Here is a 230,686-nt window from a genome sequence, read left to right on the forward strand (position 1 = left end):
AAAAACAACGAGACGATTGAATCGTCTCGTTGTTCTGTCATGTATTTTTATAATGACTGTAATGCTTTTGCTACATCGACTGTACGTTTCGCTTGATATTTCACTGCTTCCTGAACATCTTCAACCAATTCACCGTCTTGTGTAACCGTAACACTCGTACCATAAGGATTACCTCCAGCTGCGAATGTCACCGGATCTGTATAACCTGGCGCTGCAATAATCGCACCCCAATGATACATTGTTGTATAAATAGCTTGAATCGTTTTCTCTTGACCACCATGTGGATTCATAGCTGACGACATGGCACTTACTGCTTTATTAGCTAGTTTTCCTTCAGCCCATAATCCACCTGTCGTATCAAGGAACTGCTTTAATTGACCAGGGACGTTACCAAAACGCGTTGGAGCACTAAATACAATTGCATCTGCCCATTCCAGATCATCGAGTGTAACTTCAGGTACATTTGCTGTTTCTTTTAAGTGTGCTTTCCATGCTGGATTAGAATCAATCGCAGCTTGAGGTGCAAGTTCTGGTACTTTTAAAACTTTCACTTCAGCACCTGCTGCTTGCCCACCTTCTTTAGCCCAATTGGCAAGTTTATAATTAGTACCTGATGAGCTGTAATAAATAACTGCTAACTTTACTGACATTTGAAAATTCCTCCCAAACATTTTTATTTTAATTTGAAGTCATATAATACAATACTGAATTATATGAGCATAAAAAGAACGTATCAATTCTTTTTACTATTTTGATTGTAACGCGACGATAATTCAATGTCAAATAGTTTGATATTGAATCACTTTAACATATTGTAAAGTTTATTGCTCATACATCATCTTCCGTGTCATCCCCCCATCAATTATAATCGTTTCTCCATTGATAAACTCATTCCCCTCATCTGTAAGAAATAAACATACATTTGCGATATCTTCCGGCTTGCCAACTCTTTTTGAAAAATGTTGATCATGATCTTTCTGCCGTAAGCTCTTCTCATCTCCAGTATGAATCCAACCAGGGCTAATTGCATTCACTCGAATCAAGTCGTCTTGGAATGAGGCAGCTAGTGCATGCGTAAGAGAAACGATCGCCCCCTTTGAAGCTGCATACACTTCTGAGTGCGGTTCAGACATGAATGCTCTCGTAGAAGCAATATTAACAATTGAGCCTCCACCATGTTGCTTCATAACCTTAGCTACTTCTCGTGAACAAAAAAATGCTCCCCGTACATTCGTATTTAAGACTCGATCCCATTCTTGAACCGTAAGCTCATAAGGAGAATTAAATTGTGACACACCAGCATTATTAATAAGCACATCAATTCTTCCATACGATCTGTTCACTTTCTTTACTAATGCTTGAATATCCCCTACATGACTAATATCACAATAAATGGCCTCTGCTTCTCCATTATGATCTTCAATGAATTGTACAGTTTCAATAGCATCCGACTCGTTTACATCAACGACAATCGCTTGGAAACCTCTGTTTGCATAAGCAATCGCAATCGCCTTACCTATTCCTTTTCCAGCTCCTGTCACAATTGCGATACGTTTATTCAACGAAAACCACTCCTCTTTTAATTAACTGTTTATTATTATCATATATTACCATTAATGATGATCTCAGAAGAAGGTCTTAAGAAATTTTCATTCTTCAAAATTATTGGCATTTTCTTAGTCCTGCTCACGGTTACAGAACATACCGTTCTTACTACAAGAACGGAAGGCCATTTTACGAATTCCATCACTTTTTATTATACGTTTTTACATGATCATAAACCTAATCTTTTCATTAAAATTGGTTCAAATATGCAACATACACTTCAATATTAAAATAATTTTTTCAAATACTGACTGTCTCATTAATTATATCAATTTTAACAAATAAAAAGGTTCCCTAAGCGATTCATGCTTAAGAAACCTTTTTATTAATTATTCTTTTATTTGTACGTTATAGTGATTTAGCCATTCATTCATTTGAATAAAATGAGCAAGAAGCTGAGGTCCTGCCATCAACTGACCAAAGTAAGGAACATTTTGATCGAAGCCCCCATTTTCAGCTACTGTTTTCAATGAGTCTTTATCAATAAACTCAAATAAAGCAACATCCTTTTGCATGAGTACTTTCTTCATCTCCTCTTGCACAGCTTTCGTATAGTGAGGATGGTATGTTTTCGGATAAGGGCTCTTCTTACGATACAATACATCATCTGGAAGAAGACCTTCCAATGCTTTTCTTAAAATCCCTTTCTCTCGACCATGTAATCTCTTCATTTCCCACGGTATATTCCATACATACTCTACTAAGCGATGATCTGAAAAGGGTACTCGAACTTCCAAGCTCGCTCCCATACTCATACGATCTTTTCGGTCTAATAAATTGGTCATAAACCAAATAATATTCAAATATGAAACTTCTCTTCTCCGTGCTTCTTCCTTCGTATCTGCTTCAAATCGAGGTGTTTCATTGACCGTTTCCTTATAGCGATCATAGACGTATTGCTTTAAGTTAAGCTTTTTCTTCCATTTATCATTTAGTAGCCCTTCCCTTTCCGAAATAGATCGCATCCAAGGAAAGCCGTCGATATACATCACTTCTGGCTTATGAAACCACGGATACCCACCAAAGATTTCATCCGCACATTCTCCAGATAAACCGACCGTCACGTCTTTTTTAATCTCATGACAAAACCATAATAGTGATGAATCGACATCCGCCATGCCTGGAAGGTCCCGAACATGAACAGCCTCTTTCAAGCGAGCAGCTAGCTCTTCAATCGAAATCACTTTATTTTGATGATGTGTACCTACTGCATTTGAAACCTCTTTCACCCAAGGAGCATCTTCATTCGGTTGGAAATCATTTGCACGAAAATATTTATCATTTTCATCATAGTCGACTGAGTAACTGCGAATCGGTCCTTTTCCTTGCTTTTCATAGACCTTGGCGGCTAATGCGGTTAATGCACTTGAATCAACGCCCCCTGAAAGAAACATCCCAACAGGTACATCAGCTACTAGCTGCCTCTCCACTGTATCCTCTAATAAATATCGAATATATTCTGCTGTCTCCTCAACTGTATGTGAATGCTTTTTACTTTTAAGCGACCAATAACGACTAATTTTTGCTCCATTCCGGTCATAAATCAGCAAATGAGCTGGTCTAAGCTCTTCGATTTCATCATAAATTCCATGGCCAGGAGTGCGTGAAGGAGCTAAGCCTACAATATCTGCGAGACCATCCGCCTTAATAATTGGTTGAATTTTCCGGTGGGCAAGCAAAGCCTTTAGCTCAGATCCGAATAGCAAACATCCATGTCGTACCGTATAGAAGAGTGGCTTTACACCTAATCGATCACGTGCTAGCAATAAACTTTGGTCTTGTTCATTCCAAACGGCAAACGCAAAGATGCCATTTAATTTCTCTAAACATTGATAACCCCATTCGATATAGGATTTTAATAAGACCTCTGTATCAGAGTGACCTGTAAATGTGTGACCAGCTACTAGCAATTCCTTCCGCAACTCCTCCGTATTATACAATTCTCCATTATAAACTAATGTATATGTTTTTCCTTTGTATGTTCTTGTCATCGGCTGTATACCGTTTTCCGGGTCAACTACAATTAATCTTGCATGGCCAAATGCTACATGCTCTGACGTCCATACACGTAAATCATCAGGTCCACGACGGTTCAACGTTTTGGCCATCTTCGTTACTTCATTCGTTTCATTACGTAAATCATATCTCCAATCTATCCAACCAGTAATACCACACACGTATCATCCACCCCTTCTAGGAAAAATACTCATTCTTCCTTAACAAATACGTTATTTATTGTATTCCAATACCGCTAGGACATAGAACTATACGCTATCGTATTCAACGAATTCATAACATGTTAATCTTAGGATTATCCTTGATCTATTAAATTTTAAAAAGCTTGTTTCAAAAAGTCTATAACTCCTTGAAACAAGCTTGAATAAATTAAATATTCTTTATAACGGTGCGCCGTTTTCTTAATCCGACCAACTGAGACAGCAATCCATTCCCCAGCGCAATTCCTACTAAAATAATACCAACGCCAATCCATTGAACGATGGAAACTGTTTCCTTTAATATGATCGTTGACATCAAAATTGCCACTGGAAGTTCCGATGAAGATAAAATTGTTCCGAGTCCTCCACCAACCTTTGGCATTCCAATTGAAAAGAGCAGTGGTGGTAATAGTACCCCAAATAGCCCTAAAAATAATCCGTATGGTGCAACTGCAACCATCGTTTCAAGTGGAAATCCTTCACGTATATAAGTTGGTAAAAAGATAATGAAGACAATCACAAAGCCTCCTGCTGTTAGCCAAGCGCTCTTTTGAATAGCTGGTACCGTATGAGCAACTTTTCCGCTTAAATAAATAAATGTGGAAAAACTCACAGCAGCAAGTACTCCCCAAATGATTCCATACCATGTTAATTCAAGTGAACTCATAAAGAAGCCGCCAGCCAAAATTGAACCCATCATACACGTACCAATGGCCATGAGTCGTAATTGATTAGGCTTCTTCCGATCAATGAACCATTCTAATAAACTTCCAATCCATACAAACTGAAATAACAGAATAATGGCAATCGAAGCATCTATTGTTTGCAATGACTGGTAATAAAAAACACCTGTTAAGCCCATTGGAAGTCCGGATAAGATGATCTTCGTTTTTAACGAGTTTGTTAGTCGTTTTCTTTTTACAAATGGAACAAACACCCAAATGAGCAATAGACCAATTAGAAATTGTAACCCTGTTACTTGAGCTATTGTAAATCCATTCGTATAAGCTAATTTCACAAAGGTTGATAATACTCCAAAGCAGCAGCCTCCTAAAAATACAATCAATGAATAAAACCAAATAGGCTTCATTTAAACACCTCTCCTCCCGCGCAAAAAGCCACACACTTGTTTAGAGCAAGTGTGTGGTGAAAATAGGTTATACCTAGAAAAGTCCACATCCATTCATTCAATGAATGGTTTATCAAACATTATCACTCATTAGTTTAAAAGCAATAAATAAAACTGTCAATCTTTATCATTGACTTGCGGAAGGCATTCGTTAAAATATAGAAGGAATAAACATATAAGTATGCTGACCAACGAAAGAAAAGCTTCATGTTTTTTAACAACTTTAATGCAATGAGTCTACTCTCCATCTAAAATTCATGTCATAAAGGAGTCCGTTTTCCTATGGAACCACTATATATAAAAAAGAAAATACGAACTATTTCACAATCTTACTCCGCTCCCGAAATGGGTATCGTCATGACCCCAATTGAAGAAGACCAATTATTTCAAGCCATTCTCATACAATTTCATCAAAATGACTCTGTTCCGTTAATGGATATTATCCACGACGTTGTTTATTCCTATATTACAAATCAAAATTAGAAATAACATTTATTTTTGACTTAATTTTTTACCTGCTAATTTTTCAATTAATGTCGGGAACAGCTGGTATATAGTTGAGCCAACTCCCATCCATCGCGGCAAATTAACTTCTCTCTTTGGCTTTTTAATCAAGCGAATCACCTTTTCAGCTACATCTTTAGATTGAAGCATCCACTTTTCAACACTTTTCACGTAGGAGCCTGCTTCATCAGCTCTTGTGAAAAAGTCCGTTTGAATCGGTCCAGGATTAACAGCACTAACATGAATATGATTCGGTGATAATTCCATTCTTAAACTATTCGTAAATCCTAACACAGCATGCTTGGTTGCTGCATATATACTCGCTTTCGGTGTAGCTAATTTTCCAGCTTGAGAGGCAATATTAATAATATGTCCTCCCTTTTGTTCGATCATATATGGAACGACATATCGCGTAAAAGCGATTAAGCCTAAAACATTCACATGAAACATTTCCTTCATTACATCAAGCTCGACATCCGTTAAATGTTCAAAAACGCCAAAGCCAGCGTTGTTAATTAGCACGTCAATACGTCCTACTTTACTCATAATCGAATTAATCGCTATTTCTAGATTATCCAAATCTCCTACATCTAGCTGAAAGCTATGTGCATTTCCACCCGCATTTTGTATTTCTTTCTCAATCTTAAGTAGCTTATCTATTCTGCGCGCTAGCAAAACAACCGTATCACCTTGCTTCGCTGCCTGCAAAGCAATTTCTTTGCCTAAACCGCTTGAAGCCCCAGTAATCCAAACAACTCTCCCATCCATCATTAAAACCTCCAAAAAGCTAAATAAATTGTCCAAAATTTCTTATTTCTAACGAAAGTCAGTTGACGTTCGTATTCGCTCTCTCTTATAATAAACAAAATAGGAGAAAATAGCGATGAAAGGGATTAGTAAATGACGATTATGTGTAAAGAGAGTGACTCCAACGGCTGAAAGGGTCATCACCGCTAATCAATTGAACCTGCCCTCGAGCTAGTCTATTGACCGTTCACCCACGTTACGGGTTTTAAAGTGGACATTCAACTTGAATGTCAATAAAGGTGGTACCGCGGATACAGTTCGTTCGTCCTTTTCAACAAGGATGGAGGAGCTTTTTTTTACGTTACTCCCTTTAGAAAATTCATGCAACCATGTAGGAATGAGGAGATGAACTATGGGCCGTCAACGATTAGTTGTCAAAATCGGTAGCAGCTCTTTAACAACAAAGCAAGGTGCACTAAGTATGGAAAAAGTATCCCTTTTTGTTGAAGCAATTGCGAGGCTAAAGCAGGAAGGCCATGAAGTAATTATGATTTCTTCAGGAGCAGTCGCTGCAGGCTTCGGTGCTATCGGTTATCCTACTCGACCTATTACGATCCAAGGGAAACAAGCTGCTGCTGCAGTCGGCCAAGGCTTACTGATGCAAGCGTATATAGATCAATTTACTAAATACGGTCTTACGCCTGCTCAGCTTTTACTAACTCGGCAAGACTTTTCCGATCAAACACGGTATGGAAATGCCTACTCAACGTTAACGGAATTATTAAAGCGTGGAGCGATTCCAATCATTAATGAAAACGACTCTATTTCAATTGAAGAATTAACATTTGGAGACAATGATATGCTATCAGCACTCGTTAGTGGGCTCATTCATGCACGAACATTATGCCTTATGACCGATGTAAATGGATTGTATGATGCAAATCCACAAACGAATCCTCATGCTAAAAAAATTCACTTCATTCCACAACTGACAGCTGATCTTATGGATATTGCAGGTGAATCAGGCTCGAAAGTTGGCACAGGGGGAATGAAATCGAAAGTAAGCGCCGCTAAAACCGCTTTATCTCTCGGAGTAAATGTCTTCATAGGGAAAGGGAATTACCCTGCTATGTTCACTGATATTCTTTCAGGTAAAGGCGATGGAACGTATATCGGTTCATTCACTCATGAAGCTGTTATGCCGATGTCAAAGCAATGGATCGCCTTACATTCTACGACAACCGCTTATCTGACTGTAGATCAAGGAGCAGAAACAGCTCTCTTATCTCGAGGTAAAAGTTTACTTCCTGTAGGTATTAAACAAGTTGAAGGAACGTTTACCAAAGGTGAAGTCATTGGAGTTTTGAATGAGAAGCATGAATTAATTGGCAAAGGAAAGGCTGCTATGACCTTCGATGAACTAATAAACTATCAGAAAACACAACAAGAATCACGTGAAAATGAAAAACAAAAGCAACCCGTGGTCATCCATCGCAATGAATGGGTACCAGAGGAAAAGGAGAAGATGAAACAATGAGTGAATTAATCACAAAAGCAAAAAAAGCGAAGGATTGTGCTCGACTACTTGCTACAAAAACAACAGAAGAAAAAAATGCTGCACTACAAAAGATGGCTGATGCATTACTTAATGAGAAGGAATTCCTCATTAAAGAAAACGAAAAAGATATCGAAGTCGCTCGCCAAAATGGCACAAGTACAAGTTTAATTGATCGTTTAACACTAACCTCTGAACGTTTGGATGATATGGCAGAAGGTTTACGGCAAGTTTCTGAGCTATCAGACCCTGTTGGACAATTGCTTACTAATTTCAAGCGTCCGAACGGTTTATCGATTGATAAAATCCGTGTACCACTAGGAGTCATTGGAATGATTTATGAAGCACGCCCTAATGTAACAATTGATGCATCTAGCCTTTGCTTAAAATCAGGAAATGCTGTTCTTTTACGTGGCAGCTCATCAGCGATTCATTCGAACATCGCGCTCGTCAAAGTCGTCCAAAACGCTTTAAAAGAAACGACAATACCAATAGATGCTATTCAACTATTAGAAGATACAAGGCGTGAAACAGCAGGAGAAATGTTTACACTTAATGAATATTTGGACGTACTGATCCCACGGGGTGGAGCTTCCCTCATTCAATCTGTCGTTAAAAATGCCTCCATTCCTGTATTAGAAACAGGTGTTGGAAATTGCCATATCTATATTGATGAGTCTGCAAATGACGAAATGGCCATTGACATTGCGGTTAATGCCAAAACACAACGGCCATCCGTTTGTAATGCTGCGGAAACGATTCTCGTTCATCAAGAATGGGCCAAAAAATATTTCTCGAGTCTAGTCAAACAATTAGCTGATAAAGGCGTTTCATTCGTTGGGGATGAAAAAACGCAAGCAATGGATAACAGAATTGAACAGGCGACTCCATTAGATTGGTCGGATGAGTTCCTTGACTTGAAAGTGGCCATCAAAATCGTTTCCTCGATTGATGAAGCGATTGAACATATTTATAAATATGGAACGAAGCACTCTGAAGCGATTATAAGTGAAGATGAGAAACATGTAGCAAAATTCTTTAATGAAGTGGATGCAGCTGCTGTCTATCATAATGCTTCAACACGATTTACAGATGGCTTTGAATTCGGCTTTGGTGCTGAAATCGGTATTAGCACGCAGAAGCTTCATGCAAGAGGACCAATGGGGTTAGAAGCATTAACATCAACGAAATATATTATACATGGAAATGGTCAGGTGAAATAATGAGTGATTTATTAGCAGGAAAAACGATTACATTTTTAGGTGCTGGAGCAATGGCTGAGGCGATCTTTGCCGGTCTAGTATCAGAAGGAAAGGTACAACCGAATCAGATTATCGCAACAAATTTCAGTAATCATATTCGACTCGATGAGCTGCACCGAACATATGGAATTCGCACAACATCAAATCGTGCAGAGGCTGTGCGCCAAGCAGACATTGTTATTTTATCTATGAAGCCAAAGCAAATAAAAGAAGCGATTGCTGATATTCAAGATGCTTTCACCGAATCACAATTGCTCGTATCTGTATTAGCAGGAGTTTCTACTTCAACGATTGAGGGACAATTTACCTTTGATGCAAAAGTCGTTCGAACGATGCCAAATACGTCGGCAAAAGTGGGTGAATCAGCTACTGCCATTTCAAAGGGGATGTTTGCAACAGATCAAGATTTATCATTAGTATCAGATCTATTCTCAGTCGTTGGAATGGTATCAACCGTTCTCGAAGAAAAAATTGACTCCATTACCGGTATTGCTGGTAGTGGTCCTGCCTACTTTTATTACTTTGCCGAAGCTATGGAAGCAGCGGCTATCGAGGCTGGGTTAACACTTGAAGAAGTGAAGCCTTTTATTGCTCAAACGATCATTGGAGTAGGAAAAAGACTACAAACAACAAATCAATCTCCAAAGGAGCTATACGAGGAAGTCATGAGTCCTAATGGTGCTACCGAAGCAGGAATTAACGTATTACGCTCCCATGATGGTCAAGAAACGATGAAAGAAGCGATCGCAAAAGCGATTAAACGCTCCAAGGAGCTTGGCAAATAAATATAGCTAATACATTCATAAAGGCGGCCTTTGCCGTCTTTCATTGTATGAAATTATTTAGCATGTTTGATAGGAGCTATAGAAAGAAGACGGTCCATACGAAACATTCGTGTTTGTTTTCGCTCTAAGCAAAAAGCGATAAAGTGCTGATCGTTATATGACTTAATTCGTATTCTTCTTTGAGATAATAAACCTCCCTTTGCTTCATAAATGATTTCCAAAATGACACCATTATTTTGACTAGCATCGAATAAAAATCGCATATAATCGCTCAACCCCTTTCTAATTTGCATTATATACGAACGTACATTCTCTAGTCAATCATTTCAAACGATAAATTTAGGCATATCTCTTTTTTACATAATCCATTTTTAGTAGAATAAAGACAGCTTGTTTTTGGAGGAGAACCATAAAATGACCGAACCAACTACCTATTCAAACTCACCGTTTGTGAGGCGTATACAAAAGATCGTTTTTCACAAAGCTTTTACAACGACGATTATTATTTTCATCCTTATTAACGCTATTATCGTCGGTTTAGAAACATACCCAGAATTATATGATTCATACAAAAGCTGGTTTTTCACCGTCGATTATATTTTACTATGGATTTTCACAATCGAGATTGCGATGCGCTTTATTGCAACGAAGCCGTCTCGCGCTTTTTTCCGAAGTAGCTGGAACTGGTTCGATTTTTTAATTGTAGCAGCTGGCCATCTATTTGCAGGAGCTCACTTTATTACCGTATTACGGATATTACGAGTTCTCCGTGTGTTACGTGCGATTTCCGTGATCCCATCGCTCAGAAGACTTGTAGATGCACTTCTCATGACCGTTCCTGCGCTAGGGAACATTATGATTTTAATGAGTATCATCTTTTATATTTTTGCCGTTATCGGAACAATGCTTTTTGCCAATGCAGCACCTGAATATTTCGGTAATCTTCAATTAACATTACTAACCCTCTTTCAAGTCGTCACACTAGAATCATGGGCTAGTGGTGTCATGCGCCCTATTTTTGCCGAAATTCCATGGTCATGGCTTTATTTCATCATTTTTATCTTAATTGGTACATTTATTATCTTTAATTTATTTATTGGTGTCATTGTAGGAAATGTTGAAAAAGCCAACTTAGAGGAAGAAGAAGATCAGGTCAAGAAGGAGTTGTCCGAAGTGAAACAGGAGCTTTCTGAAATGAAGATGCTGTTAAAAAAAATGTCTGAACCAAAATAAAACATATAAAGGATGAGGATGTGTCATGAGAACCTCTCGCTCTGACACATCCTCTATTTACATTTTGTTTCTTGGAAAATTAGGAATACGTGTCATAACCTTTTCCTCTTCTAACTGAAAGTCAAATGCTTGATAAAAATCATGTGCATCTTTCGTTCCTAAATAGCCAAATAAATGAGCTAATTTATCAGAATGCACGATCTCATCAATTAGTTGCATGCCTATTCCTTTCCCCCTATAATGTTCATCAATAAACACATCACATAACCAATACATAGTAGCTTCGTCTGTCACAATTCTCGCAAAACCAATTTGTCTCCCCCCATCATAAACACCATAGCAAATGGATTGCTCAATTGATTGATTAATCGTTTCTCTTCTTCTTTTATTCGCCCAATAGCTGCTAGCCAGAAATCGATAGATCACTTCCCTATCTAATAATGATTTATCATCGCTTATGACGATCTCCTCCATAATGAATGATCCCCCTCATTAAACTTCTTTTTACATATTCTCTTTCCAGAACAAAAAAACCTGCATGAACAAATACTCATACAGGTCCTTTTTTTCCGTAATTATTCGATCGATTCATCTGCGCCACCAAAGAACTCCTGATACAATTCGCGAACGGCGCGATCCGTATCCTCGGCATGAACTCCTAGTACTAAGCTGACTTCCGATGAACCTTGGTTGATCATCTCGATATTTACACTTGCTCGTGCTAATGCTGCCGTTGCTCGTGCTGATACACCAACCGTATTATGCATTCCTTCTCCTACTATCATAACCATTGAAAAATCATGTTCAAAGTAAACATCATCGACACACAATTCTTTTTGAATACGATCAATAATACGTTCCTCAATTTCTGTTGTCAATTGATGCTGACGTACGATAACGGACGTATCGTCAATACCTGAAGGCATATGTTCATATGATAACCCTTCATCCTCAAGAATTTGAAGTAGCTTTCGTCCGAAACCTATTTCACGGTTCATTAAATACTTACGTACATATATCGTTGCAAACCCTTCATCAGCAGCAATACCAATAACAGGGCTTAAGAAATACTCACGCTCAGACATAATCATTGTTCCCGTTGAAGCAGGATTATTCGTATTTTTCACACAAACTGGAATCCGATTTCTAAATGCTGGAATTAACGCTTCATCATGAAATACAGAAAAACCTGCATACGATAATTCACGCATTTCACGATACGTCATTTTTTTAATTTTAACTGGGTTATCGACAACGTTTGGATTCGCAGCAAAAACCGAATCGACATCTGTGAAATTTTCATATAAATCGGCCTTCGTCCCCGCTGCAACAATCGATCCTGTAATATCTGATCCTCCTCTTGGAAAAGTGACAAGAGTTCCTTCCTTTGAGTACCCGAAAAATCCAGGAAACACAATAATTTCATCAGAATCTCTTAATTTCCCAAGGTGCTCGAAGGTTTCTGGTAAGACTTGCGCATTACCTGGCTCATCACTTACAAGAAGTCCTGCATCTTGAGGGTTTAAATAAGTTGCATTTAAACCAATTCGCTGAAAATAATTAGCTATTAATTTAGCGTTATTGTCTTCACCACTCGCTTTAATTAAATCCATTAATGATTCTGGCCGATTACGGTCGAAAGTTAAACGATCACGTAAATCCGCTTCAATCGTTGCGACAATCTCTTTCCCCAAATCAAGTCCATCTGCAATGTCTTCATATCTAGAAACAACAGCCTGTAGTTCGGCTTCTACTTCGCCTTTTTCTAAACATGCTTCTCCTAATGCAATTAATAAGTCCGTTACTTTCGTATCATCACTATAACGCTTTCCTGGTGCAGATACGACGATCACTTTCCGCTCAGAGTCATCAGCCACAATAGCTGCTACTTTCTTAATTTGTTCGGCACTCGCAACTGATGTTCCTCCAAATTTTGCAACTTTCATTGTTTGTCTCCAGCTCCCTCAAATGTCTTCTCTCTACTCGTTTGATAAGTTATTAGAACATTCTCAATATATCACAATCAACGATGATACGCAAAAGGCTATCAGGTGCTTTTTATCGCTTCTAACTTTCTCACAACGTATGACAAATGATCAACTAATCTTATCCAGCACATCGTCTAAAATCATAGCAGAACCTCAAGGTTTCAATTAAAAATGGCTATTAAAAGAGGTTTCTTTTCGCTACCGAACACATCATCGGTACAGCTTGATTCACTTTCATACTCTAATTCATTTGCATTCTGATAGGTCGTTTCCTCTAAATTATTCGTTAAATCTGCTTGATCAAAACATTCAGGAGCACTGTATACATGTAACGTATGGTCTACAATCGTTCTTGTGTCAGCTGAAGGATGTACAGTAATAGGTAATGTGAACCCAATTATTAAAAGAATACCCGCCAAACTAATGAATATCCATGTTCCCTTTTTCAAATTTCTCACTTCCTTTTTTTACACTTAATTGTTTCTAAGTACTTTTGTAGTGTAATATGAAGGTTAAATTCTGTAAATAGAGAGACATTGTTAAGCAAATCTGTTTCACATTTCAGCTGAATATGGTAGCATAAATTTGTTCTAGTAATCTTTATCCAAACTCAGTATAAAGTTGAGTTTTAAGTTAGAATAATGAGGAAATACCTTTTTAATGTAAAATATATGCTACTTATTAATCAGGAGTTGATATGTTATGAAACAATTACCACCAAAGGCAGAGCGTCACCGTCATTTTGGTTCAGTAGACCCTATAGTAGGAACAAAACCAACAGAAAAGGAAAAGATGCCTGACCTTCAAAATAAACCTGATGATTTTTATTTTCCTATTCAACAGGTAGGGATTTCGGATGTAAAGTACCCTGTTATGATTGAATCCGACTTAGCTCCGACTACACAAACGACTACTGCAACTTTTGCTATGACAACAAGTCTTGAACAAAATTTTAAAGGCATTAATATGAGTCGTTTAACCGAACAGCTACATCTTTATTTTCAATCCCATTTGCTATCTCTTGAGTCACTAAGAGAGTTTTCAGCGATTTTGGCACGAGAGATGAAGCAACAAGCAGCAGATGTCGAAGTTCAATTTCCGTGGTTCTTTACGAAAACAAGCCCTTCTATGCAAAAGGAAGGCATGGCTCATGCAGATATCACCTATAATGTTCATTTTGACGAAAAAGCAGGCTATACGTCAGAAATAAGGATGAAAGCTGCTGTTACAACACTTTGTCCTTGTTCGAAGGAAATTAGTGAGTATAGTGCTCATAATCAAAGAGGCTTTGTCACAATGAGTGTACGAGTAGATGACAGTGCAAATGTTGATTGGAAAGCTATTTTATTAGAAGCTGCTGAAAGTAATGCTAGCTCGATATTATACCCTGTCTTAAAACGACCTGATGAAAAAGCAGTCACGGAACGTGCATATGAGAACCCTCGTTTTGTTGAAGACCTTATTCGCCTTGTTGCATCAGATTTGTACGAACATGAACATATCCAATCATTTGATATTGAATGTCGTAACGAAGAATCGATTCATCAGCATGATGCAATTGCTCGACTGTCATTTAAAAAGTAAACTAAGAAAAACCGCGGTAGCGGTCTTTTCTTAGCAAACAAGGCCACTGATTACTTAACAGTGGCCTTGTTGATTGTTACAGTACTTACTTCAAAAATAGTCAATGAATAAAGTTCTCTCACCCATCAAATACTAACATATATCAAACATCTAAAAGGAGATGAAGATGGTGACACAATCGAAAAGTCAAAAAGACCGACAATTTCGCAAGCGAAAAAATGCACAAAATCCACATGGTAAAGTTCCCTCTTTAGAAGAAATTTCCAAATACGACGAAAAGCGATCATAGAAGCAAAATAGTATAGTAGAAAAGCCTCTCCTTTATCAGGCCAAGCCTATACAATTAATAAGTTAAAATACTTAAGGAGCATTGAAAAAGGTTAAAGTCAAACTTTTTCAGTGCCCTCCTATCCGAAGGTCCAAAAGCTATCTTTGAATTTTTATCTTTGATTATCATATTCATCATTTGTTCCATCAAAAACCTTATTTCTTATAAGCTCTTCGACATATAACTGACGATCCGACCTCCTTAAAACAGAATCTGAAATGACCATTTTTAATAGTGTTTGACGCTTTTCCTTCGAAATGTTCATCTGTTTCAAACGCAAACGAACCTCATACAAAAATGCTAAATCCTCTTCAATATGATCATCTAAATTTTGTTCAATCATCTGTTTTATCCGCTTCGTATAAAGTGGACTACTCCCATTTGTTGTAAGAGCTATCGTTAAAGCCCCTCTTCTGATCGTTAAAGGAAAATGTATATCACTTAACTCATGGTCAGTCGCAACGTAGACAAGCTGATAGGGCTTTTTGTATTGATAAAGTTTCCTATGTAGGTCTTCATTTGGTGTTGTGAGCAAAAGAAAATCTGCAGAGAAGCTTCTAGGTTCGAGAATGGTCTCTTTGATCCATGTCACTGCTCCATTGTTAATATGAACAATGAGTTCATCATGAACGGTTGGAGAATAGACGATGATATCTTTCATCTGAGCGTTAATTAGCTTTGTTACATGCCTTGCTGCTACACGTCCTCCTCCAACGACTACTGCCTTCTTACCTTCAAACCCTAATACTATCGGTAGACGTTTCATTAAGATTTAGCCTCCATTATTGGCATAAGTTAAACGAAATTGACATGTATCACAACTCACTTGTACATCATCGTTTAACACTTCTTCAGCGCGTCTTGCAAGAACTTTAATTAATTGGTCATCAAATCCTAAATAATTACATAAGATAAACGTTCGATCTGTCATTTCAGACCAATCATCAAGCATTTCCTGCAAGCTTTTCATGAGTACACCTGTAAATAATAAATAAGGGACGACATATGTTGTTTGAAACTCAAATCGTTGAAGGCGTTGTAGACCTTCCTCAACTGTCGGATGAGCTGCAGCTAAAAAGCAAACTTCTACTTCTGACACAGGGGTATATTCCCAAACTAAACGTGCTATCTTCATTAAATCACTCGTATTATCTGGATCACTACTTCCACGCCCAACTAGTAGAATAGACACAGGCTGACGATCCTCATAACGTGGACGGTCATCTCCGAGCTTTAAACCTGCTGCAGCAAGTCGATCTTGAATGATATGAACAACAGTTTGTTCCACTCCAATTGGCTTACCGTAAGTAAATGTAATATGTGGATACCTACGTTTGATCTCATCAATAGCTTCTGGAATGTCAACCTTAGCGTGGCCTGCAGTAAGCAGAAGAACAGGAAGTACAGCAATATCTGTAGCTCCCTGCTTAATACAGGATTCCACGCCTTGATCAATCGTAGGTTCTGCAAGTTCCAAGAAACAGCATTCTTGAATTGCTACATTTGGTTGAGCGCTTTTAGCTTTCTCAACAAAAGCGAGTAACTCATCATTCCCTGCTTGTACACGACTCCCATGACCAACATACAATATCGCTTGCATTTCATCACCTTCTCTTTTTATTGTAATGCATGTAATAACGCATCAAACGCCGGTTTAACTAAACTATGATCAACACGATAGCCTAATTGTTCAGCCACTTTCTTTGATTCAGGCCCAAAACAAATAATCTCCGCTCTTTGCGATAACGTAGAAGGAGTTTGATCATGATCAGCCATTTGCTCTGTAACGACCCGCACTGACTCTGCACTCGGAAAAATAATCGTATCGATTCGATCTTCTTCAAGTAAACGTCGACAAGTCCCATTCGTTTGATGAACCACTGTCAAAGCATGTGAGATAAGACAATCATGCTCTCCATAACGTTCTTGTCTTGTTAACACGTTCTTTATAATTGAATCTGGCCCTATAACAAGTCTTTTTCCACCTTTTTGTAATTGATTTAACGAATAGGAAAGACATGCATACGATTGAATACGTAGTAGTGACTTTTTTGATGCTCCGTAGAAGGAAGCATGGATTGAGCGAATATCTATGCGCTTACGCTGTAACTCTCGAAAAAACCAATCTACACTCTCTTCTGCATGAAAAATAATATGCTCATATTGTTCATATGGGAACGGGGGTTCATTTGTGTAATCATTCATTTGTATTCGCGGAAATTCGAATACATCTGCCCCATAATCGCGTAATTGATTCGCTATTGTGCTTTTTCCATTAGAAGTACGAGCAAATAAGATATGTTTGCTAAAAAGTGGTTGTAATTCAAACCAGCTTTCTTTCGTACGTAATTTTGTCACATCTCCAACAAGTGTAATAGCCGGATTCGTAAATTTTTCTTCCATCACTTTATTCACAATCGTCTGTAATGTCCCTGTCAAAACACGTTGCTTACCAAGTGTTCCCCATTGAATGAGCATAACGGGTGTACTTGGGTTCCGGCCGTTTATTGTTAATTGTTCACAAATATAAGGTAAATTTTTGACACCCATATAAAAGGCAATTGTATCAATTCCAGTTGCTAATGCTTTCCAATCTATTTGAGGTTGTCCATTCTTCGACTGATCATGACCAGTGACAATCGCAAATGAAGCGCCATATTCACGGTGCGTAACAGGTACACCTGCATAAGTTGAAGCTCCTATCCCAGCTGTAATGCCAGGAATAATTTCATATTGTACCCCCGCTGCTTCTAACGCTGCAGCTTCCTCACCGACACGACCGTACACACTTGGGTCTCCCCCTTTTAACCGAACAACGATTTTGCCCTTTTTAGCATAATCTACTAACAATTCTTGTATCGTTTCCTGTCTAAGAGTATGACGATCTGGTAATTTCCCACAATAAACTAGCTCAATATCTGGTTTTGTTTGTTCAAGTAATAACGGGTTGACAAGACGATCATACAAAACCACATCCGCCTTCTCTAAACATTGCTGTCCTTTTATCGTCATTAAACGAATATCTCCAGGTCCTGCACCTACTAAATATACATAGCCATTATTCATCCAATCCGCCCCACATTCTAAACCTACTATTTTTATCTATTTAATCAATTATAGTATAGACTTCCATTCTCATCAACGACCTTCGCTAACGCTGGCGCTATTGTACTACTTTATCGACTTATATTTAAACTGACAATAAAAAATGTTAGATAATCTGACATAAGATATCATGATGATTAAAAAGATGTGCTACTATATAAGAAAAGATTAGACATTCAAGCAGAAAAGTTGTGGGGTGGAAAGGATGTCATCATCGTATAAAGATAAAAAGGTCATCACAATAGGAGTAGTGAGTGAACTAACAGGACTGTCGGAGAGAAAAATTCGTTATTATGAGGAAAGAAAGCTTGTATACCCCGAACGTACAAAGGGAGGTACGAGAAAGTACTCCTTTTTGGACGTCGAACGGTTAGTAGATATTGCAAATAAGATGGAAGATGGAATGCAAACATTTGAAATTAGACGAATGGAGCAGAAGCAATTAAAGAAAAAGGAAGTTCGCGAACGCATGCTTCGTGGTCAGTTAAATGCCGCTTTCAAGATGCGCAAATAATGTTGACGAAAAACATCATACACGTAGAGAATTTTCATAATCTTTTGATTATACATTTCTCTATACAAAAAACAAGCATTTCACGTAATGCTTGTTTTTTGTATAGTTCATTCTCATATTTAGGAACAACTGTGACAAACTACACGTAACCCGTTGTTTACTCGAATACAGGAGGAAAGAAAATGAAACGAGTATTTCTCACGTCTCTAATCATATTTACTTTTTACAACTTTATGTATACGACGTCCCATTCATTGGCTCAGGACGTTCATAACGTTGCTATTATCATTGACGATTTCGGAGGACCTGTTAAAGGTGTTGATTCCTTCCTCAGTGGGGATATCCCCATTACCGTTGCAATAATGCCTTTTTTAGAGCAATCAACTGAGCAAGCCGAACTCGCTCATTCAGTAGGTCTCGAGGTGATGATCCACTTACCTATGGAACCTAAAAAAGGTAAAACTTCTTGGTTAGGTGAAAAAGCGATTACGAGTAATTTGTCTAAAAAAGAAATACGAAAAAGAGTGAACGATGCAATTGACAATGTTCCATATGCTAAGGGGATAAACAATCATATGGGCTCAAAAATTGTTGAAGATGAACAGATTATGCGAACGATACTCGAAGTTGTTAAAGAACACGGTTTATATATTATTGATAGCGGAACAAGTCCTAAATCACTTATTCCCACACTAGCAGAGGAAATGAATATTCCATATGCTAGCCGAGACCTTTTCTTGGACGATACACATTCTTCCCACAAACACGTTTCAAAACAAATGGTCAAACTACTCGCAATCGCTCAAAAGAAAAAAACAGCCATTGCTATAGGTCACGTTGGAATTGAAGGAGACGAGACATATAAAGGTATTTCAGAAAGCCTGCCTTTACTTAAAGAAAAAGAAATTAACATTGTACCAATGTCACACCTCATTCATACAAACATCGATGACGATCACGAGAGGTTTTGGCATCCAGTAGAGGAGGAGCATTCATGATCAAACAAATGGAAGATCGATTCGTAACAACATTTACCGCAAAAGATGGTCGTTTCGTTCGGCTTCGACCTGCAACTATTCAAGATGCCGAAAATATTGTATCATCCGTTGAAAGTATTATAAATGAAGGAACCTATTTACAAAAGGAACAAGTCCGAACTGTAGATGAAGAAAAACAGTTCATTCAACATATGCAACAATCAAACAATATGTACACGGTTGTAGAGTTAGACGGTGTCGCCAGAGGAATCGCTCGTGTCATTCGTGGAGAATTAAAAATGAAGCACCATACAGGCATGTTTCGGACATGGCTCTACGAGGATGCTCAAGGTATAGGAATCGGCAAACAGTTGATGAATTATACACTAGAATGGTGTCGTCTGAACAAGCTACGCAAATTGTGTTTAACCGTTTTTTCATCTAATGATGTAGCTGTCAAGCTTTATGAGAAGGTAGGATTTGTGATTGAAGGTATTCAACGAGAGCAAGCATTTATTCACTCTCAATATGTAGATGAGATATGGATGGCTTACTTTTTTCATAAGGATGGTGTTAGCAAGTGAAACGATTCATAACAGGTGCCATCATCCTGACCATTTTCGGACTTGGTCTATTTATTATTAAACAAACCTTTATGACAGAACCTCCCTTCTCTGTGCAAGAAATTGATATCAAAAAACAAATTGAATCCACAGCCATTGACCATTTATTAGCGGAAGATTTGGCATTGTCAACGTCAATTTTTATCAATCAATTATCCGAACAGCTTCAACGTTGGTCCGAGCAAGACTTTTCAGATCGTAAGTACTATGAGAACTTCAAAGAAGAATTATCCGAACATCCACATTTCCAAAGCTTCGCTATCGTTGAAAACGATGAAATAATTGTACAAGCAGGTACATTAAAAGAAATCAACCCAGGCGAACTTACACACCGACATCACAAGAGCTTATTTTCTGATCCATACAACGCAGATGGTACACATTACATGATGATCGGTGAAACTCTTTCTGATAATAGAATCGTTATCGGAGAAGTCGATCTCACGTTTATTCAAGATTATATGGAAGATCTTGCTTCTGTAGCTGATACAAATGGGTCCTTTTTCATTTCAGGAAACAACCCAGATGTTGAATGGAGAACGACTGATGATTTACCGAACGATCTACAATCCGAAACAGTCCCTGAGCTCGGTTGGAATATTTATGTTCATTCTGATCATAAAACGATTGATTTAGAAAGAGAATACATCGAACATCAAGCAGTTATTAAGTTCCGTGATAAAGAAACTGCATCAATTTGGTTTGCTGACCAGCCGGAACTGACAATTCTTGAAAATAAGAACCCTTTATTTCTTATTGAATCCAAACAAGATGATACGATCGAATTCATCAACCGCTTAAAAAATGATCGTCACCTTGCTATTGTTGAACCGAATTACACGTTATCAAAGCAAATCAGTACTATTGCAAATCCTGTCTCTACTACTCGTCAATTAAGTAATGTGGAACCAAATGATGAATTTTTCAAGCCATACCAATGGAACTTAAACCAAATCGAAGTTGAACAAGGATGGAATTTTTCTAATGGTGAGCAAATGACGATCGCTATATTAGATACAGGTGTCGATCCTAATCATTCCGATTTAAAAGACAAGCTTATTAATGGATACAATGCGTTAGATGACAGTGATGACTTTAACGACACACATGGACATGGAACTCATGTAGCAGGTATATCTGCTGCATTAACGAATAATATAACGGGAATCGCTGGTGTTTCTTGGGATAGCTATATAATACCTATTAAAGTATTAAATGAAGAAGGAGAGGGCTCATCATACGAAGTCGCTAAAGGAATTTATTGGGCTGTCGATCACGGTGCAAATGTCATTAACATGAGTCTCGGCGACTATCATTCATCCGAATTACTATACGACGCCATACGTTATGCCTATGAAAAAGATGTTGTCCTAATTGCCGCTTCAGGAAACGATAACGTCGAAGACCCTATGTATCCAGCACGTTACCCTGAGGTATTAACTGTTGCTGCTGTGAACGATAAGCGAAATCGAGCATTCTTCTCAAATTTCGGTTATCATATTGACGTAACAGCACCTGGTGAACATATTCCGAGTCTCTTCCCAAATAATCATTATGTCGTCATGTCTGGTACTTCAATGGCAGCGCCACATGTTTCTGGATTGGCCGCTTTGCTACGTTCTAACAACCCACAGCTCTCAAATGATGACATCTATCAAATTATAACGAATACATCAACTGATTTAGGAACAAAAGGCTATGACCCTTATTACGGCTACGGAGAAATTGATGTAAATGAAGCTCTTCGTGCTGTCCATCAATAAACGTAAGCACGTAGCCTAAAAGCATAGTAGAGGCTTGTTTAAAAAGAAAAAATGGAATGACTCCGTTTGTACGCGTCTTATGGCGAGAAAAGCACTCACCACAAGACTTAAAAGATGTCACACATTGCTTCGAGGTTATTCAAAAAGGGAAAAACTCCCTTTTTGAATAACCTCTTATAGAATTTCATTTTCTTTTAAATAAGTTATAATCGTTTCAATTGATTCCTCCACTGAAAGCTGATCAGAGTCAATAATTAGCTCTGGGGATTCTGGTTCTTCGTACGGTGAGCTAATACCTGTAAAGGAAGGAATCTCACCAGCACGAGCTTTCTTATATAAACCTTTAGGATCACGTTGCTCGCATGCCTCTAAGGAGCAACGAACGTAAACTTCGATAAACTCCCCCTCCTCAACCAACTCACGTACACGGTCGCGATCCTCTTTAAAAGGGGAGATAAACGCCGTACAAACAACCGTTCCAGCATCTACAAATAGTTTAGCCACTTCTCCAATGCGACGAATGTTTTCTTTACGATCCTCATCACTGAAACCTAAGCCTTTATTTAAGCCGTGACGAACATTATCTCCGTCGAGAATATAGCTCGCTTTACCTTGACGAAACAATTGCTGCTCTAACGCATTTGCCAATGTTGATTTTCCTGCACCTGATAATCCCGTAAACCATAAAATACAACTTTTATGACCGTTTCTTTTTTGCCGTTCTTCTTTTTTTATCGTTGTATCATGCCAAACAATATTCTGATTTTGTCCCAACTTCTTCACACCTTTTCTCCAACAATTCATTCCTATATTCCTGCACCATCATCATAAGTCGTTCGACGATTTTGTCTTACCGTTCTGTATAAGCTATATGCGCCCGCAGTGGCTATTAAAGCACTTAACAATACAGCTAGTGAATAATAATCTCCTTCTTTAAAAAGAAGAATGAATCCATATGAAAGCACGAGTGAAAACAACGGTGAAACAATCCACACTTTCACAATTTGCTTTAAAATACTTTTTTGCCATAGTCTAAATCCGCCATCGACTGTACCGATTCCAATAATGGCTGATGTCGTCACTTGAGTTAACGGCACAGGTAACCCAAATACTGAGGCTGTAATAACGAGTGAGCCACCCGTGATCGAAACCGTACTTCCTTGTAATAGACTCAATTTCGTAATACGTTTCCCATTCGTTTCAAGTACTCTGCCACCAAGTAAAATCGCTCCTAATGCTACAAAGAAGCCTCCCATTATGATCCCGATATGAATATCAATAAGCCCTGCTCCAACAAGAGGTCCTACAGCATTAGCGACATTGTTCATTCCAGCAGCAAATGCTTCCATGCAAGCACTCACAATTAAAAGAATAGTCAAAGGCTTACGCCATTTCCCTTTTCCATTTAACATCGGATGTTTTTTTTCAAGTCTTTTCACTAAATGTCCAAATACAAAGGCTAACAAGAAAGCAACAATCGGTACAATTACCCAAAACGAAACGATAACGAATAACGAATTAAAGAATAACTCTTGATAGGCTATCCCAGCGCCAACAATGGCTCCAACTACAACTTCACTTGTCGAAAGCGGAATTCCAAGTAAATTGGCAATAAAAAGTGAAAGGCATGCAGCAGAAAGAATGATAATGACGACCTCAACATCAACAATGGAAGTCGGAATAATCCCGCTGCCAATCGTGCGAACAACCTCCCCTCCAGACAAAGCTCCTAAAAAAGCAAACGCGCCAACGAGTAACATTGCTACTCTCTTTTTCGGTATGGCACCACTTCCATAAGCTGGTCCCATTGCCGCTGCTGTCCCACTTGCACCGATATTCATTGCGAAAAAACACGCAATTACAATTGCGACAATGGATAAAGTCATACAGGTTCTTCCCTTCTATTAAGCATGAACTTGCTTCTTCATACCTCTAATTAATACCTCTACTACTTCTTTACGACTAAATTCAGGGGGTGGAGTTATACCATCTGAAAGCATTTGACGAACCTTCGTTCCTGATAAGATGACACGATCTTCTTTTCCATGAGGACATGTTTTCGTAGAAGCCATATTCCCACAAGCTTTACAATAAAAACTATGCTCGAAGAAAAGCGGCTCAATTGCTAATTCTCCTTTTTCAAACTCAGAAAAGATCAGTTGAGCATCATATGTTCCATAATAATCACCAACACCCGCATGATCACGCCCGACGATAAAATGAGTACAACCAAAATTTTGTCGAACAATAGCATGGAATACGGCTTCACGAGGGCCTGCATATCTCATCGCCGCTGGAAAAACAGCTAAAAAGACGCGATCTTTCGGATAATATTTATCTAGTAACACTTCATAGCTTTCCATCCGCACATCTGCTGGTATATCATCAGATTTCGTTTCACCTACTAAAGGATTTAAAAATAGGCCATCAACAATTTCTAAAGCTGATTTTTGAATATATTCGTGTGCTCGATGGACAGGATTTCGAGTTTGGAACCCAACTACACGATTCCACCCTAGCTCAGCAAACTTCTTCCTTGTCTCTTTCGGATCTAAATAATACTCTTCAAAGCGATCACGCTTTAACCGTTTCGTTAACACGATCGGCCCAGCTACATATATATCATGACGATCAAATAACTTCTTCACACCAGGATGAGCTAAATCAGAAGTACGATAGACATTTTCTGCCTCTTCTTTCTTATTAGGCTCATACACTTCTTCAACTGTAATGACTCCATACACATCTCCATTATGAACGAGCTTAACTTGTTCACCTCGTTTTAAAGAATCAGCCACACCTTTATCAACTGGTAATGTAATTGGAATACTCCAGATCGTCCCATTTGAAAGCCTCATATTACGCACGACACTTTCATAATCTTCCTTATTCAAAAAGCCCGTTAAAGGACTAAATGCCCCAACCCCAATTAATTCTAAATCTGATAACGCAAATGAATCTAATTGAATTTCTTTTGTAAGTGATGAAACATCATAGTCAGGTTCAAAAAGTTGAACTAATGTTCCACCATGTGCTTGAATTGTTGTCATATTTCATTTCCTCCTTATTATATGCCACTACCATTAACATGGAGTCCGCACTCTGTCTTTTCTGAATTCGCCCATCTGCCACTTCTAGGATCTTCTCCTTCGGCAACGGGTTTCGTACAGTATTCACATCCAATGCTAGGATACCTCTTATCATGTAATTCATTGTAAGGAAGTTTGTGAAGGCGGATGTACATCCAAATTTCTTCTTCTGTCCAATGAATTAACGGACACACCTTTATCGACTTAAAACGGTTATCCTGATTAACAAATTGAGTGTTTGCCCTAGTGGGCGATTGTTCTCGACGCAATCCTGAGAACCATGCATCGTATTTATTCAATTCCCGTTGTAATGGCACAAGCTTTCGAATTTGACAACATGCATCAGGCTGTCTTTCCCATAGTTTATCTCCATACTTCTCAACCTGTTCTTCAGGTGTCAATTCAGGCTTAGCCAGTTCGATTTTCAATGAAGGGTATTTTGATTTTACTTGATCAATCAAATCGTACGTTTCTTTGAAATGAAAATCTGTATCTAAAAAAACAATTTGTGCATCTTTTTTCACCTTACTTATTAGATCAATTAAGACCATTCCTTCTGCACCGAAGCTACAAGAATACACGAGGTTATCACCGAATGATTCATACGCCCATTTAATGACTTCAAGTGTATCTTTATGTTCAAGCTCTTCATTAATTTGTTTATACTCATTCTCTTGCAATTGCTCATAGGTTAAATTCATCAGCCTCTCCCCTCCTCACTAAGTCGAAATTCATTTAATCCCTATAAAAACGATATGATTTATTTGTTTAATAGTATTCTATCTATTTCCAATGGTTTTGTCAATTGAGATTTCATATATCTAACATGAAAATTCATAATTAATAAAACGACCTAAAACGTTTCTTCGATTCCCACTTATCTGTACAAAAAAAGCCTAGAAAACAACTCAATTACGAGCTCTCTTCTAGACTTTCAATTATTTGACGAAATTAACAATCTCCCCAGTAACATTTTCAATTTCTACATTCCCTTGAGCACTTTCAATAATCGTCACATCGCCATCAACATGATTAATCGAAATATGACCAGCCCCACTTCGAACAGACACTGTGCCGTTAAACCCCTCTAGTTCAACATCGCCCGTTCCATTCGTTATGACAATATCTCCTGCAGAATCAGCAACAACTGTATGACCTGTTGCATTATTTATTCTCGTTTCCCCTATAACATTCATTAACTGAACGGAACCAGCACCATCAGTAATCGTTACATTTGCTTCAACATCTTCAATGACAAGACTATCCGTCCCGTGCTGAACTGCAAGTTCTTCCTGTAATCCTTGAATATGTAACTTTCCCGCATTCTGTTTTAGTTCAACCTTCAAATGCGCAGGCACCGTAATCTCTAAATGAATGTCACCCTCTTCAGATTCGTTTGCTATACGTTTGATTGATGTTTTCAACATAGCCACACCATCAACATTTTCTAATGATAATGTAAGATTGCGCTCTAAGAAAGCCGCAGCTAGCTCTTCTTCACTACTTATAGCAGAAAACGTCGCTTCAACTTCAATCATATTCGCACTGTCGCTTGAACGAATCTGAACATCACCTTCATCATGATCAATCAAAAAGGAATCTATATGACTTGCATCAAGCTCTAATACTTGCTGCTGTTCGACCGTTTCTAAATTGCAACCTACTAATAAAATAGCAAGCGCCAAACTACTAATTTTTAAAAAATGTTTCATTATGTACCCCTCTCCACATGTTCTTCATTCCTTAGTTTACAGGAAGTCAGATTAGAAACAAACAAATAAAATCGTCATGATTGTGACAATTACTCACCTTATAGGTACAATCACAGCAGGCTGCTTCGTTTGATAAACAAATTCAACTTTATACCCTTGCTTCCTCCTTTTTAAAAACGTACGTTCAGTAATTGGTCTAGGAGTTGACCACTGTAACGAATCGAGACAATCCCATGAAAGGTGTGTAATGATTTCACTTTTATAATAATAGCAATTCCCTGATGGATAGTGATGACAAATATATTTAACTGTTTGCTTTGTATGCATCTAAAAAGTACCTCCTTTTTATCGTAATTGTTCCCGAAAAAACAGAAGCTTATAATTCGATATCGATAAACAAACATGCTACTATATAATTTGCAAGATACTAATAGCGATATTGGAGGGACTTCCATGACAAATAAATTATTTTCACCCATTACGTTTAAAGGAATTACGTTAAAAAACCGAATTGTGATGTCACCTATGTGCATGTACTCTTCTGACACGAAAGATGGTCATGTGCGTCCTTTTCATATAAGTCATTATGAATCTCGGGCTGTTGGGCAAGTTGGTCTTATTATGGTTGAAGCAACAGCCATTACCCCAGAAGGACGCATCTCAGATCAAGATTTAGGTATTTGGGATGACAAGCATACAGCAGGACATCAACATATCGTTGAGCGTGTTCACGAGCACGGCGCGAAAGCTGCGATTCAACTAGCTCATGCCGGGCGTAAATCAACCGTTAATGAAACGATATATGCTCCTTCATCTATAGCATTCGATCAAATAAAGAAACCAAATGAATTAACATCTGACCAAATCAATGAAATGATTACCGCTTTTACAAACGGAGCGAAACGTGCAAAAGAAGCAGGCTATGACATTATTGAAGTCCACGCTGCTCATGGGTATTTGATCAATCAATTCTTATCACCTTTAACAAATAAACGAACCGATCAATATGGTGGAACGTTAGAGAATCGTTTCCGATTTTTACGTCGTATTATCGAAAGTATACAAAATGTGTGGAGCGGCCCGCTTTTCGTTCGAATTTCAGCAGATGAATATTCCGATCAAGGAAATTCGTTAGAGGATTTCATTGCATTATCAACTTGGTTGAAAGAATTAGATATTGACTTAATAGATGTTAGTACTGGTGGAGTCATTCCGGCTGGTCCAAGCGAAGTGTATCCTGGATATCAAGTGCCTCATGCCGAAGCCATCCGGCAAGGAGCCAATATCGATACAGGTGCAGTTGGTCTTATCACAACTGGTATTCAAGCGGAAGAAATCCTTCAAAACGGCCGTGCAGACTTAATCTTCATCGCGAGAGAGCTTTTGCGAAATCCTTATTGGCCACTTAGCGCAGCAAAGGAATTGCAAACAACCATCCAAGCACCCAACCAATACGAACGAGCTTGGTAAGAGGAAACGCTTTGCAGTTTGTTTAACCTTTTGTATTCATTTAAAACATATCCACAACGCTATCCGCGTATCATTCCCTAAATAAGCACAAATAAAAGGATCTCTAACGCTTCATTCAACGTAAGAGATCCTTTCTCATTTTTAATACTTGTATAATTGACGACGCAACAACTCATCTTTGTCTTATCATCTTCACGCATAAATATTCACGAGCAAGCCTTTAATTTCACCAACCATATTCAATATATCTAATCCTTTTTTTTGTTTATCAAGAACGGCATCCGTTAAATCAAGGAGCTTTCGATCAACTTCCTTGACGATTTTATAAATTTTCGTTCTACCTCGACGATTAAAGCCCCGTCGTTCCTCTAGACTTAATCCAAACTCAACAGCATCTTCCATAAATTCTTTCACAAGCTTTTTATATTTTCGCAATTCGTCAACTGTACGAGTTTCCGACAAAACTTTCCCTTGGTCATCAATCTTTTGCATTAATGCCGATAGTCGATCATAGGCCTTCTCATTACGCTGCTTGCCGATGACTTCCTTAAATGACACACTCGCTTCCGGTCCTTTAGGCTTCATGTCTGTTTTATTGATACCTGCTTTTCCGACTCGCTGAACATCCACGCTGTCACACCACCTTGTTCCCATTTCATTAGTACGATTATACCAAATGATTCGTGTTTCGTCTCTATGTAAGAAAAGCGCGGTAGCGTCTTTTCTTACTAGCGTTGTGCGGAGCCGTTACAACGAAGCCAACGCTCTTCTTTGAATGATCCCACTTGCTTCTTCGGTTCTTCTCACATGTCTCCCTCTAATTTTATACTTTCTTAGAAAAAGAAAGAGACATCTCTAGAAGTGACTCTAGGAGATGCCTCCTCTACTCGTTATATTATTGTAAAAGCTGGAGTACACCTTGTGGTAATTGGTTCGCTTGCGCTAACATCGCTGTCGCAGACTGGTTCAAAATGTTATTTCGCGTGAATTCAGTCATTTCAAGCGCCATATCTGCATCGCGAATACGAGACTCAGATGCAGTTAAATTCTCATGAGTCACTTGTAAATTGTTAATCGTATGCTCAAGACGGTTCTGAACAGCACCGAGCTTAGCACGCGCATCAGACAATCGGTTTACGGCTTGATCAAGAGCAAAGATCGCTTGGTTCGCTGCTTCGTTCGTTAATACATTCACATTTTCGATATTTAACGTCACAACATCCATTTTCGGAATATCAATCATGACGTTTTGATTCGTATTCGGTCCAATTTGGAAAGATAAGGCGTTGTTTGTGATGGTGAATTCTAGTGTTTCATTTTCTTCAATGGACGTGTTAAATTGATATTCAACTCCACCGTGCTTAAATAAGCCATTCGTTGATGTTAATTCTCGAGGCGACTTGATCGGATTACCATCCCCATCATTTAAAGTAATCGTCGCCGTAGCTTCCATTTTCACTTTTACCGTTCCAGCAGAGTCGATTTTTGAAGTATCAATCGTGATACCAAAAATGTCCATTTCTGCCTCACCTTCATCTCCTATACCAACAACTTTCGTTCCGATTGGCAAGCCGTCTGGATCAAGGATTTCAACCTCCGCATCTTCATTTGGGCGCACGTCTCGAATGCGAATCGTATACTCACCAAACTTCATTTCTTCGTCAGCATCAGCAGCAGGGAAGTTTGTAAACTTAATGTCAGGTTGAGGAGCCGTCGTTCCTAAACCCGCTGCTGGTTGAGTAATTTCATAATACTCTACAACATCTCCTACCTCCACTTCATATTGACCTGACTTAAAGTTCGCATCAGTCACAACAGGATAACCTTGTAAATTAATATCATTTCCTGTTTGGTCATACGTCGTCATTACCGCACTATAACCATTCAACAGCTTTCTCGTATTGAACTCTGTTTTCTCCGAAATGTCATCAATCTCTAGTTTTAATTGATCAATTTCCTTTTGGATTTGCTCACGATCATATTCTGTATTTGTATCATTTGCCGCTTGAACTGCTAATTCACGCATTCGTTGTAGCATCGTATGTACTTCTTGCATCGCACCTTCTGATGTTTGCATTAAAGAAATCCCGTCCATCGCATTACGCTCAGCCATTTTCAAGCCACGAATTTGTGAACGCATTTTCTCTGAAATCGCTAGCCCCGCCGCATCATCCGCAGCACGGTTAATTCGTAATCCCGAAGATAACTTTTCTAAATTCTTCGATGTACTAAATTGATTTGCATGAAGGTTACGATACGCATTTAACGCTTGAATATTGTTGTTAATTTTCATTGTTCAATCTCCTTTTTTATGACTCATACATGGAAGTCGATTCATATGCTTGAGCTTTTTGCTTAACAAGTGATGATTGCGGATCTTTCTTCACCTTCATCGCCTCATTCCAAGCTGACATAATCGATTCTACTATTTGGATCACTTCACGTATGATTTCATTGTCTTTTTTATAATTAGCTTCAATAATCTTGTCAGCGATATAATTGTAAACTTGATCTAGTTGATCGGCTACGATCCCAGCTTCATAGTTTAAACCTGCACCTAACCGATAAACAATATCGCCTGCTTTTTTTAATTTTTCATTTGCGTCAATATATTCCTTTTGTTCATTATGTGCAAGCGCCTCTTCTAAGTTCGTTAAAGCTGCTTCATATAACAAAGCCGTAATTTGCTCAGATGACTTTTGATGAAGTGCTTCGTTTGTGAGGAATGCAGTCAATGTTTCCACCTCCGCTCTCTCATTATTACTATCGGTTTGTTTCTTCTAATTTTTAATAGTTTTTCTCCATTTCTTCTATTAATAATAAAACCTCTGCCATAATTGAATAGAGCTGTGGAGGAATATTATCTCCTAGATCCATATCTAGTAAATTTTCAACAAGTAATGGATCTTCTTGCATATGAATATCGTTTTGCTTTGCAATATCAATAATTTGACTTGCGACTTGACCTTTCCCATGCGCGACAACCTTTGGTGTATCCTCATTATGATCATAGCGAATCACTGCTGCAGAAGGTCCATTACTTAGCTTTCGTTGCTTATGATTAATATGCTTGGAAATAATCATACTTTAAAATCAAACCCTTTCTCCGTAAATGTCGCTCGTTGCCGAGGTTCATCCATCTCTTTACCTTTTTCTTGGTCATTATCCTCTTGTAAATGTGCAAAGTGTATTCCCTTAATGTTAAAACCAAGCTCTCCAAGCTTATCAATCGATTGTTGAACAAAAGGCTCCATTTTTGCCTGAAAGTCCAGTTGATCATTTTTCAACGTAACAGATAATTGACGATCCTTTACCGATACGAGAATACCAATATCCCCCATCTTAGGTGTTTGCATTAAGAAATAGATACTACAATTTTCCCAATCAACTTGCTCGTCTTCATTACGAGAATTAACGAATACTTTTAAGTTCTCTACTTTCTCTTCTAATAAAAACGGTAGCTGAAAGAATAAGCTTTGCATATTTTGCTGATCAGACCGACTTAATAGCTGTTGGCCAGTCAAGTTATTTAATGCTTGATTTGCAAGCTGATTGGCACGTGTTCCCTCTTCTTCTCCACGCGCAAGCTGCATTAACAATGATTTCAGATTCTGTTGTTGTTCATGAGTGTGCTCACGGTTACCTGAAGCAAATTGTTGTGCTAATTCACTATCACGATTTAAACCAAGACTACGAATTAATTCAAGCATAGCTCGAGGCGATGGTTCAGCCGGTATCGGTCTTATCGTTTCTGACATCTGTCTCGGCCCGTTTTGCTCAGGCAATTGCATATTTCGAACCGCCTCTTCCCTAGCAGCCGTATAGTGCTTAACCTTCGTTTCAGAAGGTTGAAAATGGACTTTTTCAACGAGCTGACTTACTTCTCTTACGATTTGATTTGCTTCTCGATGAGAGCCTCTCGCTAACAATTGCTTGGCTTCGGCTAAACGATTACTCGCTTGCATTAATTCTCTTTCTGTTTTCATATCTGTAAAGAGCATCATTTCACTTTTTAAAATCGCATTGTCTAACCGTTTAATCGTCTTTTCAAGCATTGGTTTCGCTTGTTGCTGTGCTTGGCTACGAAATTGTTCAATCAATCTAGCTGTTTGATCTAACGATCGATGTAGCTCTCTTTGAAATTGTTTAAAATCAGCCGTTAATTGTGCCATTCTCTCTGTCACAGTCGTAACAGCTATCATTTTGTTTGCTGATTGCTGACTCGTTTGGAATTGCTCATTCTGAATATAAATTGATTCTCTACTCGAAGGTGTTGGTTGAGTTTGTTGTTCGAGTTGCTGCAAAGAATGAGCGACTTCTTGCCTTGCTTTCATCTCTCTTCCTGACTGTTCTGTTTGTTGTGCTGCTGCTATTTGTTGCTGGATATCATTCTTTATCGTCTCTGAAAACGGACGATTTACTAGCTGAGTCTGGATTTGTTCAATCGCTCGTTGAAAGTTCGGTTCTGTTTGCAATGAACGTAACGATTGCTCAACAAATTGATGAATGACGTTGGATAATGATCCTGGCGAACTCGTTTGAGTATTTAGCGTCATCGCTTCAGCAGAATTTGTTTGTGAAAGCGTCATTGTGACTTGTTGAATTGCTTGTTCAGCTCTTCCTTGACTTAAATGCTGACGTACACCTTCAACTAATTGCTGTATTTGTTGTATCGTTAGGGATGTACGATTCTCGTTCGTGAGTAATACGTGTAATCGTTCAGCAGTTCGACCTGTATCCGTTGTCGACTCGATTATTCGCACTACTTGCTGGGTAATATCTTGTTTTGCAACTGTATGAGATTGGTTATGAGACAAAGCTTGCATAACACGTTCATTTGCTGCCTGTTGTAGCTGAACGGATTGTCGAATAGCTCGATCAAGTTGATCACGATTTGGCAGATTCATTTGAGCTAGTCTCTGACGTATTTCCTCCGTTACGCCACGTTCTTGTATTTGTTGTCGTAATGAGCTAAATTCTTTCGATTGTGGCAAAGCTTGAAGGATCCGATCAATTGCCGCTTGCTGCAGCTGTCTGGCCTCTTTCGCTAAACGTTCCGTTGCTTGTGACCCTTCAGAAGAATGACTCAAATGTTGTTGCATTCGTACAAGTCTCTCAATTGCTTGTCTAGGATCAGATTGAAGGAGTTGACGTATTTCTTCAACATGAACTCTTTGCCCTTGTCCTGATTGAGAGGCATGTTCTCTAGAAGGAGGTTTGATTTCTTGCTTTATTTCTCGCGCAAGATCGGTTAAGACTTGGTTTAACGGTCTTCCGTGTAGAGCTTCATCAACAGCCCGTAAATGACTTGGCGTTATGTCAAGCCTTTTATTTGCTATCGCTTGAATCGTTTGCAAGCGGTCATTCGCATTCCCTGTTTGTATAAATTGTTGTAAGTCACGTACAGCATTTCTATTTAACGAAACACCTTGTTCATGTAAAATCATAGCAGCCCTTGTCAATTCGCGACTTGGTTGTTGTACACCTAAATGCTGCAATCGTTGCTGCATTTCACCTTGGCTACTTGTTAATGGTCGACCTTGTCCCGTTTGCCTAGTTTGCTCTTCTGCAACCTTAACCCGAATTGAATCTCCACGATTCTCTGTTACCTGCACATGAACACGCTCTTTTGACGGTAAGGAGCCTTCAAATATTACAGGGACATCGCGCCCTCTAATGGAAACAATGGCGTCCCGTTCTCCTGTTCGCTCCTTTATTGTTGCTCTATAAACATCTCCCTCTCTTAGTTGATTTTGACTGTCAAATTGTTTCGAAGAAGACGTCAATTGCTGCTGAATTTGCATGTGCTTTCACCTCCGCACTCTTTCATCCTACTTACTATATCGGCAGATGTGAAGAAACTATTAATGTTAATTGTCATCATTTATTTTCTTCCTATATCCCTTTTGAACACTTCCATCCCCGAATTTTTTCCGAAGATGCTTTATCGTTTGCTGTAACCTTTCCATTTTTTCGTCTTCCTTATAGGAAAATAAGTCGAGTTGTCTGTATGCATATTGTTGATCGATTAAATCATACGTGCTAATGCCTAATAATCGAACTCGTTCACCATTCCAAGCATGGTCAAACATCCGTTTTGCTTCCATTAAGAGATCTTGCTCACTTTGAATAGGGTCAACAAGCTTTTTACTTCTTGTAATCATTTTCCAATTAAAATAACGAATTGTTATTTGAACTCCGTATGCACACACTTTTTTCGCATGTAATCTATGTTGTACTTGAACAGCTAATTTTGAAAATGTTTCATTGATTAATTCACGATTTGCTGTATCGGCATGTAACGTTTTTGAATGGCCAATTGATTTAAATTGACTATATGCATTAGGATCTACTTTTCGGTGATCAATCCCATTGGCCCTTTCCTGAAGCTTCAACCCACGATCACCAAATTTCTTTGCTAACAATTCTTTGTCAGCCACTGCTAAATCACCGATTGTATGAATCGATGTTTTTTTCCACTTTTCTACTGTTTTTCGTCCAATACCGTGCATCTCTTCGATCGGCATTGGCCAAAGCACCTGAGAAACATCACGTTTTCGTACGATCGTTATACCATTTGGCTTCTTCATATCACTGGCCATCTTCGCTAGAAATTTATTCGGAGCGATTCCAATACTACAAGGTAGTCTTAGCTCGTCAAATATTCGTTTTTGAATTTGTTTAGCTAACGAAACAGGGTGAATATCAGTCATATCCGTAACATCCATATATCCTTCGTCTATAGAAACTTGCTGTACGTTTGGCGTATACGAAAACAAAATATCGAAAATTGCCTGTGATGCTTTACGGTAGGAATCACCATTAGGCGGGAGAACAATGAGCTCTGGACAAAGCTTCTTCGCCTGCCAAATCGGCATCGTTGTTTTTACTCCTTTAGCACGCGCTTCATATGTACTCGTCACAATAATTCCTTTACGTTCTTTGGGATTTCCGGCAATTGCTAACGGTTTTCCTGACAACGTTGGATCTTTAGCAACTTCAACTGAAGCAAAGAAGCTGTTCATGTCTAAATGGAAAATGATTCTAGCGAGCACATTGTTCTCCTCCTTTCTTTTTTATTAACGAATTTATGTTAATAGCATGTTAAAAAAGCACCAAAAAATATAGCAATGACTGCTTTCGTCCTCTTGACTCCCCCACAGTACTTCTAAGAATTTTACACCTTCTTATCTTTTCAAAAAGGAACAAATCGTCCTCTTTGAACAACCTCTAAAAGTTGATGTTCTACTTAAATTACTTTAAGCTGAGATTAGAAAGTATGTTTATACAAATTGAGAGGTGAGTGTTCGCATGACGAAACAAACTTCATACAATCATCTTTTTCAACAAGTATATCAAATTCAAGCTCATTCAGGCTCAAAGCAAAAAAAATCACCAACAATAGCTGAACTAGCTACGATCGTCGGTGACACTGAAGAACATATATTAGAATGCCTTGAGTTTGGAAAAGACGTTTTTCATCATTAACCCTTTATTGTATTTGTTGCAACTTTTTTAATAATAGCCACTACAGCTTCTGATAATTTCACTAATTCAACGATTGGCATTCGTTCATTCTTCGTATGTATTTCTTCATAACCGACAGCTAAATTAACCGTTGGGACACCATGACCAGCAAAAATATTCGCGTCACTACCACCGCCACTTTGTAACAATTGAACTTCTCTACCTATTTCAGCCATCGCTTTTTTGGCAACCTTTACGACTACGTCATCTTCACTAAGTTTAAACCCTGGATACATAACGTCTACCTCTACTTCAGCCTTAGCACCATATTTTGCAGCCGTTTCTTCAAATGCTTTCTTCATTTTTTTAACTTGCTTTTCCATTTTTTCTTGAATAAGTGAACGTGCTTCTGCGACAATTGTTACGTGATCACATACGATGTTTGTTTGCGTACCGCCTTCAAACCGACCAATATTCGCCGTCGTCTCTTCATCTATTCTGCCTAGTGGCATTTTAGAAATAGCTTTTGCAGCAACTGTTATAGCTGACACCCCTTTTTCTGGCGCTACCCCAGCATGAGCGGTTTTCCCTAAAATCGTTGCACTTATTTTTGCTTGCGTAGGAGCTGCAACAATAATGTTTCCTACTTGACCATCACTATCAAGAGCAAACCCAAACTTTGCCTTCATATCATCAGGATTCATTTCCTTCGCTCCAACTAGACCTGATTCTTCTCCAGCAGTAATGATAAATTGAATGAGACCATGTTCAATTTTATTTTCCTTTAGTACTCTTAACGCCTCAAACATAGCCGCAATACCCGCTTTATCATCTGCCCCTAGGATTGTAGTCCCATCGGTTACAACATAACCATTTTCTATTTTAGGTTTAATCCCTTTACCGGGCACAACGGTATCCATGTGAGAGGTAAAATAGATCGGTGTAGCATCCTTTTGTGAGCCTTCTAGCGTACAAATTAAGTTACCTGCTCCATGTCCCGTTCTACTTGCTGAATCATCCTCCACTACGGAGACACCTAATTGTTGAAATTTCTTTTTTAATACTGGTGCTATTAATTGTTCTTCTTTTGTTTCTGAATCAATTTGAACAAGCTCTAAGAACTCTTCGACTAATCGTTGTTCATTTACCATAACATACTAAACCTCCTTTATTTCCCTTCTTATCGTAACGCTGTCGCTATAAAACAGCAAGTTATATCATCGTTTATCTCAATTTATAACAGCTACTACTGTAAACCCTCTTGTCCTTTCAACGAGTAACAAGTAAAATAGACGTATAGACTTGATAGCGATTACGCCATAAGCATGTTTTAAGAGGAGGGGTCAGTATGCCACGTAAATTCCAGAAGCTCATTATATATATTATGATCATTACGATGGTTCTAGGAACGCTTTTAATGGGAGTCTCAATCTTCTAATCATTATTATCATATTGCAAAAGGGGATTCCATATCAGGTCATCCCCTTTTTGCGTTATGGAGTATTAAATTGCCCCATACTCTTTCGCTAATTCCACTACCTCTAAATCTGTTGTATCAGTTATTAACATCTTTGTTCCTAATGGGATTTGTTGAAATAGTTCCTCTACATGCTCATTAGCCATTCTTATACAACCTGCAGTAACAGCCTTCCCAATTAGATCAGGTCGATTTGTGCCGTGAATACCATATATACGCCCGTCCGTATTGTTCGCATCAAAGCCCATCCAGCGTGACCCTAATGGATTTTCTGGTGATCCACCTTCTATATTTAACTTGCGATAATATGGATTTTTGGCCTTTACAATAATTTGAAATAGACCAATCGGTGTCTCATCGCCATCTTTTCCAATTGCAATTGGGTATGTTGACTGAACTTCACTTTCATGTATAAAAGAAATCTGCTTGTCTGACACACTCACTATTAGAAATGGGTCTCCCACTGTCGGATTCTCTCCTAAAGGCCATATAGGCGAAACCGCAAGGACAGTTAATAAAAAGAAGCAAAGTGATCTCACTACAAACAACCCCTTCTTTTTATTCTATAGTGTGGTCATTACAGTTTCTTCTTATCCAACTCATTCCATAAACGATCTTTAATATGCAAATATTCACTTAGTTCATTCATAATATAAAATAACGATGCGCGAATTTCGAATTCTTCCCGTGTTTTCGGAAGGTTGGTTTTTTGAAATCCTTTCTTAATGTCCTCAAGCTTTTCTAAGAAATAAGGAACTTGATTAGCTGGACTAATGGCCGCACCTAATTCCTCTAGAAAACCTGCTAGTACGACATTTTGTTCATACGTCTGGTCAATAGAGGATATATAAGGCATAAGTCTCTCAAGTAACTCAAATTGCTTTTCTCGCATTTTAAAGTAATAGTAATAACGATCCTCATATCGAAGGAAGTGGTTATGTATATTAACTAACGCTTCATTTTGTCCTGCTTTTAATAATTCATCTGTTTCATATATTTCTTTCCCGTCCCAGTCACTTTCGCCATACCTTAAATAAACAGCCAATTCAAAAAAGATTTTCTTAAAATGCGCTTCGATCTCTTTATGATAATGTCGAAGCTTCCTTTCACTACTTGGCATATAAGCATTCATAATTAACGCGACCCCAACACCGATCATAATCAGTAGCAATTCATTTATAATTAAAGAAAGAGTTACTTCTTGAGCTGTATACATATGCAAAATGATGACAGCGCTTGTGACAATCCCTTCTTCTACTTTCCACATGACTGCTATTGGAATAAAGAGTAATAAAACAACAGCTAAAGCCCAGGGAGCGTAACCAATTAAACTAAAAACAATTGAGCTGACAACAAGGCCAATTAAACATGCTGCAATTCGATACCATGACGCCTTTACAGAATCACGTTTCGTTGTCGAAATACAAAGTAACGCCAAAATCGCCGCAGACCCATAAAAGTCTAAATTCAGCATTTGTGCTATGGCAACAGCTACTCCGGCTCCAATAGCTGTTTTTAATGTACGATATCCAATTCTAAATGGCATTCATTAGACTCCTTTTCTGTTCAAACTAGCACTATTATTATTCGTATTTTATCATATGAAGCCACGATACATTCCAACATGTATATATTCTTTACGAAAAATCTCTTCGCGGCCTTTTCTATTTCAATGAAAAAACTCGAATAATAAGTCTCTGAAAGACCTTTATTCGAGTCACTATATTGATTTATAATACTTTATCAAGGAATTCTTTTGCTCGATCGGAAGTTGGCGCTTCGAAAAACTGTTTCGGTGGTGTATCTTCAACTAACTTTCCCTGGTCAAGGAAAAGAACACGATCGGCAACTTCTCGGGCAAAGCCCATTTCATGTGTTACAATAACCATCGTCATACCTGATTGAGCTAGTTGCTTCATGACATTCAGTACTTCCTTAACCATCTCAGGATCTAAAGCAGAAGTTGGCTCATCGAATAACATCACTTCAGGCTCCATCGCTAATGCCCGTGCAATCGCTACTCTCTGCTTCTGACCACCAGACAAACGACTAGGGTATTCTCCACTTTTTCCCAATAATCCAACATCCTGAAGTAATTGCTTTGCTCTAGTTACAGCACTTTCTTTTTTCTCTCCTTTTACGTTTTGAGGAGCATACGTAATGTTTTCAAGAACGGTCATATGAGGAAAAAGATGAAAATGCTGAAACACCATTCCAATTTGCTGTCTAGCTATTCGAACGTCCGCTTTAGGGTTTGTCAATTCCTTCTCTCCGACCCATACTTGACCTGAGGTAGGTTTTTCTAATAAATTCAAGCAACGCAAAAAGGTAGACTTCCCTGAGCCCGAAGGACCAATCACCGCAACGACATCACCTCGTTCTATTTCTGTTGAGATCCCTTTTAACACTTCAATTTGCTGAAATGACTTATATAAATCATCAACTTTAATCACTGCGTTGCAACCTCCTCTCAATAAATCGGCCAATTAAAGTCAATCCCATCACAAGAATGTAATAGACTAGTCCAATTAATAGGAACGTTTCGAAATACGTGTACAGTTGAGCATTTACAATTTGAGCTCTTCTCATAAGGTCCATAACCCCAATAACAGACACAATAGCGGATTCCTTCGTTAAATTAATAAACTCATTAAAGAGAGCAGGTAATATGTTACGAAAGGCTTGAGGTAATATAATATGAAGCATCGTATGTCTGTAAGGAACCCCTAATGCATCAGCAGCTTCTTGCTGTCCTTTATCAACTGCTTGAATTCCTGCACGAATAATTTCTGAAACGTAAGCAGCCGAATTTAAACCAAAAGCAAGAACGCCTGCTACATATGCACTAATATCAATTCCAAATTGAGGGACACCAAAATAAATGATTGATAACTGTAGTATAAGAGGAGTACCACGAAAAATAGATGTATAAGCATTTGCTAAAAAGCGTAAAATTCCAACGCGTCCAATCTTAAAAAATGCCAATATGATTCCTAACAATAAACCAATAATCAATGAAACACTAACGAATTGTAGCGTAACCCATATCCCTTCTAGGATAAAAGGAATATGGGGCACGATTCGATCAAAACTCAAATCCATGCCCTCACTCCTTCCCTTAACCAAAAATTGGTTTATTCATCTTCGGCATCAAACCATTCTAAAATAAGTTCATTCATCTTGCCATTTTCCATCATTTCATTTAGTTTTTCATTAAAAGGTTCCACTAATTTACTTTCTTTCGGAAAAGCAATAGCAGCTCCTAATTCCTCTTCATCTTCTACTGGCACTTCAAAACTCATTAGTCCTTCTTGAGCTCCTAGAAACCCTTCTGCTACTTTATCTTCCATTAAAATGGCATCAATACGACCAGCTAATAACTCTTGGACAATTTCTGGAATACGGTTTAATTTAACAACTTCAAAGCCAAAATCATCAGCTATTGCTTCTGCTTCTTGCTCTTGAATTGATCCGAGCTGTACAGCGACAGTCTTTCCTTCTAAATCTTCCATCGTATGAATATCAGAATCTTCTGTTGTGACAATTAAATTCTTCGCTAAATAGTAAATATCAGAGAAGTCAACACTTTGACTACGTTCATCATCTGGGGTCATTCCCGCCAATACAAAATCAATTCTTCCTGATTCTAAAGCTGGAATTAACGAATTAAAATCCATATCTTCAATTTCAAGTTCATATCCTAGCTCATCTGTAATATAACGAGCAATGTCAATATCAAACCCAACTATTTCTCCTGTTGCTGTATCAAATGATTCATATGGTGGATAATCAGCAGATGTTCCCATTACTAGTGTTTCTGAATCATCCGAGCCACATGCAACTAACGCAAAGCTAACGATAATAGTCATTACTAAGTACACGAATATTTTTTTCACTTTAAATCCCCCAACTATTTTCAATATAATAATTATACTTGTATATGCATATTAACACACAGCCTTTAATTTGCAAATACTTTTATAATCTCTTAATAAATACACGAAATTTTTTGTACTATTTTTATTTTCGGAATAATCGAGTTATTAGAATAATCAATTAAATTATTCCAATATATTAAATCACTTAAAAAAGATGACTATACTAATCATTTATATAGTCACCTCTTTTCTTATCTATTTAATTTGTCAACCATTTCAATTAATCCATTCAATGGATCTTCAGTTATATAAAATTAGCTACTAAAAAACTGTCCCAAGTTAACTGACTTGAGACAGTTTATTTTATATAGTCAAAATGTAGTACCATTAGCTTCTATTCTAATCCGCCATCATCCATCGGCTCTTCCATTCCTGGGTCATTCATTCCTGGCTCATCTACTCCTGGCTCTCCTTCTACATCTCCACATGCTGCTAATACACTTACAGCTAACGCTCCTGCTGCTAATCCTGATAATAACTTTTTCATTATTCTTCTCCTCCTATATTAATCATTATTTTTTATAAAGCTCCTACTCTTACTCTAATCCTCCATCATCCATTGGCTCTTCCATTCCTGGGTCATTCATTCCTGGCTCATCTACTCCTGGCTCTCCTTCTACATCTCCACATCCTGCTAATACACTTACGGCTAACGCTCCTGCTGCTAATCCTGATAATAACTTTTTCATATTCATCATGATTTCCTCCTTAAATTTTATATAATTGGTTTGTGCTCATCTATCTATACCCATTATTTAATATTTAAAACAAAAGCTACCTAAAAAGTTAAAATAAACTTATTAGGTAGCTTTTCTAGTTACTAGATTGGTAACTTTACATTATTATTCTAATTCTAAATCTTCGTCACCAATCGGCTCTTCATCAAGTTCTGGTTCATCATCTAAAGGCTCATCTCCAATCGGATCTTCACCTACTGGATCTTCAATAGGTTCTTCATCTCCTACTGGATCGCCACCATCTACATCTTCTGGAGCTGGCTCGTCTCCACAAGCTGCTAATACGCTAACTGAAAGCGCCCCCGCTAAAAGTGTATAAAGAAATTTCTTGCTCATCTAAAATTCCTCCTTAGAATTGTTCGTGTTGGAATTTAATTTGATGTGCTTCCAACTAGTGCTCATTGTACAGAACAAATTTCTTGCTTGAAAGGGAATTGGGTCTATTTACAACCTTTCCCTTTTTCATTTGATATTTTTTCAACTTCTATCATGATTTTATAGGCAGATATGTATTTGTGCCATTTTATAGGCATGCTCTTTTATTTAGCGCTCAAACACAAAAAAGATACCACGATGATGTGATATCTCCTTTACTCCTTCATCACGACAAGCTTTTAACGTCTTAGAACATAGGTGGAAGATGAGGCGGATTCGGTAAAGCCGTATTATGCATATACGGTGGAGCTGGTTGTAGCCTTGGTTTCTTGCCAAGTGGCTTAGGATTAGGAACATACGTAAACTCACCCAATCCATCCATACTTGGTCCTTGCGCCCAACGACCATGCTTGCTTTCCGTTCCTCCTGATAAATCATAATAATCATATGCAACTTCATGCTTTTCTAACGAGCGTGGGAACGTACTCGGTACAACAATGTTTTCTTTTTCTTCTAATTCGCATATTGCAGCATACCATTGGTTTTGATGCATCGTATCTCGTGCAATAAGCCATGATAGCATATCTTTGACACCCTCATCGGTTGTCATCTCATATAAACGAACTGCTTGAAGACGCCCCTGAGATTCATATGTTAAATTTAGACGAAAATCAGCTAGTAAATTTCCACTTGCATTAATGTAACTAGCTGTCCAAGGATTCCCGACACTATCTGCAGGCATCGCTCCTAGTCCAGCAACAATGGCATGCTGTGGGTTCATTCCGCCTAATATTGCTCCAACAACAGGGTCTTTAGCTGCTACTTCTTGATCTCCGACAGGAGCATTGTCTAACAAACGTGCGATCATCGTTGCTAGCATTTCAACATGCGCTAGCTCTTCTGTACCTGTCGCAAGTAACAAATCTCTATACTTCTCTTCCCCTCTTGTATTCCATCCTTGAAATAAGTATTGTAAAGCAACGGAAATTTCACCAAATTGCCCCCCAAGTATTTCTTGCAACTTTTTGGCAAATACAGGATCTGACCTTACAGGCTTAGCATGATATTGAAGGTTCTTTACATGATAAAACATTGTATCGGCTCCTCTTCTTATTAGTCCTCTATACTTTATTCATACAAACGCCTATATGTTCCATTCATATTAATACGTCAATTTAAATGAGCATATTTTATTAGCAAAGTTCACTATAAAAGCTTAAAAAATCCGAATGCTAAATTAGCATTCGGATTTACTTTGATTCATACACATGACACCCTTAAATGGATTATAGAATGTCTAAATTCACTAACAAAGCAAGTAGGATTTGAAGCAACAGTTGGATATTTATACCAATTTGAGTATCGGTAGTCGTAACATTAACATTTCTTGAATTTTCAATAACTGTTTTTTGTAAAGAGATTTGTTTAATTTTTGCGGACTGTAACAATTCCTGAGTAATCTGTTCAGCTTCTTGACTGTCAGCAATTGAGATACTAACGACGAGAGCGATGGCCGCTTGTAATGCTGCTTGTAGCTGTACAGCTGCTTTCGTATCTGTTGTGGTGACAGTAACATCACACGAATCCTTAATGAAAATATACTCTTCAGACTGTTGAAGCGTTTTATTCACTTGCTGAGCACTTTGATCAATATCACCTTCATCAGCTGGTGAACAAGGATGCTTTGCTTTTCTATCTAATGCTGACCACGTACTTGTATCTCCTCGATCGTTAGAATTAGAGTAATATACATCTTGATTCATATTATCTTCCTCCTTTCCAGTTCTACTTTCACTGTATGCTTGTCGCCAAATAAGGAGTGTTCGATTACCCTAGTACTTTAACCTAACTTTTAATAGTCGAAGGATTTATCTTTTTTTCTTGAAGATTTTTACTTGTTTAAGGTCATTTTTACTTTCAACCATTTTTTTATTATCCTGAATTTGATTTACGATATTGATTTTATTTGATGGGTTTTCGACTGTATTTTTAGTCTCATTAGCTTCCGATTCCGTAAACGTCTTCTCCTGATTCTCAATAAACTCCTCGACTTGATTTTGCAGCTTAGTCACTAAATCCTTTAATGCTTTTTTATCAGCTTTATTATTTATTTTCTGAAACGAGTGTTTTTTCATCACTTTTTTTACAAATACATCTACTAACTCCTGTTCAATCATTTCTTCCTTCATATAATCACCCTCCTATAAAGTTATTGTAGTAGGCTTAAATAGTATATGTGTGCGTAGGTATAATTGTATGGACATATGTCATCCTCTTTGTAAATAATCATCTCCACTCTATGCAAGAAAATCCCATATTCCAAAAAAACTGGTTCAGTCATATGACCAAACCAGCTTTCTCATCTTATTTCTTTGAATCTGAATCATCATTAAATTCCTCATAAAGTTCTTCCTTCACTTGTTCGTAAATGTCCTCTCGAACTTCTTCTTTCACCTGCTCATAAACATCTTCTCTTACTTCTTCCTTTACTTGTTCATAAACATCTTCTTTTAAATCATCATACAAATCATCTCTAATTTCTTCGCTCATTTTCTTTTGTCGCCGTCTTTTTCTCTTTACATTTTCCTTATTATAATCCCTTCCTATCATGATTAAGACGGAAATAATCATGAATGTCATAATAATAGCAAATGGTAATGCGGCAATAATCGATGCAGTTTGCAGAGCTCCGAGTCCCCCATCTCCACTTATCAAAAGTACACTCGCTGTACCAGCAATTAAAACACCCCACAACAACTTCACTGTTAAACCTGGGTTAAGGCTACCTCTAGACGTCATCGTTCCTAACACATAAGAAGCTGAGTCTGCAGAAGTAATAAAGAATATTAATATTAAAATTACGGCTAAAAAGCTTGTGAGCATACTTAATGGTAGTTCACCTAACGTAGCGAATAAGGCAATTTCAACATTGTCCATGACCAAGTCCCCGATTGGAACCGTACCAGCAATTTCAATACTTAATGCTGTTCCTCCAAATGAAGTGAACCAAATAACGGCTAAGAAGGAGGGGACTAGTAGAACACCTGCCATAAATTCACGAATCGTACGTCCGCGAGAAATTCGTGCAATAAATATTCCCATAAATGGCGCCCATGCAATATGCCATGCCCAAAAGAAAATCGTATTCCTCCCTAACCAACCACTCTCTGCAAATGGCGTCATCGTTAAGCTCATTTCTGCCACGTTCGTAATATAACCACCCAATGTGGTAACAATGCTTTCGGCAATAAACAGCGTAGGTCCCACAACTATGACAAATAGTAATAACAATCCAGCAACTGCCAAATTAATATTACTAAGTCTTTTAATTCCTTTATCTAAGCCTTTCGCTGCAGAGAACATAAATAGCACCGTTACGATTGCAATGATCGTAGTTTGAGTCCATACATTGTTTGGAATAGTGGAGATGTATGACAAACCACCTGTAATTTGCAGGGCGCTTAACCCAAATGTTGTCGCAACCCCCGTACATGTAGCAATAACTGCCAGTATATCAATAGAACGACCAAACCAACCATTTACCTTATTTCCAATTAACGGATAAAATGCAGAGCTAATAAGTGCAGGCCGCTTCTTTCGAAATTGAACATATGCAAGTGTTAATCCTACTATTGAAAAAATGGCCCATGGGTGTAAAGCCCAATGGTAAACAGCATATCGTAAGCCAGCCACAGCAGCAGCAGATGTTTCTGCTGTATACCCCATAGGTGGATCTAAATAGTATAAAACAGGTTCAGCCACTCCCCAGAAGACAAACCCTACTCCGATTCCAGCCGCAAATAACATGCCAATCCACGAATACCAGGAATACTCTGGTTTCTCATTCGGTTCTCCTAAACGCATCTTTCCGTATGGACTAATTGCTAATATAATGACAAATACAACAAAGAAAGCAGTAACAAGCATATAAAACCAACCAAAATTAACGAGCATCCAATCTAAACCATCATTAGCAGTCCTACTTAGTGTATTTGGTGATAATGCTCCCCATAGTACAAATAAACCAACGATAATAGCGGAAATTATTAAGACACTGCTGACCTTTTCTTTTTCGACTATTCTTTGATCATTCATTGTCAAACCTCATTTCTATTCAAATTATAAGACCATTTCCAATGATGAAGTAAAAACCTTAATTGAAAAATAAGACAAAGAAATATACCCGTAACAAGTTACATTCAAACGTGTGTTATTACTTTCTCAATGATCACTAAAAAGTATGCAACAAATCGATATAGAGTATGAAGGAGGTGATCATATGAATGAACAACAAAACAGCCGCTTATCGATTCTATTTATCGTCGGTGTTGACGATGAAGGAGCAAACGTGACGAAGGCGAAAACATTCACGAATATTAAAGGCACAACAACAGATGAAAGCTTACTTCAGTTCACTAACGCGATCGTATCTTTGCAGCAGTATCCTGTAGCCGATTCCATTCGAAACAATCAGTATTCCATTATGTAAACATTAGGAGGAGAAAAAAATGAGTAAACGGTTAGAATTACAATTTGAAAATGAAGAAGGACGTCTTGTCACCATTTCTGTTGATGATCCAATTGAACCACTTGATGGTGAATTAGTTGCACAATCGATGAATCAAGTTTTAGCAGAAGATGCAATTGAATCTAGCGGTGGTAACCTTGTAGCAATTCGTGGAGCACGGATTGTCGAACGCAACGTTACTGAAATTGAATTACCTTAATGGATGCGGCCATTGATCTTTTTGTTCCTCTTATTGGTGAATATGGATTTCCACTTGCTATTACACTCTATCTTCTGCATCGATTAGAGCAAAAAATCGATCGAGTTACAATGGCGGTGGAACGTTTGCCAGAACAGTTGGAACAAAACAGATTACCTGCTCGACTCGCTAAATAAGACATCTAACTTTACGTGGGCACTGAAAAAGTTTGGTTTTTAACTTTTTTGGTGCCCTTTGGTCAGCTCCATGTCCCATTTGGAATATTCTTCAATTCACATCCTCCTATATTCTTGGATAAAAATTGGAAATCAGTAAACACTATCAGAACACCATATAGAATATAGGTTACAGAATAATTATTACGTTAGCGCAGGTGGAGAACATGGGAATTGAAAAACGTGCAGAAGTATTATTTTGGAGCATTGCCTTCCCCGGATTTGGACAGTTCCTTAATAAAAAGTATGTAAAAGGAATCTTTTTTATTATTTTGGAATTCACCATTAATGTTCAAGCTAGATTAAATTTTGCTATTATGCCTAGCTTTTACGGGAAAGGAGAACTTGCTAATGCAAGTGTTGATTATCAATGGATTATGTTCTATCCTTGTGTCTACTTATTTTCCATGTATGATGCTTATCGTGATGCAGGTGGAGAAGCCATTCGCTATGCTTTCATTCCATTTGTCACATCTGCATATTTCGGTACCGTCGGAATCATTTATTCTAATAGTATAACAATCTTTAATCATATACTTGGGGTAATTTGGTCCCCTATTCTCTTACACTTAAGTGGATATGTAGTCGGACTATTAATTAGAAAATTAGTTATGTTGATTATTTCTCGTAAGCAAGTACACAGTCAATAAGTCAAAATCATGGTATACTTCTTTAAAGAAGGAGGGAGCAATCATGGTAGCTAATTCCGTTGAAACAGCAACATTTGCTGGTGGATGTTTTTGGTGTATGGTTAAACCTTTTGACCAATTTGAAGGAATCGAACATGTCATATCTGGCTATACAGGCGGGCATACAGAAAACCCAACTTACGAAGAAGTTTGTTCAGAAACAACAGGACATTTTGAAGCTGTTCAAATCACATATGACCCAATGATTATTTCCTATGACCAGCTACTTGCTATTTTTTGGTCTCAAATTGACCCAACTGATCCTGGAGGTCAATTTTACGATCGCGGTAATTCGTATCGCACCGCTATTTTTTATCACAATGAAACACAAAAACAAAAAGCTGAATTATCTAAGCAGGAATTGGAAAGCAGTAATCGTTTTTCCGAAACGATTGCCACACATATCTTACCTGCTAAAACCTTTTACCCTGCTGAAGATTACCACCAAGATTATTACAAAAAAAACCCAGCTCATTATACAAGGTATCAAATCGGCTCAGGACGCAAAGCATTTATTGAACGCCACTGGTATGGAGGAGAGAAATAATGTCTAACGATCATAAAAAATCATTAAAAGAACGATTAACACCGATTCAATTTCATGTTACGCAGGAAAACGGAACCGAGCCTCCCTTTCAAAATGACTATTACAATCTTGAGGAAGAAGGAATTTATGTCGATCTTATTTCAGGAGAACCTCTATTTAGCTCAAAGGATAAATTTGACGCAGGTTGTGGATGGCCAAGCTTCACAAAAACAATCAATGAGAATGAAATTAAAGAAAAAAAGGATATGAGCCACGGCATGATCCGAACTGAAGTTAGAAGTACAAAGGCGGAATCCCATCTCGGTCATGTTTTCCCAGACGGGCCCGCTCCAACAGGGCTTCGATACTGTATTAATTCAGCTGCACTACGTTTTATTCCGAAAAAGGACTTAGAAAAAGAAGGATACAGTAAATATATAGAGCTTTTTTCTTAACAAACACCAAGTGATCCAAGAGAATCTCCTTTGAAAATGGGAGGAGATTCGAGGGCACTGAAAAAGTATTAACCAACTTTTTCAGTGCCCTTGATTTGACTAGCAGTGGCTTCCCTTGTTGCTCGCCTGATACGAGAAACCCACTCGTATTGAGGTCACTGAAAAAGTCCTTTCTAGTAACTCAAGGAAGAGTAATGGCTCCGCTCGTTGCGCGCCTTGCTATGAGAAACCCACTCATTGCAAGGCTTTCAAAATCGGGCAACGGCTACGCACATTACTTCAAAGCCACTGAAAAAGTTAAAACCAAACTTTTTCAGTGGCCTCCTCGTATTAGCCTTTTTAAAACAGGTAATCGTTTCGCACATTGCTCCAAGGACACCGAAAAAGCTAAAAATCAATCTTTTTCAGTTCCCCATGGAGGTCTCGTATTTATTTAACTCTCATCATATGTATATCTGACAACATATCGCTTTGATTTTAATCGCTTAATTTCGACAAGTGGACCAATCTCGTGACCATTAATCCAATTATCTTCTATTTTTGCTTTGACGCAGCCAGCTTGAAATTTCGAATAAAAAACTTTACTATAATAAACCCACTTTGGTGGTTGCTTCAATTTGAACACCTTCTTTTCATGTTTTATTTATTTTACATAATCACTTTGAATTACACAAAGACTTCTTCTTGGCAATCATTATATTATTTTTGTACACTAGTATAAGTATACATAGAAAGGAATTTAATTTATGGCAAAGAAACCGTTACAAGGAACGATTCGTGATGATCGTATTACAAGTAGAGAATTAGACGAGGATATTCCACTAATCGTTTATACCCCTCCTCATTACACCCCCCTCCAATCCTACCAAGTACTTATATGTCAGGATGGGAACGACTATTTCCAAATCGGACGAATTCCACGGGTCGTTGAGGAACTTTTAGATGAGGGAGAAATCAGTGAAACGATTATTGTAGGAATTCCTTATCCTTCTGTCGACATTAGAAGAGAACGATATTTTCCAAAGGACATCCAAAATGAAGCATATATTCGCTTTTTAGCAAACGAACTGCTCCCATACTTAGACGAACATTATCCGATTGAACCACTTGCACATGCAAGAACGTTAGCAGGCGACTCACTAGGAGGAACGGTTTCGTTAGTGGCAGCAGTTCGATACCCTAGCCTATTCGGGAAAGTGATGATGCACTCTCCATTTGTAAACGAGGATGTGATCAATGAAGTAACAAATTGTAAACATTCAGAAGATCTCTCCGTCTACCATGTCATCGGACTACAGGAGACTGCTGTCAATACAACTGATGGCAACATTGTTAATTTTCTTCCTCCTAACCGTGAATTGCGAGAGGTTATGGAGCAAATGTCATTCACTTATGAATACTATGAATTTGATGGCGATCATAAGTGGGTTCATTGGCAAAAAGACTTGCCTAGAGGAGTAAAACATTTATTATCATAAATGAAATGAACATCGAGAGAAAGAGGAATGATTGATTATGGAGATAATTCAAGTAACGAATATACATCAACGACAAGATGCCTACGATGTACGTACTAAGGTATTTGTCGAGGAACAACATGTTCCACTTAATGAGGAAATCGATCAATACGAAGAGGAATCGATTCATTTTGTCATGTACAACCACGATTTACCGGTAGGTGCAGGTCGCCTTCGTTTCATTGAAGACGTCGGTAAAGTAGAACGTATTTGTCTTCTCAAGGAAGCTCGTGGAACGGGAGCCGGACATGCATTAATGGAAAAGATTGAAGAAACAGCCTACTCAAATGGTTACAATAAACTAAAGCTACATGCTCAATGTCAAGCTGAAGGCTTTTATAAAAAGCTCGGATATGTGACTGTATCCAATGAGCCTTTTCTAGATGCAGGAATTCCTCACGTTGTGATGGAGAAGAACCTTTAAAAGTTTTTAACTAGTACGCTTGACTTATAAAGGGATTCTTTCCACCGACGCTACTGGGATTGGTGCACGCTCAAGCAGACGGGCACTGAACTTGTTAGCTATACCATTGAATTTGAGTTCGCCCTATCCTCCTGCGTGCGAGGCTTGTCATTAAATAACCAACGGAGAGGCTGGGACATAACTAAAGTGTCTATCTGGAAACCCGAACAAAAGATGAACGTAGCGGATGAAATATACGTAGACTCCTGCGGGATGAAAAGCCAAGGGTGAGACCCCGCAGTGCGAAGCACGAGGAGGCTCACCGGCTTCCCGCGGAAAGCGAAGTATATTTCAGGAGCGGTTTACGTCCTCCATCTATCATTGTTCGGCTTTTCTTTTAGTTAAACCACTTTTGTCCCAGCCTCCTTCGCATGCTATTCTTTTTCTTTTAGCTTAGTTTGTACAGATGCTAGCTTACTAGACATTGATGTTGCTTTATCTCTTCGATCATCAATGCGAATATTGGTTGCAACTCGATGGATTCCTTTATTAAATGGCGCTTCGTGAATTGCTTGAATAACCTCAAACAAGATTGGTAGCTCCCCTTCAATGATCGTATTCATTGGCGTCAATTCAAATTCGATTTTTCCCTCATTCTTATAAGTCTGAAGGATCGTTTGTATATCTGCGACATACCGACTGACGCTTGCTGTCTCTGTCCCGACTGGTATAACCGTAACGTCTACAATCGCCATACGTCTCACCTCACTTTGAACAGGTTTTCTTTTCATTTTTAATTTATTTGGAAACTCTTCTGCTGCAAGCTTTCGGTATGATTGAATGGAGGCAACTAAATGTATACGCTCAGGTTCAGTTGTGGTCACAAATTTTTGTAGCCAATATGAAATCGCCAAGATCGGCTTTCGGATAAATGAGAAAGCTTTTACTTTCATTAAACGAATCACTATAGGAACTAGAATAACACTCATATATGATGCAAACATTAAAGACTGGCTCCATTCATTGAAAACAAGCCAAAGATATAAAGTCAAAATAATCACACTTAAAAAATACACAACAACGCTATTTGTTGAACAGTTCCGATTAGTAATAGCAGCTTTTTCTATCATCTTTAACCTTCCACGACTAATAATCCCCTTATCACTAAATACTTTATGCTCAGCCCCGTGATACTTTTTTAATTGTGTCGGAAAGATAAAGTGAGTTCCGAATAGACAATAAAATAACGTATAATATGGTAACCCATTCCACTCGAAATCTGATACCACTTTTGGAACTATGATCAGGACAACAACAAGCATGATGAGCCCTTTATACCATAGAGGCATCGATAATGTCACTTGTGCAATCATTTTCATTAGTGTTTGCCCGTTTATTGGTTTAACCCAACTTCGTAATCTGCCGTTTTCATGATAAGCACATGAAACATGGTTCTTTCCTATATAAAATATGCCATTTTGAAAAGACATTCCTCGAATGCGCATCGAGCATCACCTAATCTATTGATTTATCAATTGATCTCTGTTCACTTCACGTGAAATAATCCAGTGGGGTACTTCCAATGCTTCTCCGAAAGTGGGAGATTCAAAAGCCGCATCTTCAAGATCCATAGGTACATGATTGGTCCACGTATGTAAATAATGTACATGCAGTTCTTTATCCGCTATTTCATTGTTTCCAAATTCAATTTGAAAACGTCCGCTATTTCCATAGCTTACTTGTTCAACAAGCTCATTTGGAAACACAAAGATAATGCCGTTTTCAACATCAACACCTTCGATTTGCTCAATCACTTGGTCTCCATATGTCAGTTCAAGCGTCGCATTTGTATAATTTAAATCATGATTAGCTGAGTAGATTCCGATATAATCATCACCATATAAGCCTTCCGAAGGCATGACGTTCCAATTCCATTCACCATTTATAACAATAGAAGATTCCCGCTCTTCATATTTCACATTGAGATCAACATGATCCTGCAACTGTTCATTTGTAATTGATTCTACCCCATTTAGAAAATAATAACCACCTACAAACATAATGACCATTAGTAAAATAGGTAAAATCAATACAGTTTTATTACTGTTTAACATTTAAGATAACCCTTTACTTTCTCGGTTTTGACGATAAGCTGCATGATTCGTTGGTCCGATACCACTTCCTATTTCTAATGAGTACGTAATAGCTGCTGTTATATAAGCCTTAGCCTCTTCCACGGCCTTAATAATCTCGGTTCCTTTTGCAAGCTCTGCTGCGATCGCTGCTGCAAACGTACAGCCTGTACCGTGCGTATGTTTCGTATCCACACGTTCTGTAGTAAGCTCATGCATCTTGTGACCATCATAAAGAAGATCAATTGCTATACGATCCTCAAGATGACCACCCTTCAATACAACATACTTCGGACCAAATTGGTGTAGAGCCTCAGCTGCTTCTTTCATCTCTTTTACTGTCTTAATACCATCTAACCGTAACAATTTTGCCGCTTCTGGGAGGTTAGGCGTAATCACGGTTGAAATGGGTAACAAATCATCTACTACTGCTTGTACTGCTTCATTTTGCAGAAGAGTTGCACCACCTTTAGCAACCATAACAGGGTCAACAACGATGTTCTCCACTTGATACTCTTTCAGCTTACGAGCGACAAGCTTAATAATGTCAGCAGAAAATAGCATCCCTGTTTTGACAGCATCGGCTCCAATATCAGACAATACAGCATCCATTTGTGTTTCAATCGCTTCAAGTGTTTGCGGGTATACTCCATGAACACCTAATGTATTCTGAGCTGTTAAAGCCGTAATCACACTCATGCCATACGTCTCTCTCTCTTGAAACGTTTTTAAATCGGCCTGAATTCCTGCGCCACCACCACTATCTGACCCAGCAATTGTTAAAGCTTTTGCAATTGACATATTCCTCTCCTCCTATGAAAATCGTTCAGGTATACACGATTGTAACGGTGAATAAATTGACTTACGACCATCTAACAAATCAGCGACTGCAACGGCAGTAATTGGGCTTAACAATATTCCGTTGCGATAATGTCCTGTTGCAAAGGTAATATGTTCGGCTTCTTGGAGCTTCCCAATCAAAGGGAAGCCATCCTGCGTTGCCGGCCTTAAACCTGCCCACGTATGAAAGGGGTTCTTTTGGGTTAAATGCGGAAATACTCGCTTATTCCAATTCGTTAGTCGTTCAATTCCTTTTTCGGTAACAGATGTTTGAAATCCAGCTATATCTTCTGATGCCCCATTCACTAATGTTCCATTTGCCTTTGGAACAAAGTATCCTTGACTTGTATAAATAATATGATTCACATCATTCTCTTGCATGTCATACGCACAAATTTGCCCTCTAATTGGATACACAGGTATGCGAATATGAAAAACATGCTCAAGCTCACTAGCCCACGCCCCAGAACAAATAATAAGTTGTTCTGCCCGGAAATCCTTGCCTGACTTAGAACGTAGATGAACCGCTTCCTTCCATTCTAAAATCTCAACAGACTCTAATCGGTCACTAATGGTTACACCATTTTCACGACAGGCTTGTTCTAATGCGAGAACATAATCAGGAGCAAAGACATGACTTTCTTCTGGATAATACATTGCAGCTTTTAAATCCTTTGACAACAACGGTTCCATCTTTCTTAGCTGCTCACCAGTAAGAAGCTCAGCTTCTGTCCCCCATTGTTCTTGCCATGACTTACGTGTTTCAAGCGCTAGCACATCTGCCTCATGATACACAGCATGTAAACTACCACTTTCGCTATATTCAAAATCTAGCTTTGATACTCGCTTCACTTCTTGCTGCCATTTCTTATACATTCGTAAACTATCTAGACATAATTGAAAAAAATCATCCGGATCCTCTCCAATTTCTGAAAAGGGAGCAAGCATTCCTGCTGCTGCACCCGAAGCTTGTCCTCCACATACTGTCTTCTCAAGAATCGTTACGGCATAGCCTCTTTGACTTAACTCAAAGGCAGTAGCTAAACCAATAACGCCTCCTCCTAAGACTAGAACACGTTCCCCCAAAGTTGCTCCTCCTTAAATCAATTCGAAATAAAAGATGGTAGTCCACTGCTAGCAGTAGCAAACTTTTTCTTTTGAATTCGACCTGCTTCATATGAAAGTCTACCTGCATCTATTGCATACTTCATCGCCTGTGCCATTTTGACTGGATCCTTCGCCTTAGCCACTGGTGTATTCATTAGAACTCCATCCGCACCTAATTCCATTGCTTGTGCTACGTCCATCGCTGAGCCTAAACCTGCATCGACAATGATCGGTACTTCCGCTTGCTCAACGATAAGCTGAAGGTTATAAGCATTCAAAATTCCAAGGCCAGTTCCTATCGGAGCACCACCAGGCATGACTGCTGCAGCCCCTGCTTGCTCTAACTTCTTACACAAAACGGGATCATCTGACGTATATGGTAATACGACAAACCCTTCGTCAACAAGGACTTCTGTAGCCTTTAACGTTTCGATCGGATCAGGTAATAAAGTCTTCTCATCTACACTAATTTCAACTTTAATCCAATCACTTAAACCAGATGCTTTAGCAAGACGAGCAATTCGTACAGCCTCCTCTGCTGTTTTCGCACCAGATGTATTAGGCAAATACGTAAAAGACATTCCTTCTAAATGCTGTAAAATTGCATCCTCAGTAGGTGCTTCTAAATTGACACGGCGTATCGCAAACGTTAAGACTTCAGCCTCCGATGCTTTTATCGCTTCATTTTGGACAAAGGGGTTTGGATACCTACCTGTCCCTAAGAAAAACCGTGATGATAATTCCTTCCCTGCAATCGTTAGACGTTTATTATTCATCGAGATCATCCTCCTCCAACAAATTGAACGAGTTCAATTTTCATTCCTTCTTTTATCGCTGTCGTTGTCCAATTTGAACGGTCTATAATCTCACCATCAACTTCTGTTACAACTAATTGTGATTCCAATTCAAAATGTGCGACAACTTCATCAAGTGTACCAACGTTTAACTGATGTTCCTCACCATTAATTAGCAGTTGCATCACACACACTCCCCTTTACTTCGATAGTTTCCTTACAAATTGTTGACAAACTGACTGAATATCCTCAGCACCAACAATTTCACTAATCATACAAATTCTAGAAGCTCCGGCCTCTAACACTTGATCAACATTATGCAATTTAATCCCGCCGATTGCGACAAAAGGAATCGTAATTTCGGCTACAACCTGTTTAATGTATTCAGTTGTTACAGGATCAACGACATCAACCTTGCTTTTAGTTGAAAATATCGGACCGACACCAATATAATCAGCGCCAGCCTTAACAGCTGCACGAGCCTCTTCGATATGGTGGGTCGATAATCCAATAAGTTTGTTCCCGACGATTTTCCTTGCTTCTTCAATTGGTAGATCATCTTGACCAATGTGAATACCATCAGCATCAACAGCTAATGCAACATCGATATGATCATTCACAATAAAAGGGACATCATACTGCAATGTTAACTGACGTAATTTTTTTGCTTTTTCAAAAACCTCTTTTTTACTGCTTCTTTTATCACGAAGTTGAATCATATCGACTCCGCCTTTGATAGCTTCTTCCATAACGTCAATTAAATCCCGACCTTGATGGAACTCCTCACCCGTAATAGCATATAATTGAAACTCTTTCATTTCTTCTCCCACCCTTTAATAGAAAACAATTTGATAAGAAAACGCGATAGCGACTTTTCTTAAACGCTAATAACCGTACCCGATCAACGGAATACGGCTACATATGAAAAAATCATGTGTATCGACTTTCCTACGCTGGTATCAGCCAGATCAGGTACAAGGGTATAAGATAAACACCTTATTCTCAGTCTCTTATGAGACACCCCTAGTCTTTTTATTAGAGGTTGTTCCAATAGGGCAAGTATTTCCCTATTGAATGACCTCAAAGCAATGAGCGCAGTCGCTCCATCTTTTAAAAGTCTTGTCGTGAATGTTTTTCTGACCACATAACACGTAGCGAACGGAGCCATTGCCGTTTTTTGGTACTTTTTGAATATGCTCAATTACTATTCCATTGACTCCATTATGACAGAGTTTCATTCAAAAATGCAAGCTACTCATCCTCTAATAAATAAATCATGTTTCCTCGATCAACATCATATATTCGCTCATAGCGATCACCAATTAACACTGCATCTCCTGATGGTGACACACTTAATGGCTCATGTCGATCAAATGTTGTAATCTTTCTCTCTGAATCTTCTTTCACACTATAAGCGACTAATTCATAGCCATCTTCATAGCTAAAATAATCACTGCTATATTTAGGACGCAAATAATAGAAAACATCATTTACTGAGTCATACGTGTAAAAGGGAATCCACCATTGCTCTGAATACGTATTTAATATCGGCATTTCTATTTTTCGATACGGCTCTTGATTTTGATAGAACGTATACGTTGAATAGAGTGAATCTGGAGATTGAACCGTAACAGCTAGCGACAGTTCATTTGTAAAACTCGCAAAAGCAATAATATCCTCTTGCCATGACGTCGTTTCCTTTGTGTCAGTATGATAAATGACTAAAGGAGCATGGTAACTTGGCTCAAACTCATCCCAATTCAAATAAGCAAACGTTGATTCGGATAACCATTGAACATAAGGGTGCGTTAAATCAACTTCAGTTAACTGATCTACTGTTATATCTAAATGATAAGCTACAAACTTCCAATCAGGTAGAAAAGAGATAAGAACCATCGACGTCGGATCATAAGAATTCCAAAAAACAGAATATTCCTCACCAAGATCTTCAATGATTCTTTTTATTTGCCCTTCTTCATTAATCACCACTAATGTCGATTTGTTATCAGTACTATATGTTTGTATAGCAAACAATGATTGATCAGCATTACCTTTCAAATCGACAACCCATCCATCGGTCTCAAACAATAACTCAGATGTTCCCGTAAAAAGATGGTACGTATAGACGTAGGACCGTTCATCAGACTCCTCTAAATAAAGAATATGGTCTTCATTATACCAATCAACGATTTCAATAAAAGAGGACGATACATTCTGAAACGGTAGGATGTTTGTTCGCTCTAAAAATGATGATGGCAATTCTTTCGGTACACTTGAATTCATTGTTCGAGTGGGGTTAGGACTAGCCTCAAGCTCAGCCATTGAACAACCATTTAATACAAAAACAATAACGAAAAAAAAGATATATTTCTTCAAAATTCTCCCCCCACTCCATAAGATGTCTATCACTATCATATCCGACTTTTATCCTCTTTACTATATAGACGTTTCAAATTCAAAAATGTTTCATTATTTTGAAAACAAATTAAGTAAAAAAAATCAGCTTCTTTTTTAAAGAACGACGTGCTCTTTCATAATAAAGCAGCTAATCATGTTATCCATATGAAAAAAGGCACTTCACCTCAGAAGACGAAATGCCTTTAAATGCACCATAATTATTGCCCTTCGAAAAACCTCGCTCCAGAAATCCCAGGCTTTGTCATCTCATCTGGATCTAATATCTCTTTTAATTCCTCTTCAGACAAAATGCCACGCTCAAGACAAATATCTCTCACTGATGCCCCGGTCTTAATTGCCTCCTGTGCTATACGTGATGCCATTTCATAGCCAACGTGTGGGTTAATAGCTGTTATCACACCAACGCTCTTTTCGACTAACTCACGACAACGTTCAATATTTGCTGTCATATCTTGAATAGCATACTCCCTAAATACTCGTATTCCATTTTCTAAGATAGAAAAAGATTGTAACAAGTTAAACACAAGAACAGGTCCCATCACATTTAATTCTAATTGCCCAGCTTCTGAGGCTAATGATATCGTATGATCATTACCCATTACTTGAAATGACACTTGATTAACAACCTCACACATGACTGGATTCACTTTACCTGGCATAATGGATGACCCCGGTTGCCTAGGTGGCAAATTAATCTCATGAAATCCTGTACGCGGGCCCGAGCTCATTAAACGTAAATCACTGGACATTTTCGACAAGTTCATAGCCAAGATTTTTAATGCACTCGAAATTTCCGTGTACGCATCTGTATTCTGTGTGGCATCAATTAAATCTTCTGCTGTTTTGAATGGATAGCCAGTGCATTTGGCTAAATGGTACGAAACCTTTTTAATGTACTCCATTCTTGCATTTAAGCCCGTACCAATTGCCGTTGCCCCCATATTGATTGCATATAAATGTTGCAAGGATCGTTTGATTCTAGTTAAATCTCGTGTTAGAACTCGTTGATAAGCACCAAATTCCTGCCCTAACTTAATAGGAACTGCATCCTGCAGGTGAGTACGTCCCATTTTTAAAACAGAGTCAAATTCATGTTCCTTATCTTTCAACGCTTCAATAAGCATATTTAATTCCTCTAAAAGCGAGTCTGCTAAACGCAAGCAAGCAATTCGAATTGCTGTAGGAAACGTATCATTTGTTGACTGCGCCATATTAACATGAGTATTAGGACTTACACGCATGTAAGCCCCTTTTTTCCCACCTAACAATTCAATGGCACGGTTGGCAATAACTTCATTTGCATTCATGTTAAAAGATGTACCCGCTCCACCTTGAATCGCGTCCACGATAAAAGAGTCATTTAATCTACCAGCTATGACCTCTTCTGAAGCTGTGACAATCGATTCTCCTATTTCTTTAGTCAAGGCACCTGCTTCCAAGTTAGCTAATGCGGCAGCCTTCTTAATAAATCCAAATGCTTTAATGAGCTCAGGATGAGGGGGATAGCCTGTAATCGGAAAATTTTCAACAGCTCTCATTGTTTGAATTCCATAATAAGCCGCTTGCGGCACTTTTTTTTCTCCGAGAAGGTCTCGTTCTATTCGATATTGTGCCATTTATCAATCCCCTTTGTAAAAGACATGATGATTGCATTCGTATAATAGTATATGATTTCAAAGGGGAAGCTAACACTCCATTTACCCTTGCTTCGCTAACCAAGCACCACCAATAATTCCGGCATCATTACCTAATGAAGCAATTTTGAATTCCGCTCCTGACGCCACTCGTTCGAGTGCAAAACGGTTAAACTCTCGTGCTAAAGGATTTAACAAATGATCTCCAGCTTTTGATACACCGCCACCGATAACTATTTTCGCTGGATTTACGGTATTGGCTATATTGGCAAGCGCTAACCCAAGATGAAAACAGACTTCATCGACAACCGAAAGTGCAACAACGTCACCTTCTGCAGCAGCCTCAAACACTTCCTTTGATGTGACAGCATCTTTATTAGCTAACCTTGATTGAGGATTTGTGTCGATTGCTTCTTTTGCTAAGCGTGCAATTCCAGTAGCTGAAGCGATTGTTTCTAAGCATCCTGTTTTTCCACAGTTACAAGGTGCGCCACCTTCTGGGATCGATGTCAGATGACCAATCTCTCCTGCCATTCCATTTACTCCATGGAGAATTTGTCCATTCGTTACGAGTCCTCCACCTACACCTGTACCTAATGTGACACAGAGTAAATCAGCAGCTCCATCTCCTGCCCCTTTCCACATTTCGCCTAAAGCTGCCATGTTTGCATCATTATCAACCGTTACCGATAATCCCGTTTCCATTTCAAGCTCTTCCCTTAACGCAAAGTCCTTCCAGCCTATGTTTACTGCTTGATAAATAAAACCCGTTTTCATTTCAATAAAACCCGGTGCTCCAACTCCGATTGCTTGAAGACGATCATATGATTCATTTAACTCGGAGCACTTACTCTTAATCGCCTGTCCGATATGAACCGTAATATTACGTCCGCCATTATTTGTATCTGTCGGAATTTCCCATTTCGTAACGACCTCACCTGCTCCCGTTACAAAGCCTAACTTAATTGTTGTACCACCAATGTCGACACCTACATACCATTTGTCCATGATTATTCACCCTCTACTCCTTCTACAGTTCGCTGTTCTTGCCGAATGATGTGAAGAGCTTGCATATATAACGTCGTCTCTATCATTTTCCATTCATGCAATTCACGTAATTCATCTACCATTAATGACAGATCAAGAGAACGTTCACCTGTATAAATAATCGTTCCGTATTTTTTTAACAGTTGACGAACATCATACATTGACTTCATCACATTCACCTCATAATCTATTATAACAGTTTCAACATACCTACGAAAAGAAGCCAAATGAGAGGAGTGTACACATGATAAGAATATCGCCATAGAAATTGTCTTATTTGTATTTGAATGACAATTCCAAATGCCATAGCAAAAAAGAATAAAAGCCCCGCAAATAACGTAAAAAACGTTCTCATTTCCAGAATGCCCCATTCAAAGCCCATTAAGAAAAAGAGTAGTGCGAGCAAAGCTGGTAGTACCCGATCCTCTGGATGAAAAAATCCTAAAGTTGGATGATAACGAGTAACTGCTGCAATAATAATCAATAATGAAACAATCGAAATGACGATTTCAACAAACCGAAACGCAAACCAGCTAGGCATAAACATGCCAAAAATCATACCAACATAACAAATAAAGCTAAAGGCAAGCGCAAATAAAATAACTTGTAATGGGCGGGGGGGATATTTAGGTGCTGCTAATAAACCGCCCATTGTTAAGCCGATTGTTGCGACAAACATCACAACGATGATCAGAATCCACATACCCTCTCCTCCTTCACCAAATAGACTCTTTATATCCTATGAAGAAAAAGGTAAGATAAGAAGGACAAACATTAGAAAGAGGGATTAAGCATGGATCAAAAAATGAAGGATATTCTTGACCGTGGCGTATTCGGTGCACCAGAGATAAAAGCTGAAGAACGAAATGTTTTTCTTACTACTATAATTGAACGTATTTACATAGCTCTTACTAAGCGGCAAGTATACAAAAAAGGAGCCTACCCTGAAGTCATTGCATTTATGAAGAAGTATCCAAATGCACATCTCTATGTGAATAGTGATCTAAGCTATCAGCACTACTCAAATTACCTTCAAGAAGCAACCAAGCACCATATTTCGTATACCATTGTTAATTCAGCCAAACCAACTTCTATCGGACTCGTATTAGCACATCCAACACAAGTCGTTCCAGAGAAGGAAATCTTCCTCAAGGACGACCTGTACAAAAAAGACATGAAAGAAGAATAGACGGACTTTTCTTGTTCTTCTTTTCATCGGTCTGGATCACCAGGATGTAGAATACTCGGCCTTTGATGCTTATAAGGCATCGCTTTACGAACTAATACATCACTAAAGGCTTTTGCATCAAAAGGTAGAAATGGCCATAAATAGGGAACACCTAGCCCTTTGTAATGAACTAATAGTAGTAACCAAAGTGTAGTCCCTACTGTGAAACCTGTTACTCCAAAGGCAGCAGTCAAAATAAGTAGTGCAACTCTTACTAAACGATTAGCTAAGCTCAATTCATAGCTTGGTGTAGCATAAGACCCTATTGCAACAGCCGCTAGATATAGAACGACCTCAGGTGAAAATAAACCGACTTCTATTGCTACTTCACCAATTAAAATCGCGGCAACAAGGCCTAATGCAGTAGCTAAAGCATTAGGAGTGTGGATAGCGGCCATCCGTAGCATTTCAATTCCAATTTCAGCAATGAGAAATTGGACAAATAATGAAATGACTCCTGTTTCCTGTTCACCAATAAATCCAAATGCTGCAGGTACGAATTGTTCATGTGTCGCTAATAAATACCACATCGGCAAAAGAAATAAAGATGCCCAAACAGCAATATAACGAATAAACCTATGTACAGCTCCTACAAGTGGTTTTTGTCGGTATTCCTCTGCATGCTGTAAATGGTGCCAAAAGGAAGCAGGTGTGATCATAACACTTGGTGAACCATCTACCATAATTAAGATGTGGCCTTCCAACACATGAGTTGCAGCAACGTCTGGCCTTTCTGTATACCTTACAAGTGGATAAGGATTAAGAGAGTGCCCATAAATATACTCTTCAACCGTTTTGTCAGCCATCGGAAAGCCATCTGTATCAATTTTCTTTAACTCTCGCTTTAGTTTTTTAACAAAACGTTGATCAGCAATGTCTGCTACATATGTAATGGCCATATCCGATTTTGAACGCCTACCTACTTTAACATATTCTACTCTCATTGTTCGATCTCGAACTCGTCTACGAACAAGAGCAGCATTCAAAACTAACGTCTCGACAAAACCATCTCTAGCCCCTCTAATCACTTTTTCCGAATCAGGTTCTTCAGGTCCTCGCACAGGATACTCCCGTGTATCAATTAAAATCACTTGATTAATTCCATCAACAATGAGAGCCGCTGGCCCTGATAAGACTTGATCAATGACTTCATCAAGATCATCACTTTTTTCAATCTCGACATATGGAATTTGATGCTTCATTAATTTTTCCAATGGTTCAATTTGTAAATCTTCATCTGACAATTTAGTCAATTGCTTTTGGATCTCCGTTAGTGCCTGATCTTTTCCAAAGCCATCGACTAGAAATAAGCTCATTTGCCGGCCACCATATTCGAGCTCCAAATGAATTAAGTCAAAGTTATCATCAATAGCTAACTCTTTTTTCAAATAAGAAATCGTCTTATGATAATTTTTGATTGCTGGATTTGTTTGTTCTTCATTCACTTGATTCCACCTCACTTATGTAGATTATTTGCATAAGCAAGTAATTCCATACAACTAGATATTCGTTGCATATCACCATAGGATGTAACATATACATGACAAAAACGGTTGTCCTATAGGTGGAGGAACAAATTATGAACAAATGGAAATATGCAATCGCTCTATTAAGTTTATCCTTTTTCGTCGGCTTATTTCTTGTCTTTTCGCTAAGGCCCGAACCATTACGAGAAACCTTAATCTTTTTTCCGATTGATGAAAGTGCTCAATTTCTTGAATCTCGATCTGCTATTACCATTTCATCTTCTAAGGATGAAGATGAATACATATTAAATTGGGAAACCTCTTCATTACTAGACCAAGAAGCCTTTTTACGACAAGATGTATCGTTATTATTTGAAGATGGATTGCTAAAAGACATCCAATCCACATGGAAGAAACAGACAGACTCGATAACAATGAACAAACATGTTCCTTCAGATGATAGTGGACATTATCGTGTCGTAACCTTCCACCATGCCGAAATTCATTACCCTAATGACCATATACGTAGCGCCCAAGCGCTAAGCTTTGATCGTCTATATGTGGTCGATTCCCCACTCTCGCCATTGGAGGCCTTTAGAATTCCAGAAACTGAACAGCAATGGGAGAGCAAGCGAGTATTAGATTACATTTTGCAACAACAACAACAATATGATTGGGAAGATCTATTTGAATATTATCATTTACCTGAGGACGAATATGTCAAAATACCATTAACTGATTTCATTCAATATGAACAGCTACCTGGATTAACAAGAGAAGAATCACAACGATTTCTAGGTGGGTTATGGGAAGGATTGTACAAACACTATATACTGGGCATAGCACAAGAGGACGGAACGGTTTCTAGTCCAATTGGAAGTACCGTCCCGCTCATATTATTACCGAAAACGACTGATCACTTTTTTATTCTATTCCGCACACCAGATGGAAATCCCGTTCAATTTATTCAAACGATAAGCTCCTAATCTAATGTTAGACTTCTTTCTAATTCCACATATTCCTCTTTCGCTTCAATTTCAATTGCACGGGCAACAGCTGTCCGTGCTTGTTCATATTCACCAAGCTCTGTATAAATAACAGCCATATTGTAATGGGCTTCGTGGAAATCCGCTCGTATTTCTACAGTCTTTTCCAATAAAGGTAAAGCCTCTGCATAGTTACCGTTCATTGCTTGAGCAACAGACAATAAAAATGTCGCTTCAGGCATAGTAGGCTCCATCTCATATGCTCGCTTTACATGTGGATACGCTGCTTCGACCTCATCATCCTGTAAATACATTTGACCGATAATGAGCTCTGTTGTCACATTAGTCATCTTCGCTTCATTCACCCAGCCAAATGCGATTAAACTAGCGATTACAATTAGAGTGATGATCGCAAATACGAATCGCTTCCATGTTCGATGTTGCTTTGGTAATTGAACGATAGCGGCAGCAAGAAATCCACCGACCAACCCTCCGATATGTGCACCGTTATCGACTACTGGCACGACAAAACCGAATACGAGGTTAATAGCCAAAATAACGATTACGTTCTTTCCCATTGTGCGAAAGAATAAAGATGGATGAACAAATCCGAAATAGAGCAACGCACCAAAGCAGCCAAATATGGCTCCAGATGCACCTGCAGACACACTAGCGTTAAAGGCAAAGCTTGCAATCGACCCTAACAGTCCAGCAATGAGATAAATGATGACGAAGCGAGTGGTCCCGTACATTCGCTCAACGACTCCACCTAAAAAGAACAATGCCAAAGAATTCATAAAAAGATGAATAACTCCAATATGTAAAAACATTGCACTAATGAAGCGCCACCATTCCCCATCCATTATGCGTGGATTGTACTTCGCACCAAAATCAATTAGCGTCATGATATCTGTACTACTCCCAGCCCATTCCGTAATGATAAACATCATCGCAATACTCACTAATAAAAAATAAGTCGCATAAGGTTTTCCATGTTGGAACATCGATTTTTCCTTTTCTTTTTCTAGCTCATGGACATGTTTAATTTGTTGCTTTAATAAATAGGTGTGTAGCTCAAGCTGCTCCACTTGTTCCGAATAATATAGATCTCTTAAATCGCGTTTCTCTATTTCATCTTTTGTGAGCACAGTTGAAAAGACGCGACTCTTTCTTCTTTTATTTGCGGCAAGAGGCTTTTGAATATCCTCCCAATCATCAACCGGGGGATACAACGATACATAAATATTCTTTCCTTCGACCTCTCGATAATGAAGTCTTGTTCGAATAGATTCAAAGAGAATAACCGCCTTTTCGACATCACGCCTTAACTCTCCAGCCCAATCCAAATCACGGCGAACAAATCGCACAATTTGGCGCGGCTTCGACTTTTCATTAACGAGCCACACCTCTTGATCACGCATAGAAATTAACCGCCACTTTTTCTTTGTTACATAATCATGTACAAGCATCCAAAACAAATAATTTAGCCTTACCTGATCCATACTGACCCCTCACTTTAATCCCGCATCAATTATGCTCACATTACTGTCATTATACTAAAAGATAGACACGTAACGTCACATTATGCTTAAAATGAAAAAAAGCGGTCGTTTTCACACCGCCTTTTTTAAAATATACTGTTGTTAAAAAGTTTGGGGACGATTAAATTGTAACACTGAGCCGACAATTTTATCACGTACAAAGGGAATTTGCATAGCAAAACTAACAGCAAGCTTACGTAACAAACGCTTACTTAACAGCAGGTTCATAACACGATAACGGTACTTATACACAAAATAAATCGTTATAACAATCGAAAACATTGAAATGAGACGTTGCAACATAAAATGCCTCCTTATGCTTTTAATGAATGCCAATGAAAAAAGACAAGCCGTCGCCATTGAAAAAGCACAAATCACCTTTTTCACTGTTCTCCTTTTAATGTGCAACGAATCACGCATTTTATCCTTATCAATTGTTTACATTATCCTCCAATATATTGGTTAAAAATGGATTTCGCTCTTGAGACATCTTCTGTGCCTTGAACAAGCACACGTCCATCAGGAAAAAGAACAAGCCTTTCTTCACCTGATAGATGAGCTCGGAGTAGAAATGGCGTCTTTTTCACTTCTGCTACTTTTGATAGCCTTTCTGACCAAGCTGCTAAGTTCAGCTCTTGTCCTGTATGAATTTGAACCGTTTCTCGACCGCATAACGTCGTAATATGATCCTCTTCGTCAGATAATGCGGGAAATTCTCTCTTCTGGCAAGTTGGACAATGTTCCTTCGGCTGATCCATTTTCAAATCAAATTGATGATTGCCCCAAATATCAAAGCTTTTCAATGTATGGCGTAACGCTTTACGATCATCGACTAAATATTTCAGTACTTCTACGACTTGGTATGATGCAACGATATCAACGACAGGACTAATCACGCCAATCGTATCGCATGTTTGTCCGTCGCCTGCACCTTGGTTAATGAAGCACCGTAAGCAAGGAGTTTTTCCCGGTATAAAGAGGGCAGACATTCCTCTTGAACTAACTGCTCCGCCGTAAGCAAAGGGAACACCTGCTTGAAACGCCATATCATTTAATAAAAAACGAGTTCGAAAATTATCTGTACCATCCAGCACGATATCAATTCCATCCATTAAAGCAGGAAGAGTATCCTTCGTAACATCTGTCACATATGCCTCTATTTCAATTGAGGAATTAATACGCTCAAGTTTTTGTTTTGCTGCAATTGCCTTTGGGGTAGCAGCGAGCACATCATCCTCATCAAAAAGCATTTGGCGTTGAAGGTTACTCTTCTCGACATAATCGCGATCCACTAAACGAACAATTCCAATTCCTGCACGAACAAGATGGTTCGCTAACACCGTACCAAGTGCACCGACTCCGACAATTAGAACAGACTTTTTCGAAAGAGCCTCTTGCCCTTCTTTCCCAATTGGAGCAAAAAGCATTTGACGTGAATAACGCTCTAATTGTTCTTCGTGATCCATTTCAATTACCTCCTATACAATAAACCAAGCGATAATCATCGCTATAATGGCGGCACTAATCGTACAGCACACATTTACGATATCATTATTGACCCACTTTAGGCCTCTTATTTGCTCAGTCCTACTTCCACAATGTAGTTTCCTCTCCGTATTCATTCTACAATGGTTGCAGCGATAAAGAACTTGACTGTATGCTCCAATTAATGTATCCATAACATTTCCAACAAAACCGGAAATCGCTATAATAATTATCATAAGTAAACTATTCGTGACGCCAAATAGTAACCCTATACATGCGATAACGAAGCTACCAACTAAAGCCGCAAAAGTGCCCAATGTAGAAATGGCACCAGATGTGCCTTTATCAACTCGTTTACACGTTGCGATATGTACAGGTCTCTTTTTACTAAGTGGACCTATTTCTGATGCCCAAGTATCCGCATTGGCCGCTGCTAAGCTAGCAAAGAAACCAATCGCATAAAGCGGAGAAAGGAATACCCCATAAAGAACAGACATGACTGCAGCCACTCCACCGTTAGCCAACACTTGCATGCCATCTCTTGTACTCCCTTTTTCATTAATGTCATCCTCTTTAAGATGCTGCTTAAATGAACTTAAAAAACTAGAACTAAAAAAGAACAGCCCTAATGTGAGCAGTCCTATCCAGCCAAAACCCCAAGTAATCGCAAACCCTACGAAAATAGCGGCTATCGTTCCCGATGCCGTCAATTTCTTCGCAAGCTTAGCGTATATAGCTAACAGTAAAACACCTACATAGGGAAGCACTGCTAACATGTCAAACACCTACTCTCAGTGATGACGTAATCAACTGGTCGATCATGAGGCTCAACAGGCAGCTCTGGTTGGATTTGTACATCTGTTGCTAGCGCGATTGTTTGACCTTCGTAATTCGTTAAATATCGATCATAAAAGCCGCCACCATAACCAATTCGAAATCCATTTCGATCAAATGCAACCCCTGGAACTACGATCAAATCAATGTCTTCACTTGAGTACTCTGTCGCCTTTTGAGCAAATGGTTCAAAAAGATGCTTCGGTGTTTGTACGACGTCATCCCAATTATTAATTCGGTGAAAGCTCATTGCTTTTGATTGAAAATTGGTTCGTGGTACGACGATATGTTTGTTTTCCTTCCAGCCTTGTTCAATAATTGGATATGTATGAACTTCACGCTTTGTTGAAATCGTGATCGCTATGACCTGTGACTTATTCCAAAATGTCGATTGAAGGAAGCGTGAAGCAATGAATTGACATGTTTTATTGAAATTTTGATCTGAAATACTCTCAAGCTTATTCAATACGTTTCTGCGAATCACCTGCTTACTGTCCACTAACGTCACCCTCTCCCTCTTATGTCAAGGTAGCCCTATATCTATCTATAAGAAAAAAGAAGCAGTGGAAAATCCAGCTGCTTACTTTGTTTCGCGGTGAAGCGTATGACGCTTTAATCTTGGGCTATATTTCTTAAATTCGATACGCTCAGGATTTGTACGTTTATTTTTAGTCGTAATATAATTGCGATCGCCTGTCTCAGTGCAAGCAAGAGTTACTTGTACACGCATGTGATATCCCTCCAAACTGTGCTTAGTTCATACTTGAATATAATAGCAAAACTTTCAGCAAGGATCAAGTTCTTTTTCATTAAGGAGTTAGGATAATTGCTGTTTCGATGTTGTGTCGTGCTGCGCCATCCATTTTTCCATGTGACGATTGTATAACTCCTCCTCACAATGTCCAGTTATATACCAAATTCGACCAATCCTCTCCCCATAGCCTTCAAGATCGATATTAATCACTGCCATTCGTGAATGCTCTCCACGCCAAATCGGTGATAACGTTAATACACCAAGCGCTTCATTCCATATAGATTTCTCATTTCCAACTGCTAATTGATAACGATGATCTTGAAAAAAAGACGTTGACAGAAGCGTTACACGGTCTCGTTCATACGTAACAATGGATTGCTTCGTTCGAGAGACCATCGAAACAGGGATTCCTTCTGTTACATATTGCTCTTTTTTCACAATAACGCGAACTTGCTGTGATTTTTTTGTGCCGTTTTTCACAATGAACGTTAATTCAGACAGCTCCCATGAGCTTGCAAGATCTTTTACAATCGTTACTTGTATGTGCCAAAAACGATGATAGGCATTTAATACTGGACTTTCCGTTCCTTTTCCTTGTTGCAACGAAACATTCCACTCTTTCGATTTCAACCATGATACTTGTCCATCTAACCATATACCTAATGATCGAATAATTGTAAACCATTCCATATTCATTGTAGCTACCTCCCGCTTTTATTTGTCGCCATTTAACACACTCGATCTGAAAAACCTTTGTACAACAGATCTTTTTGTGCTTGTCTGTAATGATGAACCGCTTTAATCGGCCGCCAATAGCCTGTAACGTAACAACCATAAATGGGGCTTTCCACCTTGTTAAAGCCATTCAAAATCAATGTCTTTAAGGAATTTATCCAACCGGGTTCTATGATGTATATGTCCGTATTAATCGTATGAATAGGTATACGTTGATTTGCCATACCATCATGTTTCACCTGAACAAATTGACCCGTATTTGTCGTTGTCATAAGAGGCTTTTCTTTCACTTTCACGGACTCTTTCGTTAATATGGTGCATGGACTTTTGCGAATCATATGAACGTGAATGGCTTCTCGCAGGTTCATCTCGGTCAAACACACATCATTTAAGAACACAATGGTCTCGCTAGCTACCTCCCTCAACCATTCGAAGGAATTGACACTCTTGGGCTCTTGATCAACGTTCAAATAAGTAATATGACAACCAAACTTTCTTCCATCTCCAAAATACTCATTCAGATGGGCTAAGCGATCAAAACCGATGATGACAATTTCATAGATACGATGTTGCTTTAACCAAGCTATCATATATTCTAAAATGGGCTTTTGTAATAATGGGAGCATTGATTTAGGAACTGAGCTTGTAAATGGATGTAACTCGTTCATCCGACCATCTGTCATAATCACTGCTTTCATAAGAAGCCTCCTCTAGTTATTTGAGACTACTGAAAAAGTACAAATCGACTTTTTCAAAACCTTTCATTTGATTAGCAATGGCTTCACTCGTTGCTCGCTTAATAAGAGAAGTTCACTCGTATCAAGCTTTTAAATAGGCAACAGGTTCGCTCATTGAAACTTAACTTTTTCAGTACCCTCTTTTTTTTTGTCATTCAATTACGATGTATATTCATCATACCGTCCACTAGATAGAGGAACAAGGAGGTCAATCTGTCTTTTTTTGTCATATGCTTAATAGAACGATGCACGCAAACGGAAAAAAAATTATTCGTCATCATTCGCATGCAACCTCTTGTCAAAAAACAAAGTCGTTTTAGGATGAGAATCGACGAAACCGAGAATTTTGTTAATGAAAATCGGGGTTTCTCGTCATAGGCTAATAGATGTATAATGATAGAAGTGTGAACAGAAAGAGAGGACAACAAAAAGTTATGGTAGAAATCATGATAATCGCATTATTTAGCTGCTCATTCCTTCTCTTTATCCTATCATTCATGAAGAAGGATCGAACAGTCGAATTAGAGCAGCAAATAGAAGAGCTTTCCATTCGTCATATGCAAGAATTGTACAAGCTTAAGAAAAGAGTCGATGAGCTAGAAAGTCAAACTCGTTTAAATGAGCAGCAGTCAGCTTTTGTCCAAAAGGCAAAGTCAAGCTCACAGCAGCAACTTCTCCGTGAGGTCATAGGTTTATTTAATCAAGAATTAGAATTGGAAAGTATCGCAGAGGAAACAGGCTTAACCGTTATCGAAGTCGAACGCTTATTACGTCCTTATATTACCGAACTGCAGGAGAAGGAGGAATTGTAATGGCAGCAAAAGGGTTACAGCAGTTTGCTGGTGGACTATTTCTAGCAACGGCACTTATCGGTGGAGCTCTGTACGTTTCTCATAGTCAAGAGGAAGTGACAGATGCTGAAGAAGACCGTGAAGCACCACTAACTTCTCATGAAGAACTTTCAACGACACAATTAATTGAACAGCTCGAACAAGAGCAGTATGTTGTCATATCTGAAGATGAGTTCGCTGAGCTACATGCACAGTTAGACGAACAAGAAGATAGAACTGAAGAGAATGAGCATGAAAGACAGACGACCTACGTCATGATTCTGGAGATTTCTCAAGGTATGACTAGCTATGATGTCGCTGAACAATTAGTACGTGGGCGTATTATTAATAACGAGCAAGACTTACTTTCCTATGTACAAAACGAACAGCTCTCTCACCGTCTACGAACCGGACAGTATGAGGTAACGAGTGATATGACGATCGAGGAAATTGTCGAGTTAATGACATAGAATGAGTATAAGTACTAATTACGTCGTAAAAAAGAAGAGTGTCTTAATTAGCACTCTTCTTTTTTTACAACTATTCAATTACATCAGGATCTTCCTCATCACTATCGACATTCTCTAAGAGTGGTGCATCTGGCTTGACCGGTCCATGACGCATCGAGTCCTCACGTTCAAAGTACCAATCTAAAACGTCCTTAGCAATCTCTTGTGCCATTCCGCCTCGTCCACCTTGATTATTTAACTTCACTTGCGGAACAACAATCGCAAAGGCTATTTCCGGATCATCATATGGGGCGTAACCGACTAACGTTTGATTATTCCCATCTACAGCTCGGCGATTTCCAGGCTCTCCTACGGCTACTCGTACTTGGGCCGTTCCTGTCTTAGCAGCTAAATTATAAGAGGTGCTGCTGAGATTTCGATAGCCAGTACCTCCTGAATTAGTTACAACATCGCGGAACCCACGTTGTACTTGTGCAATTTCATCGTCTGTATTATTAATCCGATTTAATAATTTCGGTTCAAACTGTTGAATAATCGCTCCTAATTCATTTCGGTCCGCGACAGGCTCTCTTATTTCACTGACGAGTCTTGGCTGCATCCGGTAGCCGTCATTAGCAATCGTTGAGACATACTGCGCTAATTGTAAGGTCGTATACGTATCAAATTGACCAATCATAAAATCGGCTAAATTACCTGGGTTTAATTCCGACCCGTGGAGACCATTTGATGTAGATGGTAAATCTACCCCCGTCTCTGTCCCTAGACCAAATTGACTGAAGTTATATCGAGCACGGTCAAACGCTTGATGAGTAGTTGCTGTCGGAAACGAGCAGCTTGCCGTATTAGAGTTATAGCAGCCAGCCATTCGAAGACCGATTTCAAACATGTAAACGTTTGACGACACCTCGAGCGCACGACGGTCACTAACCCAACCATGCGTATTTCGGTTAATTGAGCTTTTCTCAATAAAACCTCCTTGCCCATCATTAAGACGAATAATTCGGTCGTTCAATTGATCACCAGGTGAAATAATCCCCTCTTGATACCCTGTTAGTACACTCGCTCCTTTAATAGATGAACCCATTTCAAATACTTTGTTCACAGCACCGAGATGATCAGCATACGTCGAGCGTTCACTATCATGCGGATCGAAATAACCAGCCATTGATAAGATATCACCTGTTTTCGGGTCCATAAAGATCGCATAGGCCGCACGATCTGATAAGAATGGATTACCTGTTGTCACTTGTTTCTCAATCGCTTGCTCGACGACTTGCTGTAGCTCCATATCTAGCGTAAGAACAAGATCATTCCCTCTTTGTCCTTCTCGTTCCTCAATAGCACGATTAACGGTTTGGTTTCCTGATTGTGTCATCACACTTTCGACAACAGCCTTCTGCCCACGGAGCACATTTTCATATTGTGCTTCAAGAAAGCTCGTTCCAACAATATCCGAACGGTCATACCCACGTGCAAGGAAAGCATCTAATCGCTCTCGCGGAATTTGACCTGTTGAGCCAAAGAAGCTCCGGAATGATTCTCCATATACATAAGAACGTCGTGAATCTCGTAATATATCAACGCCATCCAAGCGATAGAGATTTTCACTAATGACATGTGCCTCATCTTCTGATATATCTCGTTTAATTCGTTGCGGTGTATTCGCATAACCACGTACCATTTCACGAAACACAGCGATTGTTTGCAGCTCTTGCTCAGTAACGGCTTCAACCATTTCATCGGTGATCGCTTCAACTTCCAATACATATTCTTCAGAATGATCTAAATCTCTACGCTCTTCAGCTGGAACTAATTCCAATCGATCTTCCTGACTCATATTAATAAGAATATAATCACGTATATCACGATCGGTTACACGACTTGCATCCATTTCTAACAATGGAGAAAGCTCAGACGCAATTCTCATTAATTCAACATTACTCGTTCCCTCAGATGGGTTTGTATATGTGACAGATAGCTCTAATTCATTGTCTACAACAACATGACCATAACGATCAAACATAACCCCTCTAGGCGCATCAATGCGGGCTGTCGCATTGCTCGTTCTTTGCAATTCCTTCACATACTCTTCCCCTTCAACGATTTGCACCATTCCTAATCGCAGTATTAATGCTGCAAACAGAATGAATACAGCGAAAAAGAGTACATTTAAGCGTGCAGGAACATGATGCTTTTTCTTGCCCTTCTTCATTCTCCCCACATCCCGTTCCTCCTTGCATAACAGAATAGACACCCACTTAAGGTGTCTATTCTGTTCATAAAGTGTAACCCGCGTATGCCGTTGCTTCAATTGTTTCATGAACCTACACTCGTAGGTGGGTGTTCGCAGAATGTCTTCCAGTGTCCAAGTCACGTTGGCTTACTGTCTAACATTCAATATAGAACTCCCTATTTTCAATCAAGGTTCGAAACAAGGAGAAGCTGACTAACACGGCAGGCGACGTTATTTGTCTTATTTGATTCTATTATACCATTCGATTGACGGTTGTCAAATGAAAACGCTATCATTGTATCGTTATTTTTATACTGTTGTACTACCTGAATCACCCTCACCTTTATCCTGTCGTGAGAAAGCATAATTGTCTCCGCCCTTGTTCGGCTTGAAATCAACCTTTCGGATAAAGAAGTATATCACAGCATGTCCTGCCCCTAAAATAAGGAGCAATATCGGAATACCTCTTTCTTCCGAAAAAAAGGTAACCGTTGCAATAAACGTTAACACTGATACAATTCGACCTGTATTTAAAAATAATTCTCTCACGACAATGTATTCAACTCTCATCTCTGCGGCCTTCCAGCCCTTTCCAATTACATCATACGTAAGCGAAACATACGGAACTAATAGTAATGGATAAGCCATTGAAATAATAACCCCATATGTGATTAGTTTTGTAAATGTTAAGTCTCCAAAGACAATAATAAATATAGCTAAATACAAAATAGTCCCACCAATGAAAATAAACCTTTTTCTACGTGTTGACTTAATCACTCTTGTTACAACGTAATAAGCAAGAAATTGCACCCCTGATGCAACGAGTCCGTATGTACCAATCGCTAGCTCACTTCCCGTTGCAATGTACACCCATACTACTATGACGAACATAAACGTCCCTTCACGTAACCCTTGAAAAAAATGAGCATGTAATATTTGCTTCCAATTGTGATTTTTTTTTCGTTCTGCCAAAATCCGTTTGAAAAAAAAACGACCTTCTGCAGAGCGTCGCTTAAGCATAAAACTCATTAATACTGCAATGACAAATAAAATTAATGATATCGTAAAAATGACCGTATATCCGGTGAATTTATTCATTTTAGTAATAATAATACCTGACATAATCGGTCCAATCATTCCAGCAAATGATGTTAAAAGACCTAAAAAGCCATTAAAAAAGTCCCTTGTTTCAGGCTCCGTAATTTCAAAGGTTAGCACATTAAATGCTAGCCAATAAAACCCAAACCCCATCCCTAATAATACACCTAACAAAATTAAATACGAGTTGGCTCGATCCCCTAGCAATAGTACAGTCGTAAAAAAGACGGCCAATGTTATAACTCCTGCTCGCAACACGATAACTCGGTCGATTTTCTTTGCGACTTTCCCAGCAAAAATGAAAGCAATAGGTTGCATCACGACCGAGCCTAAATTATACAAAGCCAAATCAATAAATTCACCTGATTGCTTCCATAAATACACGTTCACAAATGTATTTGATAAGGCTACACTTAAAGCGTATAACCCGCCAATTATTAATAACAAAACTAAATCACGTGTTACCTCTATATCTCCAATGACCTTCTTTATAAACGATACCTTCACGAATCTCCACCACCCTCACAGATAGTGTGTCACGTAAGAAAGTCGTTATACACACGAAAATACAAAGAAGAGTTACGAGAAGAATGAATGCCCACAACGAAAAAGGAGCTTAAGCCAAAGGCTCAAGCTCTCGAAATACATTGTTATTTTGCTGCGCTATAAAGCTTCGCAACCTCGTCCCAGTTCACTACATTCCAAAATGCACTTATGTAGTCTGGACGACGATTTTGATAATTTAAATAGTATGCATGCTCCCAAACATCTAATCCGAGAACAGGTGTCTTTCCTTCCATTAATGGTGTATCTTGATTTGGAGTACTTGTAATCGATAGCTTTCCGCCGTCAACAATTAACCAAGCCCATCCTGAACCAAAGCGAGTTACACCAGCATTTGCAAATTCTTCTTTGAATTTGTCAAAGCTTCCGAACGCTTCATCAATGGCTGCTGCAAGCTCACCTGTTGGCGCGCCTCCACCATTCGGGCTTAGGAGCTTCCAAAATAATGTATGGTTAGCGTGACCACCACCATTATTACGAACTGCTGTACGGATGCTTTCTGGAACAGCATCAAGGTTAGATACTAGCTCCTCTACACTTTTACTTGCAAGCTCATCATGTCCTTTAAGTGCATCATTTAACTTAGTTACATAAGTGTTATGATGCTTTCCGTGGTGAATGTTCATTGTCGCTTCATCAATGTGTGGTTCTAACGCGTTTGCTGCATAAGGTAATTGTGGTAATTCGTATGACATTTAAATCTCCTCCTACAAACTAGTTTTTTAAGGTTAACTTAATAAACAAAAATGTTTAAAAAGTCTTTCCAACACTTACATTACCAAAATTTAAATATCGTTGCAACAAATAATGCTTACGAATCTAAAAAGAGGCAATGAATACTTGAAAACCTTTTTTACTATACCCATGAACGTCTATCCTTAAACAAAATAAAAAAAGCCCCTCTAAGGCGCTTTACTGATTTCTTAAGTATGGCGGAGGAAGAGGGATTCGAACCCCCGCGCGGTTTAACCCGCCTGTCGGTTTTCAAGACCGATCCCTTCAGCCGGACTTGGGTATTCCTCCATAAATAAGTTGGTGGACCCTGTAGGACTCGAACCTACGACCGATCGGTTATGAGCCGACTGCTCTGACCAACTGAGCTAAGGGTCCTTATTTCTTTTTATGTATAATGGTAGCGGCGGAGGGGATCGAACCCCCGACCTCACGGGTATGAACCGTACGCTCTAGCCAGCTGAGCTACACCGCCACATGGCTCCACAGGTAGGATTCGAACCTACGACCGATCGGTTAACAGCCGATAGCTCTACCACTGAGCTACTGTGGAACATTTCAGAAAGACAAGAATTATAATAACATGACCTATTTAACGTGTCAATCATTTTTTCAAAACTCGTTTAACACTGCTTTCATAAAGTACCATAAATGCTTAGAAGTGACAACCATTTTTAAAAAATACCGTCTCAACTTTTTCAAAACTCTCAACAAAATCGTTAAATTTCCATAACAGAGACGTCCTAAAAAGATACAAAATAACCCTTTATTAGACGCCTCCAACTCATTAAGTCATTAGTGATGATCGTCTGCGATAACCGCTTCTGCAATATTAACTGAATGATCACCAATCCGCTCTAAATTACTAACAATATCAACAAAAACAATACCGGCAGATCCTGTACATTTTCCTTCATTGACACGTTGGATATGCTTCTTTCTTAGCTTTCTTTCCATCTTGTCAATCTTCTCTTCCTTTTCAATGACAGAATTCGCCATATCATGATCAAGAAGCTCTAGTGACTGTATTGCTTCTTTTAGTGTTGACAAAGTTAAATCGCACATTTCCTTTAAATCATCCACTGCGCTTTCTGTTAAATTGACCTTGTTTGCTTTTTGATAATCCTTAAGCTCTACAATGTTTTCAATGTGATCACCAATCCGTTCAATATCGCGAACCGTATCCATTAAAACCGAATGGAGCTTCGAATCTTGATCGGATAACGACCTAGAGGAAATTTGAATTAAGTAATCGGTAATTTTCCGGTCTAAATTATTAATCGCTTCTTCAAATTGAACAGCGATCTCAGCATGACGCTTTTGGCCATTCACCAAATATTGGCTAACTTCAAGTAGACCTTTTTCTGAAAATTCAGCCATACGTAACACTTCCTGCTTCGCTTGTCCTAAGGCAATAGCTGGTGAACTTCCGATGAAACGAGGGTCAAGATGCTTTGCTTTATACTCAATGTTGATCTCATCACCTGGTATAAGCTTCGTCACAATCACCGCCAATACGGCTACGAATGGGAGCTGAATTAATGTATTTGACACATTAAAAATACCGTGCGCAAAAGCAATTTGCATTCGTTCATTTAAGCCAAGCTCTACTGATAAGTACGATACTAATTCGTAGAATGGAATAAACAACAATAACACAATAATCGTTCCAATTAAGTTAAAAATGACATGAGTTAACGCAGCACGTTTCGCTGCAATCGACGCTCCAATTGAGGCTAATATCGCTGTAATCGTCGTTCCGATATTATCACCAAATAAGACTGGCAATGCCGCATCTAATCCCATAGCCCCTTGTTCATATAACTGCTGTAATAACCCAATCGAGGCACTTGAGCTTTGAACCGCAACGGTGAAAATAGTACCGATTAAGACCCCAAGGAGCGGCATATTGCTCATACTTACTGTCAAATCAGCAAACACTTGTAAGTCACGGATTGGTCGCAAGCCATCACCCATTAATTCAAGACCGTAGAATAAAGCTCCGAAACCAAATATAACTTGTCCAAAGTTGTTTACTTTTTTATTTTTAAAGAAAAAAATCAGCGCTGCACCGCATGCGATAATCGGCAATGCATAAGCGGAAATTTTAATTCCAATAATGAAGGCTGTAACGGTTGTCCCTACATTTGCCCCCATAATAACGCCAATCGCTTGCTTTAATGTCATAAAGCCGGCGTTCACTAATCCAATTGTTAATACAGTCGTTCCTGTACTTGTTTGTAACAATACGGTTACAAATATTCCTGCAAATACCCCCATTACAGGATTTGTTGTAAATTTGTCTAGAATATCACGTAATCTCTCCCCAGCTACCTTCTGTAGACCATCCCCCATAAATTTAATACCGAATAAGAAAATTCCTAGACCACCAAAAAACATGAACAAGAGCGTCTGTAAATCCAAAATCCTCATCCCTTCATTTGAAAGTCATGTCGCTTCTTTTTTTCTATTTTTTCGACAAAGCTCAACATGGACACCTAGTCTATTATTAAGTATTACATAACGTTTTGTAAACACAAAAGTGAGAAATAATTTAAATAAGTTTTACCATTTTAAAAGAAGCTATGTAAATGGTTCATTTCGAACTCAACTTTCATCAAAAGATCACATTTTAATAACTAAAAACTGACTATATGTTAAAGTTTTGATAATATATATTCGTATCGTTAAATCGGAAAGGAATGTCGTATGAATTTTTCCAGTTGGTTTTATAAAAGCCTTACTCAATTTAAAGTGATCGCTTATAGCCGCTTTCGTCCAATTACATCAACCATTGGTCATGTGTTTTTATTCGTTCTCATAGCAAGTCTTCCATATTTCTTTATCATGAATACATCGATCTATCATTCCGTGCAGCAACTTAAAGATACAATCCATTTAGGATTACCATCGTTTTCCATTGAGAATGGAGAACTACTACTAGAAGAAGACACACCCTATTTTCAATTAAAGAACGATCAGCTAGGGACGCTTCTTTTTGACCCAAATCAATCCTTTTCAGAGGATCACTTAGCCGACAGTCGAGGAATTGTATTCTCACAACATGATCTACATATAATTGATTATGACGAGTCATTTACTGTATCTTACTCGCTATTAGGTTTAAATGGTGTAAATGAAGGAGACATCAATGATCGTGTAGAACAGCTGCATAGCTTCATACCGTTGTTATTAATCATTATCACTCTATTCCTATATGCCATTCTATCTGGTTCTGCTTATTTAGGGATTACTTTATTAGCGTTTCTTGCTCTACCTATTCGACAAAAACGCAACCTTGAATACCGCCACCTTTGGAGCATAGCTGCACATGCGATCACATTGCCTACCCTTCTCTTTTTTTGGGTAGATACTTTAATAATCGACCTTCATATCATTTGGTATATCATTGTTAGTATGAGTATGATTACTCTTAGTATTCGTCAAATCCCCCTACCTCGAAAAACGACTTGAGAAAAAACACGATAATTAATTTCATTCTGAACCTGCTAAAAAGAGTCACATAAGCCAAAAAACAGCTTATGTGACTCTTATCTAGAATCCTCTATTCTATTATTGCTCGTCATTTTCTTCAATCTGTTTAACGACAATGCGAGTTCCATCAACAGAAACGACAATGATATCTGCATTAGCCTCCAGCCACTGTCCACCACTCGTTGCACTGTACTGACGATCTTCAATGACAATTGAACCAGTAGGGCGAAATGGACTTAGTGTTCGACCTTTCTTTCCTACAAGCTCTTTGTATTCATCGTTAATGGAGTTATATCCTAAGTCACCAGTTAGCCGATCCTTTAAGGTCATCCTTGCCCATAAATCCCTTGAAGGAAATACTTTCAAGAAGAGCAACGAGCTGAACCCACCAAGGATAAACCCCATCGAAACAAATACACCATAGAGAAAGGTCGGTGAAGGAATTGCTAGACCTACAATCATTAAGACAACACCTATAAGTGCAACCGAACCATCAGTAATTACCTTCCCGTCTATAATAATGAGTAATAGACCGATAACATATAAAATAACGACCCACATACCTGCATCTGTTGAAACATGGTAAGAGAAAAAAGTTGCCATAATCGCAACACCAAGAATAGCAAAAATCCCTTTCGCTCTCACAAACAATTCACCAATCAAAAATAACGTACCTAAAAATACAAATAAAAAGCCAATTGTTTCAGAATCTAACCATTGCATCATTCCACCTCCTATTCTCACTACACTTTTATTTACGATCATCACATCAATTGGTTTCACTTACTTTCAAAACTAATTATAACAAGTGATATTCTATAAAAAAAGAGTACCGCACATTTTAAAAGGTTGTCCAAAGGAGCTATTTTCTCCTTTAAGAACAACCTCTAGCAAAGTCTATCGCATTGATCGTAAAGATTAACTAAACCAGCCTTTAATGACATCAATGAGACGACTGAAGAAATCCAATACGCTCCGAATAAAGCTTTGTGTTTCTTCACGGTTCAAATAATCACCTAGGTTATCACGTACATTATTAATTTGGTCCTGTACTTGATTCCAGTCAATGTTTAGATCTTTCATTCGCATGAACAACGAAATAAGCCCATTAAGCTCTTCATCTGTTAATGTAATTCCCATTTCATTAGCAATACGTTGGATGAGCGCACGAAGATCCTCTTCCGATTCAATCGGCTGATCTCCTATTTCTTCTTTAATACGATTCATTAATTCAGTCGCATTTTCAGCACCAATCGTATGGCTTAGCTCCCCAGTCTTCACCATCTCTTCATTGGCAATTTGCTTCTGCTCCTCAGGTATTTCGATCTCCATTGCCACTTCGTACGCTTTTAACAGTCCCGTTAAGGCAGCAGTACCCGAAACATCTATTGGTGCTGTTACATAAATGTCTGCATCCTCTACTCCTGCTGTAATTAAAGCATTCATATACATTTCATCAGAAATCCAATCAATTCGATTCGTCTCAACCGAAAGACCTTCTCCACTTTCAAGCAACGTAATTTTTGATGAAGAAAGAGCGTTCGTTCCAATTCTGGCAGCACTAATATAGCTTCCTAAATATTGATGCTCCTCCTCGTTAGAGACATAAACAATGAGGTTGTCCTCTGTCACACCCATTTCATTCATTAGCTGCTGACGCTGTGACTCACTTAAATCCTCTCCTAACGTTACAATGACATCGCCAGGCATTGCATCTGCCAACGCAACAGCAGGTAGAACCGTTGGTAGAAGAAGAAGTCCTATTAAAAAGAACAAAAAGCTTTTTGTTATCAGTCGTTTCATCGTTTTCACTACTCCTCTGCATTCATACTTCCATCATAGATCAATAAAGTACGATCTATTCTTTAAAGAAACACCTTTTCCGACAATAAGAAAAGGGACTTAAGACTTATTTTTAGCTTATATATGTGACATTTTCTCGTGATCACAATCATGTCCAATCGGAAAACAGTGCCAGCTCATCGCCATAAATAAAGCTAGTCCACTTATAAAAAAGAAAGCATTAAAAATAAGTTGTTCCATATTTGTCATCCAAATGCCAAACAGAACAGGTCCAAAGGCGACACCTAAAAATCGTATCATTGAATAACTTGCAAAGACTGCACCTCTCGTTTCCTTTGACACAATAGCTGCTAATGCCGCATTAGCAGCAGGCAAGAAAATACCAAGACCAGCTGCAAAGAAAAACATAGCTAGTACAATAAATGAAAAGCTTTCACGAGCAAACAGTCCTAATGTTCCAGCGACCATCAGCATCACACCATAAAGCATCATCCGTTTGTACATATCTGTAGTATTTTTCAAAAAACGTCCAGTTACATAGGAACATACAGTTAGTCCTATAAGAGGAAAAGCGATTATGACTCCATTCCATTCACTTGGAAAAGGAGAAGCTTGTTCTGATACATACGATAAATAAAATAAATAACCGAACAACAAAAACATTCCAACTCCTCCACCATACGTAATTGGAAGAAGCCAACGCCAGTGCTCTTGCCACATTTGATTTTGCGAACGAATCAACTGTTTCAGCGATAGCGACGAGTTCGTTATTGATTCTTTTCGTATTGAAATAAAAATCCCTGCTAAAGCAAGTAGTGCAATAGCTAAATATAAGATAAAACTTATATTCCACGATAAGAGTAACATAAAACCTCCTAAGATTGGACTGATCAATTTCCCCACTCCATTATACACTTCAATTGTACCGAACGCTTTTAACCGTTCTTTCCCATCATATAATTCAGCAATAAAAGCCATTGCTAATGGGCTTACGATTCCAGCGCCTACTCCTTGAATGACGCGTCCTGCAATAAGAAAGTTCCAGGAAGCACTTACATAAAATAAAGAAATTGTGGAGAGGATACACCCTCCTATAATGAGAATCAAGCCAATAGCGCAAATCCGCTTCCGGCCAAAATGATCTGAAACGACACCACCAATTAGGACAAAAAAAGCAGCGGGAACCGAGAAGCTTGTTAAAAACCAACCACTTTCAACAGTTGTTAATTGAAATGTTTTCTGAATAGATGGCACTAGTGGGATGAATAAAGAATTCCCCATTACCATAATAAAAGGCAATAATCCAATAAAAAATATCGAAAACGATATATTGGACCCCTTAATATTCACTTTATTCACCACCTTTTGCATTATACGAAGAATTTTTTTCCATATTAAGCATAAATCATCCTTTGCAATCATATACTTCTTAAATAAGAGACTACGGAGGAGGACAAGCATATGAAAAGACTGTTGGCATTTATTCTTATTTTCATTTTTTTATACAGCACTTATTATGATCTAACGATTGGCACTTTACCCAACGGACTCTCTCAAAAAGATCAACAAAGAGACTTCTCGTCAGAGTCAGAAACAGAAGCCAATGAAGTACATACAACAGAAGTCATTACATCAAACAATGAACCATACGAGGTTATTCAAGTAGAGCATGGACAAACCGTTCTTTCTGTCGTCGAGCATTTACATACAGGGCCGATTCCAGCAACGATCCAAGAAATTATATTTGATTTTAAACAATTAAATGGAATTGAACCTGAAGAAATGCAAGTTGGACACGAATATTTATTTCCAATCTATCCCTAATTACCCTTCACTGTTCCGTTTGTTATGAGAAAGATGCACCCTTTTTGTACAACCTCTTAAAGACCATTTATTATGTGAATTTTTAAGTCAGTGAGTTTTATCCTTGCCAAATGAAACAAGTCATTGATAAAATGAATGAGACTGTCTTAGGAATTTGTGAAGGTTTCCCTTCAAAACAAAGGAGCGATTGGTCAATGACCGAACTAGTTCATCGTACAAAAACTCGTCCCGTAAAGGTCGGAAATTTGACGATTGGAGGAAATAATGAAGTTGTCATTCAAAGTATGACAACAACGAAAACACATGATGTAGACGCGACCGTTGCAGAAATTAATCGACTTGAGGAAGCAGGCTGTCAAGTCGTCCGAGTTGCATGTCCAGATATGCGTGCAGCCGAAGCGATCGCAGATATTAAAGCGAGAATTAACATTCCACTTGTAGTGGATATTCATTTTGACTATAAGCTAGCCCTAAAAGCCATTGAAGGTGGAGCTGACAAAATTCGAATTAATCCAGGAAATATTGGTAGACGTCATAAAGTGGAAGCCGTCGTCAAAGCAGCAAAAGAAAAAGGAATCCCTATTCGAATTGGTGTCAATGCAGGATCTTTAGAAAAGCGTATTTTAGACAAGTATGGTTATCCAACAGCAGATGGGATGGTTGAAAGTGCTCTCCATCATATTAAAATTCTAGAGGATCTTGATTTTCATGACATTATCGTTTCGATGAAAGCATCAGATGTGAATTTAGCGATAGAAGCATATGAAAAAGCGGCCAAAGCATTTAGTTATCCCCTGCACCTCGGAATTACTGAATCTGGAACACTCTTTGCCGGAACTGTAAAAAGCGCTGCTGGACTGGGAGCTATTCTAAATTTAGGCATTGGTAATACGGTTCGTATTTCTTTAAGTGCCGATCCTGTAGAGGAAGTGAAAGTCGCTCGAGAGTTATTAAAATCATTTGGATTAGCAGCCAATGCGGCAACTCTTATATCATGCCCTACTTGTGGTCGAATAGAAATTGACCTAATAAGTATTGCCAATGATGTTGAAGAGTATATCTCTACAATTAAAGCGCCAATTAAAGTAGCCGTTCTCGGATGTGCCGTAAATGGACCAGGAGAAGCACGTGAAGCTGACATTGGAATTGCTGGCGCTCGTGGTGAAGGCTTGCTTTTCCGCAAAGGAGAAATTGTTCGTAAAGTACCAGAAGAAACAATGGTTGAAGAGCTAAAAAAAGAAGTCGATAAGATAGCGGAAGAATTCTTTGCCAAAAAGGCAGAAGAAGAGACGACTGTTTAATTGTAAAGCAAAGAAAGGGAGTGCTGTTGCACTCCCTTTCTTCATGATCTCCCGCTAGAAAAATGGTGAAAAGAATACGGTCATAATAATGGAAACCGCACCAATACCAATTGCCCAATTCCCCATTGCATTTGATCCAACTCTCCGTGAAATAAATCCTACAACAATACCTGCTGCACCAAGCAAAATCGGTAAGAAAAACAGTGACAATATAGAAAGTACGATCGCAAATGTGCCGACGCCACGACCCGCAGCTACGTCATTCGGATTAGCTTCAGCTGTTTCTGCATCCTCAGAGCGTCTATCTATTCCAATCCCATTTGCATATTCCATCGCTGTTTCCTCATCGTAATCCTCATCATACGTATATTCAGGAGCATACTCTTCGTCGTAGTTTGCTTCTGAATTAAATTCATCATTCGGTTCTGAACTCAAGCCTTGTCCATTGTCACGACCATCAACATGGTTATTAACCAATGTTAATGAGCGATCATTATCATCGACTAAACGAACAGGCTCATTTTGATTTGGCCCTTTGTTTTCTGCCATAAGAAGTCCCTCCTTTTTGAGATATGTTCGGGGAACAGTTTTAGTATGACTCAACCTTTTCAAAATTATCGGTGTTAAACTTTACAAATTTATAACTAGACCTTGCTTCAAAATTACTGTAAGGTAAAGTTGTTGAGGTGATAATATGAAGAAGAAACGTATGGGTTTTGACATTGACGGGACAGTTACCGATCCAAATACATTTATTCCCTACCTAAATAAGCATTTCAAAAAAAATTTAACGCTAGATCATTTGATTGAATACGACTTAACGTCAATATTAGGTATTACTGAAGAACAATTTTGGGAGTGGATGGGACAGTTTGAAGGAACGATCTATTCAGAAGCTCCGATTGCAATGAATGCAGAACAAACGCTACATGAGTGGAGCAAACATCATGATCTTGTTTACATTACAGCGAGAAGGAAGCATTTAACTGATATTACCCATCAATGGTTTACCGAAAAACAATTACCATTTGATCACATTGAATTAGTTGGCAAGCACGATAAGCTAGACGCCATTAAAGAACACGAAGTAGACATATTTTTTGAAGACAAGCATGATAATGCAGTCGCGATAGCTGAAGAGTTTCAAATTCCTGTCATCTTATTAGATACTCCCTACAATCGCCTACCAGCACCTGAACTCGTCATTCGTGCTACAAATTGGTTAGAGGCAAAGGCATGGGTGGAAAGATGGTTAGCAGAGCAAGCGTTACAACGCCAATAAACATCTTTCACTATAAAAAGAGTGTGGCTAAGCAGAACGCCACACTCTTTTTTATTTTATTTACATTTCGGTTTAAACGTATGACAGCACGTTTGTGCAGGCTCTCGTGCGTGATTCGTTTGCTCACTTAATTCTTCACTAAATTCTGCAGAATAGTCACGTTCAGCATGCGCATCCATTTCCACTAAAATAGCTTCCGCTTGACAACGGTTTCCATTTCCCCAATAAGAACAGTTTGATACATGACACTTCACAACCGGCTTGGCCATTTGTATCCCCCTCCTGATTTTTAGCTTGTACAAGCGAAGGGATATCACCCGTGTGAAGTGTTGGCATTATGACTTACAATCTTCACACTTACCATAAATTTCGAATTTATGTCCTGTCACCTCAAAGTCAGGATATGAACTTGAAATCGAATCCATTGGACAGTTATCAATATGCTTTGTTTTCCCGCATTCTAAGCAAATTAAATGGTGATGGTGAGAGTTCGTAGAACATGTAAAACGAAATCGTTTTTCTCCGTCTAATTCTGTTGTTTCCAATATTCCTAATTCCGAAAACAAAGCTAAATTACGATAAATCGTGTCAAAGCTCATACCTGGGTAATCAGGCTGTAAGAACTCTAACACATCTTTAGCCGACAAATACCTTTTTTCGTTCGCAAATAGATGTAGCATATCCTCACGTTTACCTGTGTGCTTATATCCACGTTCCTTTAGGCAATCCATTGCTTCTGTTACATTCATTCCTAACCACTCCTCTTACCGATGTAGCCTGTATATAATTGACGATTTATTTAAATAGTACCTGCTTTCCTTTCTTATATACTAACACCAAAGTAAGAATAAACAAAGCAACAATCACGATCATCCCACCTGTAGCAATCATAAACTGATAAGAAAGGTACATGCCCATTAATACAGCAAGTTCAGCAAAGATAATCCCATATAAAAGGAGTTGCTTAAAGCTTTTCGCTAATTGAATACTCGTTGCCACGGGAATGACAATCAAAGCGCCTATTAACAAAATACCGACGACTTTAATCGACATCGAAATCATAAATGCTGTTAAAATGGCAAAAATTAAATTGATTGCTCGTACAGGAATTCCTGATGTTTTTGCGAACTCGTGATCAAATGATACGGAAATAAACTCTTTGTATAAAAGTAAAACAACCGATAAGATCACAATTGTCGTTGCTAAAATAAAATAGATGTCACCCATTGTTACACTGACAATGCTTCCAAACAAGTACGAATACCATTCCTGATAGCCCGTCCTTGCTAAGCTAATGAAAATTGCACTCAATCCAATCCCTGTAGACAAAATGATTGGAACAGCTAATTCCTGAAAATCCTTATAAATCAATCGTAGCCGTTCTGTCAACAGAGCCCCTACTATCGCAAACAATAAACCGAAGAAAATAGGACTAACAGATGAAAACCAATGACTCATCGTTCCTAATAAAACACCTGCTGATATTCCTGTTAACGTAATATGTGAAATCGATTCTGAAATAACAGACACTCTTCGAACGAGTAAAAACGAACCAATAATTGGTGCTATCAACCCAATGATCACTCCTGCAACGATCCCACGTTCAATAAATGATAATTCAATCATATAAGTCGACCTTCTTTCTCTTGATTGTCGTTTTTACCGTTAGTGAAAGAAGTAAGATACAAACAGCCACCATCACAATCATTCCACCAGGTACAACATCGAGATAAAAGGCTGAAATAAGACCAACAATAACTGAAAGCTCACCAAATACGATCGAATAAACAAATAATTGCTTAAAGCCTTTTGCAAATCGCATCGCTGCTGCAACAGGTAACGTCATAAGTGCTGATACGAGTAAAATTCCGACGATTCTCATTGAAACAACAATGACTAAAGCCACCATCACAATAAAAATAAAATGAACGAGCTTTCGATTAATTCCTGACACAATGGCTTGATCTTCATCAAAGGATAAAAAGAATAATTCCTTAAAAAATAGTACAATCACAATAAAGACAAAGCCTGTAATGACAGTTATTGTCCATACATCTTGTCTACTGACTGCCATAACAGTTCCAAATAAATATTGAAACAAATCATTATTAAAACCATTTGCTAATGAAAGAAAAACAACACTTAACCCAATACCACCTGATAAAATAATTGGTATCGCAATTTCTTTATAATACGTATACGCTGTTCTCAGCTTTTCAATTAGCAATGAGCCAATAACCGAAAAGAACATCCCCATCGAATAAGGACCAGCAACAGGAAGCTGAGGCCATGTCTTACCGATAAATAAACTTGCAGCAATTCCAGCTAGCGCAATATGAGATAAGGCATCTGCAATAAGAGAGAGTCTCCTCACAACAAGAAAGACACCTAATAGCGGAGCCAAAAAACCAATTAATATTCCTGCATATAGTGCATTTTGTAGAAACTCGTACCGTAAAAACAACTCAACCATTTCGTTAATGACCCCCATGATTATGAGTGAGCAAATGTACGTCATGACCATAAAAGGCCGATAAGTCTTGATTGGCTTCAAAATCAGCTGTGTTGCCATGAAAATGAAGAGACTTATTAAGACAGGCAACATCTGTTACATGATTAGTCATTGCCCCAATGTCATGAGTCACCATAATCAATGTAATGCCTTTTTCACAATTTAATTGATCAAGTAAGGAATAAAATTGCTGTACACTTTTCACATCAACACCAACTGTCGGTTCGTCAAGAATAAGAAGCTCAGGATCACTAACTAAGGCACGAGCGATAAAGACACGCTGCTGCTGACCCCCAGAAAGTTCGCCAATATTTTGGTGAAGATATTCACTCATTCCTACTATTTCAACCGTCTCTCTAACTTTTTGCCTATGCGCTTTTGTTAAGAAACGAAACATCCCCACTTTTCCATACAATCCCATTGATACGACCTCAAATACAGTAGCAGGAAAACCACTATTAAAACTGTTAGCCTTTTGTGAAACAAACCCAATTTTATCCCACATACGAAATTTAGACACTTTCGTACCGAACAATTCTATTTGACCTTGTTGCATCGGTAACAAGCCAAGCATTAACTTAATAAGTGTAGATTTACCAGAGCCATTTGGTCCAACTAATCCTAAAAAGGCTCCCCTCCGTACAGTAAAAGATATATCCTCAAGGACGTTTCGATGATCGTAACGAAAAGAAACTTGATTCATTTTTATGGCTTCATTTAATTGCTGTTTCGTCATCTTTGTCCACCTTCTTTATTCATATTATTGAGTAAGAATAATTACGATTTAAATTGTATCCTTTCCTATTATAGACCTTTTTTGTCATCTGTCCACCCATAAGCTATACTAATGAAAAGTTCCTTCATTTTATTGAAAACTGATTTGGTTAGGAGTGCTAGTATGTCTACTTTATTTGCGATCGTTGATATGGGGTCGAATTCGATACGTCTTGTCATAAATGAAATTGAAAAAAATGGACGTTATAAGGAGCTATATAATTTTAAAACCGTTGCACGATTAAGCTCTCACCTTGATGACCAAGGTATTTTATCGAATAATGGGATTCAATTGATTCTTGATACGTTATCTCGTTTCCAAACCATTTTGAACGCTCACCGAATTAAAAATGTGCAGATTATTGCTACTGCTGCGATGCGCAAAGCTGAAAATAAACAAGAAATTATCAAATTAATAAAAAAGAAACTTAACCTCGACATCCAAATTTTATCTGAATATGAAGAGGCTTTTTATGGTTACTTAGCAGTCGTTAATTCGATGTCAATTGAAACCGGACTTACGATTGATATCGGTGGTGGAAGTACAGAGATTACTTATTTTCATAACAGAAAGCTCGTTTACTATCATAGCTTTCCATTTGGAGCCGTTACGTTGCAAAAGCAGTTCTTTTCTTCTGATCGGTCGCAATCGAAACAAATTCAGCTATTACGAAGGTTCATCTTAAATCAACTCAAGTCCTTATCGTGGCTAAAGTCACTAACAGTCCAATCTGTTATCGGCATTGGCGGGAGTGCTCGTAATTTATCTTTGATACACCAGAGGCAATCACAATATCCACTTACGGGTATCCATCAATATGAATACCCTACAAGCGAACTCATGCAGTTGAACCAACAGCTTCAACGAACGAATTACGAACAGCGTTTAACGATTGATGGTTTATCAAAAGATCGAGCGGACATTATTATACCTGCAGCTGAAGTAATTGCATCCATTGTTCATTATGTTAAAGCCGAAACATTCATTATGAGTCGTAAAGGATTAAGAGACGGCGTCTTTTATGAAGAATTACTACGTAAGATGGAAACAACCTTTTTTCCTAATGTCGCTGAGGAAAGTTTATTTCAATTAGCAAAATCCTACGAAATACAATTGAATCAAGCTAATCAAATTCATTTCATCGCAAAGAAATTATATGAACAACTCTCACCTCTTATGGTGAAGCATAATGAAGATGAAACCTTGCGCATCCTTCGTTATGGAGCGAATGTTTTTTATATGGGGCAATACATTAATCAGGAAATGAGTAGTCAAAATACGTTTTACTTGCTAACAAACATGACCATTGATGGTTTAAGTCATCAGGAACGGCTCGCGATCGCTTTACTTGCATCCTTCAAATCAAAATCTCAGTTACAAACATACGCGAAGCCTTTCAAAAAACTTTTATCTAAGACCCATTTGAAATTATATGAAACATTAGGTGCTATTTTAAAAATCGCTTATGTCCTTGATTGTACACATCAAAAAGCCATTATCGATATCGGACAAATAAAAAAAGGTAAAACAGGCTACGTCATTCCTATTATTTATAAGAATGACCCTTACTTTGAGCAATTTTACGCAGACAAATATATAAAACATTTAGAAAAAGCGCTAAAACACTCCTTTGCCTTACATTTTCAAGAGGCTACCGTTCTATCTCACTAATCTTTACATAAAATTTACAATCGAATGTTAAAATGAAGTAATGAACTGTAGAGGAAGGTTGAGTTACATGGTGCAAAGTCAAAATGATACTAAAAAAATAATGATAGACCTTGAAAACCCAGCTTATTATAACAATCGAGAATTAAGTTGGCTTGCATTTAATGAACGTGTATTAGAAGAAGCTATTGATGAGCGAAACCCTTTGTTAGAACGACTTAAATTTTTAGCCATATTTAGCTCAAATCTTGATGAATTTTTTATGGTCAGAGTGGCTGGACTCCAAGACCAAGTAAAGGCAGGGTTTAATAAACCAGAAAACAAGGCTGGATTAACACCTAAGCAGCAGCTTAGTCGCATCTCGAAAAAAAATCACGCATTAGTGCAATTACAAGATAACGTGTTTACTGAAACATTGCTACCGATGCTTTACCATGAAGGATTTCAATTCTTATCTATTGATGAATGTGATGTTGAACAACTTTCCTTCCTAGAGGATAAGTTTCAGCACTACATTTTCCCAGTTTTAACACCAATGGCAATAGACGCCTATCGACCTTTTCCAATGCTTCTTAATAAGAGCTTAAACCTCGCTGTCTTATTAACGAAGCATGGTCAATCAGACCGTGATCAGCTCGCTATCGTTCAAGTTCCTGCAGTACTAACAAGATATATACAGCTACCTGAAACAAAAGGTAAGGAACAATATATATTACTTGAACATGTCATTAGCCATTTTATTTATCAATTATTCAAGGGATATACTGTGAAGTCCGTTTCACCTTTTCGAATAACAAGAAATGCCGATTTAACGATTCATGAAGAGGGCGCTCGAGACTTGTTAAGTGAAATTGAAAAGGAACTAAAGAAACGAAAATGGGGCGAGGCAGTCCGCCTTGAAATGCAAGAAGGAATGATGGATCAAAATGTTCTGCATTTGCTTCAAGATGTACTTGAATTGCACGAGAATGATATTTATTCGTTACAAGGGCCTTTAGATCTTACCTTTTTATTTAAGCTTTATAAACAACTATCTATAGAACATGAGCATTTAGCCAATGAAACATGGATTCCACAACCTCCAGAGGATTTAATTGGTGAAGAAGATATTTTTGATGCTATCTCAAAAAAAGATATTTTCTTACATCATCCATATGAGTCCTTTCAGCCTGTCGTTGATTTCATGACTAAAGCGGCTGATGATCCAAATGTATTAGCCATTAAACAAACGCTCTATCGTGTGAGTGGCGATTCACCGATCATTCACGCATTAGCACTCGCTGCAGAAAATGGAAAACAAGTGACCGTCCTAGTCGAGTTAAAAGCACGCTTTGATGAAGAGAATAATATTCAATGGGCAAAAAAACTAGAAAAAGCTGGCGTTCACGTCATTTATGGCATTACTGGCTTAAAGACACATAGTAAAATTACGCTCGTTGTACGTCATGATCACGGACAAATTCAAAGATTTGTTCATTTAGGTACTGGTAATTATAATGATTCGACGGCAAAGCTATATACCGACATGGGGCTATTAACTTCAAATGAGAAGATTGGTATTGATGCAACGAATTTTTTTAATCATTTAAGCGGCTATAGCGAAAAGCCTAATTGGCACTTTCTATCTACCGCTCCACTTGATATTCGCGATACGTTCGTCATGCTTATAGAACAAGAGATTCAAGCTCATCTCGAATCAGGAAACGGACGAATTATCGCCAAAATGAATTCACTTACTGACAAACCGTTGATTTTAAAGCTATATGAAGCTTCTCAAGCCGGAGTAGAAATAGATTTAATAGTAAGAGGAACTTGCTGTCTTCGCCCAGGTATCGAAGATGTGAGTGAAAATATTCGTGTGATCAGTATCGTTGACCGTTTTCTTGAGCATAGCCGTATTTTTTATTTTCATCATGGCGGAGACGAAAGGTTCTATCTGTCTTCGGCAGATTGGATGACACGCAATATGGAAAAAAGAATCGAAATTCTCTTTCCGATTATCTCACCTTCCATACAAGCGCGAATTAAAGATATTTTAGAACTCACCTTAATGGATAATATGAAAGCACGTGAACAAAAACCCGATGGAGATTATCAATACATCGAACGCCCCGCTCAAAAGCAACCGATACAAAGTCAACTGTACTTCTATGAAATGGCTTCCCGTTTTTTTATAAGCGACGCTGAATAGGCAAAGACGGTTCCTCCGTCTTTGCTTTTCTTATTTATTGGCTTTCCCTTTCCATATGTGTTGGTATAGTAATAGTCACCGTTGTACCTACATTATACGTACTTTTAATTTGAAAGCTACCACCATGATCCTCAACAATTTTTTTACAAAGGGCAACTCCAATACCCGTTCCACTTTTTTTAGTTGTGAAAAAAGGGCGACCGATTTGAGCAAGAACGTCCTCAGGAATACCTTTTCCATTATCCTCAACTGAAATCGTATAGTATTCGTTATTCAAAGTAGTCTGAATATGCAACCTGCGTTCTACGTGCTCCTGTTCAAAAGCTTCAATTGCATTTCGTAAAAGATTTAACATGACTTGCTTAATCATTGATTCATTTACAAGAACTTTAACCTCTGACTCAATAAATTGATACGATAAATGAACGTTATGCAATAAACATTCTGATTTCATAATCTCGACTAATGACTGCATAATATCCAATGGTGAATGAATATTTCGACCACTTTTCTTCTTTGATACCGAAAGAAAATCTTCTATAATCGCATTCATACGATCAAGTTCAGATAAAATCGTGGAATAATATTTTCCATAATCGTTTGTTAAATTAGATAGCTGCATAAATCCTTTGATGACCGATAATGGATTACGTAATTCGTGAGCAACACCTGCAGCAATATGTGACACCGCTTCCATTTGATGATGAAAGGTTAATAAATTTTGAAACTGCTTTTGTAAACTTTTGTCTTCTATACAAATGATCACACGATCCATCGAGTAAGGTAATGCTTTCACAGAGTAAAGATTTTCTTCTAGTTCACATTCTACTGTCACACGTTCCCCACTCATCAATACTTTTTTTGTAGCAGTTTTCATAGCTGAAAAAATCGGATGACTTAATTCCATTTCAGTTAATGATTTGTGTACAACATTATTTTCTTCAAGACGTAACGATTCTAAAACCGAATCATGACATTTAACAATATACAGCTGGTTATTTACTTCAAGATAAGGAATGCCAAGATACTCCATCAACTTGTAGTCTGGTTCATTCGAATGACCTTTTTTTATGGATATGATCGAATTCATATGAGATGCATCCATTAAATATCGCACTCCTTTTTTTACCTTTGTAAAGCAATTTCTATCACATTCCACAAATTAACAAGGCTATACATGCACATGTATTCATTAATAAACTTTCGACTAACTTTCTAGAAAATCCTTTTTTTTACTTAAATTATTTCTAGTTTTTCGAATTATACTCTTTGATTAAATCACCATTTATGATCGTTTTCATATGCTAAACACATAAGCGTAGCCCATTTTATCATTAAGTATGTTGAAAGAGGTGTCCTGATGAATAGTATTATGCAACAGCTTGTTAATCAGAAAGTTAATTCGATCACATCACCTGAACTTATTCAATTAGCAAAGCAATATAACGTTGCTTTAAGTAAATCACAAGCAGATAAAGTGATCACTATTTTACGTTCAGAACATATTAATGTCGCTGACCAAGCACAACTCGAACGCATGCTACATCGTCTCCAAACGGAAGTCGATCCATATGTCACATCCGTCATTCAGCAGCTTTTAAAGCAATTTCTATAGGCGTTGTGCGAAGCCGTTACAACGATTTTAAGGGTTGTTATGAATTTGGGTTCTTTCAAATATCGTGTAACGAGTGAAGCGATTACCACCCGCGAATTCACTTGGATCTTCTTTGATTTCTCCGTAACCACTTCTGTAAAATATAACGTTTTCATTTTTATAAAAAAACGTTTAGTCCGCTTCCTCGCATAGACTAAACGTTTTTTATTTTTAAATGGGATATCACTATCCATTTGCACCGATAATTTTTTCAAGCAAACTATTTTCAAATTCACCTTTTGTTAACATTTCAATTTCATGCTTATATGGTGGTTTTTTGTTTTTCTTATCTTCTCCAACATATGGCGTTTCCAAAATTTTTGGAACGTCTTTTAATTGTGGGTGGTGCACAATATAATGAAGTGCTTTATAACCAATATGACCAAAGCCGATATTTTCGTGACGATCTTTCGCTGCTCCTCTTTCATTTTTACTATCATTTACATGTAATACTTTTAATCGATCTAATCCAATAATGCGGTCAAACTGATCTAATACACCATCAAAATCTTCTACAATGTTGTAACCCGCATCGTGTGTATGACATGTATCAAAACAAACAGATAACCTCTCATTATGAGTAACACCATCCATAATAGCAGCTAATTCTTCAAATGAGCGCCCACATTCAGAACCTTTCCCTGCCATTGTTTCTAAAGCAATTTGGACATCACGCTTTTCTTCAAATACTTCATTTAATCCTGAGATAATCTTTTCAATTCCTGCTTCTGAACCTGCTCCAACATGAGCGCCTGGATGCAGAACAATTTGCTTTGAGCCTAGCGCCTCTGTCCGTTCAATTTCAGAACGCAAAAACCGAACTCCCAATTCAAATGTTTCTGGTTTAGTTGTATTTCCAATATTAATAATATACGGTGCATGAACGACAATGTCGGACATGCCATTTTGTTTCATATGCTCTTGTCCTGCTTCTATATTTAATTCATCAATGGCTTTTCTTCTTGTATTTTGCGGAGCACCTGTATAGATCATAAACGTCGTAGCGCCATATGATACAGCTTCTTCACTTGCACCTAATAGCATTTTCTTTCCATTCATGGATACGTGTGAACCAATTTTCAATGTCATCATTTCTCTCTCCCTTTAGGCATTGCTATTTTTTCTGTCTTCTTTGTCGCCTTGCTTGTTCATCCTGTAATCGCTTTGCTTTTTTCTTATATCCTGGTTTTACTCTTTTTGGCTTAGCAACAGCTTTTCCACCTGTATTAACCTTCTCCACTTTTTTATGTGGACGGCTATCTTCTGTTTGACGATTTATACTTTTTCTCTTTCCAGGAACCCCTAATGGTGGTCGATCTAGCATGATCCAGTTTCCTTGCTTATAATCAGCGTACGTAAATGAAATACCTCTCTTTAATAGCTTCTCAATCGCCTGTTGATCCTCTGATTCAAAAATAGTAAAAGCAATACCATCTGCACCAGCACGCGCCGTTCGGCCAACACGATGAATATAAAAATCTAAATCTTGAGGCAAATTATAATTAATAATATGACTTACTCCTTTAATATCAATACCTCTTGCTGCTAGATCCGTTGCAACTAAATATTGAACCTTCACCTCATTAACAAGTCTCATCACTTGTTTTCGTGCTCTCGGTTGTAACCCGCCATGCAATTTCTCTACATTTAGGCCCTCATGCAGCAGCCTATTTGCAACCTCATCAGCTTGTTCCTTCGTATTTGTGAATATAATCGCTAAATATGGATTAATTGATTTCGCTAACTCAGCAACAAAGTCTAATTTAGCTCGATGACGTAACGGTACAATTCGATGTTCTATTTTTTTCGCTGCCACTTGATTAGGTTGAACTTGTACATGACGTGGATCATTCATATATTTTTTCAAGAAAGGCTGTAGCTTTTCAGGAATGGTCGCAGAAAACACCATCATTTGCAACTGTTCGTCCATCCTAGATGCAACTCGATCCACATCATCAATAAAGCCCATATCGAGCATTTGATCAGCTTCATCGACAACAAGCATTTTTGCTGTATGAACATGAAGAACTTGATCTTGCACTAAATCAGCTAATCGACCTGTCGTGCCTACGACTATTTGAGGCTGTACTTTCATCCCTTCAACAATTCGCTGTCGATCCGTACCACCGACTAATAACTTTACATGAACACGCTGTTCCTCGTTTGCGACATCAACGAGATTCTTTAACTCATTAAAAAGCTGAGATGCTAACTCTCTTGTAGGCGCTGTAATGACAGCTTGTACTTCATGTCTTGCTAAATCAATCTTATCAATGATCGGTAATAGAAAAGCCAACGTCTTTCCTGTTCCGGTTTGAGATTGTCCAATCACGTCTTTTCCACTCTTAATTGCCGGGATAAGCCGCTCTTGAATATCTGTTGGAAGCTGAAACCCTTGTTCACTTAACGCTTCAATTAAATATGATTTTAGGTTAAATCGTTTAAAATTATCTGCTTTCATATCAATTCCCACTTTCTCCTGCATCATCGCAATAGTTCATTTTACCATACTCTTTTATAGCTTGGCTATAATCACAGCAAGTATCACATATGCATATAACTATTTATAAGGAATCTGATAAGAAAATTGGAGTAGCAGCTTTTCTTAATTGCGTTGTACGTAATCACTATAATGATTCTGAGTTGCTAAAAACGTGACCTAACTTCAGATCCACGTGTAACGTACGAAGCAGACACTCTTCACAGAATGACTTACTGCTCTTTTATTTAATAAATGTCTATTGAAAGGAGTTTCGATTATGCATCAATTTGGACCACCATTTGGCTCAATTCCTATGCAATCAGCTATGACAAGTGGTATGATTCCACCAACCCCTCCTCCATCTTTCCCTGGGTCAGCAGCAGGTTCACTTTTATCGGGTGGAGGTGGTGGTGGGCTTTTATCACGTCTTTTCGGTTTAGGTGGCGGAGCTTCTCAAACAATGGGAGGCTTAATGGGAAGTGGCCTTTCATCTGCCACAGGTAGTGGAATGAATTTAACAACAATGCTTACAAATGCTCAACGTATAGTCGGTCTAACACAACAAGTCATGCCAATGGTTCAACAATATGGCCCTTTAATCCGCAATATGCCGATGATATGGAAGATTATGAGAAGTTCTGATAGTTCTGATGACGGCGAAACAGTATCCGGCAACGAAGGTGTGGAAGATCATAACACCTCTACCGCCGATTCAGAGGGAACCACGCCCGTTACAGTAAAAGAAGAAGTAGAGGTTACGTCCAAACTGTCTAAACAATCAAACAAAAAAACAACAATCAATGGAATTCCTGCTCCAAAATTGTATATTTAAATGAATTTTGCATATGAATAGAATAGACTTTTTAAAATTTAGTAATTGACAAACAAACCCTATCAGTAGTAAAATTTACTTTTTGTATTTTTTTTGGTATAATAAAGGTAATACTCGATTGGAGGAATGCCCATGTTTAATGTCGGCGACCATGTTGTCTACCCTTTCCACGGAGCTGGAACAATAAAGGATATTGAAGAGAAAGACGTATTAGGTGAAATCCTTTCCTACTACATTCTTCATTTTCCACTAGTTGATGTGACGTTAATGCTCCCTGAAAACCGTATTAATGATTCTGGTTTACGAAAGGTGATTGATCAATCCGAACTAGATTCACTTATAGAAGCCTTACAAAATGGACCTGACTTACCGCCAACTACAAGTCATTTCTCTCGCGAAACCGAAAATTTATTAAAAAGTGGTAGTATCATCGATGCTGCACACTTAATATCGTCTCTTTCACGTAAACAGACAGAAAGAGCAAACGGTCTCCATATTCAAGATCGGAATCACCTGCAAAAAGCCCGACAGATGATTGCAAGTGAGCTTGTTCTTGTCAATGATATGTCTGAAGAGCAAGCATATGAATTTATTGATGATGCTTTACTTGAAATGAAACAAGCGTAAGGATTGTCACATTCGATAAACTCCTTTATACTAAAAGAATAAATAAGCATAGAGATGTTTCAACTAATCATTGGAGCATCTCTATTGTCTTTGTATACCGTTGGAAAACAACGAGGAGGCCAAAAGCTATGAATGTTAAGAAAATATCTCCAAGAGGCTACTGTTACGGCGTTGTCGATGCAATGGTTCTTGCTCGCCAAGCAGCAGCAAACCTAGATTTACCTCGCCCTATTTATATTCTCGGAATGATTGTCCACAATAAGCATGTAACAGATGCATTTTCTGAGGAAGGAATCATCTCATTAGATGGACCAAACCGATTAGACATTTTACAAAAAGTTAATAAAGGTACAGTCATCTTCACGGCTCATGGGGTTTCTCCAGAAGTCCGTAAGCTAGCAAAAGAAAAAGGCTTAACAGTCGTAGATGCAACGTGCCCTGATGTAACCCGTACTCATGATCTCATTAAAGAAAAGCAAGCTGAAGGGTATGAGTTCATTTATGTTGGAAAAAAAGGGCATCCTGAACCCGAAGGCGCCATAGGGGTTGCTCCACAAGCAGTCCATTTAGTAGAATCTGTGGAGGATGTAGAAACATTGCACCTAAGCTCTTCTAAAATCATCATTACAAATCAAACGACAATGAGTCAATGGGATGTAAGTGACATTATGAAAAAAGCGATGGAGCTATACCCCCATGCTGAAGTTCATAATGAAATCTGTTTAGCCACTCAAGTTCGTCAAGAAGCTGTTGCCGAACAAGCTAAGGAGTGCGACCTTGTAATAGTAGTAGGTGATCCTAAGAGTAACAATTCAAATCGTTTAGCTCAAGTATCTGAACAAATTGCTGGTACGAAGGCTTATCGAATTGGAGATTTATCTGAATTGAAATTGGAGTGGCTTTCAAACGTCGAGACTGTTGGAGTTACTTCAGGAGCCTCTACACCTACTCCTATAACGAAAGCAGTTATTACCTTTTTAGAACATTATGATGTAAGTAAAGAAGTGACATGGGAAACACAACGCGAGATTAATCTCAAGAAAATTCTGCCTAAGGTAAAATTGAAATAAGCATTGACTCTTAATGGGTTTCCTTGGACAAACTGAGGAACACCTCCCCAAGTGTTATCAACAAAAAATAAGCGAAAACGTAAAAACGCTATTGAGAGTCATTTCTCAATGCGTTTTTACTACAGATGAGTTAACTTGGCATCCTATCCATTTTACACAAATTGAAATGGATCTGTATGTATTTTTGATGCGATTACTTCCGTTGAAGCTTTTTTCTCGTGAATAACATTTTCAAAGAAGTGTTTAACGGACTCCTTCATAATTTTCTCTACATTGTGACCAGGATCAACAACGGATAAACCAGCCATCATAGCATCATGAGCAACATGATAGTATACATCACCCGTTACGATAACATCTGCTCCTTTAAAAACCGCATGATTTATGTATTTATTTCCATCTCCACCTAAAACAGCTACCTTTTTGATCGGAGTTTGAAGGTCACCAACGACACGCGCACCTTTCACACTAAATACTTGCTTAACATGTTCCGCAAAGACTTCCAAAGAAATTTCCTTCTCCAATACTCCAATTCGCCCTAACCCTAACACATTACCTGTGTTATCAAGTGGATAAATGTCATAAGCAGGCTCTTCATACGGATGAGCTTTTATTATTGCATTGAGCACCCTCTTCTTCATAGTCACTGGAAGAATTGTTTCAATTTTCACCTCTTTCACTTCCTCTAGCTTTCCTCCGCGTTCACCAATATGCGGGTTCGTACTATCACCAGGTAGGAAACGACCGATACCTTTAGAGGAGTAACTGCAATGACTATAATCGCCAATGTTCCCTGCTCCTGCTTCCCCTAAAGCACATCGTATATCCTCTTCATGACTTTCCGGTACAAAAACAGCTAACTTTATTAAATCAACGGACTGTGTAGGGGCCAATACATCTATATTTTTTAACCCTAATGCCTCAGCCATCCTATCATTCACACCACCTGGAGCCACATCCAAGTTTGTATGAGCTGCATAAATCGTAATATCATGCTTTATCGCTTTTTCAACAATTCGGCCATGAGGTGTATCTGTATCAATTTTCTTTAACGGTCTAAACAAAAGTGGATGATGCGCAACAATTAAATCCACCTTTTCATTAATCGCTTCATCGATTACTTCTTCAAGTACGTCCAGTGCCACCATAACCTTGCAAATCGGCTTGTTTAATGTACCAATCATTAATCCATTTCTATCCCCTTCAACTGCATAGGATTTCGGTGACCACGCCTCAAACTCTTGAATAAGCACTTGTCCATTTAACGGTTTCATTGAATGACCTCCTCTACCATCTCAATTGTTTTCTTTAGTTCCATTTTCTTTCTTTGTATTTCCTTATCTTCCTGCTTTGCTTTTTCAAGTGATCGTATAATACGTTTCCAGCCTTCAATTTCAAGCTCCCACTTTTTCCTGAAGACAGATGATTTTTCTTTCATTAAATACGGACCTACTAGCATTTTCACTTCTTCATTGTCTAAATATATCTCTTGATCATCTCCACGTTCAGCTACAAGGATTTCATAAATCTTACCATCTTCTTCTATAATTGATTCATGAATAAGCTTCCAATTTCGTCTTCTTAGCCAGTTACGAACTAGATGTGCTGTTACATTTGGTTGTAAAATGAGCCTTGAAACCCCGTCAAGCTTATCCTTTCCTTCTTCTAATATCGTTGAAATGAGTCCTCCCCCCATTCCGCAAATTGTAATGACATCAACTTCACCTGACATCATGACATTTAAGCCGTCGCCCTTTCGCACAGAAACATCTTTCTCTAAACGTAAACGTTTCACTTGAGCTTTAGCTGATTGATAAGGCCCTTCATTCACTTCTCCTGCCACTGCAAATTTCACTTTATTGTGCAGGCTTAAATAACACGGTAAGTAAGCATGATCTGAACCAATGTCTGCTAACATAGCACCTTCTGGAACTTCCTTTGCAACTGCCAACAACCGTTCTGACAATTGAATTGCATTCACGGCATATCCCTCCTTTCCTTTTTCAGTGCCCGCGAATATATTTTTTGTGCCTTTTAAACACTCTTTTATAGGAAAAGAAAAGGTATTTCAAAAAGGATCCCTCCCTTTTAAAATACCCCCTTCTCATTATTCAGACTCTGATAATAAATATTGTGCAATCGCATCTGCCTCTAGATCACTCAAATTATCAAAAGCAGGCATCGTACCAGGTCCTGTATGAATAATATCAACGATCTCTTCGGCTGTTAGTTCTCCTTCAAGAGCATTCAATGCAGGACCAGATGTCCCCGCTAAATCTCCGCCATGACAGGAAATACATGAACGCGAATATAATTCTTCTCCTGCTACGATTGGGTCATCAATGACAATCTCTTCTTCTGCTTCTTCGTCTGAATCCATTTGTGCTCGTTGATCCATCGCCCAAAATGATAGGGCTACCATTAATAAAATTCCAACAATTGCTGTTATAGCAAAAGGTAATAGTGGTTTTCCTTTCAATGTCATATCCTCCTTCAATTGTAATGAAAGCTCGTCAAGTTATGTAGACGTTAATAATTCCCTATCTCATTCTACTGTAAAATGAAATGAAAGAAAAGGGATTGTCTCTAGTTTTGCTTTTTTTGTCACTCTTTTATCGAATATAGATGACAATCGCTAAAATGAAAGCCATTACTCCAGAAAGGAAAAATAATTTTGATTTCCATTTCCAACCTATTAATGCCCAGATTAACCCATTTATAAGTGTTGCCAATCCTAAAACAAGCATATGATTTTCCATTATGGCAAAGCCTATTTGCATCATCAATAAATAAACAATCATCACAGCCATTAATTGATATAGACGAGCGAGTACTAATGAATGCTGTTCGACTTGCTTAGCAATCATAAAAATAGCTACAGTAAAAATAATCGCAATTCCGATTTGCAATAATAATGGAAATTGAGTAAAATAAAAGATAAGAGCTGTTAACAAAAACATAGCGTACACCATTATTAACGGAATTAGAGTGAATTTTTTAAAGAAGCCTTTTTCACTAGCTCCTTCTCCTTCCATATATAAGGTTAATAAAAAATCACAATAATGCTCTGGTAACAGCTTAGAATTTCGCCAATGCTTAATTTCTTGAATAACGATTTCTTTTCGCTCTTTCCTCATGTTCTCCTCCTGGATTTAAAAGAAAAGGACTGTTCTTTTGTTTAAAAGAGAACAGCCACTTGTGATCTACCTATTACTCCTTTTAACCTAGAGCTTATTCTAAGAAATCCTTTAATCGTTTACTTCGACTAGGGTGACGAAGCTTTCGAAGTGCTTTCGCTTCAATTTGTCTAATTCTTTCACGAGTAACCCCGAACACTTTCCCAACTTCCTCAAGTGTACGTGTTCGACCATCGTCTAAACCAAAACGCAGACGGAGCACATTTTCTTCACGATCAGTTAATGTATCTAGTACATCCTCTAATTGTTCTTTCAAAAGTTCATATGCTGCAGCATCTGACGGAGCTAAAGCCTCCTGATCTTCAATGAAATCTCCTAAGTGTGAATCATCCTCTTCACCAATTGGTGTTTCCAATGATACAGGCTCTTGGGCTATTTTAAGAATCTCACGAACCTTTTCAGGAGTTAATTCCATCTCCTCTGCCACTTCTTCAGGGGTAGGCTCACGACCAAAATCTTGTAGCAATTGCCGTTGCACACGAATAAGCTTATTAATCGTTTCAACCATATGAACGGGAATTCGAATCGTTCTTGCTTGATCTGCAATCGCACGAGTAATCGCTTGACGAATCCACCATGTTGCGTACGTACTAAATTTAAACCCTTTATCATAGTCAAATTTCTCAACAGCCTTAATTAAACCCATATTGCCTTCTTGTATTAAGTCAAGGAAAAGCATACCACGACCAACATAACGCTTCGCAATAGAAACAACAAGACGTAAATTAGCTTCAGCTAATCGGCGTTTCGCTTCTTCATCTCCTTGCTCAATTCTCTTTGCAAGTTCAATTTCTTCTTCAGCTGACAAAAGCGGTACTCGACCAATTTCCTTTAAATACATACGAACAGGATCATTTATTTTTATACCAGGAGGAACACTTAAATCATTAAGATCAAATTCTTCCTCTTTCTCAGTCTGTTGCAGACTTGGCACAACATCATCAGAATCATTGGAAATTTCAACACCTTGCTCTCCAAGGTATTCAAAAAATTCATCCATTTGTTCCGAATCCTGGTCAAAAGCGGCTAATTTCTCTGTAATTTCGGTATATGTTAACACACCGCGCTTTTTCCCTAGCTCTACTAATTGTTCTTTCACTTGATCGATTGATAATTCACCTTCCGCTAACGGACGTAATGGCTTATCAGTCATTCGATCCCCTCCTTCCATTGTTCCAACCAACGCTTAATTTAACTTTCTTACAGCATCTGCTTCAGTCGTTGAATTTCTGTAAGCATCATTGCTGCTTTTATTGGATCCTTTTCTTTCTTCACTTCAAGTTCCTTCTGCTGTAACTCTACCCGTTTTGGATAAGTTTCAATCCATCTCATGTAATCATCAAGCTCTCGTTCGTCATATTCATCATTGACACTAAGCAAAGTAAGCTCAGTTGCTAATCTTGTCAGTTGTTCATCCGTCAACTGCTGGATAAACAAACTAGGGTCAGCCTCATAGCCTTTAGCATAATAAGCAAATAAATAAGCAGCTAAAGCTTGATGCTCATCAACATTAAAAGCACCACCGAGTCGACTTTGGACAACTTCAGCAACATGTTCGTCTCTTAACATGTGTGCTAGTAATATCCGCTCTGCATTTTGATATGCTGGCAAGAGCTTCTTTGTTTCAAACACTTGCTTTCTAACGTTGATAACATCTGACTTCTCTCTTTTTGATTGACCCTTCTTTTCTCGAAAAAGGCGATATTGCTCTTGCTTCAATGCCTCTAATGAAAGAGAAAATTCATCAGCTAGCTGGCGAATATAATGATCTCGTTCAACAGCTTTTTTCAAGCTTGCAATTTCACTTAGAACCACTTCAATATATCTCATTCGCTCAGATTCATCTTGAAGATTTCGACCTTGCCGTAAGTACAACATTTTAAATGCCATTAACGTAAGACTTGACCCTATTACATCCGTTTTAAAACGTTCTGCACCGAACGCTTGAATGTAGTCATCGGGATCATAACCGTCAGGCATTTTGGCAACCTTAACGATACAACCTTCATTCTGTAAGATTGAAGCATTCTTATAAGCCGCTTCTAATCCCGCCGCATCAGAATCATAACAGAGAGTCACCATTTCTGCATTACGGCGCATCATTCGAGCTTGTTCTTCTGTTAGTGCTGTCCCAAGTGTTGCTACACCGTTCGTTACACCAGCAGACCAAGCAGCTATGACATCCACATACCCTTCAAACAAAACAATAGAGCTTTGCTTTCGTATTGAAGACCTGGCTAAATGCAGTCCATATAATGTTTGACTCTTATGAAAGATAGCTGAATCTGAGCTGTTTAAATATTTTGGTTTTTCGTCTGATATCGTTCGCCCACCAAACGCGATAACTTGACCTTTAGCATCCCAAATCGGGAACATGAGCCTATTACGAAATCGATCATATGTCCCACCGTCTGACTCACGTTCGCCTAATAAACTAGCTTCAACCATCTCTGCCTGATTAAAATTTCTCTTTGTTAATAACGTCGATAACGCATCCCACCGATCTGGTGAAAAGCCAATTTGAAAATATTCAACCTGCTCTCTAGTGAATCCTCTTTCTTCCACGTATTCTCGACCTGGTTTTCCTTCTTCAGTCAGCATCAGTACATGATGATACATTTTTGCAGCTACGCTATGTGCCTTTTTCATATTCTGCTGAGGTTTAGAAACATTCGTTGAATGAGTTCCTTCAATAGAAACATCGATATTTGCTCTTTTCCCAAGTTGAACTGCTGCTTCAACAAATGACAAATTTTCTAGCTCCATTAAAAAGGTAAAGGCATTTCCTCCAGCACCACACCCAAAGCAATGATACAATTGCTTATCAGGTGATACAGAAAAAGAAGGAGTTTTCTCTCCATGGAATGGGCATAATCCACTATATTGTCGACCTTGCTTTTTCAATTGAACATGATCACTGATTACATCGACAATATCAGTAGAACGTCTGATTTGTTCAATGACTGAATCTGGAATACGAGTCGTCATTTGATTCATCTCCAACATGCATTTATTCGAGCTTTTTTGCTATAATCCTGCTTTTTCCTCTAAAATTTCTTTCAGGCTCGCCTTAAATTGATCTCGATCCTCCTGTTTATAAGGTTTTGGTCCTTTCGTACGCCTTCCCATTCTCCTTTGTTTTTGAGAAAGAAAGCGCACATCTAACAATTGATCCATATCTTTCTCCGTGAATTCTTTACCTCGTGGTGACAAAACATACATACCTTTAGCTAGCAATAATGACGCTAGAGCATGGTCTTGTGTCACACATATGTCGCCTTTTTTTGCATGGTTAGCTACATATAAATCGACTGCTTCTTTTTCTTCATCGACCGTAACTATTTTTGCTGGTTTTGGTAAAGACAAAAAATGCGCATAGGAGGATACAAATACCATTTCTACTACATACGCTTTGCACAAATCAACGATTTCATTTTTCACAGGACATGCATCAGCATCAACATATACTACGATTGGTGAAATGTTCATATTACTATCATTCAACATCCCTTTCAAATTTCCTGCTTCAATCGTAAAGAAATTGGTTGATTTTTGTCGATTGTAAAATATAATCTCTTCCCCGCTCGTTTTCCTTTACTATCTTTACCAAAAAACGAAGAATAAGTCTTGACTTTTTAAATTTATTTGATCTTTTTGCAAATATGCCATATTAAAGACGAAAAATTTAGTTTCATTTTTCTTCACTTGTTATTGTCTAAACATATTAGAAATTAAATTAGCTGTTTCTTCGACTGCTTTATTAGATACGTCAATAACCGGACACCCAATACGCTTCATAATCGTATCAGAATAGGCTAGTTCTTCTTTAATTCGAACCATATTAGCATAATGTGCGTCTTCCTTTAATCCAAGCGCTTTTAACCGTTCGGCACGTATACCATTCAGCTTTTCTGGGCTTATCTTTAACCCTATACACTTTTTAGGAGAAACTTCAAATAATTCCCTTGGAGGCTCAACTTCTGGTACTAGAGGCACATTCGCTACTTTTAATTGTTTATGTGCCAAATATTGAGATAATGGTGTCTTTGAGGTTCTCGAGACACCAATGAGAACGACATCCGCTCGCATAATCCCCCTTGGATCACGACCATCATCATATTTTACCGCAAATTCAATTGCTTCTACTTTACGAAAGTAATCTGCATCTAGTTTATAAATAAGACCAGGTTCAGAACGAGGATGTACATTAGTTAATAATTTTAATTCTTGTAACATTGGCCCGATAATATCAACAGCATGTACACGTTCCTCTCGTGCCTTCAAAATAAGGTAATCTCGAACCTCAGGAACAACAAGTGTGAAAGCGATCAGAGCATGTGTCTTTTTAGCCAATTGAATAATTTCAACAATTGTTTCCTCATCATCGACAAACGGAATTCTTCTTACTTCAATTCCAGCCCCATTAAATTGACTTGCCGCCGCCTTTACAACGAGCTCAGCAGTTTCTCCTACTGAATCCGAGACAACATAAACAATTGGCTTTGTTTCATGTCCTTCCACTACTTATTCCCCTTCCCTTTTCTCGAATATTTACGTAGTAAACACAAGCTCTTGAAAATTGGCAACAGATTGTATGACAGAGGCAAGTGCCACCATCTGATTCAATCGGTTTTCTCGAATGTCATGAACTTCAGACATGACCATAATATTGTCAAAGTAAGTATTAATCGTTGGGGTGATACTGCTTAATGCATCTATAGCCTGATTCACCTCACCAACTGATAATGCTTCATTTATCGCTTGCTCTAATGTTACACATGCCTCATATAAATGCTGTTCTTCTTCCTTTTCAAATAAATCTGTTAAAACTGAACCAGATTTTGTTGCCTTTTTTGAAATATTCGTCACCCGACTTAATGCATCAACCATATTTTTAAAATCAGTTTTTTGACGTCTTTCTGAAATGACTTGAGCCTTCTTTACAACTGTTGGAATGTGCCCTATTACTTGTGCTAACACAGCATCAATCACATCATACGCCATACCACCTTCTTGTAAGGCTGCTCTTACACGTAGCTGGAAGAAGTGCTGTAATTCACGCTTGACCTCTTCACGATCCCTTTTTAAAACCTTCTTTTCTTCGGCAATGTCAAGAATTTGGACCAATAATTGTTCTAGCGTTACATTTAACTCATAATCTCGCAGCATTTGAACGACACCTGCAGCTTGGCGTCGAAGCGCATAAGGGTCCTGTGATCCAGTCGGAACGAGGCCAATCGCAAAGCACGTGACAATTGTATCAAGCTTATCAGCCATACTAACAATGGCGCTAGCGAGCGTATCCGGACTATTATCACCCGCATAGCGAGGTTTATAATGTTCGAAGATCCCGTGAGCAACAGCCTTTTCTTCACCAGCAAACTCTGCGTACACTTCACCCATTCGCCCTTGTAACTCGGTAAACTCACCAACCATTTGAGTAACAAGGTCAAATTTAGCAATGGATGAAATACGTTCAGCTACTTGCTTAGTTTTATCGTCAACCGCTACTAGCCGACTAATGATCGTAGTCCCTTTTTGAACACGTCGAACCTTATCCGCAATCGAGCCTAATTCTTCATGATAAACTATTTGCTCAAGTTGTGCGAGCGCATCGTCGATCGCTAGCTTTTGATCCTCTGCATAAAAGAATGCCGCATCTGATAGTCGTGCCCGAAGTACTTTTTCATTTCCTTTAGCTACATTCTCTAAATGATCTCGGTTACCATTACGAACAGTGACAAAGTAGGGCAACAGTTGACCTGCTTTGTCTTCTACAGGAAAATACCTTTGATGTTCACGCATCGAAGTAATCAACACTTCTTTAGGCAATGAAAGAAACTCTTTATCAAAGCTCCCAAACAAAGCTGTTGGGTACTCAACTAAATGATGGACCTCGTCTAACAAATCGTCATCCACTGGTATAACCCATTTTTTTTCATTTTCTATTGTCTCAAGCTGTTGACGAATAATAGCTTTTCTTTCATTCGCATCCACGTAAACAAACTGTTCTAATAACAAACTTTTATAGTCTTCCGGCCTCGCAATTTTCACTTGGCGTCCAAGAAAACGATGTCCGTAAGTTATGTTATTTGTTTCAATATCCGTAATAGAGAACTTCACGACCTCATTCCCAAACAGGGCAACAAGCCATTGGATTGGCCGAGCATACTTTAATGAATGTGAGCCCCAGCGCATATTTTTAGGGAAGTGAAGAGACGTAATAATCTCCTTTAATTCGGGTAATAGCTCCATTGTTTGTTTACCAGCAATAAATTTATGAGCATAAATATACTCGACACCCTTTAACTCTTTAAAGAATAAATCATCAGTACTAACTCCTTGCCCTCTAGCAAATCCCTGTGCCGCTTTACTCCAATTACCTTCTTCATCATAGGCAATTTTCTTCGCCGGTCCTTTTGCCTCTTCTTCAATATTAGGCTGTGTTTCATCTAAATTTGAAATAAGGATCGCTAATCGACGAGGAGTTGCATATGCTTGAAGATCACTATACTGTAAACGTTTTTCATCTAACCAGGCCGCTACCTTTTCTTCTAATTGATTAATGGAGGGAGTGACAAATCGTGCTGGCAATTCCTCCAAACCAATTTCCAATAGAAAACTCTTACTCATATTTACTCTCCTCCTTCCTTCAACATTGGGAACCCAAGACGTTCACGCTCGTCATAATATAGCTTCGCCGCTGTCCTTGCGAGATTTCGTACACGACCAATATAACCTGTACGCTCTGTTACTGAAATCGCACCACGAGCATCTAACAAATTAAACGTATGTGAGCACTTTAGAATATAATCGTAAGCAGGAAACACAAGCTTCTCATCAAGCGCCCTTTTCGCCTCTTGCTCATACGTTGAAAATAAAGAAAATAGCATGTTCGTATCAGAAACTTCAAACGTGTATGTGGAATGTTCAAATTCAGGTTGCTTAAAAATATCACCATATGTAAAACCTTCTACCCATTCAAGGTCAAATACATTTTCTTTATCTTGAATGTAAGATGCTAGGCGCTCTATTCCATACGTAATCTCTGCAGATACAGGGCTTGCTTCAAGTCCACCCACTTGTTGAAAATAGGTAAACTGTGTGATTTCCATACCATCTAGCCATACTTCCCAACCAAGACCGGCACACCCTAATGTAGGATTTTCCCAATTGTCTTCTACAAAGCGAATATCATGCTCAAGCGGATTAATTCCAAGTGCTTTTAAACTATCAAGATACAGTTCCTGAATATTTATCGGTGATGGCTTCATGATAACTTGAAATTGATGATGCTGATAAAGCCGATTTGGATTTTCACCGTAACGTCCATCGGCAGGTCGTCTTGATGGTTCAACATACGCTACATTCCATGGTTCAGGACCGATTGTGCGCAGTAATGTGAACGGACTCATCGTCCCTGCACCCTTTTCTGTATCATACGCTTGCATGATCATACAATTTTGCTTTGACCAAAATTCTTGCAGCGTTAAAATCATTGTTTGAACGTTCATTTGCTCGCTCCTCCTGCATTCTTCATTTAAAGTGTAAATATATCTCTAAAGGCTTTCGAACAACAAAAAAACCCTCGTCCTATGCCTTCATTTGACATAGGGACGAGAGCTATATCCCGCGGTTCCACCCTATTTATTAACGTAATAATTTACATTAATCTCTTTCAACGTTATGCTCCAGAACGCCTTCCTTACCGTCTTAAGCCCTAGCTCGCACCACCCTAGGTTCGCTTTCTTAAGATACAGTAAATACTACTTTCCTTCAACGCATCATATTCATATAATATGCATCATACTCAAATTCTAGCCTGCTGTCAATAATATTTCAAAACTAATGGACGTCATTTTATTCATTTAAATCAAATCGCTCTAATTGTTCCAAAAACCGCTTTGATTTTAACCTTAGACCTGAATACTCTTGATAATAAGAATCAATAATCATTTGAATATACTTTTTTGTCTCATTTTTCAGTGAGATGTGACCAAGTCGCTCTAAATCTACATAATAGAATAAACGCAAAAGCTTCACATGCTGTGGATTTAGTTGGAACGCATGAGGATCTTTATTTCTACATTTTGGACAAAGAAATCCAGCATTCTTTATCGAAAAAGCAATAGGCTGATTTATAGATCCGCAGCTTGAACATTGATCCAGCTCGGGCTTTATACCGGCAACAGCAAGCATCTTTGTCTCAAAAATCATTTTTAGGACATCTACATCTAATCCCTCATCGATATAAATCAATATTTGATAAAGCAATTTAAATATCTCTGAATACCTTGTCTTTTCATCCGTTAGTTTATCCGTTAACTCCAGCATGTAGGAAGCATGAGCGGCTCGCCTAAGATCACTCCTAATATCACGAAATGAGCTTGTAATATCAGCTTGTTGTAAAACACCTAGGCCACTACTCGTTTGAATCACAAAAATACCATACATAAACAATTGAGAAGCAGCTGACAATCGACTTTTAGGCTTTTTCGCTCCACGAGCCATCACGCCGATTTTTCCTAATTCTTTCGTAAATAACGTCACCACTTTATTTGTTTCTCCGTAATCAATCGTACGAATGATAATCCCTTCAACTTTTTGCATCATCATAACACAAGCACACCTTCATGTTAGGTGTCAATCATACTCAATGGGTAGGTGAATCAAATGTTTCACTTTGTTCCACGTCATCTTGTCCAAATTGTTCATCTGAATCTCGCTCTAATTCCTTCAGTAACAAATACGTGTCTACGTTGCCTGTCATTGAAAAGACTTTCCATGAAAAATCGAGCATATCAGACTCCACCTTTCTAAAAGATTAACGTCCTATACTAGTATGATGACCGCTATTTTCTATATCATGTTAAGGAAAAATTGTTAATTAAAAAAGCTTGACAAAGCCAATTCTCCTTATTTTTCTACTGTCATTCCTTACTACAATGATAATCGACTAAACCAAAAAAAACAATGGCTAGCAGCCTAGCCATTGTTAAACTCTCATTACAAAGAGTAGACAACTTTCAGTATTCGTCCTCTTTAAAACCATACTCCTGCAAGTGCCTTGCTTTGTTACGCCAGTCCTTTTGAACCTTTACCCATAATTCTAAGAACACCTTTGAACCAAGTAATGATTCAATATCTGCACGAGCTCGCTTTCCTACTTCCTTTAGCATCGAACCTTGTTTTCCGATAATAATCCCTTTTTGCGAAGAACGTTCTACGATGACCGTCGCTCCAATGTAAACAGTCTCATTGCTCTCTCTCTTCTTCATTTGCTCAATGTTAACAGCAACAGAATGAGGAATCTCTTCACGAGTTAAATGTAGAACCTTCTCTCGAATTAGTTCTGCTACGACAAATCTTTCTGGGTGATCTGTCACTTGGTCACTAGGATAATATTGCGGCCCCTCATCTAAATATTCAGTAATTTGTTCGAGTAAAGTTGGAACATTATTCCCTTCTAACGCTGAAATAGGAATGACCTCTTCGAATGGATATTTCGTATGATATTCATCAATCACACGCATGACCTTTTCAGGCTCAATTTGATCAATTTTATTTATAACAAGAAAGACCTTCGCTGAAGCTTCCTTTAATCGTTCAATAATATAATCTTCACCTGGACCGTAACGTTCAGTGGCATCAATGACATATAGGACGAGATCGACATCTCGCAACGTATTTTGCGCTACTTTCATCATGAAATCACCAAGCTTATGTTTCGGTTTGTGAATGCCTGGAGTGTCAATAAATATAATTTGTGATTCATTACTCGTATAAACACCTTGAATTTTATTACGTGTGGTCTGTGCCTTATCAGACATGATTGCGATCTTTTGCCCAATCACATGATTAATAAGTGTGGACTTCCCAACATTAGGGCGTCCTATAATCGAGACAAACCCTGATTTAAATTTATTTGCTTGATTATTCATTCATATCCTCCGCTTTAAATGCTCCTGGTAATAAATCTGAAACAGTTGTTTCCTCAATATCGCCCTTCATATTTGACAAAATGACGGTTGTAAGCGGATGGCATAACTCAGCCATCACTTGACGGCAAGCTCCACATGGTGATACAGGTGCATCTGTATCAGCTACAATCGCAATCCGCTTCACATTGCGTTTTCCATCAGAAACAGCCTTGAACAACGCAGTCCGTTCAGCACAATTCGTTAATCCAAATGAAGCATTTTCAATATTTGCACCTCTTACAATTGAACCATCCTCTAACTCCAAAGCAGCTCCTACGGGAAATTGGGAATAGGGCGTATATGAATAGGCCCTAGCTTCCATCGCTTCTTTAATTAATTGCTGCTTGTTCATATCCTTTCATCCTTTCGTTTCCTTACTCTAACGACCATTTGACCTTCTTCATATTCTCCTTCAAATGATTCACCTTGACCTTCATCATCAGGTGGCACAACCACTCCTCCTGAAATAATAAATTTAAGCCCTTGCTCTACTGTCATATTCAAGAAAACAACATCTTCACGAGGAATTAAGACAAGCCAACCAGATGTAGGGTTCGGAGTAGTCGGTAAAAAGACATTAATACAGCTTTTTGATGTCAACCTTTGCACCTCACCACGCGTTTCACCGGTCTGAAATCCAACCGTATACAACCCTTTCCGAGGATATTCAACGAGTACAACATTTTTAAAAGACGACCTTTCCTGAGCAAAAGCGTGAATAATTTGCTCAACAGAGGTGTAAATGGAATTAGCTATAGGTATCTTTCGAAATGTATGATCAATCGAATAAAAAACTTTCGAACCCTTCCCTTGGAGACGCATCGCGCCAACCCATGTCACTAGAAGAATCGTTAGCACAAACCCAATGCCTAGCAACCGCTCTGAAAAAGGGGTGTACACGCCGAGAAAATAAATACGATCATCCACGCTTGTAATAACATTTAATCCTTTTAAAACGTCCGTTATAAATGAACCTAAAAAAGCATCCACTAAACTAAACAATAGTTGCAATACATAAATCGTTGCAATTGCAGGCAATAGAAAAATGAGCCCTGCTATAATATTTTTTTGGAACCTTTTCCACATGACTGAAAGTACCCCTCTCCCAACCATATAAGAAACATGAAGCAAACTTTTTCTTAATGGCACCTATACTTAGTCTAACAGATATTACTCTTAATCCGAACGACCCATACCATTAAGATAGACGCTTTTCACTAAACATAAACCATTCCATTACGACAATAGCTCCAATAACGGAGGTAGAAATATAAGTATACCTATTACAACAGCAAAGAAGCAATAAATAAACACGCCCGCTGCAGCAATATCCTTTGCACGTTTAGCTAATGGATGATACTCATTTGTCACTAAATCAACCGTACGTTCAATAGCTGTGTTCATAATTTCTAAAGCAAGCATGCCGGCTATGACTAGTAATAGAATGAGCCAGTGGATCAACGGAACACTTAAAAAGTAAGCGCTCAATAGAGTAATAATGGCAACAATAAAATGAATATTCATATTTTGTTCATGCTTAAGTACATAAACAAGCCCTTGCGATGCATAATAAAATGATTTCAGCAGTCGTTTAAAGCCACGTCTATTTCTATCTTGTAAGTCCATAATCCATCAATATGTTCTCTTGCCTCGAGAACATTTCCTTCTCTTCGGCTTCTGTTATATGATCATAACCTAGTAAATGTAGCATACCATGAACCGTTAAAAAACCGAGCTCTCGTTCAAACGAATGATTGTATTCATCTGCCTGCCTTTGAATATGGGAAACTGAAATAATAATATCACCTAACATATTTGGCAAACCGTCACCTATAACACGAACTTCTTCTTCTGATTCTTCATTTAACGCAAAAGAGATCACATCTGTAGGATGGTCCTTATTACGATATTGTGCGTTAATTTGTTGAATTTGTCCTTCGTCAACAAAAGTAACAGACACTTCAACCTCTCCCTTTACCTGTTCATATTCAACGGTCTTAATTATAATTTGTTCAACAAGGAGTTTATGTGTTTCCTGTAAAGTATCTGTTTCATCAATAAGGTCAATAATGACACTCATTTTTTATCTCCCTTTCCTTTTATATCTTCGGGGTACTCAATTCGTTGATGAAACGTTCCCTTTAACGTTTCACACATTGATCGTGCAACTTGATCCAATTCTTTTAGTGTCAAATCTGACTCATCAAACTGACCATCCTCAAGCTTGTCCCTAATAATCTTACGTACTAAAGATTCAATTTTATCTAGTGTTGGCTTTTGCATCGAACGAACAGCTGCTTCCACACTGTCTGCAATAGCCACAATAGCTGATACCTTCGTTTGCGGCTTCGGACCTGGATAGCGGAACTGGGATTCAGAAATCTCCTGTTCACTTTCTTGGTTAGCCTTATGATAAAAATACTTCAATAGTGTTGTTCCATGATGTTGCTCCGCAATATCAATGATTTCCTTAGGCATTTTAAATTCTCTAAGCATTTCCGCTCCATCATAAGGGTGTGCCGTTATAATGGTTCGACTTAACTGTGGTGATATTTTATCATGCGGATTTTCCATTTTCATTTGATTTTCGATAAAGAAATGAGGACGCTTCGTCTTACCTAAATCATGATAATAAGAAGCGACACGTGCTAGTAAACCATTTTCACCAATTACCTCACAAGCACCCTCTGATAAGTTTCCAACGACCACACTATGGTGGTACGTACCTGGAGCTTCGACTAAAATTTTTCTCAGCAGTGGATGATTCGGGCTCGACAATTCTATTAGTCGTGTAGACGATAGTATTCCAAACCCTGCTTCTAAAAACGGTAACAATCCAATCGTTAAAACAGATGCAACAAAACCTGATAAAAAGGCAAAGCCAAGATGCATGCCCAACTCAATCCAAGAAGGTTGAACAGATTTTAAGAAGAGCAATGTCACGACAACGACGATGTTAATACCTGAGACGAACAAGCCTGCACGGAGTATTCGAGATACTCGATTCGACTTTTCGAGGAAATAAGCGCCTGCAAATCCACTAAACAGCATATAAAATCCATATGTGAAATTAAATGTACCTACCGTATCATTATTAAAAAAGACACTGCCCATTATCGCGAATATGACACTTGTAAATAAAGCAATTCGAGTATGAATCAATAGCGTAATCAGCATCGCTCCAAGTGAAACAGGTACAGCATATGCTAATCCGATAATTCCTATGACTTCTAATAAACTAACGACTTTCATTAAAATAACCGTAATTAAGAAAATGATAATAAACATGAGTAAATGGCTATTATTCGTTTGAACAGACGTCTTAGCTTGGCTTAAATAGTAAGATAACATCGCCATCATTAACATTATTAACATGGCGAGTCCTATATAAGGTAGAAAATGCACTTGATCATCCAATAAACCAACTATCCGCAATTGCTCATACACTTCATGGCTGATCATTTCTCCTTCACGAACAAGAAGCTCTCCTTCACGAATAAGAACTGGCTCGACATTTTCAGCAGCCTCCTCACGAAGTTGCTGAGTCGCATCAGCGTCATAAATATAATTCGGTATGATCGCAAATTGTGCCACTTCAACCATTGCGTCCAGTAATCGATTACTTACAGTAAAAATTGCAATTTGGTTCTCAACCTCTCGCTTGGCATCAGATACATCACGCGTCGAGATCGATTCACTCATAATTTCATAAACCGCATTTGTAGTCGATTCTCGCGCTATTTGCAATTGTGAATCAGTCGCTTGTAAAAAAGTTAATAGTGTATCATCAGAAAGATCATTGCTTGTCCCAGGTGAGAGTACCTCCTTTATATACACAAGTCGCTCTTCGAGTAATTCCTCTTCAGTACTTAAGGCAAGTTCATCCTCCTCAAGCTCCTCTTCTTCAAGCTCTTCTTCCTCTTCGTTACGAACTTGAGTAATGAGGTCAAATATATCATGCACTTTGCCCACCTGGTTTTCAGCATATTCGCGCTTTAATTCATAAACAGGAGCGATAGAATCTCGTGCTTCTGCTCGTCTCTCATCTGTTTCAGACCTATGCTCAACTGTAAAGGGCGAACGGATATCACGGTCGGCCATTTCAGAAAGTCGGACATCTAACGTATCATGTATAATATTCCCAATCATCAAAAAGTATAAAAGTACGCTAACAATCATGAATAATATAATACGTATGTAACGATGATCCCTTAGGCGTTGCCACCATTTTAATTGATCAATCGGTGATTGTTTTTTCATCAATTTCACCCCAACTTTTTAAGAAAAGCGATCAAAATTGTTTATTCACTAAGCACTGACAGTATTGAAAGATCGCAAATGAGTATGATCTATGTACGTTAGTTATATAAAAGTCCTGCCATAATAGCAGCTTATAGCAGGACTTTTGAAATAAAAAATCAGCGTCACTTATTTAAATAGATTCCATTACTTTATAGACGTTTCATCAACTAGTATGGTTTCATTCATTGTGCTGCTCATAAGCATTTACTATTTGCTGAACAAGCGTATGTCTAACAACGTCTGCTTGTTGCAAGAAAATAAACCCAATCGAAGAAACATTCTGCAGGATGTCCATAGCAACCTTCAAACCTGATTTTTTCCCACGGGGGAGATCAACCTGTGTTAAGTCGCCATTAATGACCATTTTCGATCCAAATCCAAGTCGTGTAAGAAACATTTTCATTTGTTCTGGTGTCGTATTTTGGGCTTCATCTAAAATAACAAATGCATCATCAAGAGTACGACCTCTCATGTAAGCTAGTGGCGCTACTTCGATCGTTCCTCTTTCCATAAGACGTGTCGTATGCTCTGCGCCTAATACATCGTGCAATGCATCGTATAACGGTCTCAAATAAGGGTCAACTTTTTCTTTTAAATCCCCTGGTAAGAACCCTAGACTTTCTCCAGCCTCTACTGCCGGTCTTGTCAGTACAATTCGTTTCACTTGACCAGCCTTTAACGACGCGACAGCCATTACTACAGCTAAATAAGTCTTTCCTGTTCCAGCAGGACCTATTCCAAAAACCATGTCCCGTTGCCTTAATGCTGTTACATAATGGCGCTGCCCTAACGTTTTCGCCATTATTGGTTTACCTTTAATCGTTGTAGCTACAGGCTCATCATATAAATCAACCAATTCATCGAGACGATTTGTTTCAGCTAGTTTGATTGCATATACAACATCACGCTCAGAAATCGTAATACCTTTTCGAATTAGTTGTGTAAGAGTCATTAATATATGTTGAACGAGCTCACCTTGAGCCTCGTTCCCTGTAACGAGTACTTCTTCACCTCTCGTTACAAGTGTAACACCTAATTGCTCCTCAATTCTTTGTAGGTGACGATCATTTGGTCCAATGAGCGCTTGTGTCTCGTTGGCATTTTTGACTTCTAACGTAATTGTTTTCACTTCTGACAATAGACTCAATCTCCTTGAATAATCGGCTGCTCCGATGTAATATCTTCTATTACTTGGTAATGTATTTGTAACTTTACTTTACCATTCTCAAGTGCTTCGTGCAAAACTTTTTCTCCAATCACTTCGGCATCATTCGGCAAATGTTGTATAAGTTCTGCTTTCGCTCTTTTTTTTGCAGCAGCAATTGCTTCGTCTTTTGTATATGTCCGTTCATAATCGACTGATTCATAATAAGTTACACGTTCATATGAAATCGGCAATGTCCATTGAAAAAAGCGAATTGGTTTCACATGGTTATCCTGTTCTACTTGCTCAAATGAATGCTTCCCAAACCCCCAAATAGGTAATGATATTCCACCAATCTCCAAATGATGTTTAACCTTTCGCTCCCCACTTAATGTTGTAAACAACGCTTCTAATGGTACTTCCACCTCGGACTTGTACCAAATCTCACCCAATATTACCGCTTGTGCAGCGACAATCTTCTGTTCTTCTTCACCCTCTTTACCGATGTATCCTGATACTAAAAGGTCTCCTTCACGAACAAAATCATTTATTTTCACTACTGATTGTCCATGTTCAACAAAAACTTTATTAATAATGGCTTCCTTAGTGGCTACTAAATGGCGCGGACTGTAACGCTCAGCCTCTTCAGGCAATTGCTGTTCAACGACTTCAAATTCATAAGTTGTCCCTTTTTGCCGTACACCAATCCATGTTGCATCTTCAACTCGTTCACTCACTTCACGTTGTATATACTCTACATTCGGTAATGTAAATTGAAACACACCTCGTTTCACACCTAGTTCCTGAATCACTTGACGTAATTCATTTTCAACTTTCGGTGAAGCACCCTTCACCTCAATATTCCAAACGACATTAGATAACAGAAGGATAAGAACAAAGAAAATAGCTATACCAGCAACAAATCCAAATCTACTTCCCATGCTCTTTAATAGAAATGGCCATCCTCTTCGATGGGTAAACACTATTTTACACTGAGACTGTCTTAACAACGGCCTTAACCGCTTAACATCCTCTAGATGGAGAGATGCAATAATTGCATCATTATTTACCCTTTTAACATTCCATATCGTAATACCTTCATTTATACAACGATTTAATACTTGTTCAACATATCTCCCCGTTACTCGAATGCGAACAACTCCTGAGATATTAGACAGCCATTGATTCCTCAATAATAACCCCTCCTTAACAGTAAACAATGCCTTATGTACTTTTATTCTCATCAACATAAATCACTTGGTCTATTCTTCCTTCTAAAAGCAATTCTTCTGGCAAGATCGTTTTAATAACAAATTGATCTCCTTTTATCAAAAGCTGACCTTGTTTCAATAACAAACGTAATTCTTGGTTGGAAAATCGTAACACACCTCGATGATTCTCTATATAAATATGAAGTTGGCCAATCATTGTAATCCGCGGCAGGTCCATCATTACATCAGCGGGTAGGCCCATCTTCTTAGTCATCCAGCTTCGCACTTGTTGACGCCACTTCTTCATTTTCAGACCCCCTCTCTCATATCTCTATGATGCAAAACAAAAGAGAAGAACTATTCTTGGGATGGTTTTTCCAAGAGTCATTCTTCTCTTAACTCACTTATTTTTCGTTACCGTTTCTTATTTCTATTAGCTGAGTGCAAGGAGACCAATTCGTCTAAACATAGTCAATTACGGTTCTATTCTATGTTAAAAAACAACAAAAGAGCACAGAATGAATCCCATGCTCTTTTGTTTCATTATCCATTTCTTCGATTTCGCACAAATGTTTGATGAGGCTGTCTTGCGCGTGGTCGCCCAAGAACCTCAGCCCAAACAACACCCTTCATCGCTTCTTTATTTGAAATTTGATCGAATTGTAAGTTTAATCCATTCGATTCAGAGGCGACAGGTTCTCCAGACTGAGCACTAGAACGCTTTCTAATTTTCTTTAATCGCTCATCAAGTTTGCGTTTTTTCTCACGCTGTCTTTCTTGCTCTTGCTTTAGATCTGAATTCTGTTGTTCATCTTCACTTGCTTTTACAGGCTCAGAACCTGGCCATGATGTCTTTTGTTCAAATTCATCTGTATTAAAGAGGTCACGCCAATCGATTTGTTTTTCATTGGCCGTTTCAGCTTTTGGCTCTTGCTGCGGTTGTCCAGGAGACGTTTGCTGCCGTTGCTGTTGCTGTTGCTTCTCATTGTTTTCCTTCGTCATCCGACCAAAAAAGCTAATCAACCCACCTACAATAATAATAAATGGTAGCAAGCTCGAGAATAAATCAAAAACATTCATGATGTTCCTCCTTTCCTTTTTTGGGAGGATTACAATTTTTTTTAATCTTTGTTTTTATCGTTTGTTTCATCAGAGGCTTTGCTAATTGAATCACGCATGTCTGTATCTGCCATTACATTTTGATAGTTCATGTAATCCATGACACCCATATTCCCTTGACGTAATGCCTCTGAAAGCGCCATAGGTACTTCCGCTTCCGCTTCAACAACCTTCGCACGCATTTCTTCAACACGAGCCTTCATCTCTTGCTCATGAGCAACGGCCATAGCACGACGCTCTTCCGCTTTCGCTTGAGCAATTTTCTTATCAGCTTCTGCTTGGTCTGTTTGTAATTCTGCCCCAATATTTTTACCGATATCGATATCAGCAATATCAATCGACAGGATTTCAAACGCTGTACCAGCGTCAAGCCCTTTACCTAATACTGTTTGTGAGATCATATCTGGATTTTCAAGAACTTTCTTATGGTTATCCGCAGAACCAATTGTCGAAACAATCCCTTCACCTACACGGGCAATAACCGTATCTTCTCCAGCACCACCGACTAATCGATCAATGTTTGCACGTACCGTAATACGAGCCTTCGCTTTCACTTCAATCCCATCCATCGCTACACCGGCAATAAATGGTGTCTCGATTACTTTCGGGTTAACACTCATTTGAACCGCTTCTAATACATCACGCCCAGCTAAATCAATCGCCGCTGCACGCTCAAAGCTAAGATCAATGTTGGCACGTTGCGCCGCGATAAGTGCATTAACAACACGGTCAACATTACCACCAGCTAAGTAGTGTCCCTCTAACTTTGATGTACTTAAGTCAAGACCTGCCTTAACCGCTTTAATTAATGGATTAACAACGCGTGCTGGAATAACTCGACGTAACCGCATTCCAACTAATTCAAAAATTCCGATTTTCACCCCAGCTGCTAACGCCGAAATCCAAAGCATGACTGGAACAAACGTAAATAATACAGCTAACAAAATTAAAATAATCGCAAGACCAACGAGCACCGTAATATTTCCTGCATCTAATGGCATTTTCCATTCCTCCTATAAAGTTATTTACTTTCTCTCACAACAATTCTTGAGCCTGCCGTATAGACAATCTCAATTTTGCTTCCTTGTTCAATATATCCTCCCTCAGTGACAACGTCAAGTCGTTCATTTTCAAAAACGGCTGAACCCGCAGGACGAAGGGGGGTTAATGTTTCACCAATTTGTCCAACTAAGTCTTTTCTCGTTTCATTTGTAATATACCCTTTTTCATTGCTTGTCGAATCAGTTAAGACCATTTTCTTCATCGGCCCTCTGAACCCAAAATATTTAAAGATCAACACAGCTGCAACAGCTGTCACAATGATCGCAATCGCAATGTAGATCAACATACTCGTCATCGAAAATGAAGCTAACAACATTCCACCGATAACTGAGCCAATACCAAGCAAACCAAATATTCCGAATCCAGGTATAAATATTTCAATTAAAATTAACGTAAAGCCGACTCCTAATAAGATAAATGATTCCCAGCCAGCAAATCCTGCGATCATATGACCAAAAAAGAAAAGCAATAAAGCTGAGGCACCCATAATGCCAGGTACGCCAAAGCCAGGTGAGTACAGCTCTAACACAAGTCCTAAACTACCAATAGACAGTAAGATTGGGATGACAATTGGATTTGTCACAAAACGAGCTAATTGCTCCGCAAAACTAACCTCCATATCTTCTACAATCGCATTGTCTAACCCAATAAACTCCAGTAATTCAGAACGATCACTTGCAATAGCTTCTGCATAACCTACTTCTAGCGCTTGATTTGCACCTAATGTTAATAGCTCTCCCTCAGGTGCTCTCACTTCAGGTAAGTCAATATTCCGATCAGCCATAGCTAACGCATATATAGGATCACGATCATTTAATTCTGCTGCAGCCTCCATTCGACTCAACCAATAAGACTGTGTCTTTTCATCTGCTGCATTTCCTGCTCCATCAATTACAGCAGCCGAGCCCATACTGGCATTAGGGTGCATAACTATTCGGTCTGTATTAAGCGCTATGTAAGCACCTGCTGAAATCGCGTCAGGGTTCACAAACGTAGTAATCGGAATATCTGTATCTTGAATCAGCTTCGCAATATTTCCCGCAGCATCCACTGCACCGCCCGGTGTATTCATCTCTAATACGATATGATCTGCTCCAGCCTCAAAGGCTGCTTCAAATGAACGACTCATAAATGCTTCAAGGCCTCGTTCAACCGCTTGCTCAACAGGAATAAAGAAGACAACTGGACGTCCTGCTTCCTCATCGTTGCTATGAACAAGAGCTTGCACTAGCATTAAGAAAATAGCCATCATGATACAAACGAACGAAAAACGCAACATGTGCCTTCGCATAAATTAAACCCTCCCTTCTTTGATGTCATAATAACGTATACGAATACACACTTCCATAGGTTTCACAAAAATAATTAATACGATTAAATATTCTCAATTTTAATTTGTTTCACTGATTATACTTAAAATAACTCAAACGAAATATACACTTATATTAAGAAAAAGGTGTCACCAAGCACCTCGGTGACACCTTCTTCTTAAGCTCATCATTAATTAGGAGCCTAAAATGTTTTATAAGATAGCCTCTATTGCGTCATGTTAAGACAAATGTTGTTGAACTAGACGATTCACAAGGCCACCATCAGCTTTCCCTTTAACCTTAGGCATAATGGCTCCCATAACTTTTCCCATATCTGCCTTTGAAGAAGCCCCTACTTCAGCTATCGTATCTTTCACAATAGTCGAAAGCTCATCTTCTGATAATTGTTCAGGCATATACGCTTCAAGTATGGAAATCTCTGCACGAAGCTTAACAGCTAAATCTTCACGATCTGCTTTTTCAAACTCATGGAGGGAATCCTTGCGTTGTTTCAGTTCGCGATTCAGCACCGTTAGGCTATCATCATCTGTCAATTCGCGTCCGAGCTTAATTTGCTCATTCTGTAATGACGATTTCACCATACGGATTACAGAGAGTTTATCTTTTTCTTTGTTCTTCATCGCTGTCTTCATATCTTGATTTAATTGTTCAAGAAGATTCAATGAATACACCTCTCTTAGAACTTACGCTTTCTTGCTGCTTCAGATTTCTTCTTGCGTTTTACACTAGGCTTTTCATAGTGCTTACGCTTTTTAACCTCAGCCAACGTTCCTTCTTTAGAGAGTGATCTCTTGAAGCGACGAAGTGCAGCATCAATCGATTCGTTTTTGCGAACACGAGTCTCTGCCATTGTATATCCCTCCCTCCGAAACAAACCAACATCAACACGTACCTCTTAAGTAGAATGCACGTCTTATAGAATTATAATATATAGCCAACTTTTGGTCAACTCAAACTTTCCGTCACAACGTATGAAGATTTTACTGTCATGCTTGTTCATTTTTGTCCATAAGTTGTTAATAGAGGTGATGACATGATAAAAGAACTCGTTTCACTTTTAGCTGTATACATAACCCTATTTCTTTTTGGAATGATCGTGCTGCGAACCGGCCTCTTCCAACTAAGTGGACAATCGTTCCACCGTTGGCTCCATCAAATGACCGATTCACCTTGGAAAGGCTTAATCGTTGGAATGGTTGCTACTGCTGTTTTGCAAAGCAGCTCAGCCATCATTGTTATGACTGTTGGACTAGTAGCAACAGGCTTTATTCAATTTCGTCATTCAATTGGTATCATATTAGGAGCTAATATCGGTACGACAGTAACAACTGAATTACTTACATTAGATGTGTCTGCAATGATCATCCCGTTACTCGTCATTGGATTTCTATCACTCCTTATTCCAAAAAAAACTACTTTTTCTCTCGGTTGTTCCACCTTTGGATTAGCATGCATTTTTATAGCGATGAATGGTCTGGAATCACTTGCCTATCCTTTATCTTCTATCCCAAATATTCATTCCTTCTTCCACATAACGAATGAACATCTCTCTTTCGGTATCGGTTTAGGAACGATTATGACGGCATTTATACAATCGAGTACGGCAACGACAGCTATCGCAATGGGCTTCATGAATGATCATATACTAGACTTACCTGCTGGTATTGCGATTATGCTTGGTGCCAATATTGGTACTTGCATTACCGCATACCTTGCTAGCTTAGGATCAGGAAAAAGCGCACGGTTAGTAGCCTTTGCGAATATTTGGTTGAACGTCATTGGTGTTATCCTCTTCTTACCGTTCATCCATGCTTTGAGCTATATTTCACAAATGCTGACATCTGATCCTATGACACAACTTGCCCATGCTAGTTTGTTATTCAATTCAGTTTGTTCCTTTCTGTTATTACCTTTAGCAAATTACTTTGCGTCATTGATTGATCGTATTCACTCGTAACAAAAAAACTGGGACATAATGAACGTGTTGAGCTAAAAATCAGAACATTATTCTACTGTAGCGGATGAAATTATACGGAGACTCCTGAGGACTGAAGGAGAGGCCACTGAAAAAGTGCTCGTTTACGTTGGACTTGAGTCCTCGCTCCGGGGATGGGGGGCACGCTTTCCGCAGGCGGGCATTGAACGAACCGGCTGCGCCGGTGGATTTCAACCTGCCCTTCCCTCCTGCAGGAGTCGGCCCTCCCATCCCGTCCGCTTTGTTGAGAGGTAAGATAGACATTCCCTACTCTTCAACGATAAATAGAAAAGGCAATTCTCATCCGAAAATGGACGGAGTTTGCCTTTTCTTTTTAATTAAAATTTTATTAGCACGAGGGGACCCACCTTTTCCCGCGGAAAGCAAAATAAAGTTCAGGAGCGGTTTATGTGCATCGCCACATATTTGTTCGTATTCCCATGGTCAAAACTTTTTTGTCCGAGACTCTTTAGCATTAGTTTGATGACTCACTAGAAGGTTGCTGTAATTGTTGCTCTGTTTGCTCTAGCTGCTCCGTTAATGTCGTTAAAACATCCATTGATTGTACAGATTCATCAATCGAATTCAATAGCTGAGTCACTTGTTGAACGTTTTTTTGTAGTTGGCTATACAATTGCTGTTGCTGTTGCTTAGCCTGCTGATTCATTTGTTTTACTTGTTGTAACAACATCTGTTGATCCTGCTGATTTGATGGAGAAACGGTGGTTGGTTGTTGATATGATTTCATTTTTACTTGCTGTAAAGTCGTTTGCATCGATTGAAGTTGGTCGTTCACATCTGGTGTTAACTCTTCACCTGCTTCCAGCTCATTTTGCATCTGATTATATTGCTGTTTAGCTTCTAAATCATTTACCTTCACCGCATAAGCCCCTTCCAACTGTCGATCTGTCTGATTTGTCTGAACTGGAATAGTTGCTACTGTAGGATTCTTCTTCGAAAAGTAAGCAAGCATCCCAATTGTTGCCACTAAAATGGCGACGATGCCTACAAGCCATAATTCCATGTCATCACTCCCTCGTATCGATTCTATAAGTAGTATGAACGACTCCATTCAGAACTATTAATAGAATATGAATGACAATAGAAATCACAAATCAATTACCTAATTTTAGAAAAGTCTTGATCTTATTTCTTAACTAGAATATTATCTCTGTATAAGGGATCCAGAAAGGTGTGAAGTTCAATTAATATTGAGTTAGGAAACAATCACGAGCAATCTTTAAAGCTCTTTATCGTGCTTTCTAGAGCTTCTATATGGTTAAGCAAGCATTCCGATAGACAAATTAGTAAACACGGCTTAACTACAACTGAATTTGCCGTACTAGAGCTCCTTTATCATAAAGGAACCAAGCCACTTCAGCAAATCGGTGAAAAAATACTTACATCGAATGCGAATACAACTTATGTCATTGATAAATTAGAAAAAAAACAGTTCCTAAAAAGAAAGCGTTGCTCAACCGACAGAAGAACGATTTATGCAGAATTAACCGATGCAGGCCGTTCATTCATTGAAGACATTTTTCCCGAACATGAACAAGTCATTAAAGATGCAACTGCAGGACTATCTGAAGAAGAAATGCTCCAAGCCATTGAATTATTAAAGAAAATTGGCTTATATGCGAAAGAGCATTATTAATTAGAGCGCACCCATACGTTTTACACTTAAAAGGCGACTAGAAGACCGCTACCTCTTCTAATCGCCTTTTTCTCAATATGCTGATTCTCCTTTTTCACCGTTCACGATTGCTACTCCAGCACTAGCCCCTATTCTAGTTGCCCCTGCTGAAATCATCATTTTCGCACCTTCTAAATCTCGTACACCACCAGATGCTTTTACTCCTTTTTCCGGTCCAACCGTTTGACGCATTAATTGTATATCTTCAACTGTCGCACCACCTGTTGAAAACCCTGTAGATGTTTTCACAAAATCCGCACCAGCTTTCACCGCTAATTCACACGCACGACGCTTCTCTTCTTCTGTTAATAAACTTGTTTCAATAATAACTTTTGTCAAAGCTTGTCCACTAGAAGCATGAACGACAGCTCTAATGTCACGTTCAACTAAATCGTTATCTTTGCTTTTTAAAGCTGCGACATTTATAACCATGTCGATTTCTGTTGCTCCATTTTCAATTGCATTTTTTGTTTCGAAGGCTTTTGCATCTGTCGTATTTGCTCCTAGTGGGAATCCAATTACCGTGCAAACCTTTACGTCCTCCTCATCTTGCAACAACTGAGCAGCTAGCTTCACCCAAGTTGGATTCACACAAACTGAAGCAAAAGAATATTCCTTTGCTTCTGTACAAAGCTGAACAATGTCCTTCTCACTTACATCCGCCTTTAAAGCTGTATGGTCAATATATCGCGAAATTGATTGATCCAATTACCTTCGTCCTCTCTATGTATAGTCTTTTCACTCATCATAACACAAAGTTATTGTAGTATTTGTAAAAAATGCTGTAACATACATTTCACTGCTCGACTTAAAGGATACGAAACCTTATAGCGGCTTTTCTTATTTTATAAAAGATACAGATTATTAATATAAGGAAAAGAATGTCCCAAAAGGTTAAAGCACCCCTTCAGAAACATTCCATTTTCTCTCCGTACACAATTAGCTTCTCTCCACCATATTAATAAGCTTGAACGCTCTCTTTACTCTTAGCTTCTTTTTGAATATTTCGCTCACTGACAATTCGAAAGACAATATTCGCTATTTTCATCAACGTAAATCCGATTAAACTGCACGTGAAAAACGGAATTAAACCAGGTATATACATGACTAAATATTGCACAGCGACTACCGTGACTGCCATCAAGATCATATATTGCGGATATGATAATGTAAGCATGAGTGCCACTTTTAATTTATCTATTGGCTTCACATCAAAATGGACGTATACCGGAAAAAACATTAATAATGACAGCAAATAGATAACCGTTATAACAAGTAAGACATACCTAATCACTTGCATCCACATGATTTGATCGGAAAGAATCACAAAGTTCGCATAAATGATATACCCGATAAATACGAAAAACACTCCAAACAAATTGGCTTGCACAAACTCTTTTTTATAATAGCGCCAATAGGTCCGAGAGACTGAAAAATCACTCGTTCCTTTTATCCACTTTCTCATTACAGCAAACATAGCTACTGTTGCTGGCATGACACCTAATACAACAAGACCAAGAAGTGTGAAAGCTATCCATAAAATATTTATATATGCGAGGCGTGAGATGAAGACACTAATTCGAAAAAAACCGCCCATTAAACCGCTCATTTCCATATCACACCACCCCTTTTATAAATCTTTTAATTGCAAACTCGCTAAAATAAAGGTTCCTACACCATGTAAATCATTTACACTCGTTTCTCGATTTACATAATAGTCATACACGCCAATGGAAGTCCCGATACAAATACCAGTTAATGAAATGTTTCCACCTGGTTCTTCTTGTATATAAGTAGATACAATACCTTCATAACCTTTTTGCGCATACTCGGCATAAGCGCTATCAATATACCCACATTTGACCGCTTTAGCAATCGTATAAACAAACAAGCTAGAGCAAGAACTTTCAAGCCAGTTATCCTCAAGATGACCTTTATTAATAATTTGATACCACAGTCCAGTCTCATCGTCTTGATAGCGAACAAGAATGACGATTAAATTTTGCAAGACGCTGAGTAAATCTCCCCTTTTTTCATGGTTTTCTGGTAATAAGCTGATGAGATCGACTACTGCTAATCCATACCACCCTAATGAACGTCCCCATATTTCAGGAGCTGTATGTGTTTCTGGAACACTCCAAGCTGTTTTTCCGCTTTCATCCCATCCATGAAAATAAAGGCCCGTCTTTGGATCGTACGTATTCTTTCTCATTAATGCTTCCTGCTTCAATACTAGATCCACGAGCTCAGGCTCATTAAACTGTTGTCCATACTGCATCGTGAAAGGTCCTGCCATATACAAGCCATCTAGCCACATTTGATACGGGTATTTATCCTTATGCCAAAATCCACCCTCTGACGTTTTGTTAATCGTTTTTAATAAATTACGTAATTTAGACGCAGCTACCTTATAGCGTACTTCGCCTGTTTGTTCATATAACGGTAGTAGCAGTAGACCAGGTTGTATGGCGTCTAATTGGTCACGCTCAAAATAAAAATTACCATGTTCATCAACGAGCTTATCAACGTATTCCTTCACATAATGAAAATAAGCATCGTCACCTGTTTCTAAATAAAGCTGGTAAACCCCACAGAGAAAGACACCTTGATGATAATGCCAACGATTAGCAGGCGGTAGCATATTCGGCTCATATTCACTCATTACACTCTCGCTCGCCTTTACGGCCCATTCAAGCGCACTTTTACCTTTTACTATGATTTGACTCATTATTCTACCTCCTTAATTTAGTAAATCTTCACGTAATGGTGTAAATGTATCAAGCAATAAGCCATTTTCTAGTGCAACAACACTATGAACAGCGTTACTAGGTATCGTTAATGTTTCACCTTTTTTCAGTAGGATTGTTTGATCATCCACCTTGAATTCAAACAATCCTTCTAAACAATACGTTAACTGTTCATGTGGATGGGCATGCTCATCACCAATTCCACCTTTTTGAAAATGCACTTCCATAACCATCAAATTTTCCCCTGGTTGATGAATCTTTCTTTTCACTAGTTGATTCACTTCTTCCCATTGACCAATTGCCATATGAATCATCCCCTTTTCACTTTTTAATTAAATAAGGAACCCCCAATTGTAGTACTAATACAAATGAAAGGACGAGCGGAACCGTTGTCGGATTGATGTCACTCGCAAATAGCATAAAAATAACGACTCCTAGACCTCTACCCCCATTAATAATCGCTTCCCGTAAAACAACCGTCTCCACTCGAAAATGTGTTTTCAAAGGTATTCGATCAAGCCAAGTAAAATAATAGACTCCATACGTATTCGCTTGTAACGGTCTAAAGAGTGAATAGATTGACATAAATAATAAAACCGTCCATATACTAATCTCCCAAAATAAGAAGCTAGCTGACAAGAGCATTCCAGCTGCTGAGACGAATAAATACGTTCGAGTTTGATCTAACCTTCCAAAGCGAGCTATTACATAGCTAGCTAGAATGGATAATGATAGAAACAACGCGTTTGTCGTACCGATAAAGCTTTCATTAGGAAATATCACAAATAATAAAATCGGTGGGACATACATCATGATCCCTTGAGGAAATCCTAATAAAAACCAACCAACAAGTGCATAGCCAAACCTTTTTTCTCTTTTCAAAATAAGAGGCAACAATTTCATATAATATTGAGTATGATGTGACTCTTCTTTATTTAGTTGAAAGCTTCCGATTGTTGCAAGAATAAACATGACAAATGCGAATGTAAAAACAATCGTATAACCTAGCAAGCCATCTTGAAAGCTAATCACATATCCTGCAACTGCTGGACCAATTAAATTCGCAACACCCATAAGCGCTTGATTCCAACCTAAATAGCGATGACGATTCTCATTATTTGACACTTCATGTGCCAATGTAAAATAACTTAACCAATAGGTCGATTGCGCCATTCCGCGTATTAGTGCAAACCAAACGAAATACTCGACCATGCTCTCCCTTGTTGCGATCACACATAAATAGAAAGCAGCTGTTAAAAAGATGCCATATCGATACATAACAAGATGGCCTTTTCTTTTTGCTAACCTTCCTATTAAAAGTGTCGTCACAGCTTGTGCCATAATGGCCGTGACATTAAATAAACCATTAACCATTAAACTTTCAGTTAAGCGCCATAAATATAAATTAATAAAAATTAATGAAAGTGAATTCCCAAATTGAAAAATCGTATGATTGACTAATGTTAATACCGCTTGTTTTGAGAGTCTTTTTTCTTTGCGTATTTGAAAAAATGACATACCTCTATAACACTTCTCTCTACTCTATGAAATGGATTCTACGTATTCAAAAAATTCCACTGCCTCCTGTAAAGGCAACACCTTTTTCTTAGCTAATCGATAGCATTGCATTCGAATAAGCGTTGCTTGTGTACTTGCATTCATATCACCTTCCACTAATCCTTCCCCTAAGAATACCGGTTCAGGCATATGAGGATAACACTCTCCTTCTTTCACTTGCGCAACATTAGGCGCCTTTGGTGAATGGTCGATTTCCCTTGAAAATCCTCCATCTATTCGCTTTAATCGACTTATGTTTTTAGTTGTTATTTGAATGATTTCTAACAATTCCTCATTAGAAAGATCTAAATCAAGATAAACAAGAAGATCAAGTGGGTTGCGAATGTAGCACATATCATTGGCCTTCTCCGTCCTTAAGCACGTCAAAATGCTTTTATAAATCTTGTCACGATTCGGTAACGGAATATGAAATTTACTATAAAACGTATGAAGTTTAAATGTCCCAGAAATTTGAACATATAAACTTCCCTCCCCCCATAGCCCGGTTTGTTGATCTTGTATCGATGCTAAATACTCAGTCGCAGCATTCAAAAATGGTAATCTCTCTTTCTCATCCATCTCCTGTAGGTAAATACATGATGTTGCTAATAAGTCACAACCGCGCCAACTATTGCTTAAATCAATGCTTTTCCACTTCTCAATATAGGCTTCTACTGATTTTGTAAACGCTGGTGCAGCCTTTGCTTTCAAAGGAAGTGGATACAGCGGCTCACTTCCTAGCCTCTTTAATGCATTGACAGAATAACCGAGTGCACGTTGTACCATCACTTCATCTTTCTCCATCATTGGATCATCATCAAGGAAATATCCTGTTTCCTTAACTTGTTTACGTTGAAAAAAGTGAATCAGTTTGTTTTTGATCTCCTCCGGTAAAAAGGAGAGCGCATCGTTTCGAATGAGCATATTAATGGCTTGAGCCGTTGATTCAATATCTGGTTTAAAGTGAGTACTCTCCTTAGAGCTTCTAGCGTAATAAAACCCTCCTAATAACGGATCATATTGATACGCTAGCCATTTAAATAAACCGGTATATTGCTCATCTAATTGCTCTAAGGCTTTTATTAATTGCTGTTTTATCACTGACATACACTCACAACCTTTTCATTTAATTAACCTTTCATCGAACCAAGCAATGCTCCCTTGGCAAAATACTTTTGTAAAAATGGATAAACAGCTAGAACAGGTATCGTAGCTACAACAATGACAGCCATCTTCACCGTAATTTCCGGCGGTGGTACACTCGTAAATTCAGCACCGTCATAATTCAAGCCACTAGCTAAAACGACGACCTGTCTTAAAAGAACTTGCACCGGCCATTTTGATGAATCGCTTAAATAAAGGATGGCATGCATATACGTGTTCCAATACGTTACTGCATAAAAAAGCGATATCGTCGCAATGGCTGGCATCGAACAAGGAATCACTATCCGAAACAAGATTCCAAAGTCACTACAGCCATCAATTTTCGCTGACTCTTCAAGTCCTGCTGGAAGATTTTGAAAGAAGCTTTTCAATATAATCATATTAAAAGCATTAATCGCTACAGGTACAATAAGAGCTGCCAATGAATTTAGCAAACCGGTATATTGAACAACGAGAAACGTAGGAATCATCCCACCGTTAAATAACAATGTGAACACAATGAAAAACATTAAAAACCTTCTACCGACTAAATCTTTTCGAGACAGTCCATACGCTGTTAACGTCGATAAAAACATACTAAATATCGTACCACCAACCGTAACACCTATTGATACCATCATCGCCCTCATAATTGTATCAGTCGAAAAAATATAGCGATACGCATCCAAGCTCCACACTGTAGGAATTAATACGAATCGTTTATCCGCTAATTCCGCACTCGTTGTAAATGACGCTGCTACAACATGCAAAAATGGTAAAATACATAATAAAGCGATAATCGTTAATAACGTTATATTAGTCACATCGAAAATTCTACTCCCTATGGATCGATCCTTAACCATTTTTCAGCCCTCCTTTTAATAAACGCCTTCTTCTCCAGCTTTCTTCGATAACCAATTAGCAAACATCACTAGAATTAAACCAATAATCCCTTTGAAAAATCCTACCGCCGTACTATAACTAAACTGACCTTGTTTTAAACCGGCTGTGTACACATACGTATCGAATATTTCCCCTACTTCACGGTTCGAAGCATTTAATAACAGATATACATGCTCAAACCCAAGCTCGAGAACATCTCCAATCTTTAATATTAATAGGACAATAATGACACTTCGAATAGCAGGTAATGTGATGTGCCAGATTTGTCTAATTCGATTAGCCCCATCAATTTTCGCTGCTTCATATTGTTCAGGATCAACCGCTGCCACTGCTGCTAAAAAGATAATCGTTCCCCATCCAGCCTCGCGCCAAATGACTTGTAAGATATACATCGGTCTAAATGTATCTGGATTCATTAAAAAGTTAATCTTCTGAAAACCCATTGCCTCAATAATCGAATTAATAATTCCTCCATCTAACGTCAGCATGACAAAACTTATTGAAACAATAACTACCCAAGACATGAAGTGTGGAATGTAAATTAACGTTTGTACACTTCTCTTAAAAAACTGATTACGCACCTCATTGAGCATTAAAGCCAATATAATTGGAATCGGGAAAAACACTAAAAGCTGAAGAGCAAATAAAATAAGTGTATTTCGAAAAATCATCCAAAAATCAGGACTAGAAAATAAACGCTCAAAGTGTTGAAGGCCTACCCACTCACTTCCCATAATACCTAAATAAGGCTTGTAATCTTGAAAGGCAATAATGAGACCATACATTGGAATATACTTGTAAATAAAAAAGTAAAGAATACCTGGGGCAATCATTAAATAAATCCATTTATTCTTTCTTATATTCTTCATCATTTCAGCACGTCTGTTGTATGGTGGCAACGGTGCTTTCGTTTTCTCAACAACCACTTGATTTTCCATAGCTATCTTCCTTTCGTAACAAAATGGTGTAAACGCTTTCTTGAGTGTAATCTTAATCGCAAAATAAGATTACAGCTATAATCATTTCACCATAATCATGAGAAAATCGTCGTTTTATCAGGGTTTTCGACTAAATCGAAGATAAAGATTATCCGAATCTTTTGTTAATTGATTCAAGTGTATAACCTTTTAGGGCGTACTATGCTTTTCTTACAGGAGACGTGTACATTGTTACAATGAATTTAAGATTATCAAACGAAGTGTAACGTATGGACTCGACACCACCGACGAACCACTTCTTTCTCTCATGATTAAATACTTTAAATTTATTATTCTGTAAAAAAAGAGAATTGACTCTTATCGAATCAATTCTCTAAAATGTCAGTTAAATGTTAGTTAATAGCTTGATAGGAATCATTAATTTCTTCAATAATCGCATCTCCACCTTGTGATCGCCAATCTTCAACTACTGCATCAAAACCTTCTCGATCAGTTTGACCTAGAATATAACGAACTGTAGCATCTTCAATCATTTGATTTAAACGTTCACCGTCACGAATAAATGTCTCTGAATCGAGTGTAACAGCTGGGTTATGAATTAAATAATTGTTATTGTCTAACACTAACTCATCTGCTTTTTGTCTTACTTCATAATCTGTGTATCCCTCGTAACGACCAGTTGTTTCAGGTTCACCAATCTCTAATGTTAAATAAGGTCTTACCTCAGTATCAATAACACGCTGTTCAGCAATCGTATTATCAGCTCGACCATCTTTTAATTCATAGTGCTCACCTTCAACACCCCAGTAGAGAGTATTAATGACCTCTGGACTGGCTAACTTGTCATAGAAACCTAGAATATTTAATAAGTCTTCTTCCGTTTCGATCGATGATTTAGAGAAAATAATAATTTCTCCAAAGCCTGGAATTGCCCAAACACCAAATTCACCTTGTGGACCTTCCACATAATTTTGAACATCAAATTCAATGTCAGGATTAAGTGCCGTAGCATCATTATTCATTGACGTTACATCAGGAAGTGATCCGACGTAAACACCAGCGGTTCCATTAGTGACGAGTGCAATTTGATCATCTTTACTCGTAACAGGAAAGTCTTGATTAATATATCCATTAGAGTGCATCTCTTTATAGAAGTCTAACGTTTCCATATATTCATCAAACATAAACTCTGGAAGCAATTGTCCGTCTTTTTCACCCCACTCATTCGGTGTTCCAAACCATGAAGCAATTGTCTTGAAACCACCATATATTAAGTCACTACGATCAGCAATTCCGATCGTATCATTATTACCCGTCCCATTCGGGTCATCCTCAGTAAAGGCACGAACCATTTCAAAAAATTCATCTGTCGTTGTCGGCGCATCTAATCCAAGATTATCCGCCCAATCTTTACGATAAATAATCCCCTGTCTTGAAAGTGGTCGCCCTTGATAAATCCCAAATATTTTTCCGTCGATCATCGTATTAGCTACAATATCTTCATTTAAATTACTTAAATTTTCAAATTGATCTAAATAAGGTCCAATTTCCCAAAACTGATCATTACGTATGGCATCTTTAAATTGGTTTACTTGATTAAAACCTATTCTAACAACGTCTGGTAGTGACCCAGTCGCAAAGGCTGTATTTAAGCGCTCATCATAGTTGCTATCAGGAACCCATTGAATATCAAGCTTATAGCCAGTCATTTCCTCAATTAATTCCTGGATTTTAGGGTCTGGCGTCTCAGCTGTGTGTAAGTTCGTCATAATTGAAAACTCATAGGGCTCTCCAGAATCTTCGCCTTCATTACTCGTAGCTTCATCTTCCGTATTATCAGAAGGCGTATCACTCTCGTTTGAAGCGCTTTCATTATTACATGCACCAAGTATCATTAGTAAAAGAGCAAAAGTACAAATCATTACGATATACTTCTTAGATATCTTCATTCGTATACCCCCAATTAATATTCTTTTTTGATCATACCACACATCTAACCCTGTTTTCCCTAAACATATTACCTGAGCGTGACTTCATCCATAAGCACTTAATTCTTTTTTTACACCTCCAGACAATCATTTTAACAACGTTGTAATGATGATCCGTTCCATTTAAATAATAAAATCATCATACGGTTCATGTTGTTACTGATGATCATAGTCGAAAAAGAATATGATTCATATAATCACCATCTCATTATGTAAGCACTTACATCACTGCAACACTAGTCCTTTTCATCTATCTGATCTAATGATTATTGAGGATATATACATCATACAAAAACCAATACCTTCATTTAAAATGCTACTACAATATACGCTGTACTATGTCTTCTACAATGAAAAAGCCCAATGAAAGGTAACACTCAACCTTTTCATTGGACTGCTATTCCTACACTAAGAAATATTTTGGTACTTCTTACGATATTGACCAGGTGTCATATCTTCTTGTTTTTTAAAGGACCGTATAAAATTTTGCGAATTTTTATATTGTAATTGATCAGCAATTTCCTTAACTGTCATAGATGTTTCAACTAACCATTGCTTCGCCTTTTTAAAACGGTAATTCGATAAATATTCACTAAATGTATGATTCGTTTCTTGCTTAAACACACTACTTAAATAGTTGGCATTGTAGTGAAGCTGCGATGCACATTCTTCTAACGTTATCTCCTCACCATAACGTTGGTGAATCATATCAATCATTTTCTCAGAAAGATTATGAAACTGCGATTCCTTTCGCTTTTGGAAAATTTGAATTAAAGGTTGAATCAACCTATCTTGAAACCAGCTTTCAATCTCGACTCTCATATTTAATTGTAGTAGCTCTTCATATAAGGATACATCGAATATTTCCAATTGCTCAAAGCTGACTTGACTTTCTTGCTTTAGCAATAATAAATTATTTAAAAGCTCCATCATATATATTTGGTATTCTCGTGGAGATTGAGCATTTTTAAACACTTTTTCCATCCATATTCGTAACTGTTCGTTCGCTTTCTTCTCTTCACCTAATTTAATCGCTATGAGCAACTCATCTTCAACTCTTTTCGGATAATCGAAAAGGGTTGCCTGCTTTCCAGAATACATCGACGAGAAGTGTACAATAACACCTGTTCCAAGCGTCATTCTATGCTTTAACGCTTCAATCCCTTCTTTATATCCTCTCTTCGCTGCCTTAATATCGGAAAATGAACGACTCACACCAATACTAATACATATTTTTAACGTTTGATGGATATTCATTTGGATCGTTTCCGTTAAATTATATATTTGATCTTTATGAACTTGCTCGTCTGAGAACCCTAATAATAAAATAAGCACTTGATCCATCCAAACCGTTGGTAAGCGGTTATCTGCTGGTACTGTTTCTTCAACAATATTTTTCACTGCAAATGAGATCTTCTCCAAATCATGTGACTGATAATCGTTTTTTTCAAGATTATCAATATGAATCGTACAAACGACCATTTGATCCCATGATTGAACTAAATCTTCTAGTTCAAAGCTTATTAATTTTTTATTAATTTCACTCGTTTTATAATGCCCCGTAAACAATTGATTAATAAAAACCGATTTCATTTGTTGTGAATGTTCCTTAAGTTCAGCTTCCAAATTGGTTTTAGATGAGAATAATTCACTAATATGATCTTCAATCAATTCTAACTCATTTCGCTTATTATTAGTATGTTCTGGCAAGTTTCCTTCAATATAAGACACGAGTTTATTAACTGGAGAGTATAATTTCTTGCTAATAATATATATATATAAACTACAAGTTAAAATAATAAACGTAATCATGAAAAACGTAATCCAGCCAATCGTTTTACTTTCTTCCGTTAAATCATCGATCGAGTTGAAGGAAATATAATTCCAATCATTAAAATCAGACTTATTATATGTAACCGTATATGACTCATCTTGATTAGAAACATTAAATTGACCTGACCGTTCATTAAATCCTTCTAGCGAATCAATGTAATGAGTATCGGCTAATGATTGACCAACCAAATTGGGATCACGATGCACGATAATCGTATATTCTTCATTTGTAATCATGACTTCATCTGACAGTTCATCTACGTTGATCATCTCTGCTAAACTACAAGAAGGGATATTTGTAAAAGCCAAGCCGTATTTTTCACTTAATTTAGGAGGGAGCTTCTTCACTAAACTTATTGTATATGGACATTCCCCAACTAAGATCGGTTCAGTAAACTCTTCATTCTCCAACAAAATCCAAGTCGTATTATGTTCTAAGTCCAAATAGGAAAGAAATTGTTCATGATCAGGGTGCTCATTCAACCTAGAGATTCCTGTGTAATCGACAATCCAATCTTCTTGTAAATTTAATAGAATCACTTCATCTACTTTCGTATCATATGATCTTAAATTGCTCAATTCCTGGCGTAACTCACGATAGATCGAAAAGTCTTCAGCCAATAATGGACGCCTAATAACTGATTCCATTAAGGGGGAATCAATTGATCGACTTACACTATGATGGACCGTTACTAATACCTGCTCTATATTAGATTGGATTTGCCTTATAACTTGTACCTTTTCATGATTCACTTTTTCTTGAATATGTTTTGATGATTGCACATATGAAAAAACACCTACGATAATAACGGGAATGACACTAACGATACTTGCAAATACGATAAGTTTTGTTAATAAGCTTTGGTTTTTCAAATGATTCCCTCCCTTCACCTTTTTATTTGTAAGGGTTTACATTTACGCGAGTAACAAGTTTTTTACATAATATGTAGATTATTATAACACATTCAAACCAATTGAATGATAGATGTTTTTGAGTTTAATTGGAAGAAGAAGAAGGAAAGCCTACTCCTAGGATTAACTAGAAATAGACCTAACAAGATTATTTGGCAAACTGTACTCGTTTTTGTTCGATAAATTGAATCACTCTATACATATCCTCTGGCTCTGTATGCTCAATGATAATGTGACATTCTGGTTTGTACTGATGCAATCGCTGCATAAATAAATCATAATTTAACAACCCTAATCCTGGTGATGTTTCTCGCAAAATACCTTGCGCGTCCAGGAGGCGATCCTTCGCATGACAAGCAACTATATGCTTTCCTAATAATTCAAACGCTTCTTCAATCACTTCATCTTGTTTTTGATAGTTTTCTTGTGTTAATAAGTTCCCCGGATCAAGAACAACACCAACTTGAGAGCTATTTAATTCATCTAGCATTTGTTTTAACGTTCGTGCTGAACCTATTAAATGACCATGTGCAGCCTCAAGCCCTACAATGATTCCCCATTGCTCAGCTTCCCTAACTAATTCAACTAAAGAATGATAGAGCTTATCCCAATCCTTTTCATAGTCCCCATTCGGTTGAGGTCTTCCTACTTCAGTAGCAATCATAGGTGCACCAAACATTGATGCATAGCGAATCAATTCTTTATATCGTTGTATGAAAGTTTGATGAGCGACTTCATTTTCATCAAATAAATGTAAATAGGATGCAATAATAGAGATATCCACTTCGTTTTTGTCAAATTCTTTTTTTATATTTCGAACGAGTCCAGGGTTTAATACTCCAGGCTTTGTAAAATCATAGTCATTAAATGCTTTCCAAATAGCTAATTGCACATGATTAATCCTATATTCACCTAATGTTTGAGCCATTTCTTTATACGTGTATGTTCCAAATAAATGGGCTAATGCTCCTACCGTCATTTCAATTCCTCCTCATTCTTCATAATCTCTATTAATTTTAAAGTATGTAATTGTTTGCACACAATCATTGCGATTTCCCTTGCTCCAAATTCACAGAAATGTGTATCATCTTGGATGCCTTCCTTGTAATTAGGATGTTCTCCTCGCTCTAACCAAAGAAATAAACGCTTAGATTCTGCTGGACCTAGTCTTTTAAGCAGCTTACGTGTTTGCTCTGTTAAGTCTATTAATGGTGTATTTAGCTTAGTAGATAGCTTTTTAATAGCAACAGGATACTCACCATGAGTGTCCAATAACAAACCATCTTCATTGAAGTGTCTTCGCTCAACAGGAGTCATTAATATCGGGATCGCTTCATTCTTTCTCGCTTCTTCAATATATTTTGCTAAATAAGCTTGAAATGTCGTGTATGGCTCTGTCCGCCTTTGTTGATCCTCTTTTTCGTCATTGTGACCAAACTGAATTAGAAGTAGGTCTCCTTTATTCAGGCTATGAGCAAATGCTTCTAACCTTCCTTCATCCTTAAAGCTTTTTGAGCTTCGACCAGAAGCAGCATGATTATAAACTTTTATAGAGAGAGGAAGAAGCTCTTGTAACATCTCTCCCCAGCCAGCTTGAGGTCTATTCTTTTCCTCATAGCTAGAAACGGTTGAATCTCCAACAATATGTATATTCTGCACTTACATCGATCCCTCCTTTCTTTTAATGCATTTTATAGTCGTTTTACTACATAAATAGGTTATCCCAACCTCCACACTAACAACGTTGTTACTCTTTATAGTAAGCGCTATCTTATTTATTTGTCAATCAATCATACTATAAAACATGTAATTGAAAGGATAATGATTTTTCTTTATAATAAATATTATTTTATAGTGAGGTGAGAAATTGAAAAAGAGTCGATTGTTTATTTTTTTTCTAATCATTAGCGTACTTTGTTTATTCATTATTTTCTTCCATTCTCAAAACAACTCCCTTGTCGTTACAGAAATCCAGGTTCAGTCTGAACAAATCCCGATCGGCTTTAACGAATTTACCATTGTCCAATTATCAGACCTTCACAATAAAAACTTTTCAAATGACCAACAAGTTTTACTCAAAAAAGTCAATCATACAAATCCAGATTTAATTGTATTTACAGGAGATTTAGTTGATTCAAAAAAGGATAATAACACACCTAGTCTCCTATTAATGGAGGAATTAGTGCAAATAGCTCCTACTTATTTTGTAACAGGAAACCACGAATGGTGGGCTGGCAATTTTGAAGAATTAGAGAATTCCTTAGTCAATATGGGTGTTCATGTAATGAGGAATTCAGTTGTTGAACTGATAAATAATCAGGATGTTATTCAAATGATTGGTATTGATGATCCAGCACACGCTAAGGGGCATGATTCAGAGCGTATTATCACAGAAATGTTTATTTTAGAAGCTATTACTGAACTCGAGGCAAAGCATTTTCAAATTTTATTAGCTCATCGTCCAGAAATGCTACCGCTTTATTCGGCATATGACTTTGATTTAGTTTTATCCGGGCATGCACATGGTGGACAAATGAGAATTCCTTTTATTGGGGGGCTGGTTGCTCCTAATCAAGGCTTCTTACCGAAATATACTTCTGGAGAACACGTACTAAACGATACGACAATGATTGTCAATAGAGGTCTTGGAAATAGCGTGATTCCATTACGTCTATTTAATCGTCCTGAAATCGTAGTCGTTACACTTAAATCTATTAAGAACTAGAATATATCTGTAGAGCTTGGAATAAAATCCAAGCTCTACTTTTACTCATTAAACGCATAACCTTAGTCTTTATTGCTCTTGTTTTCTTCTTTTATATAAGTAGGCAATACCACCAACGAACAATAATAAGGTTCCAATTAATAGGAACTGATATAAATTAGTTGCCGTATCTGGAAGAGGACCTTTACGATCTCCTCCTGGTGGTGGCTCTTCTCCTCCTGGTGGCGGCTCTTCTCCTCCTGGTGGCGGCTCTTCTCCTCCTGGCGGCGGCTCTTCTCCTCCTGGCGGCGGCTCTTCTCCTCCTGGCGGCGGCTCTTCTCCTCCTGGCGGCGGCTCTTCTCCTCCTGGCGGCGGCTCTTCTCCTCCTGGCGGCGGCTCTTCTCCTCCTGGTGGCGGCTCTTCTCCTCCTGGTGGCGGCTCTTCTCCTCCTGGTGGCGGCTCTTCTCCTCCTGGCGGCGGCTCTTCTCCTCCTGGCGGCGGCTCTTCTCCTGATTGCTCAATGACATGAACAAAGGCCATCGCCATTAATGCACCATCCACTGTTGTTACTGTTATAGTAGCTGTTCCAACTTCAAGACCAATCATTTCACCTTCGTTATTAATCTCAACAATAGCTGGATCATTCGAAGTCCAAACAACCTGTTGATTGGTTGCATTTGTTGGATAGATATTTGCATGTAATGAAACTTCTTCCCCCACATTTAATGTTACATCACTTTCGTCAAGCTCAATGCTCGTAACTGCTACATCATTTGATTCTTGAATACGTGGTAATGTCGCTTGTAAATTCTCATATTCTGAACTAGTAATTGGTAATACTGATCCATGACGTGCATTTGCTGGGAATGTATAGCTACTTGGTACAGACCATTCACCCGAGTCTAAATCTGTTGATTCTAAAGGTACATATCCTCTACCGCCAAACTCATCAACAAATAAATACCACTTCTCTTCTTCATTCGATTTGAAAATGATTGGCCCTTCCGTATGCCCAACATCAGGACGTCCCACCCCTTCTCTAATCATGTCAAAATCCGAATCAAAGATCGAATCGCCAACTTCCTGGAAAATATATTTTCCATTAGGAGCTTGGTTGGAATTGTTTCGTTCATCTTTAGAAAAACGATATATTTGCCCATCATGCTCAATCATAGTCGTATCAATAATCGAGTATCCTCGATCAATGTAAATGTTAGGATCACTAAACGTATAAAAATCTCTCGTTGTCGTATACATCATTCGATTGTGAGTTGCACCCGTTTGTCGATGTGCTTCATCTTCATATAACTTCGAGGCCCAGAAGATCACATATTCTCCTTTTTCATCATCATAAAATATTTCAGGTGCCCATGTATTTCCAGCTTCAGGAGGGGCAACTTCAACCTTCCGTTGTTCTGACCAATTAATTAAGTCGTTTGATTCCCAAACCATAATAGAACGACTACCATTCGTTTGTGCTCCATGCCAATCCCAATTTCCATAGATTCTTAAATCAGTTGCGATCATATAGAAGCGATCACCTTCTGGTGCACGAATGATAAACGGATCACGTACTCCTTGATCTCCTAACTGTGAAGTAATAACAGGTTGATCATCGTTCAAATCATTATAATGTAGGGGATCGTTTCCTTCGCTTAAAGCAAAGTATATTTGCTCGCCATCAGATCGTCCTTCTCCCTTCATATAACTGAACAAATAGCCTTCTAATTCCTTCTGTTCAGGCAGCTCCTTAACTGTAGCTAGGAACCCTTTCTTAATCACTTCTTCACCTTTCGTAATCGTTGCTATGAGTTTTACTTGCTGATCACCTTCTCCGTGTGCTGGACGAGTGACTTCCCCTGATTCAGAAATGATCTCAGGATTTTCTGAATGCCAAGTCATTTCCGATCCATTTTCACCACTTGTCGGTAATGTGAGATGACCTCGTACGTCTCTAATATGATGAATGTATAGAGCTCTAGCATCTTCAATTAGCTCTTCATATTCACTAGGCAAATGTAAGACCCTTACTGTAAACTTCTTTTCAACAGATTGAACTCCATCAGAGACCGTTAATGTAAGTGTCACCTCTTTATCTCCCTCTTCATAAGAAGGTCTACTCACAAATCCTTCATTAGTTATAATTGAAGAATCATTAGACTCCCATTTAAAAGTCATACCATATGCACCTTCACTAGGAAGAGATAAAGAATACATGACTTCTTCTTCATTTAAATTATTTGCTAAAATGTCACTAAAGCCGATTTGATTAGCGACATGTTCCACTAAAAACCCTTTTAAATCTTCTGCTTTAGCTGCTGATTCTACACTTAATTTCTCCACATCATCAGGCGATAGCGCACCATCATAGATTTGGAATTCGGCTATCATTCCTCCAAAATAAGGATCACTACTATAGAATGATCGACCAATAAACCCACTTGGCCCGGAAGTATTTGCAATCTCCTCTATCGTATAGCCATTTGTTGAACCAGAAGCTACCTCTTCACCATCGATATACAATGTAAGCGATTCTTCCTCACCGTCCATTACTGCAGTCACTAGCTTCCATTCATTAGCTGTTAATGGTCCAGTTGTCGCATTAGCATGCGCTTCATTTTGCCAGCTAGTGACCCCTAATCCGACCCGTGCTTCTCGATCACCTGAATTTCGGCTCGGTGTCGTAAACAAATATTTCTGATCATCCTGACCTAAGGCAAAGATCCACTCTGCTTCTCGATCACCTTTCCAATTCACTAATGATGAAACAGTCACACTATCTAAACCATCTAATACCCCTACAGGAAGCTCAATGTAAGACTGTACATCTCCTCCTTCAAAGTTTATTGCGCCGGCTTGATTTCCTTGAATCCAATCTCCACGCTCTCGGTTGACCCATTGTCCATTAAACGAGCCAGTTTGATCAGGAACCGTCGTTTCATTAATATCAGCCATATCATAATGTAAAATTAAATTAGACTCCGGCTCTTCAATTGGAATTGACCCATCTTCGTCTGCCAACTGAATAACCTCTTCGCTTGATAATGCTCGGTTGTAAATATGAAACTCATCGAATAAACCGTTAAAATACGGATGTGTATCTAGCCTTGACTTACCTAAATAATTCATTTTCGTTTCCATTAGCATTCTTGGCTCAACATTAAATGTAGAGCTTCTAGATACCTCTTCTCCGTTCACATAAAGAACAGCATCAAAGCCGTCAATTGTAATCGCTACATGCTGCCATTGACTTGTTGATAAACGCTGTGCGTTGAGCGCATATTTATAACTATTTGCTAATGGTGTCTGCTCATTACTGAACTTCTCTGTAAAAGGCGTGACAACGGCAAACTCTAACTGATTTGAATCTCCCTGTGTACTTAAATACATAGTATTTCGGTTTACAATTCGTCCAGTATCTGAAGCAAAGTCAAAAATGCGTTGATTCGCTTTGTTTTCCTTTACCTTTACCCAAGTTGACATCGTCATACTTTCTAAATTCAAATCTTGTATCAGATTTTCAGGTAACTCAACATACCCAGTATCTCCATCTAACTCAACAGCTCCAGACGAAGACCCAATTGTCTCATTTGTTGTAATAGTTGCTCCACCTTGTAAACTTGCATCAAAACCATTCCCTGAGACATCCCTAACTATTGTCCCTTCTACATCATTCGGATCAAACGAATATCGAACGACAGGCTCTTCGACTGGAGTAGGACCTGGTATTGCATAATGTTCCTGTACACGGTTATACTCATCACGAGTAATCGGGATAACCGTTCCATGTCTCGGGCCTGGTGGTAAAGCATAATCTGATGAAGGTAATAAATTGTCGACAAACTGCTGACCATCTTCTAAATTATCTGACCAACGTACATGGTAAGGCCATGAATCTAAAAACAAATACCACTTATCTTCATGAATATCTTTAAAAACTGTTTGTCCTTCATTATTCCCTTGATGGCCAATTAAGCCTCGGTTCCCATCACGAGTACCTTCAATTAATTCAAACTGAAAGCCATTATCTTCAATACCATCTGCATCATAGAAAATATGTGGTGCCTTCTCATAATACACCCTATAATTCACTTCACTTTTTGTAAATCGGTACAGTGTATCATCATGCTCAATAAAGGTCGTATCAATCGTTGGAAAGCCGTCATCTATAAAAACTTTCGGCTCTGAAAAGGTGTGAAAGTCACGGGTCGTAGCATAATACATCACATTATATTGACCTGCAGGTCTTCCATTAGGGTAATCGCCATACGTATCTTCATTTTTCATTGACGAAGCCCAAAATACAACATAATCACCTGTATTCGGATCATAAAAAGCCTCTGGAGCCCAAGTGTTACCACCTTTTTCTGGAGCGACTTTCACCATGCGTTGCTCACTCCAATTCACTAAGTCATCTGACTCCCAGATCATTAAATAGTGACTACCTGTTATTTGTGCTTGATCAAAGTTCGTACTTTCTCCCATTTTCAAATCTGTTGCAAGCATATAAAACTTATCGCCTTCTGGGGATCGAATGATAAACGGATCACGTAATCCTTCTTCACCCATTGTCGACTGTATAACCGATTGTCCATTGTTCAATGCTCTCCACATTAAAGGGTCTTCTGCAGTTGCAAAGGAGATTTCTTCCCCACCTTCATATTCGCCGGTAAAATAAGAAAAGAAATAAGCATCATACTCGACTTCACCAGGATCTTTTAATACATTCACTTCAAACTCTCGTTGTTCAAATACGTCATCTAATGCGATTGTAGCCGTTAACGTAACTGCTACATCTTCACTTTGTCTAGTTACCCACCCTAATTGTTCTAATTGCCCTTCAGCTTCTTCTGTTCCTTTAATAATAGATGGGTGTGAAGACTCCCACGTAATCTTTGAACCGTGCTCACCCTCAATTGGTAAATGAAGATTCCCTTTCACTTTCTCTTGATTATAAATAGAAATAGCATTTGCATCAGATTGAACCTTATATACATCTGTCCACTCTTGAAGGACAATAACTGTAAATGTCTTTGTAACCGATAACCCTTCATAATGAAGAGTTGCAGATAAATCAATCATCGTATCCCCATCCTCAGCACTTGGACGAGTTACAGCCCCATTGTGAGAAAGAACATCAGGATGACTAGACTCCCAATCAATCTCAACACCATGCTTACCTAGAGTAGGTAATGATACATGACGAGTGACATGGTCTAAATCCTCATCTTGATCTGAAAGATACGGTATTAAATCTAGAGATTCGTAAGCATCTTGCAAAACAAGTTCATGAATAGAGGTTATTTGAGCCAATGTATTTGTATAAAGCTCCTCTATTTGTACGTTTGATAGAGCTTCGTCATACACACGAAAATCTCCAATCACTCCTTTAAAATAAGGATCATTTTCAAAAATAGATTTTCCGATAAAGCCTGAAAATGAAGCACTGTCATCAATAATATTCGCTAATTGCTTGCCTTGTGCTGATCCGGACGCGACTTCCTCACCATTAACAAATAAACTTAATGTATCCTCAGAGCCTGAGAACACAACGGTAACGACTTCCCAGCTATTAGATCTCAAGCCTTCGTTGCTTCTCATTAACGTTTCATTCCTCCAACCAGCCTCTGAAATACCAGTTGCTGCTACATTGCTATTTTCAATTCCATGTCTCGGTGTCGCAAAAAAGTAAGCGTTACCATTTTCGATATCATCCGATACTTTCCCCAGCCCAAAGATCCAACGGTTTTGACCATCATTTTCCCAATTCACTAGCGCAGAAATTGTTACATCCTCTACTCCTTCAAGAAAATCCTCACCTTCAGGACTTTTAGGAATTTCAATATATCCACTATTCGAATTCGTTCCTCCTCCATTAAACGAAACAAATCCCCCTTCTTCATTATGAAGAATTTGACCATTTTCAGGGTTTTTAAATAGACCGTCAAATTGTTGTCCACTTTCTGATACATCCCTTACTTTTATAACCCCATCTTCTTCCGCATATGAAGACATATTGTAATGTAGGATTAACGAATCTTCTTCTGTATTTGCTAGAATTGGTGCTGGGTTTATCATAGAAGGGAATAGCAATAGAACGATTAAACTAATAGACAACCACTTTTGCTTCATTATTCGATTCATATTTTTCCTCCTTCAAAATTCTTTACTATACATAGACATAAAAGGTCACCTTAAAGATTAAAACCAAACTTTTTCAATGCCCTTTAAACATAACCTTCTTCCGTACGATTACTCACACCCCCTTCAAAAACTAATGAGCTGAAACTGTTTCTTTCTTATGATCAGTCCTCATAACGATGATACGTTGAAGGACAATGAATAAAAGCAGTAATAATCCAATCGCAATTCGCGTCCACCAGGCACTAAGTGACCCTTCAAAAACAATAAGTGATTGAATCGTCCCCAAAATAAGAACACCTACAACACTTCCGGCAACATATCCAACTCCACCGGTTAATAAAGTCCCACCAATAACGACAGCAGCTATTGCATTTAATTCAAACCCATTAGCATGTAAGCCATAGCCTGATAACATATAAAAGGTGAAAACAATTCCTGCTAATGAAGCTGTAAAGCCACTTAATGTATAAACCATGATTTTTGTTCTCCCAACCGGAAGCCCCATTAACATTGCAGACTGCTCACTTCCTCCAATCGCATAAACATTACGACCAAACTTTGTATAGTGAGCAATAAAAATAGCTGCTACAACAACAATCAAAGCGATAAGGACACTGTAAGAAAGAAAATAATCACCTACATAGATTCTTGTACTCGCCATGTATTTAAAGAAATCATGATCGATCGTAATCGTTTGCACACTTATTACAAAGCTTAACCCTCTTGCTAAAAACATCCCTGCCAGTGTTACGATGAAAGGCTGTAATTGAAAATAATGAATACAACAGCCCATTAAGAATCCCAGCACAGGACCGACTAATAGGGCTATAGGAATGACTAACCAAACAGGCACTCCTTGAACAAGCAAACTAGCAACGACCATGCTCGTCAAAGCAATGACCGATCCAACTGATAAATCAATTCCACCAGATAAGATAACAAATGTCATTCCAACCGCCACAATAATCAAAAAAGCATTATCGACAAATAAATTAAGAAACACTTGCGGTGACGAAAAGTTATCATATCTCACTAATCCAAATACATACATAAGTAAAAAAAGACCAATTGTAATAAACACCGGAATAAGCCGTTTATTTATGTGTAATAGATTCAAGTCATTGTCACTCCTTTCCCCTTTTCCTTCATAGGCTTATTACGAGAGAACACACTCGATATTTTCTTTCTAAATTGTGGGGATTGAAGAAGGCAAACGAGTAAGACGACTAAAGCTTTTACAACTAAAATAATATCTGCTGGAACCCCAATTGAATAAATCGTTGTTGTTAAGCTTTGAATAATAAGGGCACCGATCACTGTCCCCATTAAATAGAACCTTCCTCCCATTAATGAAGTACCGCCGATAACGACTGCTAAAATCGCATCAAGTTCATACCATAAGCCTGCATTGTTTCCATCTGCACTCATGACATTCGAGCTCAATATCAATCCTGCAATTCCAGCACATAATCCACAAAACATGTAAACCATTAAGATGACATTTTTTGATTGGATACCTGCTAAGCGGCTCGCAGTCGGATTTCCACCTACTGATTCAATAAATAATCCGATAGCGGTTTTTCGAGTCAGATACATTGCAATGAATAGAACAAATAGAACGATAAAAATCGAGAAAGGTAACATCAATAAATACCCTCCTCCTATAAATGAATACGGAGAATAATACACAGTTGTAATCTGTCCATTAGTGATAAGTTGGGCAATTCCTCTACCGGCTACCATTAGAATTAATGTCGCTACAATCGGTTGAATGCCTAGCCTAGAAATTAATAATCCATTCCAAAGTCCCGTCACAACCGCCAATAGCAGTGCAAACAAGATCGCTAGAAAAAGAGGTGTTAAACTGTCCGTTGATGCCCCAAAGCTCCCTCCGACAACAGTTGCAGCAATTGCCCCTGACATGGCAATAACTGATCCTACCCCTAAGTCAATCCCTTTTGTGGCGATGACAAGCGTCATGCCAATTGAAATAAGGATTAATGGTGCACCACGGTTTAAAATGTTAATTAAACTACCAGTCAAATGCCCATTTCTCACTTCAATAATAAAAAAGCTTGGATTAATCACTAAATTAAAAAGTAAAATGAGGCCAAGCATAACAAGTGGCCAAAACAGCTTTGATCTCATCATCCATTTCCACCTGCCATTTCCTCCATAATATGTGACTGATCCAATTGCCCTTCATTGACCCATTCAGACACCTTTTCACGATCTCTCAACACAATGACTCGTCTACTACATCTAATCACTTCTTCAAGTTCAGCAGAAATGAAAACAATGGATTTCCCTTCCTCACTCAGACGAATCATTAACTTTTCTATTTCAGCTTTCGCACCTACATCAATCCCTCTAGTTGGTTCGTCTAAAATCAGTAAATCTGGGTTTGTCATAAGCCAGCGTGCTAATAAGACCTTCTGTTGATTGCCACCGCTTAAATTTTTGATCAACTGTTCTGGATTTCGAGGGTTTATGTTTAACAATTCGATATATTGATCAGCTAACTCTATTTGCTTCTTTTTTTGGATAAATGAAAACCACCCATAGACACCTTGAATAGCTAAGATCATGTTTTCTCTAACGGTTAATTCCGGGATAATCCCATCTGCTTTTCGATTTTCTGAACAAAAGGCAATGCGCTGTTTAATTGCTTGCTTAGGTGAGGAAAAATCGACCTTTTGACCACGTATATACATTTCTCCATCGTCTAATTTATCTGCTCCGAATAATAATCGGGCTATTTCGGTTCGCCCTGAACCTAACAATCCTGCAAAACCGACGATTTCATTAGAATGCAATGTCAAATGAAATGGTTGAATACTCCCTTTTTTAGAGCCATTCACTACCTTTAAAAAGACAGGATGCTCTTGTTCAATATGAGTCTGTGATTCTTTCTCGAGCTTAGCATCAAGCTGCTCTTTTTCAGTGCCAATCATCTTCTCCACTAATTTAAACCGTGGTAACTCATAAGTTAAATACTCACCAATCAATTGACCATTTCTCAATACTGTCATTCGATCTGCTATTTCATAGATCTGATCTAAGAAATGGCTAATAAAAATAATCGCCATGCCCTCTTGTCTGAGCTTTCTCATTACATTAAACAATTGCTGTACCTCATTTAAATCCAAGCTCGATGTAGGCTCATCCAAAATAAGAACTTTACATGAAATATTAAGAGCTCGCGCAATCGCAATCATTTGTTGAATTGCAACGGAATATGATGATAGCTCCTTTGTCACATCAATCGTTAAATCGAGACGTTTCAATATTTGTTCAGATTTGACTTTCATTGTCTTCCAGTCAATTCTCCCACGCTTTAACAACTCACGACCTATGAAAATATTTTCAACAACAGAGAGATTAGGGCATAAATTAACCTCTTGATACACTGTACTAATCCCTACTTCTTGAGAGTGAATCGGACTCGTTACATGCAATTCATTATCTTCAAGTAAAATGATGCCTTGATCGTACGTATATACACCTGTTAATACTTTAATTAACGTCGATTTCCCTGCACCATTTTCACCCATTAATGCATGTACTTCACCTGGAAATAATCGAAACGCGACATTCGATAGCGCTTTTACACCTGGAAATTCTTTTGTTATTCCTTCCATAGTTAAAATCGGTTTCTCATCACTCATACTACTCCACCTCCAGTCAGCTTAATAACGATCAGCATGTTATAAGCCACTTTCTTTCCTCACTGGGATCAAGTGGCTTATTTTTTTCTATTAATACGTTCTTGAATCAATTAGATCAGCAGCCTGATCCATTGTATACATATCTTCTTCTACTGCTATTCTCTTCGGTAATTCTTCACCAGCAAAATGCGCTTCAATTAACTCAACAAGTTGCGGCCCAAACTGTGGATTACATTCAATGGTTACGTTCATCTTCCCAGCGACCATCGCTTCAAATGCACCCTTTACTGCATCAACGCCAATAACGATAATATCCTCAGCAGGCTTAAGGCCATATTCTTCAATAGCTTGAATCGCACCTATCGCCATATCATCATTATGAGCATATAAAACATCAATGTTATCACCATCTGAACGTAAGAAAGCTTCCATTACTTCTTTGCCTTCTGTTCTAGTAAAATTACCTGTTTGTGATTGTGTGATTGTCAATTGTGGATGATCAGCAATAATTTCTTCAAACCCTTCTTTTCGATCAATTGCCGGTGCTGAGCCTACAGTTCCTTGTAGCTCAACTATATTAATGTCACCTTCAACATCTGCTAACTCGTCTACGAGCCATCTACCAGCTTTTCTACCTTCTTCTACAAAGTCTGAGCCTAAGAACGTTACCCACATCGAGTCATCATCAATATCTACCGCACGGTCCACTAGGAATACAGGAATCTCAGCGTCCTTTGCTTCTTGTAATACAGTCTCAAACCCTGTCTCAACAACCGGTGAGAAAACAATCGCATCTACACCTTGTGAAATAAAGGAGCGTATCGCCATGATTTGATTTTGTTGCTGCTGCTGCGCATCGGAAAACTGTAAATCATGTCCTGCATCTGCAATTGCATCTTGAATCGATTGTGTATTTGCTGTCCGCCACTCACTTTCAGCGCCCACTTGAGAAAACCCAATGACGAGAGAATCCGATTTCTCTGACTGATTTGCTTCCTCTTCAACCTCATCACCATTATCAACCTCATCCTCCACTTCCTGATCTACTTCAGAAGCATCACCACAAGCAACTAAAAAGCTTAACACTAGCACAACCAATAATAGTAGCCATTTTGTACGAATGACTTTTGACATTGACCTTCCCCCTTTATATTTCGCTAATAACGAATTGACTTAATTAGCGTACGGTCATTATAAAACGCTTTCATTTAGAAGTTAATAAATGAATTTTTGAATAAATGTTGTTTTATTTTGAATCTCACAGATCTTATTTCTTTTTTGTGTAATTTATTTAAAGCTTGTTGTACTTTTTTTTGATAGCTTGCGAAATAGACATATACATGTGCTACCCCATGATAAAACAATCGCTAAATTACGCAGATTTTGTCTATAAAATGATGGAATAAAAACAAGAATAAAAGCAAATCCTCACCCAATCCGTCGAGATTGAGCTAGTTACAAAAAAAAGATTTCAATTTAATTACTAATGATATAAAATACTCTTTAAAGCGCTTACAAAATTAAATGTGGTGAGAACTATTATGAGCATGAAGCATTTATTCGTTTCTAGTTTGCGGACTAAATTTCTTATTATGTTTATTGTCTTAACCGTTATCCCGTTAGTATTTGTAGGTATGATCTCTTACCAGAAAGCGATGAATATTATTTCTGAAAATGCCATTTCGAAGTCTCAGCTAAAAGGTACACAGCTCAGTCAAGAAATTGATGGAATTTTTCAAAATATAATGAGGTTCACCGAAATTGGTAAACAGGAGAATACGATACGTTTTTTGATGGATGACTGGCATGAATATGATTACGAGGATGCCAAATCCATTTTGAATATGTTTACGACCTATCGCGAGATTATTCCAATGAGTCGCCATATTCTTGAAATTACGATAATAAACCAAAGTGGAAAAGCATTAAGTGAAAGTAAAGGATTACATACCAATCACATTTCTTCTACTATAAATGAAGAAATAGATGTGATCCGACATACTACCCAACCAATTATGGAGCTGACAGAATTTAATTCGGAAACAGTCATCTCTATTACTCAACCTATTATCTGGGATATTACTCATGAAACGGTTGGATATATGAATATTATTGTCGATCATACCGTTATCCTTTCCCTCTTAGAAGAAGCTTCATTAGAACAAAATGGTCTATTTTTTATTCAGTCAAATCATGAGAACTTTCCTTTTACGATTTATCACAATGATTTATATACTCAAAATCTTCGTAGTGAAACCGATTTCAATAATATTTTTCACGAAGCTGAATCGGATCAATCTGTACTCATCACGTCGCATGAATCTGATACGACAGGTTGGCTCATTTTTGGTGTAGTTCCAGAAAAGGAAATATTAAAGGAAGCAAATAGTATTCGAAACTTAATTATGTTAACAGTTGTCAGTAGTATTATTTTTACGATTTCGCTCTACATATTCATTACTTCGAGACTCATTAGACCGATCAGCCATTTAAAAGATAAGATTAAATTAGCTTCTAATGGTGATTTGACGGTGAAAGTAGAAAATCATAGCTTTGATGAAATTTCAGAGCTTGGTCAATCATTTAATAGAATGATTGAAAAAATTAAAGCACTTCTAGAAACAAGTATAAATAAAGAAAAACAATTAAAAATGGCCGAGCTACGAGCACTACAAGCTCAAATTAACCCTCATTTTCTCTACAATACTCTAGATACAATTATTTGGATGGCTGAAGCTAAAAAAGAGAAAGACGTTATGACCATTACGAAAGCATTGTCTCATTTTTTTCGAATATCTTTAAATAAAGGGAAAGATTTAATCACGATTGAACAGGAGATTAGTCACGTGAAAAACTACTTAGTCATTCAAAAAATAAGGTATCGCGATATTTTAGATATACAATTTACGATAAATAAAGAGATTGAGCCATTTATTATTCACAAGCTTACACTGCAACCATTAATTGAAAATGCTATCTACCATGGAATAAAAAACAAAAGAGGAAAAGGTTTTATCCACATCATTGGTGATTTCGATTCAAACAAGCACATCTGTTTTCGCATAACGGACAATGGTCTCGGCATCGAAGAGAAGAAATTAGCCGAAATCAGACGCTGTTTATTAGCAAATGAGCCCGTACAAACTGCAAAAGGTGGATATGGAATGTACAACGTTCAAGAGCGAATTCGACTCTATTATGGTGAGCCATATGGTATTGAGATTGATAGTGTATATGGCATGGGCACTACTATTCATTTAACTATTCCAATGGAGAGGTGAGATTTATGAAAAAAGTATTTTTAGTCGATGATGAAATCGAAGTGCGGGAAGGGATTAGACATTGTATGGATTGGGAGAATAATGGGTTCCTATTTTGTGGAGATGCGCCCGATGGTGAAATGGCTCTTCCCTTAATTGAACAAGAGCAACCTGATATTGTCATAACTGATATTAAAATGCCCTTTATGGATGGTCTGGAGTTAAGTCGGATATTACGTAATAAGTTACCTTATACAAAAATTATTATTCTCAGTGGCCATGATGAATTTGAATATGCACGAGAAGCTTTACGAATCCAAATTACCGAGTATTGTTTAAAACCACTAAATGCTACTGATTTATTAGACGTGCTATTAAAATTATCAAAGCAAATCGATTTAGAAAAGAAAGAAAGAGACAAATTAAATGAATTACAAAATAAAGCAACTGAAAACGAAAATCTGACTAAAAATCAATTTTTATTAGATTTATGTGAAGGAATGTATTCCACTACAAATGCTATTAAAGAAGCAGATAAATTGAACATTCAACTAATTGCCAGTTATTACGTTGTTGTTATGATTGAATTACAACAAAAATTGCACCCACTCATACATTCTATACCTTCGTTTTCAATCATTCAATTTCAACGTAATGGCAAAGAGACTGTTTACATTATAAAAGCCAATTCTAAACAAATCATAACGAAACAAATACAACATATTAAAGAAGCCTTGAAATCATCTTCAGGAAATATATTCGGAATGGGAACAGTTAAGGACCGTATTCAAGACATTCCCACCTCTTATCAAGAAGCCTATGCGCAAGTGCATAACAATCGAAGCTTTTATGCACCTCTCCCGATAACGGGCATACAATCATTTTTTAACAGAACTGAAATGAAGCAATTCTTATCATATGGTCAGACTGAGGAAATCACACCATTATGTAGAGGGCTCATAAAGGAACTAAATCGAAAAAGCGAGAGTCATTCATTTATATATTATTACTTTCTAATGGAATTCACGGCAACTGTTACGGATTACTTGAAGAGTCTAAGCAACAACTCTAATGATCATTTCGTTTCTTCAATCCAACAAATTGAGCTTAATCAATCCATTCATGATTCTTCACAGCTAGCAAGTTATATGACATCTATTCTAACAGAAGTGATTCAACTACGGAATCAACTCAAAAGTAAAAATTACCCTCTTATTCAAAAAGCGAAAGAGTTTATGAAAGAGCATTACGCAGATTCTCAACTGTCTCTGCAAAAAATTGCAGACGTAGTCAATGTTAGTCCAGCTTATTTTAGTCACATTTTTAGTCAAGAAGAAGGACAAACAATAAAGGAATATTTAACTTTTATCCGAATTGAAAAAGCGAAAGAGTTGCTTATTACTACAAATGAGAAAACCTATGAAATCGCATTAAAAGTCGGTTATAGTGATTCCCATTATTTTTGTAATATGTTTAAGCGCATCACAACTATGACTACACGAGAATTTAAACGACAAAGTTTAATGAAGCTGAATTAAAGCGACCTGCTGAAAAGCATCGTTTGAAGTCGTTACGAGCATTTGAGCAAAACACAGCGCTTTTTTTATCAACTTCGCTTCTATGACAAAGGAGGCTATCGTCATTGAAACTATCCGTAATGATCATTTGTTCATTATTTCTTTTTAGTGCTAGTGCCTGTCATATCATCACAACAGATGAGCCTGAACTATTTCCTGACGAAACGAATGTGCAGCTTGAAGAAAGAGATACCATTACCTTTGCTATCATCTATCCTGTCGCTCACTCTTTCTTTGAAGCAGTAACAGTTAGTGCTAAGGAAACTGCAGAAGCAATGGGAGTCGAAGTCCTTATACGCGCTCCTTCAACTGCTAATGTCGAATCACAAATTCAAATCATTGAGCACTTCATCCAGCAAGGAGTCGATGGAATTGCAATCGGCCCTACCGATTCTGCCGCTCTCACTCCATTCATTAATAAAGCTGTACTAGAAGGAATTCCTGTTATTTGTTTTGATACGGATGCACCTGAAAGTAAGCGCCTTTCCTATATTGGCACAGATAATTTAGCTGCTGGCGAACATTTAGGTGAGGTTGTTGCTCGTCTCCTAGATTATCATGGTGACCTTATTATAAGTACAGGATTATCAACAATGCTGAATCTTAACTCAAGAATAGAGGGTGTCAAAAATACACTTAAGCAGTACCCTGAGATTAACATAATAGAAATAAAGTCAAATGAAGGTATCCCATCGAAAACCATTACTAACATTGAACAAATGATTGAAGAATATCCAGACTTTGATGCATTAGTTGGAATTGATTCACTTTCTGGCCCTGCTGCCGTAACAGTATGGAAAGCGAAAGGACTCCAAGATAAAATAGCTGTCACCTTCGATGATTTACCAATGATTATTGACGGTGTACAAAATAATCAAATTAACAGTACTATTTCACAAAGCCAATTTGTATGGGGACAATTAATCGTGGAACGACTGTATGAAAACTATTATGGCCATGAAATACCTGAATATGAAATGACTGAAACGCTTGAAGTTAATCTAGAAAACGTTAATGACTATTTGAATCAATTAAACGGAAATTCTAATATAGAGCACAAACAATAATGCACTTAGTTCAGCGTTTCGCTAAAACTAAGTGCGTTAGATTTACTTACATTAAGTTATTTCAATCGGCTCATTATCTATAACTCGAACAAACTCACCTTCATTGTATGGGTATCCGGGCTTGGTCACTTTTATCTTCACAAGCTTGCCGATCAAAGCATCGGATGCAGGAACTTTCACCTTAAGGTAATTATCAGTATAGCCAATATACAAGCCACTTTCCTCATTTTCCTTATCGCGTTCTTCAAGTATCATTTCAAGAACTTCCCCATCGAACTGGGTAGCATATTCCTTTGCTAGTTGATGAGATAGCTCAATTAATCGATGGACTCGTTTATTTTTAATTTCCTCATTCACCTGATCATCCATTCGTGCCGCAGGTGTTCCCGTTCTCTTCGAATAAGGAAATACATGTAGTTCACTAAATTTGTGCTTAGCAATAAATTGATACGTCTCTTCAAATTCTTCTTCTGTTTCACCAGGAAAGCCAACAATAACGTCTGAAGTGATCGCCACACCTGGCATGATTTCCTTTAAACGTTTTATTCTTTCAGCAAAGAAAGCCATCGTATATTTCCGACGCATCCGTTTCAATACCGTATCTGAACCTGATTGCAGTGGAATATGCAGGTGGCGAACAACCTTTTCTGACTGATCAATGACTCGAATCACTTCATCTGTTAATTGACTTGCCTCAATAGAAGAAATTCGAATTCGCTTTAATCCTTGTATTTGTTCCAGATCCTTTAATAGTCGTGCCAAGCTATAATCCTTTAAATCCTCACCGTAACCACCAGTATGAATTCCCGTTAGTACAATCTCCTTATAGCCTGCTTCCACGAGCTGAGTAGCTTGTTTCATTACATCTTCTGGATCACGCGAACGCATTAGACCACGTGCCCACGGGATAATACAAAATGTACAAAAGTTATTACAGCCCTCTTGAATTTTTAATGAAGCACGAGTGCGATCTGTAAAAGCCGGTACATCTAATTCCTCATACACTCTAGACTTCATTATATTCCCTACACCATTGATTGGCTCGCGTTTTTGCTTGAATTCTTCAATATAATCAAGCATTTTTATACGATCTTGTGTTCCAACGACAATATCAACACCTGGTATCGCCATAATCTCAGCAGGAGATGTTTGTGCATAACAGCCCGTAACACAAATAACCGCATCAGGATTTTTACGAATCGCGCGTCTGATGACTTGACGACTTTTCTTATCACCTGTATTCGTAACCGTACAGGTGTTTATTACATATACATCCGAAATTGCTTCAAATTCAACTTTTTCATAACCTGCTTGCTGAAATAATTGCCATATCGCTTCGGTTTCATAATAATTCACTTTACAACCTAATGTATGAAAGGCAACCGTGCCCATGTTCTTCACCTCATTAATTCAAAATGATACGAAATAGCAGAAAGTGCATACATTGCTGCCGTTTCTGTTCTTAATATACGTGGTCCAAAGCTACAAGGAACAGCCTCTTGTTCCTGCAGTTTCTCCACCTCTTCCTCAGATAATCCACCTTCTGGACCAATGATGATAAGCAACCGTTGGCCTTTTGTTAATTCTTGAAGTGTATTAGCAAAATAGGTATGATCCTGCTCCTTCGCTACTTCTTCATAGGCAATGACCGTTCTATCATAATGTTGAACCATTTTCAAAAGTTCTGTAAACGGTATAAAATCAGCAACATACGGAATTTTTTCACGATACGCTTGCTCTGCTGCTTCCTTTGCAATTTTTTCAAGCCGCTCTCGTTTTTTCATTGCTTTCTTTCGATCCCATTTCACAATCGACCTTGAAGCAGCAAACGGTTGGAATGTATGCACTCCGAGCTCTGTTCCCTTCTGAATGATCCAATCTAGCTTATCCGCTTTCGGTAATGCTTGAGCAATTGTCACCTCAATGGGAAGTTCCGTGTTCGGTTGAATTGCTTCGTCTATAACGGCTATAACTTGTTGATCTGACATGTCTTTAATTGTGCAACGAACCGTGCGAGATGCATTATTACTACATACAATTACGTCACCAATAGACATCCGCATCACCTTAGAGATATGTTTAACATCTTCTCCAGTTATGCTTACCTCATTATCCTTCATTTGTTCAGGTAATACAAAATAGCGCTGCATTTCATTTCCTCGCTTTATTAAGCTTTTGTCGCAACAAGTGCAACCCAATCTTCCATTTCGACGACTTCTTTGATGATAAATCCACCTTGTTCTAATGATTTTTTTACATCATCTTTTTTTCTTTTTATAATCCCTGAAGTAATAAATGTCCCATTTTGCTTAAGAACCGCTGCCGCATCTTGAACAAATGTCATAATAACCTCTGCTAATATGTTAGCAATAACTAAATCATATTCGCCAGAGATTCCCTCTAATAAATCATTTTGCTCAACACGAACGATAGAAGAGACTTCATTTCCACCGATATTCTCTTTCGCGCTCTTCACAGCAACATAGTCTAGATCTAATGCTAAGACTTCTTTAGCCCCAAGCTTTGCCGCAGCGATACTTAACACTCCTGACCCCGTTCCTACATCTATGACGGCTGCTTGACTCGTTAAATACTTTTCTAATGCCTGTATACAAAGAACCGTTGTTGGATGCGTTCCGGTACCGAAAGCCATTCCTGGATCTAATTCTATAATCATTTCATTATCTGTAGCCTCATACTCTTCCCAAGTAGGCTTAATTGTTAGTGAATGAGAGATGCGAATAGGTTTGTAATATTTCTTCCAAGCAGTTGCCCATTCTGTCTCATCCACTTCAACCAAATGAACCTTATTCTGTCCTAATTCGATATCATACTGAAGGAGTCCATTAACGGACTCCTTAATACCATCGATTGTGTCAGTTAGAAAACTGTTTACAGGAAAATACGCTTTAATCATTACCCCATCTTCAGGATAATCATCAGGAGAGAGTTGGTATATTTCTCCGAAACGATCGCCCCAATCTTTTACTAAATCACTAGGGTCTTCAATTACTACACCGCTTGCCCCAGCTTCATGTAAAATATGACAAACTGGCTCCACCGCTTCTTCACTAGTATGAATACTAAATTCTGACCATTTTAACATCCAACTCACTCCTTAACATAAGCTATATAAGCTTATTCCCCTTTAAATGCTCGCTTTACCTTCGCAAAGAAGCTGTCATTTTGTTCATCTGGCTGACCACCTGTCATTTGCGAAAACTCACGTAATAAGTCTTTTTCCTTCTCAGTTAAGTTCTTTGGTGTCACTACACGGATTTTCACATGCTGATCACCTTGACCCCGCCCGTGTACGTTAGGTACCCCTTTACTTCTCAGGCGAAAATTCGTCCCCGTCTGTGTTCCAGCCGGAATTTTCAATTTCACTTTACCAGTTAAAGTTGGTACCTCAATTTCATCACCGAGCGCTACTTGGGCAAATGTTAACGGCATTTCACAGTAAATGTCATCACCTTCACGTTCAAAAAATTCATGCGTTTTCACATTAAATACAACAAATAAATCTCCTGGAGGTCCACCATTAGAACCAGCTTCCCCTTGTCCGGATACTCGTAGTTGTTGGCCGTGATCAATTCCTGCAGGGACTTTAACGCTAATTTTTTTACGTTTCTTCACTTTACCTTGCCCACCACAAGTTGAGCACTTATGTTTAATTTGCTTACCTGTACCGTCGCAATAATGACAAACTCGACGGTTTACAACACGTCCAAACGGTGTATTCTGTTCAACATTTAGCTGTCCTGATCCACCACAATGCGAACATGTTTCAGGTTTAGTTCCTGGCTTTGCTCCAGAACCTGAACATGTTTGACACGTTTCTTCTCGCGGAATTTCTATTTCTGTTTCTTTTCCAAATACTGCTTCCTTAAACTCTAACGTCATCGTATATTGTAAATCCGCTCCTTGACGAGGTGCATTCGGATTGCGACGTCCGCCGCCACCAAAGAACATATCAAATATATCGCCAAAGCCACCTCCAAAGTCTCCTCCTCCACCAAATCCTTGATTTGGATCTGTATGACCAAATTGATCATAGTGAGACTTCTTCTGAGGATCACTTAATGTGTCATACGCCTCTTTTACTTCTTTAAACTTTGCCTCAGCATCCGCTTCTTTATTGACGTCTGGATGATATTTACGCGCAAGCTTGCGATACGCCTTCTTCACCTCATCAACTGAAGCATTTTGATCAACACCAAGGACTTCATAGTAATCTCGTTTACTCATGTCATCCACTCCCGATTCTATTCCATAACGTTCATCTTACCACCTTACAAACCCTTTTCGCAATAAGAAAAGTAACAGTTTGTTACTTACTCGATTTCTACATTTATCAAAAGCATTAGAACTACGACAAAAATATCCTTTTCACATATCCTCTTAGAAAAAGTCAAAGTCAACTACGTTGACTTTGACTTATGTGAAAGGTGATTATTTCTTTTCTTCGTCATTCACTTCTTCATAGTCAGCATCGACAACATTATCATCCGCTTGTTCAGCTTGACCTTCAGCACCTTGTGCTTGTTGAGCTTGTGCAGCAGCCTGCTCATACATCTTTGTTGTAAGAGCTGTTACTACCTCTTGTAGCTCATCTTTTGCAGTACGGATTTCTTCAATGTTATCAGCTTCAATCGCTGATTTCAGCTTATCTTTTGCTGCCTCAGCCTTCTCTTTTTCACCTTGATCAATGTTTTCTCCTAAATCGTTGATCGTTTTTTCTGTTTGGAAAACAAGCTGATCTGCTTCATTTCGAAGCTCAACCTCTTCACGACGCTTCTTATCTTCCTCTGCGTTCGCTTCAGCATCCTTAACCATTTGATCAATTTCTTCATCAGATAATCCCGAAGAAGAAGTAATCGTAATTGATTGTTCTTTGTTTGTCCCTAGATCTTTCGCCTTAACATTTACAATCCCGTTAGCATCAATGTCAAACGAAACTTCAATTTGTGGTACACCACGTGGTGCTGGTGGAATATCTGATAATTGGAATCGTCCCAGTGTTTTATTATTTGCTGCCATTTCACGTTCACCTTGCAGAACATGAATATCAACAGAAGGCTGATTATCGGCTGCCGTTGAAAATACTTGTGATTTTGATGTTGGAATCGTCGTGTTACGCTCAATCAACTTCGTAAATACGCCACCCATTGTTTCAATTCCTAATGAAAGTGGTGTAACATCTAGTAATACAACGTCCTTAACATCTCCAGTTAACACGCCAGCTTGAATAGCAGCACCGAGCGCGACTACTTCATCAGGATTTACCCCTTTGTGAGGATCTTTCCCAGTAAGACTTTTAATCGCTTCTTGTACAGCAGGAATACGTGTTGAACCCCCAACTAATACAATTTTATCAATTTCACTTGCAGATAGACCTGCATCCGATAATGCACGACGAGTTGGCTCAAGTGTACGTTCAACTAAATCAGCAGAAAGCTCTTCAAACTTAGCACGACTCAAAGATAACTCTAAATGTTTCGGTCCTGTTGCATCAGCTGTAATAAAAGGTAGTGAAATTTGTGTTTGTGTTACACCAGATAAATCTTTCTTAGCTTTTTCTGCTGCATCCTTCAAACGTTGCATCGCCATTTTATCTTGAGAAAGATCGATACCATTATCTTTCTTAAATTGCTCCACAAGATAGTCGATAATAACCTGGTCAAAGTCATCTCCACCAAGCTTGTTATCTCCAGATGTTGCTTTAACTTCGAAGAATCCATCTCCTAATTCAAGAATGGACACATCAAACGTACCACCACCAAGGTCATAAACAAGTATCGTTTGATCATCTTCCTTATCAAGACCGTAAGCAAGCGCAGCCGCTGTTGGTTCGTTAACAATACGATCCACTTCTAAACCGGCAATTTTCCCAGCATCTTTTGTTGCTTGACGCTGTGAATCATTGAAATAAGCAGGTACTGTAATAACAGCCTTCGTTACTTTTTCACCTAAGTATTCTTCTGCATCAGATTTAAGCTTCTGTAAAATAATTGCAGAAATTTCTTGAGGAGAATACTCTTTTTCTTCAATACTCTCCTTATGGTCTGTACCCATATGACGCTTAATCGAAATAATCGTATTTGGGTTTGTGATTGCTTGACGCTTTGCCACTTCCCCCACTTGGCGCTCTCCATCCTTAAATGCAACAACAGATGGTGTCGTACGGTTACCCTCTGGATTTGGGATAACAGTTGCTTCTCCACCTTCCATCACTGCCACGCAAGAGTTCGTTGTACCTAAATCGATACCAATAATTTTACTCATTATTATTGTTCCTCCATTCGTTTACTAGATTTATTTCATTTCTAAGCATTAACCTTAACCATCGCTGGTCGTAGGACTCTGTCTTTTAGCTTGTAACCTTTTTGCAATTCTTCCACAATTTTACCAGATTCAAACCCGTCTTCTTCCACTTGCATCACCGCTTGGTGAAGATGAGGATCAAACGTTTGGCCCTCTGTTTCAATTACCGCCACACCTTCATTATTTAATGTGTCTTGTAATTGACGATAGACCATTTCCATCCCTTGTAATAGAGACTTCGTTTCGTCTGATTCAGGATTTACTAATAAAGCACGTTCGAAGTTATCTAATACAGGTAATAATGATTCAATAACGACTTGTGATCTATATTTAGCCGCTGCTTCTTTCTCTTCACGAGAACGGCGTCTGAAATTATCATAATCTGCTTGAGTACGTAATAGTCGATTATTTAATTCATTGATTTGTGCTTCTAATTGTTCATCTTTCGACCCTACGACTTCAGCTTCAGCCTCCACTGCTTCATCGCTATCATGCTCTGCATCAGCAATTGGTTCTTGCTCAGCTTTTGTCTCCTCAACCGTTTGTGTTTCTTTTTCTGCCATCTCGTTCACCTCCTAAATAAAATACATGAATCTTATGTATGTTGAAAGACGACATAGTGAAATGTCAAAAGACGTCTTTATTGCCTTTTGACATCCTTACTATGTTATCATTTCTCCAATTAACGATACAAGTTTGTTAATAGTTTTGTTAAATCTTTCGATAGTGTATCTACAACACCAATCACTCGTCGATATTCCATTCTTGTTGGACCTAATATTCCAATTGTGCCCATTTGCTTACCACCAATTGAATACGTTGCTGTAATCAAACTACAATGATCAAACGCTTCAAGTTGATTTTCTTCACCTATTTTAACTTGTACACCGGTATGAGGTGTTTTTAAAATTTGCAACATAGTGGCATCTTCTTCCAGCATATTAAGAAGCATGCGGATTTTTTCAACATCCTTGAATTCTGGTTGTGTGAGTAAATTCGTCTTACCACTATAGAATAGCTTCTCATGTTTCTCCATTTCAAATGAAGCCATAAGTAATTTCATGACATGTTCATAATTTTGGACATGTGTTCGTAACACATCTGCGACTTCATATTGAAGCTTCTTTCTGAGTTTGTACAACGGAACTCCCTTTAATCGTTCATTTAAGATATTCACCGTTCTTTCTAACTCAGCAGCTTCAATTCCATCAGGAATAGCGATTGTTTGACTTTCAACATGGCCTGTGTCAGTCACAACAATAACAGTTGCCGACACTTTACTTAACGGAATGATCTGAATATTAGTCAATGAAGTCTCAAACAATTCAGGCCCTAGTACAACAGAAATATAACTTGTCATACTCGATAATACGCGAGCAGAATGTTGGATGACTTCCTCTAACTCCCGTATTCGTTCATCAAAACCAGAACGAATATCAAATCGCTCTGCGGTTGTTAAGTGATGAGGTAACAACAAATGATCCACATAAAACCGATAACCTTTCTGAGAAGGTATACGACCCGCGGAGCTGTGTGGTTTCTCTAAGAAACCTAATTCTTCTAAGTCTGCCATATCATTACGAATCGTAGCTGGGCTAAACGTAATATCCTCACGCTTAGAAATGCTTCTTGATCCAACAGGTTCAGCAGAACGGATATAATCGTCAACGATTGCATGTAGAATGAGCAATTGTCTCTCTGTTAACATCCCCTCACCACCTCTGTTAGCACTCAATCTATTCGAGTGCTAAATCTAATGATAAATTACCAAATGGACTGTCATTTGTCAATAAAAACACTCAATTAATTGATTGTTCCTCTAGAATCGCAATAAATTGTTCGAATACTTCATTGCCTAAAAGTAATCCATCAGCTGTTAGTTGAATGCGATCTACAGATTCGAATAAAAGCCCTCGCGCTTGTAGTGTATGAAGTTGTTTCGAAAAACAATCGTGTATAGACATACCAAATTTAACCTGGAATTCATCTTTACTTACACCTTCTAATTTTCGCAACCCTAAAAACATTTGTTCTTCAATTTGCTCCACTTTACTCACGTGATGAATAGATACGGTCGGTACGTCTCCTTGCCCAATCGCACGTAAATACTTCGGTAATGGACCATGGTTTTGGTAACGCACGCCATTTAAATAACCATGAGCACCTGCACCAAAACCAAAATATTCTTCATTGTTCCAATAAACGAGATTGTGCTGACTTTCAAAGCCTTCCTTAGCAAAATTACTGATTTCATATTGTGCCAGCTTCGCTTTCGCCGTCACCGCTCGTAAATTTTTGTACATTTCCACCTCATCCTCTTCTGGAGGAAGTGTTAATTTCCCTTGACGCTTTCTATTAAAAAAAATCGTCTTCTCCTCTACCTTCAACGAATAAGCTGATACGTGTTCAATCTCCAACGCTAAAGCTTCCTTTAACGTTTGACGGAAATGCTCCGGTGTTTGTTTCGGTAAACCGAACATTAGATCTAGAGAAATATTCTGAAACCCTGATGCTCTTGCACGCTCTACTGCATCGTACACACTGCTCCGATTATGAGTTCGTCCAATTTCCTTCAATAGTTTTTCGTCAAAGGTTTGAACACCCATGCTTAATCGGTTCACGCCGAAATCCTTTAAGATCGTTAGCTTTTCATCATCAATGCTGTCAGGATTCACTTCAATTGTAAATTCACGAAGATGATCCAAGTCCATCATTTGCTGCATCCCTTTTAAAAGTCGTTTTAATTGCTTCGCTGACAAAGCTGTTGGTGTTCCCCCACCAATGAAAATCGTTTCCAACGAGCAAGAGGATACGTCAGAGCGCTTCATTTCAGTTAATAGGGCTTCAATATATTCGTCCACTGGCTGATTTTTTAAATAGACTTTGTTAAAATCACAATAATAACAAATATGCTCACAAAAAGGGATATGAATATATGCTGCTTTTACCACCAGATCCCTCCTTTCATTCATGTTGAAGAACATTGGAATTTTAGACAAATCTTTTCAAGCTGACAGGGGTGTCCCGAGTGGAACACCCCCCCATATGATTGAATCATCCATAGATTGAATAGCCATAAGCTCATTTCACTTACAAAATTGTATCTCCATTTGTATTCTAAAGTATCCAACCAAATCTAGCAACTAAATGATTTTATTAAGGTTGAAATGCTTCCCTTATATGAATTATAAAATACCCCAATTAGGATCAACACCTTTACAGGCCAATACATAAATATGTAAATTATAGACAAAAATATATTTATTCGTAAAAATAGGAGGTAATAAAGTGAGTGAGCATATTAGGTTAACTGCGGCAGAAATCGGTTCTCTATGGTCAAGTTATATGACCGAAAGCGCAAGTATTCCCATGTTAAAGTACTTTCTTGCTAATGTAGAAGACTCAGAAATTAAATCAATCATTAATTTAACATTGACTACCTCACAGAATCACTTAATGGAATTAAAAACTATATTTAAGCGTGAAGCGTTTCCAATTCCAATAGGCTTCTCATTAGAAGATGTAAATTTGAATGCTCCCCGATTATTTTCTGACACATACTTTCTATACTTCATTAGAAGCTTAAGCAAAGCTGGAATTGCATCAAATGGAGCAGCCCTTTCCACTGCTGCACGAGAAGATATTAGAAAGTTATATAACAAATACTTAGTCGACGCTGTAGCAATTGAAGGTGCCACAAAACAATTATTACTAACTAAAGGTATATTTGTTCGTCCCCCACATCTGCCTACCCCGAAGGAGCCTGAATTTGTTAAAAACGAAAAGTTCCTAAAAGGTTGGTTTGGAGAAAAAAGACCGTTAACAGCAGAAGAAATTACCCACATATATTTGAATTATAATAATAATATACATGGCAAGTCTCTATTACTTGGATTTGCGCAAACCTCTCAATTTGAAAAAGTGAAAAGACACTTTTTAAGAGGGGTAGAATTATCGAAAAAAATTATAAGTGAGTTACAAACTCTTTTAGAAGAAAGTCATTTACCTGCGCCTATGACTTGGGATGCTGAAGTTACAGATAATACAGTTCCTGTTTTTTCGGATAAACTTATGATGTTTCAAACAAATACATTAACAGCTATGTCGTTAGCTAATATAGGCGGTTCTATGGCATTAAGTTTCCGCAGGGATATTGCTGCGAAATATTCAAAGCAACTGGTCAATGTCGGTCTTTATGCTGAAGATGGTGCAGAGCTAATGATTAATAACGGTTGGTTAGAGCTTCCACCTATCTCTGCTAATCGAAAGGATTTAATAAACTAAAATGTTGAGCATAGTCGCATTCGGAAAGGAATTTGTTATGATTGCCTATTCTACACCTCGGAGTATCGCACAACCAATTATCTTTTTTTGAAAAAATCCCAAATAAAAACAGTACTCCAATGTTAGGTTAGTCCGACATATTGGAGTGCTGTTAAGTTTGAAATCTATGTTTCGTACAGGTTGAACACACTGTTTATTCTAAAGAAATACGAATCATCCTATTAGTTTCTTCTTAATACTTTAATCATCCATACGCAAAACAGCCATAAAGGCTTCCTGCGGCACTTCGACATTCCCTACTGATTTCATCCGTTTCTTACCTTCTTTTTGCTTTTCAAGTAGCTTACGTTTACGAGAAATATCGCCACCGTAACATTTTGCCAATACGTTCTTACGAATCGCTTTAATCGTTGATCTGGCAATAATTTTCGTTCCTATACTCGCTTGAACCGGAACTTCAAATTGTTGACGAGGAATTAATTCCTTTAACTTTTCAACGATTACCTTTCCACGCTCAAATGCAAAATCACGGTGAACGATAACAGAAAGAGCATCAACCTTCTCAGCATTAAGTAGAATATCCATTTTAACGAGCTTTGATGGTTTATATCCAATTAATTCATAGTCAAATGATGCATACCCTTTCGTACTTGATTTCAATTGATCAAAGAAATCATAGACGATCTCCGATAAAGGAATTTCGTACACTATTTGTACGCGTATATCATCTAAATATTGCATATCAATGAATATACCGCGCTTCCCTTGGCAAAGCTCCATTATCGCCCCAACAAATTCATTTGGTACCATAATTTTTGCTTTCACATACGGCTCTTCCACTTGATCAATCTTTTGTGTATCAGGCATATTAGAAGGGTTATCAATCGTTACCTCTTCCCCACTTGTCGTCAATACTTTATAAACCACACTTGGTGCTGTTGTAATTAACGTAATGCCAAATTCACGTTCAATCCGCTCTTGTATAATTTCCATATGAAGAAGCCCTAAGAAGCCACAACGGAAACCAAAGCCTAATGCTTGAGATGTTTCGGGCTCATATTGTAACGAAGCATCATTTAATTCTAAACGCTCCAGTGCTTCTCTTAAATCATTGTAATCATTTGTATCAACTGGATATAGACCACAATAAACCATCGGGTTCATACGTCGATATCCAGGTAATGGCTTATCTGCTGGTCTAGTTGCCTCAGTTATCGTATCCCCGACACGTGTATCACCTACATTTTTAATAGACGCCGTTAAAAATCCAACATCTCCAACCGTTAATTCGTCACGTTTCTCAGCCTTTGGAGTAAAGACTCCAATTTCTTGGACTTCAAACTCCTTACCCGTTGCCATCATTTTAATCTTCTGGCCCGGCTTAACCGTTCCCTCAACAATTCGTATATAAGCAATAACACCCCGATACGAATCATACAATGAATCGAAAATTAACGCTTGCAATGGCGCTTGTGGGTTACCTTGAGGTGCTGGAACAAGCTCTACGACTTGCTCTAATATTTCCTCAATCCCTATCCCGTTTTTCGCTGATGCTAACACAGCACCTGATGCATCCAATCCAATCACATCTTCAACCTCTTGTTTCACTCGATCAGGCTCAGCACTTGGTAAGTCAATTTTATTTATGACCGGTAGAATTTCCAAATCATTATCAAGCGCCAAATAGACATTCGCTAATGTTTGCGCTTCAATTCCTTGAGCCGCATCAACGATAAGCAACGCTCCCTCACAGGCCGCTAAACTACGTGACACTTCATATGTAAAATCGACATGTCCAGGCGTATCAATTAAATGAAATATATATTCTTCCCCATCTTGAGCCTTATACGTTAACTGAACGGCATTTAACTTAATTGTAATTCCTCGTTCACGTTCTAAATCCATTGCATCTAGCGTTTGATCTTTCATTTCACGGTCAGTCAGTGCACCCGTCTGCTCCAAAATTCGGTCAGCAAGTGTTGATTTTCCGTGGTCAATGTGCGCGATAATAGAAAAGTTCCGTATCTTTGATTGCCGCGCTAACCGCTGTTCATTATTCATCACATAATCACTCCTACAAAATCGTACAGAACATCACTCTGTATTATACCTTTCACCCACCTATCTATCAACTAAGAATAAAAGCTACTGAAAAACAAAACTTCTTCAGTAGCTTCAATCATAATGCAAGAGTCAACTGTTTAAAATTCGTAAATACACGATCCTTTTTAATATGAAGACTCTTTTCCGTTCAAATAATGAATCGTAGCAACCATTCTTGAAAGACAAGCTCGACTCATTTTATTCAAACCATTTGCAACCCCTTCTCCTAGATCAGAGAAAAAGTTAAACCGTCCTATCTCTTCCACCTTTTCTCCTTTATTCACTAACTCTTCGAAGGTTTCATTTTGAAGCTTCGTTTCGATTTGATTAATCTCAAGTGGGATAGGTTTATCTATTCCAAGTTCTTCACTTACAAGCTGAACACCAAGCAATATTCCAAATAAGAGGAACAAACCGACAACAGCGATCGATAATAGAGCTCGTTTCATTTTTATCCTCCTATCCATCTACTGCATGATGCTCCCAATAAAATTCAGCAAATACTTCTGCTACAGCCTCAGCAGCACGATATGTTTCTTCTAATGTGTTTTCTACTCCACCGAATTCAATTAGTACCGAATTACTTGATAAATCCTGGTTAAATCGTCCATTCGTATACGGACCATCTTTTAAAATAACACCACGGCTTAATCCTGGGTAGTGCTCTTCCAAATCATTATGGAGTGATTTTGCAAGCTCGTAGTTTTCTTCATAATTTTCATGATTCCCACCAATAACGAATACCGTTCTTGCAAATTCTTCGTTATTAATCGTAACGGTCGTGCGATCTCTTGGAAGTGAGTCACGGTGAATATCAAAGAAATAATGTAAATCACTATTTTCCTCCATCGCTTCTACAACAAAATTTCTTGAAGCGTCATACGATTGTGGATAATTCCAACCTTTCTCTCGCAAATTCTCCTGGATATCCCGTTCCTCTACCTCTGTTCCTATTCCACGCTTTTCTAATTCCTGTGATAACTTCTCTCCTACTAGCGTAATATTCACTTTATTATGAAATGCTTCATTTGGTTCATTTGTTTCTAATTCAGGTAGAAACGATTCCGTATTATGAGAATGGATAATATGAACAACCTTGCGTCCATCCGTTGATTCTTCTATCTCTTCACGCTCTCTCTCTAACTGTTCAAGACGTTCTAAACTTTCCTGTGTTGCCTCACGCTCTGCTAAAATGACATCCATCGGCGGAGCAGATTCAACAGGTATATTTGTATAATCCGTTCCTTCCCCAGCTATTAAGATACTACCATCAAATAATGCAAATCCAGGGAGTTCTCTCCCAAGTAAACTTCTAGGATCATTTGGATTAATACTTGTAGCAATTTCAAACAAAACTGAGCTAATACTAGGGGGTTCACTATCATTTGGCAAGACGGATTTAAAATGCTGATTTTCCATACCTAATAAGTAAAGAAAATGCTCTCCTTTAATATTTGATGACCATTCATGTATTTGATTCGAGGCTAGTCCATGTCCTGGTTCAAATGAAGTAAGGATACCGGTGAAAATAAATAATCCCATGATTCCAATAATAAATAATGAAAATATTTTCTTTATGCTTGTCCGGTTTACACCGACACCAAACCTTAACTGTCTTCTCTTTCGCATCGTCTCATCTCCTATCAGTTAGCTACATTGAAAACAACATCAATACGTTAAGTAAAAGAAACGACCTCATTCCACCATATGAATGAGAGTGAAAAAAAGAACTAAGAAAATAGCAAAGTTTCATCAAAGTTAATTTGAGCACAAAAAAAGTGCGATTTCCACTTTTTCAAGTCACTCAAGGAAGAGTAATGGCTCCGCTCGTTGTGCGCCTTGCTATGAGAAACCCACTCATTGCAAGGCTTTCAAAATCGGGCAACGGCTACGCACATTACTTAAAGCCACTGAAAAAGTGAAAATTTCACTTTTTCAGTGGCCTCGAAAGCGAGTAGCTCAAGCGCAAGAGAACGAACCTGTGACAGCCCCTTACTTTAAAGAGTAAGAAATAATAAAAGTCGGTGAAATTTTACGAAAAGTAAAATTTCACCGACTTTTTCATTTCAGAGGAGGGTTTTGTCCAGCCTCTTATTGTTCATCATATTTAGCTAATTAGTATTAATGAGTAAAGCTGCCGACATTTTGCTGATTGATATGTTCATGTAGGGCGGCATTTAATCCTTGAGCAATCACATTAGCCATATCATCAATAAACACATCAACTTCCTTTGGTGTCACCATCAAATTATGTCCAAGTGGGGATAAGACCTCTTGAATAAGCTGCCGTTTCTCCTGCTCTGGTAAAGTTCCGATCATTCCCAAGATCGTTTCACGCTTCTTTTCATCTGGCAAGTCTTCCTCTGTCAATGTACGGCGCTCTCCAAATGTCATGCCAGCTGGAGCAAGTGACCTTGACGGTTGATTGCCTTCTCGAATTTCTCGACCGAAATGTTTAAGAACATAGTCAATCGTATCACTCGTAATTGAAACCGCATCGACAACCGTTGGAATACCAATTGCAATGACAGGAATTCCAAGTATATCTTTACTAATTTCTTTACGTTTATTTCCTACCCCACTGCCTGGATGAATACCGGTATCACTTATTTGAATCGTTGAGTTGACTCTCGTAATAGAACGAGATGCTAAGGCGTCAATGGCTATGACAAAATCTGGCTTTGTTTTTTCAATCACACCAAAGATAACATCGCTCGTTTCTATACCAGTTACCCCCATGACACCAGGAGATATTGCACTAACAGGACGGAAACCATCCTCTACTTGCTCAGGAGCTAGTTCATACAAATGTCTTGTAACAAGCAAGTTCTCCACAGCGATAGGACCTAGTGCATCTGGTGTTACATTCCAATTACCCAGTCCGACAATGAGACAAGTATCGTTTGGTCCGACTCCGATCTCTTTCATGAATGAACTAAACTGATTTGCAAACACTCTCTCCATCTTCTCCTGAATATCCGTATCTTTTTTGCGTATTCCTTGAGATTCAAACGTTAAATAATGTCCAGGTTTCTTCCCAAGTCGATCTGCACCTTTCTCATCAATCGTCACTCGAGTAATAATGACGTCATCAATCGTTTCCTCTTCAATCTGTACACCTGTGACTTCACTTTGTTCATTGCTTTCTTGTTCCTCAACGGCAATTTGATGAGCCTCGACAGCTAAATCAGTACGAATTTGAAAACGGCTTAAATCTAACTCTTCCGTCACAATAATCACTCCTTCATAACAAACAAAGATTTTTCTATGATCATAGCGTGTGCTAAGCAAACAGTTTTCATTCTTCTATTGCATTTAAGCGCCGTTTTTGGTAAAATCCTTCTTGTTGTATAATCGCCTGAATACAAGGTTTCGAACCGTTCATGATAGGTGATGACTCAGGAGGTGAAATAAATGCCAAATATTAAATCAGCCATTAAGCGTGTAAAAACAAACGACAAGCGTCGTGCTCAAAACATTGCTGTTAAATCAGCTCTTCGTACTTCAATCAAAACTTTTGAAGCAAAAGTAGAAGCGGGCGAAAAGGAAGAAGCAACAGTAGCTTTCAAAGATGCTGTAAAGCGCCTTGATAAAGCAGCTAGTAAAGGACTTATCCATAAAAATGCCGCTTCTCGCCAAAAGTCTCGCTTATCAAAGCGTCTAAACGGACTTTCTGCCTAACTAGAAGCAATAAAAAAGCCGGCTTTTTGCCGGTTTTTTTATTGCTTCTTCTCCATCATTCTTCAGCAAATTTCATTAATAATAATTCAACAGCAAGAACCTTATCCATTTTTCCTGTTTTAATCGCATAATCAACATCCGCTGTCGCCTCAAGCATTCGTAGCAGAAACCCCTCTGAAAAACGTCTAATTTGTTTACTCGCTAACTTAACAACGTACGGATGAAGCTTTAATTGCGATGCAATTTCACCTTGTGAAAAAGATTTTCTTAACATTTCTTTCACTTGATAATAAATGCGAATTTGCCGTGCGATCAAGGCAAGAATCTTGAGTGGTTCCTCTTTCAACTTTAATAAATCATGATAGATGATTAATGCACGATCAACTCGCCTCGTAACTGCATACTCAATTAAAGCAAAGACATCCTGCTCAAGTGAGCGTGCAACTAATAAGTCTACAACATCTTCGGTTATCTCACCTTTTTCACCAACATATAAGGTGAGCTTTTCTATTTCTGAGGAAAGCTGAAGTAGCTGAATGCCTACTCGCTCAATTAACCTTTCTTTCGCTTGTCCAATAAACGAGACACCTTTTGCTTTCGCTTGTTCCTCTAGCCATTTTTCTGTCGTTTTCAAATCAAATGGAGAGCAATCAACAACGGTTTGCTTTTTCAAACGCTTTGTTAGTTTCTTACGTTCATCTAGTTTTTCATAAGGTGCACAAATAATAAGAACTGTTTCAGGTACAGGATTTTCCACGTATTGCTCAAGCGACTTTAAATTATGATCGAGCTTTGTATCTTGTTTAGCACTTGTTACAAAAAGACAATCTTTCACGATGACCACCTTATTCCCACCGAAAAAAGGCACTGTTTCTGCTTCCTCAATCGCAAGGTCAATTAACGTCTCCTGAACATTATATGTAATCACATTTGGATCGTCCGATGAGCCAACCTGTTGTCGAATGATAGCTTGTATAATATCTTCCATTAGAAATGATTGCAGGCCATACATAAAATATATTGGAGCAACCTTTCCCTTTTCCACTTCTTTTTTTATTGTTAAATAAGACACCGTTCATTCCCCATTTTGTATGCATAGTTTTTCATCTATTGGAAAAGCTACGCATGGAATCATCTACTTGTGTCTTTAGCTTAGACAATTCATGAAAAAATGACAAGTATAAGTTTTGCAAAGGAGGCTTAAGCTCGAATTAGCCAAGCCCCCATTTATAATAAACGCTATGAACTGTGACCCCGGGCAATCACACTCACAACGATAAATCGCCCCTGCACTAGTTATAGTATCCTATGCGATTTAAAACTATAGGTGACAACTCTTTACAGTTCTTTCGAATCGAACGCGATAAGAAAAAAAACAAAATACTTTTTTTAAATCTCACCTTAAAAAGTGAACAATTTCTTGAACAATTCATTGAATCAACTCCTTTTAATTGAATCGGTCTAGCTTTTTTTTATCGCATCACTTATACTTATGAGGGAAAAGGAGGGGTGCCAGATGAATCAATTTGAAAAAGAAGTTCAAAGTAAACGTAATGATGCAATTGACTCTGGTGTTGCCTTTGTTGTATCTTTTGGTTTTTTTGCCACACTTTTTATCATCGCATCAATTGTTGATATTTTCTCTGGTTTTTAAAATCAAAAGTAGGCAATGTAAAGAGAAGCTCGTCTATCGCTATCATGCGTAGATGGGCTTTTCCTATTGCATCATTGCCCTAGTAATAGATACCTTCCCATTATGAATGGTCAATCGAACAGCTCCATCTTGATCACTCCGCAAAATGAACGCACCTTGGTCCGTCAATCGTTCAATGACCTCTTCATGTGGATGACCATATCGATTTGAGCGCCCTACTGGAATAAATACCGCATATGGATCCAATTGCTCTAAAAATGGAGCAGTCGTCGAAGTACGACTACCATGATGGCCTACTTTAAGTACATCAACCTTTAAATCCGGATAGCGTTGCAATAACATACGCTCTCCACTTTCTTCGAGATCACCTGTAAATAGAAACGTTATTCCTTCCAATTCAACATACAATACGATCGAACGATCATTTAACCCCTGCTCCTTGCCAACTGGCGCTAATATATAAAATGTCACGCCTTGCTTCTCAAAGCTCATACCCTCCTTTACAAAATGAATAGCGGTACCGTGTTTAGCTAATTCCGTTAAGACTGCCTTCTCAAGCTCACCTTCTACTTCACCAAAGCTGTATAACACTTTATCGATTTGAATCATATTAACTACTGCTTCTACTCCACCAATATGGTCAGCATGACCGTGCGTCAGAATTAAACCGTCTAATCGACTAATCCCTCTTTGCTTCAATTCAGGTACAACAATATCTTTCCCTACATCAAATGGGGCTCGACGTTCACGCCATTGTTCATTAACAAAGGTAAGCTGACCTCCCGTATCAATTAAATACACGCCTTGACGAAAGGGTAGCTCAATTAGAAAACTGTCTCCTTGCCCAACATCAATCATCGTTATATGTGCACGATAATCCACATATGGCTTTCCTATTTGAATCACTAGCACAACCAGTAGTAACATAATTGGCCATTTCCACCAATGCTTTCTTCTTCTTTCAAAGCAAAGCAACGAAAAGAAAATGACCCCATACATAAAAACAACCATCCACTCTGAAGGCTCACCAACAACGATTGTTGCAAATGTCTTATTAGATAGCACCGTTAAAATATGGTGACTAAGCGGAACCATCCATTCTAATAAATAAAAAGCAACATTAAATGTCATTGGTAGAAAGAGCGAAATAATAAATCCAATAAACGATAAGGGCAAAAAGACGAATGTAATGAGTGGAATAAAAATCAAATTAATAGGTAAGCTTAACCACGCAATTTCATAAACATGACATAACAAAATAGGAAGTGAAAGTAGTTGTGAAATCATTGTTACAGCTATGAGTTGGCTCCAATAAGAGGAATAGCTACGAATCGTTTTAGCTGATAAAAGCAAACCATATGAAACAAGAAAAGAAAGCTGAAAACCAAGTTGGAATAAGGAATAAGGTGAGATGAATAAATAAAGAAGATAGACAACCGTTATACCGACTAATGGGGGGATTTTTTGTTTTAGACGTAGACAAAGAAGCACGACAACTGTCATAAGACTTGCACGTATAACCGAAGGAGCTGCACCAGCAATCACGGTATAAACAGGTAAAAAAACAATTAAACATTCAAGCGCTCGTTCACGTGTTATTCCAAATCGGATCAGAAGGTAAAAGCTAGCAGTAACGACTAACCCGACATGCATACCCGAAACAGCCAATAAATGAATGACACCTAATCGTTGATATGCTTCTAACACAGAGCCATCCATTAACGTTCGATCTCCAAATACAAGTGCATGTACGACACTTGCTACGTCTGGACTTAGATTCTGCTCCAGCTTCCTCATGTTATGCTGTCGCCAACGTTGTAGCTTCTCGGATATAGAATAAGCTGGAGGCTGTACACAATGAAGATGAACAGCTTGTAATACCCAATACATATTATGTTCTTTCAAATATCTCGGATAATTAAATTGAGCAAAATTGGTAGGTGGATTAGGCGCTGATAACGCCCCACCAACTCGACAAAGCTCACCAGGGCCATACGTTAATGCAATCTCCTGCTCTCTTTCAGTTGAAAAAAAGAGTCGAACCTCAACATCTTCCTCTTCAAGCGTCCGAAAGCGAAAAGCCATTCGATCACCATCTATTTCGGGGATTTGAATGATCTTTCCTTCTAACGCTTGTTCTTCCCCATTGAATACAGTCGTATCATCTTTAATATAAAAACCAATACATACAAATAATAGAAAAGGTAGAAGTAGTATAAGTAATAGTGATCGAAACGAGTGTTGTGAAAAAAGTAATACGAGAATAGGCAGGAAAAGAAGATAAAGCAGTATGCTTGGACCTCTTAACGAAATGATAAGTCCAAGCGTTGCCATATAAGGAATTAGAGGTAAGTATCGAAGCATTTGATTAACCCTTAATAGGAGCTTGTGTATATAACGTGTTCGCCTCATCACGTAATCGAAGTAATTCTTCTTGTTCAAAACCCGCACCTTCAAGCTTTTCCAAGAGCTCAGCAGTAAACTTAAGCTTGTCCAAATGATGTTGATCAACACTGAGCATTTCTAGTTCAACTTGCTTCACTACTACACCAGCCTCTTTAAACATCTCTTCTGCATAAGGGTGGTTTTTATAATCGGATGCATAGTATATTTTTTTTATACCTGCTTGAATGATAGCCTTCGAACAATGAACACAAGGGAAATGAGTCACATAGATTTCAGCACCCTCTGTTCCAACACCAAACTTTGCACATTGTAGCAGTGCGTTGATCTCTGCATGTATCGTCCGTATACAGTGGTTATCTACAACGTAACAGCCATCATCTATGCAATGAGCTCCACCTGATACCGAGCCATTATAGCCACCTGCGATAATTCGTTTATCTCGAACAATAGTCGCCCCAACCATCAGGCGAGTACATGTACTTCTCAAAGCTAATAAATGGCTTTGAGCCATAAAATATTGATCCCATGAAATTCTCTCCATATAGGTACACCTCTTCTCTTTACTTACGTTAGTGTAGAAAAATTATTAAAAAACGTCAACTAAGAAAAACGCGATAGCACGGGAACTGGTAAAGTTTATATTCTAACTTTTTCGGTGTCCTTTAAGCGATGTGCGAAACCATTGCCTATTTTTAAAAACGGTTACAACGGTTTTAAGTTTTCATAAAAAATAGGGGGTCTTTCATAAAAACGTGTAACGAGCGGAGCCATCGCTGACATTACCGAAAATCAACCTCTCCTTCTAAACGTTCAACTGACTTCTCACCAATACCAGACACGTTTTGTAATTCTTCTACTGAACGAAATGGACCATTCTCTTCTCGATAGGCAATAATAGCAGCTGCTTTTTGAGGACCGATTCCTGGTAACGCTTCTAACTCCTTTTCATCTGCAGTATTAATGGAAACTTTCCCTGTTTCTACGCCATTTACCTGTTGAATGTTAACCGGATTCCACATTTCATCAAAAGCTGGGACATAAATGACCATTTCATCTTCTACTAATTGAGCGAAATTCACCTGTCGTTCATCAGCTTCTTTTGTTAGCCCACCCGCTAGTTCAATCACTTCGTATACCCTACTTCCAAGTGGCAATGAATATACAGTTGGATACTGAACTTCACCTTTAATATCAACCATAATCACCTCGTTTAACGACTCTGTTAAGTCCTCATCTTCCATTTCACCCGTATGGTCTAATGAAGCTTGTCCCCAATCAATGTCGACTGCTTCATTTTCCAACGGATTCGCATATAAGTAAACCAACACCACTGATAATAAAACAGCCAATCCTACACCAACATATCTCCTATAACGTTGAATCTTCTTGATCATTTAGCACACTTCCTTTATTCTGTTATACAGACATTTCTTTTTTGAAACGAGGAGATTAAACTATGACCGTACATTTACAAATCGCAGAACAAGTGAAAAAACATCGCCAAGCACAGAAAGAGTTTTTGAAACTAGACGCAGAAAGAGAACACGCAATTGCAGGAGCACTTTCGCTTGCAAGAGCAGGACAACATTTTGAAACAAATGAGATTAACCGAATTACGAAAGAAATGAATACCATTGCTTCAGCCTTTCAATTTCCAATGCGAAAACAAGTAACAAAGCAGATGGTGAATGAATACATTTCACGTTAATATTGATATTCTTTCCGCATAGTTTCAAATGTGCATTCATATAGTTCATTATAATAAGTATGTGAATTTTGAATGACGGGAGGAATGTACGATGAAAATCGGGGTTATCGGAACAGGGAGTATGGGTACAATCTTATTAGAATCCTTTATCGATGCTCGTGTATATAGGGATCATGACTTTATGATGACAAACCGTTCAATCGAAAAAGCCTATGACTTGTCAGAAAAGCTCCCAATGATTGAGGTCGTAGAATCGAGCACAAACTTAGTGCAGCATTGCGACCTTATCTTTATTTGTGTAAAGCCGCTTCAATTCCCTAACCTCTTACGTGACTTAAAGGATCATTTAAACTCAGATCAAATAGTTATTTCGATTACAAGTCCTATTACAGTTTCACAATTGGAAGAAATGATTCCTAGCAAAGTTGCTCGAACGATTCCAAGTATCTTAAACCGCGCAATGACAGGTCCGTCTCTATTAAGCTTTGGTGAACGGTGCAAGGAGGCTGACAGAGCCTTTATTCATGAACTTATGTCCACCATTTCAAAACCACTCGTTATTGACGAAGCAATCACTCGCGTTTCATCAGATATCGTTAGCTGTGGACCTGCATTTATGAGCTATTTGCTTCAACAATTTATTGATGGCGCAACAAGGCAGACCCAGATTTCAAAGGAAGATGCAACAACTCTGACAACCAATATGATAATTGGATTAGGAAAGTTACTTGAAAAGGGATTTTACACTTTACCAACTCTACAAGAGCGTGTCTGTGTACCTGGAGGTATTACGGGTGAGGGAATTAAAGTTTTAGAGCAAGAGGTTGACTATATGTTTGACCATCTCTTTCAACAAACACATGCAAAGTATTATGAAGATCAAGAACTCATTTCCAACTCGATGAATGAACATACAAGAAAAAGGTAAATCAATAAGGGGTTCATACGCTTGTGGATATATCAATTGAACCCCTATGCTACCTTTAGTAATTACGACACATTTACTAAAACTCCTGCAAGATTATAATTTTTTTATCTTGTAAAACCATTCCTTTCACGACTTCACTCAGTTTCTCCTCTTTATCACCTTCACATCGATAGTTATATTAGCATGAATCTAATCATGTTTCTTTAACCACTCAATTGTTTCGATTAACCCTACTTGATACGGTGTTTTAGGTAAAGCTCCTATCTCATTTTCATATTTCTCACCACTTAATATGATCGGTGTCTCAGAAATGTACATCATCTCAACTAATTCTCGCATAAGCGGTGAGAAAAGCCCCATAAATCGAATCATCGCTTTCGAGATCGGAATGATTTTTTTATTATAAGATACTTCCGTTCGTAACAACTTCATAATTTCATATCCTGTAATGGAATGTGTGGAAGGTATATTCCATATTTGATTATAGCAATCATCTCTTAGAGAAAGCTCTACCATTGCCTTTGCACCATCAATCGTATAAAGAAATTCTCGCTTAGTTCGAAGGTTCCCTACAAAGATACCTGTTTGTCCCTTCACCACACTTTTTAATGTTTCATGAAGGATTGTGCCATTGGCATTAGGTCCATAAACATCTGGCATATGCACAAGTAAAGTTGGAACGCTACTCGTCATTAACCGCTGCTCAAGAGCTAATCGTATTTTCCCCTTTTTCGTATGTGGCCTCTTTTCTACACTTTCTGTAATCGGACTGCGTGAAGGAATTCCATAAGCGTATACATTATCAACATAAGCTACTTTACTATCACTTTCTTCTGCTACACTTAAAATATTTTGCAAACATATAAATAAATTCTCTTCCCATTGGTGATAGGGGAAATTTAATGAATGAAAAAGAACCTCTACCCCTTTCGCCGCTTTTGCTATATCTTGTTTATTCCTTGCATCACCAGATTGAATTGTTACATGATCATGATGACCAAATAATGAGCGGAGCTTCTCTTCATTTCTAGCAAAAGCAATGACCTCCCATCCTCGATTAACTAATTCATTTACAAGTGCATAACCAATACTCCCAGACGCTCCAATGACTAATACTCTTTTCATTAACATCATCCTTCATCATTATTAACCAGTGGTCAATTAAGCTTATAAAAAAGTTCAAGCTGTACGGAACAATTGTATCAATCATCTAGTAATCCTCTTAATACAAACAGCGCATAAGACCGTGCAGCTTCTTCTACTTCAATAAATTCGTTTACGTAGCCAAGTTGGTGTGAAATATACCCGTGTAATGCTACGAAAGCAGAGTATACATTTTGTAAAGTGACACGACGTTTCGCTAATCTGTGTACCGCTTTAGCGAAAGTTTGGTAGCACAAATGAGCAGACTGATGTGTTAGGCTATCTACTTCTTCATTACGTGTCATAAACATGACTTCATATTCACTTTGATGATTTAAGCCAAATTGAATAAATGTCAAAAACAATGAGAGTAATTGATCTTGATTGTCAGATTCTTCGTATACGATACCTTCAATTAGTCGATTCAAACGGTTAAAGTCTGCTTCAACTATTGAATAAAAAAGTTCTGCTTTGTTTTTCATATGATAATATAAAGCTCCATGACTACAACCAAGCTCACTTGCAATACTTCTCATCGAAACATGCTGATAGCCTTTATTCACAATTTGCTTCCTAGCTGTATGCAGGATCATTTCTTTCGTTAATTCTTCTGATGCTCGTTTACGTGGTGACATCTTATACCCCTTTATTGACCATTGGTTAATTATTAGTATAATACGATCTATCTAATTATTCAAGAGTTTAATATACCCCTTAATCGATACATTAAGGGGCCTTACTTCGAACAAGAAAAAAACAAACGCTCACTTTCATCAGTAGCTTGATTTTCTGTAAAGCTTTCCTCTACTGCTTCAACAGTAAACCCAACTCTTTCTAACCAATTTATATACGATTGAATCGGATATGTACGTTGTTTATGTAATTCTTCATAACGATCATACCGTCCATCTTCACCTCGTTGAAAAAAGGTCAATTCATGTTCAACACTGTCATTGAACTCTCCGGAAAAGGAGTTCCAAATATATGAAACATCCTCATCATCATCTGTATATGTTTCTCCAATAAATTGAGCTATTTTCGAAACTGAGTGACAGTCAAATAGGAGTAAACCATCCCCTTTTAGGTGCTCATAACAGCGTCGAAACGTTCCCTTAATTTCTTCTTCTGTTTCTAAATAATTGATTGAATCACAATAAATCGTAATTAAATCATACTCATTTTCAGTTTGAAATTCAGACATCGATTGCTGAATTAGAAACGGTGAACAAGATACTTGCTCGCATTTCTTATGGGCTACAGCAAGCATATCAATAGAAAGGTCTACCCCTGTTAATTGCTTTGCACCATTGTTATGAAAGCGAATAAGCATTTCTCCTGTTCCACAACCAATATCTAGAATGGCCGAGTTCGAAAAAGTCTTCTTTTTCGCCTCAAGCTTTCTCCTTGTGAACGCTAACCATTGATCATATGGAGCATCTGACATTAAGTAATCATAAACGGACGCAAACGATTGATAGCTCATATTTTAGCTCCCTCTAGCTCTTTCGTAAATAAGTCCAGCCATCACGTTGTTCAATTTTCTTTTCCTTCATTAACTTACCAAGAGCTCGCTTGAACTTTGCCTTACTTATTCGAAAACGTGCTTCAATATCTTCTGGTGGTGTTTTATCCCAATACGGCATTGCACCATTTCGTTGCTTTAAATACTCCATAATTTTATCTGCATCCTCAGATTGTTGTTCTGAGCGAATCGGCATTGTCGTCACATTCACTCGTCCATCGTTACGAACAAACACCACTCGCACAGTAAGGCGTTGACCATAGCGAATAGGCTCTGTCACTTCATCATCATGCAAAAAAGCCAAATAACCTTCCTCAGAGAAGAGCAACGTACCATCATCTAAAAAGTGATAGGCGTATCCAGTAATTTCTTTATTTTTTAATGATTGCTCGGCAGCAATAGCGTCTTTTTCTACTGCCTGACCTCTCATCATTTTAGCCATTAACCGTCCTTTCTTATCCCATGTATAAGAAAGGGGAAGCTTGTCCCCAGGCTGTGGCCAAAGATTTCGATCGTATGGCAATTCATCCATCGACAAAAACAAATCACGTGAAATCCCATTATAAAAGAACACTCCATGACCTGTTTTAACCGTAACCGCTTCAAGCCACGCTATCTCGCCATCCTTTAATAACGGCTCCTCCATCGTTGCTGCCAAGCGCTGCTGATGGTCATGATATAAAAAGACATCTATCTTATCACCTATTTCAATCTCGCCTTTTGTCTCACGTTGATGAAGGAGTAGATCCGTCTTACCATCACTAACGAAAAATCCAAAATCCGCCTTACGTACGACCTCTAATGTCATAGAGAACCCCGGCTTCAGTGTCATCAGTCTATAACTCCTTCAAGAGCCACTTCAGGTGCATCGCCCCATAGCTTCTCTAAATTATAATATGGACGCTCATCTTTGTGGAAAACATGAGTAACGACATCTCCTAAATCAATTAAAACCCATCTAGCTTGATCAAAGCCTTCCAAGCGCTTAATTTCAATACCTTCTTTTTGAGCAGACTTCTTCACTTCTTCTGCAATCGCTTGTACTTGCTTATCTGAATTAGCATGACAAATGACAAAATAGTCAGCGATCACCGACACACCTTTCATATTTAATGCGACGATGTTCTCGCCACGTTTATCATCCATTGCTTGAGCGACTAGCTGTAAAATTGAGGATGTCATGTATGCATCACTTCTCCCTTTTTTGTTTTGTTATTAAATCATTATAGGTTGCCATTGTTTCAGGGTAAATTAATTGACGGCGCGTCATTAAAAACACAATTGTGTTTTCTAATGCTTGAATAATCGCTCCCTCTAGATCAACCTTTGCGATCTCACGAACAACATCCACGCCAGGAAATTGACGATTGGGCTCAATATAATCCGCTAGGAAAACAACTTTTTCTAATAAGTTCATGCCTACTCGACCAGTTGTATGATAGCGTATAGCATTCAAAACATCTTCATCCGTTATTCCTTGTTCTTCCTTGACATAGTACGCCCCACATGGTGCATGTAAAAGTTCACTACCATAATCCAATAAGGTGTGATTTTGAAGATGATCTCTTATTAGAGTACGCATTTCATCTTTGCTGCGAAACTTAGCATAATCATGAAAGATAGCTGCTAATTCTGCCTTCCCTTCATCTGCTCCAAATCGTCTTGCGAGTTCAATTGCAGATTCTACAACTCCAAGTGTGTGAATATACCGATGATCTGTTAAATGCTGCTTAACAATCGCTAAAGCTTGCTCACGATCCATATAATCCCCTCTCCTTAATAATCGACTCTACCCTATCTCGAACCATATACGTAATAGGTTTCCCTTCCTTCACACGTTTACGAATAGATGAAGAGGAAATGTCGACTTGAACCATATCGAATTGCTTAACATATTGAGCATAGCTTGATTGAGACTTGGCTCCAGGTCGTGATACGCCAATGAAAGGCACTAGTTTTAAGAGCTCATTTATCCTTTCCCATTTGGGTAAATAATCAATCATATCACCGCCAATTAAAAAGGAAAAATGATGCGTCGGATACATTTCTTTTAATAAATGGACAGTATCAATTGTATAAGAACGTCCTTCTCTCTCAAATTCAACCGTTGAAATATGAAATGATTTCTGACCATCAATACTTGCCAATAACATATCTAGCCGATCCTGGTTAGACTCCAAATCATGATCAGATTTATGAGGAGGGCGCCCGACAGGTAGAAACCATACTTCATCCAGCTCAAATGTATAGAGCGCCTCTTGCGCCATTAGCATATGACCAAGATGAGGGGGGTTGAAAGTCCCTCCAAATAGAGCAATTCGCTTCATACTCCCACTCCTTTAAATCAAAGGTACTGAAAAAGGTGATTTGTACTTTTTCAGTGGCCTACTTTTAAGGTAGGACAATCTCTTTGTTTTCATTGGATTCTTTGTACAGAACAATTGTATGACCAATTATTTGCACAAGCTCTGCACTAGTAGACGAAGTTAAAGCTTGTGCAACATCTTTTTTGTCCTCATCACAGTTTTGTAATATACTTACCTTTAACAATTCACGCGCTTCTAGAGCATCGGAGATCTGCTTACTCATATTTTCATTTACGCCACCTTTGCCTACTTGAAATATTGGTTGTAGGTGATGGGCTTTAGAGCGCAAATAACGCTTTTGCTTACCTGTTAACATGTTTTCCCTCCTAGCTGTTTCAAAACAAGCTGTTCCATTTTCTTTCGATTAGGCTTTTGGCCTGTCCAATGTTCAAATGATAAAGCTGCTTGGTTAACGAACATTCCTACACCATTTAAAATTTGAGCACCACGTTTTCTTGCATCCTTTAATAAGACGGTTTCAATTGGATTATAGATTAAATCACTGACGACTACATCATCACGTATGTTCTCTAATGAAAAAGGTGATTGTTCCATGTGAGGGCTCATCCCAACAGAAGTTGTGTTAATGATAACATCAAATTCTCCTGCCTTATTTTCAGCCTCTTCCCTTGTCATTAAAACCGTTCTTATATCAAACGTTTCAGCTAATTTCTTAAAGGGTTCTGCCTTCTCAATTGTGCGATTCGTTATTGTCAAATTTGCTATCCCTCTATCCAATAATGCCGCCACAATGCCCCGTGCTGCCCCGCCTGCACCAATGATTAAAACACGCTTTTCACTGAGCACAGGCACTAGCTCAAGCAATGATTCAACATAACCTTTTCCATCCGTATTATATCCAATCAATCGACCATTATCATTAACAATCGTATTAACAGCTCCGATTAATTGTGCTTGTTCATCTATTTCATCTAAATATTTCATGACAGCGACTTTGTGGGGGACCGTTACATTACAACCAATAATACCTAGAGCACGTATCCCTGCAACCGCTTCTTTCAACAACTCAGGTGTAACATCAAAAGCATGATATTCCGCTTCAATACCTAATGAAATAAATGCATCATTATGAATGAGCGGTGACATCGAATGTCCCACTGGATGTCCTAACAGTCCAAAAACTGATTTCACTTGTACTCACCTCTTATATAATCGATTCACGAATTGATACGTTCACACCTTCAGGAGCATATGCTTCAATACGTAAATTTTGACCGTGTACCGTTACCCAACCAAGTCCGGAAAAAACAATGTCCATTTTTTCTTCCCTCACGAGAAATGTTGATTTTACTAAAGGTGGTAACTTTTCTTTAGAGGTCGGTCCAGGAGGTACTAACAATTCTCCAAGGTGCTGTTCGTATAACGAACTTGCTTTATCTTTTTTTGTACGGTGTATCATTAATTCATTAGACAAGTAGCATGTAAATGAAGATCGTTCACCTTCAGCAAAATCAAATCGACAAAGACCACCGAAAAACAATGTCTGCTCAGGATTTAATTGAAATACCTTCGGCTTAATTTCCTTTTTAGGAGTAATTACTTTTAATTCTTCGCTATCGACATAATGAGCCATTTGATGGTGATTGATGATACCTGGTGTATCATAAAGCGTCTTGCCATCATCTAGGGGTAAATCAATCATATCAAGTGTCGTACCTGGAAAATGAGAGGTTGTTATGAGCTGTTCGGTATCTCCACCATATGCCTTAATCAATTGGTTAATAAAGGTTGATTTCCCAACGTTTGTACATCCAACGATAAAGACATCTCGACCACTCCGATAATGATTAATAGCTTCCGCTACTTCTTCGATTCCCTTCCCCTTCTCCGCACTCATTAGACTAACATCCACTGGACGCAACCCTAAATCTTTAGCTGTTTTTTTCATCCAATTAACAAGACGATTGTGATTCAATGATTTAGGTAGCAGATCAACCTTATTTCCAACGAGCAAGACATCATTATTTCCGACGAATCGATGTAAACCTGGCAACCAGCTTCCTGTAAAGTCGAAAATATCAACAATTTTAACGATTAATGCTTTACGTTCGCCGAGCCCGTGTAATATTTTCAGGAAATCATCATCTGTTAGGGAAATATCTTGAACTTCATTATAATGCTTCAACCTGAAACAACGTTGACATGTCACGACATCTTTTTCTAAAGCCGAAGGAGGTGTATAACCAAGTTGGTTCTTTTCGGTTGTTTGGATTTCAATTCCACAGCCAACACATGTGATTGTTCTCTCTTCCATTTCCTAGTCCTCCCATTTAATTAGTCCACGTTTTCTCATCCATTTCAAAACAAAGCGTTCCATCGTACGGTTAAGCTTTGTAGCTAGTCCATCGGTATTCGTTACAGGTACAACAAGAATTGTGTGCAAATTTGCACGGTTCCCACCTAATACGTCAGTAAACATTTGATCTCCAATAACAACGACGTCTTCATTTTTCAAATTCATCTCTCGACAGGCTTGTATAAAAGCACGTCTTCTTGGCTTCTGAGCACTGTGAATGAAAACAGCTTCTTCTGGTTCAGCAAATGCTTTTACACGTTTTAGATTATTATTCGAGACGATCGTAATCTTCATGCCCATTTCTTTGAGCTCTTTAAACCATTGCTGAACTTCAGGCGTTGCCTGAGGTCTATCCCACTCAACTAGTGTATTATCAAGATCTGTGATGATCCCTTTTATTCCTTTTTTCTTCAATTCATCAAAACGAATGTCATAAATGCTCTTCTCATATTGATTTGGCAACAGCTGTTTTAACACAAGGCCACACCTCTTTATAAATTTCCAATATTCCTTTACCAAACTTTAACTATACCGTTTTTTTATTTATATTTCAATAAGTGTCATACATAATAATGTAAGCATATGAGCACACCTTCATTTTACAAATTTCTCTTTTTATCTCTAATATTTAAAAAAATTTTCGACAAATCCAATCACCATCCAACACTGTGGATAAACTTATGCACATATAAAACCAACCTGGGTAAGGGTTTGACTAAAGAGCAAACAGGGTATTAACAAGTTATACACCGATCAGTGTGGATAATTAGAACAGTTGTTCTAATTTCCTTATCATGGTAGGATTAAATTAATTAATAAACGTACATTTATATGCATAGGTCACATCATGTATACTACTTTTTTCAAAATGGTAAGCAAACATAGAATGGAAAAAAGGAGGTGAACCTGTCTATCTTGAATTGGACAGGATAACGATGAAAAACCTTTCTGATGAATTGTTAATTGAAACTTACTATAAGGCCATCGAATTGAATTTAAGTCATGATTTTATTGAATTAATCCGCCTTGAATTGACGAGACGCTCTCTAACAGATAAAATAAAACTTTCTTCATAAATATGTTTATGACTGAATATGCTCTAGTGTTAATCTTATATTAAAACTCTTAGCTGTCAGTACGTAAGAAAGTGGCCATAAGTTCAATGTATCGATCACCAATTACTAGCACCTGTTCAGATTAGACTTCCTTACGACTTAGAATCTATGGTTATACAAAAAGGTTGCCTACGATAATACGTAGACAACCTTTTTTTGAATTTATCGGCGATTTCTAGGTCCAATTCGTATATATTCCCTTGGTTTAAATGGCCCTGTACGGTCAATTCCATCATCTAATTGTTGAATTTGATACGTATCTAACCCCTTCAAATGAATTTGTCTTTCATTATATTCATGAGCATACCACCCACTTGAAAATAAAACTAAAAACAAGCTAACGGCTGCCAAGCATTTTTGTCTTTTACTCATATGTTACACTCCAGTTGAATTTGCTTCTTTTGTTACTTAGAATGGCTCATTCCATAAAAATCTATACATGTTTTTCCAAAACAGCTACTTATACTTCGGTGTAATCGCTTTAATCATTTCCTCAAAAAAATTTTTTAATAGGAATTTTACTGATTTTCTTCATATTTATAAGTTTCGTTAAAATGGCACATCCTAATAAGTACATAAGATGCATGAGTTTTCGTTATAGGTTATAATTTCAATTAGCCTAAAAGTAATACTGTCTTTAAAGGTAAAGAGAGAGGAGTAAACGTAATCGTAGCTTAATCATCACAATTATTTCATAAGGAGGTATGTCTGTTGACGCTTTTACATTGGGCTACAATCTCCCCTTTTTTGTTAGCCATCTTAATTCCGTTTTTGTATAAATACTTAAGGTCTATACATACAGGCTGGTTTGTTTTAATCTTACCAGTAGTTCTATTTGTTTATTTCATTAACTTCTTACCAATCACTTCTAATGGTGACGTAGTGAAAGAGGTAGTTCCGTGGGTTCCATCACTCGGAATCAACTTTACTGTTTATGTAGATGGTTTAAGTTTATTGTTCCTATTACTCATAACAGGAATAGGTGCTTTAGTTGTGCTCTATTCTATTTATTACCTTTCTAAGAAGACAGAAAAACTAAACAATTTTTACGTATACTTATTAATGTTTATGGGTGCGATGCTTGGGGTTGTCCTATCTGATAACTTAATCGTTCTCTATGTTTTTTGGGAGGTCACAAGTTTAGCATCATCACTATTGATTAGTTATTGGTTCCACCGTGAGAAATCAACATACGGTGCACAAAAATCGATGCTTATTACCGTAATGGGTGGATTGTCGATGCTTGGTGGCTTCTGCCTTGTTTATGTGATGGCAGGTACATTTAGCATTCGTGAGCTGATTGCCAATGTCGACCTATTAACCGGAAGTACACTATTTATTCCTGCAATGCTCCTTATTTTATTAGGTGCATTTACAAAATCAGCTCAATTTCCGTTTCACATTTGGTTACCAGATGCGATGGAAGCACCGACACCTGTTAGTGCGTATTTACATTCAGCAACTATGGTTAAAGCGGGTATTTACTTAGTCGCTCGATTAACACCTGTCTTCGGTGGGGTACCTGAATGGTTTTGGATTCTATCTGGTTTTGGGATCATCACATTATTCTGGGGTTCCTTATCAGCAGTCAGACAAAAAGACCTTAAAGCAATTCTGGCTTTCTCAACGATCAGTCAACTCGGCTTAATTATGTGTTTACTCGGGCTTGGTTCAGCATCGATGTATTTTGGTATGGGAGAAGATTACTTTACGCTGGCTATATTAGCTGCTGTGTTTCATCTGATTAACCATGCAACCTTTAAAGGTAGCTTGTTTATGACTGCGGGTATTATTGACCATGAAACAGGCACACGAGATATTCGTAAGCTTGGTGGCTTAATGACGATTATGCCTGTAACATTTACCGTCTCATTAATCGGAATCGCATCAATGGCCGGGTTACCTCCATTTAATGGGTTCTTAAGTAAGGAAATGTTCTTTACAGGTGTACTACGTGCATCGGAGTTATCCATTTTCAGTATGGAAACGTGGGGACTTTTATTCCCAATCCTTGCATGGATAGCGAGTATTTTCACATTTGTTTACTGTATGATCATGTTCTTTAAGACGTTTACTGGTAAATTCCAACCTGAGAAATTAGAGGTTGACCATGTTCATGAAGCACCTATCGGTATGTTAATTAGTCCAATTGTATTAGGCTCACTTGTTGTGGTCTTCGGTTTCTTCCCTAATATATTGGCGTACACATTAATCCAACCAGCAATGGCTGCGATTTTGCCTTCGCTCTTACCCGATGGAGAAGTGTTTCATGTCGACATTTACCATTGGCATGGATTTAACGCTGAGCTATTTATGACATTTGGAGTCATTATATTTGGTACGGTCATTTACTTACTAATGAAGAAGTGGACAAAGCTAAGCATTTATATGCGTGAGCGTGACCCGCTTAACTGGTTTTATGACAATGGAGTTAGTGGAACGATTAGCGGCTCACAAGCGATTACGCGTATCCAGATGACTGGTTTACTTCGCGATTATTTCGCATATATGACAGTTTTTATTATCCTATTGTGTGGATACACGATGATTAAATACGATGCTTTTGCGATTGAAACAACGAACTTAACAGGAATTGATCCATTTATGTGGGTGCTTACACTTGTCTTTATCGCAGCAACCGTCTCGATTCCATTCATTCATCATCGAATGACAATTGTCATCGTTGTTGGTGTGCTTGGCTTCTTATTAGCATTACTATTTGTTGTATTCCGTGCACCAGACTTAGCATTAACACAGCTACTCGTTGAAACAGTTACGGTCGTTCTCTTTATGCTGGCGTTCTATCACTTACCAGAGCTCAGAAAAGAGAAGTTCACTCCACGATTTAATATCGTTAACTTATTAATCGCTTTAGGTGTAGGTGGGCTCGTCACGGCTATTGCATTTAGTTCATTTGCTCTCGGTTCAGAAGCAAACCTACCAACCATTGCAGAATTCTTTATTGAGAACTCTAAAGAGCTCGCCGGTGGGTACAACATGGTTAATGTCATTCTCGTTGACTTCCGGGGATTAGATACGTTACTTGAGGTTCTCGTTCTCGGTATCGCCGCATTAGGTGTTATCGCACTTGTGAAACTTCGTATGACAGGGAGGGAAGATGTATGAAGCCAAACCAAAACCAAATAAAAACAAATGACTTAATGCTAAATACTGTTACACGCTTTGTCACGTTTCTCATCCTTTCCTTCTCCGTCTATTTATTCTTCGCAGGTCATAATGATCCTGGTGGAGGGTTTATCGGAGGATTAATGACAGCAAGTGCTTTTCTACTGATGTATCTTGGCTTTGATATGAAAACGATCAAAAAAGCACTGCCGATCAACTTTGCTTCAATGATCGCGATCGGTTTATTAATTGCGATTGGAACCGGGGTTACTAGTATGCTCTTTGGCTACCCGTTTCTCACGCAATTCTTTGAATACTACCAACTCCCTATATTAGGAGAAACAGAACTGACAACGGCTCTGCCGTTTGACTTAGGTATCTATTTAGTCGTAGTTGGTGTAGCCTTGACAATCATATTAACAATTGCGGAGGATGATGAGTAATGGAAATTTTAATGTCCATCACTGTAGGTGTCCTCTTTACAGTGGGTACGTATATGATACTAACGAAAAGTATGTTACGTGTCATAATTGGGTTAATCCTTCTTTCACACGGTGCCCACTTACTCTTATTAACGATGGCTGGATTGCAACGTGGGACACCCCCACTGCTAAGCCTCGGATCAGAAGCGTATGCCGATCCGTTGCCACAGGCACTAATTTTAACAGCCATTGTCATTAGTTTTGGGGTCACATCCTTTTTACTTGTGCTAGCCTATCGTACGTATAAGGAGCATAAGACGGATGATTTAGACCAATTGAGGGGATCTGCTGATGAATAATTTAATTTTACTACCTGTATTAATACCGTTTATTATTGGAACAGTTTTGATTTTATTTTCAAAGAAACATACAATTCAACGTGTTATTAGTGCCATTACAATGACGGCGATGCTAGGTTTAGCGATTTATATTGCGATATTCGTTTTCCAAAATGGTATTACAACACTTGAGCTAGGAAACTGGCGAGCGCCATTTGGAATTGTACTCGTTGCAGATCTGTTTGCAACGATGATGGTTGTATTAGCAAGCATTGTCGGTTTTGTTTGTCTGTTTTTCGCCTTTCAGACCATTTCACCTGAACGTGAAAAATTTTACTTTTACCCGTTTTATTTTTTCCTATTAGCAGGTGTTAACGGTTCTTTTTTAACAGGTGATTTGTTTAACCTTTTTGTATTCTTTGAAGTTATGTTAATAGCATCCTATATTCTTATTGTTCATGGAGGAACGAAATACCAGCTTCGTGAATCATTGAAATATGTCATTATTAACGTATTTGCTTCGATCTTGTTTATCGTTGGGATTGCTTATCTCTATGCAGTAACAGGCACATTAAATATGGCTCAAATTGCAGAACGAGTTGCATTACTCGATCAGACAGGTGTTTTAAATGTCATTGCGATTTTGTTTTTACTCGTATTCGGTATGAAAGGGGCTCTTTTTCCTTTATATTTCTGGCTCCCGCGTTCATACTACGGACCACCCGCAGCGATAGCTGCATTATTTGGTGGACTATTAACAAAGGTTGGTATTTATGCGATCATACGAATGTTCACACTTATTTTCACTCACGACCCTAGCTTTACACACTATATAATCGTGACATTAGCTGGACTTACGATGATTTTCGGTGTACTTGGAGCCGTTTCACAGTTTGACTTCAAGCGAATTCTCTCTTATCACATCATTAGTCAGGTCGGTTATATGGTGATGGGACTTGGAATTTATACGCAATTAGCAATAGCCGGAGCGATCTATTATATTGCTCACCACATTATCGTTAAATCGGCCTTGTTTCTATTTGCAGGTGCTGCACAAAAGGTTACTGGAACAACTGATTTAAAGAAAATGGGCGGACTACTAAAAACCCACCCTTACCTAGCGTGGATGTTCTTTATATGTGCGATTTCACTTGCTGGAATTCCACCATTAAGTGGTTTCTTTAGTAAATTCCCGATTATCCTTGCTGGCTTCCAAGAAGGAGGATATGTCATCGCTGGGGTTGCATTAGCCGTAGGTTTATTAACTCTCTTCTCGATGATGAAAATCTTTATGTATGCCTTCTGGGGAGAACAGAAGCACACTGAAGAACAGGCACAATTCCGTGTAGGTAAACTGCTTTTACCAATCGTACCACTCGTTGCTTTAACGATCGTACTTGGATTTGCAGCAGAGCCCGTCTTTCAGTATTCTTTACAAGTAGCTGAGCAAATCTTAGATCCATCAATTTACATCGAATCTGTGCTTAAGGAGTAGTTGCTATGGCTTTTCAAATTTTAACTAATATTGTCATCGCTCTCGTATGGGTGTTATTGCAAAACAGTTACACAGGTGTCGATTTTCTAGTTGGATATGTCATCGGGATCCTGATCCTTTTCGTTTTACGTCGCTTTCTAAGATTCGATTTTTATTTTCGAAGAGTATGGGCGATCATGAAACTAGTACTTTTATTCATCAAAGAATTAGTGTTAGCTAACATCGATGTCATTAAAATTGTACTTAGCCCAAAAATGAACATAAAACCAGGGATTGTAGCTGTTCCAACAAAATTAAAATCAGAGTTTGAGATTACTCTACTTGCATCATTAATTTCACTAACTCCAGGGACATTATCAATGGATTTCTCGTCTGATAATCAAACGATATATATTCATTCGATTCATGTTCCAGACAAAAATGCTATGATCGAACAAATTCATCATACATTTGAGCGAGCCATTATGGAGGTGACGAAGTAAATGTTCTATATGATTCTCACGATTGTACTCGTCATCATGTCGATCTCGCTATTCGTCTGCTTCATTCGTACTGTGATTGGCCCTACGATGCCAGATCGAATCATTGCACTTGATGCTTTTGGCATTAATTTAATTGGTTTCATTGGCATTCTTATGATCTTACAAGAGACGGTAGCCTATTCTGAGGTTATACTTGTCATAAGTATTCTTGCCTTCATCGGCACAATTGCATTATCGAAATTTATTGAGAGGGGTGTTGTCTTTGACCGCGACTGAGGTTATTATTAGTATCTTTGTTTTAATTGGTGGCTTTTTAAGCTTACTCGGTTCAATTGGTCTTATTCGTTTTCCTGATGTATATGGACGTACACATGCAGCAACGAAAAGCGCCACTCTCGGAGTCATCTCAATTATCATTGCTACCTTTCTGTTTTTCTTGCTCGTCCAAGGTGAATTCATTATGAAATTGTTGCTTGCGATCATCTTTGTCTTCTTAACAGCTCCTGTAGCTGCTCAGATGGTTGGACGCGCAGCCTATCGAACAAAAGTACCTCTATGGGAAAAAAGCGTTCAGGACGACTTAAAGGAAGCTCAAAAGGAATCACAATAATTTATAAAAAACGTGACCACTTGAAATTGGAGTGGTCACATTTTATTTCATTGGTTATAATTTCGACTATAGTCGATAAATAACGTAAATTCAAACACTTGGATTTCTCGAAGAATCATCGCATCGGCTGAATCCTCCCCATTTAAATGAATCGCCTTTTCCACTTCATCAATGAATCGAAAAGGATCCCACCGTCCCCATGACTTTACTTCAGGTGAAAATAAACTTGCTTTTTCATATAATGACGAAAACACAGCATGTTCTCCTGCAAGACGAAACCAATACTTCGCGTTACTAAAATCTCCTTCTCTTCGGTGCATCATCCCATGCCAAAGGCTGCCAACCTCTTCAGACATTCCTTGTGAGATTGAATGCGACAGCTCTAGTTCGTCATTCCAAAGAAGTAAGCCTGAACGGACAGCTTGACTTGACAATGTTGAAGAGTCATCATGATCACTCAACACTTCGTCTGACAATGCCATAATTTCTCTTGTAAGCTTCTTGTCCCACGGCTTCTTTGGACAAAGTAATGGAAGTGGAGAACGATTGGTTAACTGTGCCGCAATTCTTACATATTTGTCCATCTTATCGCACCTCTCATAAAATAAGTTCTCCTATACTTTCTCCCATTAGAAGTGATTGTCCTGCATACAATTCATTAAATTGAAGCAGACCTTCCTCAGCCAAAAGAACAACCGTCGATCCAAAAGAGAAATACCCTAGCTCCTCCCCCTTCTCAACATTTTGTTTCTGGTTAGTGAGCTCAATTGTATTAATATTCATAGCTCCAACTTTAACAAGCGCTAAAGATTTAGCGTTCACCTCAACTTCTGTAACAATACGAAAATTCCTTGATAAAGGCCGTTTTCCATACGTCAGACCATACTCATTAACAGGATATGACTTTTTTCCAAGTGACCATCTCTCTCTAACAGTAGCTGTCACTGGAGCATGTATGCGATGGTAATGACTAGGACTTAAATATAGAACAACATATTGACCATTCGCATATTCCTTTGCTTTCTTTTGAGATTCAAGCATTTCTTCTAATTTGTACACTTGTCCTTTTATTAAAAACGACTCGCCTTCATTTAATTGCCCAACTTGAGCAACAACACCGTCAACTGGACTAACAATAGCATGATCTCTACGATCGACCTCTCTACTACCCACCTTTAAATTTCGTGTGAATAATTCATGCAAATTTTTATAGGATAGTAATGGTCGCTCCATCTCCTCCTGATTAAGGTCAAATGTACGAGCAAAAGGTACAACTAGCGGTTTACTTAACGAAGAAGTGGCAAACTTTTTTAATAAGTAAGACGAAATACGATGATTGGTTAACTCTACACACATTCTAAAAAAAATTTTCTTCATTTTCCAAATCTCCTAAAGTCATGTTCTAGTGCTTGAAAGAGCACTATGTTATGATTGTAGAAATGAGTTTTAAAATCGTATCATACAACAAAGGAGTTGATGATATATGTTTCTGCTACAACAATTAGACAACACGGCTAAAAAGATAAAAAGTCAAATAGCTAATGCGTTAACGCTTGTCAATTTGTGTTTAGGTGCTTTTGCTATTATTTATGTTATTCAAAATCAACTTCATATTGCCTTATTGTTTATTACGATCGCTGCGTTATGTGACAGGCTTGATGGTGCAGCAGCTAGGCGATTTAATGCAGTTTCTGATTTTGGAAAGCAATTGGACTCTCTAAGTGATCTTGTTTCCTTTGGGGTCGCTCCTGCGTTTCTAATCTTCCAAGCAAGCCTAAACTCCTTCGGTCTTCCGGGGATATTTCTAACGATCTTTTTCATTTTATGTGGTGCTATTCGATTAGCTCGATTTAACGTTACAGCCCCTAAATTTCATTTTGTCGGCTTACCGATTACTGCAGCGGGGTGTATTTTGACCTTACAAATATTAATTGTACCTTATTTACCTTCATATTTCTTCATGTTTCTTACATTGATTTTATCTATTCTTATGATTTCTACTTTCAAAGTTCGCAAAGTTTAGAATCATAAGCAAGATTTGAAGATATATGCATGTGTAAAATTTGACAAAAATCTATTATTATGTTTTCTATTAAAAATGTCCTTTTTTAGCGAAAATGTCAAAAAGGACACTTTTTTTAGGCATTTTTGGGTAAAAATCATGGATTTTCCGATGAAACTCTTGACACGACTGGGCTTTCGTGAGAAATTTTAGTTGCAGCATTTTTTGAACTGCTTGTCTAAAAAAAAATGATGACAAATAGTTTTCAATCAAAGGAAAGAAAGGGAGTTATTTTAATGAACAAAACAGATTTAATCAATGCCGTTTCAGAGCAAGGAGAATTATCAAAGAAGGATGCTTCAAAAGCAGTTGACGCTGTTTTTGATAGTATTACAAATGCACTAGTTGAAGGTGGGAAAGTTCAACTTGTTGGATTCGGTAGCTTTGAAGTACGTGAGCGTTCTGCTCGTAAAGGTCGTAATCCTCAAACTGGAGAAGAAATTGAAATTCCAGCTACAAAAAATCCAGCATTCAAGCCTGGTAAACAACTTAAAGATGCTGTAAACGAATAAAGATGAAAACAACCGACAAATGATCAACCATTTGTCGGTTGTTTATTTTATAAATAAACATTCGAGCTATATCAAGTTTGTTTTATCAAGAGTGTATCTTCGTTTTTAAAATTATTATTTCCAATTTCTATGTTTACATTTTTTCAAATGTGGAACTATACATAAAACGATTGGTTATATTTTTACTAAGGAGGTTACTCGATGAAACTTGATTCCATCCAAACTAACGGTCAACCGAAACAAGTTCAATCTCAACAACCGGGCTTTGAATATGAAATGAACCCTTTACCAATCTATGATGATCCAAATTATAAGGGCAGTGGTAAACTGAATGGAAAAGTGATCATTATAACTGGTGGAGATAGCGGAATTGGAAGAGCTGCATCCATCGCGTTAGCAAAAGAAGGCGCTAAGCTAGTCATTACTTATTTAAATGAGCATGAAGATGCTAGAATAACAAAACAAGAAATTGAAAAATATGGCTCTTCTTGTCTGCTTATAGCAGGTGATATTGGTGAAGAAACCTTCTGTCAAGAAATCATTGAACAGACCATTAACACATTCGGACAGCTAGATGTTCTGATTAACAATGCAGCAGAGCAACATTATCAAGAGAAGATTGAAAACATTTCTACCGCTCAGTTAGAACGAACCTTTAAAACGAATATCTTCTCTTGCTTTCATCTTATTAAAGCCGCAATGTCACATCTGAAAAAAGGTAGCTCCATTATTAATACAGCTTCTATCGTAGCTTTTAAAGGTAATCCCGTCTTAATGGATTATACAGCTACTAAAGGAGCCATGGTTTCTTTGACAAGAGGATTATCTCAAAACCTCGCATCTAAAGGAATACGAGTCAATGCTGTCGCTCCTGGACCGATCTGGACGCCTCTCATACCTGCTTCCTTTCCGGCCGAGCAAGTATCCGCTTTCGGAACTGACACCCCTTTAAAACGTCCAGGACAGCCTGTAGAGCTTGCTCCAACCTATGTATACTTAGCGTCCGACGATTCCACTTACGTCACCGGGCAAGTGCTACATGTTAATGGCGGCGAAGTCATTTAACACTCAGGTCAAAACGAGCCAAGCTAAAGAATAAACAGCTTGGCTCGCTTCTATTGGGCATGACCCACTCCTCTTCTTTAAAGTTAGTCATTGTGGAACCTATTATAGTTATTTATATGTCCTGAATTTTTAAGGGAAATGGATTAAAATCAATGTTTAAGCCACACCACCTAAGTCACCAATAATACCTTGATACTCGTTTAATAATTCCATTAAAAACTTTCCCCTTCATTAATCTTCCATCTTAGTCCTTTGCAATCTGTGTTGTCGTTATGTACCACGCGACATTAGAATTCGATCTACATATTTTGTTTTCGCTTCGCGCAATACGTATACCTCTTCTTTAATACGAAGTGTTTTTTATATTTCATATATAGTTCGTACAAACATTTTTTAAGAAAAAACATAAAATATATTATTCCTGTAAATATGGAGGTGAAACATCATGAGTGATTATGGTCACAAAAAAGACAATAAGTTTGCGTTAATCGTTGTATTGTTTATTTTATTGATTATTGTCGGCTCAGCTTTCGTTAAACCATATTACTAGACTCTTTCTTGATACGAGCTCTTAACATAAGAGCTCGTATCACCATTGTTTACAACCCTTCTCATGTGTCAGCCCCCTTCATTGTAACTGCGCAGTATTTAGTCTACTATGTAATAAACTAGTTAATCTAACCAATACCCTTGATTTACTCTTACAAAATAAGGCTATAAAATAAGAAAAGAAGATACAGTTACAAACGTATCTCCTTTTCTTATTTATGTTAATGATTGGATACAATCTACAGATTCATTCTTCGGACTATTGACTATTGTTGAAACCTCGTAAGCATCCATCTCCTCAGCCGGGTATGAATGAAGCAATGTTTTTAATGTCGCTAAATGTGTCGTTTTATCATGCCAACTGTCCCAACCTCTTCGCTATCCAAATGATTTCTGCAAATACTCAAGAAAATATTCATGTTTCCCCTTAAATTGAGCAGCAAATAGTCCCCACCTATGACTAAGATGAGGACTCTTTGATGCGCTTACATACAAACAGCTGGTTCCATGTTTGAATACCAACTATCCCATCCACAATGATACCTTGAGTACGTTGGAAGTTTCGTACCTCCAAAACCCGCCTTCATTTTGAGGATGAAGGTGTTTGCTATTTATGACTTCTCCTTACTACTTTTATAAAATTCATGAAACAGCTTCATTAATGCTCTTTTCTCTATTCTTGAAACATAACTTCTTGATATACCAAGCTCCTTAGCAATTTCTCGTTGTGTTCGTTCTTCCTCTAGATTTAACCCAAACCTCCCGATAATGACTTCTTTTTCACGATCATCTAACACATGAATATACGTATAAATTTGACTTTTTTCCATCTTTGTTTGGATAATATCGACGATATCATCGGCATCCTCCTGTAGAACATCGATGAGGGTGATTTCATTCCCTTCCTTATCAGTACCAATCGGATCATGTAAGGATACATCTTTCTTTACCTTCTTTAACGCTCTTAAGTGCATAAGAATTTCATTTTCTATACATCTGGCTGCGTATGTTGCCAATTTCGTCCCTTTATCCTCGGAATAACTTTCAATCGCTTTAATTAACCCTATCGTTCCAATGGAAATTAAATCTTCTGTATCCTCTCGTGTATTTTCAAATTTTTTGACAATATGTGCAACTAACCGAAGATTATGCTCAATTAATAAGTTTCTAGCTTCCTCATCCCCTTGCTGCATTCTTCTTAAGTATTTTTTTTCATCTTCTTTATTTAATGGTTGTGGAAAAGCGTTATTCTTCACAAAAGAAACGAAAAATACGAGCTCTTTCACAAAATACGTGATCGACGCTAAAATCGTGGACATGAACCCACCTCCCAATTTCTTTACTGTATCCTTATGAAAAGTTGGGCTCATCCGTGTCTGTACATATAGGAATTAGCTTGTAACTTTTATAAAAGATCATTCACAATTATAAACTTAACGATAATCTTTTTGTTTCTTATCTCTTATCATTAATGGCGCATAGGTTTTACAAATCTTTTAACAAACGTTTATTTTTCAATATTAATAGGTATTACGGATTATTCAACAAGTGAAAACTAGTAAAAAATAACTGTTTTATATAAAATAGTTGAACTTATCGGTTAAGTATTTTAACTTAATAGCAAGCGTTTACAAATAAAGAGAAAGGAGGGTTGTACTACGGTAACGTTACCTCAATCATAATCAAAACAAGTTTGTATAAAAAATGAGGAGGTAATTGAAATGAGAATTTTGGGTAAGCTAATTGTTATTTCTTGTCTTCTATTCAGTTTTTTTATTTTTACCACTGATGGTCATAGTCAAACACATTCTGGCTTCTATATCGAAGGTTCAACCCTTTATGACGCCAACGGAGAACCCTTTGTAATGAGAGGAATCAATCATGGACATGCCTGGTTTAAACAAGATTCTAGCGTCGCTATACCAGCTATTGCTAATCAAGGAGCAAATACAATTCGTATTGTCCTATCAGATGGTGGTCAATGGGCAAAAGATGATATAAGTACATTAAATCAAGTGCTCGATTTAGCAGAGGAACATGAGATGATTACTGTTGTTGAGGTACACGATGCAACAGGATCTAATTCAATGGCTGACTTAAATCGCGCTGTCGATTATTGGATTGAAATGAAAGACGCTCTAATTGGAAAAGAAGATCGCGTCATTATTAACATTGCCAACGAATGGTATGGAGCGTGGGACGGACAAGGTTGGGCAAATGGCTACAAGGAGGTTATTCCACGTTTACGAAATGCTGGCTTCACTCATACATTAATGGTAGATGCAGCTGGTTGGGGACAATACCCTCAATCGATTCATGATTATGGTCAAGAAGTTTTTAATGCTGACCCTCTAGCAAATACAATGTTTTCGATCCATATGTATGAATATGCTGGCGGGAATGCTTCAATGATACAGTCTAATATCGATGGTGTCGTCGATCAAGGGTTAGCTCTTGTAATAGGTGAATTTGGGCATATGCACACGGACGGAGATGTTGATGAAGCAACAATATTGAGCTACTCGCAACAAAGAGGCGTCGGTTGGCTAGCTTGGTCTTGGAAAGGAAATTCGCCTCAGTGGGAATATCTAGATTTATCTTATGATTGGCAAGGAACAAGCTTAACTTCTTGGGGACATACCATTGTCTACGGACCTAATGGATTACTCGAAACATCCATTCCAAGCTCGATTTTCCATACCCCTCCAAACAATGGAGAGCCCCCTCCTCATAACGGTAATGAAACTATCCTATATGATTTTGAATATGGCACTCAAGGTTGGTCAGGTTCTTCACTTCTAGGAGGACCTTGGACAACGAATGAATGGAGTGCGAATGGTAACCATTCATTAAAAGCCGATATTTTCTTATCAGCTAACTCGAAGCATGAATTAGCAAAAGTCGGAAACAAGAATTTATCAGACTACTCTACTTTACAAGCCACTGTTCGCCATGCACATTGGGGGAATGTTGGAAATTTAACGGCAAGATTGTACGTGAAAACAGGCTCAAACTATAGCTGGTTTAATGGCGATCCTGTCCCTGTAAACTCAGCAAATAGTACGACTGTCTCTTTACCTCTTTCAGCAATTCCAAACCTAAATGACGTAAAAGAAATTGGCGTTGAATTTATTGGGGCTTCAAATAGCAGTGGTCAAACTGCCATTTACTTAGATCATGTAACAATCCAATAAACTGTAGTCACCTCAAAGGTTTCATTCTGATCTTTGAGGTGACTCCTTTCCAAGGCATCTTGAAATCACAGCTATTCCTTCAAATTAAAAAAAGCCAGGGATACGCTCCTGACTTTTAACACCCTTATAAATTCGAAGTTGAATGCGTCAATTGGTCTGATGCAACTGATACTTGATCAGAAGCTGCCGCAACACCCTCTAATGTTTGCACAAATTTGAGCAACTCTTCCTTCACTTCATTCGTTTGTTTTTTACTGAGTCCCATTGCATCAATGATCTTTTCAAAAAAGGCTGCTGTATCACTTACATATGTTACACTATCAGCAATTTGAAGATCGACTTCCTCAACTGAATTTAATACACGATTCATCTGGTCATTTGTTTTTTCAATTAACGTTGAAATACTGGAAACCGATTGTTTAGTTTGATCTGCTAGCTTACGTACTTCTTCCGAAACAACTGCAAATCCTCGCCCTTGCTCACCTGCTCTAGCTGCTTCAATTGCTGCATTTAGAGCTAGTAAATTCGTCTGATCGGCAATATCGGTTATTAATGAAATAATTTGCGTAATGTCGCTCGACGTTTGGCGTAATTCTTGAGACTCGACAACAATCCCTTGAACCGTTTCTTGGATATTGCCAATAATCGTACGTTGCTCATCAACTTGTTCTTTTCCATTATAAGATACTTGCTCTGCTTCTGCTGCATAACGTAAATTTTCAATTGATTTGGTTTCAATAAACTTAGCCTGATCATTCAACGATTGCATCGATGCACTCGTTTCTTCTGAAATCGTTGCTAATTCTTCGGAGGCTGTTTTAACTACTTCAGCAAACTGATTCTTTTGCTCCTCATGTTCTTGATTAAGTCGCTCATTTTCAAGCTCATACGCTTCTAATACAAGCTGTTGTTCTAGATTCAGTAATTTATTTGTTACATTCAATGCTCGTACAAATGCGTCTTGATCCTTAATTGTTTGTTGAAAAATCGTTGAAAATGCTTGAAAGAGTACTTGAAACGATAAGACATACCACTTTGTAGGTAGGCCAATTTTCACATGTATTTCAGCAACCTTGATTCGCTTTTGAATGTATGTATCCGTTATTTCACCACTAAACATTTCCACAATATGTGTTGACAAAGTTCGTTTTAATCTTTCTACAGAACTGTGGTCATTAATAATGGATTTTAGCTGATTTTCCGCAGTTAACACTTGATAAAATCGTTCAATAACATCGTCTATTTGTTCTATCACATAAGGCTTCAATGACTGAATAAATCCGAGTTCACTTTCATTTAAGCCTATCATTTCTAATTGCTTGGCATATTCTGAGTTCTTATCAATAGATAAGACCCCTTGAAAATGTTGTGCTTCTTCCTCTGGTTGCTTCATTTTTCTTTTAAATAATGAACGTGCCATGTTATCTCCCCCTAGAACTTTAATAATAGGTCTCTATACTTATTATCGCATAGTTTGATAATTTAACAATCACTTCTGAAAATAAATCATTACGGGGGAATCATTAAAAAGTCTAATAGCCTTTACAGCAGCCATTAGACTTCAATCAACTTACTTCTTTTTTGGTATTTTCATTAGGTTTGGCAAGCTTTTCAATAATTTTAGCTAATAATAAAGTCCTCTCAGTTAGTGAATCCACGTCTAAGTATTCCTTTTCACTATGAGCATATCCGCCAATAGGCCCAAGTCCATCAATGGTTGGAATACCCATTGCCGCCGTAAACGATGCATCTGATCCACCACCTGTTTTTGTATCTTTGATTGACAACCCTAATTCCGCTCCTACTTTCTTTACAACTCGATACAGCTCATTAATTTGTTTATTTTTAACCATTGGTGGTCGACTCATATCGCCAGTAAGTTCAATATTTGTACCTTGTACATCAGACGTCGCACAAAGCTGTTCAATTTTCAATTCCATCTCTTTAGCCTGCTCTATAGTAGCAACACGGACATCAATGTGACCAATAGCTGTATCAGAAATCGTATTAACCGCATTTCCACCGGCAATAATACCAACATTAACTGAAATCCCACGTTCATGGTCGTTTAAATCATGTAACTTTACAATTTTATGTGCTAATTCCTCTATCGCACTTCTTCCCTTTTCAGGTTCAATACCAGAATGCGCTGCACGTCCGGATACTTCAATCACAAAGCGTCCATTACCTCTTCGCCCTGTAACAACAGATCCATCCCTACGAGCAGGCTCCATCACAAGTGCATATCGTTTTCCTTTAGCCTCCTTCTCGATTAGAGAACGAGATGTAGGAGATCCTATTTCTTCATCACTTGTAAGTAAGATTTGAACATGCTCATATGCAGATGAGCCGCTCTCCTTTAAATATGACAGCGCATAAATTACCGATACTAAACTAGCCTTCATATCGATTACTCCAGGACCATACGCTCGTCTACCTTCAATGGAAAAGGGCCTTTTTACAGATGTTCCTCTTTCAAATACCGTATCCATATGAGCCACAATTAAAATAGAAGGTTGAGTCGATCCAAATCGATAAACTAAATGATCACCTACTTCCTCTTGCTCCTTCACCTCTAATTCAAAACCCAACTGTGTAAAATAAGGAGCTAGCTCCCTCCCTATTTGATCTACACCTTCTTTATCATGTGATCCGCTATCAATGTTCACTAGCTTCTCCAATAAATTTAACATTTCGTCTTCTTTCTGCTGGACATTCATCAGACTCTTCCCCTTATCTTCCTTTTCCACATTCTTTATCTTAGTATATGTCAGTTCATAACTTTATTTTCGATGAATAGACCCATTTTTGCAACATAATCTTTTTTATATGTACTGCTTAACAAAAAAAGAGGCAGTTCCAAGTAAAGGAACTGCCCGACAATAGGGAAGAGTAGAGAGAACATTTTTGAAGCTAGGTCAATGACCCTTCATGTGTATACTTTAACCTACGAATAGCAAAAATACAGTGTTTTTGTTAGATCTTCTAACAGAAAACCTTCATATTACTTTTTTCGTAACGTTTTTTCTCATAGAAGTCCTTTATTAAAGGGCACCAAAAAAAGTAAAAAATTAAAAACCAAACTTTTTTCAGTACACTTCTTTATTTCTCTTTTTCTGAATTTCGTGTACATTATGATATAGGAGGGAATACAGTTGATGCATATGATAAGAAAGATTGAGAAACAACTTAGTAAACGTCAAGTAAACATTATCGGACAAGATCAAATGAAAAACTCTGCCGTTATCCTACCCCTCATCGATATCGATGGAGAACTCTCTGTATTATTTGAGGTCCGATCCTATGAATTACGATCACAGCCTGGAGATATTTGTTTTCCAGGAGGAAAAATCGATAAACAAGACGCAAGCCCTCGTGATGCTGCTCTTAGAGAATTAACAGAAGAGTTACAAATTCAAAGCAAGCATATACAATTACTGGCTGATTTAGATATACTCATTACGCCTTTTAAAGGGATTATTTATCCCTTTGTTGCTCAGGTTACTTATCCATTTACAGAGATTAAAGCGAGCCCTGCTGAGGTCGATCATTTATTTACGGTCCCACTTCGTCACTTTTATCTTCAACCACCAGAGCAGCATCCAATGCGATTCATCATTGAGCCTGAGACAAACAGCCGATATAAACATGTTCAACATCAGCGTCACACGATAGAGCAGTATTTTTATTACTATGAAACATACACCATTTGGGGACTAACTGCACGCATTTTAAAACATTTTATCGACATTACTAAACCATAATCGATCTAGCACCCTACTTTAAATATCGCTAGATCAGTTCCCAGCTTCTTTGATTTTTCCATCTTTAGGTAACTGTAAAATAAGCAAGAACGTGACAATCGCTAATACGAGTAGTGCTATGAATATGTAGCTTAACCCTCCTGACAAACCTTCTTGCAATAAAAGTTGCTCATCATTAGTTAATGCTACTCGTTCTGTTTCATCCAAAATCCGATTAACCTCATCAATTGTTGGTTCAAATGCAACTTTATCATCAACGTTTTCAAAATATGTACGCAAATAACGATTTAAAAGGCCACCAAATAATGCAACACCTATTACACCTCCTAACTGTCGCATAAACATATTCATCGCTGTTACTTCTCCACGAGATTTCCAATCAACCGCTGATTGAATAGAAACAATAAATGTGGTCGTTGAAAAGCCCATGCCGACTCCGATGAAAAAGGAGCCTAGTGCTGCCCATAATGGATATGCAATTGAGGATAACGTCAAATAGCAAATCGAACCTACGAATAACCCACCCCCTCCAATGAGAGCAGTTAGACGAAAACCTACCTTAAGTATCATCTTTCCAGCAATCATTGCTGAAATAGGCCAGCCAATTGACATTGCCGTTAACGTTAACCCAGCAATGAGGGGACTTTGTTCTAATATTGCTTGAACATATGTCGGCAAAAAGGTCGATACCGTTAATAGCATCGCTCCTGTCGTTAGGGAGGCTAAATTGGCATAAAATATTTCTTTCCTTTTCCATAATGAGAAATTGACCATCGGCGCTATCGTCTTTTTCTCGTGGTAAATAAACCAAATTAGTCCTATAATCGAACATACAAATAAAAATAACAGCTGCATCCACGGTAGGAAGGAATCTCCATCGAGCTGTAAAAAGACAAACATCATCGTTGTCATTGTTACAAATAACAGAAGCGCTCCTCCATAATCAAGCCTTTGTTGCTTTTGTTCTACCTTTTCGTTTAAAAACAAACAGACGATCAATACCGAGAAGATACCAAAAGGGACATTTACCCAAAACACCCATGACCAATTAACATATTCAACAAAAAACGCTCCTAACAACGGACCTAGTATCGCTGAAATACCCCATACACTAGATAAATACCCTTGAATTTTCGCACGTTCTTCCTTCGTATACATGTCGCCTACAATTGTTGTCGCAATAGGTTGTACCGCTCCTGCACCTATTCCTTGAATAAATCGTGATAGGATGAGCATTTCCATCGACCATGAAAAACCACATAAAATCGAACCGATTAAGAAAAGAATAATTCCGATTGAAAATATGAGCTTACGACCATATATATCAGCTAGCTTACCATATAAAGGAATCGTCACAACTTGCATGAGTAAGTAAGCTGAAAACACCCAGCTAAACAAGGCAAAACCGCCTAAATCTGCCACAATCCTCGGCATGGCTGTTGCTATAATTGTCGCTTCCACAGCTGCCATAAACATCGCCAGCATAATAGCTACTAGCACTAGAGGTCGTTTTGTCTCATTCATATGTAATCTCCATTCCAATATTTTGATCTTTCTATTCTATCAGAAAATGAAGAAATCTTCATACAAAAAAGCTTAATGAAGAATTGTCTTGCTCCTCATTAAGCCCACATCATGTATCATATTTTTATCATTAACTGTCGTTCTCTATCGTTATTTATTGTCCTCTTCGTGTAAACGCTTTGATGTCTTCATGGCATAACGATGGCAAGAAATTGCCGCTATTAATAAGACAAAAACAGCCATAACCGCTGGAACTTGCCACTCTGTAATTGGAGCTGATGGAATCAGTAAGCCAATTGATAAAAACGCACTTAATGAAAGTAAAATAAAACTATATTGTTTGAAATCTGCAATCTTTGTTAACTGCTCATTCATCTTCTTATCCGTCATCCGATTCCCTCCTCATTATTATCATTCTAACATCATTTTAAGAGACTAAGATGATGTAATGATCGACAATCAAGGAGATTTTAGCCAATTACGTTGATGATTGAAGCAATTCAACCATTAGTAGTACTTGCTTAGCTGAATTGACAGAAGCTTTTTTCAAAAATTGTTCGTATGACACTTTGGCATCCTGCCCCGCAATATCAGATAATGCTCGAATAATAACAAAAGGTATTTCAAATTGGTGACACACTTGAGCAATCGATCCAGCTTCCATTTCTGAGCATGAAGGCTGCTTAAATCGTTGCTTTAGCTCTTGGACACGATCGTGCTCACTCATAAAGGAATCACCAGAGAGAACAAGTCCTGTCTTTGAATGGATTCCAACATTTTCTGCAGCTTTTTCAGCCATTTCAACTAAATGCTGATCAGGTGAATAAAAGGCTGGCATGGCAGGCACTTGTCCAAACTCATAACCAAAAACAGTAGCGTCCACATCATTATATCGAACTTCAGTTGAAATAACGATATCCCCTACTTTTAATGATTCATCAAAACCACCTGCTGACCCCGTATTAATGATCACATCAGGTTTGAATAATTGAATTAACAATGTCGTTCCTATTGCTGCATTTACTTTACCAATTCCTGATTTTAATAGAATGATCTCTTGATTGCCAATGAATCCTTGATGATATTCACACCTAGCGATTGTCTGTTCTTTACGTTTACTTAAGCTCTCTTTTAATAGCTCTACTTCTTCATCCATCGCGCCAATAATTCCAATTCTCATATCGTTTTACTTCCCCTCATGTTAACTATATGAAGCCACCTACAGAGGTAAATAAATAGTAGGAGGCATTCATCTTTAATTTCTTGTATATGGGTTGTGCTCTAATTGATTTAATTGAACTGGTAACCAACCTTCACCATCTTGCCACTCCAAGAATATTTCATACGGTGTTTCGCTATTTTCATAGTTACTTACAACACCTCTTACACTCCGTTGGTCCCCGGCATTTTCAATTCGCCAAACGGTCATTTCCTCTAGACTTAACCCTGATGCATAACTAAGAGCACGATCCATTTCTTGGCGATTAGTCGTCCCTTCACCGAATTCAAGCCTTAATTCTGATTGTGTCGTCCCAATCGGCTCCCACTCATCCTCATCTGGACGAGGAGATCCTTCATCGACATCCACTTCTATTCCTTCTTCATCATCAAATACTCCTTCATTCTCTGGCTGAGACTCTTCCGGAACAACCGGATCGACAGAAGGCTCCTCTTGCTCCTCAGGAAACGCAGGATCTGGAACAGTTGGATCTTGATCATCTTGTTCATTTTCTTCATCTTCAATCGGCTCTGGTTCATTTACAACCTCACTGTCATCTTGATTAAAGATTTGTAAAGCAAAAAAGGCGATTAGCACCATGACAATGACAATTGCAATGTTATATATTATATTTATCCGTTTCTTTCTTCTTTCTTCATAACGATACGACCTCATACTACCACTCCTTTATCTTGCAGCAATACGTTCGCTAATAAGTATGACAACAAGTACACACTTTGTAAATGCACTGATTTAACTATTTTTTTTAAGAAGAATAGCGCTAACGGATGGGCACTGAAAAGTTTGGTTTTTAACTTGTTTTGATAACCTTCTAACTGTCTTTTTCTAAAAGCGTCATATCGAGTCGCTATAACGGTTTAATATAATCTGATATCCTTAACGTATCAAACCCGATATTTCATTATCCGTTGCGAATATACTCGTTTATTTAAAAAAGAGTTTCAAACAGAGAACGTACACCTCTCTGCTGAAACTCCTTCCTATTTAACGAATATCGACTATTTTAACTTCCATTTCACCACCTGGTGTATTCACAGTCACATGATCATTCACATGCTTACCCAGCAAACTTTGAGCCATTGGTGAATCATTGGAGATTTTTCCTTCTGCAGGGTCTGATTCCGCGCTACCGACGATTGCATATTCTTCTTCGTCACCATCTGGTAATTCAACGATCGTTACAACCTTTCCTAGAGTAACAACATTTTCATCCCCTTCTTCATCTTCAATCATCACAGCATTACGAATCATCTTTTCTAGCTGAGCAATACGCCCCTCAACGAAAGCCTGTTCTTCCTTCGCAGAATCATATTCAGAGTTTTCCGAGAGATCACCGAAGCTCCGAGCAATTTTTATACGTTCAACGACTTCCTTACGTCGTTCAGTTTTCAAAAACTCGAGTTCCTCTTCTAATTTTTTCTTACCATCCATTGTCATATAATGCTTTTTTTCTTCTGCCACGTCGTTCACTCCTCAATATCCTTCAAAAATAAAATTAACATAATGGCTGTTCAACCATACTTATGTAAGAGAATCGTTCAATATACAAATTTCATGAAATCCCTTACATGTACTCTATCCTATTACAAAATGGCTTTTCCTTCAATAATTGCCTGAATTTTTGTTGCAATTAAATCGATAGCAACCTGATTTTGACCACCTTCTGGAACAATAATATCTGCATATCGCTTTGTCGGTTCAATAAATTGTAAATGCATCGGTCGTACAACAGACGTATATTGTTCAATTACAGAATCAATTGTCCGTCCACGATCGTCAACATCACGTACGAGACGACGGATAAACCGAATGTCCGCGTCTGCATCAACAAACACTTTAATGTCCATCAAATCCCGCAACCGTTTATCTTCTAAAATCAAAATTCCTTCTAAAATAATGACATCCCTCGCTGAAATCGGTATGAAATCATGGGATCGTGTATGCTTCACATAATCATAAACCGGCTTTGCCACTGTCTTTCTTTCGAGTAAGCGATGTAAATGCTCTAACAACAGCTCCGTATCAAATGCAAGTGGATGATCATAGTTCGTCTGCAGTCGATCATCGTAAGATAAATGACTTTGATCTCTATAATACGCATCTTGCTCAATTAATACAATCGATTGCTTATTAAAAAGACGATATATCTCATGAGCTACTGTTGTTTTACCCGAACCTGTTCCTCCCGCAACCCCGATAATGATCGGCTTAGTGATCATTTTCGAACCTCTTTACGCATCATATTCATAGGATGTAATGGTTGATCCACTTTAAAGCGAACAACTTGTAGTGGGTGTCGTGCTGCATCTAACTCGTGACCATCCTCATCCCAAATCGTATCAATAGTTTGGACAAAATTATCTATCTCTGGTCCGAAAAATTCAACTTCATCTCCTGGGCGGAAATGATTTCGCTGCTGCATTGTCACAATCGATGTTTTTGGATCATAATCAAGCACAAAACCGATGAAATCAAATTTCGTACGTTTTGGATGATTTCCATACATTTGTTCTTCGAATGTCGGTGTTCCTTCAAAAAACTGTGGAGCAAAATCTCGATTTGCACATTTATCTAATTCATCTAACCAGGCTTTTTCAATCTTGAAGTTGTCTGGGTCCTCACAATAAGCGTCGATTACTTTTCGATACACACTCGTTACTGTCGCTACGTAGTGAATGGACTTCATTCTACCTTCGACCTTAAGGCTATCAATTCCTGCTTCGATCACTTTCGGAATTGATTGTAATAAATTTAAATCTTTCGGGCTCATCGTATATTGAGGATCCTGCTCATTAAAAAGCGCTTGATCACCATTCTCGTTCAATTCAAATAAATCATAATCCCAGCGACACGATTGGCAACAGCCTCCACGATTAGAATCGCGTGCTGTCATATGATTACTTAATACACAGCGACCAGAATAAGCGATACACATCGCTCCGTGAACAAATGCTTCTATTTCAATATCGACATGCTTTTTCATTTCAAGCATTTCCTCAAGGCCTACCTCTCTTGCTAAAACAACACGATGAAGTCCTTCTTCCTTCCAATACTTCACCGCTAACCAGTTCGACAAAGATTGTTGTGTGCTTAAATGCACCTCTACCTTTGGAGCGACTTTTTTACACGTTTCAATAATGAGAGGATCAGCCACAATGATGCCCGTTATTCCAACTTCCTGAAGGCTTTGTAAATACTCCTCAAGGCCATCGATATTTTCATTGTGTGCAAAAATATTCGTTGTTACGTAAATTTTAGCTCCATAACGATTAGCGAATTCTACCCCTTCACGCATTTCATCGATCGTGAAGTTTCCGGCATTCGAACGTAAGCCAAATTCCTGTCCGCCAATAAATACCGCATCTGCTCCATAATGAACAGCAACTTTTAGCTTTTCTAAATCACCAGCAGGTGCTAATAGTTCTGGTTTTTTTGTAATCACGCGTTTCGCTTTTCTTGTTTCTTCTACGGTTACAGTCATCTTCTATTCCTCCCTCCTTTTTTAATACACAGTTTCCTTAAAAAAGAAGCCTGTATCGAGCTTACGATGCTTCGGTTGTAGCACTTCTAATTGATCGATATACAGTTCTTTTTTCTCCTCATATTGTTCACGATCTGTTATACAGAGATCGATCGCGTCACGATAAAGTTTCGTAACTTCTTCCATATATTCAGTTGACTTTAATACACCATCGATTTTAAAGCTATCGATTTGGGCATCAATCATTTCCTCTAGCTCATCAATAATGGCTATATCATTCGGGCTCATAATATGTGTTCCATTCTCATCTTCAAAAATAGGATAGCGGGCTTCGCGCTCCGGATCAAACAAATACAATTGTCGCTCCTTCCCCCGTCGCTCTACTTCTAAATTCTTTCCTTGGAATTCCATATAGTTCCCAATTAATGTGCGTTTCGATTGAAACATACAGGTCATTCCATGAACTTGAACTTCAACTGCTACTTCAGCATGCTGTTTAATCTCAATAATGGCATCCATGCTGAGCTCACGTGCTAAAACCGCTCGCGTAGCTCCTCTTTTTCCCCAATAGTTTGCTGTAAACCAATTTGTCGCTGTCGTCTCTGTATTCCAATGTAAAGGCATTTCAGGTGCAACGTCGCGAACAGTCATCACAACTGCTGGGTCACCGAATACGATGGCATCTATTTCTGCTTCACTTAAAAAAGCCACATATTCTGCCAGCTCTTCTATTTTGTCATTGTGAAAGAGGGCATTCATTGCAACGTATATTTTTTTATTTTGTTTATGGGCAAGCTCGACCGCTTGTTTAATATCATTTCGCGTAAATTCACCAGCAAGACGTAATCCATAACGTTCTTCACCTACAATCGCCGCATCAGCTCCAGCGTTAAATAAACGTTCAAGTGCATTAAGATTCTTTGGTGTTACAAGTAATTCAGGCTTTTTCACCGTCCTACTCTCCTTTTTACTATCGTTTTATACTAATCGCCAATCCATCACCAACTGGCACAATTCTCGTATCGTAACGAGGGTGCGCCATTAACCAAGAGTTATACATTTTTATTTTCTCTGTTAGTTTTCGCAATCTTTTTGATTCAACCTCAGTCTCTGCAACTAAACCGCGAAAAAGAACATTATCAGAAAAGATCACACCGCCGCGCTTTACATACGGTTCGTATGTTTCAAAGAAGCGTTGATATTGACCTTTAGCAGCATCAATAAATAATACATCAAAATAGGGCAAAGATTCAAGTTTTTCACCTAGATTCAATGCATCACCGAACCAAACATTAATCTTGCTATCTAGCCCGACACGTTGAATGTTTTGAAGAGCTTGTTCATATCGCTGCTCATCTCGTTCCATTGTCACAACCGTCGCTCCAGTTGCTTGACTCATTCGAATGGCTGAATACCCGATAGCTGTGCCAATTTCTAATATCCTTTCCGGCTTCATTAGCTTTAATTGCTGAAGTAAGAACTCCATCGCAATGATATCCATAATCGGTACATGATCTCGTACTGCTTGTCGCTCCATTTCTTCTACAATTGAACCTCTACTTGGAATTAACGATTTCACATAAGTCTCAAGTTGTTCCATCTTCTACCTCCATCTCGCTCATATGGAAAAGAGGGTGTGTCAATGACACCTCCCCCCTCATAATTGAAGTCACTGGAAGGGCACCGAAAAAGTTAAAACTAAACTTTTTCAGTGCCCCTTATCATTACTCTTCATCCTCTTGTTCTGCTTCTTCAGCCGCTTCAATCCACTCATGACGATAACGATCTCGATTTGCTAAGTGCTCTTCATACGTATCCGTATACAGAACATCTCCATTAATTCGCGCGTAGAAATAAAGGTCGCCTGTTATTTCTGGACGAACTACAGCTTCTATCGAATCCTGTCCTGGTCCAGCAATCGGACCAATAGGTATTCCATCTACAACATACGTATTATAAGGGGAGTCATATTGAGTGTCCGGTATTGATGTCATATATAAATGCTCACCTATTGCATAAGCGGTAGTCGGATCGACTTGTAGTTTCATTCCACGCTCTAAACGCGTATGAAGGACACCTGAGATCATATAACGATCTTCAGACTTCTGTGCTTCTCGCTCAATAATTGAAGCTAATGTCAATACTTCATGCGGTGTTAATTCAAGCTCGTCCATCTCTTCTTCAAGGTTAGTTAGAATCGCCTGTGTTCTACTTAGCATCGCTTCGACGATTTCCTCAATAGAAGGATTTTCAACCATGAAATCATATCGTGCTGGAAATAGGTACCCTTCTAATGGATAACGAATATCTTCATCTAAAACAACCTCAGTTAGCATATCATATCGTTCAATCAACGATTCAACATAGTCTTTATCATGGATAACCGCTTCAAGATCCTCAACCGTATGATCCGTTTCTTTTGCGATAGCTTCAATCATATGCTCAAGCCATAACCCTTCAGGAATAGTAAATACCAATTCTGGGTCTTGCATAACCGTTCCATCTTTTAAGGATTCAATAATTTCATCCATTGTCATACCTGTATGGAGTCGATAATCTCCTGCTTGAAATCCAGATTCATTTTTATATCGTACATAATAACGAAAGACGGTCCCATTACGAACAAGCCCTTCTTCTTCTAGTATCGTTCCGATGTGATTGGCAGTAGAACCAATTGGTATCGTAATCTCCATTTCCTCTGGTGAGTCTTCATCAACTGGAGATAGAGCATTGGTTATATATGAATACGCACCAAATCCTGCGATCGTTCCAAGTATAACTAAGCCAAGAAACGCAAAAAAGACAATACGCCTTACTATTCGAGCTTGAGTTGCTCTTTCATGATACAAGGAATTTCTTTGTTTATCGTCGGAATTAGACATCCTTCTCCTCCTTCCACCGTATCATTATACTATATTTTTCTAATATGTCAGCAATAAAAACTTGAAAATTCATGTTTGTGGTAAACAATGTAAATAAATGATCGAACCTTCATTGATTCAACTTTTAAGAATTTAATACACTCTCACCTGAAAAAAGGTATTTCGGAAGGTCTTAACTACCGAAATACCTTTAAGACAATGCCTTTATTCTTGATCTTCGCTAAATGTATTCAACATTTCTTCAACCATTTCCCACTCTTGATCGGATTCTAACGGAAATAGAGCGATATCGTTTTCTTCACCTTCGCGATCTTCAAAACGGAAAGCGAACACCTCGACCTCTTCATCCTCATCTTCTTGATCAGAGCCAACAGGCGTTAACAAAATATATGATTGATCCGTTTCATCTACTTGAAAACGAAATAATTCATCAAATAAATGCTCATCCCCATTCTCATCGGGAATGACAATGCGTTCTTTCTCTTCGTTTGCCATAAGACACCTCTTTCACTTATTTATGATCCAAATAACCTTGTAAAATCATTACTGCAGCCATTTTATCGATCACTTTCTTACGTTTTTTTCGACTAACATCAGCTGAAATGAGCATTTTTTCTGCTGCAACCGTCGTTAATCGTTCATCCCAAAATGTCATATCACAAGTGACAAACTCTTGAAGTTGCTCAGCAAACTCCTTGCTTCGCTCACCACTTGGACCAATGGAACCATTCATATTCTTAGGTAATCCTATGACTATATGGCTTACTCCATGCTCTTTAACAAGGTTAGCTATCTTTTCCATATCTTCAGAAGGGTTGTCTTCATTTCGTCTAATGGTATCCAGACCTTGGGCTGTCCAACCTAGCTCATCACTAAGGGCAATTCCAACTGTTTTCGTACCCACATCTAATCCTAACGCTCTCATCCAATCTCCTTTTGGTGTTGTGTGAGATAGGATTTCACCAATTCTTCAATTAATTCGTCCCGTTCTAGCTTGCGAATGAGCGTACGAGCATCCTTATGGCGAGGAATGTACGCAGGATCTCCTGACAGTAAATAGCCAACAATTTGGTTGATAGGGTTATAACCTTTTTCCTCAAGTGATCCATACACAGAAAGAAGTACCTCTTGCACATCCACATCAACCGAATCATCCTGAAAATCAAATTGCATCGTTTTGTCCATAGAGCTCATCACACACACCTCTTTCATTCATTGCTAGTCTCCTTCTTCCCTTAAAAGCTAGCTTGTCTTTATTTCCATTGTACACCAAAATGATCCATTTAGGAAATTGTATTTACGTAATCTTGAACAAAGGCAAGTGCCTTTTCTAATTCCTCTGGCTTCTTTCCACCTGCTTGGGCCATATCGGGACGTCCACCACCTCCGCCTCCGCAGCGTGTCGCTACTTCCTTTACAAGCTTACCGGCATGATAACCAGATTCAAGCAAATCTTTTGTCACACCAGCTACAATGTTTACTTTTTCACCAGATACAGCAGCTAATACAATGATACCTGAAGATAGGTCCTGCTTTAATTTGTCGACAATTGCTCGTAATGCATCCTTATCACCAGCATTCACTTTTTTCGCAAGTACCTTTACTCCATTAATTTCAACAACATCATCAATTAGGCTTCCAGCTTCCATGTTACCCAATTTTGCCATTAAAGATTCATTCTCACGCTGAACTTCTTTTAATTGTTGATTTAAAGACTCCACTCGTTGTGGAACTTCCTCTACTCGTTTCGCTTTCAGGATAGAAGCAGCATCTTGTAAATCTCGTAGTTGACTGCTCATTTGCTCAAAAGCACCTTGTGCCGTTAACGCTTCAATTCGGCGCACTCCTGCACCAATTCCAGATTCACTTACAAGCTTACACAAGCCAATTTCAGCTGTATTTCGAACATGACAGCCACCACAAAGCTCCAAACTATATTCGCCGACTCTCACAACACGTACTGTTTCTCCATATTTCTCACCAAAGAGCGCCATTGCTCCCATAGCTTTTGCTTCATCTAGCTTCTTTATTGTAATATCAACATCGGTCGCTTCCCAAATTTGTTTATTGACAATCTCTTCAATTCGACTTAATTCTTCTTTCGTCACTTGACCAAAATGAGAGAAATCGAATCGAAGTCTTTCAGCGGACACGAGGGAGCCAGCTTGATTCACATGCTCACCTAAAACATCCTTTAACGCTTGATGAAGCAGATGAGTCGCCGTATGATTTTTCACAATCGCTTTTCTGCTTGGAGCATTCACTTCAGCGATAGCCGTTGCTCCAACCTGCATAACACCCTCTTTTATAATAATTGTATGAAGATGCTGACCGTTAGGCGCTTTCTTCACATTCTGAACATCAGCTACAAACCCTTCACCACTAATCGTACCAACATCCGCGATTTGTCCACCGCTTTCAGCATAGAATGGTGTTTTGCTTAGAATAATTTGCACTTGCTCTTGTTCGTGTGCTTCTCTTATTACTTCTTTATCAGCAATGATTACTTCAATCTTTGTCTGTTCAACCTTCAGCTCATCATATCCAACGAAAACACTTTCAGCATTAATCTGTCCAAGTACCTCATCCTGAACTTGCATTGAGCCTGTTTCTTGTCTCGCTGAACGAGCACGTGAACGTTGACCTTCCATTTCCTCTTCAAAGCCTTCACGGTCGATTGTTAAACCTTGTTCTTCCACGTATTCTTCTGTCAAATCAACAGGGAATCCATACGTATCATAAAGCCGGAAAACGTCAACACCAGAAATCACTTTCTCATCATTCTGCTTTGCCTCATCAAGCACCTTATGTAAAATAGCTAATCCTTCATGAAGGGTTTCATGGAATCTCTCTTCCTCATTTTTCATGACTTTTTGCACAAATTCTGTCTTCTCTTTTACCTCTGGATAGAAATCCACCATAATTTCACCGACAACCGGAACGAGTTCATACATAAAAGGACGGTCAATTCCAATCAACTTTGCATATCGAACAGCTCGACGTAAAAGACGACGTAATACATATCCACGTCCCTCATTGGAAGGCAATGCACCATCCGTTACGGCAAATGTCACCGTTCGAACGTGATCGGCAATCACTTTAAAAGCAACATCAATTTCAACATCTTGGCCATATGATTTTCCGGAAATAGGCTCCGTTGCTTTAATAATCGGCATAAATAAATCCGTTTCAAAGTTTGTCGGAACATCTTGGATAATGGACACCATACGTTCAAGTCCCATACCTGTATCTATGTTTTTCTTAGGTAGTGGTGTGTATGTACCGTCTGGATTATGGTTAAATTGTGAAAATACTAAATTCCATACTTCAAGATATCGATCGTTTTCCCCACCAGGATAAAGCTCAGGATCACTCTCATCGTCACCATATGCTACGCCACGATCATAAAATATTTCCGTATTTGGTCCACTTGGACCTTCACCAATATCCCAGAAATTCCCTTCTAAACGAATAATTCGTTCAGGTGGAAGCCCAATTGTCGATTGCCAATATTCATAAGCTTCGTGATCTTCCGGATGAACCGTTACTGATAGCTTATCAGGGTCAAACCCAATCCATTTCTCGCTCGTTAGAAACTCCCAAGCCCACTCAATCGCTTCCTCCTTAAAGTAATCTCCAATTGAAAAGTTCCCAAGCATTTCAAAAAACGTATGATGCCGAGCTGTCTTACCTACGTTTTCAATATCATTTGTTCGAATCGATTTTTGCGCATTTGTTATACGGGGATTATCGGGAATCACTCGACCATCAAAATACTTCTTTAAGGTAGCTACCCCACTATTAATCCATAATAAAGTCGGATCATCATGCGGGACGAGTGATGCACTTGGTTCAATATCGTGCCCTTTTTCTTTAAAAAAATCTAAAAACATTTGTCTAACTTGTGCAGATGTTAAATGTTTCACCTTCATCGACTCCCTTTACATGTAATCGGGTAGACCAAATTCTCGTAACATTCATAGAAAAAAGCCCTCACTCCCTCAATAAAGGGACGAGAGCTTGTTCACGCGGTACCACCCTAATTATAGACATTCGTCTATCACTTTCATACCTTAACGCGGGTTAACGGTAGCGATTAGCTACACTCAGGATTAGCGTTCTGAAGCTCTTCACTTAGTTCACCTTCCAGCCTCGGGCAAACCTCTCTATACAAGTGGAACTGCTTCATACTCGTTCCTTCAACGTTTTTACCTGTTCATTTCGCTCTTTTATTATAAAAATGTAACAAGCAAATGTCAACGTGCGAGACGGTATGAACGTATGTGTAAAAAAACCACCTTACCTATGGCCAATAATGGTACAGCCAATAACATACCTAAAAAACCCCCAATTTCTACACCAACTAATAAAGCTAAAATAATTAATACTGGGTGAAGGTGTATACTCTTTCCAACGATAACTGGTGATAGAATGTTACTTTCTAGCTGTTGAATAATAAATAATAAGAGAATCGTAAATAATCCAAGCTGCCACGATTCAAGAAAACTAACAATCACAGCAGGAGCCGCACCTATGTAAGGACCAAAAAATGGAATCAAATCAAGTGCGCCGATAAAAACACCGAGAAGAATCGGGTATGGTACACCTAACAGCCACAGACCGAGAGTTGACATGACTCCTACTAGTAACGATACGAGTAATTGTCCTCGTATAAATCCTCCTATCGCTTGGTCGACATCCTTTATAAAGCGCTGCAAAGGTTTTCGCCATCTTCGAGGTGTCACATACCAACAAATCCTCTGAATTTGATCATAATCTTTCAATAAATAAAAAACTAAAAATGGGATCACGATTAAAGCGAAAAAAGATGTCACTAAAAAGAGAAACACTGCTTCTACTTGACTAAAAATGTGTTCACCTAATCGAATTAATTGATCTTTCCAATTTTCTACCTGAAGCTGGATGGGCTCTGGCAAACTATGGAGCTGGTGGTCCATTTCATCTGTTGCTTGCTCAATCATTTGAACTTGCTCAGGTACAACTTCAACAAAATGTTCAATTTGCTTTTTCAATTCTGGAAATCCAATCATAGCAATAAGTGCAAACAAGCCGATCATTAAAAGAAAAAGTAACATAACAGCTACGGTTCTTGACATCCCAACTTCATGAAGCTTCTCCACTATCGGGTGAAGTAAATAAGCAATCAACACCGATACACCGAGCGGTAATACTAAAGCCTTGAAAATAGCGCTAAAAGGTGCAAAAATTGGTGTAAGCTGAATAAAAACAAAGATAATGAGAGCAATGATCAAAATAAGAGCAGAACGATATAACCATCTAAACCATTTGTTGTTATTCTCCACCTCTCTCACCTCTTTCATTAGTATGACCAATTTAAATAGAATCATCATGAACCTAATATAAGAATTTCATCCCACGAACATGTTTTTCATGTTACTGTAAAAAAAGGATATTAAGTCTTTAGGAGGTTATCATGTTTACAAAAAAAATAGATGATTCGTTAATGATTAAACAAATTGAATACACAGATGCTCATCAACTGTTTTATGTAACAGAACAATCAAGAAGCCATTTACGCAAATGGCTTCCCTGGGTAGATGACACAACAACTGTTGAACATACCAAAAACTTCATTCACTCCTGCGAACAGCTCGCTAACGAAAGCAAAGGTTTAAATACTGTCATACTCTATGACGATCAAATCGTTGGAAATGCAGGATTTAATCAAATTGATCACATTAATAAAATAACAACGATTGGTTACTGGTTGGCAGAAAACGTTCAAGGAAAAGGAATTATGACTCGTGTTGTTCAAGCCTTAACAGCTTACACATTCGAAGAGCTACAATTCAACAAAGTCGAGATACGTGTTGCTAAAGAAAATAAAAAAAGCCGTCGCATACCAGAACGACTCGGCTTCCTTCATGAAGGCTGTATTCGAAATAGTCAATACTTACACCATACATATATGGATATCATTATTTATGGGTTATTAAAAGATGAATGGATGAGTCAGAATGTTAACTGAAGTACCTCTCCTATATTTCATTTTTAACTTATGCACCCATTCTTCTCTATTTTTCACTTTCTTTAATAAATTCCATTCGATTCCCGAACGGGTCACGACATTCAAATCGCTCATACCCTGGGATAGGAACGGCTTCAACAATCTCGATTCCTAACTTATTCAATCTTTGTTTCCAATAATCTAGATCGGACACTTCATAGGCAATATGTGCCTTCGTCTGAAAACGATCAAACCCTTCTTCTGTCCCAACATGTACTTGACGATTACCCACCTTTAGCCAAAATCCTCCTCTCCCCTGTAATGACGCTGGCTTTTCCATTTCCTCTATCCCTAACCCTTCACAATAGAAAGCTCTCCCTGCCTCTTCTTCCCCTGTTGGAATCGTTATTTGGACATGATGTAATCCTTTGATCATCCTCTCTCACTCCTCTAATTTTGTATATATCGTTCATTCCAATCGAACGTATGCAGGTTCTATTCACGAATCACTCCCGAAAAGTTAATTGCTCACCCTTATTACTAATTCCTTCCTCTCCTTCACTCCTAAATGTCCCCACTTTTGCAACTCACCTTGTAATTCTACACTTACCATTAAAACCCTTTTACTCATTCTTGTTTCAAAATCATTTCAAAAAAACGCCACAACCTAATACAATTACGGCTGTGACGTCTCACTCATACTATTTATTGTTGTACAATCGCTTCTGCTAACACATCTATACGAGTTAATACTTCTTGATCGACAATTTCATTCTTCTCATTAAAGCTTCCATTTACAGCAAACACTTGCGTATTCGGTACGGTTCCTTTCAGAAATTGTAATATGGGTTTTAACTGATACTCAGCAACTAAGAAATGACGCTCTGAGCCTGCAGTAGTAACGACTCCTGTAACCTTCGATTGAAATACCCCCATCGGCAAGTGATCAAACAGGTTCTTTAACACACCAGAAATAGAAGCCTGATAAATCGGTGTTCCGAAAACGAGTGCATCCGCAGTAATAATGTTTTGCACTACTTTCTGTGTGTCACTGTTATACGCTTCTAATGGTAAGCCTCGTACCCAATCAATCTCATACTCCTTTAAATCAATTAACTCCGTTTCGACAGCTGGGCTTTTCCGTTTAACAGCTTCTAATACTTCACTAACAACTTTTACTGTTTTAGATCCAATCATTGAACCAGATACGCCAACTATTTTCATTCCCATGACCTCCTATTTAAATACACTCGTACTATGCAACGGCTGAACTCTTGAAGCAGGGTCAATATATGCTTTTGCATGATTTATCGCAATTGGTGCTTCACCTAACCCGATCGCAATAAGTTTCACCTTTCCTTCATAGTTTACAATGTCACCTGCTGCAAATATGCCCTCAATATTGGTTTCCATTTTTGAATTAACGATAATTGATTGACGATCCATTTCTAAACCCCAGCTTTTAATCGGACCAAGAGAAGAAATATTTCCATAATTGACGATGATATGATCAGTATCAACCACCTCTTCATCTCCATTTTTATGAGCAATCACTACTTGACGAAGCGTTTCTCCCTCACCAATTAATCGTTTGATAGCGTATGGTGTTTTTATATTAACCGAAGAAGCTTTTAACTCGTTGACGCTACTTTCATGAGCTTTGAAATCATTTCGACGATGACATAATGTAACATGTGATGCAACATTCTCAAGCATGAGGGACCAATCTACAGCTGAATCACCACCACCACAAACAAGAACACGTTGCCCTTCAAAAAACTGTAAATCCTTTACTGAGTAATGCAGGCTCTTCCCTTCATACAACTGCTCCCCTTCAATCTTTAATTTACGCGGTTCAAACGCCCCTATTCCTCCAGTAATCAAAATAGTTTTGGAAACATGTTGCCCTTGATTGGTCGTTAACGTAAACTTGTCCTCATCTTTCTCCACATGTAAAACTGTTTCATTAAGACAAATCGTTGGTTTGGCAAAAGCAGCTTGCTCCTCTAAATTCTTAATAAATTCTTTCCCAAGTACCTTCGGAAATCCACCAACATCATAAATATATTTATCTGGGTATAATTCGCCCACTTGCCCACCAAGTTGACCTAAGCTATCAATAATCTTCACCTTTAAGTCACGCATTCCTGCATAAAAAGTCGCAAATAAACCTGTTGGCCCTCCACCAATAATCGTTACATCATACAATTCTTTTTCATTCATTGATTTTCTCTCCCATTCTTTTATTATCTTTTTATATTATTAAGTATAAACAACCATCACGACTTAGCTGCCGGACCAAATTTTCCAGTACGATAATCATGATAAGCTTCTTTTATTTCTTCTTCTGAATTCATGACAAACGGACCATACGGAACGATTGTCTCTTTAATTGGTTCTCCAGAATAAATTAAAAGCTTTACTCGACGTGAACGAGCAACTATTGAGCAGTTATCGTGACTCAAGCTAACTTGGTCAGTCATCGTTAGCGTTGCAACATCATGCTTTTTTAGCACTGTTCTTTCATCACCTATTTCAAGTTCACTTGAGAGTACATACACAAATGCCTGATGCGTAACAGGTAGTTGATGTTGATAGCACGCTCCTTCTTCTAAATTGGCCTCAGCTATCGTTATTGGAACCATTGACTGAAGCGGTCCAACGATATTCCCAATTTGTCCTGCAAATATTTTAACGAATCCACGATCTATCTCAATTGTAGGAGTAGCTTCTGAATAAACATTTTGATAATAAGGCTTAGAGAACTTTTTCTCTTTCGGCAAGTTTAACCACAGCTGTAACGTATGAGCAATGTCATCACTAACAGCTTCCTCTGCATGTCGTGCACCAGATCCTGCATTCATATATTGCATATCACCTGGTTAAAGGATTTCACGACTTCCACTATTATCAATATGCTCTAACCGACCATCCACTACATATGTAATCGTCTGGAATCCTCGATGGGGATGATCAGAAAAGGCGCCTCTTTTAAACCAATCCTCAGCCATTATGATAAATGGGTCAAATTCCTTAAATTTCCCATTCGGCAGCACCCATCCTTTCTGAATAAAAGGAAAACTCATCTCTTCATACTTAACGATCCATTTGTTTTTAACACGGCGTTGATTCATTTCTCTCACCTCTTATTTTATATACATTTTAGTATAAAAAGTATATAATGATAGTACATCATATCCATCATATTTTGCAAAGCATTCAGCTTCTCATTCATTCAAATATTTTCATACATAGAGGAGAGACTTACATGCACTCAACAAAAAACAAACTACTAGAACTTCTCAAGAAAAACGGAACTTTGTCTGTTCAAAACTTAACAGCCACATTAAATATCACACATATGGCAGTTCGAAAACATATACTTTCACTTGAGAAAGATGGACTCATTGAAGGGAAAGAAGTTAGACAAGCGGTCGGTCGTCCGCAACAAAGATACTCTTTAACTAGCAAAGGGGAGCTACTTTTTCCAAGAAACTACGAAGGGATTAGCGTTGAATTTTTACAGGATATTGAGGAATTACATGGTTACGAGGTCATTCACACTTTGTTTAAAAAAAGAGAGCAACGTTTAACAAAAAGTTATAAACAACGACTAATTCAAACAAATTTTGATAAAAAAATAGCAGAGCTCACTAATATACAAAATGAGAAGGGCTACATGGCTGAGCTGCAAAAAATAAACGACGGAACGTACGAATTAACAGAATATAATTGTCCTATTTTAGCCATTGCCTCTGATTACAAAGACGCTTGTACGTGTGAAACCGAAATGTTTAAGCAAGTGCTTGAAACAAATGAGATTGATCGAATTTCCTGTCAATCAGATGGTGAGCCACATTGTAAATTCTTAATACGAAAAAATAAATAGTGGCACCACTTGCAAGTTTAAGCACATTAATTTTATTGATTTAAAAAATGAGGCTGGGACAAAAGTGGTTTATCTAAAAGAAAAGCCGAACAATGATAGATGGTGGACGTAAACCGCTCCTGAAATATACTTCGCTTTCCGCGGGAAGCCGGTGAGCCTCCTCGTGCTTCGCACTGCGGGGTCTCACCCTTGGCTTTTCAGCGGCCCTTTAAGTAATGTGCGTAGCCGTTGCCCGATTTTGAAAGCCTTTCTATGAGTGGGTTTCTCATAGAAAGGCGTGCAACGAGCGGAGCCATTACTCTTCTTTGAGTTACTAGAAAGGACTTTTTCAGTGGTCTCGCTTTTCATTCCGCAGGAGTCTACGTATATTTCATCCGCTACGTTCATCTTTTGTTCGGGTTTCCAGATAGACACTTTAGTTATGTCCCAGCCTCATCCACTATTTTTCTTGTTTTTCACTTGTTTGACGATTTAAGAAAACGGTTAGAGCAAAGAAGATAACAGCCGCACCTAAAATCGTGCCACGGAATTGCCATAGAAATGATGTTGAATAATGCTCTGCGTAAAACCCCGCATGAATAAAGGATACTAAAAGTAAACCTCCAAAAATAAACGCTCCTAAAATATACATGACTTGTTTCGGATTCACATAAACATCATGGTTTGCTTCTCCCATAAAATTGCACCTCACTACAATAAACTTTTCTCTTCATACTATCTTACCTATTATTTCTTTCACTTTCAAATAAACAAGACAAATTAATAATTTATGTTAAAATGAGGCTAACATGAATGGACTTCAACTTTTTGAATGACCTCGAAGCAATGAAGCGTAGTCGCTATATCTTTAAAAGCCTTATGATCAGTGGTTTTCTCGCCACAAGACGCATAGTGAACGGAACCATTGCCATATTTTTTTAGTACTTTTTGAACATGCTTTATAAATTTGATAATTCGATAGGAATGATAAACTGATGAAACGAATCGTACTTATTGATGGAGATTGTCATATATGTAACCAAAGTGTACAATTTATTATTAAACGCGACCCAAATGCACAATTTCAATTCGCTTCCTTACAAAGTGAAATTGGTCAACACTTATTAGCAAATCATAATATATCAAGCACAATGAATAGTATGGTACTTATTGAAAATAATCAACACTATATTCGTTCAACAGCTGTATTACGAATTTGTAAACAGCTAAAAGGACTATGGAAGCTATCTTATATCGCCATTATTTTCCCTCGCATACTTCGTGACGCAGTTTATCAAATTGTTGCGAACAACCGTTATAGATGGTTTGGTCAAAAGGACCAATGTCTAGTCCCAACATCTGATATGAAAAAGCGCTTTTTAGACTAGGCTACTTGCCAATACTGAAATTGTTAAATATTAGCGCCTTAATAACATCTACAATTTACTACTCACTTCCCTCACAATTGTCACAAAATCGCTCACACTTCAAACAAGACAGGTCATCAATAAAAACGGTATACTAGTAATAAATCTGTCTTCGTAAGGAGCTTTCGTCAATGTATCAATCTCTAGAGGAATGTATATTAGATTTAGAACAGAAAGGTGAACTGATTCGTATTAAAGAAGAGGTCGATCCTTATCTTGAAATGGCTGCGATCCATTTAAAGGTATATGAAAAAGGAGGTCCAGCGATCTTATTTGAGAATATTAAAGGATCAAAATATCCTGCTATCTCTAATCTTTTCGGCACAATCGAACGTAGTAAATATATGTTTCGTAAAACATGGAATCCAACTGAAAAAGTCATCCAACTACGTAATGATCCTATGAAAGCGTTGAAGCAACCGTTGAAGCATGTTCAATCAGGTTTAGCTGCTTCAAAGGCGTTACCGTTGAAGAAAAGAAATGGTTTACCTTCTCACTTGGAGGAAATTACAATTGCTGAATTGCCACATATTCATCACTGGCCTGATGACGGAGGTGCTTTTGTCACATTACCTCAAGTGTATAGCGAAGATCCTGACAAGCCTGGAATCATGAATGCTAATTTAGGTATGTATCGTATTCAAATTAGCGGAAATGACTATGAACCTAATAAGGAAGTAGGAATCCATTATCAAATTCACCGTGGCCTCGGTGTACACCAAACAAAAGCAATAAAAAAGGGTGAGCCACTCAAAGTGAGTATTTTCATCGGCGGGCCACCGTCTCACACATTATCTGCTGTTATGCCACTTCCTGAAGGACTTAGTGAGCTTACTTTTGCCGGCTTATTAGCAGGTAGGCGTTTTCGTTATAGTTATGTTGATGGCTACTGCGTTAGTCATGATGCAGACTTTGTTATTACAGGAGAGATTCATCCAAATGAAACAAAGCAAGAGGGTCCATTCGGTGACCATCTCGGCTATTATAGCCTTACCCACCCTTTTCCGATGATGCGTGTTCACAAGGTTTTTGCTCGCAAGAATGCCATTTGGCCATTTACCGTTGTTGGACGACCTCCTCAGGAGGATACATCATTCGGTGAATTAATTCATGAATTAACGGGTGATGCTGTCAAACAACAAATACCTGGCGTTAAGGAAGTCCACGCGGTTGATGCTTCAGGGGTCCACCCTCTTCTATTCGCCATTGGTAGTGAACGCTACACACCATATGAAGAAGTGAAACGACCGTCAGAATTAATGACGATCGCAAACAACATTTTAGGAACAGGACAATTAAGCTTAGCGAAATATTTATTCATTACAGCTGAAGATACAGAACCCATTTCGACACATGATGAAGAACGTTTTTTAACGTATATTCTCGAACGAATAGACCTTAAGCGTGACCTTCATTTTCAAACGAATACGACCATTGATACGCTTGATTACTCTGGAACAGGTCTTAATTCTGGAAGTAAAGTCATAATTGCAGCTTATGGAAATAAGAAACGAGAGCTTTGTACAACCATCCCAAAAGTATTAGAAGAACTCTCAATTGTCCATAATCCTTCCATTGTCTTTCCAGGTGTAGTAGCAATAGAAGGCACTGAATTTTTGAGCTATGAACAAGCACAAATCGAATTAGAGGAATTAACTACTACACTAGCTAGTAATGAGGATTTGTCTTCATGTCCACTTATGATCCTGTGTGACGATAGTAAGTTTCTAAGTGAGACACTTTCTAATTTCTTATGGGCGACCTTTACGAGAAGTAATCCTTCACATGACATCTATGGAGTTAATAGCTATTATCAATTTAAGCATTGGGGCTGTGATACGATGATCATTGATGCACGGATGAAACCTCACCATGCCCCACCACTCATTTTAGATCCTGAGGTAGAACAAAGCATTGCACGCTTCTTTAGTGAGGATGGAACGATCAAAAGGACATAACATTAACAGTAGTATTAAGCGCTGCTCTTTCTTTTAAGAGCAGCGCACTTCTTATGTTGTATATATCCTTTACACAAATTTCCCTTCTTTTTTAAACAACCTTAATAAAATGAAACAGCAAATGACACATGCAACAGGTGTTGTAATAATAAAGGCAAAGCCAACTTGCATACCAATATTGCCCCCCATTAATAGTTCATATCGATCAGAAAGAGCATTAATTGCTTCAATGAAAAACCCAATAAATAAATTGATCACGACACTTCCGATACCCATTAACGAGACAGTAAATGTAATCGCGGTGCCAGTCCCTTTCGCATAGCGTTTTGCGAGTAATGCCATTACAGTTGGATAAATGGGTGCAATCCCAGCTCCAGCAAGGGCAATAACAATTGCACCATCATTGCCTAATGCTATCCCAATAATGCCACATACACTTGAAAACAGAGAAAACAATAAAATCGAATGTATGTACCCAATTTTATCTGTTACAGGACCTAGAAAGAGCCTTGCTAGCATAAAAAAGAAAAAGAATAATGACAAAATCTTTGAAGCATCTTCAATCGTCCACTGAAACACATGAACGTAATAATTGACTAACCAGCTTGCAGTTGCAAGCTCTGCCGTCACACCAAATGTTAATAAGATGACAATCGTCCAAGCGATGCGATCCTTCATTAGCTTTTTAATTGAAATGTTTTCTTCTCCATCTTCCTCCTCTTCGTTTGAAAAACGAGCAATTAAAGTCGGGATTATCGGCAATATCGTTAGTGAGAGGACTATCATGTACATAAAACGCCAACCAAGTTCTTCTCCTCCAAATTCCCACCCCATAAGAGAAGCAGCCATTATAGGTGCGACTGTCGACCCTAGTCCATAAAAAAAGTGCGAAAGGTTCATCATCGTTCCAGTATGGTTTTTAAAAATTTGAGCCGCTATAATAGCTAAAGCGATCTCGAGCATCCCGTTCCCAACATATAAAAAAAAGAAAGATGCTGTTAAATAAGGAAATGAGGTCGAAGCAAATAAACAAACACCCGACAGCGCCATGGCGATGAAGGCAATGATCGTAGTTGCTTTAATTCCAATTTTTTTGGCTAAAATAGATGTGTACATACAAGCTAGTAAGAACCCCAAAGAATTTAAGGCTAACAACAAACCAAGCTGCGCTTCACCAATTTGAAAATCAGACTGTATTTGTGGAATCGCAGGCCCTCGAACATTTTCAGATATGCCAAACAATAAAAAACCGGCAAATACAACGATTACAAGTATGTAATAATTTTTCTTTAAAGACAATTTCACAGATGCTCCTCCTACACGGTCCATTAAAAACTAGTATACTACAAACTTTTTTACTAGTCTTCTAAGAAAAAGCGAAAGTCTTATTACGATCTAATACTGAAAAGACAAGCCCTTTTGGACTTGTCTTTTACGATTATTTAAACATCTTATTCACAGGCTTCATCATTTGCTGGAATCGATTCGACCTTCTACGGTCATTCATCGTCCATGCCGCAGCTCCAATTCCGATTGCAATTAATGAAGTTGTTACAGCTTTCCTCATAACTGTCACCACCTATTTAGTTGGCTTCCATTTCGATTTCTAAATCATGGTCCTCAAATAGGTCATCCAATGAACTGAGTGTGCCATCCTCCTCAACTTGATGCATAGAAAGCTTCCCATCTGATAAGGTCATTTCGACAAAACAGCTCCAGCAATAATACTGGTTTGTTCCAATTTTCCCGATATCTTTACTTTGGCAATTTGGACAACGCATGATACGAGCTCC

At 38.2% G+C, this 230,686-nt stretch carries 243 protein-coding genes, 4 tRNA genes, 1 other RNA gene, 1 pseudogene, 1 riboswitch and 2 other annotated features; of the genes and pseudogenes, 66 read left to right on the forward strand and 183 right to left on the reverse strand.

The window, feature by feature from the left end:
• Window positions 1-47: 47 nt before the first annotated feature.
• The 4 genes from wrbA to ACERJO_RS03000 all read right to left on the reverse strand — a co-directional run bounded on the left by wrbA (window position 48) and on the right by ACERJO_RS03000 (window position 4,911).
• Window positions 48-650: an NAD(P)H:quinone oxidoreductase gene (gene wrbA, locus ACERJO_RS02985; RefSeq protein ID WP_247104803.1), complete on the reverse strand. Its 603-nt coding sequence runs from the start codon at window positions 648-650 to the stop codon at window positions 48-50.
• Between the two features lie 171 nt (window positions 651-821).
• Window positions 822-1,562 (reverse strand): SDR family NAD(P)-dependent oxidoreductase, encoded by a 741-nt coding sequence (locus ACERJO_RS02990; RefSeq protein ID WP_247104805.1) that lies wholly within the window; start codon window positions 1,560-1,562, stop codon window positions 822-824.
• Between the two features lie 372 nt (window positions 1,563-1,934).
• Window positions 1,935-3,782, reverse strand: a complete 1,848-nt coding sequence (gene asnB, locus ACERJO_RS02995; protein WP_373646506.1) for an asparagine synthase (glutamine-hydrolyzing) — start codon at window positions 3,780-3,782, stop codon at window positions 1,935-1,937.
• Between the two features lie 208 nt (window positions 3,783-3,990).
• Window positions 3,991-4,911 carry an EamA family transporter gene (locus ACERJO_RS03000; RefSeq protein ID WP_247104881.1) on the reverse strand — a complete coding sequence of 307 codons (921 nt, stop codon included), beginning with the start codon at window positions 4,909-4,911 and terminating at the stop codon, window positions 3,991-3,993.
• A gap of 321 nt (window positions 4,912-5,232) precedes the next feature.
• On the opposite strand from ACERJO_RS03000, the gene ACERJO_RS03005 reads away from it, so the two are divergent.
• Window positions 5,233-5,433, forward strand: a complete 201-nt coding sequence (locus tag ACERJO_RS03005; RefSeq protein WP_373646507.1) for a YqzH family protein — start codon at window positions 5,233-5,235, stop codon at window positions 5,431-5,433.
• A 9-nt stretch (window positions 5,434-5,442) separates the two neighbouring features.
• On the opposite strand, the gene ACERJO_RS03010 is transcribed toward ACERJO_RS03005, so the two are convergent.
• Entirely contained in the window at window positions 5,443-6,225 is a 783-nt protein-coding gene (locus tag ACERJO_RS03010) for an SDR family NAD(P)-dependent oxidoreductase (protein ID WP_373646508.1), read from the reverse strand.
• A gap of 103 nt (window positions 6,226-6,328) precedes the next feature.
• Window positions 6,329-6,534, forward strand: a binding site (T-box leader).
• A gap of 79 nt (window positions 6,535-6,613) precedes the next feature.
• On the opposite strand from ACERJO_RS03010, the gene proB reads away from it, so the two are divergent.
• From proB to proC, 3 genes are read left to right on the forward strand one after another with little or no spacing between them, the layout of a single operon-like run.
• The gene (proB, locus tag ACERJO_RS03015) at window positions 6,614-7,738 is read left to right on the forward strand and encodes a glutamate 5-kinase (RefSeq protein WP_247104887.1); all 1,125 of its coding nucleotides are present in this window, start codon (window positions 6,614-6,616) and stop codon (window positions 7,736-7,738) included.
• Window positions 7,735-8,979 carry a glutamate-5-semialdehyde dehydrogenase gene (locus ACERJO_RS03020; protein WP_373646509.1) on the forward strand — a complete coding sequence of 415 codons (1,245 nt, stop codon included), beginning with the start codon at window positions 7,735-7,737 and terminating at the stop codon, window positions 8,977-8,979. The genes proB and ACERJO_RS03020 overlap by 4 nt, the downstream gene beginning before the upstream one ends.
• Window positions 8,979-9,803, forward strand: a complete 825-nt coding sequence (gene proC / locus ACERJO_RS03025; RefSeq protein ID WP_373646510.1) for a pyrroline-5-carboxylate reductase — start codon at window positions 8,979-8,981, stop codon at window positions 9,801-9,803. The genes ACERJO_RS03020 and proC overlap by 1 nt, the downstream gene beginning before the upstream one ends.
• Window positions 9,804-9,856: 53 nt before the next feature.
• Here proC and ACERJO_RS03030 read toward each other — a convergent pair whose 3' ends face one another.
• Entirely contained in the window at window positions 9,857-10,066 is a 210-nt protein-coding gene (locus ACERJO_RS03030; RefSeq protein WP_247104893.1) for a hypothetical protein, read from the reverse strand.
• A 151-nt stretch (window positions 10,067-10,217) separates the two neighbouring features.
• Between ACERJO_RS03030 and ACERJO_RS03035 the strand changes: the two genes are divergently transcribed.
• Complete coding sequence (locus ACERJO_RS03035) at window positions 10,218-11,036, forward strand: ion transporter (protein ID WP_247104895.1); 819 nt, start codon at window positions 10,218-10,220, stop codon at window positions 11,034-11,036.
• A 57-nt stretch (window positions 11,037-11,093) separates the two neighbouring features.
• Here ACERJO_RS03035 and ACERJO_RS03040 read toward each other — a convergent pair whose 3' ends face one another.
• From ACERJO_RS03040 to ACERJO_RS03050, 3 genes are all read right to left on the reverse strand, one after another.
• Entirely contained in the window at window positions 11,094-11,510 is a 417-nt protein-coding gene (locus tag ACERJO_RS03040; RefSeq protein ID WP_373646511.1) for a GNAT family N-acetyltransferase, read from the reverse strand.
• A 101-nt stretch (window positions 11,511-11,611) separates the two neighbouring features.
• Window positions 11,612-12,982, reverse strand: coding sequence for an aspartate kinase (locus ACERJO_RS03045; protein WP_373646512.1), 1,371 nt, complete (start codon window positions 12,980-12,982; stop codon window positions 11,612-11,614).
• A gap of 203 nt (window positions 12,983-13,185) precedes the next feature.
• Window positions 13,186-13,473, reverse strand: coding sequence for a hypothetical protein (locus ACERJO_RS03050; protein ID WP_373646513.1), 288 nt, complete (start codon window positions 13,471-13,473; stop codon window positions 13,186-13,188).
• Window positions 13,474-13,726: 253 nt separating this feature from the next.
• Here ACERJO_RS03050 and folE2 point away from each other — a divergent pair, with 253 nt between their 5' ends.
• Window positions 13,727-14,608, forward strand: coding sequence for a GTP cyclohydrolase FolE2 (gene folE2 / locus ACERJO_RS03055; RefSeq protein WP_373646514.1), 882 nt, complete (start codon window positions 13,727-13,729; stop codon window positions 14,606-14,608).
• A gap of 166 nt (window positions 14,609-14,774) precedes the next feature.
• Entirely contained in the window at window positions 14,775-14,897 is a 123-nt protein-coding gene (locus ACERJO_RS03060) for a DUF6254 family protein (RefSeq protein WP_373646515.1), read from the forward strand.
• Window positions 14,898-15,048: 151 nt separating this feature from the next.
• Here ACERJO_RS03060 and ACERJO_RS03065 read toward each other — a convergent pair whose 3' ends face one another.
• The 3 genes from ACERJO_RS03065 to cobA are packed head-to-tail and all read right to left on the reverse strand — an operon-like array spanning window position 15,049 to window position 18,002.
• Window positions 15,049-15,702: a precorrin-2 dehydrogenase/sirohydrochlorin ferrochelatase family protein gene (locus ACERJO_RS03065; RefSeq protein WP_373646516.1), complete on the reverse strand. Its 654-nt coding sequence runs from the start codon at window positions 15,700-15,702 to the stop codon at window positions 15,049-15,051.
• 6 nt (window positions 15,703-15,708) lie between these two features.
• Window positions 15,709-16,536: a sirohydrochlorin chelatase gene (locus tag ACERJO_RS03070; RefSeq protein WP_373646517.1), complete on the reverse strand. Its 828-nt coding sequence runs from the start codon at window positions 16,534-16,536 to the stop codon at window positions 15,709-15,711.
• Between the two features lie 17 nt (window positions 16,537-16,553).
• Window positions 16,554-18,002, reverse strand: a complete 1,449-nt coding sequence (gene cobA, locus ACERJO_RS03075; protein ID WP_373646518.1) for a uroporphyrinogen-III C-methyltransferase — start codon at window positions 18,000-18,002, stop codon at window positions 16,554-16,556.
• 244 nt (window positions 18,003-18,246) lie between these two features.
• On the opposite strand from cobA, the gene ACERJO_RS03080 reads away from it, so the two are divergent.
• The 4 genes from ACERJO_RS03080 (at window position 18,247) to ACERJO_RS03095 (ending at window position 21,918) form a co-directional block, all read left to right on the forward strand.
• Window positions 18,247-18,555, forward strand: coding sequence for a MerR family transcriptional regulator (locus ACERJO_RS03080; RefSeq protein WP_035343743.1), 309 nt, complete (start codon window positions 18,247-18,249; stop codon window positions 18,553-18,555).
• Window positions 18,556-18,737: 182 nt separating this feature from the next.
• Window positions 18,738-19,553 carry a divergent polysaccharide deacetylase family protein gene (locus ACERJO_RS03085; RefSeq protein ID WP_247104905.1) on the forward strand — a complete coding sequence of 272 codons (816 nt, stop codon included), beginning with the start codon at window positions 18,738-18,740 and terminating at the stop codon, window positions 19,551-19,553.
• Window positions 19,550-20,116, forward strand: a complete 567-nt coding sequence (locus ACERJO_RS03090; protein ID WP_247104906.1) for a GNAT family N-acetyltransferase — start codon at window positions 19,550-19,552, stop codon at window positions 20,114-20,116. The genes ACERJO_RS03085 and ACERJO_RS03090 overlap by 4 nt, the downstream gene beginning before the upstream one ends.
• On the forward strand, window positions 20,113-21,918 hold the full coding sequence (locus ACERJO_RS03095; RefSeq protein ID WP_373646519.1) for a S8 family peptidase: 1,806 nt from the start codon (window positions 20,113-20,115) through the stop codon (window positions 21,916-21,918). The genes ACERJO_RS03090 and ACERJO_RS03095 overlap by 4 nt, the downstream gene beginning before the upstream one ends.
• A 174-nt stretch (window positions 21,919-22,092) precedes the next feature.
• Here the strand turns inward: ACERJO_RS03095 and cysC are convergent, their stop codons facing one another.
• The 6 genes from cysC to ACERJO_RS03125 form a co-directional block, all read right to left on the reverse strand.
• Window positions 22,093-22,692, reverse strand: a complete 600-nt coding sequence (cysC, locus tag ACERJO_RS03100) for an adenylyl-sulfate kinase (RefSeq protein ID WP_274169701.1) — start codon at window positions 22,690-22,692, stop codon at window positions 22,093-22,095.
• Between the two features lie 32 nt (window positions 22,693-22,724).
• Window positions 22,725-23,804: a sulfate permease gene (locus tag ACERJO_RS03105; protein ID WP_373646520.1), complete on the reverse strand. Its 1,080-nt coding sequence runs from the start codon at window positions 23,802-23,804 to the stop codon at window positions 22,725-22,727.
• Window positions 23,805-23,822: 18 nt separating this feature from the next.
• On the reverse strand, window positions 23,823-24,968 hold the full coding sequence (gene sat, locus ACERJO_RS03110) for a sulfate adenylyltransferase (protein ID WP_373646521.1): 1,146 nt from the start codon (window positions 24,966-24,968) through the stop codon (window positions 23,823-23,825).
• 17 nt (window positions 24,969-24,985) lie between these two features.
• Window positions 24,986-25,708 carry a phosphoadenylyl-sulfate reductase gene (locus tag ACERJO_RS03115; protein WP_373646522.1) on the reverse strand — a complete coding sequence of 241 codons (723 nt, stop codon included), beginning with the start codon at window positions 25,706-25,708 and terminating at the stop codon, window positions 24,986-24,988.
• Between the two features lie 237 nt (window positions 25,709-25,945).
• Entirely contained in the window at window positions 25,946-26,719 is a 774-nt protein-coding gene (locus tag ACERJO_RS03120) for a DUF4097 family beta strand repeat-containing protein (protein ID WP_373646524.1), read from the reverse strand.
• 93 nt (window positions 26,720-26,812) lie between these two features.
• Complete coding sequence (locus tag ACERJO_RS03125; protein WP_247104916.1) at window positions 26,813-27,046, reverse strand: hypothetical protein; 234 nt, start codon at window positions 27,044-27,046, stop codon at window positions 26,813-26,815.
• Window positions 27,047-27,172: 126 nt separating this feature from the next.
• On the opposite strand from ACERJO_RS03125, the gene namA reads away from it, so the two are divergent.
• The gene (gene namA, locus ACERJO_RS03130) at window positions 27,173-28,189 is read left to right on the forward strand and encodes an NADPH dehydrogenase NamA (RefSeq protein ID WP_373646525.1); all 1,017 of its coding nucleotides are present in this window, start codon (window positions 27,173-27,175) and stop codon (window positions 28,187-28,189) included.
• Between the two features lie 192 nt (window positions 28,190-28,381).
• Here the strand turns inward: namA and ACERJO_RS03135 are convergent, their stop codons facing one another.
• The 6 genes from ACERJO_RS03135 to ACERJO_RS03160 form a co-directional block, all read right to left on the reverse strand.
• Entirely contained in the window at window positions 28,382-28,819 is a 438-nt protein-coding gene (locus ACERJO_RS03135) for a YaaR family protein (RefSeq protein ID WP_247104918.1), read from the reverse strand.
• 265 nt (window positions 28,820-29,084) lie between these two features.
• On the reverse strand, window positions 29,085-30,482 hold the full coding sequence (locus ACERJO_RS03140) for a flagellin N-terminal helical domain-containing protein (RefSeq protein ID WP_373646526.1): 1,398 nt from the start codon (window positions 30,480-30,482) through the stop codon (window positions 29,085-29,087).
• Window positions 30,483-30,498: 16 nt separating this feature from the next.
• Window positions 30,499-30,924: a flagellar export chaperone FliS gene (locus tag ACERJO_RS03145; protein WP_247104920.1), complete on the reverse strand. Its 426-nt coding sequence runs from the start codon at window positions 30,922-30,924 to the stop codon at window positions 30,499-30,501.
• A 52-nt stretch (window positions 30,925-30,976) separates the two neighbouring features.
• Complete coding sequence (locus ACERJO_RS03150; RefSeq protein ID WP_247104921.1) at window positions 30,977-31,273, reverse strand: EscU/YscU/HrcU family type III secretion system export apparatus switch protein; 297 nt, start codon at window positions 31,271-31,273, stop codon at window positions 30,977-30,979.
• Window positions 31,270-33,993 (reverse strand): hypothetical protein, encoded by a 2,724-nt coding sequence (locus ACERJO_RS03155; protein ID WP_373646528.1) that lies wholly within the window; start codon window positions 33,991-33,993, stop codon window positions 31,270-31,272. The genes ACERJO_RS03150 and ACERJO_RS03155 overlap by 4 nt, the downstream gene beginning before the upstream one ends.
• A 66-nt stretch (window positions 33,994-34,059) precedes the next feature.
• Window positions 34,060-35,244: a DNA polymerase IV gene (locus ACERJO_RS03160; protein ID WP_373646529.1), complete on the reverse strand. Its 1,185-nt coding sequence runs from the start codon at window positions 35,242-35,244 to the stop codon at window positions 34,060-34,062.
• Between the two features lie 256 nt (window positions 35,245-35,500).
• Here ACERJO_RS03160 and ACERJO_RS03165 point away from each other — a divergent pair, with 256 nt between their 5' ends.
• Window positions 35,501-35,677 carry a hypothetical protein gene (locus tag ACERJO_RS03165; RefSeq protein ID WP_373646530.1) on the forward strand — a complete coding sequence of 59 codons (177 nt, stop codon included), beginning with the start codon at window positions 35,501-35,503 and terminating at the stop codon, window positions 35,675-35,677.
• On the opposite strand, the gene ACERJO_RS03170 is transcribed toward ACERJO_RS03165, so the two are convergent.
• Window positions 35,674-36,807 carry a M20/M25/M40 family metallo-hydrolase gene (locus tag ACERJO_RS03170; RefSeq protein ID WP_247104930.1) on the reverse strand — a complete coding sequence of 378 codons (1,134 nt, stop codon included), beginning with the start codon at window positions 36,805-36,807 and terminating at the stop codon, window positions 35,674-35,676. The two genes, ACERJO_RS03165 and ACERJO_RS03170, sit on opposite strands and share 4 nt — an antisense overlap.
• Window positions 36,808-37,004: 197 nt before the next feature.
• Here ACERJO_RS03170 and prli42 point away from each other — a divergent pair, with 197 nt between their 5' ends.
• The gene (gene prli42, locus ACERJO_RS03175; RefSeq protein ID WP_156314987.1) at window positions 37,005-37,094 is read left to right on the forward strand and encodes a stressosome-associated protein Prli42; all 90 of its coding nucleotides are present in this window, start codon (window positions 37,005-37,007) and stop codon (window positions 37,092-37,094) included.
• Between the two features lie 65 nt (window positions 37,095-37,159).
• Here the strand turns inward: prli42 and ACERJO_RS03180 are convergent, their stop codons facing one another.
• The 12 genes from ACERJO_RS03180 to ACERJO_RS03235 all read right to left on the reverse strand — a co-directional run bounded on the left by ACERJO_RS03180 (window position 37,160) and on the right by ACERJO_RS03235 (window position 46,278).
• Window positions 37,160-37,672: a L,D-transpeptidase gene (locus ACERJO_RS03180; RefSeq protein ID WP_373646531.1), complete on the reverse strand. Its 513-nt coding sequence runs from the start codon at window positions 37,670-37,672 to the stop codon at window positions 37,160-37,162.
• Between the two features lie 38 nt (window positions 37,673-37,710).
• Window positions 37,711-38,679, reverse strand: a complete 969-nt coding sequence (locus ACERJO_RS03185; protein ID WP_373646532.1) for an aromatic acid exporter family protein — start codon at window positions 38,677-38,679, stop codon at window positions 37,711-37,713.
• A gap of 184 nt (window positions 38,680-38,863) precedes the next feature.
• On the reverse strand, window positions 38,864-39,586 hold the full coding sequence (locus tag ACERJO_RS03190) for an amino acid ABC transporter ATP-binding protein (RefSeq protein ID WP_373646533.1): 723 nt from the start codon (window positions 39,584-39,586) through the stop codon (window positions 38,864-38,866).
• Window positions 39,579-40,235, reverse strand: a complete 657-nt coding sequence (locus tag ACERJO_RS03195; protein WP_247104935.1) for an amino acid ABC transporter permease — start codon at window positions 40,233-40,235, stop codon at window positions 39,579-39,581. Before ACERJO_RS03195 ends, ACERJO_RS03190 begins: the two co-directional genes overlap by 8 nt.
• Window positions 40,236-40,267: 32 nt before the next feature.
• Complete coding sequence (locus ACERJO_RS03200) at window positions 40,268-41,029, reverse strand: transporter substrate-binding domain-containing protein (RefSeq protein WP_247104936.1); 762 nt, start codon at window positions 41,027-41,029, stop codon at window positions 40,268-40,270.
• Window positions 41,030-41,405: 376 nt separating this feature from the next.
• Window positions 41,406-41,558: a hypothetical protein gene (locus ACERJO_RS03205; protein ID WP_247104937.1), complete on the reverse strand. Its 153-nt coding sequence runs from the start codon at window positions 41,556-41,558 to the stop codon at window positions 41,406-41,408.
• Window positions 41,559-41,607: 49 nt separating this feature from the next.
• Window positions 41,608-41,766: a hypothetical protein gene (locus ACERJO_RS03210; RefSeq protein WP_373646534.1), complete on the reverse strand. Its 159-nt coding sequence runs from the start codon at window positions 41,764-41,766 to the stop codon at window positions 41,608-41,610.
• A 147-nt stretch (window positions 41,767-41,913) separates the two neighbouring features.
• Window positions 41,914-42,144 (reverse strand): DNA primase, encoded by a 231-nt coding sequence (locus tag ACERJO_RS03215; protein WP_247104939.1) that lies wholly within the window; start codon window positions 42,142-42,144, stop codon window positions 41,914-41,916.
• Window positions 42,145-42,430: 286 nt separating this feature from the next.
• Window positions 42,431-43,276, reverse strand: coding sequence for a manganese catalase (locus ACERJO_RS03220; protein WP_247104941.1), 846 nt, complete (start codon window positions 43,274-43,276; stop codon window positions 42,431-42,433).
• 193 nt (window positions 43,277-43,469) lie between these two features.
• Complete coding sequence (locus ACERJO_RS03225; protein ID WP_247104943.1) at window positions 43,470-43,946, reverse strand: spore coat protein; 477 nt, start codon at window positions 43,944-43,946, stop codon at window positions 43,470-43,472.
• Between the two features lie 105 nt (window positions 43,947-44,051).
• A complete protein-coding gene (locus ACERJO_RS03230; protein WP_247104945.1) occupies window positions 44,052-44,372 on the reverse strand; it encodes a hypothetical protein in 321 nt (106 codons plus the stop codon).
• A gap of 175 nt (window positions 44,373-44,547) precedes the next feature.
• Window positions 44,548-46,278: a BCCT family transporter gene (locus tag ACERJO_RS03235; RefSeq protein ID WP_247104946.1), complete on the reverse strand. Its 1,731-nt coding sequence runs from the start codon at window positions 46,276-46,278 to the stop codon at window positions 44,548-44,550.
• Between the two features lie 184 nt (window positions 46,279-46,462).
• Here ACERJO_RS03235 and ACERJO_RS03240 point away from each other — a divergent pair, with 184 nt between their 5' ends.
• From ACERJO_RS03240 to ACERJO_RS03270, 7 genes are all read left to right on the forward strand, one after another.
• Entirely contained in the window at window positions 46,463-46,672 is a 210-nt protein-coding gene (locus ACERJO_RS03240) for a DUF1659 domain-containing protein (RefSeq protein WP_247104947.1), read from the forward strand.
• A 19-nt stretch (window positions 46,673-46,691) separates the two neighbouring features.
• On the forward strand, window positions 46,692-46,910 hold the full coding sequence (locus ACERJO_RS03245) for a DUF2922 domain-containing protein (RefSeq protein ID WP_247104948.1): 219 nt from the start codon (window positions 46,692-46,694) through the stop codon (window positions 46,908-46,910).
• The gene (locus ACERJO_RS03250; RefSeq protein ID WP_252120710.1) at window positions 46,910-47,086 is read left to right on the forward strand and encodes a YvrJ family protein; all 177 of its coding nucleotides are present in this window, start codon (window positions 46,910-46,912) and stop codon (window positions 47,084-47,086) included. Before ACERJO_RS03245 ends, ACERJO_RS03250 begins: the two co-directional genes overlap by 1 nt.
• Before the next feature lie 206 nt (window positions 47,087-47,292).
• Window positions 47,293-47,775 (forward strand): hypothetical protein, encoded by a 483-nt coding sequence (locus tag ACERJO_RS03255; RefSeq protein WP_247104949.1) that lies wholly within the window; start codon window positions 47,293-47,295, stop codon window positions 47,773-47,775.
• 43 nt (window positions 47,776-47,818) lie between these two features.
• The gene (gene msrA / locus ACERJO_RS03260) at window positions 47,819-48,361 is read left to right on the forward strand and encodes a peptide-methionine (S)-S-oxide reductase MsrA (protein ID WP_373646535.1); all 543 of its coding nucleotides are present in this window, start codon (window positions 47,819-47,821) and stop codon (window positions 48,359-48,361) included.
• The gene (gene msrB / locus ACERJO_RS03265; protein ID WP_373646536.1) at window positions 48,361-48,795 is read left to right on the forward strand and encodes a peptide-methionine (R)-S-oxide reductase MsrB; all 435 of its coding nucleotides are present in this window, start codon (window positions 48,361-48,363) and stop codon (window positions 48,793-48,795) included. Before msrA ends, msrB begins: the two co-directional genes overlap by 1 nt.
• A 194-nt stretch (window positions 48,796-48,989) precedes the next feature.
• Window positions 48,990-49,232: a hypothetical protein gene (locus ACERJO_RS03270; protein WP_373646537.1), complete on the forward strand. Its 243-nt coding sequence runs from the start codon at window positions 48,990-48,992 to the stop codon at window positions 49,230-49,232.
• Here ACERJO_RS03270 and ACERJO_RS03275 read toward each other — a convergent pair.
• Window positions 49,229-49,411 (reverse strand): hypothetical protein, encoded by a 183-nt coding sequence (locus ACERJO_RS03275; RefSeq protein WP_373646539.1) that lies wholly within the window; start codon window positions 49,409-49,411, stop codon window positions 49,229-49,231. The two genes, ACERJO_RS03270 and ACERJO_RS03275, sit on opposite strands and share 4 nt — an antisense overlap.
• A 130-nt stretch (window positions 49,412-49,541) precedes the next feature.
• Between ACERJO_RS03275 and ACERJO_RS03280 the strand changes: the two genes are divergently transcribed.
• Window positions 49,542-50,273: an alpha/beta hydrolase gene (locus ACERJO_RS03280; RefSeq protein ID WP_247104955.1), complete on the forward strand. Its 732-nt coding sequence runs from the start codon at window positions 49,542-49,544 to the stop codon at window positions 50,271-50,273.
• 37 nt (window positions 50,274-50,310) lie between these two features.
• Window positions 50,311-50,736: a GNAT family N-acetyltransferase gene (locus ACERJO_RS03285; RefSeq protein WP_373646541.1), complete on the forward strand. Its 426-nt coding sequence runs from the start codon at window positions 50,311-50,313 to the stop codon at window positions 50,734-50,736.
• Between the two features lie 413 nt (window positions 50,737-51,149).
• Here the strand turns inward: ACERJO_RS03285 and ACERJO_RS03290 are convergent, their stop codons facing one another.
• From ACERJO_RS03290 to ACERJO_RS03350, 13 genes and pseudogenes are all read right to left on the reverse strand, one after another.
• On the reverse strand, window positions 51,150-51,470 hold the full coding sequence (locus ACERJO_RS03290; protein WP_373646690.1) for an MTH1187 family thiamine-binding protein: 321 nt from the start codon (window positions 51,468-51,470) through the stop codon (window positions 51,150-51,152).
• Window positions 51,471-51,545: 75 nt separating this feature from the next.
• A pseudogene (locus ACERJO_RS03295) lies at window positions 51,546-52,220 on the reverse strand (DUF1385 domain-containing protein); the annotation flags it as partial.
• A gap of 15 nt (window positions 52,221-52,235) precedes the next feature.
• Entirely contained in the window at window positions 52,236-52,829 is a 594-nt protein-coding gene (locus tag ACERJO_RS03300; RefSeq protein WP_247104961.1) for a hypothetical protein, read from the reverse strand.
• Window positions 52,830-53,648 carry a bifunctional hydroxymethylpyrimidine kinase/phosphomethylpyrimidine kinase gene (gene thiD / locus ACERJO_RS03305; protein WP_247104963.1) on the reverse strand — a complete coding sequence of 273 codons (819 nt, stop codon included), beginning with the start codon at window positions 53,646-53,648 and terminating at the stop codon, window positions 52,830-52,832.
• A 12-nt stretch (window positions 53,649-53,660) separates the two neighbouring features.
• Complete coding sequence (gene thiO, locus ACERJO_RS03310) at window positions 53,661-54,773, reverse strand: glycine oxidase ThiO (protein WP_247104965.1); 1,113 nt, start codon at window positions 54,771-54,773, stop codon at window positions 53,661-53,663.
• A gap of 17 nt (window positions 54,774-54,790) precedes the next feature.
• A complete protein-coding gene (locus ACERJO_RS03315) occupies window positions 54,791-55,570 on the reverse strand; it encodes a thiazole synthase (protein WP_373646543.1) in 780 nt (259 codons plus the stop codon).
• A gap of 5 nt (window positions 55,571-55,575) precedes the next feature.
• Window positions 55,576-55,773 carry a sulfur carrier protein ThiS gene (thiS, locus tag ACERJO_RS03320; protein WP_247104969.1) on the reverse strand — a complete coding sequence of 66 codons (198 nt, stop codon included), beginning with the start codon at window positions 55,771-55,773 and terminating at the stop codon, window positions 55,576-55,578.
• A gap of 15 nt (window positions 55,774-55,788) precedes the next feature.
• Window positions 55,789-56,406, reverse strand: coding sequence for a thiamine phosphate synthase (thiE, locus tag ACERJO_RS03325; RefSeq protein WP_247104971.1), 618 nt, complete (start codon window positions 56,404-56,406; stop codon window positions 55,789-55,791).
• A gap of 110 nt (window positions 56,407-56,516) precedes the next feature.
• Window positions 56,517-56,623, reverse strand: a riboswitch (TPP riboswitch).
• Window positions 56,624-56,839: 216 nt separating this feature from the next.
• Window positions 56,840-57,964, reverse strand: a complete 1,125-nt coding sequence (locus tag ACERJO_RS03330) for a membrane lipoprotein lipid attachment site-containing protein (protein WP_373646545.1) — start codon at window positions 57,962-57,964, stop codon at window positions 56,840-56,842.
• 239 nt (window positions 57,965-58,203) lie between these two features.
• A complete protein-coding gene (locus ACERJO_RS03335; protein WP_247104974.1) occupies window positions 58,204-59,622 on the reverse strand; it encodes an aspartate ammonia-lyase in 1,419 nt (472 codons plus the stop codon).
• 81 nt (window positions 59,623-59,703) lie between these two features.
• Window positions 59,704-60,648 carry an ROK family glucokinase gene (locus ACERJO_RS03340; RefSeq protein WP_373646546.1) on the reverse strand — a complete coding sequence of 315 codons (945 nt, stop codon included), beginning with the start codon at window positions 60,646-60,648 and terminating at the stop codon, window positions 59,704-59,706.
• Between the two features lie 2 nt (window positions 60,649-60,650).
• The gene (locus tag ACERJO_RS03345; RefSeq protein ID WP_373646547.1) at window positions 60,651-60,857 is read right to left on the reverse strand and encodes a YqgQ family protein; all 207 of its coding nucleotides are present in this window, start codon (window positions 60,855-60,857) and stop codon (window positions 60,651-60,653) included.
• 20 nt (window positions 60,858-60,877) lie between these two features.
• Entirely contained in the window at window positions 60,878-61,390 is a 513-nt protein-coding gene (locus ACERJO_RS03350) for a hypothetical protein (RefSeq protein ID WP_247104978.1), read from the reverse strand.
• A 90-nt stretch (window positions 61,391-61,480) separates the two neighbouring features.
• On the opposite strand from ACERJO_RS03350, the gene ACERJO_RS03355 reads away from it, so the two are divergent.
• Window positions 61,481-61,876, forward strand: coding sequence for a YueI family protein (locus ACERJO_RS03355; RefSeq protein ID WP_247104979.1), 396 nt, complete (start codon window positions 61,481-61,483; stop codon window positions 61,874-61,876).
• Between the two features lie 23 nt (window positions 61,877-61,899).
• Here the strand turns inward: ACERJO_RS03355 and ACERJO_RS03360 are convergent, their stop codons facing one another.
• Window positions 61,900-63,360: a spore germination protein gene (locus ACERJO_RS03360; protein ID WP_373646548.1), complete on the reverse strand. Its 1,461-nt coding sequence runs from the start codon at window positions 63,358-63,360 to the stop codon at window positions 61,900-61,902.
• A gap of 134 nt (window positions 63,361-63,494) precedes the next feature.
• On the opposite strand from ACERJO_RS03360, the gene ACERJO_RS03365 reads away from it, so the two are divergent.
• Window positions 63,495-64,367, forward strand: a complete 873-nt coding sequence (locus ACERJO_RS03365) for a hypothetical protein (RefSeq protein WP_247104981.1) — start codon at window positions 63,495-63,497, stop codon at window positions 64,365-64,367.
• Here ACERJO_RS03365 and ACERJO_RS03370 read toward each other — a convergent pair.
• The 8 genes from ACERJO_RS03370 to ACERJO_RS03405 form a co-directional block, all read right to left on the reverse strand.
• Window positions 64,364-65,869 carry a rhomboid family intramembrane serine protease gene (locus ACERJO_RS03370; RefSeq protein WP_373646551.1) on the reverse strand — a complete coding sequence of 502 codons (1,506 nt, stop codon included), beginning with the start codon at window positions 65,867-65,869 and terminating at the stop codon, window positions 64,364-64,366. The two genes, ACERJO_RS03365 and ACERJO_RS03370, sit on opposite strands and share 4 nt — an antisense overlap.
• A gap of 141 nt (window positions 65,870-66,010) precedes the next feature.
• Window positions 66,011-66,211: a sodium:proton antiporter gene (locus ACERJO_RS03375; protein WP_247104983.1), complete on the reverse strand. Its 201-nt coding sequence runs from the start codon at window positions 66,209-66,211 to the stop codon at window positions 66,011-66,013.
• Window positions 66,212-66,351: 140 nt separating this feature from the next.
• Complete coding sequence (locus tag ACERJO_RS03380) at window positions 66,352-67,374, reverse strand: ThiF family adenylyltransferase (RefSeq protein ID WP_373646552.1); 1,023 nt, start codon at window positions 67,372-67,374, stop codon at window positions 66,352-66,354.
• 12 nt (window positions 67,375-67,386) lie between these two features.
• Window positions 67,387-68,169 (reverse strand): DUF92 domain-containing protein, encoded by a 783-nt coding sequence (locus ACERJO_RS03385; protein WP_373646554.1) that lies wholly within the window; start codon window positions 68,167-68,169, stop codon window positions 67,387-67,389.
• Window positions 68,163-68,735 carry a 5-formyltetrahydrofolate cyclo-ligase gene (locus tag ACERJO_RS03390; protein ID WP_373646555.1) on the reverse strand — a complete coding sequence of 191 codons (573 nt, stop codon included), beginning with the start codon at window positions 68,733-68,735 and terminating at the stop codon, window positions 68,163-68,165. The genes ACERJO_RS03385 and ACERJO_RS03390 overlap by 7 nt, the downstream gene beginning before the upstream one ends.
• 72 nt (window positions 68,736-68,807) lie before the next feature.
• The gene (gene rpmG / locus ACERJO_RS03395) at window positions 68,808-68,957 is read right to left on the reverse strand and encodes a 50S ribosomal protein L33 (RefSeq protein WP_034624960.1); all 150 of its coding nucleotides are present in this window, start codon (window positions 68,955-68,957) and stop codon (window positions 68,808-68,810) included.
• Between the two features lie 87 nt (window positions 68,958-69,044).
• A complete protein-coding gene (locus tag ACERJO_RS03400; RefSeq protein ID WP_247104989.1) occupies window positions 69,045-69,677 on the reverse strand; it encodes a hypothetical protein in 633 nt (210 codons plus the stop codon).
• A 32-nt stretch (window positions 69,678-69,709) separates the two neighbouring features.
• Entirely contained in the window at window positions 69,710-70,414 is a 705-nt protein-coding gene (locus ACERJO_RS03405) for a sugar phosphate nucleotidyltransferase (RefSeq protein ID WP_373646557.1), read from the reverse strand.
• 473 nt (window positions 70,415-70,887) lie between these two features.
• Between ACERJO_RS03405 and ACERJO_RS03410 the strand changes: the two genes are divergently transcribed.
• Window positions 70,888-71,265, forward strand: coding sequence for a hypothetical protein (locus ACERJO_RS03410; RefSeq protein ID WP_373646558.1), 378 nt, complete (start codon window positions 70,888-70,890; stop codon window positions 71,263-71,265).
• A complete protein-coding gene (locus ACERJO_RS03415) occupies window positions 71,265-71,753 on the forward strand; it encodes a hypothetical protein (RefSeq protein ID WP_373646559.1) in 489 nt (162 codons plus the stop codon). Before ACERJO_RS03410 ends, ACERJO_RS03415 begins: the two co-directional genes overlap by 1 nt.
• Window positions 71,754-71,823: 70 nt before the next feature.
• On the opposite strand, the gene ACERJO_RS03420 is transcribed toward ACERJO_RS03415, so the two are convergent.
• The 9 genes from ACERJO_RS03420 to ACERJO_RS03460 form a co-directional block, all read right to left on the reverse strand.
• Complete coding sequence (locus tag ACERJO_RS03420) at window positions 71,824-73,965, reverse strand: peptidoglycan D,D-transpeptidase FtsI family protein (protein ID WP_373646691.1); 2,142 nt, start codon at window positions 73,963-73,965, stop codon at window positions 71,824-71,826.
• A 71-nt stretch (window positions 73,966-74,036) separates the two neighbouring features.
• A non-coding RNA gene (ssrS, locus tag ACERJO_RS03425) (6S RNA) lies at window positions 74,037-74,217 on the reverse strand.
• Between the two features lie 78 nt (window positions 74,218-74,295).
• Complete coding sequence (locus ACERJO_RS03430; RefSeq protein WP_373646560.1) at window positions 74,296-75,591, reverse strand: MFS transporter; 1,296 nt, start codon at window positions 75,589-75,591, stop codon at window positions 74,296-74,298.
• 143 nt (window positions 75,592-75,734) lie between these two features.
• The gene (locus ACERJO_RS03435) at window positions 75,735-76,343 is read right to left on the reverse strand and encodes a superoxide dismutase (protein WP_373646561.1); all 609 of its coding nucleotides are present in this window, start codon (window positions 76,341-76,343) and stop codon (window positions 75,735-75,737) included.
• Window positions 76,344-76,578: 235 nt separating this feature from the next.
• A tRNA-Ser gene (locus tag ACERJO_RS03440) sits at window positions 76,579-76,671 on the reverse strand.
• Window positions 76,672-76,681: 10 nt separating this feature from the next.
• A tRNA-Ile gene (locus tag ACERJO_RS03445) sits at window positions 76,682-76,758 on the reverse strand.
• A gap of 20 nt (window positions 76,759-76,778) precedes the next feature.
• Window positions 76,779-76,855: transfer RNA gene (locus ACERJO_RS03450), tRNA-Met, on the reverse strand.
• Between the two features lie 3 nt (window positions 76,856-76,858).
• Window positions 76,859-76,933: transfer RNA gene (locus ACERJO_RS03455), tRNA-Asn, on the reverse strand.
• A 242-nt stretch (window positions 76,934-77,175) separates the two neighbouring features.
• Complete coding sequence (locus ACERJO_RS03460; RefSeq protein WP_373646563.1) at window positions 77,176-78,804, reverse strand: Na/Pi cotransporter family protein; 1,629 nt, start codon at window positions 78,802-78,804, stop codon at window positions 77,176-77,178.
• Between the two features lie 285 nt (window positions 78,805-79,089).
• On the opposite strand from ACERJO_RS03460, the gene ACERJO_RS03465 reads away from it, so the two are divergent.
• Window positions 79,090-79,854, forward strand: a complete 765-nt coding sequence (locus tag ACERJO_RS03465) for a DUF1189 domain-containing protein (RefSeq protein WP_373646564.1) — start codon at window positions 79,090-79,092, stop codon at window positions 79,852-79,854.
• A 99-nt stretch (window positions 79,855-79,953) separates the two neighbouring features.
• Here ACERJO_RS03465 and ACERJO_RS03470 read toward each other — a convergent pair whose 3' ends face one another.
• The 3 genes from ACERJO_RS03470 to ACERJO_RS03480 all read right to left on the reverse strand — a co-directional run bounded on the left by ACERJO_RS03470 (window position 79,954) and on the right by ACERJO_RS03480 (window position 83,028).
• Window positions 79,954-80,598 carry an NfeD family protein gene (locus ACERJO_RS03470; RefSeq protein WP_247105003.1) on the reverse strand — a complete coding sequence of 215 codons (645 nt, stop codon included), beginning with the start codon at window positions 80,596-80,598 and terminating at the stop codon, window positions 79,954-79,956.
• A gap of 195 nt (window positions 80,599-80,793) precedes the next feature.
• On the reverse strand, window positions 80,794-81,678 hold the full coding sequence (locus tag ACERJO_RS03475; protein ID WP_373646565.1) for a DUF1002 domain-containing protein: 885 nt from the start codon (window positions 81,676-81,678) through the stop codon (window positions 80,794-80,796).
• A 117-nt stretch (window positions 81,679-81,795) separates the two neighbouring features.
• Complete coding sequence (locus ACERJO_RS03480; RefSeq protein WP_373646566.1) at window positions 81,796-83,028, reverse strand: MFS transporter; 1,233 nt, start codon at window positions 83,026-83,028, stop codon at window positions 81,796-81,798.
• Window positions 83,029-83,139: 111 nt separating this feature from the next.
• On the opposite strand from ACERJO_RS03480, the gene ACERJO_RS03485 reads away from it, so the two are divergent.
• Complete coding sequence (locus ACERJO_RS03485) at window positions 83,140-83,502, forward strand: hypothetical protein (RefSeq protein ID WP_373646567.1); 363 nt, start codon at window positions 83,140-83,142, stop codon at window positions 83,500-83,502.
• 194 nt (window positions 83,503-83,696) lie between these two features.
• Complete coding sequence (gene ispG / locus ACERJO_RS03490) at window positions 83,697-84,803, forward strand: flavodoxin-dependent (E)-4-hydroxy-3-methylbut-2-enyl-diphosphate synthase (protein ID WP_247105007.1); 1,107 nt, start codon at window positions 83,697-83,699, stop codon at window positions 84,801-84,803.
• Between the two features lie 54 nt (window positions 84,804-84,857).
• Here ispG and ACERJO_RS03495 read toward each other — a convergent pair whose 3' ends face one another.
• On the reverse strand, window positions 84,858-85,352 hold the full coding sequence (locus ACERJO_RS03495; RefSeq protein WP_247105008.1) for a DUF4190 domain-containing protein: 495 nt from the start codon (window positions 85,350-85,352) through the stop codon (window positions 84,858-84,860).
• A gap of 145 nt (window positions 85,353-85,497) precedes the next feature.
• Between ACERJO_RS03495 and ACERJO_RS03500 the strand changes: the two genes are divergently transcribed.
• Entirely contained in the window at window positions 85,498-86,085 is a 588-nt protein-coding gene (locus ACERJO_RS03500) for a hypothetical protein (protein WP_373646568.1), read from the forward strand.
• Window positions 86,086-86,141: 56 nt separating this feature from the next.
• Here the strand turns inward: ACERJO_RS03500 and ACERJO_RS03505 are convergent, their stop codons facing one another.
• The 5 genes from ACERJO_RS03505 to ACERJO_RS03525 all read right to left on the reverse strand — a co-directional run bounded on the left by ACERJO_RS03505 (window position 86,142) and on the right by ACERJO_RS03525 (window position 89,333).
• Window positions 86,142-86,354, reverse strand: a complete 213-nt coding sequence (locus tag ACERJO_RS03505) for a DUF1540 domain-containing protein (protein ID WP_373646569.1) — start codon at window positions 86,352-86,354, stop codon at window positions 86,142-86,144.
• Window positions 86,355-86,420: 66 nt separating this feature from the next.
• Window positions 86,421-86,834 (reverse strand): Fur family transcriptional regulator, encoded by a 414-nt coding sequence (locus tag ACERJO_RS03510; RefSeq protein ID WP_247105011.1) that lies wholly within the window; start codon window positions 86,832-86,834, stop codon window positions 86,421-86,423.
• A 46-nt stretch (window positions 86,835-86,880) separates the two neighbouring features.
• A complete protein-coding gene (locus tag ACERJO_RS03515) occupies window positions 86,881-87,711 on the reverse strand; it encodes a metal ABC transporter permease (protein WP_247105012.1) in 831 nt (276 codons plus the stop codon).
• Window positions 87,704-88,558: a metal ABC transporter permease gene (locus ACERJO_RS03520; protein ID WP_373646570.1), complete on the reverse strand. Its 855-nt coding sequence runs from the start codon at window positions 88,556-88,558 to the stop codon at window positions 87,704-87,706. Before ACERJO_RS03520 ends, ACERJO_RS03515 begins: the two co-directional genes overlap by 8 nt.
• Before the next feature lie 4 nt (window positions 88,559-88,562).
• Window positions 88,563-89,333: a metal ABC transporter ATP-binding protein gene (locus tag ACERJO_RS03525; protein WP_247105013.1), complete on the reverse strand. Its 771-nt coding sequence runs from the start codon at window positions 89,331-89,333 to the stop codon at window positions 88,563-88,565.
• A 162-nt stretch (window positions 89,334-89,495) separates the two neighbouring features.
• On the opposite strand from ACERJO_RS03525, the gene ppx reads away from it, so the two are divergent.
• Window positions 89,496-91,043 (forward strand): exopolyphosphatase, encoded by a 1,548-nt coding sequence (ppx, locus tag ACERJO_RS03530; RefSeq protein WP_373646571.1) that lies wholly within the window; start codon window positions 89,496-89,498, stop codon window positions 91,041-91,043.
• 67 nt (window positions 91,044-91,110) lie between these two features.
• Window positions 91,111-93,231, forward strand: a complete 2,121-nt coding sequence (locus tag ACERJO_RS03535) for an RNA degradosome polyphosphate kinase (protein WP_247105015.1) — start codon at window positions 91,111-91,113, stop codon at window positions 93,229-93,231.
• Window positions 93,232-93,265: 34 nt separating this feature from the next.
• On the opposite strand, the gene ACERJO_RS03540 is transcribed toward ACERJO_RS03535, so the two are convergent.
• Entirely contained in the window at window positions 93,266-94,336 is a 1,071-nt protein-coding gene (locus ACERJO_RS03540) for a two-component system sensor histidine kinase NtrB (RefSeq protein ID WP_373646572.1), read from the reverse strand.
• Window positions 94,337-94,591: 255 nt separating this feature from the next.
• Here ACERJO_RS03540 and ACERJO_RS03545 point away from each other — a divergent pair, with 255 nt between their 5' ends.
• Entirely contained in the window at window positions 94,592-94,846 is a 255-nt protein-coding gene (locus tag ACERJO_RS03545) for a DUF2624 family protein (protein WP_247105017.1), read from the forward strand.
• A 225-nt stretch (window positions 94,847-95,071) separates the two neighbouring features.
• Here ACERJO_RS03545 and ACERJO_RS03550 read toward each other — a convergent pair whose 3' ends face one another.
• Window positions 95,072-95,974 (reverse strand): deoxyribonuclease IV, encoded by a 903-nt coding sequence (locus ACERJO_RS03550; RefSeq protein WP_247105113.1) that lies wholly within the window; start codon window positions 95,972-95,974, stop codon window positions 95,072-95,074.
• Between the two features lie 25 nt (window positions 95,975-95,999).
• Window positions 96,000-97,346: a DEAD/DEAH box helicase gene (locus ACERJO_RS03555; protein ID WP_373646574.1), complete on the reverse strand. Its 1,347-nt coding sequence runs from the start codon at window positions 97,344-97,346 to the stop codon at window positions 96,000-96,002.
• 298 nt (window positions 97,347-97,644) lie between these two features.
• On the opposite strand from ACERJO_RS03555, the gene vrrA reads away from it, so the two are divergent.
• The 3 genes from vrrA to ACERJO_RS03570 all read left to right on the forward strand — a co-directional run bounded on the left by vrrA (window position 97,645) and on the right by ACERJO_RS03570 (window position 99,896).
• Window positions 97,645-98,199 carry a VrrA/YqfQ family protein gene (vrrA, locus tag ACERJO_RS03560; RefSeq protein ID WP_373646575.1) on the forward strand — a complete coding sequence of 185 codons (555 nt, stop codon included), beginning with the start codon at window positions 97,645-97,647 and terminating at the stop codon, window positions 98,197-98,199.
• A gap of 132 nt (window positions 98,200-98,331) precedes the next feature.
• Window positions 98,332-98,826, forward strand: a complete 495-nt coding sequence (locus tag ACERJO_RS03565; RefSeq protein ID WP_035343596.1) for a CarD family transcriptional regulator — start codon at window positions 98,332-98,334, stop codon at window positions 98,824-98,826.
• A 128-nt stretch (window positions 98,827-98,954) separates the two neighbouring features.
• Window positions 98,955-99,896, forward strand: a complete 942-nt coding sequence (locus tag ACERJO_RS03570; RefSeq protein ID WP_247105020.1) for a 4-hydroxy-3-methylbut-2-enyl diphosphate reductase — start codon at window positions 98,955-98,957, stop codon at window positions 99,894-99,896.
• 152 nt (window positions 99,897-100,048) lie between these two features.
• Here ACERJO_RS03570 and ACERJO_RS03575 read toward each other — a convergent pair whose 3' ends face one another.
• The 26 genes from ACERJO_RS03575 to rpsU all read right to left on the reverse strand — a co-directional run bounded on the left by ACERJO_RS03575 (window position 100,049) and on the right by rpsU (window position 124,092).
• Window positions 100,049-101,170: a Nif3-like dinuclear metal center hexameric protein gene (locus ACERJO_RS03575; RefSeq protein WP_373646577.1), complete on the reverse strand. Its 1,122-nt coding sequence runs from the start codon at window positions 101,168-101,170 to the stop codon at window positions 100,049-100,051.
• Window positions 101,167-101,877, reverse strand: a complete 711-nt coding sequence (locus ACERJO_RS03580) for a tRNA (adenine(22)-N(1))-methyltransferase (RefSeq protein WP_247105022.1) — start codon at window positions 101,875-101,877, stop codon at window positions 101,167-101,169. The genes ACERJO_RS03575 and ACERJO_RS03580 overlap by 4 nt, the downstream gene beginning before the upstream one ends.
• Window positions 101,878-102,003: 126 nt before the next feature.
• Window positions 102,004-102,375: a c-type cytochrome gene (locus tag ACERJO_RS03585; protein ID WP_247105023.1), complete on the reverse strand. Its 372-nt coding sequence runs from the start codon at window positions 102,373-102,375 to the stop codon at window positions 102,004-102,006.
• 133 nt (window positions 102,376-102,508) lie between these two features.
• On the reverse strand, window positions 102,509-103,033 hold the full coding sequence (locus ACERJO_RS03590; protein ID WP_247105024.1) for a hypothetical protein: 525 nt from the start codon (window positions 103,031-103,033) through the stop codon (window positions 102,509-102,511).
• 94 nt (window positions 103,034-103,127) lie between these two features.
• Window positions 103,128-104,246 (reverse strand): RNA polymerase sigma factor RpoD, encoded by a 1,119-nt coding sequence (rpoD, locus tag ACERJO_RS03595; RefSeq protein ID WP_247105025.1) that lies wholly within the window; start codon window positions 104,244-104,246, stop codon window positions 103,128-103,130.
• A 47-nt stretch (window positions 104,247-104,293) separates the two neighbouring features.
• Window positions 104,294-106,081, reverse strand: coding sequence for a DNA primase (dnaG, locus tag ACERJO_RS03600; RefSeq protein WP_247105026.1), 1,788 nt, complete (start codon window positions 106,079-106,081; stop codon window positions 104,294-104,296).
• Between the two features lie 39 nt (window positions 106,082-106,120).
• A complete protein-coding gene (locus ACERJO_RS03605; protein WP_373646578.1) occupies window positions 106,121-106,600 on the reverse strand; it encodes a YaiI/YqxD family protein in 480 nt (159 codons plus the stop codon).
• A gap of 201 nt (window positions 106,601-106,801) precedes the next feature.
• Window positions 106,802-107,614: a pyruvate, water dikinase regulatory protein gene (locus ACERJO_RS03610; protein WP_247105028.1), complete on the reverse strand. Its 813-nt coding sequence runs from the start codon at window positions 107,612-107,614 to the stop codon at window positions 106,802-106,804.
• Window positions 107,615-107,644: 30 nt separating this feature from the next.
• Window positions 107,645-109,726, reverse strand: a complete 2,082-nt coding sequence (gene glyS / locus ACERJO_RS03615; protein ID WP_247105029.1) for a glycine--tRNA ligase subunit beta — start codon at window positions 109,724-109,726, stop codon at window positions 107,645-107,647.
• A 2-nt stretch (window positions 109,727-109,728) separates the two neighbouring features.
• Window positions 109,729-110,607 carry a glycine--tRNA ligase subunit alpha gene (glyQ, locus tag ACERJO_RS03620; RefSeq protein ID WP_373646579.1) on the reverse strand — a complete coding sequence of 293 codons (879 nt, stop codon included), beginning with the start codon at window positions 110,605-110,607 and terminating at the stop codon, window positions 109,729-109,731.
• Between the two features lie 346 nt (window positions 110,608-110,953).
• A complete protein-coding gene (recO, locus tag ACERJO_RS03625) occupies window positions 110,954-111,709 on the reverse strand; it encodes a DNA repair protein RecO (RefSeq protein ID WP_368859657.1) in 756 nt (251 codons plus the stop codon).
• Window positions 111,710-111,746: 37 nt separating this feature from the next.
• On the reverse strand, window positions 111,747-111,893 hold the full coding sequence (locus ACERJO_RS03630) for a YqzL family protein (protein WP_081727969.1): 147 nt from the start codon (window positions 111,891-111,893) through the stop codon (window positions 111,747-111,749).
• 226 nt (window positions 111,894-112,119) lie between these two features.
• Entirely contained in the window at window positions 112,120-113,034 is a 915-nt protein-coding gene (gene era / locus ACERJO_RS03635; protein WP_373646580.1) for a GTPase Era, read from the reverse strand.
• Window positions 113,027-113,425 (reverse strand): cytidine deaminase, encoded by a 399-nt coding sequence (locus ACERJO_RS03640; RefSeq protein ID WP_247105032.1) that lies wholly within the window; start codon window positions 113,423-113,425, stop codon window positions 113,027-113,029. The genes era and ACERJO_RS03640 overlap by 8 nt, the downstream gene beginning before the upstream one ends.
• Window positions 113,422-114,159 (reverse strand): DUF502 domain-containing protein, encoded by a 738-nt coding sequence (locus ACERJO_RS03645; protein ID WP_373646582.1) that lies wholly within the window; start codon window positions 114,157-114,159, stop codon window positions 113,422-113,424. Before ACERJO_RS03645 ends, ACERJO_RS03640 begins: the two co-directional genes overlap by 4 nt.
• Window positions 114,160-114,309: 150 nt before the next feature.
• Complete coding sequence (locus ACERJO_RS03650) at window positions 114,310-114,699, reverse strand: diacylglycerol kinase family protein (RefSeq protein WP_247105034.1); 390 nt, start codon at window positions 114,697-114,699, stop codon at window positions 114,310-114,312.
• Window positions 114,683-115,153 carry an rRNA maturation RNase YbeY gene (gene ybeY / locus ACERJO_RS03655; protein WP_247105035.1) on the reverse strand — a complete coding sequence of 157 codons (471 nt, stop codon included), beginning with the start codon at window positions 115,151-115,153 and terminating at the stop codon, window positions 114,683-114,685. Before ybeY ends, ACERJO_RS03650 begins: the two co-directional genes overlap by 17 nt.
• The gene (locus tag ACERJO_RS03660) at window positions 115,150-117,333 is read right to left on the reverse strand and encodes an HD family phosphohydrolase (RefSeq protein ID WP_247105036.1); all 2,184 of its coding nucleotides are present in this window, start codon (window positions 117,331-117,333) and stop codon (window positions 115,150-115,152) included. Before ACERJO_RS03660 ends, ybeY begins: the two co-directional genes overlap by 4 nt.
• Window positions 117,334-117,553: 220 nt before the next feature.
• Window positions 117,554-118,513 (reverse strand): PhoH family protein, encoded by a 960-nt coding sequence (locus ACERJO_RS03665; RefSeq protein ID WP_247105037.1) that lies wholly within the window; start codon window positions 118,511-118,513, stop codon window positions 117,554-117,556.
• 5 nt (window positions 118,514-118,518) lie between these two features.
• A complete protein-coding gene (gene yqfD, locus ACERJO_RS03670) occupies window positions 118,519-119,712 on the reverse strand; it encodes a sporulation protein YqfD (RefSeq protein WP_373646583.1) in 1,194 nt (397 codons plus the stop codon).
• A 31-nt stretch (window positions 119,713-119,743) separates the two neighbouring features.
• Window positions 119,744-120,037 carry a sporulation protein YqfC gene (gene yqfC / locus ACERJO_RS03675; protein WP_247105039.1) on the reverse strand — a complete coding sequence of 98 codons (294 nt, stop codon included), beginning with the start codon at window positions 120,035-120,037 and terminating at the stop codon, window positions 119,744-119,746.
• 236 nt (window positions 120,038-120,273) lie between these two features.
• Complete coding sequence (locus ACERJO_RS03680) at window positions 120,274-120,810, reverse strand: hypothetical protein (RefSeq protein WP_373646584.1); 537 nt, start codon at window positions 120,808-120,810, stop codon at window positions 120,274-120,276.
• A 41-nt stretch (window positions 120,811-120,851) separates the two neighbouring features.
• The gene (floA, locus tag ACERJO_RS03685; RefSeq protein WP_247105041.1) at window positions 120,852-121,850 is read right to left on the reverse strand and encodes a flotillin-like protein FloA; all 999 of its coding nucleotides are present in this window, start codon (window positions 121,848-121,850) and stop codon (window positions 120,852-120,854) included.
• Between the two features lie 20 nt (window positions 121,851-121,870).
• Window positions 121,871-123,202, reverse strand: a complete 1,332-nt coding sequence (locus ACERJO_RS03690) for an NfeD family protein (RefSeq protein ID WP_373646585.1) — start codon at window positions 123,200-123,202, stop codon at window positions 121,871-121,873.
• Window positions 123,203-123,460: 258 nt separating this feature from the next.
• Window positions 123,461-123,904, reverse strand: coding sequence for a GatB/YqeY domain-containing protein (locus tag ACERJO_RS03695; protein ID WP_247105043.1), 444 nt, complete (start codon window positions 123,902-123,904; stop codon window positions 123,461-123,463).
• A gap of 14 nt (window positions 123,905-123,918) precedes the next feature.
• A complete protein-coding gene (gene rpsU, locus ACERJO_RS03700; protein WP_003323311.1) occupies window positions 123,919-124,092 on the reverse strand; it encodes a 30S ribosomal protein S21 in 174 nt (57 codons plus the stop codon).
• 183 nt (window positions 124,093-124,275) lie between these two features.
• Between rpsU and ACERJO_RS03705 the strand changes: the two genes are divergently transcribed.
• Window positions 124,276-125,199 carry a Na/Pi symporter gene (locus ACERJO_RS03705; protein WP_247105044.1) on the forward strand — a complete coding sequence of 308 codons (924 nt, stop codon included), beginning with the start codon at window positions 124,276-124,278 and terminating at the stop codon, window positions 125,197-125,199.
• Window positions 125,200-125,692: 493 nt separating this feature from the next.
• On the opposite strand, the gene ACERJO_RS03710 is transcribed toward ACERJO_RS03705, so the two are convergent.
• The gene (locus tag ACERJO_RS03710; protein WP_247105045.1) at window positions 125,693-126,241 is read right to left on the reverse strand and encodes a hypothetical protein; all 549 of its coding nucleotides are present in this window, start codon (window positions 126,239-126,241) and stop codon (window positions 125,693-125,695) included.
• Window positions 126,242-126,472: 231 nt separating this feature from the next.
• Here ACERJO_RS03710 and ACERJO_RS03715 point away from each other — a divergent pair, with 231 nt between their 5' ends.
• Complete coding sequence (locus ACERJO_RS03715) at window positions 126,473-126,874, forward strand: MarR family winged helix-turn-helix transcriptional regulator (protein WP_308446079.1); 402 nt, start codon at window positions 126,473-126,475, stop codon at window positions 126,872-126,874.
• A 72-nt stretch (window positions 126,875-126,946) separates the two neighbouring features.
• On the opposite strand, the gene deoC is transcribed toward ACERJO_RS03715, so the two are convergent.
• From deoC to ACERJO_RS03775, 12 genes are all read right to left on the reverse strand, one after another.
• Window positions 126,947-127,621, reverse strand: a complete 675-nt coding sequence (gene deoC / locus ACERJO_RS03720; RefSeq protein ID WP_247105046.1) for a deoxyribose-phosphate aldolase — start codon at window positions 127,619-127,621, stop codon at window positions 126,947-126,949.
• A gap of 250 nt (window positions 127,622-127,871) precedes the next feature.
• Complete coding sequence (locus ACERJO_RS03725) at window positions 127,872-128,528, reverse strand: YesL family protein (RefSeq protein WP_247105047.1); 657 nt, start codon at window positions 128,526-128,528, stop codon at window positions 127,872-127,874.
• 15 nt (window positions 128,529-128,543) lie between these two features.
• Entirely contained in the window at window positions 128,544-129,641 is a 1,098-nt protein-coding gene (locus ACERJO_RS03730) for a glycoside hydrolase family 88/105 protein (protein ID WP_373646586.1), read from the reverse strand.
• Between the two features lie 12 nt (window positions 129,642-129,653).
• Window positions 129,654-129,965, reverse strand: a complete 312-nt coding sequence (locus ACERJO_RS03735) for a cupin domain-containing protein (protein WP_373646587.1) — start codon at window positions 129,963-129,965, stop codon at window positions 129,654-129,656.
• Window positions 129,966-129,981: 16 nt separating this feature from the next.
• Window positions 129,982-131,178, reverse strand: a complete 1,197-nt coding sequence (locus tag ACERJO_RS03740; protein ID WP_373646588.1) for an MFS transporter — start codon at window positions 131,176-131,178, stop codon at window positions 129,982-129,984.
• Between the two features lie 24 nt (window positions 131,179-131,202).
• A complete protein-coding gene (locus ACERJO_RS03745) occupies window positions 131,203-132,324 on the reverse strand; it encodes a prenyltransferase/squalene oxidase repeat-containing protein (RefSeq protein ID WP_373646589.1) in 1,122 nt (373 codons plus the stop codon).
• Between the two features lie 23 nt (window positions 132,325-132,347).
• Window positions 132,348-133,223 (reverse strand): carbohydrate ABC transporter permease, encoded by an 876-nt coding sequence (locus ACERJO_RS03750; protein ID WP_247105052.1) that lies wholly within the window; start codon window positions 133,221-133,223, stop codon window positions 132,348-132,350.
• Window positions 133,224-133,238: 15 nt separating this feature from the next.
• Window positions 133,239-134,135 (reverse strand): ABC transporter permease, encoded by an 897-nt coding sequence (locus tag ACERJO_RS03755; protein ID WP_247105116.1) that lies wholly within the window; start codon window positions 134,133-134,135, stop codon window positions 133,239-133,241.
• 458 nt (window positions 134,136-134,593) lie between these two features.
• Window positions 134,594-136,150, reverse strand: a complete 1,557-nt coding sequence (locus ACERJO_RS03760) for an extracellular solute-binding protein (protein WP_373646590.1) — start codon at window positions 136,148-136,150, stop codon at window positions 134,594-134,596.
• Between the two features lie 447 nt (window positions 136,151-136,597).
• Complete coding sequence (locus ACERJO_RS03765) at window positions 136,598-138,895, reverse strand: helix-turn-helix domain-containing protein (protein WP_247105054.1); 2,298 nt, start codon at window positions 138,893-138,895, stop codon at window positions 136,598-136,600.
• A 187-nt stretch (window positions 138,896-139,082) separates the two neighbouring features.
• Window positions 139,083-139,913 (reverse strand): sugar phosphate isomerase/epimerase family protein, encoded by an 831-nt coding sequence (locus ACERJO_RS03770; RefSeq protein ID WP_373646592.1) that lies wholly within the window; start codon window positions 139,911-139,913, stop codon window positions 139,083-139,085.
• Window positions 139,910-140,593, reverse strand: a complete 684-nt coding sequence (locus ACERJO_RS03775) for a rhamnogalacturonan acetylesterase (protein ID WP_373646594.1) — start codon at window positions 140,591-140,593, stop codon at window positions 139,910-139,912. Before ACERJO_RS03775 ends, ACERJO_RS03770 begins: the two co-directional genes overlap by 4 nt.
• Before the next feature lie 208 nt (window positions 140,594-140,801).
• Here ACERJO_RS03775 and ACERJO_RS03780 point away from each other — a divergent pair, with 208 nt between their 5' ends.
• Complete coding sequence (locus tag ACERJO_RS03780) at window positions 140,802-141,659, forward strand: metallophosphoesterase (RefSeq protein ID WP_373646595.1); 858 nt, start codon at window positions 140,802-140,804, stop codon at window positions 141,657-141,659.
• Between the two features lie 69 nt (window positions 141,660-141,728).
• Here the strand turns inward: ACERJO_RS03780 and ACERJO_RS03785 are convergent, their stop codons facing one another.
• From ACERJO_RS03785 to ACERJO_RS03805, 5 genes are all read right to left on the reverse strand, one after another.
• Window positions 141,729-147,782: an immunoglobulin-like domain-containing protein gene (locus ACERJO_RS03785; RefSeq protein WP_373646597.1), complete on the reverse strand. Its 6,054-nt coding sequence runs from the start codon at window positions 147,780-147,782 to the stop codon at window positions 141,729-141,731.
• 130 nt (window positions 147,783-147,912) lie between these two features.
• Window positions 147,913-148,899: a galactofuranose ABC transporter, permease protein YjfF gene (gene yjfF / locus ACERJO_RS03790; protein WP_373646599.1), complete on the reverse strand. Its 987-nt coding sequence runs from the start codon at window positions 148,897-148,899 to the stop codon at window positions 147,913-147,915.
• Complete coding sequence (locus tag ACERJO_RS03795) at window positions 148,896-149,933, reverse strand: ABC transporter permease (RefSeq protein ID WP_247105061.1); 1,038 nt, start codon at window positions 149,931-149,933, stop codon at window positions 148,896-148,898. Before ACERJO_RS03795 ends, yjfF begins: the two co-directional genes overlap by 4 nt.
• Window positions 149,930-151,450, reverse strand: coding sequence for a sugar ABC transporter ATP-binding protein (locus tag ACERJO_RS03800; protein WP_373646602.1), 1,521 nt, complete (start codon window positions 151,448-151,450; stop codon window positions 149,930-149,932). The genes ACERJO_RS03795 and ACERJO_RS03800 overlap by 4 nt, the downstream gene beginning before the upstream one ends.
• A 90-nt stretch (window positions 151,451-151,540) precedes the next feature.
• Complete coding sequence (locus ACERJO_RS03805; RefSeq protein WP_247105063.1) at window positions 151,541-152,584, reverse strand: ABC transporter substrate-binding protein; 1,044 nt, start codon at window positions 152,582-152,584, stop codon at window positions 151,541-151,543.
• A 407-nt stretch (window positions 152,585-152,991) separates the two neighbouring features.
• Between ACERJO_RS03805 and ACERJO_RS03810 the strand changes: the two genes are divergently transcribed.
• From ACERJO_RS03810 to ACERJO_RS03820, 3 genes are all read left to right on the forward strand, one after another.
• Complete coding sequence (locus ACERJO_RS03810; protein WP_373646604.1) at window positions 152,992-154,731, forward strand: sensor histidine kinase; 1,740 nt, start codon at window positions 152,992-152,994, stop codon at window positions 154,729-154,731.
• 5 nt (window positions 154,732-154,736) lie between these two features.
• Entirely contained in the window at window positions 154,737-156,248 is a 1,512-nt protein-coding gene (locus ACERJO_RS03815; RefSeq protein WP_373646605.1) for a response regulator, read from the forward strand.
• A 104-nt stretch (window positions 156,249-156,352) separates the two neighbouring features.
• Window positions 156,353-157,354, forward strand: coding sequence for a substrate-binding domain-containing protein (locus ACERJO_RS03820; protein WP_373646606.1), 1,002 nt, complete (start codon window positions 156,353-156,355; stop codon window positions 157,352-157,354).
• Between the two features lie 51 nt (window positions 157,355-157,405).
• Here the strand turns inward: ACERJO_RS03820 and mtaB are convergent, their stop codons facing one another.
• The 8 genes from mtaB to hemW all read right to left on the reverse strand — a co-directional run bounded on the left by mtaB (window position 157,406) and on the right by hemW (window position 166,629).
• Window positions 157,406-158,746: a tRNA (N(6)-L-threonylcarbamoyladenosine(37)-C(2))-methylthiotransferase MtaB gene (mtaB, locus tag ACERJO_RS03825; protein ID WP_373646608.1), complete on the reverse strand. Its 1,341-nt coding sequence runs from the start codon at window positions 158,744-158,746 to the stop codon at window positions 157,406-157,408.
• 5 nt (window positions 158,747-158,751) lie between these two features.
• Entirely contained in the window at window positions 158,752-159,504 is a 753-nt protein-coding gene (locus tag ACERJO_RS03830; RefSeq protein WP_247105067.1) for a 16S rRNA (uracil(1498)-N(3))-methyltransferase, read from the reverse strand.
• Window positions 159,505-159,521: 17 nt separating this feature from the next.
• Entirely contained in the window at window positions 159,522-160,460 is a 939-nt protein-coding gene (gene prmA, locus ACERJO_RS03835) for a 50S ribosomal protein L11 methyltransferase (protein ID WP_247105068.1), read from the reverse strand.
• Window positions 160,461-160,492: 32 nt separating this feature from the next.
• Window positions 160,493-161,602, reverse strand: coding sequence for a molecular chaperone DnaJ (gene dnaJ, locus ACERJO_RS03840; RefSeq protein WP_247105069.1), 1,110 nt, complete (start codon window positions 161,600-161,602; stop codon window positions 160,493-160,495).
• A 204-nt stretch (window positions 161,603-161,806) separates the two neighbouring features.
• Entirely contained in the window at window positions 161,807-163,639 is a 1,833-nt protein-coding gene (gene dnaK / locus ACERJO_RS03845; RefSeq protein WP_247105070.1) for a molecular chaperone DnaK, read from the reverse strand.
• 41 nt (window positions 163,640-163,680) lie between these two features.
• Window positions 163,681-164,241, reverse strand: a complete 561-nt coding sequence (grpE, locus tag ACERJO_RS03850) for a nucleotide exchange factor GrpE (protein WP_373646611.1) — start codon at window positions 164,239-164,241, stop codon at window positions 163,681-163,683.
• Window positions 164,242-164,360: 119 nt separating this feature from the next.
• Window positions 164,361-165,386: a heat-inducible transcriptional repressor HrcA gene (hrcA, locus tag ACERJO_RS03855; protein ID WP_247105072.1), complete on the reverse strand. Its 1,026-nt coding sequence runs from the start codon at window positions 165,384-165,386 to the stop codon at window positions 164,361-164,363.
• 91 nt (window positions 165,387-165,477) lie between these two features.
• Window positions 165,478-166,629: a radical SAM family heme chaperone HemW gene (hemW, locus tag ACERJO_RS03860; RefSeq protein ID WP_247105073.1), complete on the reverse strand. Its 1,152-nt coding sequence runs from the start codon at window positions 166,627-166,629 to the stop codon at window positions 165,478-165,480.
• Between the two features lie 337 nt (window positions 166,630-166,966).
• Between hemW and ACERJO_RS03865 the strand changes: the two genes are divergently transcribed.
• Window positions 166,967-167,962 (forward strand): DUF3231 family protein, encoded by a 996-nt coding sequence (locus tag ACERJO_RS03865; RefSeq protein ID WP_247105074.1) that lies wholly within the window; start codon window positions 166,967-166,969, stop codon window positions 167,960-167,962.
• Between the two features lie 240 nt (window positions 167,963-168,202).
• On the opposite strand, the gene lepA is transcribed toward ACERJO_RS03865, so the two are convergent.
• From lepA to gpr, 4 genes are all read right to left on the reverse strand, one after another.
• Window positions 168,203-170,023: a translation elongation factor 4 gene (gene lepA / locus ACERJO_RS03870; protein WP_252120711.1), complete on the reverse strand. Its 1,821-nt coding sequence runs from the start codon at window positions 170,021-170,023 to the stop codon at window positions 168,203-168,205.
• 167 nt (window positions 170,024-170,190) lie between these two features.
• Window positions 170,191-170,514: a DUF3679 domain-containing protein gene (locus ACERJO_RS03875; protein WP_247105076.1), complete on the reverse strand. Its 324-nt coding sequence runs from the start codon at window positions 170,512-170,514 to the stop codon at window positions 170,191-170,193.
• A gap of 10 nt (window positions 170,515-170,524) precedes the next feature.
• Window positions 170,525-171,694 (reverse strand): stage II sporulation protein P, encoded by a 1,170-nt coding sequence (spoIIP, locus tag ACERJO_RS03880; RefSeq protein WP_247105077.1) that lies wholly within the window; start codon window positions 171,692-171,694, stop codon window positions 170,525-170,527.
• Between the two features lie 492 nt (window positions 171,695-172,186).
• Complete coding sequence (gene gpr / locus ACERJO_RS03885; protein ID WP_247105078.1) at window positions 172,187-173,296, reverse strand: GPR endopeptidase; 1,110 nt, start codon at window positions 173,294-173,296, stop codon at window positions 172,187-172,189.
• 183 nt (window positions 173,297-173,479) lie between these two features.
• Here gpr and rpsT point away from each other — a divergent pair, with 183 nt between their 5' ends.
• Window positions 173,480-173,746 (forward strand): 30S ribosomal protein S20, encoded by a 267-nt coding sequence (gene rpsT / locus ACERJO_RS03890; RefSeq protein ID WP_247105079.1) that lies wholly within the window; start codon window positions 173,480-173,482, stop codon window positions 173,744-173,746.
• 55 nt (window positions 173,747-173,801) lie between these two features.
• On the opposite strand, the gene holA is transcribed toward rpsT, so the two are convergent.
• The gene (gene holA, locus ACERJO_RS03895) at window positions 173,802-174,818 is read right to left on the reverse strand and encodes a DNA polymerase III subunit delta (protein WP_247105080.1); all 1,017 of its coding nucleotides are present in this window, start codon (window positions 174,816-174,818) and stop codon (window positions 173,802-173,804) included.
• A 444-nt stretch (window positions 174,819-175,262) separates the two neighbouring features.
• Between holA and ACERJO_RS03900 the strand changes: the two genes are divergently transcribed.
• Window positions 175,263-175,400, forward strand: coding sequence for a YqzM family protein (locus ACERJO_RS03900; protein ID WP_035345665.1), 138 nt, complete (start codon window positions 175,263-175,265; stop codon window positions 175,398-175,400).
• Between the two features lie 63 nt (window positions 175,401-175,463).
• On the opposite strand, the gene ACERJO_RS03905 is transcribed toward ACERJO_RS03900, so the two are convergent.
• From ACERJO_RS03905 to ACERJO_RS03915, 3 genes are all read right to left on the reverse strand, one after another.
• Window positions 175,464-177,764, reverse strand: a complete 2,301-nt coding sequence (locus tag ACERJO_RS03905) for a DNA internalization-related competence protein ComEC/Rec2 (protein WP_373646614.1) — start codon at window positions 177,762-177,764, stop codon at window positions 175,464-175,466.
• Between the two features lie 4 nt (window positions 177,765-177,768).
• Window positions 177,769-178,347, reverse strand: a complete 579-nt coding sequence (locus ACERJO_RS03910) for a ComE operon protein 2 (protein ID WP_247105082.1) — start codon at window positions 178,345-178,347, stop codon at window positions 177,769-177,771.
• 238 nt (window positions 178,348-178,585) lie between these two features.
• Window positions 178,586-179,200, reverse strand: a complete 615-nt coding sequence (locus ACERJO_RS03915) for a helix-hairpin-helix domain-containing protein (RefSeq protein WP_373646617.1) — start codon at window positions 179,198-179,200, stop codon at window positions 178,586-178,588.
• A gap of 62 nt (window positions 179,201-179,262) precedes the next feature.
• Here ACERJO_RS03915 and ACERJO_RS03920 point away from each other — a divergent pair, with 62 nt between their 5' ends.
• Together ACERJO_RS03920 and comER are read left to right on the forward strand one after the other, a co-directional pair.
• Window positions 179,263-179,514: a DUF2533 family protein gene (locus ACERJO_RS03920; protein ID WP_247105084.1), complete on the forward strand. Its 252-nt coding sequence runs from the start codon at window positions 179,263-179,265 to the stop codon at window positions 179,512-179,514.
• Between the two features lie 91 nt (window positions 179,515-179,605).
• Window positions 179,606-180,442, forward strand: a complete 837-nt coding sequence (comER, locus tag ACERJO_RS03925) for a late competence protein ComER (protein WP_247105085.1) — start codon at window positions 179,606-179,608, stop codon at window positions 180,440-180,442.
• Window positions 180,443-180,631: 189 nt separating this feature from the next.
• On the opposite strand, the gene ACERJO_RS03930 is transcribed toward comER, so the two are convergent.
• From ACERJO_RS03930 to ACERJO_RS03980, 11 genes are all read right to left on the reverse strand, one after another.
• Window positions 180,632-181,567 (reverse strand): SDR family NAD(P)-dependent oxidoreductase, encoded by a 936-nt coding sequence (locus tag ACERJO_RS03930; RefSeq protein WP_247105086.1) that lies wholly within the window; start codon window positions 181,565-181,567, stop codon window positions 180,632-180,634.
• Window positions 181,568-181,644: 77 nt separating this feature from the next.
• Window positions 181,645-182,220 carry a TetR/AcrR family transcriptional regulator gene (locus tag ACERJO_RS03935; RefSeq protein ID WP_247105087.1) on the reverse strand — a complete coding sequence of 192 codons (576 nt, stop codon included), beginning with the start codon at window positions 182,218-182,220 and terminating at the stop codon, window positions 181,645-181,647.
• Between the two features lie 101 nt (window positions 182,221-182,321).
• A complete protein-coding gene (locus ACERJO_RS03940) occupies window positions 182,322-183,068 on the reverse strand; it encodes a class I SAM-dependent DNA methyltransferase (RefSeq protein WP_247105088.1) in 747 nt (248 codons plus the stop codon).
• 13 nt (window positions 183,069-183,081) lie between these two features.
• Window positions 183,082-183,939, reverse strand: coding sequence for a CvfB family protein (locus ACERJO_RS03945; RefSeq protein ID WP_247105089.1), 858 nt, complete (start codon window positions 183,937-183,939; stop codon window positions 183,082-183,084).
• A complete protein-coding gene (gene rsfS, locus ACERJO_RS03950; RefSeq protein ID WP_247105090.1) occupies window positions 183,939-184,289 on the reverse strand; it encodes a ribosome silencing factor in 351 nt (116 codons plus the stop codon). The genes ACERJO_RS03945 and rsfS overlap by 1 nt, the downstream gene beginning before the upstream one ends.
• 7 nt (window positions 184,290-184,296) lie before the next feature.
• On the reverse strand, window positions 184,297-184,869 hold the full coding sequence (yqeK, locus tag ACERJO_RS03955) for a bis(5'-nucleosyl)-tetraphosphatase (symmetrical) YqeK (protein WP_373646619.1): 573 nt from the start codon (window positions 184,867-184,869) through the stop codon (window positions 184,297-184,299).
• Window positions 184,859-185,434, reverse strand: coding sequence for a nicotinate-nucleotide adenylyltransferase (locus tag ACERJO_RS03960; protein ID WP_373646621.1), 576 nt, complete (start codon window positions 185,432-185,434; stop codon window positions 184,859-184,861). The genes yqeK and ACERJO_RS03960 overlap by 11 nt, the downstream gene beginning before the upstream one ends.
• Before the next feature lie 64 nt (window positions 185,435-185,498).
• On the reverse strand, window positions 185,499-185,789 hold the full coding sequence (gene yhbY / locus ACERJO_RS03965; protein ID WP_247105093.1) for a ribosome assembly RNA-binding protein YhbY: 291 nt from the start codon (window positions 185,787-185,789) through the stop codon (window positions 185,499-185,501).
• Window positions 185,783-186,625 carry a shikimate dehydrogenase gene (gene aroE, locus ACERJO_RS03970; RefSeq protein WP_247105094.1) on the reverse strand — a complete coding sequence of 281 codons (843 nt, stop codon included), beginning with the start codon at window positions 186,623-186,625 and terminating at the stop codon, window positions 185,783-185,785. The genes yhbY and aroE overlap by 7 nt, the downstream gene beginning before the upstream one ends.
• Window positions 186,626-186,638: 13 nt before the next feature.
• Window positions 186,639-187,748, reverse strand: coding sequence for a ribosome biogenesis GTPase YqeH (gene yqeH / locus ACERJO_RS03975; protein WP_247105095.1), 1,110 nt, complete (start codon window positions 187,746-187,748; stop codon window positions 186,639-186,641).
• A gap of 3 nt (window positions 187,749-187,751) precedes the next feature.
• Window positions 187,752-188,267, reverse strand: coding sequence for a YqeG family HAD IIIA-type phosphatase (locus tag ACERJO_RS03980; RefSeq protein WP_373646624.1), 516 nt, complete (start codon window positions 188,265-188,267; stop codon window positions 187,752-187,754).
• A gap of 458 nt (window positions 188,268-188,725) precedes the next feature.
• On the opposite strand from ACERJO_RS03980, the gene ACERJO_RS03985 reads away from it, so the two are divergent.
• The gene (locus ACERJO_RS03985; protein WP_035345636.1) at window positions 188,726-188,866 is read left to right on the forward strand and encodes a sporulation histidine kinase inhibitor Sda; all 141 of its coding nucleotides are present in this window, start codon (window positions 188,726-188,728) and stop codon (window positions 188,864-188,866) included.
• Between the two features lie 201 nt (window positions 188,867-189,067).
• Here the strand turns inward: ACERJO_RS03985 and ACERJO_RS03990 are convergent, their stop codons facing one another.
• Window positions 189,068-189,277, reverse strand: coding sequence for a hypothetical protein (locus ACERJO_RS03990; protein ID WP_035345634.1), 210 nt, complete (start codon window positions 189,275-189,277; stop codon window positions 189,068-189,070).
• A 339-nt stretch (window positions 189,278-189,616) separates the two neighbouring features.
• Here ACERJO_RS03990 and ACERJO_RS03995 point away from each other — a divergent pair, with 339 nt between their 5' ends.
• Genes ACERJO_RS03995 through mnhG form a run of 7 tightly spaced genes read left to right on the forward strand, consistent with a single transcriptional unit; the run spans window position 189,617 to window position 195,378 of the window.
• Window positions 189,617-192,031: a Na+/H+ antiporter subunit A gene (locus ACERJO_RS03995; protein WP_373646625.1), complete on the forward strand. Its 2,415-nt coding sequence runs from the start codon at window positions 189,617-189,619 to the stop codon at window positions 192,029-192,031.
• Window positions 192,028-192,474 carry a Na(+)/H(+) antiporter subunit B gene (locus ACERJO_RS04000; RefSeq protein ID WP_247105098.1) on the forward strand — a complete coding sequence of 149 codons (447 nt, stop codon included), beginning with the start codon at window positions 192,028-192,030 and terminating at the stop codon, window positions 192,472-192,474. The genes ACERJO_RS03995 and ACERJO_RS04000 overlap by 4 nt, the downstream gene beginning before the upstream one ends.
• The gene (locus tag ACERJO_RS04005; RefSeq protein ID WP_035345628.1) at window positions 192,474-192,812 is read left to right on the forward strand and encodes a Na(+)/H(+) antiporter subunit C; all 339 of its coding nucleotides are present in this window, start codon (window positions 192,474-192,476) and stop codon (window positions 192,810-192,812) included. The genes ACERJO_RS04000 and ACERJO_RS04005 overlap by 1 nt, the downstream gene beginning before the upstream one ends.
• Window positions 192,805-194,286 (forward strand): Na+/H+ antiporter subunit D, encoded by a 1,482-nt coding sequence (locus tag ACERJO_RS04010; protein WP_247105099.1) that lies wholly within the window; start codon window positions 192,805-192,807, stop codon window positions 194,284-194,286. The genes ACERJO_RS04005 and ACERJO_RS04010 overlap by 8 nt, the downstream gene beginning before the upstream one ends.
• Window positions 194,287-194,291: 5 nt before the next feature.
• Window positions 194,292-194,768 (forward strand): Na+/H+ antiporter subunit E, encoded by a 477-nt coding sequence (locus tag ACERJO_RS04015; protein ID WP_247105100.1) that lies wholly within the window; start codon window positions 194,292-194,294, stop codon window positions 194,766-194,768.
• Window positions 194,769-195,044 (forward strand): Na(+)/H(+) antiporter subunit F1, encoded by a 276-nt coding sequence (locus ACERJO_RS04020; RefSeq protein WP_247105101.1) that lies wholly within the window; start codon window positions 194,769-194,771, stop codon window positions 195,042-195,044.
• Entirely contained in the window at window positions 195,031-195,378 is a 348-nt protein-coding gene (mnhG, locus tag ACERJO_RS04025; protein ID WP_373646626.1) for a monovalent cation/H(+) antiporter subunit G, read from the forward strand. Before ACERJO_RS04020 ends, mnhG begins: the two co-directional genes overlap by 14 nt.
• A 47-nt stretch (window positions 195,379-195,425) precedes the next feature.
• Here mnhG and ACERJO_RS04030 read toward each other — a convergent pair whose 3' ends face one another.
• Together ACERJO_RS04030 and ACERJO_RS04035 are read right to left on the reverse strand one after the other, a co-directional pair.
• Complete coding sequence (locus ACERJO_RS04030; RefSeq protein ID WP_247105103.1) at window positions 195,426-195,962, reverse strand: hypothetical protein; 537 nt, start codon at window positions 195,960-195,962, stop codon at window positions 195,426-195,428.
• Between the two features lie 13 nt (window positions 195,963-195,975).
• Window positions 195,976-196,755, reverse strand: coding sequence for a phosphatidylserine decarboxylase (locus ACERJO_RS04035; RefSeq protein ID WP_373646628.1), 780 nt, complete (start codon window positions 196,753-196,755; stop codon window positions 195,976-195,978).
• 106 nt (window positions 196,756-196,861) lie between these two features.
• Between ACERJO_RS04035 and pssA the strand changes: the two genes are divergently transcribed.
• The 4 genes from pssA (at window position 196,862) to ACERJO_RS04055 (ending at window position 199,567) form a co-directional block, all read left to right on the forward strand.
• The gene (gene pssA / locus ACERJO_RS04040) at window positions 196,862-197,401 is read left to right on the forward strand and encodes a CDP-diacylglycerol--serine O-phosphatidyltransferase (RefSeq protein WP_247105105.1); all 540 of its coding nucleotides are present in this window, start codon (window positions 196,862-196,864) and stop codon (window positions 197,399-197,401) included.
• A 275-nt stretch (window positions 197,402-197,676) separates the two neighbouring features.
• Window positions 197,677-197,952: an HU family DNA-binding protein gene (locus ACERJO_RS04045; protein WP_247105106.1), complete on the forward strand. Its 276-nt coding sequence runs from the start codon at window positions 197,677-197,679 to the stop codon at window positions 197,950-197,952.
• A gap of 201 nt (window positions 197,953-198,153) precedes the next feature.
• On the forward strand, window positions 198,154-199,017 hold the full coding sequence (locus ACERJO_RS04050) for an SDR family oxidoreductase (protein ID WP_247104161.1): 864 nt from the start codon (window positions 198,154-198,156) through the stop codon (window positions 199,015-199,017).
• Window positions 199,018-199,462: 445 nt separating this feature from the next.
• Entirely contained in the window at window positions 199,463-199,567 is a 105-nt protein-coding gene (locus tag ACERJO_RS04055) for a YjcZ family sporulation protein (protein ID WP_247104162.1), read from the forward strand.
• Window positions 199,568-200,026: 459 nt separating this feature from the next.
• Here ACERJO_RS04055 and ACERJO_RS04060 read toward each other — a convergent pair whose 3' ends face one another.
• Window positions 200,027-200,140, reverse strand: coding sequence for a peptidoglycan-binding domain-containing protein (locus ACERJO_RS04060; RefSeq protein ID WP_368859654.1), 114 nt, complete (start codon window positions 200,138-200,140; stop codon window positions 200,027-200,029).
• 37 nt (window positions 200,141-200,177) lie between these two features.
• Window positions 200,178-200,885: an RNA polymerase sporulation sigma factor SigK gene (gene sigK / locus ACERJO_RS04065; protein WP_247104172.1), complete on the reverse strand. Its 708-nt coding sequence runs from the start codon at window positions 200,883-200,885 to the stop codon at window positions 200,178-200,180.
• 402 nt (window positions 200,886-201,287) lie between these two features.
• Between sigK and ACERJO_RS04070 the strand changes: the two genes are divergently transcribed.
• A complete protein-coding gene (locus ACERJO_RS04070; RefSeq protein ID WP_373646629.1) occupies window positions 201,288-202,760 on the forward strand; it encodes a glycoside hydrolase family 5 protein in 1,473 nt (490 codons plus the stop codon).
• Between the two features lie 124 nt (window positions 202,761-202,884).
• Here ACERJO_RS04070 and ACERJO_RS04075 read toward each other — a convergent pair whose 3' ends face one another.
• Complete coding sequence (locus tag ACERJO_RS04075; protein ID WP_373646630.1) at window positions 202,885-204,180, reverse strand: protoglobin domain-containing protein; 1,296 nt, start codon at window positions 204,178-204,180, stop codon at window positions 202,885-202,887.
• 145 nt (window positions 204,181-204,325) lie between these two features.
• On the reverse strand, window positions 204,326-205,480 hold the full coding sequence (locus tag ACERJO_RS04080; RefSeq protein WP_373646631.1) for a M20 family metallopeptidase: 1,155 nt from the start codon (window positions 205,478-205,480) through the stop codon (window positions 204,326-204,328).
• Between the two features lie 438 nt (window positions 205,481-205,918).
• Between ACERJO_RS04080 and ACERJO_RS04085 the strand changes: the two genes are divergently transcribed.
• Entirely contained in the window at window positions 205,919-206,524 is a 606-nt protein-coding gene (locus tag ACERJO_RS04085) for an NUDIX hydrolase (RefSeq protein WP_247104501.1), read from the forward strand.
• Between the two features lie 33 nt (window positions 206,525-206,557).
• Here ACERJO_RS04085 and ACERJO_RS04090 read toward each other — a convergent pair whose 3' ends face one another.
• The 15 genes from ACERJO_RS04090 to ACERJO_RS04160 form a co-directional block, all read right to left on the reverse strand.
• A complete protein-coding gene (locus tag ACERJO_RS04090) occupies window positions 206,558-208,048 on the reverse strand; it encodes an MDR family MFS transporter (protein ID WP_373646632.1) in 1,491 nt (496 codons plus the stop codon).
• 150 nt (window positions 208,049-208,198) lie between these two features.
• Window positions 208,199-208,438: a YrhC family protein gene (locus ACERJO_RS04095; RefSeq protein WP_373646633.1), complete on the reverse strand. Its 240-nt coding sequence runs from the start codon at window positions 208,436-208,438 to the stop codon at window positions 208,199-208,201.
• Between the two features lie 88 nt (window positions 208,439-208,526).
• Entirely contained in the window at window positions 208,527-209,228 is a 702-nt protein-coding gene (gene mtnN, locus ACERJO_RS04100; RefSeq protein WP_373646634.1) for a 5'-methylthioadenosine/S-adenosylhomocysteine nucleosidase, read from the reverse strand.
• A 75-nt stretch (window positions 209,229-209,303) separates the two neighbouring features.
• Window positions 209,304-209,942: a YrrS family protein gene (locus ACERJO_RS04105; RefSeq protein ID WP_247104186.1), complete on the reverse strand. Its 639-nt coding sequence runs from the start codon at window positions 209,940-209,942 to the stop codon at window positions 209,304-209,306.
• Window positions 209,943-210,272: 330 nt separating this feature from the next.
• Complete coding sequence (greA, locus tag ACERJO_RS04110) at window positions 210,273-210,749, reverse strand: transcription elongation factor GreA (RefSeq protein ID WP_247104188.1); 477 nt, start codon at window positions 210,747-210,749, stop codon at window positions 210,273-210,275.
• A 122-nt stretch (window positions 210,750-210,871) separates the two neighbouring features.
• Window positions 210,872-211,507, reverse strand: coding sequence for a uridine kinase (udk, locus tag ACERJO_RS04115; RefSeq protein ID WP_247104190.1), 636 nt, complete (start codon window positions 211,505-211,507; stop codon window positions 210,872-210,874).
• Window positions 211,504-212,769 carry a peptidase U32 family protein gene (locus tag ACERJO_RS04120; RefSeq protein ID WP_373646635.1) on the reverse strand — a complete coding sequence of 422 codons (1,266 nt, stop codon included), beginning with the start codon at window positions 212,767-212,769 and terminating at the stop codon, window positions 211,504-211,506. Before ACERJO_RS04120 ends, udk begins: the two co-directional genes overlap by 4 nt.
• A gap of 21 nt (window positions 212,770-212,790) precedes the next feature.
• Window positions 212,791-213,720, reverse strand: coding sequence for a peptidase U32 family protein (locus tag ACERJO_RS04125; RefSeq protein WP_373646637.1), 930 nt, complete (start codon window positions 213,718-213,720; stop codon window positions 212,791-212,793).
• 19 nt (window positions 213,721-213,739) lie between these two features.
• Window positions 213,740-214,369 carry an O-methyltransferase gene (locus ACERJO_RS04130; RefSeq protein ID WP_373646638.1) on the reverse strand — a complete coding sequence of 210 codons (630 nt, stop codon included), beginning with the start codon at window positions 214,367-214,369 and terminating at the stop codon, window positions 213,740-213,742.
• A gap of 124 nt (window positions 214,370-214,493) precedes the next feature.
• The gene (mltG, locus tag ACERJO_RS04135; protein ID WP_373646640.1) at window positions 214,494-215,651 is read right to left on the reverse strand and encodes an endolytic transglycosylase MltG; all 1,158 of its coding nucleotides are present in this window, start codon (window positions 215,649-215,651) and stop codon (window positions 214,494-214,496) included.
• Between the two features lie 204 nt (window positions 215,652-215,855).
• Window positions 215,856-216,146 (reverse strand): DUF1292 domain-containing protein, encoded by a 291-nt coding sequence (locus ACERJO_RS04140; RefSeq protein WP_247104195.1) that lies wholly within the window; start codon window positions 216,144-216,146, stop codon window positions 215,856-215,858.
• A gap of 16 nt (window positions 216,147-216,162) precedes the next feature.
• Window positions 216,163-216,576 (reverse strand): Holliday junction resolvase RuvX, encoded by a 414-nt coding sequence (gene ruvX, locus ACERJO_RS04145; RefSeq protein WP_373646641.1) that lies wholly within the window; start codon window positions 216,574-216,576, stop codon window positions 216,163-216,165.
• Window positions 216,573-216,845, reverse strand: coding sequence for an IreB family regulatory phosphoprotein (locus ACERJO_RS04150; RefSeq protein WP_247104198.1), 273 nt, complete (start codon window positions 216,843-216,845; stop codon window positions 216,573-216,575). Before ACERJO_RS04150 ends, ruvX begins: the two co-directional genes overlap by 4 nt.
• 89 nt (window positions 216,846-216,934) lie before the next feature.
• Complete coding sequence (gene alaS, locus ACERJO_RS04155; protein WP_373646643.1) at window positions 216,935-219,577, reverse strand: alanine--tRNA ligase; 2,643 nt, start codon at window positions 219,575-219,577, stop codon at window positions 216,935-216,937.
• A gap of 79 nt (window positions 219,578-219,656) precedes the next feature.
• Window positions 219,657-219,863 (reverse strand) — a binding site (T-box leader).
• Between the two features lie 44 nt (window positions 219,864-219,907).
• A complete protein-coding gene (locus ACERJO_RS04160; RefSeq protein ID WP_373646644.1) occupies window positions 219,908-220,975 on the reverse strand; it encodes an AI-2E family transporter in 1,068 nt (355 codons plus the stop codon).
• Window positions 220,976-221,106: 131 nt separating this feature from the next.
• Between ACERJO_RS04160 and ACERJO_RS04165 the strand changes: the two genes are divergently transcribed.
• Window positions 221,107-221,661, forward strand: a complete 555-nt coding sequence (locus ACERJO_RS04165) for a GNAT family N-acetyltransferase (RefSeq protein WP_373646645.1) — start codon at window positions 221,107-221,109, stop codon at window positions 221,659-221,661.
• Window positions 221,662-221,707: 46 nt separating this feature from the next.
• On the opposite strand, the gene ACERJO_RS04170 is transcribed toward ACERJO_RS04165, so the two are convergent.
• The 5 genes from ACERJO_RS04170 to ACERJO_RS04190 all read right to left on the reverse strand — a co-directional run bounded on the left by ACERJO_RS04170 (window position 221,708) and on the right by ACERJO_RS04190 (window position 224,774).
• A complete protein-coding gene (locus tag ACERJO_RS04170; protein WP_373646646.1) occupies window positions 221,708-222,076 on the reverse strand; it encodes a VOC family protein in 369 nt (122 codons plus the stop codon).
• A 269-nt stretch (window positions 222,077-222,345) separates the two neighbouring features.
• The gene (locus ACERJO_RS04175) at window positions 222,346-222,864 is read right to left on the reverse strand and encodes an NADPH-dependent FMN reductase (protein WP_373646647.1); all 519 of its coding nucleotides are present in this window, start codon (window positions 222,862-222,864) and stop codon (window positions 222,346-222,348) included.
• Between the two features lie 12 nt (window positions 222,865-222,876).
• Window positions 222,877-223,863 (reverse strand): NAD(P)/FAD-dependent oxidoreductase, encoded by a 987-nt coding sequence (locus ACERJO_RS04180; protein WP_373646648.1) that lies wholly within the window; start codon window positions 223,861-223,863, stop codon window positions 222,877-222,879.
• Window positions 223,864-223,919: 56 nt separating this feature from the next.
• On the reverse strand, window positions 223,920-224,504 hold the full coding sequence (locus ACERJO_RS04185) for a pirin family protein (RefSeq protein ID WP_373646649.1): 585 nt from the start codon (window positions 224,502-224,504) through the stop codon (window positions 223,920-223,922).
• A gap of 18 nt (window positions 224,505-224,522) precedes the next feature.
• Window positions 224,523-224,774, reverse strand: a complete 252-nt coding sequence (locus tag ACERJO_RS04190) for a pirin family protein (RefSeq protein ID WP_373646650.1) — start codon at window positions 224,772-224,774, stop codon at window positions 224,523-224,525.
• 134 nt (window positions 224,775-224,908) lie between these two features.
• Here ACERJO_RS04190 and ACERJO_RS04195 point away from each other — a divergent pair, with 134 nt between their 5' ends.
• On the forward strand, window positions 224,909-225,529 hold the full coding sequence (locus ACERJO_RS04195; protein WP_373646651.1) for a helix-turn-helix transcriptional regulator: 621 nt from the start codon (window positions 224,909-224,911) through the stop codon (window positions 225,527-225,529).
• Window positions 225,530-225,968: 439 nt separating this feature from the next.
• Here ACERJO_RS04195 and ACERJO_RS04200 read toward each other — a convergent pair whose 3' ends face one another.
• Window positions 225,969-226,205 carry a hypothetical protein gene (locus ACERJO_RS04200; protein WP_373646652.1) on the reverse strand — a complete coding sequence of 79 codons (237 nt, stop codon included), beginning with the start codon at window positions 226,203-226,205 and terminating at the stop codon, window positions 225,969-225,971.
• Window positions 226,206-226,503: 298 nt separating this feature from the next.
• Between ACERJO_RS04200 and ACERJO_RS04205 the strand changes: the two genes are divergently transcribed.
• Window positions 226,504-226,896 carry a thiol-disulfide oxidoreductase DCC family protein gene (locus tag ACERJO_RS04205; protein WP_373646653.1) on the forward strand — a complete coding sequence of 131 codons (393 nt, stop codon included), beginning with the start codon at window positions 226,504-226,506 and terminating at the stop codon, window positions 226,894-226,896.
• A 170-nt stretch (window positions 226,897-227,066) separates the two neighbouring features.
• Window positions 227,067-228,893 (forward strand): UbiD family decarboxylase, encoded by a 1,827-nt coding sequence (locus tag ACERJO_RS04210; RefSeq protein ID WP_373646654.1) that lies wholly within the window; start codon window positions 227,067-227,069, stop codon window positions 228,891-228,893.
• A gap of 69 nt (window positions 228,894-228,962) precedes the next feature.
• On the opposite strand, the gene ACERJO_RS04215 is transcribed toward ACERJO_RS04210, so the two are convergent.
• The 3 genes from ACERJO_RS04215 to ACERJO_RS04225 form a co-directional block, all read right to left on the reverse strand.
• The gene (locus ACERJO_RS04215; protein WP_373646655.1) at window positions 228,963-230,198 is read right to left on the reverse strand and encodes an MFS transporter; all 1,236 of its coding nucleotides are present in this window, start codon (window positions 230,196-230,198) and stop codon (window positions 228,963-228,965) included.
• 133 nt (window positions 230,199-230,331) lie between these two features.
• On the reverse strand, window positions 230,332-230,460 hold the full coding sequence (locus ACERJO_RS04220; protein WP_260505870.1) for a DUF3918 family protein: 129 nt from the start codon (window positions 230,458-230,460) through the stop codon (window positions 230,332-230,334).
• A gap of 16 nt (window positions 230,461-230,476) precedes the next feature.
• Window positions 230,477-230,674 (reverse strand): hypothetical protein, encoded by a 198-nt coding sequence (locus tag ACERJO_RS04225; RefSeq protein WP_247104215.1) that lies wholly within the window; start codon window positions 230,672-230,674, stop codon window positions 230,477-230,479.
• Between the last annotated feature and the right edge of the window lie 12 nt (window positions 230,675-230,686).

The sequence above is a fragment of the Halalkalibacter sp. AB-rgal2 genome (genome assembly GCF_041821005.1).
Classification (GTDB): Bacteria; Bacillota; Bacilli; order Bacillales; family Bacillaceae_D; genus Halalkalibacter.

Bases quoted from the DNA above. Each gene is read 5' to 3' on its own strand.
- wrbA (WP_247104803.1), bottom strand. From the start codon at position 650: ATGTCAGTAAAGTTAGCAGTTATTTATTACAGCTCATCAGGTACTAAT.
- ACERJO_RS03000 (WP_247104881.1), bottom strand. From the start codon at position 4,911: ATGAAGCCTATTTGGTTTTATTCATTGATTGTATTTTTAGGAGGCTGC.
- ACERJO_RS03005 (WP_373646507.1), top strand. From the start codon at position 5,233: ATGGAACCACTATATATAAAAAAGAAAATACGAACTATTTCACAATCT.
- ACERJO_RS03010 (WP_373646508.1), bottom strand. From the start codon at position 6,225: ATGATGGATGGGAGAGTTGTTTGGATTACTGGGGCTTCAAGCGGTTTA.
- proB (WP_247104887.1), top strand. From the start codon at position 6,614: ATGGGCCGTCAACGATTAGTTGTCAAAATCGGTAGCAGCTCTTTAACA.
- ACERJO_RS03020 (WP_373646509.1), top strand. From the start codon at position 7,735: ATGAGTGAATTAATCACAAAAGCAAAAAAAGCGAAGGATTGTGCTCGA.
- proC (WP_373646510.1), top strand. From the start codon at position 8,979: ATGAGTGATTTATTAGCAGGAAAAACGATTACATTTTTAGGTGCTGGA.
- ACERJO_RS03030 (WP_247104893.1), bottom strand. From the start codon at position 10,066: ATGCGATTTTTATTCGATGCTAGTCAAAATAATGGTGTCATTTTGGAA.
- ACERJO_RS03035 (WP_247104895.1), top strand. From the start codon at position 10,218: ATGACCGAACCAACTACCTATTCAAACTCACCGTTTGTGAGGCGTATA.
- ACERJO_RS03040 (WP_373646511.1), bottom strand. From the start codon at position 11,510: ATGGAGGAGATCGTCATAAGCGATGATAAATCATTATTAGATAGGGAA.
- ACERJO_RS03045 (WP_373646512.1), bottom strand. From the start codon at position 12,982: ATGAAAGTTGCAAAATTTGGAGGAACATCAGTTGCGAGTGCCGAACAA.
- folE2 (WP_373646514.1), top strand. From the start codon at position 13,727: ATGAAACAATTACCACCAAAGGCAGAGCGTCACCGTCATTTTGGTTCA.
- ACERJO_RS03060 (WP_373646515.1), top strand. From the start codon at position 14,775: ATGGTGACACAATCGAAAAGTCAAAAAGACCGACAATTTCGCAAGCGA.
- ACERJO_RS03065 (WP_373646516.1), bottom strand. From the start codon at position 15,702: ATGAAACGTCTACCGATAGTATTAGGGTTTGAAGGTAAGAAGGCAGTA.
- ACERJO_RS03070 (WP_373646517.1), bottom strand. From the start codon at position 16,536: ATGCAAGCGATATTGTATGTTGGTCATGGGAGTCGTGTACAAGCAGGG.
- cobA (WP_373646518.1), bottom strand. From the start codon at position 18,002: ATGAATAATGGCTATGTATATTTAGTAGGTGCAGGACCTGGAGATATT.
- ACERJO_RS03080 (WP_035343743.1), top strand. From the start codon at position 18,247: ATGTCATCATCGTATAAAGATAAAAAGGTCATCACAATAGGAGTAGTG.
- ACERJO_RS03085 (WP_247104905.1), top strand. From the start codon at position 18,738: ATGAAACGAGTATTTCTCACGTCTCTAATCATATTTACTTTTTACAAC.
- ACERJO_RS03090 (WP_247104906.1), top strand. From the start codon at position 19,550: ATGATCAAACAAATGGAAGATCGATTCGTAACAACATTTACCGCAAAA.
- ACERJO_RS03105 (WP_373646520.1), bottom strand. From the start codon at position 23,804: ATGACTTTATCCATTGTCGCAATTGTAATTGCGTGTTTTTTCGCAATG.
- sat (WP_373646521.1), bottom strand. From the start codon at position 24,968: ATGACAACAATTCAAGCACATGGTGGAACATTAGTTCAACTTTTTGAA.
- ACERJO_RS03115 (WP_373646522.1), bottom strand. From the start codon at position 25,708: ATGAATTTAACCTATGAGCAATTGCAAGAGAATGAGTATAAACAAATT.
- ACERJO_RS03120 (WP_373646524.1), bottom strand. From the start codon at position 26,719: ATGAAACATTTTTTAAAAATTAGTAGTTTGGCGCTTGCTATTTTATTA.
- ACERJO_RS03125 (WP_247104916.1), bottom strand. From the start codon at position 27,046: ATGCATACAAAGCAAACAGTTAAATATATTTGTCATCACTATCCATCA.
- namA (WP_373646525.1), top strand. From the start codon at position 27,173: ATGACAAATAAATTATTTTCACCCATTACGTTTAAAGGAATTACGTTA.
- ACERJO_RS03140 (WP_373646526.1), bottom strand. From the start codon at position 30,482: ATGAAAATTAACAACAATATTCAAGCGTTAAATGCGTATCGTAACCTT.
- ACERJO_RS03150 (WP_247104921.1), bottom strand. From the start codon at position 31,273: ATGATTATTTCCAAGCATATTAATCATAAGCAACGAAAGCTAAGTAAT.
- ACERJO_RS03155 (WP_373646528.1), bottom strand. From the start codon at position 33,993: ATGCAAATTCAGCAGCAATTGACGTCTTCTTCGAAACAATTTGACAGT.
- ACERJO_RS03165 (WP_373646530.1), top strand. From the start codon at position 35,501: ATGACGAAACAAACTTCATACAATCATCTTTTTCAACAAGTATATCAA.
- ACERJO_RS03170 (WP_247104930.1), bottom strand. From the start codon at position 36,807: ATGGTAAATGAACAACGATTAGTCGAAGAGTTCTTAGAGCTTGTTCAA.
- prli42 (WP_156314987.1), top strand. From the start codon at position 37,005: ATGCCACGTAAATTCCAGAAGCTCATTATATATATTATGATCATTACG.
- ACERJO_RS03185 (WP_373646532.1), bottom strand. From the start codon at position 38,679: ATGCCATTTAGAATTGGATATCGTACATTAAAAACAGCTATTGGAGCC.
- ACERJO_RS03195 (WP_247104935.1), bottom strand. From the start codon at position 40,235: ATGGATTTGAGTTTTGATCGAATCGTGCCCCATATTCCTTTTATCCTA.
- ACERJO_RS03205 (WP_247104937.1), bottom strand. From the start codon at position 41,558: ATGAAAAAGTTATTATCAGGATTAGCAGCAGGAGCGTTAGCTGTAAGT.
- ACERJO_RS03210 (WP_373646534.1), bottom strand. From the start codon at position 41,766: ATGAATATGAAAAAGTTATTATCAGGATTAGCAGCAGGAGCGTTAGCC.
- ACERJO_RS03215 (WP_247104939.1), bottom strand. From the start codon at position 42,144: ATGAGCAAGAAATTTCTTTATACACTTTTAGCGGGGGCGCTTTCAGTT.
- ACERJO_RS03220 (WP_247104941.1), bottom strand. From the start codon at position 43,276: ATGTTTTATCATGTAAAGAACCTTCAATATCATGCTAAGCCTGTAAGG.
- ACERJO_RS03225 (WP_247104943.1), bottom strand. From the start codon at position 43,946: ATGAATCAAGATGTATATTACTCTAATTCTAACGATCGAGGAGATACA.
- ACERJO_RS03230 (WP_247104945.1), bottom strand. From the start codon at position 44,372: ATGAAGGAAGAAATGATTGAACAGGAGTTAGTAGATGTATTTGTAAAA.
- ACERJO_RS03235 (WP_247104946.1), bottom strand. From the start codon at position 46,278: ATGAATGATCAAAGAATAGTCGAAAAAGAAAAGGTCAGCAGTGTCTTA.
- ACERJO_RS03240 (WP_247104947.1), top strand. From the start codon at position 46,463: ATGAATGAACAACAAAACAGCCGCTTATCGATTCTATTTATCGTCGGT.
- ACERJO_RS03245 (WP_247104948.1), top strand. From the start codon at position 46,692: ATGAGTAAACGGTTAGAATTACAATTTGAAAATGAAGAAGGACGTCTT.
- ACERJO_RS03250 (WP_252120710.1), top strand. From the start codon at position 46,910: ATGGATGCGGCCATTGATCTTTTTGTTCCTCTTATTGGTGAATATGGA.
- ACERJO_RS03255 (WP_247104949.1), top strand. From the start codon at position 47,293: ATGGGAATTGAAAAACGTGCAGAAGTATTATTTTGGAGCATTGCCTTC.
- msrA (WP_373646535.1), top strand. From the start codon at position 47,819: ATGGTAGCTAATTCCGTTGAAACAGCAACATTTGCTGGTGGATGTTTT.
- msrB (WP_373646536.1), top strand. From the start codon at position 48,361: ATGTCTAACGATCATAAAAAATCATTAAAAGAACGATTAACACCGATT.
- ACERJO_RS03270 (WP_373646537.1), top strand. From the start codon at position 48,990: ATGGCTCCGCTCGTTGCGCGCCTTGCTATGAGAAACCCACTCATTGCA.
- ACERJO_RS03280 (WP_247104955.1), top strand. From the start codon at position 49,542: ATGGCAAAGAAACCGTTACAAGGAACGATTCGTGATGATCGTATTACA.
- ACERJO_RS03285 (WP_373646541.1), top strand. From the start codon at position 50,311: ATGGAGATAATTCAAGTAACGAATATACATCAACGACAAGATGCCTAC.
- ACERJO_RS03290 (WP_373646690.1), bottom strand. From the start codon at position 51,470: ATGGCGATTGTAGACGTTACGGTTATACCAGTCGGGACAGAGACAGCA.
- ACERJO_RS03300 (WP_247104961.1), bottom strand. From the start codon at position 52,829: ATGTTAAACAGTAATAAAACTGTATTGATTTTACCTATTTTACTAATG.
- thiD (WP_247104963.1), bottom strand. From the start codon at position 53,648: ATGTCAATTGCAAAAGCTTTAACAATTGCTGGGTCAGATAGTGGTGGT.
- ACERJO_RS03315 (WP_373646543.1), bottom strand. From the start codon at position 55,570: ATGAATAATAAACGTCTAACGATTGCAGGGAAGGAATTATCATCACGG.
- thiS (WP_247104969.1), bottom strand. From the start codon at position 55,773: ATGCAACTGCTAATTAATGGTGAGGAACATCAGTTAAACGTTGGTACA.
- thiE (WP_247104971.1), bottom strand. From the start codon at position 56,406: ATGAAAGAGTTTCAATTATATGCTATTACGGGTGAGGAGTTCCATCAA.
- ACERJO_RS03335 (WP_247104974.1), bottom strand. From the start codon at position 59,622: ATGGCACAATATCGAATAGAACGAGACCTTCTCGGAGAAAAAAAAGTG.
- ACERJO_RS03340 (WP_373646546.1), bottom strand. From the start codon at position 60,648: ATGGACAAATGGTATGTAGGTGTCGACATTGGTGGTACAACAATTAAG.
- ACERJO_RS03345 (WP_373646547.1), bottom strand. From the start codon at position 60,857: ATGAAGTCAATGTATGATGTTCGTCAACTGTTAAAAAAATACGGAACG.
- ACERJO_RS03350 (WP_247104978.1), bottom strand. From the start codon at position 61,390: ATGTGGATTCTGATCATCGTTGTGATGTTTGTCGCAACAATCGGCTTA.
- ACERJO_RS03355 (WP_247104979.1), top strand. From the start codon at position 61,481: ATGGATCAAAAAATGAAGGATATTCTTGACCGTGGCGTATTCGGTGCA.
- ACERJO_RS03365 (WP_247104981.1), top strand. From the start codon at position 63,495: ATGAACAAATGGAAATATGCAATCGCTCTATTAAGTTTATCCTTTTTC.
- ACERJO_RS03370 (WP_373646551.1), bottom strand. From the start codon at position 65,869: ATGGATCAGGTAAGGCTAAATTATTTGTTTTGGATGCTTGTACATGAT.
- ACERJO_RS03375 (WP_247104983.1), bottom strand. From the start codon at position 66,211: ATGTTGCAACGTCTCATTTCAATGTTTTCGATTGTTATAACGATTTAT.
- ACERJO_RS03380 (WP_373646552.1), bottom strand. From the start codon at position 67,374: ATGGATCACGAAGAACAATTAGAGCGTTATTCACGTCAAATGCTTTTT.
- ACERJO_RS03385 (WP_373646554.1), bottom strand. From the start codon at position 68,169: ATGTTAGCAGTGCTTCCCTATGTAGGTGTTTTACTGTTAGCTATATAC.
- rpmG (WP_034624960.1), bottom strand. From the start codon at position 68,957: ATGCGTGTACAAGTAACTCTTGCTTGCACTGAGACAGGCGATCGCAAT.
- ACERJO_RS03400 (WP_247104989.1), bottom strand. From the start codon at position 69,677: ATGAATATGGAATGGTTTACAATTATTCGATCATTAGGTATATGGTTA.
- ACERJO_RS03405 (WP_373646557.1), bottom strand. From the start codon at position 70,414: ATGAAAGCAGTGATTATGACAGATGGTCGGATGAACGAGTTACATCCA.
- ACERJO_RS03410 (WP_373646558.1), top strand. From the start codon at position 70,888: ATGGTAGAAATCATGATAATCGCATTATTTAGCTGCTCATTCCTTCTC.
- ACERJO_RS03415 (WP_373646559.1), top strand. From the start codon at position 71,265: ATGGCAGCAAAAGGGTTACAGCAGTTTGCTGGTGGACTATTTCTAGCA.
- ACERJO_RS03420 (WP_373646691.1), bottom strand. From the start codon at position 73,965: ATGAAGAAGGGCAAGAAAAAGCATCATGTTCCTGCACGCTTAAATGTA.
- ACERJO_RS03435 (WP_373646561.1), bottom strand. From the start codon at position 76,343: ATGTCATACGAATTACCACAATTACCTTATGCAGCAAACGCGTTAGAA.
- ACERJO_RS03465 (WP_373646564.1), top strand. From the start codon at position 79,090: ATGAATTTTTCCAGTTGGTTTTATAAAAGCCTTACTCAATTTAAAGTG.
- ACERJO_RS03470 (WP_247105003.1), bottom strand. From the start codon at position 80,598: ATGCAATGGTTAGATTCTGAAACAATTGGCTTTTTATTTGTATTTTTA.
- ACERJO_RS03475 (WP_373646565.1), bottom strand. From the start codon at position 81,678: ATGAAACGACTGATAACAAAAAGCTTTTTGTTCTTTTTAATAGGACTT.
- ACERJO_RS03485 (WP_373646567.1), top strand. From the start codon at position 83,140: ATGAAAAGACTGTTGGCATTTATTCTTATTTTCATTTTTTTATACAGC.
- ispG (WP_247105007.1), top strand. From the start codon at position 83,697: ATGACCGAACTAGTTCATCGTACAAAAACTCGTCCCGTAAAGGTCGGA.
- ACERJO_RS03495 (WP_247105008.1), bottom strand. From the start codon at position 85,352: ATGGCAGAAAACAAAGGGCCAAATCAAAATGAGCCTGTTCGTTTAGTC.
- ACERJO_RS03500 (WP_373646568.1), top strand. From the start codon at position 85,498: ATGAAGAAGAAACGTATGGGTTTTGACATTGACGGGACAGTTACCGAT.
- ACERJO_RS03505 (WP_373646569.1), bottom strand. From the start codon at position 86,354: ATGGCCAAGCCGGTTGTGAAGTGTCATGTATCAAACTGTTCTTATTGG.
- ACERJO_RS03510 (WP_247105011.1), bottom strand. From the start codon at position 86,834: ATGAATGTAACAGAAGCAATGGATTGCCTAAAGGAACGTGGATATAAG.
- ACERJO_RS03515 (WP_247105012.1), bottom strand. From the start codon at position 87,711: ATGATTGAATTATCATTTATTGAACGTGGGATCGTTGCAGGAGTGATC.
- ACERJO_RS03520 (WP_373646570.1), bottom strand. From the start codon at position 88,558: ATGGTTGAGTTGTTTTTACGGTACGAGTTTCTACAAAATGCACTATAT.
- ACERJO_RS03525 (WP_247105013.1), bottom strand. From the start codon at position 89,333: ATGACGAAACAGCAATTAAATGAAGCCATAAAAATGAATCAAGTTTCT.
- ppx (WP_373646571.1), top strand. From the start codon at position 89,496: ATGTCTACTTTATTTGCGATCGTTGATATGGGGTCGAATTCGATACGT.
- ACERJO_RS03535 (WP_247105015.1), top strand. From the start codon at position 91,111: ATGGTGCAAAGTCAAAATGATACTAAAAAAATAATGATAGACCTTGAA.
- ACERJO_RS03540 (WP_373646572.1), bottom strand. From the start codon at position 94,336: ATGGATGCATCTCATATGAATTCGATCATATCCATAAAAAAAGGTCAT.
- ACERJO_RS03545 (WP_247105017.1), top strand. From the start codon at position 94,592: ATGAATAGTATTATGCAACAGCTTGTTAATCAGAAAGTTAATTCGATC.
- ACERJO_RS03550 (WP_247105113.1), bottom strand. From the start codon at position 95,974: ATGACATTGAAAATTGGTTCACACGTATCCATGAATGGAAAGAAAATG.
- ACERJO_RS03555 (WP_373646574.1), bottom strand. From the start codon at position 97,346: ATGAAAGCAGATAATTTTAAACGATTTAACCTAAAATCATATTTAATT.
- vrrA (WP_373646575.1), top strand. From the start codon at position 97,645: ATGCATCAATTTGGACCACCATTTGGCTCAATTCCTATGCAATCAGCT.
- ACERJO_RS03565 (WP_035343596.1), top strand. From the start codon at position 98,332: ATGTTTAATGTCGGCGACCATGTTGTCTACCCTTTCCACGGAGCTGGA.
- ACERJO_RS03570 (WP_247105020.1), top strand. From the start codon at position 98,955: ATGAATGTTAAGAAAATATCTCCAAGAGGCTACTGTTACGGCGTTGTC.
- ACERJO_RS03575 (WP_373646577.1), bottom strand. From the start codon at position 101,170: ATGAAACCGTTAAATGGACAAGTGCTTATTCAAGAGTTTGAGGCGTGG.
- ACERJO_RS03590 (WP_247105024.1), bottom strand. From the start codon at position 103,033: ATGAGGAAAGAGCGAAAAGAAATCGTTATTCAAGAAATTAAGCATTGG.
- rpoD (WP_247105025.1), bottom strand. From the start codon at position 104,246: ATGACTGATAAGCCATTACGTCCGTTAGCGGAAGGTGAATTATCAATC.
- dnaG (WP_247105026.1), bottom strand. From the start codon at position 106,081: ATGACGACTCGTATTCCAGATTCAGTCATTGAACAAATCAGACGTTCT.
- ACERJO_RS03605 (WP_373646578.1), bottom strand. From the start codon at position 106,600: ATGTTGAATGATAGTAATATGAACATTTCACCAATCGTAGTATATGTT.
- glyS (WP_247105029.1), bottom strand. From the start codon at position 109,726: ATGAGTAAGAGTTTTCTATTGGAAATTGGTTTGGAGGAATTGCCAGCA.
- glyQ (WP_373646579.1), bottom strand. From the start codon at position 110,607: ATGAACGTTCAAACAATGATTTTAACGCTGCAAGAATTTTGGTCAAAG.
- recO (WP_368859657.1), bottom strand. From the start codon at position 111,709: ATGATGATGCAAAAAGTTGAAGGGATTATCATTCGTACGATTGATTAC.
- ACERJO_RS03630 (WP_081727969.1), bottom strand. From the start codon at position 111,893: ATGCTCGATTTTTCATGGAAAGTCTTTTCAATGACAGGCAACGTAGAC.
- era (WP_373646580.1), bottom strand. From the start codon at position 113,034: ATGAATAATCAAGCAAATAAATTTAAATCAGGGTTTGTCTCGATTATA.
- ACERJO_RS03640 (WP_247105032.1), bottom strand. From the start codon at position 113,425: ATGAACAAGCAGCAATTAATTAAAGAAGCGATGGAAGCTAGGGCCTAT.
- ACERJO_RS03645 (WP_373646582.1), bottom strand. From the start codon at position 114,159: ATGTGGAAAAGGTTCCAAAAAAATATTATAGCAGGGCTCATTTTTCTA.
- ACERJO_RS03650 (WP_247105034.1), bottom strand. From the start codon at position 114,699: ATGGACTTACAAGATAGAAATAGACGTGGCTTTAAACGACTGCTGAAA.
- ybeY (WP_247105035.1), bottom strand. From the start codon at position 115,153: ATGAGTGTCATTATTGACCTTATTGATGAAACAGATACTTTACAGGAA.
- ACERJO_RS03660 (WP_247105036.1), bottom strand. From the start codon at position 117,333: ATGAAAAAACAATCACCGATTGATCAATTAAAATGGTGGCAACGCCTA.
- yqfC (WP_247105039.1), bottom strand. From the start codon at position 120,037: ATGAAGAAGTGGCGTCAACAAGTGCGAAGCTGGATGACTAAGAAGATG.
- ACERJO_RS03680 (WP_373646584.1), bottom strand. From the start codon at position 120,810: ATGAATGTTTTTGATTTATTCTCGAGCTTGCTACCATTTATTATTATT.
- floA (WP_247105041.1), bottom strand. From the start codon at position 121,850: ATGCCATTAGATGCAGGAAATATTACGGTGCTCGTTGGTCTTGCGATT.
- ACERJO_RS03690 (WP_373646585.1), bottom strand. From the start codon at position 123,202: ATGCGAAGGCACATGTTGCGTTTTTCGTTCGTTTGTATCATGATGGCT.
- rpsU (WP_003323311.1), bottom strand. From the start codon at position 124,092: ATGGCAGAGACTCGTGTTCGCAAAAACGAATCGATTGATGCTGCACTT.
- ACERJO_RS03705 (WP_247105044.1), top strand. From the start codon at position 124,276: ATGATAAAAGAACTCGTTTCACTTTTAGCTGTATACATAACCCTATTT.
- ACERJO_RS03710 (WP_247105045.1), bottom strand. From the start codon at position 126,241: ATGGAATTATGGCTTGTAGGCATCGTCGCCATTTTAGTGGCAACAATT.
- ACERJO_RS03725 (WP_247105047.1), bottom strand. From the start codon at position 128,528: ATGGAAATGAGCGGTTTAATGGGCGGTTTTTTTCGAATTAGTGTCTTC.
- ACERJO_RS03730 (WP_373646586.1), bottom strand. From the start codon at position 129,641: ATGAGTCAAATCATAGTAAAAGGTAAAAGTGCGCTTGAATGGGCCGTA.
- ACERJO_RS03735 (WP_373646587.1), bottom strand. From the start codon at position 129,965: ATGGCAATTGGTCAATGGGAAGAAGTGAATCAACTAGTGAAAAGAAAG.
- ACERJO_RS03740 (WP_373646588.1), bottom strand. From the start codon at position 131,178: ATGTCATTTTTTCAAATACGCAAAGAAAAAAGACTCTCAAAACAAGCG.
- ACERJO_RS03745 (WP_373646589.1), bottom strand. From the start codon at position 132,324: ATGTCAGTGATAAAACAGCAATTAATAAAAGCCTTAGAGCAATTAGAT.
- ACERJO_RS03750 (WP_247105052.1), bottom strand. From the start codon at position 133,223: ATGGTTAAGGATCGATCCATAGGGAGTAGAATTTTCGATGTGACTAAT.
- ACERJO_RS03755 (WP_247105116.1), bottom strand. From the start codon at position 134,135: ATGATGAAGAATATAAGAAAGAATAAATGGATTTATTTAATGATTGCC.
- ACERJO_RS03760 (WP_373646590.1), bottom strand. From the start codon at position 136,150: ATGAAGATATCTAAGAAGTATATCGTAATGATTTGTACTTTTGCTCTT.
- ACERJO_RS03770 (WP_373646592.1), bottom strand. From the start codon at position 139,913: ATGACGGTAGGAGCATTAGCCCATTTATTTGGAACATACACGTATAAA.
- ACERJO_RS03785 (WP_373646597.1), bottom strand. From the start codon at position 147,782: ATGAATCGAATAATGAAGCAAAAGTGGTTGTCTATTAGTTTAATCGTT.
- ACERJO_RS03795 (WP_247105061.1), bottom strand. From the start codon at position 149,933: ATGATGAGATCAAAGCTGTTTTGGCCACTTGTTATGCTTGGCCTCATT.
- ACERJO_RS03800 (WP_373646602.1), bottom strand. From the start codon at position 151,450: ATGAGTGATGAGAAACCGATTTTAACTATGGAAGGAATAACAAAAGAA.
- ACERJO_RS03805 (WP_247105063.1), bottom strand. From the start codon at position 152,584: ATGTCAAAAGTCATTCGTACAAAATGGCTACTATTATTGGTTGTGCTA.
- ACERJO_RS03810 (WP_373646604.1), top strand. From the start codon at position 152,992: ATGAGCATGAAGCATTTATTCGTTTCTAGTTTGCGGACTAAATTTCTT.
- ACERJO_RS03815 (WP_373646605.1), top strand. From the start codon at position 154,737: ATGAAAAAAGTATTTTTAGTCGATGATGAAATCGAAGTGCGGGAAGGG.
- mtaB (WP_373646608.1), bottom strand. From the start codon at position 158,746: ATGGGCACGGTTGCCTTTCATACATTAGGTTGTAAAGTGAATTATTAT.
- ACERJO_RS03830 (WP_247105067.1), bottom strand. From the start codon at position 159,504: ATGCAGCGCTATTTTGTATTACCTGAACAAATGAAGGATAATGAGGTA.
- prmA (WP_247105068.1), bottom strand. From the start codon at position 160,460: ATGTTAAAATGGTCAGAATTTAGTATTCATACTAGTGAAGAAGCGGTG.
- dnaJ (WP_247105069.1), bottom strand. From the start codon at position 161,602: ATGAGTAAACGAGATTACTATGAAGTCCTTGGTGTTGATCAAAATGCT.
- dnaK (WP_247105070.1), bottom strand. From the start codon at position 163,639: ATGAGTAAAATTATTGGTATCGATTTAGGTACAACGAACTCTTGCGTG.
- grpE (WP_373646611.1), bottom strand. From the start codon at position 164,241: ATGGCAGAAAAAGAAACACAAACGGTTGAGGAGACAAAAGCTGAGCAA.
- hrcA (WP_247105072.1), bottom strand. From the start codon at position 165,386: ATGTTAACAGAGAGACAATTGCTCATTCTACATGCAATCGTTGACGAT.
- lepA (WP_252120711.1), bottom strand. From the start codon at position 170,023: ATGAATAATGAACAGCGGTTAGCGCGGCAATCAAAGATACGGAACTTT.
- ACERJO_RS03875 (WP_247105076.1), bottom strand. From the start codon at position 170,514: ATGAAACGAGCTCTATTATCGATCGCTGTTGTCGGTTTGTTCCTCTTA.
- spoIIP (WP_247105077.1), bottom strand. From the start codon at position 171,694: ATGCGAAAGAGAAGACAGTTAAGGTTTGGTGTCGGTGTAAACCGGACA.
- rpsT (WP_247105079.1), top strand. From the start codon at position 173,480: ATGCCAAATATTAAATCAGCCATTAAGCGTGTAAAAACAAACGACAAG.
- ACERJO_RS03900 (WP_035345665.1), top strand. From the start codon at position 175,263: ATGAATCAATTTGAAAAAGAAGTTCAAAGTAAACGTAATGATGCAATT.
- ACERJO_RS03905 (WP_373646614.1), bottom strand. From the start codon at position 177,764: ATGCTTCGATACTTACCTCTAATTCCTTATATGGCAACGCTTGGACTT.
- ACERJO_RS03910 (WP_247105082.1), bottom strand. From the start codon at position 178,347: ATGGAGAGAATTTCATGGGATCAATATTTTATGGCTCAAAGCCATTTA.
- ACERJO_RS03915 (WP_373646617.1), bottom strand. From the start codon at position 179,200: ATGATCAAGAAGATTCAACGTTATAGGAGATATGTTGGTGTAGGATTG.
- ACERJO_RS03920 (WP_247105084.1), top strand. From the start codon at position 179,263: ATGACCGTACATTTACAAATCGCAGAACAAGTGAAAAAACATCGCCAA.
- comER (WP_247105085.1), top strand. From the start codon at position 179,606: ATGAAAATCGGGGTTATCGGAACAGGGAGTATGGGTACAATCTTATTA.
- ACERJO_RS03930 (WP_247105086.1), bottom strand. From the start codon at position 181,567: ATGAAAAGAGTATTAGTCATTGGAGCGTCTGGGAGTATTGGTTATGCA.
- ACERJO_RS03935 (WP_247105087.1), bottom strand. From the start codon at position 182,220: ATGTCACCACGTAAACGAGCATCAGAAGAATTAACGAAAGAAATGATC.
- ACERJO_RS03940 (WP_247105088.1), bottom strand. From the start codon at position 183,068: ATGAGCTATCAATCGTTTGCGTCCGTTTATGATTACTTAATGTCAGAT.
- ACERJO_RS03945 (WP_247105089.1), bottom strand. From the start codon at position 183,939: ATGACACTGAAGCCGGGGTTCTCTATGACATTAGAGGTCGTACGTAAG.
- rsfS (WP_247105090.1), bottom strand. From the start codon at position 184,289: ATGACATCCTCAATTTTACAGCTAGTCGCTCAAGCAATGGATGATAAA.
- yqeK (WP_373646619.1), bottom strand. From the start codon at position 184,869: ATGGATCGTGAGCAAGCTTTAGCGATTGTTAAGCAGCATTTAACAGAT.
- ACERJO_RS03960 (WP_373646621.1), bottom strand. From the start codon at position 185,434: ATGAAGCGAATTGCTCTATTTGGAGGGACTTTCAACCCCCCTCATCTT.
- yhbY (WP_247105093.1), bottom strand. From the start codon at position 185,789: ATGTTAACAGGTAAGCAAAAGCGTTATTTGCGCTCTAAAGCCCATCAC.
- yqeH (WP_247105095.1), bottom strand. From the start codon at position 187,748: ATGGAAGAGAGAACAATCACATGTGTTGGCTGTGGAATTGAAATCCAA.
- ACERJO_RS03985 (WP_035345636.1), top strand. From the start codon at position 188,726: ATGAAAAACCTTTCTGATGAATTGTTAATTGAAACTTACTATAAGGCC.
- ACERJO_RS03990 (WP_035345634.1), bottom strand. From the start codon at position 189,277: ATGAGTAAAAGACAAAAATGCTTGGCAGCCGTTAGCTTGTTTTTAGTT.
- ACERJO_RS04000 (WP_247105098.1), top strand. From the start codon at position 192,028: ATGAAGCCAAACCAAAACCAAATAAAAACAAATGACTTAATGCTAAAT.
- ACERJO_RS04005 (WP_035345628.1), top strand. From the start codon at position 192,474: ATGGAAATTTTAATGTCCATCACTGTAGGTGTCCTCTTTACAGTGGGT.
- ACERJO_RS04010 (WP_247105099.1), top strand. From the start codon at position 192,805: ATGAATAATTTAATTTTACTACCTGTATTAATACCGTTTATTATTGGA.
- ACERJO_RS04015 (WP_247105100.1), top strand. From the start codon at position 194,292: ATGGCTTTTCAAATTTTAACTAATATTGTCATCGCTCTCGTATGGGTG.
- ACERJO_RS04020 (WP_247105101.1), top strand. From the start codon at position 194,769: ATGTTCTATATGATTCTCACGATTGTACTCGTCATCATGTCGATCTCG.
- ACERJO_RS04030 (WP_247105103.1), bottom strand. From the start codon at position 195,962: ATGGACAAATATGTAAGAATTGCGGCACAGTTAACCAATCGTTCTCCA.
- ACERJO_RS04035 (WP_373646628.1), bottom strand. From the start codon at position 196,755: ATGAAGAAAATTTTTTTTAGAATGTGTGTAGAGTTAACCAATCATCGT.
- pssA (WP_247105105.1), top strand. From the start codon at position 196,862: ATGTTTCTGCTACAACAATTAGACAACACGGCTAAAAAGATAAAAAGT.
- ACERJO_RS04045 (WP_247105106.1), top strand. From the start codon at position 197,677: ATGAACAAAACAGATTTAATCAATGCCGTTTCAGAGCAAGGAGAATTA.
- ACERJO_RS04050 (WP_247104161.1), top strand. From the start codon at position 198,154: ATGAAACTTGATTCCATCCAAACTAACGGTCAACCGAAACAAGTTCAA.
- ACERJO_RS04055 (WP_247104162.1), top strand. From the start codon at position 199,463: ATGAGTGATTATGGTCACAAAAAAGACAATAAGTTTGCGTTAATCGTT.
- sigK (WP_247104172.1), bottom strand. From the start codon at position 200,885: ATGTCCACGATTTTAGCGTCGATCACGTATTTTGTGAAAGAGCTCGTA.
- ACERJO_RS04070 (WP_373646629.1), top strand. From the start codon at position 201,288: ATGAGAATTTTGGGTAAGCTAATTGTTATTTCTTGTCTTCTATTCAGT.
- ACERJO_RS04075 (WP_373646630.1), bottom strand. From the start codon at position 204,180: ATGGCACGTTCATTATTTAAAAGAAAAATGAAGCAACCAGAGGAAGAA.
- ACERJO_RS04080 (WP_373646631.1), bottom strand. From the start codon at position 205,480: ATGAATGTCCAGCAGAAAGAAGACGAAATGTTAAATTTATTGGAGAAG.
- ACERJO_RS04085 (WP_247104501.1), top strand. From the start codon at position 205,919: ATGCATATGATAAGAAAGATTGAGAAACAACTTAGTAAACGTCAAGTA.
- ACERJO_RS04090 (WP_373646632.1), bottom strand. From the start codon at position 208,048: ATGAATGAGACAAAACGACCTCTAGTGCTAGTAGCTATTATGCTGGCG.
- ACERJO_RS04095 (WP_373646633.1), bottom strand. From the start codon at position 208,438: ATGACGGATAAGAAGATGAATGAGCAGTTAACAAAGATTGCAGATTTC.
- mtnN (WP_373646634.1), bottom strand. From the start codon at position 209,228: ATGAGAATTGGAATTATTGGCGCGATGGATGAAGAAGTAGAGCTATTA.
- ACERJO_RS04105 (WP_247104186.1), bottom strand. From the start codon at position 209,942: ATGAGGTCGTATCGTTATGAAGAAAGAAGAAAGAAACGGATAAATATA.
- udk (WP_247104190.1), bottom strand. From the start codon at position 211,507: ATGATCACTAAGCCGATCATTATCGGGGTTGCGGGAGGAACAGGTTCG.
- ACERJO_RS04120 (WP_373646635.1), bottom strand. From the start codon at position 212,769: ATGACTGTAACCGTAGAAGAAACAAGAAAAGCGAAACGCGTGATTACA.
- ACERJO_RS04130 (WP_373646638.1), bottom strand. From the start codon at position 214,369: ATGGAACAACTTGAGACTTATGTGAAATCGTTAATTCCAAGTAGAGGT.
- mltG (WP_373646640.1), bottom strand. From the start codon at position 215,651: ATGTCTAATTCCGACGATAAACAAAGAAATTCCTTGTATCATGAAAGA.
- ACERJO_RS04140 (WP_247104195.1), bottom strand. From the start codon at position 216,146: ATGGCAAACGAAGAGAAAGAACGCATTGTCATTCCCGATGAGAATGGG.
- ruvX (WP_373646641.1), bottom strand. From the start codon at position 216,576: ATGAGAGCGTTAGGATTAGATGTGGGTACGAAAACAGTTGGAATTGCC.
- ACERJO_RS04150 (WP_247104198.1), bottom strand. From the start codon at position 216,845: ATGAGCTCTATGGACAAAACGATGCAATTTGATTTTCAGGATGATTCG.
- ACERJO_RS04165 (WP_373646645.1), top strand. From the start codon at position 221,107: ATGTTTACAAAAAAAATAGATGATTCGTTAATGATTAAACAAATTGAA.
- ACERJO_RS04170 (WP_373646646.1), bottom strand. From the start codon at position 222,076: ATGATCAAAGGATTACATCATGTCCAAATAACGATTCCAACAGGGGAA.
- ACERJO_RS04175 (WP_373646647.1), bottom strand. From the start codon at position 222,864: ATGAAAATAGTTGGCGTATCTGGTTCAATGATTGGATCTAAAACAGTA.
- ACERJO_RS04180 (WP_373646648.1), bottom strand. From the start codon at position 223,863: ATGAATGAAAAAGAATTGTATGATGTAACGATTATTGGTGGAGGGCCA.
- ACERJO_RS04185 (WP_373646649.1), bottom strand. From the start codon at position 224,504: ATGAATGCAGGATCTGGTGCACGACATGCAGAGGAAGCTGTTAGTGAT.
- ACERJO_RS04190 (WP_373646650.1), bottom strand. From the start codon at position 224,774: ATGAATCAACGCCGTGTTAAAAACAAATGGATCGTTAAGTATGAAGAG.
- ACERJO_RS04195 (WP_373646651.1), top strand. From the start codon at position 224,909: ATGCACTCAACAAAAAACAAACTACTAGAACTTCTCAAGAAAAACGGA.
- ACERJO_RS04200 (WP_373646652.1), bottom strand. From the start codon at position 226,205: ATGGGAGAAGCAAACCATGATGTTTATGTGAATCCGAAACAAGTCATG.
- ACERJO_RS04205 (WP_373646653.1), top strand. From the start codon at position 226,504: ATGAAACGAATCGTACTTATTGATGGAGATTGTCATATATGTAACCAA.
- ACERJO_RS04210 (WP_373646654.1), top strand. From the start codon at position 227,067: ATGTATCAATCTCTAGAGGAATGTATATTAGATTTAGAACAGAAAGGT.
- ACERJO_RS04220 (WP_260505870.1), bottom strand. From the start codon at position 230,460: ATGAGGAAAGCTGTAACAACTTCATTAATTGCAATCGGAATTGGAGCT.
- ACERJO_RS04225 (WP_247104215.1), bottom strand. From the start codon at position 230,674: ATGCGTTGTCCAAATTGCCAAAGTAAAGATATCGGGAAAATTGGAACA.